The following is a 220,297-nucleotide window of genomic DNA, read 5'->3' on the forward strand; positions in this document are numbered from 1 at the left end:
GCCGGGGCTTGCCTGGCGATCCCGACGACACGCACAGCCGATATCTGGAGGCTGAAATCGACGGCCTGGTCGTCGGTTGCATCTACCTCCCGAACGGCAATCCGGCGCCGGGCCCGAAATTCGATTACAAGCTGCGCTGGTTCGAGCGTCTCGTCGACTACAGCCAGTCTCTGCTCGGCGAGCGCACGGTGCTTTGTGGTGACTTCAACGTCGTGCCGACTGAGATCGATGCCGTAGTACCTCGCCGCTGGTTGGGTGACGCCGTCTTCTTCCCGGAAAGCAGGAAAGCCTATGCCCGCATGCTGGGCCTGGGTTGGGTGGATGCGATGCGTCGGATCCACCCGGGCAAGGGCATCTACACCTATTGGAATTTTTCGTATCGCGGTGGCTACGATCGAAGCTCCGGCTTGCGCATGGATCATCTGCTCGTAAGCCCGTCGCTCGCGGCGGCCATCCGAGGTGCCGGTGTCGACGTCGAGACCCGTGGATGGGAAAAGCCGAGCGATCACGCACCCGCCTGGATCGACCTCGGTTAAGACAGTTTGCTTGACCGCTCAAAAGACAAGGTGCTTGCGCTTTCGTCCGGTCTTTCTCGGATAGGCCTTCATGTCAACCGCGTTCCAGACGCCCCTCGCGGGTGGCGGGCTCAGCGCACCTTCACAAGCGGAACCTAATGTTCGCCTGCCGCTTATGCCGGAATGAGCACCAGAGGCATCAACTTCCTCGATAAATGGATGGCAGAGCACCTGCCGAACGCCATGACAGATGATCCCATGGCCGTCAGTGATCTCGCCGATGAGATGATGAAAGCGGCAGAGCGAGAAGGCATTCCGGCCAGCGAAATCCACGAGGAGGTTGATAGTGTGTTCGGGGTGATCTTCGAGGCGATGCATCATCGGGAAGGCAGCTTGCCCGAGGCTGAGAAAGCCGTGTTGGATCAGTTAGCGGCACGGCTGGCCAGGGAGGCCGGCATCTCAGATGACCAAGCTGGCGAACTGCTTAGCGCATCGGCACGGACTGGGACTCGCTCCTTAACGAAGCGCATTTTCTGAAGGAGCTTGAAGGCAGGCTAGAGCAGGAATAAATACCTCTTCGGTGCGGTGACCCCTGCGCGAAGCACCAAATCGTATGGACGGACGATCGGGAAACAGGATGCGAAATCCTCTACCTTTTCCAACAGCGTCTGTTGACCTCGACCTGCTTCGGACGAACTTGAAAAGGCAGGCTAGCCCCGGCTTGGTTCAGGCAGGCGGGTTCGCCGGTTCGTGAGGCCCCCGGGTCAGACGGCCCAACGGAAGTCCAAACGGGGCTCCATTTTTCCGAGTGGTAAGCGCCTCATATCGAACTTCTTGACCGCGTCGCTTTCGCTGGAAGCGGACAATCAAAGCGTAGAATCGGCAGCTGGATGGGCCAGCACAAGCGGTCTATGAAAAAGACCAGCACGCCGTAGATAGACGACAAGCTAACTTTCACCAGCCGCGCCTGTGCCCTGTTGCTAGAAGTTCAAATTTGACCTTTCATGATCATGATTTGTCTAGAGTCTTTCCCATAGATTTTATAGCGTCTGCGCTATGAGTTTCGGCAGTTGTGAATCGCCGCCGGCTTACTATGCCGACGATAGGAGAACGCAATGACCCGCACTCACGTTGAACGTCTTGGAGAGTTCAGGGAAATCCTGGTCGCGACTCGACGCGAAGGCGTCCGTAATGTGCACCATACGCGCGACGCAATGCGGGCAAGTGGCTTTCAGATCGGGGATAGCGAAGGCTCCAGCTATGGTGCTCAGCTGAAAGCGCTCCAAGAAGAAATTGAGGCAGTTGATCGCGCCATCGAAGACGAGAAGCGGCTGGCCTTGGCTCTCGAAGGACGAACTCAATCCCGCCGCCCGACCAAGCCAAGGATCGTGAAGGCAACATAGAGTTAGCGCAATCGTTGGAGCTGGTTCGCGGCCCAACTCGGCTACTCTAAAAATCATGCTGATGTTTGCCCCTCGACCAGGCTTTACACCGTCAGCGAGTATTCCGCATCGTTGCTGAGATCTCGCCATAGGGCGTGAGCCCGCACCGGCCCACCGACATAGCCTTGGCGCACGCCTTGCTACCCCAGCCGAACGCCTGCACATCCTCCTCGGCGACGCCGCCGTCGACCATTAGCTGCTTGAGCCCAGCTGGCGTCCAGCGGTAGTAGTCATGCTGGCGCGCATGCACGTAGAACGGGAAGGGTGTGGCCACCAGCGTCCAGCCGCGGCTTGCTCATGACGTGGATGTTCGCTTCGGCCGCTTGCGGGCCCTGCACATGTTCCAGCGCGCTGACGGTCGGTTCGGCAAAAGGGCCGAGAGCCATGACCGTGAGCCTTGCGGACAAGTCGCGGCTTATCGAAAATCCGCGGCATGCGCCCGTTCTGATCAATCTGGCAAAGGCGTGCACGATGGCGAAGCCCGCGCCGACAGCAACCCCGTAATGGAGGCTTACCATGGCGCGGGCTCTCCGCTTCTGAACCCGGGATACCTGAAACTGTCAGTTCAGCGTCGGTTCGCCCATCGTCTCGGCAAGAAAGGACGCGGCGATCAAATCGTCCGCGTCGATGCGTAAGGAGCCTTCGCCGCGCCCCATGATGGCCGCGACCTTCTGGAAGGTCTTGATCTCATGCTCGGTGATCCTGGCGTCCCGCATCCTGGTTCTCAGATCGGCGACACGCATCCCGAGCGACCGGGATGTTCCGATTTCTCTATTCGACATTGGTCAGTCCTCCTCCCCCCGCTCGTGTCTGTTTCGCCGCCGCCCGAATTCGCAGCCTGCCCACAGTGAGGAGCATCAGCATGCAAGCTCGTGAGAATCTTCTGATATTATGAATTAATGATGAATTCGCGCGACTGTAGTTCAGCCCTGGATCGACCATCGTGATCACCGCGCCGCGCTCGGAGTATTCGAACGTGTCCAGAATCTTGTGAATGACGAAATCAGCTACATTGGGCGCCGAGCCGGCGTGATCTTCCACGGCCTTCCTCCATCCCGAAATCAGCGCGTCATCCCTTGGCAGCAGTCGTGTGCCTATTAAGTGTCCGACAACTGCACGACCGTTAAATATGTAGCGACTTGTATTAGCGTCCAGAATTATTAACGCTCCGCAGCATCGGTTGCGTCCTTGGAGCGGGCAGCCTCTCGGCAGAAGCCAGGCCGGGAACCGGATCTTTGACTGGCTGCTTTCCAAATGGGGTCTGGTCAGGTCGCGGTGTCGTGGAAGCGAGCGGCAAACGACTAGAAAATAGCGGCGTCATCGAGTTGCCGGATTTGTCGGCCCAGCACCGGCGAACGCCTTCCAGCATCAACCCTTGCGGCTACTGGCCAGGTGAATTGCCCAGCGCGTTGGAACCTCTTGCGAAACCGGGTGTTAAGCTGCGTTCAGGGGAATTCAACCTTTCATGGAACGACGAGTCTTGCCCTCCAGCATTTCTGGCGCGAAATCCCTGGCCCATGGCGAGCAGGTCGAAGGGCCCCGTGCGGTCCTGCTCCTCGGCAACGAGATGGAAGATTTCTTCGAGAATGCAGCCGTGGCTCTCCACCTGGTGGCCAATGACGGCACCATTTTGCGCGCCAATCGAGCCGAACTGGACTTGCTCGGCTATTCCGCGGAGGAATACGTCGGCCGCAACATCCGGGAATTTCACGCCGATGCCGCCGCAATCGACGACATTTTGAACTGCCTTTCTCGGCATGAGCAGCTTCAACACTATCGCGCGAGGTTGCGCGCCAAAGACGGCTCCATCCGTTGGGTGGAGATAACATCAAATGTTCGTTCGGCTGGTGGTCGGTTCCTCAACACGCGCTGCGTCACCCTCGACGTAACTAACAAGGTCGAAGCGGAAGAGTTGTTGCGCGAACAGGAGCAGAGACTTGCCCTGACCTATCACAGCGCTGGTGTGGGAATCGTGGAAGCTGACGCCGAAGGCCGGCTGCTGCGGGTGAACGGACATTTGTGCCGTCTTTTGGGCTGTACGCAGGAGGACCTTGTTGGCCGATCTATTTTCGATCGGACCTTTCCTTCCGACGTCGAGGCGGATCGCACGAAATATCGCCAACAGGTCGCCGGCGAGATCAAAAGCTACACGATCGAGAAGCGGTTCGTCCGCAAGGACGGGTCGCTTTTCTGGGCTGTCGTAACCTCTTCCAGCGTTTACGACGGCATCGGGCGGTTTCACTACGCAGTACGGGTGCAGCACGATATCACCGAGCGCAAAGAGATCGAGGCGACACTCGCGCAAAGGGCCGAGGAGCAGGCTGCGCTGCATCAATTGACCGAAATGCTGCAGCACGCCCATACCCGCGAAGACGTCTACGAGGCTGCGCTCGATGCGATCCAGCGCGGGCTAAGATGTCAGCGCGCTTCTATTCTGCTTTTGGAAGGCGGAGTGATGAAGTTTGCCGCCCGGCGGGGCTTGTCGGACGCGTATCGAAGCGCCGTGGAGGGCCATTCGCCCTGGTCCGCAGCAGACCACGATCCGCAGCCAATTTGCATGCGCGATGTGGAACACGCCGAGCTCCCGAGCAACTTAAGAGACGCAATCCGAACAGAAGGCATCGGCGCGGTCTGTTTCATTCCGATAATCGAAGGCGGGCGTCTGCTGGGCAAGTTCATGGCCTATTTCGACGAGCTGCACGAATGCTCGGCAGAAGAGATTGAAGTCGCCCGGACAATCGCGCGCCAGCTCGGGTTCGGCATTGAACGTGTCAGAGCACAGAATGCGACCCAGCGACTGGCGGCAATCGTGGAATCCTCCCATGACGCCATCGTAAGCAAGGATCTCAACGGCATCGTCTCGACCTGGAACCGCGGCGCCGAGCGCCTCTTCGGCTATACGGCCGCGGAGATGGTAGGCAAGCCCATCACCACCATCATTCCTAAGGATCGGCAGCACGAGGAGCCGCTGATATTAGGCCGCATCCGCAACGGCGAACTCGTCGATCATTTCGAAACGGTTCGCCGCCGCAAAGACGGAACGCTGATAGATATCTCTCTTACAATATCCCCGGTGCGGGATGCCTCAGGCCGTATCGTCGGAGCTTCCAAAATAGCCCGAGACATAACTGACAAAAGGATAGCGGAAGCGAAGATAGAAGACAGCGAACGCAAGCTTAAAGACCTGCTCGCCGCCATTCCTGCCGCGATCTACACCACCGATCGCGACGGCAAGATCACCTACTTCAATGAAGCGGCGATGCAACTCGCCGGCCGAACGCCCGTGATTGGCACCGACGAATGGTGCGTGACATGGAAGCTCTACTGGCCGGACGGAACACCGCTTCCCCACGATCAATGTCCCATGGCCATCTCGCTGCGCGAAGGGCGGCCCGTCCGAGGATATGAAGCGGTGGCCGAGCGGCCGGATGGAACCCGGGTTCCATTCATCCCCTATCCGACCCCGATGCGCGATGCCGCGGGAAACATCACCGGCGCCATAAATATGCTGGTCGATGTGAGCGAGCGTAGGCAGGCCGAAACCCAGCAACGGATCTTGCTCGACGAGCTCAATCATCGCGTGAAGAACAACATGATGATGCTGAAGTCCCTGCTTTCGGTTGCGGCGAGGACCAGCAAGAGTTCGGAGGCCCGGACGGTTCTGGATGAGGCCAGCAAGCGGGTGGCCGCCATGGCCGCCGCTCAGCGAGTCCTCTATGACACGCCCGACGCCATCAACTTCGGTGCCGGACCTTTCTTGGGAGCTGTTTGCGAGACCGCAAGACAGATGTTCCCCCCGGCTGTTCAGTTGATCTGCGAGGCAGATCCGATCCAACTGCCAAACGACATTGCGATGCCGCTGGCGCTCACTATCAACGAGCTTTTGATCAATGCCATAAAGTACGGCTTGCCCGGAAATGGGCATGGAACCGTTCGTGTTTCCATTAGACAGAACGGCCGAGCCATTAGCCTTGTCGTCGAGGATGAGGGCCCGGGCTTCGAACTGAGTTCGGTGCGCTCGTCGTCGTCAGGCCTGCGACTTGTCGAAGGCCTAGTGCGACAGATCGGCGGGAATTTCGAAGTCAGCCGGCACCCGTCCAGATCCACCGTGACCTTTTGTCAGATGCCCCAGGAGATTGGCCTTGCGACCGAAAGCAGCGATGCCTGAGTTGAGCCGTGCGGGGGAGATCAATCGATCGTTCAGGCCGCAGGTCGTCTTCTCCCGAGATGATGTGAGCGGAGGACGCGCTGAAACCACTCTGAACCAGTCGATCTTGGTCGTCGAAGACGACTACCTGATCGCGCTGGATATAGAGGCCGGACTGCTGGCCGAAGGCTTCTTGCTAGCGGGCCTCGCGACCAGCGCCGATGAGGCGATAAGTATGGCGCTCTCGACCAAGCCGGTGCTTGCCCTGATGGATATCCGCTTGCTTGGCAAGCGGGACGGCATCGACGCGGCCGTGGAATTGTACCGCGATCTTGGCATACGATGTATCTTTACGACGGCGCACGGTGATCGCGACTTGAGGCTTCGAGCCGAGGCGGCCAGACCGCTGGGCTGGGTGCAGAAACCCTATTCTATAGCGACGCTCGTCGCAGCCATTCGAGATGCCTTTCAGAAGCTCGAGAAGGAGAGCTGAACGCCTGGGGAGGGCCATTTAAGCGGGTTGGATCGCCGAGCGCGCCACAACAGTGCTTGATTTGGGTGCCAAGGTGCTCCTCTTAGCCTTGCGGCAGGTTCGTCTCGATCGCGGCAGCCGTGCTCGTACATGATCACGGCTTTTTATGTTTAGGGCTGTCGCGCCCCATCCTCGGAAGAAGATTGTGATTTGCAAGCCGTCCGGATCTGTCGTGACCCGAGCCTCCTCGACATGCGTGACAGCGCTCACGCGCTCGATCTGATGGGCGCAGGATATGGAAGGGCCGGCGAACGCTGCGGGATTGCTTGCGCTCCGGATGATTCTGGACGCCAACAACAGGTTGATGTACGAGCCGCTGCTGAGGAGATCGAGCCATCGCGCGGCGAATTCGCCGGGCGCATGATTGGGCTTTGCATGCGTGGCCGCAATCTGTTGGCTGATGATCACACGGTCCGCAATCGAGCGGTTCTGAAGAGTTCGCGGACCCTGCGCAACCGAAACGCAACGACAACGTCTGGCGACCAACGCTGACTAACGTCTCGCACCCAAGGTGCTCGAAACATCAAGCGAAAAGTGCAGACAGGTGCGGGAGACGATTCCGCCTCTCCGCTCTTGCAGGCTCGTCTACCCGTCAGGACGGTGACGGGTAGACGAAACCGAGCCTCGTCAGGTCGGCAGGTTCAATCAGCCCGAATCTTATTTTTTCTTGCGAGCGGCGGCTTCGGCGCGCACAGGCGCCTCGTTGATATTGGCCGCGCCGCCCATGTCGCCATTCTTGGTTCGTCCGGCCCCCGGCCCGGCGCCAATATCGGCGCCTGTGGTCGGATCGGAGGAGGGATCCGAAAGCGTCCGCTCTCCCATTTTTGTAACCACTTTCATGTCTTTGGCCGCCAGCTTGACTGTTGCGGTCCCATCGCCATCGTCCGCTGGCATGACTTCCTCAAGATCGTCCACGCGGTCCCATTCGTCTCCCGAATTCCATGGCCCATTCGTGTCCCCTTCACCCTGCGACGTGTTGACGTACATGCTCGCATATTTCTCAATGCCGGGGAGCTTGCCCGTCGGAAAGTTGTTCTCGATCGCGTAGAGCGCTTTCTCGAAGGATTTTTGATGCGCGATTTCGCGCGTCATGAGGAATCCGAGGGCGTCTTTGACGCCGGGATCTTCGGTGATGTTGATCAGTCGCTCATAGACGATCTTGGCACGCGCCTCGGCGGCAATGTTAGACCGCAGATCGACGGTAGGCTCGCCGCGGGAATCGACATAAGCGGCAGTCCACGGGACTCCGGCCGAGTCGCACAACGCAGGCGCGCCGCCAAACAAGATGGACTCTTTGGCCGTCGTGCCGCTTGCGCCGACCATCAAGTACAGTTCGGCTTCTTTCATCTGCCCTTCGGCCAGCTGCGCCTTCAGCCCTTTGTTGAGCATGGTGACGATCGAGCCGACGACCTCGAGATGGCTGAGCTCCTCGGTCGCTATGTCGAGCAACATGTCCTTTCGGCCGACATCGTCTTCGCCCAGCCCTTGGGTGAAATAGCGCATTGCGGCGGCAAGCTCGCCATCGGCGCCGCCGAACTGCTCCATGATCATGCACGCCAGCCTCGGATTCGGCTCGGAAACGCGAACGGTGTATTGCAGTCGTTTATTGTGCATGAACATGAGGCTTCCTCCAAGGGTTGGGGCTTCCTAACCTCCCGACACCTGGAATGTTCCTGCGTATAGACAGAATGACTTAAATCGTGCGTCTTCTGAATCCGCGGAGCCGCGTTGACGTCGCGTGCTCACCCGGATCCGACTTTGCACGAGAATTCCTGCAAGCTAACCTTATGCAATACTTAAGTGGGAGGACCGAGACGATCAGAGCGCGTTGAGGCGCCGACGTGTCAGTCGGGCCTGAAGGAGGACTACGACCAGGAGGAACAGTCCTCGGATCACTGATTGCCAGTAGGCTGAAAGCGAGATCCATCCCATCCCGTTCTCGAAATTCAGAACATTGAAAAGGATGCCGAGCAGGAGCACGCCGGCGAGCGTGGTCACAACCGAACCCGAGCCGCCGGTGAGCAACGTCCCGCCGACCACAACGGCTGCGATGGCGAACAATTCCCAACCCACTCCTTCAATGGGCTGTCCCGCCCCAAACTGCGATGCCAGGATAACGCCGGCGAGCCCTGCGAGTCCCCCGCTCGCGACATAGACCAAAAACTTCACACGATCGGTCCGCAGGCCCATGAGACGCGAAGCATCCTCGCCGCCGCCGATTGCCAACACCGCCCGTCCGGTACCGGTGTAATTCAAGACAAGGGAACCAATGAGATATGCCACGACGGCGATCGCCGCCGGGATCGGAAACGTCCAGAAATTGCCTTGGCCGATGGCAGTGAAGCCCGATTCATAGGAGACCGAAACGGTCTGGTTGCCCGCAAGCAGGAGGGCCGAGCCACTGGCGGCCTGCATCGTGGCGAGAGTGGCTATGAACGGCATCAGATTGGCGCGTGTGACAAGGGTCGCATTGATGAGCCCGGCGGCCAGCCCAGCGCCTATACCCGCCGCGAGACCAGGAACGATTCCATAAGGGCTTGCCAATGCCGAAGCCACGCTGCCCAAGGCAGCGACGGAGCCCACGGAAAGATCGATTCCCCCTGTCATGATGACGAAGCACATACCAAGCGCCACCAGCGCGAACATGGAATTGTAACGCAGGAGACTCATGACATTGTAGAAGCTGAGGAACCGATCATAACGCAGGAAACCGAACAGAATGAGCGCAGCCAGGGCGATCAATACGCCGTAGGTGCCAATAATGCGGACGAGGCGGGCGCGATTCATAAGGCTACCCGCGATGCTGCTGCTGCAGCCACACGGCGAGTGCGATGATTCCTGCCTTGACCACCAGGGCAGCGGCGTCAGGCACCCCGTTCGCCAGAAGGGTGTAGCGCACCAGTTGAATGGTAAGCGCCCCCAGAAGGCTACCGACGATGGTGGCCTTGCCGCCGCTGAGCAGGGTCCCGCCCACGGCAACAGCCGCGATGGCATCGAGTTCCATACCAAGGCCAACCAGGTTGGCGTCGCTGGAGGAGTTGATTGCAATCACGATAAGCCCGGCCAGCCCGGCGCAAAGACCGCTAATGCCATAGACCGCAATCTTTACCTTGGAGACGGCAATCCCAGCTAGCTCGGAAGCCTTTTCATTACCGCCGACCGCCAATATGCGTCGCCCGAACAGCGTTCTTTTCAACGCCCATGCAGCTGCCGCGACAATGACAGCCATGATGATGACTTGCGTCGGGATGTCCAATGGTCGAGCAAGGCCGATCCATTGAAATTCAGGTACGCGGAAGGTTTGCAGGTTCCCGTTGGTCATCACCTGAGCGATGCCGCGGCCGGCGATGAACAGGACCAGTGTCGCGACAATGGGCTGGATGCGGAACCGGGCGACCAACCAGCCATTGAAGAGCCCCAACAGCCCGGCCACCGATACCGAGACGGTCATCGCGGCAGCCACGGCCAGGTGGATGCTTCCGATCGGAAGGATCTTGCCCATGAAGATCATCGGGGCCAGCGCACCCGAAATCGCCATCAGAGATCCGACGGAGAGATCGATGCCGCCCGTGGCTATGACGAGCGTCATCCCGACGGCTACGATGACGATGGTGCAGACCTGGGTGAGGTTGACGTTCAGCGTCTGCATTGTCGCGAAATTGCGTGTGAAGGCGAGGTTGAACGCAACCAGCAAGACAAGTGCGATCAAGGTACCGTAGCGTGACAGAAAGCCGAAGAGATCGAAGCTCCGCGCGACGGCATCCCGCTCCGCATATGACCTCGGCAGCTCGGTCATGTCGTGGCCCCCGAGGAAGCGCTTGTCCCGTGCGCCATCGCGGTCAGCACTTTTTCTTCGTTAGCGGCTTCAGCTTCCAACTCGGTCACGCTAACGCCATCGCGCAGAACGAATATGCGATCCGCACCTTCGATCACTTCCTCCAGCTCTGACGAGATCATGAGCACACCGAGGCCCTGATCTGCAAGTCTCCGGATCAGACGCTGAATCTCGCCCTTGGCACCAACATCGATTCCCCTTGTCGGCTCGTCGAGTATGAGTAGCTTCGGATTCATCGCCAGCCAGCGGGCAAGCAGCACTTTCTGCTGGTTCCCACCCGAAAGCTCCCGCACCTTCTGATTGGGCCCGGAGCATTTAATGCCGAGCTCGCGGATGAACCGCTCGACGATTTCGCGCTGGCGCGAGTCGTCCAGCACGCCGTTGCGGCTGATTTTCGGAAGCAAGGCAAGGGTGAGGTTTTCTGCGACCGTCATCTCCGGCACGATACCTTCGCCCTTGCGGTCCTCGGTGCAGAAGCCCATGCCGGCGGCGATCGCGTCGGCGGGACGGTCGGGGTGGTACGCGGCACCCTCCATCGTCATCTGGCCGGAGCTTGGCCGATCGGCACCGAACACGAGCCGTGCAGTTTCGGTGCGACCCGCGCCGAGGAGGCCCGCAAACCCCGCGATCTCGCCGCGCCGGAGATCGAAGCTCACATTGCGGACAGCCTGCCCGGCCCCAAGCCCTCGCGCCGAAAACATCACATCTGCGATTCTAGAGCGGTCGCGCTCGCCGAAGGCTGTGGCGTGACCCTCGACAGCCGCGACATCGCGGCCAAGCATAGCTGCAACAAGTTCCAGCTTGCCGATCTCTTTCATCGCGGCGGTGCGCACGGTGCGGCCGTCGCGCATGATCGTGACCTGGTCGCAGACCTCATACAACTCGTCGAGCTTGTGGCTTACAAAAATGACGGACACCCCTTCAGCCTTCAACTGATGAATGACGCTGAACAGCACTCCCACTTCGCGTTCGTCGAGGGACGAGGTCGGTTCGTCCATAATGACAAGGCGAGCGGAGAACCCTATAGCCCGGGCGATCGCCACCATCTGCTGTGTTGCAGTGTTGAACTCGCCAAGCGGACGGCGAACATCGATGCCAATTGCGAAGCGGCTCAGCAGGCGCTCGGCTTCCGCGTGCATGGCATTCCAGTCGAGCAGGCCGTAACGGCGCTGTTCCCGGCCCAGGCAAATGTTCTCCGTCACTGACCGTAGCGGGACCAGATTGATCTCCTGATAAATCGTGCTGATGCCGTTGACTTGTGCCTGGTGGGGCGAGTGGACCTCAAAGGGCTCGCCTTCGAACAGCACTTGCCCGGCATCCTTGCGGTGGTATCCGGTCAAGACCTTGATCAGCGTCGATTTGCCGGCGCCGTTCTGGCCTATCAGGGCATGGACCTCGCCTGAGCGCACGCAAAGCGACGCGTCCGCCAGCGCCGGTATGCCGGCGAAACGCTTTTGGATGTCGCGCATGTCGAGAAGCAGCGGGGAAGGTCCGTCGGGCGGCCGCGTCATCGGCAAAGCTCCGAAAAAGCCTCCCCGCCGAGGCGGGGAGGCGCCATAAGCTAGACAGCTTCAGAACGCCGTACTGATCTTGTCCTTTGCGTTCGTGCCGTCGTAGAAGTCGTCGTCGTTCTTGATGAAGGGCGGGATTTGCTTGCCCGCGGCATAGTCGGCCATCGTGGCGAAAGCCTTCGGACCGAAAAGCGGGCTGCAGCCGCAGATGGCGCCGATCTTGCCGTCGACGATTGCTTGCACGCCGTCCTTTTCGCCGTCGATCGAGACGATCAGCACATCTTTTCCGGGCGTCTTGCCGGCGGCCTCGAGAGCTGCGATCGCGCCGAGCGCCATCTCGTCATTATGGGCATAGATGATATCGGCTTCGGGATGCGCCTGCAGCAACGTCTCCGCCACTTGGCGGCCCTTGTCGCGAGCGAAGTCGCCCGACTGTGAAGCGACGATCTTGAATTCCGAGTGCTTGGCGATGATGTCGTCAAACCCCTTCTTGCGGTCGTTGGCTGGCGAGGAACCGGTGGTGCCTTCCAGCTCGATGATCTTCGATTTTCCATTGGCGTTCTTCACCACCCATTCGGCGATGCGGTTGCCCTCATTGATGAAGTCGGAGCCGATGAAGGTGACGTAATCCTGGCCAGGCTTGGCCATGGTATGGTCCACATCGCGGTCAATGAGAAAGACCGGGATGCCGGCATCACGCGCGGCCAGGATGACCGGCACCAACGGCTTGTCCTCGCGGGGAGGCAGGAAAATCGCGTCGACGCCCTGCGCGATCATGGAATTTACGTCGGAGGCCTGCTTGGCCGAGGATCCGGCGGCATCAGTATAAACGAGCTGATGGCCGAGCTTTGCAGCCTCATCCTGCATGCTTTTGGTTTCCGCCAGCCGCCATGGATTATTGCTCTCGGTCTGGGCAAAGCCGACCTTGTACTTGTCTTTCTTGGCAAGCGGCGGGAGCGCGGCGAAGGCGCGTGGAGCGAGGGTAAGAGCGGCCACGCCGACGGCGGAGCCTACCAACAATTTCCGACGGGTAATGATCATGCTTTCCTCCTTGGTTGTCGCGTTTTGACGCCGTTGAATATTCCTCGCCCATGGCGGGCTAGGTCAGCTCGCTTGCAGACTCCGCCCTCGATTGAGTCACTGCGCCCGCTTCCAAAATGAAATCGGCGCAGCGGTCGCCCAGCATCATGGCGGGTGCAGCCGTGTTGCCGGCGTTGATGTTAGGGCACACCGACATGTCGGCAACGCGCAGGTTCTCTATCCCGCGCACCCGCATGGCCGCGTCCAGAACGGCCATTCGATCGCTGTCCGGGCCCATGCGGCAGGTGCCGGCCGGATGGTAATTCGTTTTGACGAAGCGCTTGCAGTGCCTTTCGAGCGCCGCGTCGCTGAGGTCGTCTTCCCGGGGGACGGCTACAGCCTTGACGCGGTCCGCCAGTGGCTTCGCGTGGAATGCCTTCAGGAAATAGCGCTGGCCGGCAATCATCTGCTTCATGTCGTCTTGATGTTTGAGCAGGTGCGGAGAGACGACCGGCATGTCGTTCGGATCTGCCGAACGCAGCTTCACGAAGCCACGGGACTTCGGCTTGACGACCACGGTCGTCACAGTGAGGCCGTAGGTATTCTCGACCAGGGTCAGGATATCGCGGTCCAGGTACACATGGGGCACGCAAAAAGCCTGGATCGTCGGTTCGCCGTCCGGGTCGGTCGGATTGACAAAAGCCCCGGCCTCGACCCCAGCCGAAAGGATGGTGCCGGCGCCGAAAAGCTTGAAGTGCAGGCCGTTCTTGATCATCCGCCAACCCTGGCCCTGCTTAAAGTAGCCATACGGGCCGTTTGCTGTGGCAATGATCGGCACTTCCGGATGGTCGATCAGGTTCTGGCCGACGCCTGGAAGGTCGACGACGCAGGCAATGTCATGTCTAGAAAGTTCCTCGGCTGGGCCAATACCTGACAGCATAAGGAGTTGCGGCGATACCAGCGCGCCCGACGAGACGATCACGTCGCCGTCCGCATGGGCCTCGTGCTCGGTTCCCGATTGGTCAGTGTAGATTACACCCTTTGCGCGCTTGTTCTGGATCAGCAACTGCCTCGCGGCAGAATTCAGCCTCAGCGTCAGCCTGGGATCCTTAGCCAATGGCTCGATAAACGCATAGGCAGCGCTGCTACGCTTCCCGCGCCGGTTCATGAACTGATAGAAGCCCACTCCGCGTTGCGACGGCCCGTTGAAGTCATGATTGTAGGGCAGTCCGAGCCGTTGGACCGCCTGTACAAACCAACGCGAAACGTCGTCAATGTGACCGGGGTCGGAGACAAGCAACGGTCCTTCGCTGCCATGCAACTCGCCGCCGAGGCGGTTGTTGCCTTCCATGCCCGTGAAGTGGGGCAGCACCGCCTGCCAGTTCCAGCGGATGCCGGCATTGTTGCCGCGCAGCAACTCATCCCATTCGTCATAGTCCGAGGCACGGCCGCGCATATAGACCTGGGCGTTGACCGAGGTGCCGCCGCCCAGCACGTTACCTTGCGAGATTTCGTGTTGACGTCCATCCAGATGCTGCTGCGGCTCGGTGCGGTAATAGCGCATGAACTTCGAGCCATTGATCATCTTGAAGATCCCCGGCGGCATATCGAGCAGCGGGTGGTGATGCGAATGCCCAGCTTCGAGAAGCAGGACCCGCCGTCCTGCCCTCACCAGCCGCGCCGCAACCACGCAACCCGCTGCTCCGCCGCCCACCACGATATGATCGTAAGTCTGCGTCATTCTCGCCGGTCCTCCCTCCGGCCCTCACGACATTTCAAATGTGCCACGGACATACTCCCAAGCCGCGGAAAGATGATTGAGCAGCGCCCGCTCGGCGCCATCCGGATCTCGCTCGATGATCGCCATGCAGATTTCGCGGTGGCTCAGGAAATTGATGCGGTTGCGCTCGGGCGATCGGGGCATGCGCATCCAATGCGGCGCCAGCCACGCGGTGAAGGCCTTGTGCACTGCGGGCATCACCGGGTTGCGCGTAATCTGGTAGAGCACGGCGTGAAATCCTACGTCGGTGGCATAGAATTTTTCCGAATCCGGTATCGCCGCCTCGTTCATCTCGAGCGCTGATCTGAGCGTGGCCACGTCGTCCTTGCGCGCATGGATGGCGGCGTTGCGCGCAAGAGCGGCTTCAAGAAAGACCCGGGTATCGTAAAGGTTTTTCACTCCCGCCTGAGCGCTTAGCAGGTGGCCGACAACACCTTCCAAAGCGCCGAGCGCCGCGTCCAGCCCCGGCCGGCGGACCACTGGGCGAAAGCGTGGACGCGCTTCGATGAGACCGCGGCTTGCCAGGCGAGCGACCGCTTCACGCACCACGCCGCGGCCAACCCCGTACTCGGCCATCAACTCGCGCTCGGCTGGCAGGAAGCTGCCATCACCGAGCTTGCCGGAGACGATATCCGCTTCGATTCCAATCACCATGGCGTCTGCCGCGCGAGCAGCTCCGCTCGTGGCCCGCGTTCCAAGATGCTGTGGTGTACTTAACAAGCCGTCCTCCACTTCACGCAGTCATTAATGCGCAGATCGGACCAAAGCACAAGGTCCAGCGAGTTATCATCGGACCAAAAGCGCGGTGGATCACCGATCTGGTTGCGATCAGCCCGATAGAGTGCAATTATGGTATGACGAAAATAGGCCAGACGACGAGAGCCTCGCAATGGGCGATACAATAATCACGGACGTAGAGGTTCGGCTTTTCCGGGTGCCGCTGCGTGAAGTAATGACCGACGCCAAGCATGGTGCTCACACGCATTTTGAGCTGGCGACAGCGACCCTGAGGCTGGCGGACGGCAGCGAAGGGACTGGTTACACCTACACTGGAGGTAAAGGTGGGCATGCGATCGGAGCCATGATCGTGCACGATCTGGCGCCGTTCCTGAAAGGACGGGACGCGACCGACATCGAGGCGCTCCATGATGGGATGCTATGGCACATCCATTATGTTGGACGCGGCGGCATCGCGTCCTTTGCGATTTCTGCGCTCGACATAGCGCTCTGGGATCTGCAGGGCCGGCGCATCGGCCGGCCACTCTGGGAAATGGCAGGCAGGGCCGGCAAGACAGCCAAGGCATATCGCGGCGGCATCGACCTGAACTTCTCCCTCGATCAGTTGCTGGCGAGCATCGACTCCTATCTCGCCGCCGGGTTCAATGCTGTGAAGATCAAGGTCGGCAAAGACGACCTCGCGGAGGATGTCGCCCGAGTTAAGGCGATCCGCGAGCGCATCGGGCCGCACACTCCGTTCATGGTGGACGCCAATTACGCGCTCGACATTCATCGGGCGATCGAAGCGGCGAAAGCATTCGCTCCTTACGAGCTGCTCTGGTTCGAGGAGCCCATCATACCTGACGATTACCAGGGCTACGCTGCCATTGCCGAGGCGACGGGCATGCCGCTGGCCATGGGCGAGAACCTGCATGTGATCGAGGAGTTCGAGCATGCCTTCGCGTGGTCGAAGCTATCCTACATCCAACCAGACGCGTCGAACTGTGGCGGCATCACAGGCTGGTTGCGGGTCGCCGAGCTTGCGCGCAAGGCTGGAATTCCGGTGTGCAGCCACGGCATGCAGGAACTGCATGTCAGTTTGGTCGCAGGCCAATCAAACGCTGGTTGGGTGGAGGCGCACAGTTTCGACATCGACCTGTACACCACTCGTCCGCTCAGGCTGCAGGATGGGCTGGCAGTCGCCCCAGACGAGCCAGGCATTGGTGTCAGCTTTGACTGGCGTAAGCTGGATGGCTTTGAGGAGAGGGTCTAAGCCAGATCGGTAACGGACCGACCTGGCCCGAAAGAGCCAGCTTGCCGAGCGGACCAGCCACGGTCGCTTCGAAGCGTCGAGAGGCTATCGCGCTGGAAAAGGAGCGCGCCGCGAATAAGCAACACCCGCCGAACGGCGAGTGGGGGGTCCATGGCGGCCGGTCAAGTGATCTCCCGGCAGAAGCGAATGACATATCGCTATTGGCTGTCGCAGGCGAAGCGGAGCACCTGGCCAATGAAGCAAATGTCCGACTGCTACTACGCGCAAGGTATCAACTTTTTTGCGAGACCTCGTCCCTCTGCTCATTGCGATCACTCAAAGTTAAATGCGCTGGCATCCGAAGTGCTCACAATGGCTGAATGCCACGGTACGTTTTCGAAGTTACGAGAAACGGGCAGCGATTTGCCGATGCGTGGGTTGAACTGGACAGCCTGCGCGACATGCGACGAGAAGCGCTTAAGACGCTGCACGACATCGCCGTCGACGAAATGGCTGAGAGCGACGTCGATGAGACCCTGGCGATCTCGGTCCATGATGAAACCGGCAGGGCGATATATTCAGCAACTCTCACGGTCTCACAATCGTTGCCGCTCTTGCACCTGGTTGGCCGGTGAGAAGCGTCATAGGACGTTGCGTCGAAGTGGTCCGCCGCCGAACATTCTTGGGTGGGCCGTCATCGGGGGCCATGATCAGTGCGCGCGTCACGTGGGGTTGTGGCGCCGATCCGCCGGAAAATGAAGCTTTCATTTCCCTCCGGCGCTGCCTGCGCGGCGTCGGTCAGCATCGCCATTCGCTTGTGGATCGGCGACTTGATGCAGGCCGGATCCGTTGCCGCCGCATCGCCGGCGATCGCCATCGCCTGACACCTGCAGCCGCCCCAATCGATCTCACGCCGCTCGCAGCTTCGGCACGGCTCCTGCATCCAGTCGGTGCCGCGGAAGGCGCTGAATGCCGGTGAGTCGGCCCAGATTTCGGCGAGCCTGCGGTCTCCGAAGCGCTCGAAGCGCAGCGAGGGAATGGTCTGGGCGGCATGGCACGGCAACACGGTGCCGTCGGGCGCGACCATGAAGGCGTCGCGCGCCCAGCCCCCCATGCATGGCTTGGGATACACGGCAAAATAATCCGGCGTGACAAAATCGATGTTCATGATTCCGGCGAGCCTTTCGCGTGCCGCCGTGACGATGTCCGCCTGCCGGTTGACCGCCGCCAGGTCGGGCATCAGCCTGTCGCGATTGGCGAGCGCCCAACCGGCATATTGGACGTTCGCGATCTCCAGCCGCTCCGCATCCAAGGAGAGGGCGAGATCGATGAATTCCGGCACTTCCTCGATGTTGTGGCGATGGACCGGCGCATTGATGGTGAGGGGCAGCCCGGCCGCGCGGGCGCGGCGTGCCGTCTCCAGCTTCTTCTCGTGGCTGCCCCGGTGGTTGCCGATACGGTCGGTGGTCGCCGGACGGGCGCCCTGGAAGCTTAGTTGCAGGTGGTCGAGACCGGCTTCGGCAAAGGCCTCGATGCGGCCCTCGGCAATGCCGACGCCGGCGGTGATGAGATTGGTGTAGACGCTGCGCGCCGAAAGCCCGGCGATCAATTGCTCGAGGTCGCGACGCAGCGTCGGCTCGCCGCCGGAAAGATGCACCTGCAGGACACCGAGATCGGCGGCCTGCGAGAACAGATCGAGCCAGGTCTGCGTGTCGAGCTCGTGGTTGGCCTTCAGCAGCTCGAGCGGATTGGAGCAATAAGGGCACTGCAGCGGGCAGCGATGCGTCAGTTCCGCCAGCATGCCGATCGGGGGCAGGAGGGGCGCGTTCATAGCTTCACCAAAAGCTTGTCCGACCATTCCTGCAGGAAGGCGATGACGTCGGCCGCCACGTCCTCCGGATCCGAGTCATAGTCGGCCGCAATATCGGCGATGATGCGCTCGACCGTGGACCGGCCGTCGCAGCGGCGCAGTATGTCGAGACTGATCTCGTTCGGCCAGAATACCTTCTCCGGCGAAAGCACGGCGAACGCCTGCCGCACGGGATCGTACTGGATGCGCACATGCCTGGGCAGCGATGGCGCCGACCGCAACGACACGATGGCTCTTTCCCGTAGTGCCGTCATGAGGCCGCCGCCGGGCGGAAGGCGCCGGGCGGTATGTTTCCCGGCGCGCCGTAAGCATGCTGGAGCGCATCGAGCATGGCCCAGAGTATGTCGCATTTGAACACCAGCGCATCGATCGCCTGCTGCTGGCGTTCGGCCGTGTCGGCATGGGCCAGCACATAGGCGAGGGCGAAATCGGCGTCGCGCGATGCCTGTTCGGGCCGCCGGCTGAAATAGGCCAGCGTATCCTCGGTGATGTAGTCGTATCTGGCCAGCATCGCCGGCACTCGCTCGCCAATGATCGTCGGCGAGAACATCTCGGTCAGCGATGACGCGACCGCCTCGAGCAGCGTATGGTTCGTGCAGAAGGAAAGATAGGCGCCGACGGCGAAACGGGTCGCCGGCAGGGCCAGCTTTTCGCCCTTGACGGCTTCGGCATCGAGCCCAAGAGAGCTCGCCAGGTGCAGCCAGCGCGCGATGCCGCCGCTCCAGCCGTCATCACCGTCATGGTCTTCGATGCGCTTGCGCCAGGCGGCGCGAAACGCCGGATCCTCGGCACGCGCCAGGATCATGGCGTCCTTGCGCGGAATGACGGCCTGATAGCAATAACGGTTCAGCGCCCAGGCCTGCATTTCGACCTTCGACAAGGCGCCGCCGGTCATCCTGTGATGGAAAGGATGGCGGTTATGATAGCGCTCGTCGCCGACCTGCCGCAGCACGGCCTCGAGCTCGTTCTTGGACAGTCCGCCTCGGGCCGCGTCGTGGAAATCGCTCACAATTCAAGCTCCATGCCATCGCTGGCGACTTCCCAGCCAGCCGCCTTGACCGCCGCGTGTTCGGCGGAATTCTCGTCCAGAACAGGATTGGTGTTGTTGATATGGATGAAGATACGGCGACCGATCTTCACATCGGCCAGGCCGGCGATAGAACCTGCTTCTCCGGACATTGCGATGTGCCCCATGCGCGCGCCGGTTTTCTGGCCGACGCCGGCCGTGATCATCTCGTCGTCCGTGTAGACGGTGCCGTCGAACAGAAGGCAGGCAGCACCGGCCAGGCGCGCGCGCAGCGCGGCATCGATGCGCGCGCAGCCCGGAATGTAAAAAACCGCGCCACGACCGCCGGTCTCGCTGATGCGGACGCCGATCGTGTCGCCGGTGTCCGAGCTGAAATCGGCGGCGGGATCGCCTCTTTGCTCGAGGTAGAGCGCTATCTTGCCCGGCACCGGAAAGCTGCGGACGATCACGCCGGTCGGGTGGCCGTCCGCGCCGCAGATAGCCATCTCCTGTGTCGGCGCCAAGAGACGCCGTGGCACGATCGCCGGATCAAGGACATTGAAGATCGAATTGGCCGCCAGTGTCGCGAGCACCTGCGCGGTCGCATAGATCGCGAAAGGCTGCCGCTCACGCAGGCTGAGCAGGCCGGCGATATGGTCCACGTCGGCATTGGTCAGCACCACCGCGCGGATAGGCGTCGAGCGCAGCGGTGCATCGGCCGCGGGCTGCAGCTCGGACGCTTGCGCAATCTGCTGGCGGATGTCGGGCGACGCGTTGAAGAGGACCCAACCTGTCCCATCCGCCGATACGGCGATGGATGATTGGGTTCGCGAACGCACGCCGGGCATGCCCCTGCGAGCCGCGCGGCTCAGGCGGTAATTGCAATTCCACTGCGGAAAGCCGCCTCCCGCCGCCGATCCGACGATCTTCACGCGCATGGCAATGCATGCCCAGCGGGCCAACTGACCGGCGCCACTTTTACGGCTGCGGTCGATTGGCGTCCGCGTCTTCTGATATCGCAAAGAATTGCATGCCCCGTTGAGCAGGGCATGCAAATTCACGGGCTACTTTTTCGGCCGGATTTCAGCAGGCAGATATCGCGATATCTCAAAGCCCGCCGCCACCTGACACATGGTTGGTTTCTTCCAGGTCTTCTTCATCGAGTTCTCCTTCTGCAACCATAAGATCGACGGCCGTTAGGGCCAAGTGGTCCACTTTGCTAGGCCGCCTGCAAAGCACGTTGATTGGCGTCGCTCTCGCCAAGAGCGTTGAGCGCCTCGTCGGTTGCCGATTCTTCCTTCAACGTTTGTCGGAGCAGCGGAAGAGCATCCTTGAGACCGAGCTGTTCGGCCCATGCGATCAGCGTGCCGTAGCGTGCGATTTCATAATGCTCGACCGCTTGCGCGGCGCCAACCAGCCCTGCGTCAAGCGCCGGCTCGTCCTTGTACTCTTCGAGGATTTCCGAGCCCTCCTCGATGATTCCGTCGATAGCAGGGCAGGTCTTGCCCCTGGCCGGCTTGCCGAGCATGTCGAAGACTTGTTCCAGGCGGTCCACCTGGTCTTCAGTTTCCTTGAGGTGCTTTTCGAAAGCGGCGCTTATCTTTTCGGACTGTGCTGCTTTCGCCAGCTTTGGCAAAGCCTTCAGGATCTTTTTTTCAGCGTAATAAATGTCTTTTAGTCCGTCCAGGAACAGGCTTTCCAAGCCGTTCGAGGTCGCGGACGAAGCTTTTTTCGGCATCTTAGGTCCTCCTTGGGTGTAGGGATGCGCCTGCGGCACTCTTCCTAATCCGCCCGGGGACCCGAAGTTCCGACAAGAGTGTCATCATCGCTGGCGCCGTGCCCACAACGACTTAGCTCCGAAGGCAGTCCGGTTGAGGAGACGTCAACTTCCGACTCGTCCGACATCGCGCATCCGCTCGATTTCCTCCGGCTCTTTGTCGTCCATTCCGGCGATCTCGTTGCGAGCCTTGTCGTTCGCCTTGATCAGCTCATCGAGTTTCGCCTGCAATGCTTGGGTGTCGCGATGCTCGGCCCTTTGAATAAACAGCGTCATTGCCCAGGTGATCAGCGTCGCGGCGCCGTGCCAGTCAAGTGTCTCCCGCTCGAAGACGTACCAAGCAAGAGTGTAGCCGCCCAAAATCAAAAAGGCCGCCGGTCGGGACGTCAGTGTGCCGACTTTGGTCAGCGCTTCTCGAAGCTGCAATGTTGCCATGCCTGCGAACGGCTGAGCGCAAGCCGGGTTCCCGCTGGATACGTTGGGCTGGAACCTAGCTCGAGGCGGGAACGTCCCCCTCGTGTCAAGCGCTCTCGCCGTGGAAAGCCATCGAGTGTGTCCCCAGAGTGTTCAAGCTCCCCACCGTGCAGCGATCCGCCCATTCACCGCCGTTTCGGATTTACGGAACATCGGCGTCATCGTCCAGTTATCTCGCGTCGAGGAGGAGGTGCTCCATGAACGCGACAAAGGAATTCCTGCGAAGCTGGCTGGAAGAGAATGTCGGCAACTTGCCGACCGATACCGAGATCAGCGTTGCGATGCTGGCGCAGCAATTCGAGCAAGACGCCGATGCCGCCGGCTACGGTCGCGAGGTGCGCGAGCAGGAGGTGGGCAACATTGAGGACGCCATCCAACGTGCACTAGACAAAGCCGGCGAGGAAAACAGAGGGTCGGAATCCAGTGCTGATCACGAGAATTCGCTGGCGCCTGTCATCGATGCCCTGGAAGATGTCGAGCCTGAACAGGATGATGCCGAGGGCTCCGGCAAGCCGGCTGTCTAGTCTAGCGGTTCTCCTTGGTCAGCGTCGAAATTACCGCGTCCAGAACCGTCTTTGGGCAAGTCTCTCCTTCGCGCAGCGCTTCGAACAGGGAGGTCACCAAGCTTTCCAGCGTTCCGCCGTGATCCTTCGACAGTTTCGAAGCTGCCTGCGTTAGCGCTTCGAATTCCAAAAGACTGAGTTGAGAGTGGCGCGTCATGGTTCCTTCCTCGCGAGGCGGGCGCAGGACGCAACCGGACGCTTGCCGCACTCGTAGAAGTGCAGCGGTTCAGCCTCAACCACATTTGTTGCAAGAGGCTGTTGCTTCTCCCGGCTGCGGAGCAGTAACGAGGTCGATCCCGCTGCCCACGGAACAAAGGCCGGCCACAGAGGTTTGGCCGGCTTCCAACCTGCCCGGAAGTCAGCAGACATCCGATGAAAGCGGAGAAGGTGCTCAATGACGAAGCCCCGCCAAAACGACGATCCCGCGCGATCAACCCCAAGCAGCGATCGGACCGGCCAGCAAACAGGAGCGGACAGGGATTCGCCGCAGGAAGATCCGGTTGAAGGCTCGCGCAAGATTGTGGATCGCGAGCTCGCCCGGCAAAAGCCGTCGGCCGGGGCTGATAAGAAGGAGGCCGAGCAGAGCCTGCGCGACCAAGTCGAGGAAGAGACCGAGCTGCCTCAGAAAGGGTCGGCCTGATAGCGAGCAGGGCGGCTGTAAAGTCGCCTGCTCCGCCACACCGCCTGATTTCCAACGATGACGGCAAAGTTCAGGAAGAACCTGCTTCTGTTGCTTGCGGCGGCAGCGGTTGGCTTGTCCCTGTACAATGGCCAGCTTGCGCGACGGGCGTTGGCCGCACGTCCGCTCGGGCGCTTCATCCATCTCCGGGGAACGAAGCTGCATTTCCTGGAGGCGGGCAATGGGCAACCGCTTCTGCTGTTGCACGGCAATGGCGCCTCGGCGGAAGACTTCACGACAAGCGGCATCTTCGGCAGAGCCGCCGCCAGATATCGCGTACTTGCCTTCGACAGGCCCGGCTTCGGCATGAGTCCACGCCCGGCCGGCAGACCTTGGACCGCAGCTGCCCAGGCCGACGTCATCGATGCCGCGGTCGCGAAACTTGGCATCGGGCGCTACATGGTTGTCGGCCATTCCTGGGGTGCAGCGGTGGCGCTCGAGATGGCGCGCCGGCATCGCCGGTCGGTAGCTGGCGTCGTTGTCGTCGCCGGCTATCATTACCCGTCGCCGAGACTGGCCCTTGCCATTTCTGCGCTGCCGGCGGTTCCACTGCTCGGGACGGTGCTGCGCCACGCTTTGCTGCCTTCGCTGGTCAGACTGAACTGGCATTGGGCGATGAAGCAGATTTTTCATCCGGCAACGGTCGCGATGCCTTTTGCGGCGATGACAAGAGGATTGGCGAGCCGGCCCTCGCAGCTGCGCTCCATATCCGCTGAATCCTTTCTGATGCTGGTATCGGCACTCTTCCCAAATCGCCGATATGCCGACATCGCCGTCCCTGTCGGGATAATTGCCGGCGCGGGCGACCAGCTGTTCGATGCCAAGGCCGAGGCGCTGCGGCTGCAATCAGAGATAAGCCACTCGCTCGTAGAAATCGTTTTGGATGCGGGACATATGGTGCATCAAAGCAATCCGCAGGTGATCCTAGCGATGATCGACAAGGTTGCGGCTCTTGCCAACATTGGTGACATGGCGAAGCAATCGGCTCGCACGACATGATTAGGTGCGCGGTCCGCGGAACAACGTAATACGGCCGAGATTCGGCTGGCTTTCAACGGAGAACCAGCCACGTATTTTACCGATAAAGAAATTGCAATTCCCGGTCAGGGTGGAAAAGCCGAACCCGATCTTCGCGCGCGCCCTGCAACAGGCAATCGGCGGCGCAAAACCCGAACACGGAGGAACTTTCGCGTGGCTGCGGCTTGATCTTCGGGATTTGATGCGATTGCAGCGAGGGGAAGATGTCGCGCACCGTTGCCCGGCCGAGCCGGGCTTTCCTGCCCCTGCTGGCGCTTGCCTCTTGCTCCTCGTCTAAAACGATTGACCAGCAATCGAAGCGTGCGGCCTCGACGGCGCAGGCGGCAGTGCTGTTGAGCGACGCCTGGCTCTTCGGCGCCGCGCCGTCCCATTATGCGTCCTCTGCGTTGCAAACCTTCGCCGAGACACTCGCCGCCGGCCGGCAAGTGGAATCGGCGTCTCCCTCCGACCGGGGAAAGCGAGATTCGTTGGCAGCGGCTGTTACCCGGCTGTCGAATGCGGCAAGGCGGGCCAAGGACGCGGTCGAGGCCGAACAGGATGCCCAGGTCGGTCAGGCGCAACAGGAGCTTCGGGCCGCGCAAGGCGATCTCGCTGTGGCCTATCGCCAGTATTTTGCGCAGCAGCAATGAAGAAGCTGCTCGAAATTTCACTCGGTGTCGTGACCAGCGTCGGCGGCTTCGTGGAGGTCGGCTCGATGGCGACGGCGGCGCAGGCCGGTGCATTGTTCGGCTACCAGCTCATCTGGGCGAGGATGGCGACTGTAAATCTCGAGCATCTTGCCGGCAGGCCCGTATTCTCCGAGCGCGGCAAGAGCATCGGCTATATCGAGGAGATCATCGCAGAGCAGGATGGTGACGATCTCGTCGTCACCGAATTCCATATCGGCATCTTCGCGGCGTTCGAGCGACTGTCCGCGTCGACTGTCGGCACCGCATTGCTCGACTTCTTCGCGCTGAGCCGCCGCGAGGGCCTTTATCGCATTCCCTGGGACAAGATCGATATTTCCGATCCGACACGCCCCAGGCTGCTTTGCCCAGACGAGAAGCTTGCCGCTTTGAAGGCAAAGCCCATGGGCAAATGAGAACTCGCTAAAAAGCTGCTCGTCGAGGGGAACATCGTAGCCGGCCGGAAGTTCGGATTGCATCGAGGAGGCTGCACCATGAACAGTGTCATCTATCTCATCGGACTGATCGTCATTGTGCTCGCAGTGCTTTCCTTCCTCGGCTTTCACTAGGAGGCACCATGCAGCGCGAGGATGATCGAGGCCCCGAGTCCGACTTCGCCAAGGCGAAGGACGAAGTTTCCGACCGGATCCAGCAAGAAACCCAAAGCGCCGGCGAAGCTCTCCACGATGCCCGCGACGAGGTCGCCCGCAGGGCTGGAGCGTATGCCGCCGAAGCCCAGCAGGCCGTCTCCGAAAAGGCCGAGCAGACGCAGCGCGATATCGGATCGAGCCTGTCGGTTTTCGGCGGCGCCCTGCGCGCCGCGAGCGATCACTTGGCTAACAGCGACCAGAGTGCGGCCTCGAAGTTCATGCAGGAGGCCGCAAGCGGGCTGGAGCGGCTGTCCTCCTCGTTGAAGGAGAAGCCGTTCGGACAAGTGCTCGAAGACGTTCAGTCCTTTGGCCGCGAGAATCCTGGAGCGCTTCTTGCCGGTTCGGTTCTGGCGGGATTGGCACTTGGCCGCTTCATGAAGGCTTCGCCGCCCGGCACGCGCCGCCCGACGCAGGCCGCGGCCAAGCCTGAACGTTCCGGACAAACCGGCCTGGGAAGGAGTGCACGACGGGATAGCGCTCCCTCAAATTGGGGTTCCGACGGCGGCATACCCGGCAAGGCAGCGGAGCTGAAGAAATGAGCACTCACGATAATCCAAGTCTCGGCACATTGGTCGCCGATCTGGCGCAACAGGTGAGCACGCTCGTGCAAACGGAGGCGAGGCTCCTAAGAGCGGAGATCTCGGAGAACGCGACCAAGGCTGGCGCAGGCGCCGTCGAGGTGCTGGGCGGCGCGATATGCCTGCTCGCTGCGCTGCTGGTTTTGTTGCAGGCGCTCGTGATCGCTCTGGCCCGCCTTGGTCTGGGCGCCGGGTGGTCCGCTTTGCTCGTTGGCGTGGTCGTTGCCGTGCTTGGCGTGATCCTGTTGCGGACCGGCATGGCGAGCATGGCGCCTTCCGAGCTCGCGCCGGACCGTACACAGGAACAGCTCAAGCGTGACGTGAACGTGATCAAGGAACAAGCGAGATGACCGAGAGATCCGCAGCAGAGCTCGAACGCGAAGCGGAAGCCACGCGCGCAAGAGTGGTGGCGACCGCAGACTCCATTCGCGACAAGATGACCCCAGGGCAGCTCTTTGACGAATTCACCGGGCATTTCAGAGGCGGCGCGGGCTCCGAAATGCTTCACAACCTTAAGGCCCAGGTGCGGGACAATCCGTTGCCGCTGACGGTGATCGGCGCGGGCCTGGCCTGGCTGATGTTGGGCAGCGGCGCCTCCGCCACGCCGGCTGGTACCGATGGTGTGACGCGGCGCGGTCCTGGCCTCGATCATGGAGCGTTCGGCGCTGGAATGGGTTCGACCGCCTCGGATGCGGCAGGCTCTGTCGCCGAAGCGGCCAGCGGGGCGGCCGGAACTGTCTCGGGAATGGCTAACGAAGCTGCCGGCATAGTGTCGAACGTGGCAAGCAGCGCAGCCGACACACTGGCGAGCTCGGCGGCGGCTGCGGCCGATATGGCAACGAGTGCCAGCCGCTCGGCACATAGTCTGCTTGAGGACCAGCCTCTCGCAGTGGCTGCCGTCGGCCTCGCCATCGGAGCTGCCATCGGCGCCATGCTGCCCCACACAGAGGTCGAGGACGAGCGATTTGGCACCTATCGCGAGAGGCTTCGGGACAGTGCCGAAGACACTTTGAAAGAAGGCCTCGACACCGCAACGCAAGTCGCGGCGGAAGCCTACCAGTCGGCAAGCGACGAAGCCGGACGGCAGGCGTCGAGCGAGGGCACGCTGGCCGACAAGGTCGGCGGGGTCGTCAAAGCCGCGGCCGACAAGGCCGACGAATCGGTGCGCGAGAAACTTTCCGATTCCGACGCGTCCTCGTCCGGGAAATCGTAGCCGCTTTTTCAACACTCAAGGAACAATGCGCGCCTCCCTCGGTTCGGGCGGCGTCAGATAGATGGAGACACCGCAATGGCTGAATCGCGCGAATGGCTTGTCCAATGGCTGAGGGACGCTCACGCCATGGAGGAACAGGCAGAGACGATGCTGTCGGGGCAATTGAGCCGGATTGAGAGCTACCCTGAACTCAGCGAGCGAATTCGCAGCCATCTGGAAGAGACGAAAGAGCAGGCGAGGCGGCTGAAGACCTGCCTAGATGGCCTCGATGAAGGTTCCTCCATGTTGAAAGACGCAGGCGGCAAGCTGACCGCTACAGCGCAGTCGATCAGCGGCGTCTTCGCCGGCGACGAAGTCATGAAAGGCTCTCTGGCGAGCTACACGTTCGAGCACATGGAAATCGCGTCCTATACGATCCTCATCGCCGCGGCCAACGCCGCGGGCGAGGCTGAGATTGCCCGTGTTTGCGAACAGAACCTGCGCGAAGAAGAAGCCATGGCCGAGTGGCTGAAGAGCAACCTGCCGCAAGTCACGCAAAAGTTCCTGACGCGGGCGGACGCCGACAGCGACAGCGCGAAACGCTGACTTGGAAAGACCACCGCCAGGAACAATCCGCATTTCCAGCTGTTAGGGTCGCGGTCGGTCCTCCCTCTACCGGTCGAAGGCTGGGCCCGCCCCGATGGTTGAATAGGGCGGGCCCGGTTGGCATGAATCCAGGAACATTCCTTCTTTCAAAACATTAGGGTCGCTCCCATCCTGGAGTGCCCATGCCGATATTGAACATCCGACTTGGCTTGCCCGACCTGAGCCGGATGCGGCTGGCGCTGACGTTTCTCATGCTGCTCGCCATGGCCCTGCCCGGTCTGGCCGAGCCGCAGACGTTGGTGATCGGCTATCTCGGCGAACAGCGCAAACCACCTCTGCCCCTCGGGCCGCTGGACGAGGTCGTCACTGACGACGGCCTGCAAGGTGCCCGGCTCGGCATCGCCGACGATGCCAGCACCGGCCGCTTTCTCGGCCAGCAATTCCGGTTGCAGCAAGTCATCCTCAAGCCCGGCGAGACGCCAGCCGAAGCGATCAAGGAATTCGCCGCCGCCGGCCTCAGCTTTGTGGTTGCCGATCTGGATGCCCCCCAATTGCTGCAGGCGAGCGCAGCTCCTGGCGCCGAGCGGATGACGCTGTTCAACAGCCGCGCACCCGATGATCGCCTGCGTCAGGAGGATTGCCGCAAGAACGTGCTGCACACAATTCCGAGCCACGCCATGCTCGCCGACGCCCTGGCGCAATATCTGATCTGGAAACGCTGGCAGCACTGGTTCCTGCTGGTCGGCCCGCATCCGCAGGATCAGGCGATGGCGGCTGCCTTAAGGCGCGCCGCGACGCGCTTCGGAGCGGAAATCACTGTCGACCAGCCCTGGACGTTCCGGCCCGCCAATGGCCGCGCGGACACGGGGCACGTCACGCTGCAGACCGAGATCCCCGCCGCCACGCAAGTCAGCGACTATGATGTTCTGGTCGCAGCCGACGAAGCCGATGAATTCGGCGCCTATCTCGAGGGGCGCACCGCTCTTCCGAGGCCGGTGGCCGGGACGCAAGGGCTGGTCGCAACCGGCTGGAGTGCGGTCAACGAGGAGTGGGGCGCCACGCAGCTCCAGGATCGCTTCCACAAGCTGGCCGGGCGCTGGATGCTGCCCAGCGACTACGCCGCCTGGCTTGCCGTCAGAAGCGTTGGCGAGGCGGCAACGCGGCTGCACAGTCTCGAGCCGACCGCGATCGGAAACTATCTGCGCAGCGACGATTTCCTTCTCGCCGGCTTCAAGGGACAGGGGCTGAGTTTCCGTTCGTGGGACGGGCAGATGCGCCAGCCCATCCTGATCACTGGTCCTCGCCTGCTCGTCTCGAGCTCGCCACAACCGGGCTTCTTGCACCAGCGTACGACGCTGGACACTCTGGGCATCGATCTGGAGGAGAGCACGTGCAAGTTCTGATCGCGCTCGTCCTTTCGATGTTGATCCTCGCTCGTTCCGCCTGGGCAGAGACGATTTACGTTTCCAACGAGCAGGACAACACCGTCGCGGTCGTCGACGGGGTGACCATGACCCTTCAGGACACGATCGAAGTCGGCCGGCGTCCGCGCGGAATGGCGCTTTCGATCGACAAGAAGACGCTGTTCGTTGCCGAAGGCGACGACAACCGCATCGACATGGTCGATCTCGCCAGGCGGCAGGTAGTCGATCGATTGCCTTCGGGCGCCGATCCGGAATTCTTCGTCGTCCACCCGGATGGCAAACGGCTCTTTGTGGCCAATGAGAAGGACAATCTGGTTTCGGTCGTGGATATCGCGGCGGCCAAGGTTATCGGCACCGTCGATGTCGGGGTGGAGCCGGAAGGTATGGCGGTTAGTGCCGACGGCCGAACGGTCGCCTGCACCTCCGAGACCACGAGCATGGTCCATCTTATCGATGCCGCCACGCTCGAACTCATCGACAATCTGCTCATCGACACGAGACCGCGCGCGGCCGCGTTCTCGCCGGACGGCAAGCAATTGTGGGTGTCGTCCGAGATCCGCGGCACCGCCACGGTGTTCGACGCCGCGACGCGCGCTCAAACGGGCAAGATCGAGTTCGAGGTGCCGGGTATTCGGCGCGAGGGCGTGCAGGCGGTCGGTATCCTAATGTCGCGCGACGGCGATAACGCCTATGTGGCGCTCGGTCCGGCCAACAGGATTGCCGAGGTCGATACCAAGACGCTCACGGTCCGGCGCCTCTACCTCGTCGGCCAGCGGCCCTGGCATGTCGCGCTCTCGGACGACCAGAAGCGCCTGATCAGCGCCAACGGCAACTCCGGCGATATCTCCTTCATCGACCTGGAGAATCAGGAAGTGGTGAAATCGCTGCCGGTGGGGCGCGGCCCATGGAGCGTCGTGATCGGCCCATGAACGCCTTGTCGGTCGAGGATCTGGGCCACAGTTTCGGAAGCCGGCGGGTTCTCCAGGGGGTCTCGTTCGCTGTGGCTGAAGGGAGAATGTGCGTCCTGCTTGGACGCAACGGCGCCGGCAAGACGACCTTGTTCTCACTGATCACCGGGCTTTATCACGCGCGCGCAGGATCAGTGCAGGTCTTCGGCCAAGCCATGGATGCCCATTCTTCCGACGCGCTCGCCCAAATGGGCGTCGTCTTCCAACTGCCGACGCTCGATCTGGACCTGACGCCCGGCGAGAACCTGCGCTACCACGCGGCCCTGCACGGGCTTCCCACAGACCTGAGCAAGAAGCGCTCCAGGGAGGAACTCAGCCGCCTGGGAGTGCTGGACAGGATTGATGATCCCGCCCGCGCGCTGTCCGGCGGTCAGCGCCGACGCGTGGAGATCGCAAGGGCGCTGATGCATGGTCCGCGCCTGCTGCTGCTCGACGAGCCGACCGCCGGGCTCGACGTGCCGGGACGGCGCGCGCTCGAGCGGCATGTGAGAGACCTTTGCCGCGAGCGCGGCATTGCCGTTGTGTGGGCGACGCATTTCCTCGAAGAAGTGGGAGCCGATGACGACATCGTCGTGCTGGATCAGGGCAGGGTGCGCTGGGCCGGTCGCGCTGATCGCATCTCTCCCGAGCTTGGGGTCGAAAGCATCGCGGAGGCATTCGCCTCGCTGACGGGGTCGCCATGAAGACGCATCACGCATTGCGGGCGCTCCACGGCATCTTGCAGCGGGAAATGCTGCGCACGCTGCGGCAGCGCGCGCGCCTGTTCTCCGCGATGGTCCGCCCGCTTGTCTGGCTGGCGATCTTCGCCGCCGGCTTCCGCTCGGTACTCGGCCTGTCGATCACGCCGCCTTACCAGACTTATGTCCTCTACGAGGTCTATGTTGTGCCCGGGCTGGTGGCCATGATGCTGCTGTTTCATGCCATGGCAAGCTCGCTGGCCATGGTCTACGACCGCGAGATGGGCAGCATGCGCCTGCTGCTGACCGCACCTTTGCCGCGCTGGTACCTGCTTGCCGCGCGCCTGCTGGCCAGCGTGATCGTCGGCCTGCCGCTGGTCTACCTGTTCCTCTTCGTGGCGCGCTTCTGGGACGTGCGGCCGCCGATCCTGGGCTATGTTGCCGTGTTTCCGGCGCTCGTGCTGTCGGGTCTGATGCTCGGTGCATTCGGCCTATTGGTGTCCTCGATCTCGACCCAGATGGAGAACTTCGCCGGCGTGATGAACTTCGTCATTTTCCCGATGTTCTTTGCCTCGACGGCGCTCTATCCGATCTGGCGGCTCGCCGAAGCCGGCCCGGTGCTGGCGACGATCGCCGCCTGGAACCCATTCAGCTCGGCGGTCGAACTGATCCGCTTCGCGCTCTACCTGCGGTTCGATTTGGTTTCCATGCTCGTCGTTGTCGCCTGCCTTGGGGCATTCTTCCTGGCGGCGGTGGTCGGCTACGAACCAGGCCGCGGCTTGTGGTCCCGGCGCGGCGGCGAAGGCTGATTATCTGAGGGCATAGAGATAGGCCGCGATATCGCGCGCCTGCTGCTCGGTGATCCTTGTCGACGGCATGGCGGTATGCGGGTTCATTTCCCTTGCCGACCGGATCCAGCGGATCAGGTTCTCCGGATTGTTTGCCAGAACGCCGCCGATATAGACACGGCCGGCTAGGCTGCCGTCGAGGCGCGGCCCGACCTGGCCTTGCGCTCCCGGCACGCCGGGAATCGTATGGCAGCCGGAACAGCCATTCGCGGTCATGATCGGAATGGCGCGTGCGCCCACGCCGCCGGTCGCCACATCCGACTCGTGCCGGACGCGCTCGCGCCGGTCGGTCCATAAGGCCGCCGCGCCGACTGCGGCGGCCAGCAGGAGGATCGCGGCAAGGGCGCCGCCGATCAGCCTAGCCAGGTCGGAGCGCATGCGTTGCCTCCCTGGTTCCACTGTTGCTTATCCAAAGGCCGGCGAGCAGCAAGGCCGCTCCGCCACAGATCAAGCCGGCCGGAACCCACATTACTAGCCCGGCGAGTTGCTGGTCCTCGATCGGGCTCAGGCCCCAGATCGCCGCGCCGGAGGCATTCGCCGGATACCAGAGTTTTGGCGATAACAGCAACAGGACGCCGAGCAGGCCGGTATGCAGCGAGGTGAAGAAAAGATGCATGACGGAGCTGCCATAGGTTTGCCGTCGGCCGTAACGTGGCAGAAGCGCCCACCAGAACAGCAAGGCAGTGCCGAGGAAACTCGCATGCTGTGCATAATGCAGCACCCCCTGCTGCAGCGCTGCCTCGAACAGCGCCGGAATGTGCCAGGTCCAGATTGCTATCCCGTGAAGGACCGTCGCGCTGAGCGGGCGCGCGGCGAGGGCCCAGAGCGCCTGCAGCACCTTGCCCTGGGTGAGCTTTCCTGTCCCTCGGCGAAGTTTGGCTGGCAATGCCCACATCAAGGCCGCGCCCGGGCAGGCGGCGACCAGAAGCGGCGCCGCCACGGCCATCAGCAACTCGTGCTCGATCATATGGGCTGAGAACACGCGCTCGCCGAGCGCGTGTATCGGGCTGACCAGCGCTCCCGTCAACACGCCCCAACCGGCCGCGAACAACAGAGCCTGTCGTAGCCGCTCCGGTCGGCCCCGGCCGCTGCGGCGCCATAGCCGGCTTGCGCCGAGCGCATAAATAAGCGCGAGCACTGCCAAGGGAAGCGTGATGGGAAACGCCAACGTCCATCCGGCCTCGGGCGCGCCGGCGCCATAGCAGATCGAGGTCGAAAAGAAGGCCTCGAGGCTCATCGCAGGCACTCGTCGAGGATAAGCGCGGCGCTGCCCTGCATGAGGATGACGAGGGCGAACAGCAGCGCCGCGAGCATGCCGAGATCGGCGACGAAACGCTCGGTGCTGCGCGTGCGCTCAGGCTTGAAGGCGGCGCCGCCTTGCCGCTTCGCCCGCCATGATAGCGCGCCACCGAGCAGCGAAAACAGCGCGAGCAACAGCGCCACCGGGAGCACGACCTGAACCTGGCGATTGCACTGCCAGTGCACGAGCGAATAGTTCAGCTGCGTCGAGATTGCCCAGGCCAAAGGCCCCGACAACAAACCTCCCCAGGACGTGCCCAGCCGCAGCGCGCGCATCTCAGCCCAACCTCGGTAGCCAGTAGATGAGCAGGTAGATCGGGATCCAGGTGAGGACCACGAAGTCCCAGTAGAAGACATTGTCGCCGACATCGCCGAAGCGCCGGCCGCTGTAGCCATGGTGCGTGAACATCAGCACGGTCAGAACGATCGTGTCGCCGACATCGGTGATCAGATGCGTGGTGTGGAGACCGAGCAGCACCCACAGCATCGAGCCGTAGGCGTTCGTGTCCCAATAGATGTTCAGCGCCGGAAACTCGAACCAGCGCACGACGAGCGGCGCGATGCCGAGCAGCGACATCACCACCATGCCGATCCGCACCGGTCCTATAGCGCATTGCTTCGCGTAGCCGTTCAGTATGTGGTTGGGAATCAGGCTGGCGATGAGAAGCAGCGTCACGATCGTTCCGGGCCAATGGTTGGGCTGCGGAGCGCTTAGCCGCCAGTTGGGCCACAAGGTCGCGAGATAGAGATAGGCGCCGGCGGCCAGCGCAAAGCCCGTGCCCTCCAACGCCATGAAGCCAAGCGTACCCCACCAGGTCGGGCTGCGCGGGCCATGTCCAAAGGTCGGGAGGGCGGAAAGATCCATGGCGGGACGCTGGTTCATTCCTCGTCCTCCGGATCGCCCTTGGGCCAGAACCATCCGATCAAGGTGATGGCGATCGGCGCGGCGCCCCACACGATCGCCCAGGGCGTGAAGATCGAGTAGAGGAAGGTGCCGCCGACGGCGATCGCCGCCAGCAGCGGCCAGATCGACGGCGTCGCAGATTTCTCGCGGATGTCGGGATGGGCTTCCGCCACCGTCGAGACGACCAACTCGCGCACGTCGACGCGAAGCCCGGTCGCGACGGGGAGCGCCTCGCGTTGGGCCCAGAGCGGCTCGACATTCGTCACGATCGGAATGCGCGCGAAATTGTAGCTGGGCGGCGGCGAGGACGTCGCCCATTCGAGCGTGCCGGCGTCCCAGGGATTGTTGCCGGCAGGCGCACCCCTCAATGCGCTGTGGACGAGGTTGAAGGCAAACAGCACGAAGCTCAGGAAGAAGAGCACCGCGCCGGCGCTGATGAAGAAATTGATGTTCCCCCAGCCGAGCTCGGCCGGATAGGTGTAGACCCTGCGCGGCATGCCCCACAGGCCGACGATATGCATGGGGAAGAAGGCCGCGTTGAAGCCGACCATCGCCAGCCAAAAGTGCCAACGCCCGAGGCGCTCGCTCATCATGCGGCCGGTGATTTTGGGGAACCAGAAATAGGCTGCCCCGAGCAGCGGAAAGACCGAGCCGCCGATCAGCACGTAATGGAAGTGAGCGACGACGAAATAGGTGTCGTGGACCTGCAGGTCGAGCGGCACGGAGGCGAGCATGACGCCGGTGAGGCCACCGATGACGAAGATGAAGAAAAAGCCCAACACGAACAGCAGCGGGGTACGGATCACCGGCCTGCCGTCCCACAAAGTCGCCAGCCAGCAAAATATCTGCACGCCGTTAGGGATGGCGATCATCATGCTAGACGCGGTGAAGAAGCTGGCGCCGAGTTTCGGAAGTCCCGTCGCGAACATATGGTGGACCCAAAGGCCGAACGACAGGAAACCGACGGCGATAAGCGACAGAACCAGCCCGAGATGACCGAAGGCCGGGCGCCGCGCGAAGGCGGGGATGATGGCGGACACCATTCCTGTCGCCGGCAGGAAGATGATGTAGACTTCGGGATGTCCGAAGAACCAGAAAAGATGCTGGAACAGCAGCGCGTCGCCGCCTTCCGCCGGGTTGAAGATATGCGTGCCGACGAGCCGGTCGAGGATCAGGAAGGTCGAGGTGACCATTACCGCCGGCATGGCGAAGACGACGACGAAGGACGTGACCAGCAATGCCCAGACGTAGAGCGGGATCTTGTCGAGCGACATGCCGGGTGCCCGGTGCTTGAACACGGTGACGATTGTCGCGACGGCGACCGCCAGGGATGATACCTCAGTATAGGTGATCATCTGCGCCCAGACGTCGGCGCGCTTGCCTGGAGCGTATTCCGGCCCGGACAGCGGCACATAGGCGAACCAGCCGACATCCGGCGCCATCGAGAGGGCGAAGGACACCCAGGCGAAGAGGCCTCCTGAGACATAGACCCAATAGCTGAAGGCATTGAGGCGCGGAAAGGCGATGTTGCGGGTGCCTACCATTAAGGGCACCAGATAGATCCCTGTCGCCTGGACGATGGGCACAGCGAACAGGAACATCATGGTGACGCCATGCATTGTAAACAGCTGGTTGTAGAGATCCGGCCCGATCAGGCCGCGCCGCGGACCCGAGAGTTGGATGCGCATGACAACGGCGTTGAGGCCGCCCAAACACAGAAACAGAAAGGCGGTGATCAGGTATCGGCGGGCGATGACCTTATGGTCGACGCTCGACAGCGCGCCGATGATACCGGGAGGCGTGCGCCATGTCCGCGCCAGCCAGCGATGCAGGCTGGCATCGTCCAAGCCGGTGTCGCGCGGTCCGTCGCGTTCGGGGGTGATATCGCCTTTGGCGGACGCTTCCCGCTCGGGCCGCAGATCGCGTTCGCTGGTGATATCGGCGCTGCTCATTTCAGCCCCTCGAGATAGGCGACGATGGCGTTGAGCTCGTCGCCGCTCAGATCGGCTACCGGCATGTGAGAACCCGGCTTGATGCCTTGCGGGTCCGCTATCCAGGCGGCGAGATTGCCGCGGCTCATCGTCAATGTTCCGGCCGCAAGCGTTTGCCGGCTGGCTATATGCGTCAGGTCGGGAGCGACCGTTCCGCCTGCGGGGGTGCCGCCGACTTTGTGACACATGACGCAAGGGCGTTTCAGGAACAGGTCCTCGCCTGCCTTGGCCTCGTCGCTCATTGGAGCGGCGGCTGGTTGCAGCTGATCGTTCCACCAGGCGTCGAACTTTTCGCGCGGTTCGGCGATGATGAAGGTGCCCATGTTGGCGTGCTGCGCGCCGCAGAACTCGGCGCATTGGCCACGATAGACGCCCGGTTTATCGGCCTTGATGTCGAGCACGTTCATGTGGCCCGGAATGAGGTCGAGCTTGCCGGAAAGGCTCGGCACCCAGAAGGAGTGAATCACGTCGGTCGAGGTGATAAGAAGCCGCACCGGCTCGCCGGCTGGAATGTGGATCTCGTTCGCCGTGGTCAGGATGTGGCTCGGTGTGGCATCCTCGTAGCGCACCTCCCACCACCATTGATGACCGGTGATCCGAATGGTCAGCGCGGCGTCCGAGCCGATCGCGGCGAGCGTCCTGTTGGCGAAGAAGCTTAGCAGAGTGAGGCCGACCAGGATCACGGCGGTCAGCCCGATAGCGGTCATCACCACGCGCAGCTTGCGATTGTCGGCATCGGCGTCGATTACAAGCGGCTCGGCGCGCTCTCGTGGCCGCATCATCAATGGCAAGGCAAGAGCGATCATCACCAGCACCCACACCGCCGCGCACAGGCCGGTGAAGAACCAGATCAGCCATGCGAGCTCACTTGCCGCGGGACCTTTCGGGTCGAGCGCCGATTGCCAGCCTGCGCATCCCTGAAGAAACAGGGCGATTGCCGTGGCGAATGCAATCGGGGCGAAGCGTTTCACGGCGACTTCCCCAGCGTGGCGGCATTCGGCATACGATTTTCCGATGGATGCGCCATCATGTCGTCATTGCGCGACGGCGCGGCGGAGGAAGGCGCGTTGCCGCTCAACGAGCGAACGAAGGCCGCAAGCTCCCAGATCTGGTCGTCCGGGATCTTGTCGCGGAAGCTGGGCATTCCGTTCGGCCGCCCGTCGCGGATCGTGGCATGAATGCTTTCCATAGAGCTGCCATAGATCCATTTTTCGTCCATCAACGCCGGGCCCATGCCGCCGCCGCCATTGGCATGGCATCCTGAGCAGTTGAACCAACCGAACAGGCGCTTGCCTTCGCTCAGATGAAAGGCATTGGCCTCGAAGCTCGCCGCTTTGTTGTCTGTGGGGGAGGGCCGCTGCCCGCCGGGTTCCAGCGTTGTCACCGGCGTCGGCTGCTCGCCCGAGCCGAGAGCCGATTGCGGGCGCGTATCCCGCTCCTCGCGCTGGCAGGCCACGAGCATCAGCACCACAGGAAACAGCACAGCGACAGCGCACCTCATCGCACCGTGCTCCCCGAAGCATCGAGGCGCGGCACGCCATACTGCGCCAGCAATGCGTCGATCTCGGCCTTGTGCTTGGCCAAGGCAGTGTTGACGTCGCCGCGCAACGCGTCGTCCTCGCGCCGCACGCCCATCGAAATATCGTAGATCATGGGTAATTGCGGTCCGTCGATGCGAGGCGCAACCGGCGTGATCCGGAGCGGGACCTTCTGCTTCTGGGCAAAATAGCCGGCAAGCGGGCCCCATACCACGGCTAGGTCGATCTCGCCGCTCGCCACCGCCTCGACGATGCGGGCCGGCGGATTGGGGGCGGAGTAGTCGCCATAGACCGGATAGCCCACCAAGTGACCGATGATGCCGCGGCGGCCGAGCGCCTGGACCGGAGGCGAGTTGGCCCCGTCGTCGCCGATGAGTTGAACGCCGATGCGCATGTAGCGCAGCCGCGGGTCGTTGAAGGAGGCCACGTCGGGACCGTCCTGGCGGGTCACGAAGACATAGGACGATCGGTAGTAGGGAGTGGTGGTGCGCAGCATTTCGAGATTGGCCGGCGTGCCGGGCACGAGATCGCAGAGACCCGCCTTCAGCGTGTTGCGCACGAAGCCGCGGCGCTGCGCCCACCAGGTGTAGGTCAGCTTCGCGCCGAGATCGGCGGCGATGATTTCGGCGATCCTGTTCTCGAATCCCTGTCCGGCTGCATTGGAAAAGGGCAGGTTGTTAGGGTCGGCGCAGACCCTGAGTTCACGAGCGCCGGCCGTCGCCGGAAAGAGCAGCAAGGCGAGCGCGGTGATGCCGAGCGCTATCGGCGGGAAAGCCTTCCGCGCCACGCTGTGGATCACACCGAACACATCAGGGCAGCCGGAACACATAGAGCGTGCCTCCCGCCGTGGTCGCGTTCTTCAGGTCCTTCATCGCATTGACGAAACCGAGCGCGGCGGTGGCATCACGCGGGTCGAGGTCGCCCGAAACGATGGCGCCTGCCCAACCGCCGACGCCGGACAAGATGGCGACGTATTGGTGGCCGTCCGGGCCGCGATAGGTGATGGGCTGGCCGATAATGCCGGACGAGGTCTTGAACTGCCAGAGCAGGTCGCCGGTCTTGGCGCTCACCGCCTTGAACCAGCCTTCCATCGTTCCATAAAAGACCACATCGCCGGCGGTAACGACCGCGCCGCTCCACACCGGGAAATTCTCCTTGAGGCTCCAGGCGGGTTTTTCGGCCGCGATATCCCACGCCGTGAAGGCGCCGCGATTGCCGCCCGGCCCCGCGATCATGCGGACGTTCATCCCGACGTAGGGCGTGCCGGCGATGTAGTTCACCTCGACGCCTTCTTCGTCCATGCACAGATTGTTGTGCGGGATGTAGAGCAGGCCGGTGTTCGGAGAGAAGGCGGAAGGCTGCCAGTCCTTGAGGCCCGACGCGGTCGGGCAGATGTCGCGAACGACCTTGCCGGTGCCCGTCAGCTTGTCCGGGTTCTCGATCAGGCGGCCGGTCTTGAGATCCACGCCCTTGCTGGAGTTGACGGGGCCATAAGGCTTTGCGGACAGGACCTCGCCGGTGGTGCGATCAAGGACGTAGAGATAGCCGTTGCGTTCCGGCCGGACCAGCACCTTGCGCGGCTTGCCCTGCCAGTTCATGTCGAGCAGGATTTGCTCGTTGATGCCGTCATAGTCGTGCAGGTCGTGCGGGGTCCACTGGTAGAACCATTTCGCCGCTCCGGTATCGGGATCGCGGGCGAAAATGCCCGATGTCCATTTGTTGTCGCCGGGCCGCAGATCGGGATTCCAGGGGCCGGGATTGCCGGTGCCGTGGAAGATAAGATTGAGATCCGGATCGTACGAAATCCAGCCCCACATGTTGCCGCCGCCGATCTTCCAGGCCTCCGGCGGCCATGTCGTGACGCCGAGATCTTTGCCTTTGTCCATGTCGTAATGCGGCTTGAAGTCCGGGCCGATCAGCACCTCCTTGTCGGGGCCGGTGTTGTAAGCCGTCCAGACGACATGACCGTCGCCAGCGTCGAGCGCCTTGACCCAGCCGCGAACGCCCATCTCGCCGCCGGAATTGCCGACCAGCACTTTGCCTTTCACCACAAGCGGCGCCATGGTGATGGTTTCGCCGATATTGATGTTGCCGACATGCGCGTTCCAGACCGGCTGGCCGGTGTTCGCATCGAGCGCGATGGTGTGGCCGTCGAGCGTGTTGAAGAAGATGCGGCCATCCGCGAAAGCCGCGCCGCGGTTGACGACGTCGCAGCAGGCAACCCCTTGCGCGGCGGGCTCAGGATTGGGTTCGTATTTCCATTTCATCGGCGCGCCGGGCTTGGAGAGATCGAGCGCGTAGACGATGTTGGGAAACGGGCTCACGATGTACATCGTGCTGCCGACCACCAAGGGCGCCGCTTCCTGGCCCTTGTTCACCCCGGTCGAGAAGGTGAAGGCGACCTGCAGATTCTTGACGTTGCCTTCATTGATCTCGGCGAGCTCGCTATAGCGGGTCGAGGCGTAGTTCTTGGCGGGCATCGTCCATTGCCCGTCATCGGGCGGCGCGGCCGCGGCAGGCGGTGAGATCGCGGGTGCCGGCGGCGATTCCGAAGCGGCTGTCAGCAAGGGGGCGCAGACCAACAGCATCGCTGCAATGGCGCCCGGAGAATGTTTTCGGGGCGCCGACGAGCGCTTGGTCATCGGGGCTTCCCCGCAGGATCGTACCGGTTGCGCTGCTTGCTTCATTTCGGCGTCGAACCTCCGACGCCGGAACCGATTTCCGCCGCTATATCGGCCTCGTGCCCGGCACAAAGCGGGTGGCCCCAGCCCGAGGCGCTTTTCCCGCCGGGATCAAGATCGTAGATGATGGCATCCTTGCGGTTGGGATTGACGCCCGCCGGAACCTTATCGAACCCCAGGGCGGCGCGAACGCGCCAGGCGACGTTGTGGTCAGCGCAGGAGGAATCGCCGCTGATCCCGAGGCCACCGACGATCGCCTTGCCGTCGTAGAGAGCCAGGCCCCCGCCGAACACGACGACGCCGCCGATCGGCTCGCCGATCAGCGGATCGTTGGCGCTGCCGAACGTCTTGGGGTCGCCTGTGTAAGCCGCTGCCTGGTTGACGGGATTGGTGGTCTGCAGGCCGAACAGCGGTCCGCCTGGTTGCACCCCGGCATAGAGATTGGCTGTCGACAGCGCCATGTTCACTAGGCTGAGGCCATTGGCCGTGTTGGCCTTCTGGGCCGCGATCAGCCGGCTGCCCGGCCATTGCGCATCGGCCGTGGGTCCACTGAAGGCAACGGCGCAGACGGTGCCGTCGCGGGCAACGATTGCCGCCCATTCATTGGTCTCGAAGCCGCCATTCGCGGGGCCGCCGCTCGCCTTGACGTTGGCCTTCAAGGCCGAAAGCAGCTTGTCGTGATCGGCCGGGCAGGGCGCTTGCGCGTGAGCGGCGTTTTGCTGCGTCGAGCCAAACGCCAAGACCAGAAGGCCCAAAGCTAGCAACGAAAACCGACGATGAGCCATGATCCGGAACAATTTGTTGAATGTTACCGAACTGACAGCCGGCTGCTTTGTTCCTCCTTCATGAAGAGGTTTATAGCCGACCAAGACCGCTGGCCTGTAAGGACGCCGGGCAGCGGAACCAGTTTGGATCACTGGCCGCACCAATGCGTCGACGACAGGCCGAATTATGGCGTTGGACAGGCTTGGCCATTTGTTGCGACCGCGGCAGGTAGCAAAGCTACCTGACCTGTCTGAAACGCGAATTCCCTGAACCGCTCAGTACGCCGATCGAGATCGAGTTAAGTGGTTACATGCGCTTTTGCCGATTATCCCAGCCTCGCCAGAAATGCCTGGCGCAAGCAGCTGTTCCGGCGAGGGAAGACGGCCACCACGCTCGAACGCGGACTTGCTTCGCTCAAATCAAATTTTGATCCAAGTACTCGGGCTCGCGCAACAGGCTGCCGTGACCTGTTCTGGCGTTAGAGCAGCCACCCAACGTCCCCACAGCTTGTTCCTGCCTCGAGCTGGAAGCTCAGAACTTTTTACATTTGCCGGCAAATCAGGAAGATCATATGCCGCTCGCATTGTTGCCCCTTGGAACAACGATGTTGGCGCATCGTTTGGGGCAGATGGAACAACTTCGCTCAGATTTCGCCGCAATAGCGCAGCCGGGCTATTGGATCGCTCTCGGACTTCTCATCATCCCTTATGGAGTGGGCGTATTTTTCCTTATTAGGATTTGCCACTGTATGTAATTGCGCGTGTCGTGCGGTCCAGGGGACGCATTGGTAGCTTTAATGGCTAAATCGCCGTTCAAAGGTAGGGCCGAGCGATACGGAGCCATCCTGGAGAGCTTCTGATCTTTGCCCGCGATAAATCAAGAACTTCGACGCACCCACGTCTATGTTGCGATCAACAAGCGGAAAGCTGGGCATCAAGCATCGACTTCACGGAGGCGCGCGCCGGTGCTTGCCGTCAAAGCGATATGCGAGGCGCCAGAGGCGAGATCCCGTAGGCTGCACCCACAGTTGGAGTCCGCAACTGTCAGAGAGTTTCACAAGCTTAGTAGCGGGGCGAGCGTTTCGGCATTTCACATCAGAAAGGGCCATTCGTGAGACCTCCCTTTGGCTGTTTCGATACCAACAGGATGTCCAATACCAACGAAAATACCATCCCCACCCTCCGTTGGACCAAATGCACTCGAAACGGCCCAACCGCGCTCAAATTCGCGAACTGACCCGAAAAGGCCAGCAATTTCAGGCGTTTGCAGAGGCTGCGGCGTAGAAGCTTCGGCGATAGGGACTGTCGGGAGAAGAGGGGATGGTGCCCAGAGGCGGATTCGAACCACTGACACGAGGATTTTCAGTGAGCGATAGGGCGGTGTTGCCCGGAATACCGACCTTAACAACGTCAGGTGAGACTATAGCGAGCCCAAGTGGTGAACCCGGCAGGAATCGAACCTTCGACCTACGATTAGCGAATAAGAAGGTGGCTCATTTCGGGTTCTTATCCGGTTCGCCAGACCATACGAGACGATACGAAGGATATGGGTTGGCTAACCATCCTGTAAGCCATTGATTTTGCTTGACGACCTCACACTCTCCGGGCCCACCATGCCCTTTGATTTCATTGCGAAAAAAATGGCTTCGCCCACGGCTTGCCCGCGCTTTGCCCACGCCCTAGAAACTCGAGGCCGGACGCTTTCCTTCGTTAGTTCGAGATTCCGATCGGGCGGCCGAATAGTTTGGGGCAATCATTAGGGTAGTCCTTCGCCAGTCCCCACTTCGCCCGGTATTCGTCAGGCGTCATCCCGTGCCTGGTTGCTAGAGCGGCCCGGCAATCACTCGTCAGCCGGCCATCCAGCCGCCGTCAACCATCAGGTTTATCCCGGTGACGTAGCTGGCCATATCGCTGGCCAGGAACAGCGCCGCGCCCGCCACGTCGTTAGGATGCCCGAGCCGCGGCCACGGCGTGCGCCGGCGCGAATACTCGAGCGCACCAGGATCGTTGGCGACGCCCGGCTTGCCGGTGATGATCTTGCCCGGCGCGATGGCGTTGCAGACGATCAGGTCGTCGGCATGGTCGACGGCGATCTGGCGCGTCATCTGCACGATACCGCCCTTGCTCACCGAATAGGGAAAATCGCCGGGGCAGGCAACCATGCCGTGCTGCGAGGAGATGTTGATGATCCGGCCGCGCACCTCATTGACCGGCGCCTGGGTCAGCATCTGCGTGACGGCGCGCTTGTTGCAGTAGAAGAACCCGGTCAGGTTGACACCGATGACGCGGTTCCACTGTTCCGGCGTGGTCTCGATCAGGTTGGTGCTGGTGTAGATTGCGGCATTGTTGACCATCACGTCGAGGCGACCGAACCGCGCAATCGTTGCGCCCACCAGCGCATCGACGGCACTCCAGTCGGATATGTCGGTCTTGACGTAGATTGCAGCGCCGCCGGCCGAGCGGATCATGTCGGTGGTGCTCTCGCCGTCCTCGATCGGCTGCTCCACCATGTCGGCAACGACGACGCTCGCGCCCTCCGCCGCGAATTTCAGCGCGATGGCACGGCCGATGCCGGAGCTCGCTCCGGTGACGATGACGGTTTTACTTGCGAGCAAGGCCATGGTGTTCAGCTCTCCCGGGTGACGATCTTTCCCTGCGCCGGGCCGACCAGCCTGCCTGCGCGCACGATCTCGCGGCCGCGCAGGAAGACGTTGGTCAGGCGCGCTTTCACGGCCCAACCGTCGAAGGGCGTGTAGCCGGCCCGAGACACCTGGTCGGCATTGGCGATCGTGCTGGGTTGGTGTGGATCGAGGATCAGCAGATCGGCGTCGTAGCCGGCGGCGATGCGGCCTTTGCGTCGGCCGAGGCCGAAGCGCTCGGCCGGATTGCGAGAGCACATGCGCACCAGATCGGGGAGGGCGATGAGCCCGTCATCGACCAGCTTCAGCATGGTGGGAAGCAGCGTCTGCAATCCCGGCATGCCGCCCGGAACGTCAGCGAAAGCCGCATAAGGCGCCGCCTTCTCGGCCGGTGCGTGCGGAGCATGGTCGGTGGCGACGATGTCGATCAGTTCCGCGCCGAGCGCAGCGTGCAGCGCATCGACGTCATGCGGCGACCGCAAGGGCGGCGAAGCCTTCAGATTAGCGCCCAGAGCTTCGTAATCTTGCGCTGTGAAGAACAGGTTCTGCGGCGTCGTCTCGACGCTGGCGTCGGCCATGCCGCGCAGCCGGCTCCAGGTCTCGACACCCAGTTCGGAATTGATCTGCCGGACGTGGATTTTTGCCTCCGCCGAGGCCGCGGCGACAAGGGCGCGGGCGATGCCGTTGGCTTCGGCCAGCGGCGGCCGGCTGTCCAGAAAGGCGGCGATGGCGCCCGAGCGGTCGCGCGTAGCGCTGCCGTTCAGGATCGATTGATCGCCGGGTGAAATGCCGATCAGCGTATCGGCACCGGCAAAAGCTTTGAGCGCTTCGGCGACCGCGTCGAGCGAGGCAAAGAGGAAGGCGTCCGGCACGTCGGCGGTGAACAGCTCGAACGACACCGGCGCAAGGCTAAGCAGGCCCGGGATGAGCGACAGGTTGCGGCTGATCACGGCCTGCAGGCCGACGTCGACATGGATGCGGCCTTCCGCGATCGCCATCTTGTCGGCTAGTTGCGTTGGCGTGGCCGTCCACGGTTCATCGGTCGGCATGTCGAGCACTGTCGTCACGCCGCCGAGTGCGGCCGCATGCGTGCCGGAGGAGAAATCTTCCTTTTGAGTCAGGCCAGGGTCGCGCAGATGTGCATGCGCATCGACCAGACCTGGCAGCAAGAAACAGTCGGAGGCATCGACGACCATCCTGGCTTCGGCGGCTTCGCCCGGCGCGACGATTGCGGCGACCTTGCCCGCGGCGATTCCGATATCGCTGCGGCTAATGCCTTCGGCATTCACCACCATTCCACCGCGGATCAGCGTTTCGAACATCGCTCAGCCGCGCTGTTCGATGCGGGTATGGTTCGCATGCCAGAAGCGGGCGATGTCCTCGCGGCGCATGAAGGCGGCGCCGTCACTTTGTTGGACATGCTCGATCACCTCGCGTAGACCCGATGCGCGGTTGGGCTGGCCCGTCCAGCGGGCGTGGATGCCGATGGTCAGCATGCGGCCGCCGGTCTCGTCGGCTTCGAAGAGCATATAGTCGATGGCCGAGCGGCAGTCCTCGGCGAAGTCGCGGGGATTGCTATAGCCCGGAGCCACCAGGTAGCGGCTGTCGTTGAGTGTCTTGGAGTAGGGGACGACCAGTATCTCCGTGCCCCGGTGGTCGAGGAAATAAGGCAGGTCGTCATTGCAGGGATCGGAGTGGTAAAGGAAGCCGCCTTCCTTCACCAGAAGGTCGCGCGTGTTGACGCTGGGCAGCGAGCGGCAGTTCCAGCCGAGCGGCCGCTTGCCGAGCAGCTTCTCGTAAAGCGCGATGGCTTCGTGCAAGTGACGCTCTTCCTCGCCGCGCTCCATCATCGTGTAGTCGATCCAGCGCAGGCCATGGCCCATCAGGTCGTGGCGGCGGCTCTTCATCCACTCGACCAGAGGCGGGTTGCGCTCCAGCGCCACGGCGCAGGCGGAAAAGGTGACCGGAATGTCGTAGCGATCGAAGAGGCGCACCAGGCGCCAGACGCCGGCGCGGCTGCCATATTCAAAATGCGTCTCGGTGCCGAGATCGCGCACCGGCGGGCTGCTGGTCAGATTGTATTCGCCCCAATTGTCGTTGCGGCCATCATCCAGCCAGTTGTATTCCGAACCTTCCTCGTAGTTGAGCACGAGGTTGACAGCGAGCTTCACGCCGCCCGGCCAGGTGACGAAGGGCGGATGCGGGCCATAGCCGACAAAGTCGCGCGGCTGGGCATGCTGGAGATCGATCGGCATCGGTACTCTCCTCAGCTTTCGTTGGCGGCAATCCAGTCCATATAGGCGTGGAAGGCTTCCTTGCCGGGACGCGGCCGCCATGTGGTGTCGCGCAGGATGCGGGCGATGTCATAGGCGCCCCACATACCGCCTTTCAGCGCCACGTCCTGGACGATGTTGGCGTCTTCTCCTGATGCCACCTCGGCCTTCAGCCCCGGCACGCGTTCCTTTGCCCAACCGATGATCTCGCCGATGGTCTGGCTCGAGCCGGAGCCGATATTGTAGTGACGGTAATTGAGGTGCGGCGCGTCGATCAGCGCGAGGATCGCTGCGGCAACGTCGGTCGAGGCGACATAGTCGCCGACAGGCTCCAGGCTGTTCGGCCTGATCGTCTCGCCGGCCAGAGCCATATGCGCGACGCGGTTGGGGACATGGCGAAAGTTGCGGCTCTCGGTGGCGCGGTCCATCGGCCCGTAGACGGAAGCAAGCCGCACCGAGACCGCCGACAGGTTAAACAGGTCGGCATAGCGGTTGGTGACCATCTCGGAAGCGAATTTCGAGATGCCGTAGAGCGTCAGCGGCGCGACATAGCCGTCTTCCGGCAGCGGCTCGCTACTCCAGTCGGGCCCGTTGTGGCGGTAGACCGAACCGGAACTGACATAGACGAAGCGCTTGAGGCCGGGCCTCGCGCGCGCCCACTCCAGCATGCGCACGGTGCCCATCAGATTGACGTCGACGATGCGTGCCGGATCCTCGGCCTCCGGCTGGCGCTTGGCCTCCGAAGCGCTGCCGCGTGAGATCGGCGTGATCGTCGCGCCGTGGACGATTGCCGTGATGCCTTGCTGGTCGAGCGTCGCGGACCAGGCTTGCGGGTCTAGGATATCGCCGGCGATTATCGTCAGCCGGTCGCGCACCGGCGCGAAATGCTTCTCAGCGGCTGCGTCGAGGCCGGAGCGGTCGAGGATCACGGCGCGGGCCAGAGGGTCGCGATCCAGCCAAGCGCGCGCAACCACGCTCATGACGAAGCCGGTGCCGCCAGTGACGAGCAGGGTCATGGGAACTCCCTTGAAAATACGGGCTCAGCGCGTCGCATAGCCGCCGTCCACGAGCATGTCGGATCCGGTGACGAAGGATGCGTCCGAGGAAAGCAGGAAAGCCGCCGCCGCGGCGATCTCGTCAGGATCGGCGATGCGGCCGAGCAGATGGGCGGGACCAAGGCCGGCATTGGCGGCCTCGAAATCGGCGAACCGGCGCAGCAGGCGGGTCGTGGCCACCGCGCCGGGCGACAGGCTGTTGACGCGAACCTTGTCGGGCGCGTGGTCCACGGCCATCGCCTTGGCAAGGTGGATCAGCCCGGCCTTGGCAGCGCAATAGGCGACGGCCTTGGTCGTGGCGACGCGCCCGAATTGCGAGCCGATGAAGACGATCGAGCCGCCGCCGCTTGCGGCGATCAGCGGCACGGCGAACTTGCTCATCAGAAAGGCGCCGGTCAGGCCGATATCGATCTCGTGCCGCCACGCACCCTCATCGAGATCGACGACGGTGGCGTTGGTGGAGGGGGCCGCGGCATTGTGCACCAGCCCGTCGAGCCGGCCGAATTTTTGCCGGGCGAACGCGACGGCCGCTTCGGCGGACTCGATGTTCGTCACATCGCACTGGCAAGCGGCGGCGGTAGGGCCAAGCGCTTCGGCAAGCTTCGTCGCAGCCTCAAGATCGTAATCCGCGCAGACGACGCTTGCGCCTTCGGCAGCGCAGCGTCGTGCAATCGCCGCACCGATGCCGCTGGCAGCGCCGGCAATGAGAATGACGCTGCCCTTCATGCGGTTCATTGCATCCGTCATCAGACCTGCTCCTTGACTGCCTGCATCGCCGGCGCGATGACCGGCCGGCGTAAAAGATTGTAGCAGGCAGCTATCGTCACCAGCACGGCGCCGCCGCCGAGCAAGAGGAACATGGCCGGCGCGCCCATGCGGTCCATCAGGCCGGCGGAAATGCCGGGCGTCGCGACATTGCCGATCGAATAGAGCAGGAGCAGCGTGCCGGAAGCGCCGACCATGTGCCGGCTGTGCAATTGCGAGGCGCCGAAGGCCATCGCCACGGGATAAACGGTGAGCGCCGTGCAGCCATAGAGGAAGAACAGCACGAAGAGCAGCGGCACCGAAAAATTGCCGAGCCAGGCGATCGCAGCGCAGAGCGTGACGGACAGGACGCCCTGGACAAGCAATATGATTCGCCGCTCAAACCTGTCCGACAGCCAGCCGACTGGCGTCTGCGCCAGCATGCCGGCGATGCTGATGGTCGTAACCAGCCCGACCGTCGTTGCCGCCGAAAGCCCGATCTGCGTGCCGTAGATCGGCGTCAGCACGAAGATGTTCATGTTGGTGATGCCGCCCTGGAAGATCGCCACGACCGTCACCGGCGCCAGCCGAAAGAGCGCCAGCGGGCCGAGGCGCTTGACCGGCCTCGCCGAACTTGCGTGCTCCGGATCGCTGGCCGGCAGCGCCGGCCAGCGTCCGCCGATGAATTTGGAGATCAACGCCAGAAGCACCGTCGCCGCCGCGACCGGGAACAGATGCGGCGATTGCGGACCGACCAGGCCGACAAGGAGTTGTCCGAGCAGCACGGCGATCGCCGTCGTCAGCATGTAGAGCGAAAACAACGCGCCGCGGTTGTGGTGCTCGGCGTAGAGGTTGATCCAGCTTTCGCAGACCACGAACAACGACGCCATCGCCATGCCGCCGAGCAGGCGGAAGCAGATCCAGCTCGGCAGGAATTCGGTGAAGACAAAGCCTGAAGCGGCCAGCAGCGCCAGCACAAGGATCGCGACGAAGGTGCGCTCGTGGCCGTATTGGGCGACAGCCGGGCGCGTGACCAGGCATCCGACGAGGAAGCCCACGGGATAGGCGGTCAGCACGATCTGCACGACCTGGGGCGAAATGCCGGGCTTGCCGAGATGCAGCGACACGGCGGTGGTCAGCATGGCGCTGCCGATGCAAGCGAGGCAGACGCCGACCATGATCGGCAGCATGGCGCGGGAGCGCTCAGCATTTTGCCAAAGCCTCATCGCGGATTGAGCGATCGACCTCATGAATGCGGCTGCGGCGGCTCCCTGGCGGCACCGTTGACCGACGGCAGCCCGAGCTGAAGCTACACTTTATAGTGGCTGCCACAAACGAAGATTGACGCGGCTATGGCTTAAATTTTTTTGGCCATGCCGGCAAAGGAAAGCGGCGTCTCGGCGCGTCGCGGGCTTTACAGCGGTTTTGCACCCTCCTTACCATAGGCAAAAACCGGATCTGGAACCCAGCGGAAGGGAACATCATGACGATCGAACGCCTCGAAAACGGCCAGCGCTTCTGCCGGGTGCTCCGCTACAACGGCACCGTCTATGTGGCCGGCCTGACCGCGGATGATCTTTCCGGCGACACCACCAGCCAGACCAAGCAGATCCTGGCCAAGATCGATACGCTTCTGGCCAAGGCCGGCAGCGACAAGTCGAAGCTGCTCAGCGTCCAGATCTGGCTCCGCGACATCGCCGATTTCGAGATGATGAACACGGCCTGGGACGCCTGGATCGACAGGAGCGCCATGCCGGTGCGCGCCACGGTGGAAGCGCGGCTTGCCGGCGACCAGTACCGTGTCGAGATCATGGTGACGGCGGCCGTCGGATGAGCCGGCCGGCGAGGGGACGCCAATGCATGAGCTGGTGATCAAAGGCGGGCGCGTGGCGCTCGACGACGGTTGGGCCGAGTGCGACATCGGCATCGACGACGGCCGCATCGCCGCGATCGGCAAAGGCCTGACCGGGGGGAAATCGATCGACGCCGGCGGCAGCTGGGTGATGCCCGGTGGCATCGACGCGCATTGCCATCTCGACCAGCCGGTCTGGGGCGGCGCGGGCAATGCCGACGATTTCTATTCCGGCACGATCTCCGCGGCCTTTGGCGGCACCACCTGCATCGTCCCGTTCGGCATGCCCGGGCAGGACATGACCACCATCGGCGCCATTGACCGCGCGCTGGAGCGCGCGGCGGGGCGTTCCGTGATCGACTATGGGCTGCATGCCGTGGTGACCATGGGCACCGGCGCGGATGTCGAGGCCCAACTCGAACAGCTTGCCCAGCGCGGCATCGCTTCGGTCAAGCTGTTCATGACCTATCAGGGTTTTGCCGTCGACGACGACCTGTTCTTCCGAGTGCTCGATACGGCGAGACGACTAGGCTGGATCGTCATGGTCCATGCCGAAAATGACGCCGCGATCCGGCGCACGCGACAGCGGCTGATCGATCTCGGCCGCACCGATATCCGCTATCATGTCGTCGCCCACAGCGAGACGATGGAGCGCGAGGCGACGCATCGCGCTTTAGCCTTCGCCGAGATGACCGGCGCGCGCATGACCATCGTGCATGTATCGTCCTGGCAGTCGGCGGAGGAAGTGGGGCGGGCGAAGGCGCGCGGGGTGGCCGCCATCGCCGAGACCTGTCCGCAATATCTGTTTCTCGGGGCGGCTGACCTCGACCGCGACGCAGTCGACGCGGCCCGCTTCGTCTTTTCGCCGCCGCCGCGGTCGCCGCGGAGCCATGAGCATCTGTGGCAGGAGCTGATTAACGGCGGCATCGACCTCTGGTCGTCGGACCATTCGCCATATTATTTCGCCGACAAGATCGGCCGCTCCGAAACACCCGGTTTCACGACGACGCTGAGCGGCATTCCCGGCATCGAGACACGCCTGCCGCTGCTGTTTTCGGAAGGGCTGCTCACAGGCCGCCTGACGCTCGATCGCTATCTCGACCTCACCTCGCGCAACGCCGCCTCGATCTACGGTTTCGCCGATCGCAAGGGCAGGATCGCCGTCGGGCTCGACGCGGACCTCGCGCTTTGGGATCCGGCTGCGCGCTGGACGCTCGGGCACAAGGCGCTGCATTCGCGGGTCGATTTCACGCCCTATGAGGGCAAGGTCGTCACCGGCCGGCCGACCACCGTCCTGGTGCGCGGCGTGCCGGTGGTCGTCGACGGCAAGCTGCAGGCCGAACCGGGGTTCGGGCGATTCGTGGCGCGCGCCGCCGCCGATCCGGCGCTTTTGGGAAAACCAGTCGAGGATTGGACACCATGGCTCGATGCCTGACCATCGCCGTTTGCCAGACCGGACCGATCCAGCGCAGCGCCACGCGCGCCGAGACGGTCGGGCGGCTGGTGCATCTGCTCGAAAAGGCAGCGGCTTCCGGCGCCGAGATCGCGGTGTTTCCGGAAATGGCGCTGACCACATTCTTTCCGCGCTGGCGCATCGACGACCAGGCCGAGATCGATGCCTTCTTCGAAGTCTCGATGCCAGGACCCGAGACGCAGCGGCTCTATGATGCCGCCGCGCGGCTGAAGGTCGGGTTCGCGCTGGGTTATTGCGAACTGGCGCATGAAGAGGGTCGCAGGCGCCATTTCAACACGATGGATCTGGTCGGGCCGGAGGGCGCCTCCATCGGCCGCTATCGCAAGATGCATGTGCCGGGTTCGAGCGAGCCGGAGGCAGGCACGACCACCCATCTCGAACGGCGCTACTTCGAACCCGGCAACCTCGGCTTTCCGGTTTTCGACTATCGCGGCGTGCGCGTAGGTCTCGCCATCTGTAATGACCGCCGCTGGCCCGAGACCTATCGCATGCTATGCCTCAACGGCGCCGAGGTGGCGCTGCTCGGCTACAACACGCCGCTGCTGCTCGACGAGGCGCCGGCGCTGGCGCATCTGAGAATGTTCCACAATCATCTGCCGATGCAGGCCGGCGCCTACCAGAACACGCTTTGGATAGGCGCCGCTGCCAAGGCGGGCCTGGAAGACGGGCAAGCGCTGATCGGCGGATCCTGCATCATCGCGCCGACCGGCGAGATCGCCGCGCAGGCGATGTCGCTCGACGACGAGGTCATTGTCCATCGCGCCGATCTCGATCTGATCGAGACCTGCCGGAAGGTGAATTTCAACTTCGAGCTCTATCGCCGCCCCGACCAGTACAAGCGCATCTCGGAGCCTGTCTGAGACCGCGATGGGCCTGATCGAAACCGGATACAGCCAGGACACCGCGGCGCTCGCAGCCGGCCCGCTGTCGCTTGGCGACATCGTGGAGAACGGACTTTGCATCGGTTGCGGCCTTTGCGTCTCGATTGCCGGTGCTGGAGAAATCGAGATGGTGATGACGCCGGAAGGCCGAGAGCGGCCAGTGGCGAGGCAGGCGCTGGATAAGGCGACCTTGGCGAAGATCAACGCCGTCTGCCCAGGAACGAGGATCGCCGGTCCGCCTCCGACGCAAGGACGCGAGGCCAGGCTAGCGGATACTGTCTGGGGGCCTGTCGAACGGCTTGTGCTCGGCTCCGCTGGAAATCCCACAGTGCGGTTTGTCGGCTCCGGCGGCGGGACGCTGACGGCGCTCGGGCAGTTCCTGCTCGACTCGGGACGGGTCAAGTTCGTGCTGCACGTCGCGGCCTCGCGTTCCATGCCGATGCGCACGGAACGAAGGCTAAGCTTCGACAGCGCTTCGGTGCTCGAAGGCGCCGGCTCGCGCTATGGGCCGGCGGCGACGCTGGTGGATTTCAACGACATCCTCGACCGCGGCGAGCCGTTCGCCCTGATCGCCAAGCCCTGCGACATCACCGCGGTGCGAAACCTGGCGCGGCTCGATCTGCGTGTCGACGAATATATGCGCTATGCGCTCGCCTTCGTCTGCGGCGGGGCCTCTGACCTGACCAAGTCGGAACAGGTGCTGGAGCGTTTTGGCCTTCGTGAGGACGAGCTCGCTCTCTTCCGCTACCGGGGATATGGAAATCCTGGCCTGAACCGCGTCGAAACCAGAGACGGCCGCGCCTTCGAGATCAGCTATCGGCAGCTGTGGGAAGACGAGGACAAATGGATGATCCAGCCGCGCTGCAAGATCTGCCCCGACGCGATCGGGCAGGTGGCGGATATCGCGGTATCGGATTCCTGGCTGAACGGCGGACCGGCCGTCGAGGACGAGCCACTCAATGGCATCATCGTGCGCACGAAGCGCGGGCTGGAGCTGTTCGACGCGGCCGTTGAGACTGGCGTACTGCAGATCAAGCGGGAGAGCGGCATCGCCGAGATCAGCGAATTGCAGTCGCATCAAGTGCGCAAGCGGCGCGCCGTGTGGGCGCGGCTGACAGGCATGGCAATCGCAGGCAAGCCGGTGCCTTTTGTCAGCGACCTCGCTTTGCGGGATTGCGCCGTGCAGAACTCGCCGGCCGACAATCTGGCCGAAGGGCGGGGCGCCCGCGATCGCGCCCGGCGCGGCCGCCTGGGCGAGCCGCCAGCCGTGCCGCGCAAAATAGTCGTGGAGGATGAGCGCCGATGAGCGAGCAGACCGAAGTCATCATCATCGGCGGGGGCATGGCGGGCGCCGGCGCTGCCTTCGAGATTTCGCGCGACAAAAAGGTCGTGCTGCTCGAGCGCGAGAGCCATTGCGGCTATCACACCACGGGACGCTCGGCGGCGAGCTTCACGGAGAATTACGGCAACGGCGTCATCCGCCGCATCGTGCTCGCCAGCCGGGCGTTTCTCACCGAGCCGCCGACGGGTTTTTGTGATTATCCGCTGCTCAGCAAGCGCGGCATGATCACCGTGGCGCGCACCGACCAACTCGACCTTTTGCGTGAAGATCTGGCGGCCGCGCAGGCGCTCGTTCCCTCGATCGTCGCGATGACGCCGGCGGAGGCGATCGCGCGCGTGCCGGTGCTGCGCCGGGACTACCTCGCCGGCGCCTATATCGAACCGCATTCGATGGACATCGACGTCAACGGCCTGCACCAGGGTTTTTTGCGCGGCGCGCGAGCGCATGGCGCGCGCATCGTCACCAAGGCGGGTGTACGGACCATCGGCCGACAGGGCGGTCTATGGCGGGTCGAGACGGAGGCGGGAACATTCCTTGCGCCGCTGATCGTCAATGCGGCTGGCGCCTGGGGCGACGAGGTCGCTGCGATGGCTGGCGTGCGCCCGGTCGGCCTGCAGCCAAAGCGCCGCACCGCCTTCAACATTCCCGCACCTGCGGGTGTCGACATTAGCGACTGGCCGCTGGTCAACGATGTCGGCGCGGAATTCTATTTCAAGCCGGATGCCGGGCAATTGTTCGTGTCGCCGGCCGACGCCACGCCGTCGACGCCGATGGACGCATTTGCCGAAGACATCGATGTCGCGATCGGCGCCGAGCGTCTCGAACGGGCAACGACAATCGAGGTGCAGCGCGTGTCGCGCTCCTGGGCGGGCTTGCGGACATTTGTCGCCGACGGGTCGCCAGTGGTCGGGCCGGATGACGAATTTCCGGATTTCGTCTGGCTGGTCGGGCAGGGCGGCTACGGCATCAAGACCTCGCCGGCGTTGTCGCGCATCTGCGCCAGCCTGATCGCCGGCGGCGGCCTGCCGGACAATGTCGCGAGGCAAGGCGTTTCCTTGGACGATCTGACGCCGCACCGGCTGCGCGGCGCCGAGGGCGAAGCTCGACGGGCCGCGCCATGAGCTCACTGACGGCCGGTGGGAAACTGGCGGGACGTATCCTGGACGCACTCGCCGAAGCCACGACGGACGCGCCGGGAATCACGCGCGTTGCTTACGGGCCGGGCGAGCGCTTCGCCCATGACTTTGTGCGCAAGGAGGCGGAAAAGCTCGGCGCCGTCGCGCGCGTCGATGCCGCCGGCAACCTCTATTTGACGCTGAAAGGCCGTGACCCGGATTTGCCGGCGATCGTCATCGGCTCGCATCTCGACAGCGTGGCGCATGGCGGCAATTTCGATGGCGCCGCCGGCGTGGCAGCGGGCCTGGCAGTGATGGCCGAACTGGTCGGGCAGGGCATCCGCTTGCCACGCGACCTCATCGTGTTGGCAACGCGGGCGGAGGAGGCCGTCTGGTTTCCGCTGTCATACCCCGGCAGCCAGGCGGCGCTTGGCCTGCTGGATCCGCGGGCGCTCGAAGCCAGGCGGTCCGACAGCGGGCGCACGCTGGCCGAGCACATGCGCGAGGAAGGCTTCGACCCCGAAGCCGTGCGACGAGGCGTGCCGGGCATCGATGCAGGGCGGATCGCGGCTTTTGTCGAGGTGCATATCGAGCAGGGGCCACGCTTGGTCACCGCCGAAGCGCCGGTCGGCATCGTTACCGGGATCGCCGGCGGGTTCCGCTATGTCGATGCGAAGTGCCTTGGCGCCTATGCCCATTCCGGCGCCGAGCCGCGCTTTGCCCGGCATGACAGCGTGCTTGGCTTTGCCGATCTGGTCGCCGCGCTCGAAACCGAATGGGATGCGCTCGAACGCGAAGGGCGTGAGGCCACCATCACCTTCGGCCGCGTGCAGTCCGATCCGACGCAGCATGGCGGCAGCCGTGTTCTGGGTGAGCTCGGTTTCACACTCGATGTGCGAAGCGCCGAAGCTACCGTCCTGGATCGTATCGAGGCCAAGCTTCAGAACATTTTCACTGAGATTGCCGGCAAACGCGGCGTCACCTTCGAGCCCGGGCCGCGCTTCACCTGGGATCCGGCCACGATGTCGCTGAATCTGATCGGCAGGCTCAACATTGCCGCCATCGAACTGCAAATGCTGGCGCCGCATGTGCCAAGCGGGGCCGGGCACGACGCGGCGACGTTTGCCGGCGCCGGCATCCCAACCGCGATGCTCTTCGTGCGCAACGAGAACGGCAGCCACAATCCGCATGAAGCGATGGAGATCGCCGACCTCGATCAGGCGATCCGGCTGCTCCTGCGTTTCGTGACCGACTTCGACAACCCATCGGGCCAGCCATGAACCTCGCCAAGACCGCCTTGCTCGTCATCGACCTGCAGAATGAGTACCGACCCGGCGCGGCATGGCCGGTCGTCGGCTACGACGCGGTGCTGGCCAATGCCGCAGCGCTGATCGAGGCCGCCCGCAAGGCTGGCGTGCCGGTCATCCACGCGCAGGCTTGGGTCAAGCCGGAAGAGCGTGAAGGCTACGCGCGGCAGGAGGAGATCCTGACCGAAGAATTCCGCTCCGCCGTCGCGGGCAGCGAAGGCGCGAACATCTGCGCCGAGGTGGCGGCCGTGCCCGGCGACATCGTCATCCACAAACATTGGCCGAGCGCCTTTCGCCGCACCGATCTTTCGCAGCGCCTCGCCGCGCTCGGGGTTGAAAACCTTGTTGTCACCGGCGTGCTCACCGACAGCTGTGTGACGGAGACCGCGTTCGATGCGGTCTATCAGGGTTTTCGCGTCTGGCTGGTGAAAGAGGCCTGCGGCAGCATGACGGAAGCCATGCACCGCACCGGCATGCTCGACATGGCGAACCGGCTCTATGGCGGCGGCATATTGCGTCTGCGGCAGGCGTTGAAGGCGCTTGCCGAACAGCCATTCGAGGGCTGGCGCTGCACGCGGCCGGTGGAATTCGCCTATACGCTGGAGAGCGTAGACCGGATCTACGAGGCGCTGTGATCGGCGCCACAGCCGCATGCGCCTTTGAATACCGTCTTTGAAGCCGAAGGCTTGAGAACCGCGCCGGGCAGCGCTCCGGTGGCTCTGCCGCCACGCCAGACCGAGACGCCGTTGACGAAGACATGGTCGATGCCGGCGGCGGGCCTGCGCGGCTCCTCGAAGGTGGCGGTGTCGATGATCGTCTTGGGGTCGAAGATGACGAGATCGGCGAAATTGCCTTCGGCGAGAATACCGCGCTCCTGGATGCCGAATTCACGCGCAGGCAGGCCGGTCATGCGGAACACGGCTTCCTCCAGAGTGAGCAACCCTATATCCCGCGCGTAATGTCCGAGCACGCGCGGAAAAGTGCCCCAGAGGCGCGGATGCGGGTGAATGTCGTACGGCAGGCCGTCGGAGCCGATCATGGTGCGCGGGTGCGCGATGATGTTGCGGACATCGTCCTCATCGAGCTGGAAATAGACCGCGCCGGCCGGCAGCAGGCGCTCGCCCGCCTGGCGCTCGGTGCAGTTCCATTCGCGGGCAATGTCGGCGATCTCGCGCCTTGCCATCTCCGGATGCGGATCGGACCACGTGATCAGGATCTTCAAGCCGGTGTCGCAGCGCTCCAGCCGAAGCACCGTCGAACTCGCGGCATAGGGATAGACATCCATGCCGATGTCCATCGTCTCGCGCGCCCGGTCGATCCTTTCCAGCGAGGGCCGGCTCTTGCCGAAATTGGCGCGGCCGGTGCACTGGTGGTGCGAGATGATGAGCTTGCCGCCAGCATGACCGGCAATGTCGATCGCTTCCTCGATCGCCTCGTCCATCGCCTCGAAATAGTTGCGCGTGTGGGTGACATACGGACCGCCCAGGCCTGCCGCTGTGGCGGCGAGAGCCTTGACCTCATCGGTCGATGAGTTGACGGCCGGCGGATAGTCGAGCCCAGTGCTGAGGCCGAACGCACCCTCGGCCATCGCCTCGGCCACCGCTTCCTGCATTGCTGCCGTTTCCGCTGCGTTTGCGGGACGGTCGGTCACCGGCATGCAGCGCTGGCGCAAGGTGGTGTGGCCGACGAGCAGGGCCGCGTTGGTGGCGATGCCGCGCCGCTTTAGCTCCGCAACATAATCGGCGAAGCGGCCGAAGCGGAAGTTCTCGCGGCCGCCGACCAGCGTGAAGGGCGGCGGCGGTGTCTTGTCGAGCAGCAGAGGCGCCAGGCTGACACCGCAATTGCCGGCGATCACCGTCGTCACGCCCTGGCTGATCTTCGGGTCCATGCCGCGCGGCGAAAGCAGCGCGCCGTCATCATGGGTGTGCACGTCGATGAAGCCGGGCGCGACGACCTTGCCCAGAGCATCGATTTCCTCGATGCCGTGCTCATCGTCCAGCCGGCCGATCGCCGCGATTCTGTCGCCGGTAACGGCGATGTCGGCCTCGAACGGTGCCGAGCCGTCGCCGGCGATCAGCGTCGCGTGGCGGATAACGAGGTCGTAAGGCATTGTAGTGTCCTAAGCTTCCGGATTGGCGGCGATCTCCTCGCGGCGGCGCGCGACATAGGCGTCGAGCTCCTCGCGGATTGCGGGATCCATGACCGGCTCCTCATAGTCGTGCAGCGCCTGCTGCCAGAGCTCTGTCGCCCGCTCCAGCGCATCCTTGCCGCCGGCTTCCTGCCAGGCGCCGTAGTTCTGCCAGTTGGAGAGCATCGGCTGGTAGAAGGCGGTGGTGTAGCGCGACATGGTGTGCTCGGCGCCGAAGAAATGGCCGCCGGCCGGCACCGACTTGATGGCTTCGAAGCCGAGGTCGTCCTCCTGGAATGGCAAGGGCCGCAGGAACTCCATCATGTTCTGCAGGATCTCGACGTCGAGCACGAGCTTTTCGTAGGACGCCGTCAGCCCGCCCTCCAGCCAGCCGGCGGCGTGATAGATCAAATTGGCGCCGCCGAGCACCGCGCCCCATGTCGCCATTTCGGTCTCGTAGGCGGCCTGCAAGTCGACCACGTTGGAGGCATTCGCATTTGAGGTGCGGTAGGGCAGGTTGTAGCGCCGCGCCAATTGGCCGGCGATGATGTTGGCCTTGGCGTTTTCCGGCGTGCCGAAGGCCGGCGCGCCCGACTTCATGTCGACATTGGAGGTGAAGGCGCCGTACATCACCGGCGTGCCGGGGTTGACGAGCTGGGTCAGCGTCACGCCGAACAGCGCCTCGGCGTTCTGCTGGCAGAGCGCGGCGGCCAGCGTCACCGGCGTCATCGCGCCCATCAGCGTGAAGGGCGTCACCGTCACCGGCTGGCCGTGCTCGGCCATGGCGATCAGGCCTTCCGCCATCGCGTCATCGAACAGGCGCGGCGAGTTGATCGAGATGATCGTGGTGACGCCCGGCGAGGCGCGCATCTCCTCGACCGAGATGCCGCGCGCGATCGCCATCATGTTGACGCCGTCCATCGCCCTGGCGCGGCCGATCGCCGTGCAATGGAAGGAGAGATCGCTCAGTGTCAGATTGGCATGGTAGGTGTCGAGATGGCGGGAATTCGCCGGCAGCTCGATCGGCGCCACCACCTGGTTGCCGATGATGTGGATGGCGTTGAAGTGGTGCGCCAGCCGGATGAAGTTCTGGTAGTCGGGGAGGTTGCCCGGACGGCGGCCGTTGATGCGGTCATGCACATTGGGCGGACCGGCGACCAGGCCGAAAACCAGTGAATTGCCGCCGAAATGGATCTGCTTGTCCGGATTGCGGCTGGTCAGCGTGAAGGAGGAGGGCACGTTGCTCAGAGCTTCCGTCACGATGCTCTCGTCGATGCGGATGGTCCGCTCCTCGCGATCGACGATGGCGCCAGCCTTGGCGAACAGGTCCATAACCTTTTCGCTCATGACGCGGATCCCGAGCTCCGACAGGATGCGCATCGAGGTCTTGTGCAACTGCTCCATGCGCTCCTCGTCAAGGAGCTGCATAGGCGGGTAGGGGTTCTTGACGCTCTGCCACGGCAGCTGCGCGATGCCGCCGCCACCGCGCCCGAGCTTCGATCTGCGGCCACCGCCGCGCCTGTCCTGTGACATAGCATTCCCCTTCGATTCTTGTTCTCGCACGGAAAACCGCTGCACTTTTCCTGGAATTGCTTTCAGTAGCCGCGTTCCGGATTGACCACATTCTCCAGCGGCTCGCCGCGGCGGTAGCGCGCCAGATTGTCGGCGAACATGCGCACCGACTTGATGTCCCAGCCGTCATAAACCGCAGCGCAATGCGGCGTGACGGCAACGTTGTCGTAGCTCCAGAGCGGATGCTCCGCCGGGAGCGGTTCGGTCGCAAAGACGTCGAGCGCCGCGCCCTTGATCCGCCCCGCATCAAGCGCGGCGAGAAGGGCCTTTTCCTCGATGACGCCGCCGCGCGAAATATCGATGAGAACGACGGACGGCTTCATCGCGGCGAAAGCGGCCTCGCCCAGCAGGCCGCGCGTGGTGGACAGCAGAGGCACGCAGCAGACGATGAAATCTGCACGGCCGGTCAGAGGCAGCAGCGCGTCGGGCCCATGCACCTCGTCGAGCGACGGCATCTGTTTCGGTCGCGCGCGGATGCCCAGGGTGCGCATGCCCATCGCCTGCGCGCGGCGCGCGACGGCCTCACCGGTCTTGCCGAGGCCGACGATGAGGACGGTCTTACCCTCGATCGGCTCGACGCGGCCGCCGCCCCATTGGCGGGCCTGTTGCCGGCGCTCGAAACCGCGCAGGTCGAGCGAGAAGGAGAGCATGGCTCCGAGCGCATATTCGGCCAGCATACCGGCGGCGACGCCGGCCGCGTTCGTCACCGTCACATGATTCGGATCCCAGCGACCGAGATGGTCGGTGCCAGAGCCGCCGATCGACACCCATTTCACCGTCGGGCTCTCGACGAGGGCCTGGCGCGGATAGTGCGGCGTGCCGTCGAAGCGGATCGAATAGACTACTTCCGCGGCGGTCCGCTCGATCAAAGCGGGAAGGCCGGCATAGGTGTCGCAGGCATGAACATCCAGATCCGGATGTGTCTCGGCAAGCACCGCGAGCGCGCCGGCAGGCTTGTCGGTGTGCAGGATGATTGTTGGGCGCGCCGACATCGCGATCTCAATCGCGGCCGATATGATCGGCGGCGCTGCCGAGGATGGCAAGCAGCGCCCGGCCGTTCTCGAGCGTCGCATTCTCATGCGGCGCGCGCAGGTTCAGCCAGCGCCGGTCGCCGGACTTGACCGCAAGCACCGCCTTCATCGCAGGGATCAACCCGGCATCCTGGATGACCTTCCGGAACGTCCTGATAGCGCCATCGGCTTCGGCGACGTCCTCGCCTTTCCGGGCCGCGTCATAGAGGCGGCGAATGGCGGCGGCGTTCAAATTGACCGTGGCCGAAATGCAGCCGGCCGCTCCGCTGGCGAGGCCCTTGGTGAGTTGCGCCTCGGAGCTCGGGAAAACCGAAATGTCGGGCGTGGCGGCGATGACGGCGGCGGTGTTGTTCCAGTCGCCGGCGCTGTCCTTGTAGGCGACAACGGTGTTTGGGAACGCCTTGCTCAGCCTGGCCGCCAGGGCAGGGCTGACCGGCACGCCGGAGTTCTGCGGGATGTGGTAGAGGATCACGCGCATCGAAGGTTTTGCCACCTTCTCGATCAGCTCGCTGTAGTAGCGCGCCTGGCCGTTGTCGCCGGCGCCGGTGTAGAAGAAGGAGGGCAGCACCATGACGGCGGCACAGCCGAGGCCGACGGCGTGGGCCGACAATTCGACCGTTTCGGGAAGCGCGGTGACGCCGGTGCCGGGCATAAGCCGGTCCGGCGCAATGCCGGCCTCGACCAGCCATTCCAGCGCCTGCATGCGCTCGCGCAAGGACACCGAGAGCGCTTCGCCCGTCGTGCCGAAGGGCGAGAGGAAATGCGCGCCTTGGTCGAGCACCCATTTGGCGTGGGAGATCCACAGATCGCGCGCGATGCGGCCGTCATCTTCGAACGGCGTCAGGATCGGGGCGATGGTTCCTTGCGGGCGGGTCATGACTATCCTCTATGCTTGCCTGTGTGGCCGGCCACAGCCGCGACGGCGCGGGCGAAGTAGGCCGAAGCGGTGACGTCGAAGAGTATGTCGAAACCCGCCGGCGAACGGAACGTCACGGCCTCGATATGGCCGACGCGTGTCTGGGCGATATCGTCGGCGCCGAATTTTTGCGGTCTCAGGTCCAGCGCGCAAAGCGCGCTCATCGCTTCGGCAAGACCAGGACCGGAAAGGCGCATCCATGCCCAGCCTTCCTCGCGCCATGAGGAGTAGCCTTTTGGCGCCGTCGCGGCCTGCCAGGCCGCTTTGACTTCGGCGAGAGTCTCGCCGGCGTCCTCCGCGAGAAGCAGGATGTCCTCGTTGCCGAGGCGCAGAACCCGCATGCCACGGTGGTCGCCGATGCGGTTGACGGCCGGCAGCGTAACGCCCTGCGCGGCAAGCCAGGCGGCACTGCCGCCGCCTTTCAGACCAAAGCGCGGGCGGCCCGTGAGGTCGCTCAGCACGACCGCGTCGGAAATCAGCTTCGTGCTGCCGGCCGCGCCGCCCGGCATGAAGGGGTAGATGCGCATCGCGGTGCTGGCGGCCATCTAGATCTCCTGCCGCGCGTTGGTCGGGTCGAAGAAGGCATGGGCGACGACCGGCACTTCGACCAGTTCACCATTGCGGCACTTCACCGTCACGCGGCTGCCTTCCGCCTGGTCGTCGACATGGACATAGGCGAGCGCGATGTGATGCCCAAGTGACGGCGAATATCCGACCGAGGTGATCTGACCGACAGGCGCGCCGCCGCGCAGCACCAGACAGCTTTCGCCGGGGATGTTGCGGGCGCCGGCAGGGAATTGCAGCCCGACCAGCTTGCGGGTCAGACCGAGCCTCGCGCGCATCTCGATGGAGCGCTTGCCGATGAAGAACGGCTTCTTCTTCGAGACCGCCCAGCCGAAGCCCAGTTCGTCCGGGGTGGTGATCGCATCCGTGTCCTGGCCGATCAGGATATGGCCTTTCTCCAGGCGCAAGATACGCGACGCTTCCAGCCCGTAGGGGCGCAGGCCATGCGGCCGGCCCGCCGCCATTACCGCATCCCACAGAGTGGGCGCCAGGCTGGAGGGGCAATGCAATTCGTAGCTGAGCTCGCCTGTGAAGCCGATGCGCATCACCCGCACCGGGACGCCTGCGACCATGCCTTCGCGGCCGCTGAGATAAGGGAAAGCGTCGCGGCTGAAGTCGATGTCGCTCTCCAGCGCCTCCAGCACCAAACGCGCCTTGGGTCCGGTGACGTTGAGGCCCGAGAACGCGCCGGTAAGGTTGAGCACATCGACCTTCAGGCGCCACTCAGCATTCCAGAACAGCATGTCGGCATAGACGCGCGCGACGGCGCCGGTAGTCGCCGTCACATAGAACTCGTCCTCGGCCATCCGGTAGGCGACGCCATCGTCGACCACCGAGCCCATCTCGTTCAGCATCAGGCAATAGCGGACACGACCCACCGGCTGATTGGCATGCGCCATTGTGTAGAGGCGGTCGAGAAATTCGCCGGCATCCGGCCCGCGGATCTCCAGCTTGCCGAGCGTCGAGACATCGAGCAGGCCGACGCCTTCGCGCACGGCCAGGATTTCCTGGCGGACAGACTCGTCAGCGCTGCTTGCGTCACCATAGTAATAAGGCCGCCACCATGCGCCAACCGGCTTCATTGCGGCGTTCAGCGCGATGTGCCGGGCATGCGGCGCCGTGCGGCGCTCCAGCGCCTCGTGGTGACCGGCAAGCACGCCGAGCGTTTCCGGCCCGACAGGAGGACGCGCCGTGGTGATGCCGATCTCGCCGACCGTCCTACCGGTTGCCTCGGCGACGATGCGGGCGGTCGCCAAGGCCGAATGGCGACCCTGACTCGGGCCCATGCCGACGGTGGTGAAGCGCTTTACCAGCTCGATCTCGCGATAGCCGTCCTTGGTCGCGTTCTGCAGATCCTTGACTTGCAGATCCTCGTCGAAGTCGACGAAATCACGTCCCTTGGGGTCGGCGACAATCGGTTGCACATAGCGCGGCCGAATGGTCTTCGCCGTGACCTGAGGGTCATCGGCGACCGCATGGCCGAGTCGCGCGAGCGCGGCTGCCGCCGCGCGCCGGCCGCTGGCGATCGCGTCCTCAAGATCATCCGATCCGGCAACGGCGCCGGCGAGATGGACGGGACCTTGCGGAAGCGTAATCGTCATGGCTCCCGCCGCGGCATCATAGCCGACCTTGCCGCCGGCCTGGCACGGCAGTTGCCATGCCGGCGCCTGGCCGATCGAAACCGTCAGCAGGTCGCAGGCGATCCAGCTCCCGCCGATACGGACGCGGGCAAGGTGACGATTTCCGGCCGTGCCTTCCGCCGCTTCGATGGTCGCGCCTTTGCGGATGGCGACGCCTTTGCCGCGGAGTTCGGCTTCCAGCGGACCTGCCTCGCCGGCGGGTCTCGGATCGATGAGCTCGACGACCGATACGCCGGCATCCAGCAGGTCGAGCGCCGTCCGGTAGCCGTCGTCATTGGCGGCCAGCACCACGGCGCTCTGACCGGGCCGCACGCCATAGTGGCGGATCAAGCGCTGGGCAGCACCGCCGAGCATGATCCCCGGCAGGTCGTTGTTGCGGAAGACGGCCGGCTGCTCGATGGCGCCGGTCGCCAGGATCACCTCGCGGGCGCGTGTGCGGTGAAGCCGATTGCCCTCGATCAACGGCAGCCAGTTGTCCTCGTACCAGCCATTGCAGACGGTGCCGGTCAGCCCCTTGAGATTGGGCAGCGACTCGAGCCTTGCCAACAGACCGGAGAGGATGGCCGGATCGTAGCGGCCATAGCTCAGCGCGCCGCCGATCTCCGGATTCTCGTCGCACAGCACCACATCGACGCTGGCCTCCGCGGCGGCGATCGCGGCGCTTAATCCCGCCGGGCCGGCGCCGACCACCAGCACGTCGCAATGCAGATGCGTCTTGTCGAAATGCCGGTGCGGCGCCTTGGTGTCAACCACGCCCAGGCCCGCCTTGCGGCGGATCACCGGCTCCCAGAATTTCAGCCAGCTGTCGCGGCGCGGGCCCATGAACGTGCGGTAGTAGAACCCGACCGGCAGGAAGCGGCCGAACCTGTCCATGATGGCATCGCGGTCGCGCTCAAGCGAGCCGTTGACGTTCTGCGCGCTGACCCGCAGCCCTTCGCTGATCGGCGTGCGCTCGGCTGCAGCGTTCGGTTCGAATGGCAATTGCACCAGCGCGTTGGCGTCGGTCCCGGTCATCGACAGGATGCCACGCGGTCGATGATATTTGAACGAGCGCGACAACACCCATTGGCCGGAAGCGGCGAGGGCGCTGGCGATGCTGTCGCCTTCATAGCCTTTAAAAGGCTTGCCTTCGAAGGTGAAGCGGATAGGCTGGCTTCGATCGATGCGGCTTCCGAAAGGGGCGAGCAGCCGGTTCATGCGCGGTCCCGCAGCTCGGACGCATCGAAGGTGCAGATGATCTCGTTGCTCACGAGATCGCGTTCGGCCAGGAAAAAATAGTTGCTCGGCACGTGCCGCCACCACTCGGTCACGATACCTTTGCGGTTTTCTGCGCGGAACAGATGTCGCGACCATTCGGTATCGGCGGTTGCGTCCGGATCGGGCCGCGCACGCACCGGGCCGAAGGACTGGAACTCGTCGATGTTGCGCAGGCCGTTCATGGGGCAGGTAAGCAGTTTCATCGGTCAGTGTGGTTTCATGGCTAATGGCTGGCGGCAGTCGCGCCCATTTCATTGAGCAGCCGGAAGGTCTCGAAGCGCTCCAACGCAAAGGGTTTCAGGATGTCGGGCACGCGGCCCTCGGCGATGGTCTGCGCCATGCGCTTGCCGGCGACGGGCGTCGCCTTGAAGCCCCAGGTGCCCCAGCCGCAATCGAGCCAGAGATTGGCGAGGGGGCTGGCACCCATGATCGGGCTGTAGTCCGGCGTCATGTCGGTGATGCCGGCCCATTGCCTCAGCAGCCGCACGCCCTGCAGGAAGGGGAAGAGGTGGATGGCGCCCTCGGCGAGGTGCTCCTTCATGTCGAGCGTCGAGCGCGTCGAATAGAGCTGGTAGGGATCGGAGCCGCCGCCGATGACGACCTCGCCGCGCGAGGATTGCACGAGATAGGTGTGCAGCGAAACGGAGGAGACCAGCGTGTGCAGCCAGGGTTTCAAGGGCTGGGTCACCATTGCCTGCAGCGGATAGCAGCGGATGGGAAGCTCGACGCCGGCCTTCAGCGCGACGTCATAGTTCATGCCGCCGGTGGCGATCAGCACCTGGCCGCAAGCGACGCGGCCCCTGTTCGTCTTGACGGCCTGGACCCGGTCGCCGACGACCTCGAAGTCTTGCACCTCGGTGCGCTGGTGGATCTCGACGCCACGTCGCGACGCCTGGGCGGCGTAGCCCCAGGCGACGGCGTCATGGCGCGCCGTCCCGCCGTCGGCATGCCAGAGCCCGCCGAGGATTTCGAGCGGACCGCCATAGTCCATATTCAAAAGCGGGCAGAGCTCCTCGACGCCCTTCTGGTCGACGACCTCGGTGCGCGTGCCCATATGCTTGCCCATTTCGGCACGCATGTGGAAGCTGCGCAGCGTCGCCTCGCTATGCGCCAACGTCAGCTGGCCGCGCTGCGAGAACATGACGTTGAAATCGAGCTCGTGCGAGAGCCGCTCGAACAGCTCGACGCCTTCCTTGTAGAAAGCGATGCCTTCCGGCGTGATGTAGTTGGAGCGGATGGTGGTGGTGTTGCGCGCCGTGTTGCCGCCGGCGAGATAGGCTTTCTCCAGCACCGCCACACTCTTTATGCCGTGGTACTTTGCAAGGTGATGCGCACAGGACAGTCCATGCCCGCCGCCGCCGATGATGACGACGTCATAGGCCGGCTTCAGTTCGGGCGTGGCGGGGATGTCGCCGCTCACCGGATAGTCCCTGCTGAGACCGTATTTCAGGAGCCTGAGGGGCATTGCGGGCTCAGCTCGAAATCTTGGGAGGATCGTAGAGCAGCGCCGAGAGATCGGAGAAGCGGCTGTTGCGGTCGTCGAGCGAAAGCACCGCGTTGCGGATCGCAGCGGCGCGGCTAGATCCGAGCACGGGCGCGGCGAACTCCATGTATTTGGCCTCGACGTCCTGCCTGGTCATCGGCGCTTCCGGGCCGCCGCGCGCATGCACGTCGCCGGACGCCAGCACACGTCCGTCCGTCGTCGTGATGACGACGTCGGCCCAGCGGCCGGCCGGGAAGCGGACGCTGTGGCGTTCGGTTTCGGTCACGGTGATGCGCGTCAGCATGTCCGCGACCGTGGCGTCCACGAGCCCGGCGCCGGAAATATGCTCGAGCCCGATGCGCCGATGGAGGATGAAGGTCGCCACGGCGAAGCGCAGGCTGTATTGCGCCTTCGAGGTCGTGTCCGGCATGCCGTCGAACAGCGTTGTGGCATAGTGGAAGCTGTTGACCTGGACATGGCCGATGTCGGACGGGGCAAGGTTGTGCGCCAGGCAAAGTCCACGCACGGCATCAATGGCCGCATGTGCCCAACGGCAGATCGGGTAGGGCTTTACATATTGATGGAGCGACTGCCAGAAGACGCCGAGATCCTGCCAATGCGCCGCGACCTCCGGCGCCTCCACCGTGATCGCCGGCGCGCCGGTGAAGCCACGTTCGGCAAGCACCGCCGCGGAGAGGCCTACGAGAGCGCCGAGGCCGGAGCCGTCATGCAGCATTGTTGGCGTGGCGATCTCGCGCATCATCTGGCTGCGCGGGCCGTGATACTCGGCAATGCCCAGCGCCTCGCGCAGTTGCGTTTCGTCGAGCCGCCGCAAGCGTGCCGCCACGGCCGCCACGCCCAATGCATTCCAGGCGCCGGAGGTGTGGTAGTCGCTCACCGTCGCATGCAAGGCGACGCCGGCCCGGCCGGCGACTTCGTAGCCGACGACCAGGGACGCCAGCGCCTCCGGCCCGGTGAGGCCGGGCCTCGCCTCCGCCAGTGCTGCAAGCGCCGGCACGACCGCCACGCCGATATGGCCTTTGGTGGGGCTGTAGCCGTCGTGGGCGTCGAGATTGTCGATCTGCGTGGCGACGGCATAGGCCGCGCCGGCAATGCTGGCGCGCCGTCCGTCGAACAGCATGCGGGCGGAATATTGCGGGTCGCCCGAGCCATAGAGCAGGACGGCGGCGTCGCGGGCGATGCGGCCTGCCTCCATCGGTCCTGCCGCAACGGCGATGCCCAGCGTGTCGAGCAGGAGGTAACGGGCCTGTTCGAGCACCGGCTGAGGGAAGACGGAAGCTGGACGCCGCAGCACGAAATCGGCCAGGCGTGTGAACGTGTCGGAACTGACGACAGGCCCCTCACGCCGGTATGACGGCACAGCCACGCGCTTATCTCCCCTGTCTTCTCACAACATCATTAAATTGGGTTCATCGCGCAGGCACGCGATTAGTTTGGCGGCTTTGGCCAAAAATATTGATGCCATGTCGCTTGTCTGCGATTGAACGCCCGGTTGCCCATGCGATAGCTAGGCAACTGTGGAACAGGAGACCGGGATGAAGCCGCCACCCCCCTTGAACTATATCCGCTCGTTCGAGAGCTCGGCCAGGCATCTGAGCTTTACCACCGCTGCCAAGGAACTGGGCTACACGCAAGCCGCGGTCAGCACGCATGTGCGCGCGCTCGAACATTATATCGGCCGGCAGCTGTTCATCCGCTATCCGCGCAGCCTGAAGTTGACCGAGATGGGGGAGGCGTTCCTGCCGACCTTGCGCCAGGCGCTCGATCAGATCGACCAGGCGACTGAGGCGATCGTCGCGTCCTCTCGCAACCGGACAGTCGTGGTTTCGTGCCCGATGAGCCTTGCGGAAAACTGGCTGGCGGGCTGCATGGCCGCCTTCCGCAAGAGGCATCCTGAGATCGAGATCGTCCTGCACGGCACGATCTGGGAGGATCTGAACGAGCAGATCGCCGACATCACAATCTCCACGCGGCGTTTCGATGACAGGCCGCCGGCGGCGATCCCGCTCTGGAACGACGAACTGGTGCTGCTCTGCGCCCCTGCCTTGCTCGAGGGCGAGCATGCGCTGAAGACGCCGCAGGACATGCTAAAGGTGGACTGGATCTTCGTGCATGGCCGCCAGGAATACTGGCAGGCGGTGACCGAGGCGCTCGGCGTTGACATGGAGGACCATGACAAGGGCCTGTCGACCAACGCCTCCAACATCGCGCTCGAGCTCGCCGCGATGGGGGCGGGGCTCGTTGCCACGCAGCGCTCGCTGGCGCATGCCTATATGCGCCGCGGGCTTCTCGTCGAGCCGTTTCCGGTGCGGCCGCCAAGTCCCTGGAATTACTATCTCACCGAGAGCCAGCTTTCGAAGGGAAATATCGCCCGAACAGTGAGGGAATGGATCTTGTCCAGGGCCAAGGAAGACGCCGCCCGACCATAGGGCTATCCGCTCCTTCAAAAATTTAGCTAGCCAATGCCATTGTTTTTTTAGGCCTCAAGGGCCGGTTTTCTGCGGTTTGTGAAGGGTCGAGCCCTTCCGCGATTTTTGCATCACCCCTAACATGCTGAGCCGCAAGGGGAATGCAACGGGCGGAAAGCCCTGAACCGGAGAACAACGATGACAATGTTCAAGAGCAACGGTGACCGCGTGCCGGCGGTCATCGAAAGCTACGCAGCTGAAGTCAAAGGCGGGCGGATGGACCGCCGCGAATTCCTAGCCATGGCAAGCGTGATGGGTGCTTCAACGGCGCTTGCCTATGCGATGGCAGGGATGGAGCCGGCCAAGGCCTCGGCAGCCGTGCCCGGCAAGAAGGGCGGCATCCTGAAGATGCAGATGATCATCAAGGACATGAAGGATCCGCGCGCCTGGGACTGGTCGGAAATCGCCAATGTCATGCGCCAGTGCAACGATTACATGATCCGCTACACCACCGACTTCACCTTCGAGGGCCATTTGGTCGAGAGCTGGGAGGTGAGCGACGACGCCACCGAATACACGCTGCATCTGCGCAAGGGCGTGAAATGGTCGAATGGCGACGACTTCAACGCCGACGACATCGTCTACAACATCGAGCGCTGGTGCGATAAGGCGGCCGAGGGCAACTCGATGGCCGGGCGCATGGGCTCGCTGATCGACGCCGCCACGAAAAAAGCTACCAAAGGCGCCATCACCAAGCTCGACGACCATACGGTGAAGCTGAAATGCAATCAGTCCGACGTCACCATCATCCCGGGCTTCTCCGACTATCCGGCGGTCATCGTCCATCGCGACTTCGACAAGAACGGCGCCAATATGCTGAAGACGCCCGGCACCGGCCCGTATGAGCTGATCTCCTACAAGGTCGGCGAGTCCGCCTCGGTGCGGCGGCGCAAGGATTTCACCTGGTTCGGCGGCGAGCCCTATCTCGACGGCGTCGACTGGATCGACTACGGATCGGACGCATCCAACCCCGCCATCGGCAGCGCCTTCGAGGCCGGCGAGATCGACTGCAACTACCAGACGGTCGGCGGCACGGTCGATCTCTATGACAGCATGGGCCTGGTCAAGGAGCAGGTTGTCACCGCCGGCACGATCGTGCTGCGCACCAACGTGACCAACAAGCCCTATGACGACAAGCGCGTGCGCAACGCCATCCAGCTTGCGGTCGACAACGAGACGGTGCTGAAACTCGGCTATAGCGGCTTGGGGCAAGTCGCTGAAAACCACCATGTCTGCCCCATCCATCCGGAATATTACGAACTGCCCAAAGTCCCGCGCGACCTGGCCAAGGCAAAGGCGCTGATGGCCGAGGCCGGCCTGACGGATCACGAGTTCGAGCTGATCTCCTACGACGCCGACTATGTGAAGGACCCGGCCGATGTCGTCGCTGCGCAGATGCGCGACGCCGGATTCAAGGTCAAGCGCACCATCATCCCGGGCTCCTCGTTCTGGAACGACTGGACGAAATATCCGTGGTCGACCACCGACTGGGGCATGCGGCCGCTGGGGGTGCAGGTGCTGGCGATCGCCTATCGCAGCGGTGAAGCGTGGAACGAGTCCGGCTACGCCAATCCGGAGTTCGACAAGAAGCTGAACGAGGCGATGGCCATTGCCGACCCGGCCAAGCGCAAGGAGCTGATGAAGGACGTGGAGTTCATCCTGCAGGACTCCGGCATCCTGGTCCAAGCGTTCTGGCGCTCGCTCTACCGCCACCACGCCACCTATGTGAAGAACCTCGGCATGCACCAGACGTTCGAACTGCAGCTCGACAAGGTCTGGTTGGATAGGGCCTAGACCGGCAGCTCAAACACCATTCAGGGGCGCGGTTTGCGCCCCTGAATTCGCTGGCGACTGCGACCGATCAGTCAGCTAATTGAAATGCCAAAGCGCTGCCAAAGAGCGCGAAGCAAAGTCGCCGAACAAAGGGAAGAAATCTCGATATGCGTACTCATGCACAAGCCGTTGTCATTGGCGGTGGTCTGATCGGCTGCTCGATCCTCTATCATCTCGCCAAGTTCGGCTGGACGGATGTCCTGCTTCTGGAACGCAGCGAGCTGACCTCCGGTTCGACCTGGCACGCGGCCGCCAACATCCACGGCCTGCATGATTCCACCAATATCAGCCGGCTGCAGCACTACACGATGGCGCTCTACAAGGAGCTGGAAGCGGAGACCGGCCAGGGCTGCGGTATCTTCCAGCCGGGTTCGCTCTATCTGGCCCAGACCGAGGCCCGCGAGCATCAGCTGCGGCTGCAGGAAGCCAAGGCGCGGCGCTACAAGATGAACTTCTACGAGGTCGGTCGCGACGAAGCGGAGCGACTGCATCCGCTGGTCGATTTCGACGGCATTCGCTGCGTCATGTATGAGCCGGAGGGCGGCAATGTCGATCCGTCGGGCGTGACGGCGGCTTACGCCGCAGGGGCGCGGCAGCGCGGCGCGGAAATCCATCGCTTCACCCCGGTCACGGCGACCGAGGCGCAAGCGGACGGCAGCTGGATCGTGCGCACGCCAAAGGGCGATATCCGCACCCAATGGGTAGTCAACGCCGCCGGCCTGTGGGGCAGGGAGGTCGCCGCCATGGCCGGGCTGCAACTGCCGCTGATCCCGACCGAGCATCAGTATTTCGTCACCGAAACCATTCCGGAAATCGCTTCGATAGGACGGCGGCTGCCATCGGTCGCCGATCGCGACGGCGAATATTATCTGCGCCAGGAAGGTTTGGGGCTGCTGATCGGCGCCTACGAACGCAACATGAAATTCTGGGCCGAGGACGGCACGCCGATGGATTTCGGCCATGAGCTGTTTCCCGACGATCTCGACCGCATCGAGGAAAACATGATGCGCGCCATCCAGCGCGTGCCGGCGGTCGCGGCCGCCGGCGTCAAGAAGGTGATCAACGGTCCGATGATCTGGTCTCCCGACAGCGCGGTGCTGTTCGGACCGGCGCCGGAGCTCAGCAATTATTTCTGCTGCAACGGCATTATCCCCGGCTTCTCGCAATCAGGCGGCATGGGCAAGCTCGCCGCCGAGTGGATGATCGAGGGAGAGCCTTCGCTCGACATGTTCGGCTGGGACATGGCGCGCTTCGGCCATTGGGCCGGCAAGGCCTTCACCAAGGCGCGCGTGCAGGACCAGTACAGCCACCGTTTCAAGATCCATTTCCCGAACGAGGAGCGCGCCGCCGGCCGTCCGGTGCGGACACGGCCGGTTTACGAGATGCAGAAGGAGATGGGCGCCGTGTTCGGCCTCAACTTCGGCTGGGAGCATCCGCTGTGGTTCGCGGCCGAAGGCGAGCCGCGCGAGGAAACGATCGGCTTCACTCGGCAGAACTGGTGGGGGCCGGTCGGCCGCGAGGCCCGTATGCTGCGCGAGTATGCCGGCATCATCGACATCTCCAATTTTGCCAAATACGAGGTGAAGGGTCCGGGCGCGGAGGCCTGGCTGAACGCGCTCTTCGCCAACCGCATGCCGATCAAGGTCGGCAACTCCTGCCTGACGCCGCTGATCGGCAAGCGCGGCGGCATTGCCGGCGACTTCACCGTGACCAGACTGGCGGAAGACGAGTTCATGGTGATCGGCTCGGGCATGGCCGAACGCTTCCACCAGCGCTTCTTCAAATCGGTGCCGCTGCCGGAAGGCACGAGCTTCCGCTCGCGTACCGAGGATCTCGGCGGCTTCAACGTCGCCGGCCCGAAATCGCGCGAGCTCCTGCAGCGGCTCACCAATGATGATCTGTCGAACGATGCCTTCCCGTTCATGCGCTCGCGGCAGATCACCGTCGCCGGCGTCGACGTCGTGGCGTTGAGGGTTTCCTTCACCGGCGATCTCGGCTGGGAGCTGCACTGCAAGTCGGCCGACCAGGTCGAGCTCTACCGCGCGTTGCTCAAGGCGGGCGCGGAAGTCGGCGCCGGGCCGGTCGGCTCACGGGCGCTGATGTCGCTGCGCGTCGAAAAGGGCTATGGCAGCTGGAGCCGCGAATACTCGCCGGAATACTGGCCGCAGGAGGTCAAGCTCGATCGCCTGATCAAGACGGACAAGCAATTCCTCAACCGCGACGCCTATCTCGCCGTCGCCGACAAGCCGGCGCGGGATGAACTCATCATGCTTTCCGTGTCGGCCAAGGACGCGGACGCCACCGGCGGCGAGCCGATCTTCCTGCCGGACGGCACGCCGATCGGCCAGGTGTCATCGGGCGCCTATGGCTATTTCGTCGCTCAGTCGCTGGCGATGGGCTACGTCAAGGCCGGAACCGCCAAGGCCGGCGACAAGGTGACTGTCGCCATCCTCGGGCGGCCGCATGATGCGGTGCTGCTCGCGCATCCGCCCTTCGACCCGGAGGGCAAGCGGCTGCGGTCGTAAGTCGCCAAGCCGCTGGAAGCGCACGAAATTCGAAGAGGGCCTCAACTACGAAAACAAAAGGGGAATCGCATGATCAAACGGCATTTGCTGGGCACGATGCTTGCCCTGGTTCTGACGTCCGCCGCGCAGGCGGCCGACGTTAAGGTGGTCAACGACGACGCGTGGTTCGCCGAAGGTCCGAGCTGGTATCAGGACAAGCTGTTCTACGTCGAATATGGCCGCGGCACGGTCACCGTCTGGGACGGCAAGAAGAACGACATTTTCTGGAAGATGGATGGCTGCGGCCCCTCGGCCGTGCTGCCGACCACCACCGGCGAGTTCCTCGTCACCTGCTACGACAACAACACGATCGGCCGCATCTCGGCCGACGGCAAGACGCTGCCTGCCTATGACAAGGACACGGACGGCAAGCCGTTCATCGGACCGAACGATTTCGCGCCGGACAAGGATGGTGGCGTCTATTTCACGGGCTCCGGCAAGGGCGGTCCGCTGATCGACGCTTCGGCCTATTACATCGGCAAGGACGGCAGCGTGAAGAAGGTCGCCGGCGACCTGCACAATGCCAACGGCCTTGTCATGTCGAATGACGGCAAGATCCTCTATCTGGTCGAGACCGAGGACAACCGGATCATCGAGTTCGACGTTTCGTCCGACCACACCTTGAGCAACCGCCGCGTGTTCCTGCGGCTCGACGATCTGTTCCCGAACCAGCCGCATATCTGGCCCGACGGCATCAAGATGGACAAAGAAGGCGAGATGTATATCGGCCAGAGCCCGCGCTCGCTCGACTCGCCAGGCAAGATCATCGTCGTGGACAAAGACGCCAAGCTCTTGCGCACGCTTTCGGTGCCGTCGCCGTCGATGCCGAACTTCGCCTTCGGACCGGACGAGAAGGTGCTTTATGTGATGGCGCTCGACCAGATCGATGCAGCACCCTGGCACGGCAAGGTCTATGAGGTGCCGAATAAATAGAGACTTCGCTGGTAACGGCTCGGTGGCTTAGCCGCCGAACCGGTCCAGCCAGTGGCGGGCGAGGTCGGAGCGGCGGCAGACCCAGATGTCGGGATTGGCGGTGATCTTGTCGAGGAAGCGATCCAGCCCGACCATTCGCCCCGGCCGCGCCGCCAGCCGGCAATGCAGCGACACCGTCATCATGCGCGGGGTCTTCTGGCCTTCCTTCAGCAGCCAGTCGACGCCGTCGCTGACATAGTCGAAGAACTGGCTACCGGTCTCCAAGCCTGAACCGCGCGAAAAGCGGCTGTCATTGTTGTCGAAGCTGTGCGGCACGACGAGGTGCCGCTTGGCGCCGACATCGACGAAATAGGGCAGGTCGTCATTGTAGTCGTCGCAGTCGAACAGGAAGCCGCCATGCTCGACTACCAGCCTTCTCGTGTTGAGGCTTGGCCGGCCGGTGTACCACCCGAGGGGATCGATGCCGGTGATGTTTCGCACCGTGTCCACCGTCATGGCGATGTGCTGGCGCTCTTCCTCCTCGCTGAGCGGGGCGTAGTCGATCCAGCGCCAGCCGTGGCAGACGATGTCGCTGCCAAGTGCTGCGATCGCCTTGCCAGCCGCCGGGTTGATCTCAAGCGCGCGCCCGACAATGTAGAAGGTCGGGATGACGCCCTTGTCCCGGAACAGCGAGATGAGCCGCCAGACGCCGACACGCGAACCGTATTCATAAAGCGATTCCATGTTGCGGTTGCGCAGGCCCGGCACGGCGGGCGCGACGGCAAGGTCGGACAGGATCGTTTCGGAAACGCCGTCGCCTTCGCCGATCGAGTATTCGGCACCTTCCTCGTAATTGACGACGATGTTGAGCGCCAATTTCACGCCGCCCGGCCACTCGGCCGGCGGAGGCCGCTCGCCATAGCCGATGAAATCGCGGGCGGGCAGATACGGCGCGTCTGACGTCATGAAATCCCCTCGGATGAAGCCCTTACCAGCATTGCCGGTCGCGCAGGGCGCCCAGGATACGCAGCGCGCGGTCCATGACTTCCTGCGGCCCGATCGTGATGCGCAGGCAGTCGGTCAGGCCGTAACCGGAGAGGCCGCGCACGATAATGTCGACGCCGCGCAGGGCACTGTCGGCGGCGGCCGCTGCCGCCGCGTCGGCAAAGCGGATCAGGACGAAATTGGTCCGGCTCTCGGGGACCTCATATCCGGCGGCTCGCAAGCCTTGCGCGAAGCGGTCGCGAATGTCGGCGGTGCGGGTTACGATTGCGCGCATATAGGCTTGGTCCTCTAGCGCCGCGGCGGCCATGGCGAGGCTCACCGTCGAGACCTGGTTGGAGTTCTGCATCTTGCGCACCTCGGCGGCGATCCGCGGCGCGAACAAGCCCCAGCCGATGCGCGCGCCGGCCAGCCCATATGCCTTGGACAGACTACGCAGGATGACGGTGTCGCCGCGCCCGGCCAGCGCGAAGACGGCTTGCGGATCCTGATCGTCGAATTCGCCATAGGCTTGGTCGACCATCAGGAGAACGTCGCCGGGAAGGGCCGCGCGCAGGCGCAGCAGCTCCGCGTTCTTGATGCGCGTGCCGGTCGGGTTGCCCGGATTGCAGACGAACACGATACGTGTCGCCGACGTCACCGCCGCCAGGACGGCGTCGATCGAGACCTCAAAGCCGCGCTCCTGCGCTTTGGCATAGGTCGCCCCGACGCGCGCGGCCGGCGAGGCGGCGAAATTATAGGCATAGTCTGTACCCAGCACGTCAGCGCCCGGTCCGGCGAAGGCCGCGATGGTACAGGCAATCAGCTCCATCGAACCCGCGCCGCACAGGATGAGATCACGCTCGATCCCATAGGATCTTGCGATCGCGTCGCGCAGCAAGGTCCAGTCCGGGTCCGGGTAGAGATGGCTGCCTGCCACAGCGACCCGGCCGGCTTCGATTGCCTTCGGGCTAGGCGGGAAGGCGCTCTCGTTCTGGGCTAGCGTGGGCCGGTCGAAGCCACCGAAATTCGCCAAGGCAAAAGCGGACATGGCCTGGACATGGGTAGTTGCTTTCACAGGCACGGCATATCCATGCAGGTCTGGCGACCAAATTTGTCGGCAAGGTCTTCCGGAACGGAAGCTATGGCACCGCGACCAAGCCGCAAAGCAAAATTAGCCGGTGCAATGACTGCGGGAATCTGGCCCATGGGAGGGGCCATGTCCAGGCTCTTTTCTTGGATCACATAGGCCGGCCTGAAGTCTCTGCTATCAGCGCCTCCGGGCTAATCATGTTATTTTTCAATGACTTATCGATTTCGCGGCCTTGTGGGCGTCAGATTCAGCTGACTTCGTCGGCCCTGCCGCTGACGCCCGCCTGGATCAGCCGGTCGGCGAGGATCGCCAGGAAGGCGATCGACAGGCCGGCGATCAGGCCCATGCCGGCATCGGCCTTGCCGAGCGCGACATAGACTGCCTGGCCAAGATCGCGCGTGCCGACGAGCGCGGCGATTGCCAGCATCGACAGCGCCGCCATGATGGTCTGGTTGAGGCCAAGCATGACGACCGGCAAAGCCAGCGGCAGCTTGGCCTGCAGCAAGGTCTGCATCGGCGTCGCGCCCATCTGCTCGACCGCCTCGACGACATCGGGACGGACATGCCGCAGCCCGTGCTCGACATAGCGGATCGGCGGCACGATGGCGTAGAGCATGATGGCGATCAGCGCCGTGAACTCGCCCACCTTGAAGAACATCAGCGCCGGGATGAGGAAGACGAATTGCGGCATCGTCTGCAGCGCGTCGCAGATCGGCTTCAGGATATGCGAGACGCGATCGCTGTGCGCCGCCCATGTGCCGAGCGCGCCGCCGATCAGAAGGCAGAGCAGGACCGCCAGCGTGCAGAGGTAGAGCGACTGCACCAGTTGCGGCCACAGCCCGTTGACCAGGATCAGCCCGAAGCCGACAAGCGCGAAAAAACCGAGCCGCGGCCCGGCCACCTGGCCGGCAAGCAACGCGACGGCAAGGATGAAGGCAGGCCAGGGGAGATCGAGAAAGCCGGTATAGAGAACAAGGCCGGCGGCCAGCACGGCCAGCGCCCCGCGCCAACCGAAGCCGCGCAGCGCCAACACGGCCAAGGCCAGCACCAGGACGAGATAGGCGGCGAGCACCGAAAATGGCAATGTGAAGCCCCACATTGCCGGCGTCGCCGAGCCGGCAATGCCGACGCGCATCGGCAGAAGCAGGCAGTAGAGCACCGCATTGCGCACGCCGTTGAAGAACCAGGCGTAGTCGCGCACGAGCGCCAGCAGCCATTGGTTGACGGCGCCCATCTGCGTGCGCAGACCGGTTTCCGGCAGAAGCGCCGCATCTGGCGCGGCCAATCGGATGACCACGGCGAGAGCCAGCGCACCCGCTAGTGACAAGGCCAACCGGCGCGGCGTCATCCAGCGCATGGCGGGCGTCGGCCCGGTCTCCGGCGCCTTCGCGAAGCCGATGGTGAGGCGGTCGATGAGGATGGCGAGCAGCGCGATGACGAGGCCGGAGAGGATGCTCTGGCCGAACTCGGCCTTGCGCATCGAGGAGAGCACCTCCCAGCCAATATCCTCGAAGCCACCGATAATGGCGGCGACGATGACCATCGACAGCGCCGCCATGGTCGTCTGGTTGAAGCCGACGAGAAGCTGCGGCAGCGCCGTCGGCACCTCGACCTGCCAGAATTGCTGACGGCGTGTGCAGCCGCTCATCAAGCCGGCCTCGCTGATGGCCGCCGGCACACGGTCCAATCCGAGCATGGTGTTGCGGACCATCGGCGGCGTCGCATAGATCGCCGAGGCGATCAGCCCAACCACCGGACCGAAGCCGAACAGGAGCAGGAGCGGAATGAGATAGGCGAAGGCCGGCACCGTCTGCATCAGGTCGAGCGCGCCGAGCAGGACCGGACGCCAGCGCGGGCGGGCGTAACCCAGAAAGCCAAGCAGGAAGCCGAGCACGGTGGAGATCGGCACCGCCAGCAGCACCAGCGCCAGCGTGTTCATGCTCTGCGGCCAGTAGCCGGCGAGCAGGATATAGGCGAGCGTGGCGAGCGCGAAGATCGCCAACCGCTCACCGCCCGACTTCAGCGCAAGGGCGGCGATCGCCAGCATCACCGCCGGCCAGGGCAGCCAGGCGAGCGCCAGCCGCGCGCCGCGCATCGGCGCATCGAGCAAAGCGGACAGCGCCCGGAAGGCTGGTTGGATGACGGCGACGACAATGTCGGTCACGGCGTTGATGTAGGTAGCCAGCGGCAGCGTCCATTGCTTGGGGAAATTGACCAGCCAGGGAAGCTCGGTTTTGAGAAGCAGGCAAAGCGCCGTCAGCACGGCCAGGCCGCACCAAGGCAGAAGCGCCGGTTCCACCACGAACCGCGATGAGGGTCGAAATGCCGCGGCCGGCGCCGTCATGAGTTCTTGCGCCTTGCCTGCTCGCGTTCGAGCACCGCGAGCACGGCGCTGGCGTCGAGCACCGCCGGCGGGCTGTCACCCACCCCGGAAACGGTGAAGGCCGTGGCGCCCGCGGCGAGTTGCGGGATGAGCGCCTCGAGGCTGGTGTCGGCGACGACGCTTCGTTCCGGCAACAGCGCGCCATTGGCGGGCGTGGCGATGTCGCCGGCCGTGATGACGCGCAACAGCGGCATGTCCTCGGTGAACTGCGCGACATAGTCGTCGGCCGGGTTGAGCACGATGTCGGCGGGACGGCCGATTTGCACGATCTTGCCGGCCCGCATGATCGCCAGCCTGTCGGCAAGCCGGAAGGCCTCGGCGATATCGTGGGTGATGAAGATGATAGTCTTCTTCAGCATGCGCTGCAGGCGCAGGAACTCATCCTGCATCTGCTTGCGGATCAGCGGATCGAGCGCCGAGAACGGCTCGTCGAGAAACCAGAGCTCCGGCCCCACCGCAAGCGAACGGGCGATGCCGACGCGCTGCTGCTGGCCGCCGGAGAGCTGGTGCGGGAAGGATGCCTCGCGGCCTTCGAGTCCGACCAGCGCGATCATCTCGCGGGCGCGCGCCTCGCGTTCCTTCGCCGGCTTGCCCTGAATTTTCAGCGGGAAGGCGACATTGCCCAACACGTTCAGATGCGGCAGCAGGCCGAAATTCTGGAACACCATGCCCATGGCGTGGCGGCGCAGCTCGATCAGCTCCTTGCCGCTGGCGGCAAGCAGGTTCCTACCGTCGAGCACTATCTCGCCGGCGCTCGGCTCGACCAGGCGCGACAGGCAGCGCACCAGGGTCGACTTGCCGGAGCCGGACAGACCCATGATGACGAATATCTCGCCGGTCGCCACCTCGAAGCTGGCATCGACCACGGCCGGCAGGTGCGCCTCGGCGCGCAGGCGCTCGGCCAGCGCATCGGGATCGATGATATAGCCGCGCGAGTCGAAGTAATAGGCCGGGCGCCGGCCATAGACCTTCCAGACATTTCGGCAGGCAAGCTTTATCGGACGCGCGGCCGTGTTCATCCTTAACCACCCGTGCCGATCGCCCGCCCGGCTCCGCGCAGTGCGGAAACCGGGCCTATGGTGCCCTCAGCCTTTGCCAGGCACATCGGCGAATTATCCCTTGGCGGCGTCGAGCCAAGGTTTCCACACCGTCTCGTTCTTGTCGATCCATTCCTTGACGACGGCGTCGAGATCCTTGCCTTGCTTGTCGACGGCCAGCATCATCTTCTGCTGCTCGGTCGCATCCATCTTGAAAGCCTTGAGGAAGGCGTAAGCCGCCGGCCATTTGGCGCCAAAGCCTGACCAGACGATCTTGTCGACGTCGGGGGGCGTGATGCAGTGGTCGTTGGTCTGCTCCTTGCAGGGCGGCATCGTCACCCAACCCACGTCGTTCTCGGCCAGCGCGTAGTGCGGACCCCAGAACATCATGATGAGCGGCGTCTTGGCGGCTTCGGCGGCTTCCAACTCGGCCACCAGCGCGCCTTCGGAGCCCGACGGCACAGCGGTGTAGGGCATGTTGTTGTCGGCAAGGATGGTGGCCGCGCGCGAGCCCCAATCGGCCGGATAGTCGAGGAAGCGGCCGTTTGGCGCGGTTTCGGGTGTCGCCAATGCCTGCACGCATTCGGGCTTGTTCAGCGCAGTCCAGTCCGGCAGGCCGGGGCAGACCTTTTCCATGAATTTCGGATAGATCCAGCCTTCCTGCGTCTTCAGATCGAGCTTGCCGATGTCCTCGATCTGCTTGGCGGCCAGCACCTTCGGATAGATGTCGCCGACATTGTTCAACCAGATCTCGACCGATGCGCTGAGCGAGCCGTCGGCGAGGCCCGAAAATTGCGGGAAATTGCCGGCGGTGACGTATTCGATCTTATAGCCGAGCTTCTCCAGAAGCTGGCCTGCGATGTGCGTGGAGACATGCGCGCCGGTCCATTCCAGCATGGCGAGCTTGATCGGCTCGTCCTTCGCGCCAAGATCGGCGCTTTGCCCGGCCGTCGTTGCGGCAAGCATCAGCGCGAGGCCAAGACCGGCCCCTTGCAAGGCATTTCTTATTTTCATGTCAGTTCCCCTGTCTGTTGATCGTCCTTCCGTCTATGCCGGTCTCCTCCCACGAGACCGGAATCCATCACCCCCCACCGACGCTACCACAAGGCGCCGCCGGTGATCTGGATGTTTTCCATGGTGATCCCCCTGGCGAGGTCCGAGCAAAGGAAAACGGCGAGCGCCGCGATTTCCTCCGGCTGCATCATGCGCCCCTGGGGATTGCCTTTCCTGAACTCGTCCATCAGTTCCTCTGCGCTGCGGCCCTTGCCTTCGCGCTCGACGACCTGCGCCACGTTGCGGCGCATCAGCTCGGTCTCGACCCAGGTCGGACTGATCATGGCGCAGGTGACGCCGTGTGCCGCGCCTTCGAGCGCCACGCAACGCGTCAGCCCGAGCAGGCCGGCCTTGGAGGCGCAGTAAGCAGGATTGTCCTTCCAGCCGACGGAAGCCGCGGTCGAGCCGATGTTGACGATGCGGCCCCAGCCGCGTTCGATCATGCCGGGCAGGACCGCGCGGGTCGTACGGAACGCCCCGGTGAGATTGGTGTCGACGATCTTGTCCCAGAGCTCGTCGGAATGGCCGCAGACCGGTTGCTCGGCCGTGGTGCCGGCGGCGTTGACCAGGATGTCTGCCGGGCCGACTGCCGCCTGGGCTTCGGCAAAGAAGAGATTGGTGAGCGCGCTGTCGCGCACGTCGAGATGGGCGGCGTGCACCTTGGTGCCGTGGGCAGCCAGCGCTGACTTGACGCGCTCGATCTCGTCGGCGCCGGGATAGTAGGCGGCATCCGCCGCCCTGTCCGCCTGCGGCGGCGCCACATAGGAGCCGACGGCGACATTGGCGCCGGCCTTGGCGAGCGCCGTGGCGATGGCAAAACCCATGCCGGAAAAGCCGCCGGTGACGATGGCGCTGCGGCCGGTGAGGTTGGTCATCGCGAACGTGCTCCGTGTTCACACTGCAAGATAGCCTCCGTCGACGACCATTTCGGAGCCGGTGACGAATTTCGATTCGTCCGAGGCGAGGTAGAGGACCATGTAGGCGATGTCGTTGGGTTCGCCGAGGAAGCCGATCGGATGGCGCGACAGCGCCTTCGCCTTCTCCTGCTCGAGCGTGCCCAAATCGCGCAGATAATTCTCGGTCTGCGGCGTCCAGATATAGCCGGGGTGGATCGAATTGCAGCGGATGCCGTAGCGCTGCTCGGCACAGTGTACGGCCACCGCCTTGGTCAAGGTGCGCACGCCGCCCTTGGAGGCGCAGTAGGCGGCAAGATCCGCCTCGCCGATGACGCCGTCGATGGAAGAGAGATTGATGATCGATCCGCCGCCGGATTTCTTCATCAGCTTGATGCCTTCCTGGCAGCCGAGGAAGACGCCGTCGAGGTTGATCGCCATGGTGCGCCGCCATTCGGCTAAAGAGGTATCCTCGATGTTCCGAGCGATGGCGATGCCGGCATTGTTGACCAGCACGTCGAGCCGCCCGAAGCGCTGCTCGATCGCCGCCATGGCGGCAGACCAATCCTCGGGCTTCGAGACGTCATGGCGCAGAGCCAGCGCTTCGCCGCCGCCCCTGACGATCTCGGCCGCCGTGTGGGTCGCGAGGCCCTCGTCGATGTCGCTGACGACGAGCCTGGCGCCTTCCGACGCCAGCAAAAGCGACGACGCCCGTCCGAGGCCGAGACCGGCCCCGGTAACGAGCGCCACCTTACCTGCGACGCGGCCCATTTGCGGCATCAGCCTCCTTTGTTCGACGGCTCCAGCGGCTTGCCAAGCCAATCGCGATAGAATCCTTCGAGATCGGGCTCGAAATCATGCACGATCGGGTAGCCGGGCGCCGCCGCCTCGACCTCATGCAGCGTGCCACATTCAGGGCAGATGAATTCGCGGATCTCCATCCAGTCCGGATCCGGCAGATCGCTGTTGGGGTAGATCTCGCGCAGCGTCTCCTCGCTATCGCGCACGATGATCGCCGCCTTCAGCTTCCAGTTCTTGCGATAGTCGCCGAAGGAATGGCCGCATTCGCATTTCGTCACCCGCTCGTCACCGCTTTGGCAGATGAAGAGATGATCGCCGACCGGAAGCAGGATCGGATCGCTCCAGCCGACGCGGTCCTGCAGCACCGAGACATATTTGAAGAAGCGGTCGTCGTCCTTGTAGGCGCTCATGATGCGGCGCGTCTGCGGCCAGGGCAGCGTGCCGGCAACCAGGTCGGCGATGACTTCCTTGCTGTATGAGGTCATGGTCCCTTACTCCACGCCGAAGGTCGATTTGGCGTCGACATCCCAGAAGGTCGAAAAATCCTTGGTGAAGCGCGGCGAAAGCTTGATCGCGCTGACATACATCTTCCTCACCTCGGGCGCGAAATCGGCCGCCTTCACCCTTTCGCGCTCCCTGGCGATCCATTCCGAAACCGGTTTTGCATGAGCCAAACGTCGCGCCCGCATTTCGGCACGATGGCGCTTGGTGGCGTCCAGATTGGCGACCGGGAAGCCTTCCTCGTCCTCATCGAGCACGATGCCGAAGGTGCCTTCGGCAGCCTCCTTGGTGAGGAAGCCGTTCTCGACATCCCAGGCGGTCTTGACCGGATCGCGCTCGAGCACATCGCCGTAACCGCCGCCGCCATTGTAGGAATGGGTGAAGACGTCGCCGGTCTTATGCGGCGCTGTGATATAAGGCCCTTCCAGCGTCACATGCTCGCCTTCCAGCCGGACCTCGAGTTCGGAGCGGTACGGGTTGGTGCCGGTGTGATGGGCCAGCGGCGCGCCATTTTCGGCCAGCTCGAAGATGTTGCTCTTGCGCACGGCGCGGTGCTTCTGGCAGGTCGGCGCCGGATAGCCGCCGCAAAGCCCGCCATTGTCGAACACGCGCGAGGAATGTTCGGACGTGACCAGCCTGAGATGATCGGTCTTGCTCACCAGCCAGGTCGACAGGAAGGAGCAGCCGCCGCGATATTTGCCGGCGCCGCCGGAGTTGGGGACGATGGAGCGGCCGATATAGAGCATCGGCATGTTCTGTTCCCAGATCTCGATATTGCCCATGTCGGATTCCGGGTTCCAGCCGACATAGGCGGTGTCCAAGCCGTCCTTGATCGCGAGCGCGCCGGACCCGGCGGCGGCGCATTCGAAATGCGCCATGCCGAAGGGCGTGCCGTATTGGCTGGTGCCCCCCATCTCGATCATCGGGCTGTTGACCTGGCCGACAAAGGCCTCCTCGACGAAGCCGCGGGCGATGAAGGAGCGCGACAGGAGCCGCTGGAAGACGCCATAGGCGGGCAAAAGCAACGCCCAGGAAGTCGCCGTCGCCACCATCTCGTTGTCGGGGTTGGTCCAGGTGCCCTTGGGCAGCTTCAGCTCGGTCGCCATCCAGGCGCCGTCATTGACGAGACCTTCGAAATTCATGTGCTGGGTCAGCGTCACGAACATGCCGCCATCCATGCCGGCCGGCGTGCAGTTCATCGAATGATACCCCCAGGGCTGCGTGCCCTCGAAGTCCATGACGATCTTGCCGTCGGTGGTGATCTCCATCTCGATCGGCATGTTGTAGAGCCAGTCGGGATCGCCGAGCGGCTGGTAGCCCGGCTTGCCGGCGGTGACATGGCCGTAAAAGGTGTGGCCGCGGTAGATGCCGGGCACAGTGAGCTGGCGCGTGCGGGCGAGCTGGGCGCGGCGGCCCTCCTCGATGAATTCCTTCGACACCTGCATCCAGTAGTCGAGGCCGATCTCGTCGATCAGCGCCTTGACGCTTTCGCGCATGTCGATGCACGACGCCACCTTGGCCTTCTCGTCCAGCACCCAGTAGATCGGCATGCGGAGATTGCGCTCGCAGCGGATGACGTAGTCGCGCCGAAGCTCGTCGTTCTCGCCGACCTTCTCGGCGCAGACGAAGAGGCCCTCGGTGAAACGTTCCTGCGCCAGCGCAACGTCGCCGCCCGGCGTGATGCCGCCGGCTTCGAGCTCGTGGCAGACCGCACCGGCCCAGCCGACGAGCTTGCCGGAATGGAAGATCGGCACCACGTCCATCACATCCGGCACCTGCACGGTGCCGATGAAGGCGTCATTGTTGGCGAAGATGTCGCCATCACGGATCTGCGGGTTTTCCTCGTAGCCGTTGCGGATCATCCATTTGATGAAGCGGCTCATCGTGTGCACATGCACCATGATGCCGTTGGAAAGCGCGATGGCATCGCCTTCCGGCGTGTAGATGGCGACGACCATCTCGCCGACCTCGCGCACGCCGGGCGAGGCGGAGATGCGGCGCGCCATCTCGCGGGCCGATACGCAGTAGGCGCGCAATTTGGTGTGCAGCGTCTCGAATTTCAGCGGATCCTGGTTGCGCAGCTTGAGCTCGGTGATGCCGTCATAGCAGCCGGTCTCGTCCATCAGCCGTTCGGATTCGAGCAGCCTTTCGCGGATGCGCAGCGCAGAGGCGGGTTTGTCCAGCATGGCGTTCGCCCTTCTCAAGCGTGAGTGTAGTGCAGCAGCGTCCATTCATCGACATGGACGCGATCCTGCGGATGGACGACGAGCGTCGTCGCCGGATGTTCGATGATGGCGGGGCCGACAACTTCGTGGCCGGGTTGCAGCAAGTCCATCTCGTAGAGATTCGCCTTGTGCCAGCGGCCCCCGATATAGGCCTCGCGCACGCCCTTGTGGGCGGACGCCGGATCGGATTTGCCGAGCGGCCGCTTGACCAGCATCGGCTTGACCTTGTCGGCGGTGGCGATCAGCCCGAGCTCGGTGATCGAGAAGCCGGCCTCGCCATAGCGCGAGACGCGGTGGTTGACCTTGGCATAGACCGCCTCGAACTCGGCGATGACCTTGCGCATGTCGTCGGCCGAGCGAACCGCCGACAGCGGCGCCATGACCTCGACGTCCTCGAGCTGGCCGGTGTAGCGCATCATCAGGAACGGCACGGTCTTGATCTTGTCGTGGCTGTGGCCGTCGGCGATCATTTCGTCGACCGCAGCCTTGGTGAGATCGTCCCAGACATTGGTCACCTTCTTGCCAAAGGCCTGCAATTCGTCATCGCTGGCGCGGGCGCCGATGTCGATCTGCGTCGACACCGAATGGCGGCGCATGAAATCGGCCGTGGTGCAGCCGAAGGCCGAGAAGGCTGCGGCGAACTGGAAGGTGATGATGTCCTTGAAGCCGATGCCCCTGGAGCAGCCGGCGAGATGCAATGGCCCCGAGCCGCCATAGGACAGAAGCGTGAATTCCGAGGGGTGAATGCCCTGGCCGGAGATGACGCGGCGGAGCGCATTGTTAGCGTCGGCCTCCAGCATGTCGATCATGCCTTCGGCAGCTTCCTCGACACCGACGCCGAGAACGCGGGCGCATTTCTCCTCGAAGGCTTTGCGCGCCTTCTCGACCTGCAGCACGACCTTGCCGCCGAGGAAGTAATGCGGGTTCAAGCGGCCGAGGATAGCATCGCAATCGGCGATGGTTGGTTCGGTGCCGCCCTTGGCGAAGCAGATCGGGCCGGGATCGGAACCGGCGCTTTCCGGTCCGAGCGAGACTTTTCGGGTCAGCGGGTCGACCTTCAGGATCATGCCGGCGCCAGCGCCGATCGTGTCGAGATGCAGCGTCGGCACGTTGAGCTTGAAGCGGTCCATCAGCGGCTCGTTCTCGATCCGCGTCTGGCCGCGCGTGATGACGCCCATGTCGAAGGACGTGCCGCCCATATCCGAGCAGATCAGCGAGTCGTTGCCAATCAGCTTGCCGACATAGGCCGCGCCGAGAATGCCGCCGATCGGCCCGGAGATCATCGTCTCGTGCAGGCGCGGATGGTCGATCGAGGTCAGGCCACCGAAGGAGAGCAGCGTCTGCACGCCATATTTGAAGCCGTATTTCTTGGAGACGTCCTCAATGCCCTTGAGCTGCTTGCGGCCGCGCGAAGTGGCGTAGGCCTCGATCAGCACCGAGTTCAGCCGCGACTGCTCGCGGATGACCGGACGCACCTCATGGCTGGTGTAGACGAGGATGTCGGCGCCGGCGGCGGCGATCTCCTCGTGGCAGATCTCGGCAATGCGTTTCTCATGCGCCGGATTGACGTGAGAGAAGATGGTCATGATGCAGATCGCCTCGACCTTGTCGGCAATCAGCTTCTTGGCGGCCGCATGCACCTCGTGCTCGTAGAGCGGCAGGATGACGTCGCCGAACTGGTCGATGCGCTCGGTGACGCCATGGGTGCGGCGGCGCGGCACCAGCGGATCGGGATGGTGATGGGTGACCGCATGCAGGCGGTCGGCATAGGCATAGTCGGCCCAGGCCTGCAGGCCGCGGCCCATGAGGATCATGTCCTCGAGGCCCTTGGTGGTGATCAGCCCGAGCTTGCGGCCGGTGCGCGACAACAGCGTGTTGAGCATGCCGGTGCCGGAATAGAGCACGACATTGACGCCTGAGAACAGGTCCTGCAGCGAGATGCCCCAGGCATCGGCCGCATCCTCGGCGGAGGCGAGGAAGCCCTCGGCCTCGTTCTTCGGAGTGGTCGCCGACTTGCCGATCTTGAAGTGGCCGTCATGATCGACAAGGATCGTGTCGGTCATGGTGCCACCGGCGTCGATGCCGATGACGATTGGGTTGGTGGTAATCTGGTCCACGGGTCGCTTTCCCTTGCCGAGAGTGACCGCAGGCTAGATTCCCAAAGCCGGATCGCGCCATATGCCTAAAGACACAATGACGCTTGGGCCGGGTTCGCCGAGAAAAGGGCATGCGCATGGGCAACATCTGGGCGCCGCTGGCCAAGGCTATCGCCGCCACCGGCACCGACCGGCATGTCGACTGCCTGATCGATCTGATCGGCGCCGACATCGCGCATGACCTGGTGACGGTGACGCGCTACTCGGCGACCAAGACGCCGGAATTCGTCAAGCACCGGCGCTTCTCCGACGAGATGGTGCGGCGCTATCTCGACAATTACTACGTCTTCGATCCGTTCTATGCCTCGTGGCGCAGCCAGCGCCGGCTAGGCATCATGCCGCTGAAAGGTTTGGCCAACGAGGAGGCCAAACGCGGGCAGTACATAGCCGGTTTCCTGGCGCAGTCGGAAATCTGCGACGAGGTCGGCATCATGCTGGCCGATGGCGGCGACTGGTGCCTCGGCATCTTCCTCGACCGCTCGACGGTGTCGTTCAAGGACAGCGAGATCGCGCTGCTCACCGAGCGATTGCCGGTGTTCGAGGCGCTGCATGCGCTGGACATCAAAGCACGCGGCTCAGACTTCTCCCGCACCTCGGCGCCCAGTGGTCTCGGCGCCTCGCCGCAGCAGAAGCCCAGAGTTCCGGAAAGCCTCTGGCCCGAGCTTTCATCGCGCGAGCGCGAGTTGGTGCAGCTCATCCTCGCCGGCCATCCCACCGCCAACATTGCCGAGCGGCTCGGCATCACCGTCGGCACGGTGAAGAACCACCGCCGCCGCATCTATGAAAAGCTCGACATCACCACCGAGCGTGAATTGTTCCTGCAGTTCTTCCAACATCTGGGTCCAGCAGCGTAGCTGACATCGGTCAGGAGCAGCGAATCGCTGAACCGGATCGATTCAATGCTCTTGCGGCCGGATATCGTTTCTGAGCCAGATCACAATGCGAGAATAATGTCCGTTCTTGAAGGTTTCGCTGCCCTAAGCTGCCGGCCGCTTGCGGCCCAAACCAGCCGCGCTCATACCGTCATGGTCCATACATGCGTCCTCCGACCATTTTTGTGGGAAAGAAGCCGCTCCCTAGTTCGCCAGAATACGAAGGATATGGGTCGGCTAACCAGCCGCTAGGCCATTGATTTTCTTTCGAAGCCTCACACCCTCAGCGACTAACATAGTCGGTAGAAATCAATGGCTACGAAGTGGTTCGCCAAAAGAAGCCGATTCACCACTCGCCGACCGCAGCTTATCCTTTGACTTCCGGGGGTGGAAACGTCCCTACAGGTTAGTCGCTGTAAATCTCTCGATCTCGACAAGAACTGACTGCGCGGACGGACCTTGCCCGAGGTGAGACGTACCTTCATCGCTAGTAAGCTCGGAAGAGAAATCATGTTGACGCTCTGCCGGTTGTGATACGGCGCGGCATTCGGCCTGGGTGGCTTGTCACCGGCCTGACGCCTGGAACGAGCTGGTCAGAGATCGGCCGGATATAGTGGCTCTATCAAGCCGGTCGCCGCTGCCCGTGGGGCACGATCGGGTCACTGTGTCCGCCAGTCATACTCTTGCCGGAACCCAAGGACGTCGCGCAGCTTCCGGTTGGAGATCGGTCCCTCAAATGCGTCCATGGCGCGGGTGACCGGTATGTTGGGCACATGCTTCCTGAGAAACTCCGCCGTCGGCAATTCAGACACGATGGTGTCGTTGACGGCGTTGAATATCTGGAATCCCAAGCCGTCCCTCTCGACGCACAGGTCGACGATCTGACCGAGATCGCGCACGTCCATATAGGTCCAGGCGTCGCGCCGCCGCTTCGAGGGATCGGCCAGGAATTCCGGAAAGCGGGCATAGTCCTTCGGCTCGACGACGCCACCGATCCGCAGGGCATAAATGTCGGCTCCCGTGCGGGAGGCGAAAGACCGTGCGATTTTTTCGCCGAGCAGTTTGGAGAGGCCGTAGCTGTCGGTCGGATCGACATCGTAGTCCTCATCCACCGGAAACGATGAGAAGTCGCGTTCGCCTTCGGCAAAGCAGACGCCATAGACCGTTTCGCTGGAAGCCGTGACGATCTTGCGGATACCGAGCTTGGTGGCGGCTTCGATCACATTGTAGGTCGACTGCACATTGGCGGCGAACATGGCGTTGTCCGGCCGCAGGAATATCCGCGGCAGCGCCGCGAAATGGACGACGGCGTCGACCGGGCGGCGGCCCTTGCCGCCGAAATACTCGCTGAACCCGAAATGCAGCGTCAGCGCATTGTAGGTTTCGCCGGTGTCCGCAAGGTCGGTGATGACGGTGTCGACACCCGGCAGATCGAGCGGCGTCAGATCGAGGTTGAGGACCTGATGCCCGCGTTTCAGCAGATAAGGTATGACGTGGCGGCCGATCTTGCCGCTGCCGCCGGTGAAAACGATCCGCTTGCCCATGGCCTCCTCCTGACGGTCTCTTTTTGCCGAGCAGCGCAGCGCCCGGCCAGAAGAGTCTCCATCCGATCATCCGCTACTCAAAAATGCCGAAGCCAGGAACCGCGTGCTTGCACACACCATCCATGTCGAGCTCGACGCCGATGCCGGGAGCGTCGGACACCGCGATATGGCCGTCCTCGACGATGGACCTTGCGCCGTCCGGCAGGCGGACGTAGCTGTCCCACGCGTCCCGTTCCTCGAGCGCGTGCCATTCCAGCACCAGGAAGTTCGGCACGCTGGCGCAGACATGGCATGTCGCCATCGTGCCCAGCGGCGTCGACACAAGATGCGGCGCGAAGGGCACATAATACATCTCGGCGAGGTTGGCGATCTTGCGGCTTTCCGCAAGGCCGCCGCATTTCGGCACGTCGGGCATGACGACGTCGGCGCCGTAATTCTGGAACAGCTCGCGGAAACCCCAGCGCAGATAGAGGTTTTCACCGACACAGATCGGCGTCTTGGTTCGCATGCGGATCTGCTTCAGGGCCTCGACATTTTCCGCCGGGATCGGCTCTTCGAGCCACAGAAGATTGAAGCGCTCCATCTCGGCGGCGATGCGGCTGGCGCTCAGCACATCGTAGCGCGCATGCAAATCGATGCAGAGATCGACGTCGGGACCAACAGCGTCGCGCACCGCCGCCACACGTTCCACCATGAAGCGGAGTTCCGCGCCGTTGATGGTGTGGTTCATCCGGTCGAATTTCGTTGGATGGTGCAGATTGTCGATATCAAACTTAAGCGCCGTGAAGCCCTCCGCAACCATGCGGCGGGCGCGGGCCGCGCATCCCTGCGGCGATCCCGATTCGTCATCGCCGTCGCCGCAATCCGCGTAGAGCCTTATCCGGTCGCGGAACTTGCCGCCGAACATGCGGTAGAGCGGCTGGCCGGCGGCTTTCGCCGCCACGTCCCACAGCGCCATTTCGAGCCCGGTGAGGGCGATGAGAAAGACGCCGGCCTGCGCGCCGGAAAACACGTGATCGCGGCGGATCTTGTCCCAGCAATATTCGACATTGCGCGGATCCTGGCCGATCAATTCCGACTTCAGTTCCGAAATCAGCCCGACGATTGCGGCGGCACCTGCATCGGGGTTGGCTTCGCCATAACCGGAGATACCGGCGTCCGTATCGATCCGGATCAGCGTCGCCTTGCCGTGATAGGCGACGACCGCTGTCTTGATATCCACGATCTTCATCGGATCCTTCTCCCCGTAATGGCGTCGCACTTTACAGCACACAATTCTGGCTAAACGCCAACTTGTCTAATAAGCATACAAGATTGCCGAATGAGGCGTAAACCCCCTTTGAGAGATTTTGCGTCAGCCGGCTTCAGAGCCTCCCGCCTTACCTTGAATTATTTGGGAATTCGCGGTTTTTGGCGACGAATTGCGATTCCCGGAGAACGCACTTGTTAGACGAGTATATAAGCGTATAAATTGGGTAACGGCAGGGCCATGGCCCATATATGCCGGCAATCGGGAGGAACAGGATGCAACAGCGACAGCTGGGATCGTCGCCGGTCAAGGTATCGGAAATCGGACTTGGGACTTGGGGCATGTCGGGCGCGTTTTGGGGCGCGGCCGACGATAAGGAATCGATCCGGGTGATCCGACGCGCGCTCGAGCTTGGCATCACGCTAATCGATACGGCCGAGGCCTATGGACACGGCCATGCCGAGGAAGTCGTCGGCGAGGCACTGGCCGGCCGCCGCGACAAGGCCGTCATCGCGACCAAGGTCGCGCCCAATCATCTGGAACCCGCCGCGATAGAGGCGGCGCTCGACGGTTCGCTGAAGCGCATGCAGACAGATTATGTCGACGTCTATTTCGTCCACTGGCCGAACTCGGAGTTTCCGATCGGCCCGACCATGGAGATGATGGAGCGGCTGCGCGCGTCAGGACGGATCAAGGCGGTCGGCGTCTCGAATTTCAGCACCGCCGACATGGACAGCGCCCGCCAGCATGGCGTCATCGACGTGCTGCAGCCGCCCTACAACATGCTCTGGCGCGAGGTTGAGGCCGAAACGCTGCCTTATTGCCGCAAGCACAATATCGGCGTCATGCCATACAGCGGCCTGGCTCAGGGACTGCTCACCGGCACGCTGTCACCGGACACGAAATTCGTCGAGGGCGATGAGCGACGCACAACGGTGCTGTTCCAGCCGGGCACCTATGAGCGGGCGGTGAATGCCGTCGACCTCCTCAAGCCGATCGCGGCGCGCTACGGCAAGACGGTTTCGCAGCTTGCGATCCAGTGGCTCACCAGCAGGCCGGGCGTCAGCTCGCCGCTGGTCGGCGCCCGCACCATCAAGGAGCTGGAGGAAAACGTCGAGAGCGCCGGCTGGACGATCTCCGACGCGGACATTGCCGCCATCGACAGGATCACGGCCCCGATCTGGGCGGAAATCAAGGACAAGGGCGACATGTTCGGTTTCCGCGCACGCCAGCGCCAGGAACAACAAGCGAAGAGGGCCTAGGCCCCCTCTCAATTCAACGCCGTGTCCTCCCGGCACGCTGCGGCGCGGCCAGCGCAAATGCTGGCTGCGCTGCTTCTTCACCGAGGCAAGCCGACCGCGGTGGTTTTCTTGAGGTGCCGGCGCATCGCTTCTTCGGCTCGCTTTTCATCGCGCGCCACGAGCGCCTCGTAGATTGCCCTGTGCATTTCGGTCGCGGAGGGAAGCGCATGGGGCATCTGATTGCTGATGCGCCTGCTTGCCATCTGCCACCATCGGGACGAATACATGAAACGGTCGAGAATCCTGTTCTGCGCCGCGCGGCAAATCTCCATGTGGAAATCCAGATCGAGCTTCAGATAGGCATCCGGATTGTCCTCGCTGGCCGACATCGCCGCCAGCAAGGTGCCAAGACGCTCGAGGTTTTCCTTGGTCATATGCTTGGCCGCGATGGCGGCGATGGCCGGTTCGATGATGATCCGCGTAGCGTGCGCTTCGGCCAGGATCTCGCGCATCTGCTCGTGCGGCAGCCAGTCGATGAGCAATGGGCTGAGATAGTCCCACTCCTCGGCTGGACGCAGCACCACGCGCCGGCCCTGCGCGATCTCGATCATATCGAGCGACGCCAGGATCTTCAGCGCCTCTCGCGCGACCGCGCGCGAGACCCCGAACTCCTGAAGGATCTGCTGTTCCGACGGCCCCTGGGCGCCGGCGACACCGCTGCCGGCGATGCGTCGCGCCAGCACACCAGCTACCTGCTTGGGCAAAGTTTGAAGCTTGACCTCGACGGTATCCATCACTAACATCCACTTGTCTGATAAGCTTATAGGCTGATAGCTAGATATGCAGTCAACTTATCTCATAAAAACGCTCACTAGCCTATAACACGGCCTGCGGAAAGGGATCGAGCGGTGTCCAGTCGCCGTGCCCTGTTGCCGCCGTCCGAGATCGAGATCGATACGCCTTACCAACTGAGGCGTGTTGGAGCGCAAGTGTCCGATCGCCCGGAGGCTCGCAAGCGTCGTCCGGGAACCCATACAGGCAGTCTCGCCGCGGGAGGAGCACGCCGGCGGACTGTCGAGGGCGAAAGTCGTCGGCCGTCCCTGGACGGACCGATCCATCAAACCAGGAGGAGATTGTGATGTCCGGAACCTTATCGAGACGCAAATTCCTTGCCGCGAGCGCGGCGGTGACGGCCGGCTCGCTTGCCGCGCCGTGGGTTGCCAGGGCAGACGCTAAAGAGATCACCGCATTGCTGATCACGGGCGGCCCGCTCTATCCCAAATATTGGGAGAAGATCGTCCAGGACTTCACCGCCAAGACCGGCATCAAGGTTCGCTACGACCTCCTAGAATTCACGCCCCTGACGGCGAAGGTGGTCACGTTGAGCGCGGCACGGTCGAGCCAGTACGATGTCTACAGCACCCACACCGCGCAGATCGATTCCTACTTCAACCATTTCGCGCCGCTGAACAGCTATTTCAGCGACTCCGAGCTGGCAGACTTCTATCCCGTCGCGGTTAAATACCTGCGCGATCCCAAGACCGGAAATCTGGCGGCGATTCCGCGCAACATGGATGCGCGCGTTCAGTATTACCGCGGCGACATCTACCAAGAGAAGGGCCTGAAGCCGGCCGGAACCTGGGAAGAACTCGTCGATGTCGGGCTAAAACTCACTGGCAACGGGCACTATGGCCTTGTCGTGCCGGGGCAGGGGGACCCCGCCCAGCGCACCTTCAGCGACCTGCTTTGGCAGGCAGGCGGCGACTGGGTCGACCAGGCCAACAAGCCGGCGTTCAATTCCGAAGCCGGGATCAAGGCGCTCACCTTCTATCGCGATCTGATCCAGAAGCACAAAATCGTGCCGCCCGACGCCGTTGGCTATCAATGGAACGAGAACTCGACGGAATTCTCGTCCGGCACGGTCTATGCCACTTTCGATTGGCCGGGCGCCTTCGCCACCCTGTCCAATCCGGAAACCTCGCGCGTCGTCGGTAAATGGTCGACGGCGCCCTATGTGCGGGACAAGGAGGCGATCTCATGCGCCATCTCGCACGCCATGGCGCTGAACGGCCAATCCGGACGCAAGGAACCCGCCGTCGAGTTCATCAAATACACCGTCAGTACCGACGCCCAGCGGCTCCAGTTCGACCAGTTCACCAACTTCCCGAGCAGCCAGAGTCTGGCCAAGGAAGTGATCGCTGCGGCCAAGGGCCCGCAGGCCACTTGGCTGCAGCAGCTCGAGACGACGATCGCGAACGGTAAGGAATGGCCCAAGCTCGCCGGCTTCTCGAAGGTCTGCACCTTGATGTTCTCGGCCATCGAGCAAGCCCTGTCAGATCAGGTTTCGCCCGCCGACTCGCTCAATCAGGCGGCGAAGGAGGCGGAAGAGATCATGCGCCGGGCCGGAGCTTACGACTGATAATGGCGGCCGTCGCACAGCACCGGGGGCCAGGGCGCCGGCGACGTTCGCCGCTGCCCTACACCTGGCAGAGAGGCTATCTCCTAGCCAGCCCGGCGCTTCTCGTGATGCTGGCCATCCTGATCTATCCGCTCGGATACTCCTTTGTCATGAGCTTCTTCCGCTGGGATCTGAGCGGCTCGGCGCCATTCATCGGAACGGGAAACTACACCGACGAGCTCTTTGGCCGCCAGTTCAACCAGGCGCTGCGAAACCAGACCATTTTCAGCGTCGTTTCCATCACGATCGAAGTGGTGGCTGGCATGGCGATCGCCGTGCTGGTCAACGGCAAATTGCGCGGCATGCGGCTTGCGCGCACGTTGCTTTTGGTTCCGCCGATGATTGCGCCCGCCGTCGTCGGCCTGAACTTCCGATGGCTGTTCAACACCCAATACGGCTTGGTCGATGCGCTGCTGCGCATGTTCAACCTGCCTGACATTCCGTGGCTCAACCACCCGACCTGGGCGCTCGTCTCGGTGATCGTCGCCGACGTCTGGCAGAACACGCCACTGATGGTGCTTCTGTTCCTTGCCGGCCTGCAATCCCTGCCGCAGGAGCCGCTCGAGGCAGCCACGGTGGATGGCGCGACGCCGTGGCAGCGCTTCTGGCACATCGTTCTGCCGCTGATGCGCCCGGTCATCATGATCGCGCTGATGCTGCGCATCATCGACACCTTCCGCACCTTCGACGTCGTCTGGCTGATGACGCAGGGCGGCCCGGGCGGCGCTACCAATCTGCTCACCGTCTATTCCTACCTGCTGGCGTTTCAGGCGGTGGATTTCGGACACGCGGCGGCGGTCTCCTACATCGCGCTGGGCATGTCGCTGTTCGTGCTCGCCCTGCTCTACGGAGTGCCGTGGCTGATTGCGAAACGGAGGGCGATATGAGCGAAGCCGTCATCGTCGGCGCACGTTCCATGCCAAAGCGCCGGCGCCGCCGGTTCACGGCGGGAATCGCCGGTCAGTATTTGGCGCTAGTCGTCACAGTCGCGCTCACCGTCTTTCCGCTGGTGTGGCTGTTCCTGACCTCGATCCGAAGCTCGGCCGATATCTTCTCGGTTCCGGTGCACATCATCCCCGAGACAGCGACGCTGACGCAGTACGTCTCCGTTTTCGCCCAGTACGACACGATGGGCTATGTCTGGAACACCGTCATCGTCTCGGTGGCGACGGTCATCCTTGTCCATCTGCTGGCCATCCCCTGCGCCTATGCGCTGTCGCGCTTCAGGATGCCGGGCGCCATGCTGATCTTCGGGCTGCTTTTGATCATGCGCATGATCCCGGTCATCGCGCTTGCCATTCCGCTCTTCGCCGTGTTCGCCGCCATGGGCCTGCTCGACACTGTCTGGGCGCTGATCCTCAGCCATACGGCCGCCAAGCTGCCGGTTGCCATTTGGCTGCTTCTGGGCTTCATCCAGGATGTGCCGAAAGAGATCGAGGAGGCTGCCCAGTCGGATGGCGCCGGCACCGTGCGCACGCTGGTCCAGATCGTCGCGCCGCTGATTGCGCCGGGCATCGGCGCCAGCGCTGTCATCACCTTCCTCTTCACCTGGAACGACCTCTTACTCGCGCTAACGCTGACCTCGAGCAAGGCCGCGCAGACGCTGCCGGTCGGCCTCACCAATTTCGTCTCGCAGTTCGGCATCGACTGGGGCGCCATGTCGGCTGCCGGCGTGCTCATGGTCATCCCGACTTTGGTGTTCGTCTGGTTTGCCCAGGGGCTGCTGGTCAAGGGGCTCACGACCGGCGCGGTTCGCGGCTGAACGGCTTCGACTAAGGTTGAATGCAACTGAGTGACGATTAGCGAGGTTTCGCACCTCGCCGCGCATTGGAGGAAATAGAATGGAAGCTGACCAGATACCGGCGATACAGGACATTTCCCGGCCGCCACGAGAACTGGTCGACGCGCTGGCGGCGATCGGTTCGGCGACGCTGGCCAGTGAGCTCTACCACAAGATGGGCATTCGCGACCCGCAGATCCGTGGGCCGCGTCCGCTGAGGCTCGGCAGCACAGCGGCGGGGCCGGCCCTGACCCTCCAGTGCATGCCGAAGCGCGAGGATCTGTACAACGAGACGGAATACGAGGAGCCGGAGCGGCAACTGCACCGGCACGTGCTTTATCCCACTCAGCCCGGCGACATGGTGGTGGTCGATGCCCGTGGCGACATGGGCAGCGGCATCTTCGGCGAGATGATGCTGACCTATTTCGCCGGGCGTGGCGGCGCCGGCGTCGTTATCGACGGCTGTATTCGCGATTCCGCCCAGGCGGCGGCGCTCGACATCGGCATCTGGGTGAGGGGCGTCACACCGAATTTCCATGCCCAGACCAACATCGTTCCCTTCGCCGTCAACGTTCCGATCGCCTGCTCGAACGTGCTGGTCATCCCGGGCGATATCATCGTCGCCGATGACGATGGCGTGGTCGTCGTGCCGGTCGGCCTTGCCCCCAAACTGGTCGAACTCGCCGGCGCGCATATCGAGTGGGAAGAGTTTTCGCGCTTGCGGCTCGCGCAAGGAGGAGACCTGCGGAAATACTACCCGTTGAGCCCTGAGGGCGAGGCTGAATACCGCGCGTGGCGGCAGGCTCAACGAAAATGAGCCGTGCCGGTACGGGAGAAGAATAGGTGTCCGCAATCGAGATAGAACAGCTCGGCAAGAGCTTCGGCGCGGTGGAAGTTCTGCGCGACGTCAACATCGAGATCGCCAGCGGCGAGTTCGTGGTCCTGGTCGGTCCGTCGGGCTGCGGCAAGTCGACGTTGCTGCGCATCATCGCGGGGCTCGAAGAGCATACGACTGGCGAGATCCGCATCGGCGGACGCGTCGTCGACGAGATGCCGGCCAAGTCGCGCGACATAGCCATGGTGTTCCAAAGCTATGCCCTCTATCCACATATGAGCGTGGCCGACAATATGAGTTTCGCGCTGCGGCTGGCCAAGGTTCCCCGGGAAGAGATCGTCTCCAGGGTGAAGGCCGCGGCCGAGATCCTCGGTCTGCAGGACCTGCTCGGGCGCATGCCGCGTCAACTGTCCGGCGGCCAGCGCCAGCGTGTCGCCATGGGCCGCGCCATCGTCCGCGACCCTGCGGCCTTCTTGTTCGACGAGCCGCTCAGCAATCTCGATGCCAAGCTGCGCGTGAAGATGCGTGCCGAGATCAAGAAGCTGCACCAACGGCTGGGACGAACCAGCATCTACGTCACGCATGATCAGACAGAAGCGATGACGCTCGCCGACCGCATCGTGGTGCTGAACAGGGGCCGCATCGAACAGATCGGCACTCCCTCCGAACTCTACGAGAACCCGGCCAATCTGTTCGTCGCAGGCTTTATCGGCTCGCCGGAAATGAATCTCATCAACGGCCGCATCCAGAGTGGCGCATTCATCGCGGAGCAGGGCCTACGCCTGCCCTTGCCTCACGTGGCAGGGGTGGGGGACAAGCAAGGTGTGGTTTACGGGATTCGTCCTCAGCACATCGCTGTCGGAGGCAACCACGCACAGGCGAGAGTCCAGGTTGTCGAGCCGACCGGTGAAGCGCAGGAAATCACCTTGACCGCCGATGGCGTCGACCTGATGGCGGAGATCCGGGACCGGCCGCCCTTCAAGCCGGATCAGGAGGTGAACCTGGAGATCATGATGCATAAGGTACATCTGTTCGACGCCGAGAGCGGCAGGAGGATAAACTAAAGGAGCCTGTCCTCTCCGGACTGTCCCGCTTCGAGTGAGCTATGCCGCTGGTGTCTTCCCGGTGATCATATCCGCCGCCTTCTCGGCCATCATGATCACCGCTGCGTTGGTGTTCGATGATACGATGCGTGGCATCACCGAGCTGTCGCAGACGCGTAAGTCTTGCAGCCCGCGCAGGCGCAGTTCCGGATCAACGACGCTGTCGGCATAGCCGCCCATGCGGCAGGTGCCGACCGGATGGTAGGCGCTGCGGCCATGCTGGCGGGCAAAGGCTTCGAGTGCCGCGCGGCCCTTCGTCGCCGCTCCAGGCAAATGCTCGCGGCTGATGTATTTGGCGAAGGCCGGCTGAGAGAGGATCTCGCGGCTGATCTCGATGCCGTCGATGGCGCGTTCGACGTCGTAGCGTTCGGCGAAGGGATTGGGGTCGATAACCGGCGCATCGCGCAGATCCGCCGAGCGCAAAGTGACGCTGCCGCGCGAACGCGGCCGCACATGGTAGGAGTTCAACGTGCAGCCATTGCCGCCGGGGACCGAGCCGATACCTTCCTCGACACCGGCCCCGGGCAGGAAATGAAATTGGATATCTGGCGTCTTTTCCGAGCGGTCGCCCCACCAGAAACCGCCGGCTTCCACGATGTTGGAGGCAACCGGTCCTTTGCCGAAGAGCGCATATTCGAGGCCGGCGACGGCCTGCCAACGCTTCTTCTTGTAGCGGTCGATGCCGTGCGGCCCGTTGAGTTCCGCGACGACGTCCACGTCCATGTGATCGTGTAGATTCTGGCCGACCCCAGCGAGATCATGCACAGCTTTGATGCCATGCTTTTCGAGATGCGCGGCAGGGCCGATGCCGGACAGCATCAGGAGTTTCGGCGAGCCGATGGCACCGGCGGTGACGATCACCTCGCACTCGGCGTGCAGCAACTCGGCGCGACCATTGGCGATGATCTCGACGCCGACGGCCCGACCCTTCTCGACGACGACGCGGCTGACCGTGGCGCCGGTGCGCAGCGTCAGGTTCCCGCGGCCGAGAGCCGGTTTCAGATAGGCGACCGCGGTGCTCGAGCGCCTGCCATTGCGCGTCGTCGTCTGGTAGAAGCCGGCGCCTTCCTGCTCGCCGGCATTGAAGTCGGCGCGGAAGGGTAGGCCAGCCTGCTGCGCCGCCTTGACGAAGATCCTCGTCAGCGGGTGCGGCGTGCCGCTGGAAACGCCGAGCGGTCCGTCGATGCCGTGCTGGGAACCGGCAAAAGTGTCGTTGCCCTCGGACCGAACGAAATAGGGCAGCACATCGGCGTAGCTCCATCCCGCGCAGCCGAAGTCTGCCGCCCAATCGTCATAGTCCTGCGGACAGCCGCGCGTGAACACCTGGGCGTTGATCGAGGAGCCGCCGCCGAGCACGCGCGCCTGCGGGTAGATCATGACGCGGCCGTCGATCTCCTTGCCGGGTGCGGCGTCATAACCCCAGATCAGCGGCCCGGACGTCATCTTGAAGAAGCCTACCGGCATGTGGATGTATCGGTCGGTGTCGGGCGGCCCGGCCTCGAGCAGGACGACCGACAGGCTGGGATCCTCGCTCAGCCTCGCGGCAAGCACGCAGCCGGCCGAGCCGCCGCCAACGATGATATAGTCCGCCATTCTCACTCCCTTGCCGAGGCAAATCGGCCTCGCTTTACGCGCGACGATCTCAAGTCGCTTGTGCCGCGTCAAGAGAAAGGGTATGGTTGCCGTGTTGAAGGGTTATCGTACAAGTAGAGAGGCTTGACGACCCGTCACCGGAGGACCGGCCGCGCTCCCCGCGCAAGCGCCTGGCGGAAACAAATTAATCGGGAGGTTCGAAATGAAGGACAGCAATGGTCTTGTTTTTTCCGGCAGGCTGAGCCGCCGGACCTTGATGCTGGGCGCTGCCGCCGGGGCGGCGACGCTGGCGATGCCGAATGTGCTGCGCGCGGCCGACAAGCCGACGCTGGTGACGTCGATCCGCTCGTTGTCCAATCCCTACCACGCGGTGTGGAAGACCGGCGCCGAGGCTTATGCCAAATGGGCCGGGCTGGAGCACGTCACGCTGGTCTCGGAAGGCAACAGCGAGAAGGGCATCGCCGATATCAAAGCGATGCTGGCCAAGACCAACGGCAACATGGTGCTCAACTCCGATCCCAACGACACGCCCGACGCGCGCCCGATCGTCGAAGCCTGCGCCAAGGCCGGCGCCTATGTGGTGACGCAGTGGAACAAGCCTGCCGACCTGCACCCCAAGGACTTCAACCCGAACTATGTCTCGCATATCGAGTTCGACGGCATCGCCAGCGGCAAGACCATCGCCGAGATCCTGTTCAAGGCCATCGGCGGCAAGGGCGGCATCGTCGCGCTCGGCGGCCTGATCTCGACCACGGCCGCGATTGAACGCAAGAAGGGCCTCGATGCTGCGCTCGCCGCGAACCCCGACATCAAGCTGCTCGACTTCCAGGTCGCAAACTGGAAATCCACCGAGGCCTTCGACCTGATGGGCAATCTGCTGACCCGTTTCGGTGACGACATCAAGGGCATCTGGGCCGCCAATGACGACATGGGCTCCGGTGCGCTCGAAGCGCTGCGCGCCGAAAACCTCGCCGGCAAGGTGCCGATCGTCGGTGTCGACGGCATCAAGACGGCGGTCGACGCGGTGCGCACCGGCGAGTTCGCCTGCACGATCACCTCGGATCCGTTCTGGCAGGGCGGCATGGGGCTGGCTATCGGCTACAACGCCAAGATAGGCAAGTTCGACCCGGCCAAGGAGCCGCCGGAACACCGCGAATTCTACGGCAAGGCGGTGCTGATCTCGCACGACAATGTTGAGGAATATTACAAGACCAATGTCGAGTCGAAGCCCGAGATCAACTGGAACGATCTCTGGGGCCGGGTGACCGGAGCGATCCGGGCCTGACCCGTTTGGGGCGGGCCGGCTTCTCCCTGGCGACGGCCCGCCCCTTTTTGCCGGCGTCTTGCGCCCGCGGCCACGACGCCTGTCACCAGCAGACGGGAAGCGGTTTGTTGACAATCGATACAGAACCTCTGAAGTCCGTTTCGGACATCGAGCGGACAACGCTTATGACATTCCTCCCCGGCCGCATCGCCATCATGCTCGGCGGCAGGCGCTGGCGCAGCCTGGCACCGCTGGCGGTGCTGGTCGTGCTGTGCGTGCTGATCACCATTGCGAATCCCAATTTCATCGAGCTGCGCAACTTGGTGCGGCTCGCCAACTCCGCCGCAGTTCCGCTGACGCTGGCGATGGGGCTGACCTTCATTATCGTGATGGGCAGCATCGACCTTTCGGTCGAGGGTACCCTGTCTGTGGCGGCGATGGTGGTGGTGCTGCTCGCCGCCAATGACAGCAACGGCAACGATTATGGTTGGTGGGCGGTGCTGGCGGCGATCGCCGCCGGCACGGTCATGGGCCTCATCAGCGGTCTCGTCCAGACGATGCTGCGCATCCCGTCCTTCATGGCGACGCTCGGCATGTGGTTCATCGGACTTGGCCTGTCGGTCTATATGCTGGGCGGCTCGGCCATACGACTGAACGACGCCTCGATCCGCAATCTCGCCTTGCACCGTTTCCTCGGCCTGCCGCTGGCGGTCTGGGTCGCGCTCGGCGCGTTCGCGCTTGCAGCGGTCATCCAGTATCACACCAGGCTTGGCCGCCACATATTGGCGATCGGCGGCGACGAGGACGTGACCAAGCTCTCCGGCGTCAATGTCGTGCGCGTGCGGATCGCGGCGTTTGCGCTGGCCGGCTTCTTCTTCGGCATTGCCGGTGTGCTTGCCGCGGCGCAGCTCGGCCAGTCGCACGCCGTCATCGGCGACGGCAGGCTGTTCGCGGCGGTCACGGCCGTCGTCGTCGGCGGCACGGCGCTGACCGGGGGCGAGGGTGGCGTCGTCAATACGCTGATCGGTGTGCTGATCGTCACCGTTTTGGCCAATGGCATGATCCTGCTCGGCATCTCGCCTTACATCCAGCAGACGGTGCAGGGCCTGATGATCATCGCGGCGGTGGCGCTGTCGCTCGACCGCGTTCGCCTGAAGATCGTGAAGTAAGCGCCATGCTGCAGGCAACCGGCATCATCAAGAATTTCCCCGGCGTCCAGGCGTTGCGCGACGTCTCCATAGAGGTGCGGCCGAACGAGGTGGTCGGACTGATCGGCGAGAACGGCGCCGGCAAGTCGACGCTGATGCGCCTGCTGGCCGGCGGCTATCGGCCGGATGGCGGTACGATCACCCTCGACGGCGAACAGCTCAAGCTACGCAACGCCCGTGACGCGGCCAGGAACGGCATCGGCATGGTGTTCCAGGAACAATCGCTGGTGCTCAACCTGACCGTCGCCGAAAACATCTATCTCGGCGAAGAAGACCGCTTCACCCGCTTCGGTCTTGTCAACTGGCGCGCCATGAATGCTGCGGCGCGCCGGCAACTGGCCAAGATCGGCGTCGACATCGACGTCACCGCGCGCACCTCCGAACTGACCTTCGCCGCGCGCCAGATGGTCGAGCTCGCCAAGGCGCTGACGCTGGAGGAGATGGTCGAGCGTCCGCTGCTCATCTTGCTCGACGAGCCGACCTCGGTGCTCAACGCCGCCGATATCGAGGTTCTGTTCGCGCGGGTGCGCTCGCTCAAATCCCGCGCCAGCTTCGTCTTCGTGTCGCATCGCCTCGACGAAGTGCTGGCGATTTCCGACCGCGTCTACACGATGAAGGACGGCGCGGTCGTGGCCGAACACCGCGCCGCGGAAGTCACCGCGCCGGAGCTGCACGAGATCATGGTCGGGCGCGGGCTGCAGGCCGAATATTATCGCGAGGCCCGTCAGCAGCCGCCGGGCGATAAGATCATGGTCGAGGCCAGGGGCCTGGGCGCCAGCGGCTTCTATCATGGTGTCGACCTTTCGATCCGCGCCGGAGAGATCGTCGGCATTGCCGGCGTCGTCGGCTCCGGACGCGAGGAGGTTACCCGTACGGTCGGCGGCTTCCTGCCACATGATGCGGGCGAGATGAAGATCGCCGGCGAGACGGTTCGCTTCAGCTCGCCAGAGCCGGCAGTGCGCAAGGGCATCGGCTATGTGCCGCGCGAGCGCAGGCTGGAAGGCCTGGTGATGTTTCTGTCGATCGCCGAGAACATTTCGCTGGCGGATCTCTCGAGCGTCATGCGCAACGGGGCCATCGATTACGGCAAGGAGCGGCGGCTTGCCGCTGACTGGATCAAGCGGCTCAGCATCAAGGCGCCCGGGCCCGACGCCGCCTGCCGCAAGCTCAGCGGCGGCAACCAGCAGAAGGTGGTGCTGGCGCGCTGGATGACGGCGGGCTCGCGCATCCTGGTGCTCGACCACCCGACGCGCGGGCTTGATGTCGGCGCCAAGGAAGAGGTTTACGAGCTGGTGCGCGACCTCTCGGACCAAGGCGTGGCGATCCTTCTGATCTCCGACACGCTGGAGGAGACGATCGGCCTGTCGCACCAGGTTCTGGTGATGCGCGACGGCGAGATCACCGCGCGCTTCGATGCCAGCCCCGGCAACAAGCCGGATCAGGTCGAGTTGCTACGAGCGATGGTGTAAGCCGATGAATGAAGGTTTTTCCATCAAGCAGGTCTTCGAGGGCAAGTGGACGCAAGGCGCCATCCCGCTGGTGCTGCTTGTCGCCCTTTTGCTGATCATCGAGATCGCCGCGCCCGGCTTCCTGACCGGCGAGACGCTGGCGCTGCTCTTTGCCAACACCGCCGTGCTGTTTATGCTGGCGACCGGCGTCACCTTCGCCATCCTGCTCGGCGGCATCGACCTGTCGATCCAGGCGGTCGCCTCGCTGGCGAGTGTGATGCTGGCGCAATTGCTGCCCTCGCTCGGCTTCGCCGCGTTCCCGGTGGCGATCCTGTCTGGCCTCGCCTTCGGGCTGCTGAGCGGCATCGTCCACGTCAAGCTGCGCGTGCCGTCCTTCGTGGCGACATTGGCTACCGGCGGCGTGGTCACGGGCCTGGCGCTCTGGGTCTCCAACGGCCGCGCCATCACCATCGAGGAAGCCGGGCGTGAAAAGACGGCGTGGATCAACGCTACGATTTTCGGCCTGCCGATGGTGGTGCTGATTTCGGCCCTGATCGGCATCGTCAGCTTCCTCGCGCTGCGTTACACCCGCTTCGGCCGCCAGGCGATCGCGGTCGGGGCCGGCGAACCAGCGGCGTGGGCGGCCGGCATTAATGTCGACCGCACTAAGATCATCGCCTTTGCCGCATCGGGCATTCTGGCGGCCATCGCCGGCGTCGTGCTGGCGGCCAGGCTGTCCAGCGGCTCGCCGGTGCTCGCCAACCAGCTGCTGCTCCCCGCCATCGCCGCCGTCATCGTCGGCGGTACGGCCATCACCGGCGGGTTGGGCGGCGTGGCGCGCACCGCGGTCGGCGCGCTGATCATCTCGATCGTGCGCATCGGCATGACCTTCGTCGGCGTCAACATCTTCCTGGAAAATATGGTGTTCGGCGCGGTGCTGATCGCCGCCGTCGCCATAACCATCGACCGCAGCAAGATCGCGGTCATCAAGTGACGAACCGATCCGCACCGCCTCCCAAGCAAACGCGGACCAAGTGGGACCGCATCGGCAATGAGCCGGTGCGGTCCGGGCTGAATTTACTGCATCGTGTCCAGGCCGATCAGCTCGATCTTGTAGCCGTCGGGATCCTCGACGAAGGCGATGTGAGTGGTGCCGTGCTGCATCGGTCCGGGCTTGCGCGGGATCTTGGCACCGCGCCTCTCGAGCTCGGCGCAGACGGCGTAGATATCGTTGACGCCGAGCGCCAGATGGCCAAAGCCGGTGCCGATCTCATAGGGTTCCTCGCGGCCCCAGTTCAGCGTCAGCTCAACGACGGCTTCCTTGTCCTCGGGTCCATAGCCGACAAAGGCATTGGTGAACTTGCCGCCGGGATAATCGTCGCGGCGCAGCAAGGTCATGCCGAGCACCTCGGTGTAGAAGGCGATCGACTTGTCGAGGTCGAGCACCCTGATCATGGTGTGCATATAGCGAAAGCCGGGGGCGTCGCTCATTGGGAAAGTCCTCCGAATTCAGTGATTTGCCGGTCTGACCATCCACATCAAGCGGCCTCGGGAAGAAGCATGCTATCGCTTGATGTTCTCAATCAGGGTTGTATGATAACACGACAAGATTAGTGGTTGTCCAGTCGTTTCCGGAAGGTCCAGGTTCAATTCATGAATGCAGTGCCGCCCATTTCCGCATCGCTGATCGCCGCCCTCGCCGGCGTGCTGTCCGATGGCGGGCTGCTGACCGAACCGCAAGACCTGGCGCGCTACAGCCGCGACTGGTCGGGCGACCATGTCGGCCGCCCGCTGGCGGTGGCGCGGCCCAGCTCGGTGGAAGAAATGTCGGCGCTGATGCGGCACTGTCATGCCGAGCGCATCCCCGTCGTGCCGCAGGGCGGGCTGACCGGCCTTGTCGGCGCGGCGGTGGCGGCTGACGGCAATGAGGTCGTCGTCTCGCTGGAGCGCATGAACAGGATCCGCTCGATCAGTCCGATCGACTTCGCCATGGTGGTCGAGGCCGGCTGCATCCTCGAGGACGCCAAGCGCGCGGCGGAGGAGAGTGACTGCATCCTGCCGATCACCTTCGGAGCGCAAGGCAGCTGCCGCATCGGCGGCAATGTCGCCACCAATGCCGGCGGCTTCAACGTGCTGCGCTACGGCATGACGCGCGACCTGGTGCTTGGCCTCGAAGTCGTGCTGGCCGACGGCCGGATCTGGAACGGGCTGAAGGTGCTGCGCAAGGACAATCGCGGCTACGATTTGAAGCAGGTCTTCATCGGCTCGGAAGGCACGCTCGGCATCGTCACCGCGGCGGCGCTGAAACTCTTCCCCAAGCCGACGCAGATCGAAACGGCGCTTGTCGGCCTACGCTCCGTCGAGGATGCAATGGCGCTCTATGCGCGGGCGCGGCGCGGTTGTAGCGACTTGCTAAGCGCCTTCGAGTTGATCCTGCGCGGCGGTATCGAGATCACCATGCGCGAGGGCAAGGATTTCCCCGATCCGCTCGGCAAGCCTTATCCCGCCTATGTGCTGATCGAGGTTTCGTCCGGTGGGCTTATCGACCTCAAGGATATGCTTTTGAGTTTTCTCGCCGGCGTCGGAGATCTTGTCGAGGACGGCATTGTGGCATCGACCCGGGCGCAGGCCGAGCGCCTGTGGCTTTACCGCGAGATCATGGTCGAGCGGCAGGGCCGCGGCGGCCGCTATCTGCGCACCGATGTCTCGGTGCCGATCTCCAAGCTTGCCGATTTTGTCGCCGACGCGCTCACCGAACTTGGACGGGCGAGACCCGACGCGCTGCCCGTCACCTACGGCCATGTCGGCGACGGCAACATCCATCTCAACGTCGTGCCGCCGGAGGGCATGGGGGCCGAGGCGATCGAGCATCTGTTCGAGGAGGCGGAAGCGGAGATTTTCGCCGTCGTCGACCGCTATGGTGGCTCGATCAGCGCCGAGCACGGCATCGGCCGGGTCAAGCAGCGGGCCTTCCTCGACCGCATCGATCCGGTGACGCTCGATCTCGCTGCAGGCATCAAGGATGCTTTCGATCCGCGCCATATATTGAGCAACGGCCGCATTCTGGCGTCCGCATCCGCGCTCGACTATAGGTGAGCGATGACGCTGAAGCTCGACAAGGTCAATCGCGGTCCGCACCTCTCCACGCTCGTGGCGAGTTCCATCTCGCGCGAGATCGCGCAAGGACGCCTCAAACCCGGCGATCAGCTGCCGACCGAACAGGCGCTGGCGACCACCTTCGGGGTCAGCCGCAACGTGGTGCGCGAAGCGATCGCCAGGCTGCGCTCCGAGGGCCGCATCTGGTCGCAGCAGGGCAGGGGTGCCTTCGTCGCCGACGCGACCAACGCCACGGTGCTGACGATCGACTATGAGACCTTGCAGCGGGCGGATTCCTTTCGCAATCTTTTCGAGCTGCGCGGCATGCTGGAAGTGCAGATCGCCGCGCTGGCCGCGACCCGCCGTTCCGATGCGGATATCGTGGCGATGGAACAGGCGCTCGACGGTATGCGCATGGCTCCCTATGGCAGCGTTGCCTGGCTGAAGAACGATCTCGGTTTCCACCGTGCGGTCGCCGATGCCACCCAGAACCCCTATATGGGCCAGTTTCTCGTCTTCGTTTCGGAGCGGGTGCGCGAAAGCATCCTGGCCGCCGGCAATCAGCAGAAGTCCGACGACATGGCGCGCACGACCCTGGGCGAGCACGAACGCATTCTGGCGGCGATCAAGGCCGGCGACGCGAAGGGCGCGAGCGCGGCAATGACACGGCATCTCGCCGGTGCGGCCTCACGCGTTGGACTGCCAGGCGGCGACGCTGAGGCCGCGTCGCCGACACGGCATTCGAGGTTGCGAAAGGCCGTGCGCGGGCGGGCAGGGTAGGGCCGCGCAGCCACCTCCCTCACTCGGCCGCAGCCTCAATCAATGAAACGCCGTTGAGCTCAGCAACAATATCCGACAGCGCCGGCACGAATTTTTCTCCGTGCCCCGTAGCGACCGCCGTGGCAAAACCGTTGCGGACCACGGCGCCGACCGGGTTGGCAATACCGGCGGCCTGCGCGAAGGAGGCGAGATAGGTCATGTCCTTCAGCGCATTGGCGATGGCGAAGCGCTGGGCGTTCTCGTTGCGGTTGAGCACGAAGTCGAAGAAGGCCTGGTAAAAGCCGCAATCCATGCGGCTGCCGGAAATCACGCTGTTGAAGACCTGCGGCGTCAGCCCGGCTTTGGCACCCAGCGTCAGCGCTTCGGAATAGATCGCCGAATAACCCATTGAGATGAAATTGTTGAGCAGCTTCATGGTGTGGCCGCTGCCGGTCGGGCCGGTGTGGACGATTCGCGCAGCGAAGGCTTCGAGCACTGGTCGCGCGCGGGCGATCGCTTCCGCCGCGCCGCCGACCATGACGTCGAGTTTGCCTTCGGCGGCTTCCTTGGGCGTGCGCGCCAACGGCGCGTCGATCAACGTCACGCCATTGGCGGCGAGTTCGGCGGCAAGCGCTATCGTCGAGGAGGGGTTAGAGGTCGAGCAGTCGACTATCAATAGCGGCTTGCCGGAGGCTGCAAGCCCGTCCGGTCCTTTCACGACCGCCTCGACCTGCGGCGAACCGGTAACGCAGATCAAAACAATGTCGCAACCTTCAGCGAGCGCGCGTAGTGTCGCCGCCTGGCGGGCGCCGGCGTTGACCAGCTTCAGCGCCGCATCCTGGTTTCGGTGCGCCCAGACCGTCAGAGGCCAGCCCTTAGCCAGAAGGTTGGCAGCCATGCCCGAGCCCATCGCGCCCAGGCCGATAAAGCCGATTTTCTGCTTCATGTTGGTCTTCCAGTGCTGTTGGAATTTCTGTTTTGATGCATGTCGATGTCCGGGAACCGCTGTGCACTTCCGGGGGGCATGCATTGGAAACGAAAGATTGCCGTTGCAACCAAGCGGTGCGATCCTTGGCCTGAGAATCGATTTAAGAGGCCGGTTTTCCGATGACGGATCGCCAGGGAGCAATGTTCGGCGCCATTCGCCAGTCCCCCAATCTCAGGGGCGAACTGGTGGAGAAATTTGCCGCGCAGATCGAGGCCGGCGATCTTGCGCCTGGCCAGCGGCTTCCCACCGAGCAGGAGATCGTCAACGCGACGGGCGTCAGCCGGACGGTGGTTCGCGAGGCGCTGGCATCGTTGCGCGCACGGGGGCTGATCACGACACGGCAGGGCCTCGGCGCCTTTGTGGCCCAGGAGCCCCCGCCGAAAACCTTTTCGATCGTGCCGACGGATGTCGAATCGATCGACGAGATCCTGGCGGTGCTGGAGCTGCGCATGGGCGTCGAGGCGGAGGCGGCGGCGCTGGCGGCCACGCGCCGGACCGCCAAGGACCTTGGGCTTATGGCTAAGCAGCTCGACGCAATCGACCGGGCGATCGCCGAAACGGGTCTCGCCGCGACCGAGGATGCGGCTTTTCATCGGGCGATTTCGCTCGCCTCGCACAACGCCTACTTCAGCCGGCTCTTCGACACGTTCGGCACTGCGATGATCCCCCGCCAATGGACGCAATTCGATCAGATGGAGCCCGACGAGCGCGAGCGGCATTTCGAGCGGACGCGGCGCGAGCACCGGGCGATCCATGATGCCATCGCAGCACGCGACGCCAAGGCGGCGCAGCGCGCGATGCGGCTGCATCTTTCCCGTTCCTACAAGCGCTTCGAGCAGCTCCGAGACGGAACCGCACATCTGAAGTAGATCGGGCGAGGTCGCCCGAGCGGCGCATGGCGCTTCGCGAGAGGCAGCTACGACGCGGCTTTCAAAGTGCGGCCGGCCGTGATTGGCATTATGCGCCCATGCCAGGAACATTCCGTCGTCCTCCAGCCCGCCGGTAGATCCAAAACCAGCATTTCCGTCATCACCTTTTGCATGCTTACAGGGTTGTCATACAACCATTCGATCTGATATTCCTGCGGGGATGACCCGTCAAGAGGACGCGGTTTTTCAGGAGTGGTTTCTATGCATCAAAGGCGATTTGGCCGCACCGGCTGGCAAGTGTCGGAAATCGGCTTCGGCAGTTGGGCGATCGGGGCCGATTGGGGCGACGTCGAGGAGAAGGACGCCATCGCGGCGCTTAATGCGGCGCTCGATTCAGGCGTGACGATGATCGACACGGCCGATGTCTATGGCGACGGCCGGGCGGAAAAACTGATCGCGAAGACGCTGAAGGGGCGGGGCGGCGCGAGGCCGATGGTCGCCACCAAGGCCGGCAAGCGGCTGAACCCGCATGTCGCCGCAGGCTACAATCGCCAGAACCTGACCAGCTTCGTCGAGCGCAGCCTGCGCTATCTCGAGGTCGACGTGCTGGACCTGGTGCAGCTTCATTGTCCGATGACAGAAGTCTTCTATCAGCCCGAGACCTTCGATGCGCTGGAGAAGCTGGTCGAGGAAGGCAAGATCCGTCACTACGGCGTCAGCGTCGAGAAGGTCGAGGAAGGCATCAAGGCGCTGCAATATCCCGGCGTCGTCAGCGTCCAGATCATCTACAACATGTTCCGGCAGCGGCCCGCGGAACTGTTCTTCGACATGGCGCGCCAGAAGGACGTTGCCATCATCGTCAGGGTGCCACTGGCCAGCGGGCTCCTGTCCGGCAAGTTCAAGAGCGATTCCAGCTTCAGCGCCAAGGACCACCGCAGCTACAACCGGCAGGGCGAGGCCTTCGACGTCGGCGAGACATTCGCCGGGGTGAATTACGAGGAAGGCCTGCAAGCGGTCGAGGAATTGCGGGCGCTGCTGCCGCCAGGCGCCACCATGGCGCAATGGGCGCTGCGCTGGATCCTGATGAACCCGGCGGTGACGGTCACCATTCCGGGCGCCAAGTCGGTCAGGCAGGCGCAAGAGAACGCCGCCGCGTCCGACCTGCCGGCGTTGTCGCCGCAACTGATGGAGCGCATCGCCGACATCTATGAGCGGCGCATCAAGGTCTCCGTCCACCAGCGCTGGTGAGCGCCATGACAGCCGGTCGGCCCCTGGTTGCTGGTAAGCAACTGATCATCGATGGGCATCAGCATTTCTGGGATCCGGCGGATGGATCCTGCGGCTGGATGACGGAGGACTACGCCGCCATACGTCGCGTGTTTGAGCCCGACGACCTCAGACCGGCGCTTGCCGCAGCCGGCGTGGACAGGACCATCCTGGTCCAGACATGGCATTCGCTCGACGAGACACGCGCATTCCTTGAGACGGCCAGCCGGACCGATTTCGTCGCTGGCGTCGTGGGATGGGTCGACCTCGCCGATCCCGAGGTGGCGGCCACACTGTCCGAGCTGAAGGCGCGGCCAGATGGCCGTTACCTGGTCGGCATCCGTCACCTCGTGCACAACGAGGCGGATCCGAACTGGCTCTTGCGCGCCGATGTCCAGCGCGGGCTGGCGGCTGTCGCCGAAGCAGGGCTCGCCTATGACCTGCTGTTGAAGGAGCCGCAGATTCCGGCTGCCCTGGAGACGGTGGCGCGGCATCGCAATTTACGTTTCGTGGTCGACCACGTCGCAAAACCGCGCATTGCGCAGCACGCGATGGAGCCGTGGGCCGGATTGATGCAGGGCTTTAGGGCGCATCGCGACCATGTCTGGTGCAAGCTGTCCGGGATGGTCACGGAAGCCGACTGGCGGCACTGGAAGCAACAGGATCTGCAGCCCTATGTGGACGAGGTCCTTTCCATTTTCGGCCCGTCGCGATGCCTGTTCGGCTCGGATTGGCCGGTCTGCCTGGTCGCAGCCGACTATCAGACGGTCAAACGCACCCTTGGCGAGTGTCTTGCCGGGCTGGCCGAAGAGGAACGTTCGCAGATTTTTGGCGCTTCCGCCGTCGAGGCCTACCGCTTGTCGCTGTGACGGTGGCAAGGCTCTGAGCCCTCCCGCCTTGCGGTTGCCCGGCCACATTCATCATCACCACGATCGCTGCGCATGTCTCTGCGTTGGGCATCTTTGTCCAGCGCCTCGCACCGACTGCAACCCTTCCTCGCCCAAGCTGAGATCAGATAGGGAAGAACCAAAGGCGCGACACGCAACTTGGCCGCTCGCTTCGAGGCCGAGGTCGTGTTGACACCAATGTTACATGGTAATAGGGTTGTATGACAAGTTGGCCATGTAACGGGAGGAACATGCATGAGACAGCTAGGACTTGGATTGACAATCGCGGCCGCGGGGCTCGCCATGGCTTTGCAGACGGCCCGCGCCGACGAGGAGCTGCCCATCGGCGTCATCGCCGCGCAGTCGGGCTCGTTCGTTTCGGCCGGCAACACCATCGTCGGCGCCGCCAACCTAGCGGCGCAGCAGATCAACGACGCCGGCGGCATCAAGGTCGGCGACAAGACCTACAAGATCAAGCTCTATATCCGCGACAACCGCACGGATGTGAACGTCACCATCGCGGCCGCGCGCGAGCTGGTCAACGACATCGGCGTCAAGGCGATCTGGGGCACCGAGACGCATGACTTCTCGGTATCCATGGCCAAGATCACCGGCCCGGCCAAGGTCCTGCAGTTTTCCGGCAACAGCTCGCTCGGCGCCGTGCTCGACAACAAGGCCGTCGCCGAGGATGGCTGGCTCCACTACACGTTCCAGAGCGAGCCGCAGGAATGGCAGCGCAGCGGCAGCACCGGCAAGGGCGTGCTCTCGCTTCTGACGCCGCAGCTGAAGTCGCCGCCGAAGCATTCGGTGGTGTTCGTCGGCAATGACGCGACCGGGCAGTATCTGTCCTCGCACTATGTCAAGGCGCTCGAGGCGGAAGGCCAGAAAGTCGACCTGGTGCAGTATCCGCCGGACACGACCGACTTCTCGCCGCTGCTCACCCGCATCAAGGGCATGAAGCCCGATATCGTGCATTTCTGGTACAATGGCGATTCAACGCTCACCGCTTTCCCGCAGGCCCTCAAGCTCGGCGTGGCGCCGTCCTATTTCCTGTTCGGCGTCGATCCGGGCATCTATCAGGAGCGGAGCCTGAAGGCTGATGTGCCGGTGACGCTGAGCTGCGTGCCGGTCTGCTGGGGTTCATCGCCATACCCCGAAGTGAAGCAGTATTTCGACAAGTATTTCGGACTCGGCGCCGCCAAGGGCCCGCAGTCCTCGGTCTCGCTGCTCTATTACGATTACTTCTTCTGGTACGCCAAGGCGCTGGAGAAGGTCGGCAAGATCGACGATCCGGACGCGGTGGTCGCGGAGCTCCTGAAGTCGGACTACAAGGGCGTCGTGTCGCCGGTGCCGCTTGTGTTCAACAAGCACCACCAGGTCACCTTCGCGACCGAGGTTTGCATGGTCGAGCCCAACACATCCGACCAGTTCAAATGCGCGGTCGAGCAGCCGCCGGCCGCTCCGCCGCCCGGCGACAACGGCGGCTGAGCCGGCCCGCGACAAAATCCGACATCGGGATGGGCGGCGAGGTTCCGTCCATCCTCCCCTTGCAGGCTCGCCACCCGGATTTGACGATGGACATTTTTGTGCAGCAACTGGTGAACAGCCTCTCGGTTGCCAGCGTCACCATTCTCATCGGCATCGGCATCACGCTGATCTTCGGTCTCGCCGGCATCGTCAATTTCGCACATGGCGAGTTCCTGATGGTCGGCGGCATGGCGACCTGGTTTATGGTCGGCGCCGGCATGAACTTCTTCGTGGCCCTTGTGCTCGCCGGGCTGCTGGTCGGCGCGCTCGGCTTTGCCGCCGAAAGATGCCTGTTCCGCTTCACGCTCAACCGGCCGATGAACGGCTTCATCATGTCGATCGGCCTCAGCGTCATCCTGCAGCATGCGGTCATCCGCGTGTTCAACGAATTCCAGAAAAGCATCACCGACCCGGTCGGCCTGGTCTGGACGATCGGCGGCGTCGACATCATCGCCATGCGCGCGATCGTCGTCGCGATAACGGCCATCATCGTGGCGATCACCTATTTCGGCATCTCGCGCAGCCGCTATGGGATGGCGTTGCGGGCGAGCGTTGCGGACCGCGACACCGCCGAGCTGATGGGCATTCCGGTGCGCCGCTACGTCACCGGCGTCTTCATTTATGGCAGCCTGCTTGCCGGAATAGGCGGCGCCTTGATGATCTCGCTGTTTCCGATCACACCGTTTACCGGCAGCGTCATCATCATCCGTGGTTTCGCCGTCTCGCTGATCGGCGGCCTCGGCAATGTCGGCGGCGCGGTCGTCGGCGGCCTGGTGCTCGGCTTGGTCGACGGTCTCAGCGCCGGCTACGGCTATCCGGAATGGACCGACGCCTATTCGCTGGTCGTGATGATCCTGATCCTGGTGCTGCGGCCGCAGGGCCTGCTCGGCGGCACGCTCGGCCCCAAGGCATCGTGAGATGTCGATGCCAGTGACCGACAACAGCGCCGGCAAGACAGGCGCCGCGCCAGAAGGCGCCAGAGCACGGGATCGCCTGGCGCTTCTGACGGCGGACAACGCCGCCGTTCCCCTGCCGGCCGGCGTCCAGGCGATCACGGCCATCCTTTTGGCAGTGCTGCTCATCGCCTTGCCCTGGCTCGGCCTCGGCTACCGCTTCCTGTCGATCGCCATCACCACGCTCTATACGGCGATCGGGCTCTACGGCCTCGGCCTACAGTTCGGCCAGGCCGGCATCATGTCGGTCGGCCATGCGGCGCTGATGGGCGTCGGCGCCTATGCCTCGGCGATCCTGTCGGTGCAGCTCGGCCTGGGTTTGTGGGCATCGCTGCCCTTCGCCATGGCGCTGTCGGCGATCGTCGGCGGCGTCATCGGCCTGCCGACGCTGAGGGTCGGCGGCCAGCATTACATCATCATCACCTTCTGCTTCTGCGCGCTGTTCGTCATCGTGCTGACCAATGGCGGCACCTTCACCGGATCGGCGACCGGCCTCGACGTCGGCTCCGTGACACCCTTGCCTGGCATCAATTTCGACAAGCTCTCCAACAATTACTACCTGGTCCTGGCGGCGCTGTTCCTGGCGGTTGTGGCAACCTATCTCATCGGCAATTCGCGCTACGGGCGGACGTTGCGGGCCATCCGCGAGAACGAGCAACTGGCGCGTTCGGTCGGCATCAATGTCGACCTGCACAAGCTCGGCGTGCTGATGGTCTCGGGCCTGTTCGCGGGCCTCGCCGGGGTGCTGCAGCTCTACTATCTGCGCCACATCTCGCCGACCCTGTTCGGCGCCTTTCCCAGCCTCTACCTCGCGCTGATGGTCATGCTGGGCGGCGCCCGCTATCTCTACGGGCCGCTGATCGGCGCGGTCGTCGTCAATTTCCTGCCCGAGGTGCTGAACCTCGATCCGGTCGATTCCCGCATCGCCTACGGCGTCTGTCTGCTCCTGGTGATCCTGCTGCTGCCGGGCGGCGTCGGCGCCGGCATCAAGAACATCTACTGCGCGATTACCGGCGGCTTCGAGACGCAAAAGCAAAGAGGTTCGAATGGCCGCGCTTGAGGTGAGGGGCCTGCGCAAGCAGTTCGGCGGCGTGGTCGCGCTCAACGGCATCGATCTCGACATCGACACCGACCGTGTCGTCGGTATCGTTGGCCCTAACGGCTCCGGCAAGACAACTTTGTTCAACGTCGTCACCGGCGTCCATCCGGCGACCGGCGGCGCGGTGTTCTGGCATGGGCAGGACATCACCAATATCGGCGCGCATCGCATCGCGCGAAAGCGGCTGGTGCGGACGTTCCAGCAGGCGATGTCGTTTCCGGGCCTGACCGTCGACGAGAACGTCCGGATCGCCTGGGAGCAGGGCAGGAAGGGAGACGGCCGCTGGGCGTCACCGGGCATGATCCTCGAGTTTGTCGGCCTGGCGCCGCTTAGCAAGGCGATTGCGGGATCGCTGCCCTTCGGCAGCCTGAGACGCCTTGGGCTGGCCGTCGCGCTCGGTGTGTCGCCCGAACTCCTGCTCCTGGATGAGCCCGGCGCCGGGCTGAACGACAGCGAAGCCCAGGCCTTCGCGGCGGTCATCGCGCAGCTGCCGCCGCAAGGCATCGGCGTGTGCCTGATCGACCATGACATGGACATGATGGCCGACCTCTGCGACCGCCTCATCGTGCTCGATTTCGGCACGAAGATCGCCGAAGGTCCGCCGGGCGAGGTGCTCGCCGACCCCAAGGTCCGCGAGGTCTATCTCGGTCCCGACAAGAAGGCGGCCGCGTCATGAGCCTGCTTGCCGTCGAGCATGTCGACACCGGCTACGGGCCCGTCGCCGTCAATCGCGACGTCTCGCTCGCGGTCGGCCAAAACGGGATCGTCACCATTCTGGGACCCAACGGCGCCGGCAAGACGACGCTGCTGCGTTGCATCGCCGGCCTGGTGAAGCCGCGGCGCGGCACGGTGACCTTCGAGAGCCGCGACGTCACCAAGCTTCACGCCGACGAAAAAGCAACGCTCGGCATCGTGATGGTGCCGGAAGGCCGCCGCGTGTTCGCCGACATGAGTGTGCGCGAGAACCTTTTGCTCGGCGCCTACTGCCGCAAGGACCGGGATGCTATCGAAGCCGACATCGCCTTGATGGAAAGCTATTTCACCATCCTTGCCAAGAAGCGCGGCGCCAAGGCCGGGACGCTCAGCGGAGGCCAGCAGCAGATGCTGGCCATCGCGCGCGGCCTTATGGCCAGGCCACGCATCCTGTTGCTCGACGAGCCGTCACTCGGGCTATCGCCATTGCTGGTCTCGGAGCTGCAGGGCATCATCATCGACGTGCGCGAGAAGTTCCGCGCCGCGATGCTGCTCGTCGAGCAGAACGCCGGACTGGCACTCTCGGTGGCCGAGCAAGGCTATCTCATGAATTCCGGGCGCATCGTAGCTTCAGGCGGCATCGAAGAGTTGCAACAGTCATCGGTCATGCAGGAGCTCTATCTCGGCAAGAGGGCACGGCAGAACCAAAGTTCCTCGCAGGCTTAATATTCGCAGTGTCTAACGGCGATAGCCCGAAGTGGGTTCGGTCCGATGCCTGCAGAGATCCGCCGGCGCCGGAAGATCGTGGGAAGATCTCACAATGCCCAACCCGCGTTGGACGATTGTCCCTTATCTTCAACGCGTATCACCACGGTGATCAGCGCGTGAAATAAAAGCAAATCACAATCCGGCAGCGACTTCTTGGATGAAGTCCAGAAACGCTCTGACCTTTGCAGGGGGTAGATGGCGCGAGGGATGGTAGGCATAGAGTGGATAAAGCTCCTCCGACCAATCCGGCAAAATCCGCACCAATTCGCCGCGTGCCATGAAGGGCGCGAGACCCACGGCAAGGCTCTGGAACACCCCTTGACCCGCCACGCAGGCGGAGACCGCGACGGAAGGATCGTCGAGCACCAGGCGGCTTGTGACCTTGACCTCAACGATCTCGCCGCCGCGATAGAATTCCCACGGAAACGGCAGTCCGGTCTGAGGATCGCGGAAGAGCAGAGCCTCGTGATGGACGAGGTCATGAGGCGAGCGCGGCTCGCCATGACGATCGAGATATACCGGCGCGGCGACCGTCAGGATCGGCGTTTCGAGGAGTTTTTGTACGATGAGCGTTGAATCGTCCGGGGGGCCGAAGCGTACCGCGACGTCTATCCCCGCCATCATCTCCTCGCGATAGTTGCTTGTGGATAGGTCGAGTTGCAGCATTGGATAGCGTGCCAGAAACTGCCTAAGCGTCGGCGCGAGCACCATGCGCGCGAACCAGGGATCGACTGATACGCGCAGCCTGCCGCGCACGACCGCAGCGGCACCTGCCACCTCGGCTGCCGCCTCGTCGAGGCCGGCAAGCAATGGCATTACCTGCGCATGGAAGCGCCGCCCTTCTTCGGTGAGGCTTACCTCGCGCGGATTGCGGTCGAAGAGGCGGACGCCGACCCTCGCTTCCAGGCGCGCCACCGCCCGGCTCACGCCCGAGGGCGTTACGCCGAGCATTTCGGCCGCCCGGGCGAAATTCCCGGCCTCCGTCACCGCCGCAAGGACGCCGACGCCGGTGAGGAGCCGCGTGTCGAAAACCATTCCTTCTCCTTACCACTAACGGACGCCACCTCGAAAACGCAATGATTTTGAGTCACCGTAGCACTGATCTTAATGCGCGTGAATCACGTTATATCTCGGCATACACACGGCTCCATTGTCGGGTGAGCAGCCATCGGCCGCCCTCCTGACAACCTTCAAAGGAGCCAGTCATGAACCAGTTGACACGCAGAACCATTCTCCAGCGCGGAGGCCTGCTCGGTGCCATTCTGGCGCTCGACACCGTGAGCCCCGCTCTGGCTGCAACGAAGCCCGTCGCATCCCTTCTGAGCGCGAGCGCAATCGACGCCGCCTTGCGCGCCGGCGTCTCCCGTGACGACGTCTCCGGCGTCGTCGCCATGGCAGCCACCCGCAATGGCCTCGTTTACGAAGGCAGCTTCGGCAGGTCGAACGTTGCGACCGGCGCGCCGATGACGGCCGACACGGTGTTCTGGCTGCTCTCCATGACCAAGGCCTTCACGGCCACCGCCTGCATGCAGTTGATCGAACAGGGCCGCATCGACCTCGATGACGACGCGGCCAAGTATCTGCCCGAACTTACCGCGCCCCAGGTCCTTGAAGGCTTCGCCGCCGACGGTGCGCCGCGCCTGCGCCCCGCCAAACGCGCCATCAAGGTGCGGCATCTGCTTACCCACACCTCCGGCTTCACCTATTCGATCTGGAGCGAGGCGCTAAGCCGCTACGAGCAGGTCACCGGCATGCCCGACATCGCCACCTGCAAGAATGCCGCCTTCACGGCGCCGCTCGAATTCGATCCCGGCGAACGCTGGGAATACGGCATCAGCATGGATTGGGTCGGCAAGCTGGTGGAAGCCGTCTCGGACCAGTCGCTGGAAGTCTATTTCCGCGAAAACATCTTCGCGCCGCTCGGCATGCGGAACTCCGGTTTCCTGATCGGGAGCGAACAGAAGAAGCATGTCAACCTCATGAAGCAGGCTTTGGATGTCGGGGCCCGCAGCTTGATGATTCCAAATGTGCGCACGGCGGAGCAGGCACGCGCCATCGTCGCAGCCATGACCTATGCGCCAGGCGGCTTCCGAGGCTTTTCCGTCGGTCATCGTGCCAACGCGTTTGGCCGCATCGCCGGCTATCACGCCAAGGCACGCGAGCAGCAGCTGCTGGCCGTGCAGATCGAGGACGAAACTGGCGTCGCCAATGCGGCCGAGATCGCCGCTGTCGCGGGCGTCGATGTGCTCTTCGTCGGCCCCGGCGATCTCTCCACCAATATGGGCGCGATGGGCAATCCAGGCGCTGCACATGTGCAGGAGGCGATCGCTTCGGTGCGCAAGGCCGCGGCCGCCGCTGGCAAGGCCAGCGGCATCCTGGCGCCGGTCAAGGCCGACGCCGACCGCTATGTCGCCGACGGCTTCACCATGATTGCGGTGGGCTCGGATCTCGGTTTGCTGGCGCGGGGCTCGGATGCCCTGATCGCTTCGTTCAGGCAGTAGGAAAAGCCATGGCAATTCCTCCTTACAAGGCGCCTTCCCGGAACGCCTACGACATCGTCATCGTCGGTGGCGCGGTGATCGGTTCGTCGACCGCTTACTGGCTGAGCCAGGCGCTGGGCAGCGGCGCGTCGATCCTCGTGGTCGAACGCGACTCAAGCTACGAGTTCTCCTCGACGGCGCTCTCCACCAGCGCAATCCGCCAGCAGTATTCCAACCCGATCAATGTGAAGATCAGCCAGTTCGGCATCGAGATCATCCGCGGTTTTCAGGAGCGGATGGCGCCGTTCTACACCAATGAGCCCGCGCCTGATCTCGGCTTCAAGGAACATGGATATCTCTACTGCTGCTCGCCCGAGGGCGTGAACGCGGCGCGCGAACGGGTCGAGCTGCAGCGCAGCCTCGGCGCCCACACCATCTTCCTCGAACCGGGCGCGTTGAAGGAACGTTTTCCCTGGCTGAATGTCGACGACCTCGGCGGAGGTTCGTGGGGTTCGCGCGAAGAGGGCTGGTTCGACTCCATGGGCTTGCTTAATGGGTTCCGCCGCGCGGCGCGAGCGAGCGGCGTCGAATATATCGACAACGCCGTGACGGATTTGGATGTTTCCGAAGGCCGGGTCGTCTCGGCCCGTCTCTCGACCGGCCAGACGGTTCGTTGCGGAACCCTAGTCAACGCCGCCGGTCCACGCGCACAACAGATCGCCGTCATGGCTGGCTTGTCCATCCCGGTTGCTCCCTACAAGCGCTACAGTTTTGTTTTCGCCAGCGCCAATCCCATCCCCGGGCGGATGCCCAATGTCATCGATCTTTCCGGCACATTCGTACGCCCCGAAGGCGAGCTCTTCCTCACCGGCAACACGCCGCAGGGCGACGGGCCGGCCGACTACGACGACTTCGAGATGCATTTTGAAGAGTTCGACGACTACATCTGGCCGGCGCTCTGGCACCGCATTCCAGCCTTCGACGCGTTGAAGGTGCAGACCAGTTGGACCGGCCATTACGAATACAACATGCTCGACCACAACGGTATCGTCGGCTTCCACCCGGAGGTGACCAACTTCATGTTCGCCAACGGTTTCTCCGGCCATGGCCTGCAGCAGTCGCCTGCCGTCGGCCGGGCGGTCTCGGAGCTGATTGTCCACGGGGCTTTTCAGACGCTCGACCTGTCGCCGTTCAGCTACGAGCGCATACCGCGGAATGAACCGTTTCTCGAAGAAGCGGTGATTTGAGCCGTGTCAAACTGAGCCGACCGGCGCTCCCAATTTGATTTCAGGGAAAACGGAAATGAAGATCCTTGTGCCCGTGAAGCGGGTTGTGGACGCCAACGTCAAGGTCCGGGTGAAAGCCGACGGACTGGGCGTCGAGCTTGCCAACGTCAAGATGGCGATGAACCCGTTTGACGAGATCGCGGTCGAAGAAGCCATCCGCATCAAGGAAGCCGGCAAGGCTGAAGAGATCATCGTCGTCTCGATTGGCCCGCAGCAGGCGCAGGAGACGCTGCGCACCGCGCTCGCCATGGGCGCCGACCGTGCCATCCTGGTCAAGACCGACGAGCAGACCGAGCCGCTGGGCGTCGCCAATTTGATCATTTGATGACTCGCAGGACAGCTGGCTGCTTCATTGCATCGCGTTTCGCCTCGCGATCATTTCTGGTGCGAGCGATATCCACCGCGATCCGCTTCTTGTTTGCTTCGGGACGTAGTTGTCCGTCACGGTTTTTGACGAATGACCCATGGCCCCCATGATGGCGGGCCTGAACGTTGCATTCTCATCTGGCGAAAATGGAAGGCTTCGATTAGCTCCCTTCGATTAGCTCCAAAGAGCGTCGAACAGCTCGAAAATGGCTCCAATGACAGCGCGGAGCCGATCTGCGTCGAGATGTTCCATCGGTGTGTCGCGTCAGGTCAGAGGGTACTCTGGGTCGACCTTCAGGCTTAGAAATCGTTCGATCGATCATGCATTCTTCTGTTGGGTCGCACTGTCAAAGTCGAGCCACCCCATCGTGTCCTCAAGCGGTCTCGCTGCATGAGAAAAGGTCTTCGCCAGCGCTCGAGCTGGCAGGTCGATGACTGCAGCTTTTCGAAGCGAAGTTGAGCAACTCATTCGTAGACGAAGTTGCCGGAACTGCGCCAACGGACTCTGCCGTCCAAGTGAGTGGAACCTTCCGATCGATGCTGCCTTATCTTCATGTTTGAAGAAGCAGCGAGAGGAAGCAATTGAGCAGCATTGCCTGGCGGAGTCTGCTTTTACTGCCGGTGCTTGCACTGGCGCTGGCCTCCTGCTCCTCATCTGAAACCGTCGAACAGCAATCGAAGCTTGCCGCCTCGACGGCGGAGGCGGCGGTATTGGTGATCGATGCTTGGCTTTCGGGCGCCGCACCGCCGCACTATGCATCTGCGGCCCTGCAATCCTTTGCCGGCACGCTTGGTGATGCCGACCGGCAAGTTCAATCGGCCCCCTCATCCGATATCGCAAGGCGGGACGCGCTGAAGTCGGCGGTCGGCCGGGTGACGATCGCAGCAGCCGCGGCCGAGCGCGCCGTTAAGGCTGAACAGCAGATCCAGGCCAGACAGGCGCGGCAGGATCTTCGCGCCGCGCAAGCGGATCTCGCCGCGGCCTATCGCCAGTATTTTGCGCAGCAGCAATGAAGAAGCTGCTTGAAATTTCACTCGGTGTCGTGACCAGCGTCGGCGGCTTCCTGGAGGTCGGCTCGATGGCGACGGCGGCGCAGGCCGGTGCATTGTTCGGCTACCAGCTCATCTGGGCGGTGGTGCTCGGTACCATCTGCATCATCTTCCTGGTCGAGATGGCCGGCCGCTTCGCTGCGGTCAGCCATCACACCATCGCTGACGGCATCCGCGAGAGGTTCGGCTTCAATGCGTTCATCTGGCCGCTGCTTGCAGTCTTGCTGGTCAACTTCCTGGTGCTTTCCGCCGAGATAGGCGGTGTTGCCGTCGCCGCCGAGCTTGCCACGGGGATCAGCTTCCAGTGGTGGGCCTTGCCGGTCGCTTTCCTGGCGTGGCTGCTGCTGTGGAAGGGCACGTTCGGCCTCATAGAGAAAGGGGTGTCGATGCTTGGCCTCGTCACCCTCTGCTTCGTCGTCGCGGCCGTGATGCTGCGCCCTGAATGGAAAGAGGTGGCTGTCGGCGCCGTGCCCAGCCTGCCGCACCACGACACGGCAAAATACTGGTTCATGGCCGTCAGCATTCTCGGCGCCTCGATCTCGCCTTACCTCTTCATGTTCTATTCCTCGGGCGCGATCGAGGATCAGTGGGACAAGAGCTATCTCGGCACCAATCGAGCGATTGCCGGCCTCGGCATGAGCTTCGGTGGCACGATCTCCGTGGGCGTGCTCATCGTGGCTGCGCTCGTGCTGGGCGCTCATGGCGTTACCGAAGTGGACGACTACAACCAGCTCCCGCTGATGCTGATCCCGATATTCGGGTTCTGGGGTTTTGTCCTCTTCGTTGCTTCGCTGGCCATCGCCTGCTTCGGCGCCGCCCTCGAAGTGGCTCTGCAGCAAGCCTATCTCGTCGCGCAGGGGTTCGGCTGGAACTGGGGTGAGGATCTGAAGCCGCGCGATGATCCCGGATTCAGCCTCGTCTACACATTGACGCTCTTCCTCGCCGCCGTCCCGATAGCGCTCGGTCTGGACCCGTTGAAGCTCACCATCTTCTCGATGGCGCTGACCGCGGCCAGCCTGCCGCTGACGGTCGTGCCATTCCTTTTCCTGCTGAACGACGACCGCTATGTCGGCAAACATCGCAACGGCGTCATCTCGAACGCGGCCGTGATCTTCGTCATCGCGCTCGGCTTCGTGCTGGCGGTGGTGACCATTCCGCTGCAGATATTCGGAGGCACCTGATGCAGCTGCTGCGCGATATATTGGACAAGCAGGTCGTCGATCGCGAGCAGGTCAAGATCGGCAAGGTTGACGGCCTGGTCGCCGAGCTGAGGCAAGGCAAGCCGCCCAGGGTCATTGCGATCGAGCTTGGCTCGATCGCGCTGGCGCGCCGGCTTGGCGCGCAGCCAGGCCGATGGACCGCGCGGCTCGCGGCAAAGCTTGGCGGCAAGCTCCAGGCACGGCCGCACCGGATCGCGTGGCACAAGGTGCGCGACATCGGCGTCGACATCGAATTCGATATGGACGTTCGCAGGACGAAGATCTTTGCCTGGCAGCACTGGTTGCGCGATCACGTCGTCGGCCGGATCCCGGGAGCCTGACGATGACGAATGTAAACCTCGAGCATCTGGCCGGTCGGCGCGTGTGCTCAGAAAGCGGCAAGAGCATCGGCTACATCGAGGAGATCATCGCCGAGCAGGACGGTGACGATCTCGTCGTCACCGAATTCCATATCGGCATCTTCGCGGCGTTCGAACGACTGTCCGCGTCGACCATCGGCACCGCATTGCTGGATTTCTTCAGGCTGCGTCGCAGGTCGGGCCTCTATCGCATACCTTGGGACAAGCTCGACATTACCGATCCGGCGCACCCGCGGCTGCTCTGCTCGGATGACGAGCTCCCGGGATTCGAAGATATTGGCAATTCTCGCATAAGTCCCGCTCCCCTCCATCAGCGCGACAGTTGAGGCGGCGGTCTTCCGATGTCGTCCGAGACGCTTTGCACCGACCCGCGGGCGCGCCGTCTGTCCAGATGAGCCCGGACTTGCCGGCGGCAAGGCCGCTACTCTTGCCATATTGCATTTTTGCCCACGGAAACTCCTCCTATGCGGAACGATCGAGTCCAACTGCCGTTACCGTCAAAAGGCAGGAGCGAGCAATGACTGGACGCACCACCCACGACCAGCAGATACGTGTCATCGAGAAGCGTGAGAATACGAAGAACGCGCCCAAGGAATTCGAGGCCAAAGCGGAGCTGAAGCGGTCGGCGGCGGAGCGCGAGGCACGGCGGAAGGGATCGAGCCTCAGGGGCGATACGCCTGACCTGGTCGATCCAGACGATCGCAATATCCTTCGCGGCAAAAATCAAGAAAGTGCCCATAACAAGAATCGAGGTTCCAAGTAGGACCGCCTTCCGCGGCAACCCCAGGGCCTCCCGGCAGCAATCGGTGCCTTCTCGATAATCTGTCTTTTGCGCAACTTGCCCGGATTCTCGACGAATAACTGTGATCGGCTTCGACGTGTTCGACTGGAAAAGGTCTCCAGGCTGAACCACCGCCTTCGCTAGCGGTTGGCCACCAAAAGACCGCAGCCCCGGCGCCCGCGGGAATGGAACCTCGCCCATCCTGCAAAGTTAAAGCGCGGGAGCGGTTGTCATGTCAGCAAACGCCGGCCTTCTGGTAGGCTTCGCATTTTGGTTTCTTGCCAGCAGCTGGGTCGCAGCCGAGGAAGCCGGGCATCGACAAGCGAAGGTCGTCGAACCTCCGATCGAGCCCGCGACTTCGGCTGCGCCGCAATCCTCGAACCCAACCGCGTCCCAGGACCCGCCGGGCATCGGACTGTCGCTGTTCCTGAGCAACGGTTGTGGTGCATGCCATACCATAAGAGGCACCGAGGCCCGCGGGACGATTGGCCCGGACCTTTCCTATGTCGGATCGCGATCAGCGATTGGCGCCGGGGTCCTGCCTAACACCGAGGAAGCCATTGCACGTTTTGTCGCTCGCCCTGATCTGTTCAAGCCAGGCGTGAAAATGCCGGCGTTCGACATGCTGCCGCAAACCGAAATCCAGACGATCGCGCGATATTTGAAAGCCTTGCAATGACGCCTGGTTCTCGTACCGAATTCGGGACAGCGTCGTCCAATGCTACTGCCGAAGAAGACGCCGTTCGCGTGGCGAACCAGCCGATGATGATCCGCGTGAAGCATGTCGTATTCGGCGCCATCGGTTTGCCTGTCGTCCTGTTGCTTGGGGCATGGATCGGCTTTTTCAACGTCGGCGCCAGCAGCGGCCATTGGAAGGTGACGGCCTGGTTCCTTCAACTCGCCATGCGCTCGGCCGTACGCACCTATGCATTAGCCGTGGACGCGCCGAAAACGCTTGACCGGCGGGGGCTCCCGGCGGCAGCCGGACATTTCGCGCGAGGCTGCGCGATCTGCCACGGCGCACCCGGCGAGCTCCGCTCGCCGGCGGTGCTGCGGATGCTTCCGCAACCGCCGGATCTTGCGCTCACGGTCGGAGATTGGACCGACGCCCAGCTTTTTCGGATCGTCAAGCATGGAATACGGTTCACCGGCATGCCCGCCTGGCCGGCCCGCGACCGCGATGACGAGGTCTGGGCAATGGTTGCTTTCCTCCGGGAACTTCCAAAGCTCAATCCGAATGAATTTCGAGCGCTTGCCTTCAATGGCAGCGATGCTACCAGCAGCGATCGGCAACCCGCCACCCCGGATGTTCTCTCCGACTGCATGCGCTGCCACGGAGGCGACGGCGAGGGCAGGGGTGACGCCGTGCCCGTGCTGGCCGGGCAGAAAGAAGCTTACCTGCTCGCCAGCCTTCAAGCCTATGCCAAAGGCGATCGCACGAGCGGCTTCATGGCTCTGCCGGTGACTGGCGTCGACCCCGCCGATCTGGCTGCGCTTGCCCGGTATTTCGCGGCGCAGCCGTCGGTATCAGCGGACCGCGATCAAGTTTCGGCGGAGGTGATCAACAAGGGACAGCAAATCGCTGAGGCCGGAATTCCGGAGCGGAACGTGCCTGCCTGTTCCGGCTGCCATCTCGGCTCCAACAAAAATCAGGTTTATCCACGCCTTAACGGTCAGCATGCCGCTTACCTGGAGCGGCAGCTGAAGCTGTTCCGGTCCGAGGACCGAGGCGGCACGCCGTTCTGGCATATCATGGCTACCGCAGCCCAACGCCTCACGGACGACGATATACGGGCGGTATCGGCCTATTTTTCCAGACGTGCTGAAGGTCCTCGGTGAGCACAATGCGCCTGCTGTACAAGGCGCCTCGAAATCGGTTCAAGGAACTTTATCCCATCCTGCCAGTTCCAACTCCGCACAGACGGCCTGAGCAGACAGCCGGCTGAAGCATCCTTTGCGGGTGAACCAGGCTGAATGCACTTCCGGCGGCCTTACGAGACATGGAATTTCGGGACTGCAGCCTGTCCCGGCCTCCTGTCGCAGCTATGGCGCGTAGATGCCGCAAAACAGAAGAACGCCGCCGATCAGGCAGAAGGCGAGGAGTGTCGCAACGTAGAACCCGTGTTCGCGGAAAATCCTGATATCGCGTTTCAGACTCACGGCTCAGCCTCTTCGACACTTTACGAAGCCCACAACACGGAACGGGACCGGCGAGTTCCGGATCTTGTGTTTCGTCTGTTTCGGAGAGCCTCCAATTGGCGGGCGTTGGCCAGCCTTCCGGCTGCAGCCGGCGCTCTCGCCTCTGGCTGCACCGGTGTGCAGTCGGCCCTCGATCCGCACGGCGAGCAGGCCGACGCTCTGGCTGTTCTGTTCTGGATATTCACGGCCGTGCTCGGACTTGTCTGGCTGGTCACCATGGCCGGGTTGTTCTTCGCGCTGACACGCCGGCGAGATAGTCGCGGCGAACCGGCGCAAGCGCGTCCAGCCGTCAAACGGCAGGTGCGTATCGCCTTTGCTGCGATGCTGGCATCGACCGTCATCATTCTCTCGGGCCTGACCGTGCTCAGCTTCGACGGACAAAGGATGGTTTTCAGGGATGAGGCCGGGGCGGCCGTAACAATATCCGTCATAGGACACCAATGGTGGTGGCAGGTCCGCTACGAAGGAAACAACGGTTTCGAAACGGCGAATGAGATTCGCATTCCGGTAGGCAGCGCGGTCGATATCAAGCTCACCACGGGTGACGTGATCCACTCGTTCTGGATACCGAGCCTTGCCGGCAAGCTCGATCTCATTCCAGGCAAAAGCAATGAACTCCGTATCCAAGCGGACAAGCCCGGCGTGTACCGCGGCCAATGTGCCGAATTCTGCGGTCAGCAGCATGCGCATATGGCGATCTTCGTGGTGGCGCTGGAGCCGAGCGAATTCGAACGCTGGCGCGCAAAACAGGCCGCGCCGGCAAGGCCGATGGCTCATCTTACGAAGCAACAAAATGTCTTTGCTTCCGCTGCATCGTCTCCATCCCCCGCCCTTTCGGAGCATTCGCGATGAGCCAGGCGGTCGAAGAACGTCACGAAACCCGTGACACCGATCTGGGTGACGAGGAGCTGCGCGCAAGGCTGAGCAAGACCTGGGGCACGGCGCGTGGTCTGATAGGCATTCTTTCGACAGTCGATCACAAGATCATCGGCATTCGCTATGCCGTCACTGCCTTCGTCTTCCTGTTGGCCGGCGGCATCATGGCGATCATCATGCGGCTGCAGCTCGCACGGCCGGACAGCCACTTCGTCGACGCCGAGCTCTACAACCAGCTTTTCACCATGCATGGCACAACGATGATGTTCCTGTTCGGGGTGCCGGTCGGCGAGGCGTTCGCCGTCTATCTGCTGCCGCTCATGGTCGGCACCCGCAACATCGCCTTTCCGCGTCTCAATGCCTTCTCCTACTACGTCTATCTGTTCGGCGGCCTGATGTTGTGGGGCGCTTTCGCGTTGAGCATCCGCCCTGATGTCGGCTGGTTCTCCTATGTGCCCCTCGCAAATCTGAATTTCACTCCAGGCAAGGGGCCGGACTACTGGGCGCAGATGATCACTTTTACCGAAGTCGCGGCGCTCGCAGTCTCGGTGGAGATCGTCGTCACAGTCCTGAAGCAGCGCGCGCCGGGCATGACGCTTGACCGCATTCCACTCTTCGTATGGACGATGCTCGTCCATTCCTTCATCATCATCTTCGCCATGCCGGCGATCATGCTCGCCTCGTCTATGCTGATCATGGAGCGGCTGGTCGGCACGCAGTTTTTCAATCCGGACGCGGGCGGCGATCCGCTGCTTTGGCAGCACCTTTTCTGGTTCTTTGGTCACCCCGAAGTCTACATCATCTTCCTGCCTGGAACCGCTTTCGTGTCGGCGATCGTGGCGACATTCTCCCGGCGGCCGGTCTTCGGCTATTTGCCGATGGTGCTGTCGCTGATCGCGATCGGCTTTTTGTCCTTTGGCTTGTGGGTTCACCACATGTTCGTGACCGGCCTGCCTGAAATCGGCGCCGCATTCTTCACCGCCTCCAGCATGGCTATAGCCATTCCAAACGGGGTCCAGATATTCTGCTGGATCGCGACGCTGTGGGACGGCAAGCCGGTGCTCAAGACGCCGTTGATCTTCGTGCTCGGTTTCTTCTTCATCTTTGTCGCCGGCGGGCTCTCCGGCGTGATGCTGGCGTCGGTGCCAATCGATACGCAGGTGCACGACACCTATTTCGTCGTCGCTCATTTCCATTACGTGCTTATAGGCGGCACCGTCTTTCCGCTTGTCGCGGCCGTCTACTACTGGTTCCCGAAAGTGACGGGCCGGCTCATGGATGAGCGGCTTGGCAAATGGCAGTTCGTCCTCGCCTTCACTGGTTTCAACGTCACGTTTTTTCCGATGCACCTGCTCGGCCTGCATGGCATGCCGCGCAGGGTCTACACTTACCCTGCGGAGATGGGCTGGGGCGGGCTCAACCTGCTCGCCAGCACCGGCGCGCTGCTGTTCTTCGCAAGCTTTCTACTCATGCTCTACAACATGATTGCCAGCGCCCGCTCCGGCGCCCTTGCCGGCGACAATCCCTGGGGCGCCGACACGTTGGAGTGGGCGACCAGCTCGCCGCCCCAGCCGCAGAACTTCGATCGCATTCCCTGCGTCACAAGCGGCTCGCCGCTATGGGATAAGGGCGATGACAAGGCGGTGGTCGGCGGCCTCAAGGTTGATGAGCGCGAACTGCTCGTGACGAGCGTCACGGAGGCTCGGCCTGACATTCGCGAGGAATCGCCGGCGCCCTCGATCTGGCCCTTTCTGGCGGCGTTTGCCACAGCCGTCGCGTTCATCGGCTCGATCTACACGCCCTGGGCGGTTACTTGGGGTTCGCCCGTCGTCGCCATCGTGCTGGTCGCCTGGTTCTGGCCGAAAACCATCGAGGAGAATGTCTAGATGGCCCGCAGCGTCATCGATGTCTCGGGTTTGCCGACCTATGCCTTCGGTTCGCGTGTCACCCCCTGGTGGGGGACCTTCTCGTTCTGCCTGCTGGAGGGAACTGGCTTCGCCCTCGGCATCGGAGGCTATCTCTACCTGGCCGTCACCAACAAGGACTGGGCGAAGGACGCGGTGCCTTTGAGCCTGCTCTGGTCGGCGCTCTTCACGCTCGTCCTTGTCGTCAGCGCACTACCGAATTTCCTGATCAAGCGAGCAGCGATGCGGGAGAGCTTGCGCTCGGTCCGTCTGCTGCTGCTGATCATGAGCGCGATCGGGCTGGTGCTTATCGGGCTGCGCATCATGGAATTCTCGGCCTTGCCGGTACGCTGGAGCGACAATGCGTATGGCTCCTTTGTCTGGCTCCTTCTCGGCCTGCATGGCGTGCACGTCCTCACTGACGTCGCCGACACGTTGGTCCTGGCCGTGCTGATGTTTACGCGGCACGGAACGGGCAAACGCTTCAGCGATGCCGAAGACAATGCTTTCTACTGGTATTTCGTCGTGCTCTCATGGCTGCCCCTCTATGCCGTGCTCTATTGGCTGCCGAGATTGTGATGCGGATCGCCCGCTCCGTCGGCGAGGCATCTTTGCTCGCAGCATGTGTTTCGGCGCTGTGCACCATGCCGGCGCCCGCCGCATTCGCACATGGTGCAGGCCAAGGAACCGGCGGCTGGTCCATCACCGGCTTGACCGTTATTCCGCTTGGCGTCGCGCTGCTTATCTACAGCGGTGGCATTGCGCGGCTGTGGCGGCGGGCAGGAGCGGGGCGTGGCGTCGCATGGTGGCAACTGGCCTGCTTCGCGATAGGGTGGTCAGCGCTTGCCGCGGCCCTGATGTCGCCGCTGCATGAATTGGGCGAGCGGCTCTTTACGGCGCATATGCTCGAGCATGAGGTCCTGATGGTGGTCGCTGCTCCTGCGCTTGTCCTGTCGCGCCCGTTCGGCGCCATGATGTGGGCGCTCCCGCCCGTCATACGACGCCGCCTGGCGCGCGCGTCGCGATGGCCGGTCTTGCGAATAACATGGCGAGGCCTGATTGAGCCGGCCTCCGCAACGATCCTGCACGGCCTTGCCATCTGGTCATGGCACATGCCGGTTCTCTTCGATGCTGCACTCGCAAGCGAGCCGGTGCACTGGCTGCAGCATTTCAGCTTTCTGGCAAGCGCGCTGCTCTTCTGGTGGGCCTTACTCAATGGCCGGGCGCGCCGGAGAGGCTACGGCGCGTCGGTGTTCTATCTGTTCTTCACCTCGATGCATTGCGGGCTGCTCGGCGCGATTCTGGCCCTGTCAAAAAATGAGCTGTTCGTTCCGAGGAACTCAGTGGCGTCACAATGGGATCTGACCGTTCTCGAAGACCAGCAACTTGGTGGCTTGATCATGTGGGTGGGGGCCTCCGCCTTCTACTTGGCGGCCGCATTGATCCTGGCAGCTTTTTGGATCGGAAGCGGATCGTCCGCCACGAAGAAGGTCGCCGGCACTGCGAGTTCCATGCGAAATTAATTGTCATCCAGAAGCGTTGAAGGCAGCAGGGCCTCGTCCTCGGTCTCGTCTCCGGTAGAGATGCCGATCGGTGCGACTGGATTATCCGGTCCTCAAATCCTGCCCATGAGAGCCAGGACTATCAAGATGATAAGTATGACGCCGACGAGGCTTGAAGGCCCGTAGCTCCAACCTGAGGAATACGGCCAAGCCGGGATCGCGCAGTTCTTCCGACGCCACGCACGACGCCTGATGACCGTCTACCTCCAGCGCTTCGCGCAACAAGTCGAGACCGTCGACATGGAGACGTTTCTCTCGGCCTGGACCTGAAGCTATGCGACGATCCTCACCGGCACCGACTTCGCCGCCGGGACGTGCGCTTTATGAGCCCTGTGCCACAGCGGAATCAAAGGATTGAGTTCGGGATAATAGCCAGCGCAGTTGCCGCTTGGTATGGAGTAAGGCGTGACCCGCAGGCCTCCCACCCGCCGCTCGACGCCATCATCGGCATGCGCCTCGAGAGCGACTTCCTGCCCGGCGCTGAGCCCCATCCGTCGGATGTCTTCCTCGTTCATCAGCAGGACCATTCGCGTTCCGATGATGCCGCGCAACCGATCGCGATAACCATACACGGTCGTGTTGAACTGGTCGTTCGACCGTACTGTGATCAGCGTCAGTACGTCCTCGCCCGACACATCGATGTCGGGGTCGGTTTCTAGCGTGGTGGGCAGCTTGAAATTCGCCTTTTTGTTCGGCGTTTGCCAGACGCGCTTCGACGCCTTGATGTCGCGATGGAATCCACCCGGCGTGAGGAAGCGTTTGTTGAAATCCTTGAAATGTGCCGGGAAGCAGCGCTCGATCTCGTCGCGGATGCGGGAATAGTCAGCGACCCAGTCGTCCCAGGGAATCGAACTCATGCCGGCGACGGTCGCCTTGGCGAGTTCCGCGACAATGCTCGGCTCGGACATGAGATGCTCGCTCGGTTTTGGCCGCGACCCGAAGGAGCCGTGAATGCAGGCGGTCGAATCCTCCATCGAGACCCATTGCGGCCCGCTGGCCTGAATGTCCTTCTCCAGCCGAGACAGGCATGGCAGCAGATACGTGACTTTCCCGGCGATCAAATGGCTGCGGTTGAGCTTGGTCGCGATCTCGACGTGCAGGTCGAGGTTCCGCCAGGCCTTCTCGACCAGTCCGGTTTCCGGAACGGCCCGCACGAAATTTCCGCCGAGTCCGACAAAACCGCGAACCCGCCCGTCGATCAAGCCCTCGCACGTCTCGACGGTATCGAGCCCCTTATCCCGCGGCGGCTCGAAGCCGTAGAAGTCGCGAAATTTGTCGAGCGGAACAAGCTCCGGCTTTTCGGAAATGCCGACCGTTCGCTGTCCCTGCACGTTGGAGTGTCCGCGCAACGGCGATATGCCGGCTCCGGGCTTGCCGATATTGCCGCGCATGAGCAGCAGGTTGCACAGCATCTGCACATTCTCGGTGCCGTGGCGATGCTGAGTGAGCCCCATGCCGTAATTGCCGATGACCGCATTGGCCGAACTGTATATTTCAGCGACATGTTCGAGATCAGCCCGCGAGATGCCGGAACGTCGAACGATGTCTTCCCAATCGGTCGCGCGCAGATAGGCTTCGAAGTCGGCAAAGCCGTATGTATGCTCCTCGATGAAAGCGGTATCGAGGACGCGTTTTCCGCCTCGCTCTCGGGCTGCGTCATCGAGCGCCAGCACAGCCTTGGCGATACCAGTCATGGCCGCAATATCCCCGCCCGCCCGGATCTGGAAGAAATCGCTCGACATCTTCGTCCCTGGCCCTGGCGACAGCATCTCGACCGGGTTCTGCGGGTTCTTGAATCTCACCAAGCCCCGCTCCCGCAGAGGGTTGAAGGTGATCACCGGGACACCGCGCTGGCGAGCGTCCTCGATGGGGTGTAACAGGCGCGGCGCGGTGACACCGGTATTGTGGCCGAAGAAGAACATCATGTCGGATTTGGCGAAGTCCTCCAATTGCACCGTGCCGACAGGAGAGCCGATCGATTCCGGTAGGCCGACCGACGTCGACTCGTGACACATGTTCGAGGAATCGGGCAGGTTCGAAGAGCCGTAGATGCGGGCGAAGAGCTGATACATGAACGAGGCCTCGAGCGAGGCGCGTCCGGACGTGTAGAAGACCACGGACTTCGGGTCGAGGCGCCTGAGCTGAGCGCCCATATCGCCGAACGCGTCCGGCCACGCCACAGGCTCGTATCTGTCGGTGGCGCGATTATAGCGCATCGGCTCCGTCAGGCGTCCCTGTTTCTCAAGATCGTGATCCGGCCAATCCAGGAGTTCGGTCACTCTATGGGTGGCAAAGAAGGACGGCTCGCAGCGCCTGCTGGTCTGCTCCCACATCGTTGCCTTGGCGCCGTTCTCGCAGAACTCGAAAGGCCGCGGCTCGGCCGGCTTCGCCCATGAGCAGGAGACGCACATGTAGCCGTCCGCCTTGTTCTGCTTCAGCAACGTGCTCCATATGTCGGACAGCAGCAGCCCCTGGTCCCGCGCGTTGCGGATCAGCGACTTGAGCGAGCCCCATCCGCCGGTCGGATGATTGTATTTCTTGATCTCGACGCGATCGGTGACAGCAGGTTCCATGTGAGTCGTCCAAAAAAGAGGAAAGCAAAGAGAAAACCAAAGCGGGCCTCAGTTGTTCCAGCTTGCCTCGTCAGTGACTCATCGTAGGCCGCCAGTGCTCAGGCTCGCTAACGGTAGCGCACGGTCGTGTCGGATGGCTCATTGTGTCCAAGGAGGCGCTGCCGATCTCCACCAAGAGGGCCGAAGGGCGATGCCGGACAGCCTTGAACCGAGCGGACGATTGAGGTGGTGCCCGTCTATCATCAGCTTCGCGCTGCCCAGGGCAACCGTGGACGTCCGGCCGCCGCTGCGCTGCGCTCGTTGATAGGAGAGATCGTGCTCACGCCCGGCGACAAGCGCGGCGAGGTCCATGCCGAGCTATGCGGCGAGCTGCTCGGCATTCTCAAACTCGTCAACCCTTCATGCGCCAGGGGTATGGTGCGACCTGAGCTCAGATGTCGGGTTATAGCGCCCGGGCGGCGAGCGACACTATGGTTCGAAAGGCTCTCCCAGCGAAGCCACGCCGTTGAGCTTGAGCAGACGCCGGTTCGAAGAAATGATGCCCAGCACGACGATTGTCACGAGATAAGGTAGGCTCGATAGAAGTTGCGAGGAAACGTCGAGCCCAGTTGTCTGGGCCGCGAGGCTTGCGAGGGACACGGCGCCGAAGAGGCAAGCACCAAGGAAGATACGGCTGGCAAGCCAAGTGCCGAAGACGACGAGCGCGATCGCTATCCAGCCGCGCCCGGCGATCATGCCATCGGCCCAGAGCGGAGTGTAGACCACGGCCGCGTAGGCACCAGCAAAACCCGCCAACGCGCCGCCGAAAGCGACCGCGGCGAAGCGCACGGCGATTACCGGATAGCCGAGCGCACGGGCCGCCTTGGGATTCTCGCCGACGGCGCGGATGACGAGGCCGGTCTTGGTGTAGGCGAACACCGCCCAAATGGCGACGGTCGCAGCGAGCGAAAGCCACACGACAATGTCTTGGCTGAACAGGCCGCCGATGACCGGGATATCTGAAAGCCAGGGCAATGAGAGCTTCGGAAGCCCTTTGACCGTGAGGCTCTCAAAACTCTTGCCGAACAGCGCCGACAGGCCCTGGCCGAGGATGCCTATGGCGAGGCCCGTCGCAACCTGGTTCGCCCGGAATCCCAGCGCCACGACCGCAAAGACAAGGGAAAGAGCGGCGCTGGCGAGACCAGCGGCGAGGAAACCCAGGAGATGCCCGCCGCCTTGATAGACGATGATGAAGGCGATGACTGCGCCGAGGGCCATCAGGCCCTCCACACCGAGATTGAGGACCCCGGCGCGCTCTGCCACCAGTTCGCCGAGCGCCGCCAGAAGGAACGGCGTAGCCGCCGCCAACATCCCGGCGATGATGAACTCCACGGCGTTCATGGCGTGCTTGCGTGGGCGGCATGGCGCCATTCGAGCCGATAGCGGACGAAGGCGATGGCGACAAGATAGGCAAGCAGCAGGCTGCCCTGGAAGACCCTGACCGCAGCGACCGGCAGATTTGCCGAGACCATGGCGTTATCGCCACCGATATAGAGGGCCGCCATGAGCAACGCGGAAAAGACGATACCGACCGGGTGAAGGCCTCCGAGATAGGCGACGATGATGGCGGCATAGCCGTAGCCGGTCGAGATGGAGCGCTGCAACTGTCCGAGCGGCCCGGCGACCTCGGCCGCTCCGGCGAGGCCTGCCGCGAAGCCACCGACGAGGAGCGAAAGCCAGATCGCACGTCCTTCGTTGAAGCCGGCGTATCCGGCGGCGCGCGGCGCGAGGCCGCCGACCTGCAGCTTGTACCCCGCGAAACTCCTCTGCATGAACACCCAGGCGCCGAGGGAGAAGGCGCAGGCGACAAGCAGCGAGACGTTGACGCGGGTGCCGGGGATCAGGATCGGCACCATCGCGTCGTACTGGAACATCACCGATTGCGGGAAGTTGAAGCCATTCGGATCCTTCCAGGGGCCGAGAAGCAGATAATTGAGCAATTGCGCGGCAACGAGCGCCAGCATGAGCGACACGAGAATCTCGTTTGCGTTGAGCTTCACGCGCCAGAAGGCCGTTAGCGACGCCCACAGCGCGCCGCCCAGCGCGCCGATGACCAGCATCGATGGCCAGATCCACTGGCCCGTTGCCTGCGGGAACCAGACGGGAATGGCGGATGCGAAGATCGCGCCGAGGATGAACTGGCCCTCGGCGCCGATGTTGAAGACCTTCGCGCGAAAGCCGATCGCAAGCCCCTGCGCGACCAGCAGGAGCGGCCCCGTCTTCAGCAGAACTTCCGAGAACGAGGCCCAGGACAGGAAAGGCTCCAGGAGCATCGCGTGGAAAATAGCGACCGGATCGCGGCCCATCAGGAGGTAGAGGCCGAGATTAAGCAGCGTCGCCAGGGCGAGCGCCATGGGCGGGGCGATCAATTTGACGGAAAGCGAGGCATGCTCCCGGCGAACCAGAAGGGGAAGGAACGGACCGGAGAGAGCGCTCATGCCGGGACCTTCCTGGCCATCGATTGCGCGCCGATCATGTAGCGGCCGATCTCCTCGGGTCTGGTATCGCGCGTCACCAGCGGCGGGCTCAGCCGGCCCTGATGGATCACCTGGATCGAATCGCAGAGTTCGAACAGTTCCTCCAGCTCCTCCGAGATGACGAGGATGCCCATGCCTTCATTGCGCAGGGCGACAAGGCGCCGGCGGATGGCGGAGGCCGCGCCGATGTCCACGCCCCAGGTGGGTTGCGCCACGAACAGCAATTTCGGGGACAGCATGATCTCGCGGCCGACGATGAACTTTTGCAGATTGCCCCCCGAAAGCGCGCCGGCCTCCGCTTCGGAACCGGGCGTGCGCACGTCGTATTGCCGGATGCAGTTCTCGGTGAAAGCCTTCGCCCGGGCTGTGTCGACAAGGCCGCGTTTCAGCAGACCGAACGGATGGGCGGTCAGAAGGCTGTTGAGGACGAGCGACATTTCCGGCACCGCGCCGCGGCCGAGCCGTTCCTCCGGTACGAAAGCGAAGCCCAGCCGGCGGCGGGCGGCCGCATCGAGCGCGCCGACATCCTTTCCCATCATGTAGATGCAATCGGACTTTTCGCGCGGCAGCACCGTTTCGCCAGAGATCAGCGCCGCGAGTTCGCTCTGCCCGTTGCCCGATATGCCCGCTATGCCGAGGATCTCACCGGCACGCACCGTCAGATTGACGTCGCAAAGCGGCACGGCGAAGGGATCATCGGGCTGATGGTCCAGGCCCACGATTTCGAGGCGCTTTTCGCCGCCGGAATGCGCCAACGCCGGCATGGGCTGCGGCATGTCGCGGCCGATCATCATGCGGGCGAGGTCGTGCGCGTCATGGTCGCGCGGGTCCACGTGGCCGGTGACGCGCCCGCCGCGCAGGATGGTCGCTCGATCGCAGACCGCCCGGATCTCCTCCAGCTTGTGCGAGATGAACAGGATCGAAACGCCGCCGTCGCGCAGCCGCCGCAAAGTCTCGAACAGCTTGTCCACCGATTGCGGCGGCAGGACGGAGGTCGGTTCGTCGAGGATCAGAAGCTGGGGTTCGGTCATCAGGCAGCGAATGATCTCCACCCGCTGCCGTTCTCCCACCGAGAGCGCGTGCACATGGGCAAGCGGATCGACCTCGAGTCCGAAGTCGCGGCCGAGCGCACGGATGTGTTCCGCGAGATCCGATTTGCCCTTGGGCACGACCAGGCGGATGTTCTCCACCACCGTTAGTGTTTCGAACAAGGAGAAATGCTGGAAGACCATGCCGATCCCCTTGCGCCTCGCATCCGCGGGGGAAGCGAGGGCCAGGGGGGCTCCTTTCCAGGTCGCCATTCCGGCGTCCGGCTGCTCGACGCCGTAGATCAGCTTCATCAGCGTCGACTTGCCCGCTCCATTTTCCCCGAGGATCGCATGGATCGAGCGTGGAGCCACATCCAGATCGACGTCTCGATTGGCATGGATCTGGCCGTAGCTCTTGGAGATGCCGCGCAGCGACAGGAGCGGGACGGTCACGGTCACTTGGGCAACGGCGTGGTGACACCCTTGACGTGCCAGTCCATGGCGACGATCTCGGCCCCGGTCATCGTCTTGCCGGCGGGCACGCCCTCGCTGCCGTCGGCCTTGACGATCGGACCGGTAAAGGGCGAGAAGCTGCCGTCGGCGATCTTGGCTTCAACGTCCTTGATCCTGGCCATCATGTCGGCCGGGATTCCCGGGTTCCAGTCAACGACCTCGACCACCTTGTCGCCCACACCCAGGAAAGCGTTTGCGCCCTTGAAGGTGCCGGCGATGTGGGCGTCGACCGAGGCCTTGAAGAAGGGTGACCAGTCGGTCGCCACGCAGCCGAGATAGTTTTTGGGCGCGTATTTTTTCATCGACGAGTTGAGGTTGAAGGCGGGGACGCCGGCCTCTTCGCATGCCGAGACGACGGAGGGTGTGTCCTGCGCGTTGGAGAAGATCACGTCGCATTTCTGCGCCAGCAGCGCCTTGGCGGCCTCCTGCTCCTTGGCCGGATCGAACCAGGAGTTCACCCATACGACCGAAACCTCTACATCGGGCTTTACCGCCTGCGCTCCCAGCGTGAAAGCGTTGATGGAGGTGATCAGCTCGGGAATGGCGAAGGCAGAGACCGAGCCGAGCTTGCCAGTCTTCGAAAGCGCGGCTGCCGCCATGCCCATAAGGTAGGTACCCTGGGAATATTGGGCCGCGAAGGGCGAGAAGTTCGGCGCCACCTGGAAACCGGAAGCGTGCAGCACGGTTACATCGGGATTGCGGCGCGCGATCTGCAGGGCGCCGTTCTGATAGCCGAAGGAGCCGGCGACCAGGAACTTGTTCCCGTCGGCGACCGCCTTGTTCATGATCCGGTCGGCATCGGGTCCTTCCTGTATGTTCTCGATGATGGTCACCTTCACCTTGTCGCCGTAGGCTGCCTTCACAGGCTCAAGCCCGTCGGCGAGCGCACGGCCCCAGCCGACATCGCCGACCGGCGACGGGACCACGAGCACGATGCCCAGAGGTTCGTCGGCGGCAAGCGCGCGGCCGCCCACCGCCACGACGAGCCCAGAGGCGGCCGCGCCTTTCATCAATGTTCTGCGGGTAAGATTTGTCAGCATGTCGGTTCCCCTTGTTTTGGTTTCTAAAATTCCACCGTCGCAAGCGCCGCCTCGGCTTGCGCGAACAGCCTGGCCTCGTCGAGCCCCGGGAATTCGCCTTTGGCCCAGACGATGCGGCCGTTGATCATGGTCATGTCCGTCGGCGCGCCGATGCCCACCTTGGCCAGCAGGCTCAGCGGATCGTGCCGTGTGCCGACATAGTCCATGCGCCGCGTGTCGATGGCGAAAAGGTCGGCGGCCATGCGGGGCGCCAGCCTGCCGATGTCGCCGCGTCCGAGCAATGCCGCGCCTCCGGTCGTCGCATAACCGAGAAAATCGGCCGGCGGCGGCACCGGATGGTCGCGCGTCGACGCCGACAGGCACTGCAGCATGTAGGCGGAATGGATGCAGTGCATCAGGTTGGAATTGTCGTTTGAGGCGGCGCCGTCGCAGCCCAGACCCACACTGAGTCCGAAGGCCGACATCGCCGGAATGTCGGTGATTTCGGCGCCGACGAGATAGACCGGTTCCGGGCAGTGGGCGACGCCGGTGCCGCTCGCGGCCATCTTGCGCAGCTCGTCGTGGGTCAGTTCCCAGCAATGGGCATAGAAGGTATCCGGCCCGCAGAAGCCGATGTCCGCGCAATAGTCCACCGTGCGCATGCCGTGACGGGCCTCGATTACCGGGCTTTCGCCCTCGCCGACATGGGTATGCATGCGCACCCCACGGTCGCGCGCCAGCGCCACCGATTCCACGAAGGTGTCGCGATAGCAGTTGACTGGCTGGCAAGGCGCGACGACGACCTGCCGCATGCCGAAGGGACCGGCCTCATGGTAGGCGTCGATCAGCCGGGCACAGTCGGCGATGAATTCGTCGGTCGTTTCCAGCATGGCGTCGGGGATGGTCGAGCCTTCCGATTTGGGCAGCGTGTTGCCGCCACGTCCTGCATGGAAGCGCATGCCGAGCAGTTCGGCTGCTTGGAACTGCCGGTCGATCAGCCGCTTGCCCGCCTGCCGCGGAAAGCAATACTGATGGTCGAATGCCGTCGTGCAGCCGTGCTTTATCAGCTCGGCCATCGCCGTGACCGATGCGTGGTAGAAGCATTCCTCAGTCAGCCGCGAGAAAATGGGATAGATGCGGCCGAGCCATTCGATGACCGACAGCTTCGTCCAGTCCAGATCGGCGCGGTTGCGCACGAAGCATTGAAAGAAGTGGTGGTGGGTGTTGACGAGGCCGGGATAGACGAACCAGCCAGCGGCGTCCTGCGTGATTGTTCCAACGGGCAGCTCTGCCTTGTCCAGGCCTGCGCCGATGGCCCGTATTGCCGGGCCGTCGGTCAAGACATCGACATTGCGTCGGATGTCCGGACCGTTGCCCTCGTCCACGATGACCGCAGCGCAGCTCTTCAGCAAATAGCCCGCCACGTCAGGCCTCGCCGACTTCGAGGACGGGCGCCGGCGTCAGTTCGTGCAGCCGGTGGATGCCCGGCATCTCGATGAAGCCCTCGAGACTGCGGACCGCCCGTGACCAGAGCCGGATCGCGGGAGAGGGGTCGAGCGAAACGCCGCCATCGGGCGCCAGCGCAACATAGGGAAAGCAGGCAATGTCGGCGATCGTCGGTCGATCCGACGCGAGGAAGCGCTGGCCGCGGATATGCTGTTCGACGAGGCCGGCTTCCAGCTCCCGCAGGGCCGCTATTCCCTGCTCCCGAAGGTCGGCTATATTGCCCGGACGCAGCAGCATCTCGTGCAAGCGCGCCGCCCCAAGGCTCGCGGTCAGCCGGTGCGAGAAGGACAGCCATTGCTGGACGCGCGCCGCCCGCCCGACCGTATCATTGCCCAGCCATTGGGGTGCCGTCTTCGCGGCGAGATAGACCAGCATGGCCGAGGATTCGGTCAGCACGAGGTCGCCATCCTCCAGGATCGGGATCGAACCGGCCGGATTGAGCGCCATGAGCTCAGGACCGCGATGCTCGCGACCGGGATGGAAGTCGACAGGACGGATGTCGAGCGTCACCCCGATCAGAGCAGCCATGAGGCGCACCTTGTAGCAGCTCGGCGACAGCACGTAGTCATAGAGCTTCATTGCGCCACCAGTTGCGCGCCGTAGGTGTAGCCGTGGCGTTTCAGCCAGCGCCGGTAGGCAACCGAGGTAAGGTCGGCGCGCGTGGGAATCTCCATGCCGGGATCGAGCGGGAGCAGCGTCGGAATTTGGTTTTCGAGGATCGATCGGTCCTGAACGAAGATCGTCTGCTGGAAATGGATCAGGTCGGCCATCGGTGTTTCGTCATCGAACAGCGCCATCCATGGCCAGACGTCGCATAGGTCTTCGGCAAGTGGCTGCACGAAAAGTGTGATGACGTCCCATTCCGCCGGGCGAGGCGGGCAGGTCTTGTAGAGCACCGAGCAGGTCGGCGCGGGCACGCGGTACATGTATTCCGTGGTGATGCCACCTTCCGCCGACTTGGCGGCCTGCGGCTGGTAGAACTTCACCTGAGTGGCCCAAACCTCGTCTTCGTCCTCTCGGATCTCGACCTTGTAGTTCTGCACCTCCGTATGCGGCTCGGCCCCCAGTATGTCGGTGTGCACGAAAGGAAAATGCGCGATGTCCAGGAAGTTCTCCACCGCACGCAATGGCGAGCAGCGCACGCGCACCACCCCGACATCGACGAGCCGGCGGCCCGGCTGATCGGCCTCGGGGATCGCAAACAGCGGCTTTTGTGGATCACCGAGCGATGACCAGACATGGCCATAGCGGATGCAGGCCGGCAGGTCACGTCCGTTGCCGCCCGTGACCTTCGCGTTTCCGTCTTCGCCGCGCCTCACCGCGATCGGCTCGCCCATCAGGGCCGTCACGCGCCCATGCGCATCGAGCTGGCTAGCAAGGCCGACAGGGTACCATCCGTCGATCATCGTGTTGCGGGTCATCGGGCGATCCCGGCGCGTGCAATATCCTCGGCCGCCCGCCGCAGCGCCTCGGCGGCTCTCGACGCGGCGATACGCTCGTCCGGATTGCTGTCATCGTCCACCAAAACATGCATCAGCGTGCGCGCCTGTCCATCGGGAGCAAGCAGCAGCCAAACGGTCCGGTCATCATAGGTGTAGTCGAGCAGGTCTCCAGCGGCCGTCGTGCCCGCGGCCGCCTCCAGCGCCACGATGCCCGCTTCCACCACCATGGAGCGGAGCGGCGCAAGGCCCTCGAACCGCGGCGGCCCGGCGGCGGGTTCGCCAACCGAAATCCATATGATGCCGCCGCCATCCTCGACGTGCTGCGTTGCGACACGAATCGTGTCCGGCGGCGTCAATGCCGGATGGGCTGGAATGCGCTGGCAGTTTCCCGCCTTGGCGTAGCTCCAGCCGTGATAGATGCAGGCCAGGGTCTCACCGCGTACGAAGCCGTGGGAAAGTCGCATGCCGCGATGAGGGCATCTGTCGGCGAAGGCCGCCGCACGGCCGGAGCGGGTTCGCCAAAGGGCAACCGGTCCGGCCGGGGATTGCGCCGGCATAACGGTTCCCGCCGGCAAGTCCGCGGAGAGGGCAACAGGCATCCATGAGCCGGTGGGATAAGACGGCATGCATCAACTTTCAAAACGGCACCAGCATCTTCCCGAGCGAAGCTTCGCGGTCAAGGATATGCTAATACGCCGGGTTACGTTTGCACAACATTTCCTCACTGGCAATAATGCCTAAAAAAAGTGCATCACACCTCCGCAGGCAGAGGGCCGCAGGCCCAGAAACTTAGCCCGATTCGCTCTCGATCGGCGCCCGGCGGATGGTCTCGACCCAGACATCGATTGGTCCAAGAGAGCACCCCATCTCCATCATGTCGATGAGTTCGACCGGACCGGCAATGTCGAGTTCAATGCGGTCGGGACCGGCAACGCATATTGCATGCGCGAGCCCGAGCTTGGCGGCATGACGCTCGATCCACGGAAGAAAGGATGCCACCTCGACATCGCCGAGGATCGTCATACGCTCCCGCCAGGAACATCGATTTTGCTCGTTCATAGAAAACCTCGGCAATGAAGCTGATATTCTATCTATCTACATCGTGCTCAATCGCTGAAGCATCTGCTTTTGAGAGCGTCGTCAGGCCAGACCTGAAGGCGAAGACCGCTATATGCGAGTTGATCCCCAAGATCGGCAGACAGGTTTCGTTCCAACTAGTCGCGCTCACGACCTGGTTGATATGCCTTCGACGACCCGCTACGGGATTGAGGGATCGTATAGGCCGCTGGCTTCCCAGCGCGACCTATCCTGGCGGATGGAGGGCGCCGACGGTCGCGAAACACTCAAGAAGCTTTTCACGATTTCTCCCTACGGGTCCAAGGAGCAGCGCGTGCTCAACCGCCTCTGGACCCAGATCAAGACCGGAAGCTAAACGGAATATGGCGGCTCAAACCTTTTTCGAGCGGCGCCGCGGCGTGGAGGCCTGCCGCCGCGTCGTAGCCATGCGACAGAGGAATGGCAGAGGGACATGGCGAAATCTCTGGGGTCGGTAAAGAGCAAATTCACGCTCAGGGCCGACCAGAATGACTCCCGCGATCTCCAGCACGCCGCTGCCAAGGGGCGCTTTCTCGCGCCGGCAGGATATGGTCGGGCGCCCGTGACGGGCGCAAGTCGGTGGCGATCTGGCCAATTGCCAGTTCCGCCGCGTTAACGAACTGGCTGTCTCTGATACTACCGGCCTCGCGATCGTTTGAGCCTTTCCGACTCGATCGGATCGAGCGTAGCTGCGATCACGTCCGCGTGGCCGCGTTTACAGGGCAGCAATGAATGCTCAAGCCCGCATGGCCTTCCACATTTTTCGGGCGCGCCATGGTATCCGCGCAGGCGGAGTTCATGGTTGCCGCGACCATGAAGACCGCCAGTCCCAATCTCTTCAGCATTTCAGTGCTCCTCATCAGGCTTGATCGCCGGGCGTCGGAGTTGGTCTCCTGCTTTGCAGTGCTGAGAGACGGTTGAGCAGGTTCAGGGTGATCCTTCCCACGTCGTTCATTGCTTTGCCGGCAGGCAGCGCGCCGCACCAGGCGACCGAACTTGCCGAAAAGATCAGGCCGCCCGCAGCAAGATTTCGTAACGTCATTTCGGCGCAGCGACGCCCGACGCGCTCTTCGTCCCCGCCCGCGTACCAGCGCGAGGGATCCTGGAAGAAGCCGGCCGGAAAGTCCGTCGCGCGGGCGATCACGACGGTGTCGGCCGACGTGCCCAGGGCCGGGTTCGTCGCATCCACCTCGTAACCCGCGGCGGCACCTAATACGATGCCTTCCGAACCGAAGGTTTCGTCCTCGATGCCTTCAAACAGCCATGCGCATTCCGGCGCGTGGCTTTCGGGCGTTCGCGTGAACGGGCGCGCGCCGTCGAAACCCATCAGCGAAATCGCGCCGCCGACCAGTGAAAACTCGCCGCGGCCCCGGGAGCGAAGGTGGCCGCCAGGCTCGTTGGTTATCGACAGATATTGTTCGCTGACCGGACCATCCCAAGTGCGGCCAGGTTCCAGGGGCGAGCGGCGCAATTCCATCAGGTCGTCCTTGAAGGCGACCGTTCCGGCAAAGCCGTTTCCGCCGAGATAGGCGATGCTGCCGCCCTCGGCCGCGAATTGCCGCAGTGCCCCTTCCATCTCGGTCGACATGTATTCCGGATGGCTTCCGGTCACGACGGCCCGATGCCCGCTGAGAGCCTCGAGCCCCTGCTGATGCAGATCATGATCGGTGACGATGTCGAGCGCTATGCCGTTCTCGTTGCAGAATCTGAGGAAATGCAGATCGACCGGCAAGTTGTGGGGGCAGCCGCATAGCGGGTAATTGTAGTCGTCCCGCAATGTCACCTTGGGTTTGCGATAGGAGCAGATCGACACGCCGCTGAGATCGGAGTGATAGTCGTAGAGCGACTTGAGGCTGTTTGCGATGGCAAAGCGGTGTCCGCGATCGTCGCACTTCCATTCATAGAGATGGTCGGGAAGATACTCGTCCGCGTAAGCGAGATAGGTCGCGGTCGGCAGCAGATAAAGCAGTGGTGAGGAGGCACGCGCGGAGGTGACGAAGAACACGATGCGCTCGTAGCCGCCGTCCCATTCCACCTGGAAAGCGTATACGCCCGGCTTCGCATTCTCGGGCACCGCGGCGCGGTGGGAAGCGGGCCAATCGAGCGGTCCCATGTCATCGTCATGGCAATGGACGGCATCGTAGTGCGAAGGCACGAGCCGGGGGTCGAAGCTTGATCCGTCCCAGCGCGCCGATGTCACACAGAATGTAGGCTGATTGATCACATCGAGCGCCAGCGGAACCGGTCCGCCGGAAGACGGGATCGGTCCAGTCGGCAGCAGAGTCGGGAATTCCCAGGCGATTGGCCCCTGAGAAGTCTCCAGCCGAATAGCCGCAAATCTCGCATTGAGAGTGAGCTCGCTTCGAGAGCCGCTCGCGCCGAAGAGGATGTCGCGCCCTTGTGGATGCCATTCGGCGTCGTGCAGGCGCCGCTTGAATTCGTAAGGGGCGAGGAGGTCGTGAGATTTCAGCTTGAAGAACGGCTCGTCCTCATGCAGGCCGAGCTCGACGGTCAGCCAAACCCCTTGCGGAACCGACGCAGACAACAGACTATCATTCCGCATCTCCAAGGCGATCGCCCCATCGCGAAGGCTCAGCAGAAAGGACCCCACTTCCAAGATCGTGCGCGGCCCCGTATTGCGGGTGAGAAACAGCTCAAAGCGGATGCCCTTGACGGCAGGCGCTTTTGCAAGCTCCTCGGCACGCAGGCGAAGGTACGATCCATGATCGAAGCTGCGATGCGCGTCCGGCTCGGATGTCGCCTCGATTGGCCAATTCACAAAATCCGCGGCTTGCGTGTCCAGCCGGCATATCCGCACGCTCTCCACCGGCCGGCTGCAGGAGAGGCCAAGTTCCACCCGCTGGCCGGGCCTTACGCTCCAGGGCGTGGCATAACCGGCAGCGCTCATCGCTCCATGGTCAACCAAGCGGCGCATCGATCGTGCCTCTCAAATCCATGAATAACGGCGCGACTTCGCGGCCTCGGTTCCAGATCGACCGGTTGTCGCGCATGCCCCTCAACCACTACCGCAACCCAGTTGATTTGTATATGCTTGTATAGGTAAGTTCGATCCGTTAGGCTCAAGGCGAGATCGCTAAGCCGGCCGTGCCAAGGAGGATCGCATGCGCAACGCTCCGCTCTTCGACCTGTCGGGCCGGAAAGCACTTGTCACCGGTGCAAGCCGCGGCATCGGGCGTTCCATTGCCGAGGCCCTGAGCGCGGCCGGCGCCGATGTCGCCGTCACGGCACGCAGCCTTGCCTCGCTTGGGGAGACGACGGCCACCATCCGCGCCGCCGGCGGGGTGGCGCACGCCATCGCCCTGGACGTCACCGATGTCGGCCGCTGCAGGGCGGCGACGGCCGAGGCCGCCGGCCTGCTCGGCGGTCTCGATATTCTCGTCAACAATGCCGGGATGGAGGAAGTCCACCCCTCGCTCGATGTCGACGAAGCGCTTTGGGACAGGATCGTCGACACGAATCTCAAAGGCGCATTCTTCTGCGCCCAGGCCGCCGCGCAGCACATGAAGGACGCCGGTCGGCCCGGCGTCATCATCAATCTTTGCTCGCTCACCTCCGAAGTCGGGATTCCGACGGCTGTGCCCTATGGCTCGTCGAAGTCGGGCCTGCTCGGCATGACGCGCGCTCTGGCGGCCGAGTGGGCTGATCTGGGGATCAGGGTCAACGCCATCGCCCCCGGCTATTTCAGAACGGCAATGACGGAAGTGTTCTACGGCAATGAGGCATGGCGGCAATCGATGCTCGCCAAAATCCCGCAGCACCGCTTCGGCGACCTGTCGGACCTGCACGGGATTGCGGTATTCCTCGCCTCCGATGCCTCGGCCTACATAACCGGTCAGTCCATCCCCGTCGATGGCGGCTTTCTCGCGTCGATCTGAGGTGGCCTCCCATCAGCTGGGCTCGAGTTGGCAGGACGCAGAAAATGCTGGCAGCTGTTATACGTACATGTATATACTTTATAGGCTGGCAATTGTTCTATCTGCGGTCCTTGCCCCGTATTGCCGGTCTCAAAGGTCTTCCAGGCGTGTGACCGGCCATCGCCAACCGCCACTGCGTTCCAGGAGAAGGAGCAGCCATGTCCGATATCAGCTTCCACGACCTGTCGGCCCTCGATGCCGACCGGCGGTCCAGCCTGCTGAGGCGCGCCGAAGCCGATCTTTCGGTCTTCATCGAAAAAGCCCGTCCGATCATCGAGGCGGTCAGGACCGAAGGTGATGCCGCCCTGCTTCGGTTCGCGCGCGAGCTCGACAAGGCCGATGTGGCCGATGGCGGGCTCAAGGTCTCGGAAGCGGAGTTCGACGCGGCATTCGACAAGGTCGAAAAGGATGTCGTGGAGAGCATCCGGTTCGGTATCGAGAACATCAGGCATTTCCACGAGGAGCAGCGTCCGGAAACGATGTGGCTGAAGGAAGTCCGGCCGGGCGCCTATGCGGGTGACAGATACACCCCGATCGCCTCCGTGGCGCTTTACGTTCCGCGCGGCAAGGGCGCCTTCCCGTCGGTGACGATGATGACCTCGGTCCCGGCTGTGATTGCCGGCGTGCCCCAGATCGCGATCGTGACGCCGCCGACTTCCGATGGATCCGTCGATGCCGCGACCCTGGTTGCCGCACGCCTCGCCGGCGTCGAGACCGTGTACAAATGCGGTGGCGCCCAGGCGGTCGCTGCTGTCGCCTATGGCACCGAGACGGTGAAGCCCGCCGTCAAGATCGTCGGGCCGGGCAGTCCCTGGGTGGTGGCGGCAAAGAGCCTGCTGTCCTCGGTCATCAACACCGGCCTTCCGGCCGGCCCGTCCGAAGCCATCATCTTTGCCGATGACAGCGTCGACGGCGGCCTTGCCGCGCTGGACCTTTTGATCGAAGCCGAGCACGGACCGGATTCCTCGGCCTATCTGGTGACGCACAGCCGCAAGGTCGCCGAGGCCGCCCTTGCCGCGCTGCCGCAGCATTGGTCCCGCATGAGCGAACAGCGCGTCGAATTCTCGCGCGCGGTGCTGACCGGAAAGCGCGGCGGCATCGTGCTGACCGCGTCCCTGGAAGAAAGCTATCGCTTCATCAACGACTATGCCCCGGAACATCTGGAGATTCTGTCGAAGGAACCGTTCGCGCATCTCGGATACATCACCGAAGCGGCCGAGATCCTCATGGGTCCGCATACGCCGGTGACGCTCGCCAACTTTGTCCTCGGGCCCAATGCCGTGTTGCCGACCAGCCGGTGGGCGCGCACGTATGGGCCGCTGTCGGTCACGGATTTCGTCAAGCGCTCGTCGGTCGGTTATGTGACGTCGGCGGCTTATCCGGAACTCGCCCGGCATGCGCGCAGGCTCGCCCGCTACGAAGGCTTCAGCTCGCATGAAAACGCGGTGTCGGAAATCCGCAGCCGCTATCTCTCGGTCTGAGCGGAAGCGAAGACGATGAAGGCCGCGCGACTTTACGGACCCGGCGACTTGCGCGTTGAGGATATCGCCGCCCCCGGCGTCCCCGATGCGGGCTGGGTGAAGCTCAAGGTGGACGCCGCGGGCATCTGCGGTTCCGACCTGCACAATTTCCGCACGGGCCAATGGATAAGCCGCTCGCCTTCGACGGCCGGCCATGAATTGACGGGCACGGTGATCGCCGTCGGAGAGGGCGTCGACACCATCGCCATTGGCGACCGGGTGGTCGCCGATTCACGCTTCTGGTGCGGAGAGTGCGCGCAATGCCGTGCCGGCAGGCGCCATCTCTGCACGTCGCTAGGCTTCGTCGGCGAAATATGCGACGGCGGATTTGCCGAACAGGTCGTGCTCCCCGCGCGACTGTTGCATAGCGTCGATGCCGCGCTTGATGCACGGGTGGCGGCAATGGCCGAGCCGCTCGCCGTTGCGCTGCACGCGGTGCGACGTCTGCCGAGAGCAGCGGCCTCGGTGCTTGTTCTCGGCTGCGGGACCATCGGCGGCCTTGCCGCGTTGCTGCTGTCGCGGACGTTCGCGGGCACCGTGCTGGTCGCCGACCGCAACCAAGGCCGCTGCGCTCGCGTCGCGCGCGTGACCGGCGCCACGATCGTCGACCTGGACGCGCACGCCATCGCCTCAGCGACTGCGAATACCCCCTTGCTCGCGGCCGTCGAGGCGACAGGCAGCGTCGCCGCGCTCAGTCAGTTGCTGGGTGTTCTCGGCCCGGGCGGCACCATTGCGATGGTCGGCATCTTCCACGGCCGGCTCGACATCGACCCCAACATGCTGGTCGAGCGGGAGATCGCGTTGCTGGGCTGCCACGCCTTCGCCGACGAGCTTCCCGATGCCATCCGGATGCTGGGTGAACTGAGCGAGCCGCTGATCAGCCTGATTGACCGCGAGATCGGCCTGGATGACGTCCCCGCAACCTACCGGCGGCTGCTGGAAGGCCAGGGCGACGGCTTGAAAACAATCATCCGGATGCGGCAATCCCTTGAGCATTCCTGATTTCCGTGCTTGCCGGAAAGGATATCTGAAATGAACACTCTGCCCGATACGGCCAGCCCCCTCTACGAGAAGGTCAAGGACTACATCCTGACGAACATCGGAACCGGCCGGTGGAGCAAGGACCGCAAGCTGCCGTCCGAAAATGAATTCGTGGCAGCGCTTGGCGTCTCCAGGATGACGATCCACCGTGCCTTGCGGGAACTGACCTCGGCGGGATTTCTGATCCGGCTGCAGGGCGTGGGAACATTCATTGCGCCGCCGCGGCCGCAATCGGCCCTGATCGAGATCAACAATATCGCGGCCGAGATCCTGGCACGCGGCAACAAGCATCGTTCCGAGGTTCTCGTTCTCGAAAAAATCATGCCGGAAAAGGAGCTTGCGCTGTCCTTCGAGTTCGCCAGGCGTTCGTCGGTCTACCACTCCGTGGTCGTCAATTTCGAGAACGATCTGCCTGTGCAACTGGAAGAGCGCTTCGTCAATCCGAGCCTGATACCCGACTACGACAAGCAGGATTTTTCCAAGACCGCGACCTACGACTATCTGATGCAGAAAACACCGGTGACCGAGGTCGAGCACATCATCTCGGCAATCCCAGCCGACGCCGAGACGGCGCGGCATCTAGGCATCGATGCCGGCAGCTGCTGCCTGCTTCTGCACCGCCGGACGTGGACGGGAGCGATCGTCGCCACGATCAGCAAGCTGACCTATGTCGGCAGCCGCTATTCGCTCGGCAGCCGGTACTCTCCTTCCAAAAGCGGCTGATCGCGGCAAGGCGAGCCCTGTTCCGGCGCAAATCGCGTGACGGACTTCCTGGATGCCATCGGCCGTAACGCCATGCGGCAAACGAATGCGGTCTGATGTTCCGAAAGTTGCGAACCCAACCCGTCCAACTTGTATATGCATGTATGTATTTTAGTCTTGACATTCACCGCCGCCGACGTCGAGTATCCTTGCGCTTCCGTTGAAGCGGCAGGTAAGACGCCGAGGCACAGTGCCGCAAGAGCATAAGCCCGCATTCTCATCCAGGCCGGATATGCAGTTCAAAGAGCGGCGCGATCATAAAGGGGAACAGAGATGATGCGTAACCTAGCAGGACAATTTCGTGCACTCGTCGCGGCTGCCGTCATCGGGTTCGCCCCGGCGGCCTTTGCCGCCGACGCGGCCATTCCCGCGACGCCTGAAGCGGGCACCTTCAAGATCGGCATCGAGCCATGGCTCGGCTATGGCCAGTGGCACGTCGCCGAGGCCAAGGGCCTGTTCAAGGCAAGCGGGTTGTCGGACGTCCAAATCGTCAACTTCGCGGAAGACAAGGACATCAATGCCGCGCTCGCGAGCGGCCAGCTCGATGCCGCCAACATCGCGACCCATACCGCGATGGGCATGGTTGCGGCGGGCCTGCCGGTGAAGATCGTGCTGCTGCTCGACGTCAGCATGACGGCCGACGCCATGATCGCCGGCAAGGATATTTCCTCCGTCGCCGACCTCAAGGGCAAGCAGGTCGCCTTCGAGGAGGGCACGACCAGCGACATCCTGCTCAAATACGCCCTTGCCAAGAACGGCATGTCCATCGCCGATGTGCAGCCGGTGCCGATGCCGGCGGCCGACGCCGGCAGCGCGCTGATTGCCGGACAGGTCCCGGTCGCGGTCACCTACGAACCTTATCTCACCGCGGCCAGGGCGCAGAACAAGGACGTCAAGCTGCTCTTCACCGCCGGCGAGGATCCCGGCCTGATCAGCGACGTGCTTGTGGTGCGCGACGAGGTGATCAAGTCGCGACCCGGCCAGGTGCTTGCCATGATCAAGACCTGGGATGCGGCCCTGAAGGACTACAACGGCGATACCGCCGGTGGCCGCGCCATCATTTCCAAGGCCGTCGGTTCCAGTGTCGAGGACCTCAACACGGCCTTCGACGGCGTGCGCTATTATTCTCTCGCCGAGAACAAGAGCGCTCTGACCGGCGAGTTCTCCACCAAGACATTCGCCGATGTCGAAGCCGCCGCCAAGAATGCCGGGCTGCTCCAGGCCGACGTGACACCGGAGCAGATGATCGACCCGTCATTCGTCAAGGCCGCGGAATGACGAAGGCTGCGTCGCGGTGGTAGCGCGGATGTCCGAGCAGCGCGCCGCCAAAACGAGCCAGCCCGGCCCCGCGCAAGGACCGGCTGCGCGACCGGTGCCGCGCCGCCGATCCTCCGGAATCGGCGCGCCCATCACGCGGTCGCGTTTCCTGATGATCGCCGTGGCCGTTTTTGCCGGCCTCGGCCTTGCCTGGTGGGCGGCAACGGGCCTGGAGCTGGTGAAGCCCATCTTCCTGCCCTCGCCGGAAAGCGTGGCGGGGCAGCTCGGCAAGCTCTGGAGCGACGGCACGCTGTGGCTGGACCTCAAGGCCTCGATATACCGCATCTCCATCGGCTTCCTGATCGCCTCGGCACTGGCGATTCCGATCGGCGTGCTGATCGGCAGCTTCAGGGTCTGGGAAGCCGCCGTCGAGCCGCTGGTGGATTTCATCCGCTATATGCCGGTGGTCGCCTTCGTGCCGCTTTCCATCCTCTGGTCGGGAACCGGCGACGCCCAGAAGTTCCTGATCATCTTCATCGGCACCTTCTTTCAGCAGGTCCTGATGATCATGGACAATGTGAAGCGGGTTCCGACGGATTTCGTCGGCCTCGGCAGGACGCTCGGCCTGCCGGACCGCAAGATCCTGACGCGCATCGTGGTGCCCAGCGCCTTGCCCGGCATCTGGGACACGCTGCGCATCAGCCTGGGCTGGGCGTGGACCTGGCTCGTGCTGGCTGAGCTCGTCGCGGCGACATCCGGCCTCGGCTACCGCATCACCGTGTCGCAGCGTTATTTCCAGACGAACACCATCATCGGCTACATCCTGCTCTTGGGCGTGCTCGGTCTCATCACCGACCAGGTGATGAAGGCGCTGGGAAAGGTGCTGTTCCGGCAGGAAGGCCACGCGCAATGAGGTTCGGCCGATGAGTGTGCCCAAACTGCGCATCGAAGGCCTGCACAAGAGCTTTGGCACCGGGGAGCGGCGCACCGAGGTGCTGCGCGACATCAATCTCGATCTTGCCGATAACGAGTTCGTCTCGCTGGTGGGCACGTCGGGTTGCGGCAAGAGCACGCTGCTGTCGATCGTTGCCGGGCTGCAGGATTTCGACGCGGGCGAGCTCGACATCGACGGCTCGCCGATCCTCAAGCCCGGGCTCGACCGCGGCGTCGTCTTCCAGTCCTACACGCTGCTGCCTTGGCTGACGGCGCAGCAGAACATAGAATTTGCCCTCAAGGCCGCCGGCTATGATCGCTCGACCTGCCGCAGGATCGCGCGCGAGCATCTCGACCTCGTCAAGCTGCCGCACTGCGCCGACCTCTACCCGTCCGAACTGTCGGGCGGCATGAAGCAGCGCGTCGCCATCGCGCGGGCGCTGTCCTACCGGCCCAAGATGCTGCTCATGGACGAGCCCTTCGGCGCGCTCGACGCCTTGACCAGGCACCAGATGCAGGAGCTGCTGACGCAGATCTGGGAGGAGCACCGGCTGACCGTGCTCTTCGTCACCCATGACGTGGAGGAGGCCGTCTATCTGTCCGACCGCATCGTCGTCATGGGGATCGGCCCGGGACGCATCATGCGAACCTTCAACGTCGACATAGAGCGCCCGCGCCGGGAAGAGGTCATGGAAAGCGCGGAGTTCATGGACCTGCAGCGCAATGTTCACAAGGCGATCCGCGAAGCTTCAAGACGCCCCGAAATGGCATGAGGCGAGCCGGCCTTGCCGGCTGCCTGCGGTATCGCCCCTCTGCGACTAACATAATCGTTATCGGCCAATAGCTTACGAAGCGGTTCGCCAAAGTTGACAAGAGCCCGCGGGCGGCGGTGTCGCAGCTTCCGATTGGGCTGAATACGGAAAGCAATTCCAAGGCAAAGCAAGCCAAATAACGGGCGAGCCTTCGCGCTTTTTTAAGCGTTTCCGGCGTGCGGATAAGATTCGATCTGCGCGTCGGAACAAATTGGCGCCCACCACGTTGTGGAGCTTGCGGTGAATTGTATACCTCGCCGCGAGGGCGGGACTTCATCTGATCATCAGTTTCTTCACAAACAGGTGGACTGGGGAGGGGCACTGTGAACGTGCAGGCATCAAGAGCGCAATTAGATCGTCGTCAGATTCTCAATTCCTTAAAGGCCTTCAGGCGAGGCGACTTTTCCGTCCGGATCGACAACATCTACGAAGGAATCGATTCCGATATTGCCGATGCCTTCAACCAGATCGTCGAACTCAACGATCAGGTGACGAAGGAGTTTGAGCGGCTGAGCAGAGTGGTCGGCAAGGACGGCAGAATTGGCGAGCGGGGTCATGTCCGCAATGCTACCGGCAGCTGGGAATCAAGCGTCAGGTCGGTCAACGACCTGATCGAAGACATGGTTCAACCGACCGCCGAAGTGGCCCGCGTCATCGGGGCAGTGGCCAAGGGCGACCTTTCCCAGACAATGATGGTCGAAATCGACGGCCGCCCGCTGCGCGGGGAGTTCCTGCGCATAGGCAAGATCGTCAACACGATGGTGGGGCAACTGGCTTCCTTTGCCTCCGAAGTGACACGTGTCGCGCGTGAGGTTGGAACGGAGGGAAAGCTCGGCGGACAAGCGCGGGTGAAGGGCGTGGCCGGCACGTGGAAGGACCTGACCGACAACGTCAACGCCATGGCCACCAACCTTACCGGCCAGGTGCGCAACATCGCCGAGGTGACCACTGCGGTGGCGTCAGGCGATTTGTCTAAGAAGATCACTGTCGATGTGAAGGGCGAGATCCTCGAGCTCAAGAACACCATCAACACGATGGTCGATCAGTTGAACTCGTTCGCATCGGAGGTGACGCGCGTCGCACGCGAGGTCGGCACGGAAGGCAAGCTCGGGGGCCAGGCGCGGGTCGAAGGCGTCGGCGGCACGTGGAAGGACCTCACCGACAATGTGAACTCCATGGCCGAGAATCTGACCGGCCAGGTCCGCAACATCGCCGAGGTGACGACGGCGGTCGCGCTGGGCGATCTGTCCAAGAAGATCACCGTCGACGTGAAGGGCGAGATCCTCGAGCTCAAGAACACCATCAACACGATGGTCGATCAGTTGAACTCGTTCGCATCCGAGGTCACGCGCGTCGCGCGCGAGGTCGGCACCGAGGGCAAGCTCGGCGGCCAGGCCCAGGTTCGCGGCGTCGCCGGCACCTGGAAAGACCTGACCGACAACGTCAATTCCATGGCCGAGAACCTCACCGGCCAAGTGCGCAACATTGCCGAGGTCACGACGGCGGTTGCTTCGGGCGACCTGTCGAAAAAGATCACGGTGGCAGTGCAGGGGGAGATACTCGAGCTCAAGGATACCATCAACACGATGGTCGATCAGCTGAACTCCTTCGCCTCCGAAGTCACGCGCGTTGCGCGCGAAGTGGGCACGGAAGGCAAGCTCGGCGGGCAGGCAGAGGTGAGGGGCGTCGGGGGCACCTGGAAAGACCTGACCGACAACGTCAATCTGATGGCGGCCAACCTGACTGGCCAGGTTCGAAACATCGCCGAGGTTACGACAGCCGTCGCCCGCGGCGACCTTTCCAAGAAGATCACCGTGGACGTCAAAGGCGAGATCCTCGAGCTCAAGGATACCGTCAACACGATGGTCGACCAGCTGAACTCCTTCGCCTCCGAAGTCACGCGCGTGGCGCGCGAGGTCGGTTCGGAAGGCAAGCTCGGCGGCCAGGCCCATGTGGAAGGCGTCGGCGGCACTTGGAAAGATCTGACCGACAACGTCAACGCCATGGCCGGCAATCTGACCGTGCAGTTGCGCGACGTGTCCAAGGTCGCAACCGCGATCGCGACCGGCGATCTGACGCAGAAGATCACCGTCGATGCCTTGGGAGAGATCCTGCAGATCAAGGATGTGATCAACACGATGGTTGATCAGCTGAATTCCTTTGCCTCGGAGGTGACGCGCGTGGCGCGCGAGGTCGGTTCGGACGGCAAGCTCGGCGGCCAAGCGCAGGTCAGAGGCGTGGGCGGCACCTGGAAGGACCTGACCGACAATGTGAATGCGATGGCGGCCAACCTGACGGGCCAGGTGCGCAACATCGCGGAAGTGACCACGGCCGTGGCGCTCGGCGACCTTTCCAAGAAGATCACCGTGGACGTCAAGGGCGAGATCCTTGAGCTCAAGTCGACCATCAACACCATGGTCGATCAGCTGAACTCCTTCGCCGGCGAGGTGACTCGCGTGGCGCGCGAAGTCGGCACCGAAGGAAAGCTCGGCGGCCAAGCCCAGGTGCGAGGCGTGGCCGGTACATGGAAGGATTTGACCGACAACGTGAATTCCATGGCCGAGAATCTGACCGGCCAGGTTCGCAACATCGCCGAAGTGACGACGGCGGTCGCGCGAGGCGATCTTTCGAAGAAGATCACCGTCGACGTGAAGGGCGAAATCCTCGAGCTCAAGTCGACCATCAACACCATGGTCGACCAGCTGAACTCCTTCGCCGGCGAGGTGACACGCGTCGCACGTGAAGTCGGCACGGAAGGAAAGCTTGGCGGTCAGGCCGAAGTGCGCGGCGTGGCCGGCACCTGGAAGGATCTGACCGACAACGTCAACCTGATGGCCACCAATCTGACCAACCAGGTGCGCGGCATCGCCGACGTCGTGACTGCGGTTGCGCAAGGCAATCTCAAACGCAAGCTGACTGTGGACGCGAAGGGCGAAATCGCCTCCCTGGCGGACACCATCAACGGGATGATCGAAACGCTCGCCACCTTTGCCGACCAGGTGACCAATGTCGCGCGCGAAGTCGGCATCGAAGGCAAGCTTGGAGGCCAGGCACGCGTGCCTGGCGCCGCCGGTCTGTGGCGCGATCTTACGGACAACGTCAATCAGTTGGCGGCCAATCTGACCACCCAGGTCCGCGCAATCGCCGAGGTCTCGACAGCGGTGACGAAGGGTGATCTGACGCGCTCGATCAGCGTCGAGGCTTCCGGAGAGGTCGCCGCGCTCAAGGACAACATCAACGAGATGATCCGCAATCTCAAGGATCAGACGTTGAAAAACGCCGAGCAAGATTGGCTGAAGACAAATCTCGCGCGTTTCTCCCGCATGCTGCAGGGAGAGCGCGATCTCGCCACGGTGTCGCGTCTCATCATGTCCGAGCTCGCTCCGCTTGTGAACGCGCAATACGGCGTCTTTTACGTGACCAATCGGGACGAGGAGGAGTCCTATCTGGAACTGGCGGCGTCCTATGGTGCCGAGAGCAAGGCGGCAATCAAGCAACGCCTCGATCTGCGTGAGGGTCTCGTCGGACAAAGTGCTGCCGACAAGCGAGCCATTATGCTGGACAATGTTCCGCCGGACTTTTTGCGCGTCACATCGGGGCTTGGCAGCGCCTCGCCGGCGAACGTCATCATTCTGCCTGCCTTGTTCGAAGATGAGGTCAAGGCCGTCATCGAGCTCGCATCCTTCAGCGAGTTCCGCGACACGCACCAATCGTTTCTCAATCAGCTGATGGAATCGGTCGGCATCGTCCTCAACACGATCGCGGCGACGATGCGCACCGAGGGCCTGCTCAAGCAATCGCAATTGCTGACATCCGAGCTGCAGGCGCGCCAGACCGAACTGACGAAAAAGCAGGAGGAACTGCACGCCACGAACGAGGAACTCCAGGAGAAGGCTCAACTTCTGGAGAATGAGAAAAAGCAGGTCGAAAACAAAAATCTCGAAATCGAGATGGCGCGCCGGGCGCTTGAGGAGAAAGCCGAGCAGCTGGCGCTTACCTCCAAGTACAAATCCGAGTTCCTCGCCAACATGAGCCATGAGCTCAGAACCCCGCTCAATTCGCTTCTCATTCTTTCAAATCTGCTTGCCACGAACCAGCAGGGCAACCTCAACGAAAAGCAGGTCGAGTTTGCTCGCACCATCAATTCGGCCGGCACGGACCTTCTCAGCCTGATCAACGACATTCTCGATTTGTCGAAGATCGAGTCCGGCACGGTCTCGATTGACATCAACGATATGCCAGTCGCCCATTTGCGACAGCATATGGAGCGCACGTTCCGCCAGCTTGCAGCCGACAAGGGTCTGGGCTTTACCATCAATGTCGATCCCGCTCTTCCGGAAACCGTGCGTACGGACGAGAAGCGGTTGCAGCAGATCGTGCTCAACCTGCTGTCGAACGCCTTCAAGTTCACCTCCGAAGGCAAGGTCAGCCTGAGTTTCAGAATGGAAAAGACGGGACGCCGCAACGGCGCCAAGTTGCCCAGGAAAGCGCTTGCCATAGCGGTGACCGACACCGGTATAGGCATCCCGGAAGACAAACAGAAACTGATCTTCGAGGCGTTCCAGCAGGCCGACGGCACGACCAGCCGCAAATATGGAGGAACCGGTCTTGGGCTCTCGATCAGCCGTGAGATCGCCCGTTTGCTCGGCGGCGAGCTAAGAGTCGAAAGCATTCCCGGCAAAGGATCGACGTTTACGCTCGTCATTCCGATCGACGGTCCCAGGATTGCCGCCGCCAGCCAGCCGGAACTGCTTCCGGCCACCGAGGCAATCGCGACGACAGCAGCGCCCAGCGGTTTGCCGTCGGCGGAATTGATGGACGATCGCGACGCTATATCGGCGCAAGACAGGGTCGTTTTGATCGTCGAGGACGACCCGACCTTTGGCGGTCTGCTGCTGGGCCTGGCACGGTCTGCCGGGTTGAAAGGCGTCCTGTCGACCGCGGGCTCCGGTACCTTGGCACTGGCCCGCAAGCTGGTGCCGGACGCGATCACGCTGGACCTCGGCCTTGCGGACATCGATGGATGGGTGCTCTTCGACCTGCTGCGCCATGATCCAAAGACCGCCGGCATTCCCATTCATGTGATTTCCGGAGCGGAAGACATCGATAGCCTGGCTCGCAAAGGAGCATCGAGCATCTCGACCAAACCGGTGTCATCCGAGGAACTGGTGAAGGTGTTCCAGGAAATTCATTCGAGGAACCTGCGCGTCCAGCGCCGGGTGCTCGTGGCCGACTCCGATCCCGAGCGCCGCCTTTCCCTGGTCGAGACGATCCGGGACGGCGTCACCTCGGTCACCGCAATCAGTCGCGCGGCAACCGCGGAGGACATCGACCTCGCCTCATTCGATGCGGTTGTCCTTGGGCTTGGAAAGTCTGCCAGGGATAATGCGCGGGCCCTTGACGAACTCACCAACCAGTTTTCAGACGGCCTTCCGCCGCTGCTGTTTTTTGCCCCTCATTCAGAGGCAGTTGAACAGGTGCTGGCGTTGAATCCCGCTTTGTCCTCAGTCCCGCGAGCTGAGAATTTTGCTCAATTGGCTCTCCATATATCTGCGACGCTTCCGGGAGGATTGCGCGAGGAAAGCGGGGCAGGTGCCGAACGAGCTGACAACAGGTCGAATCTTGCGGGCGCGAAAGTCCTGATCGTCGATGACGATATTCGAAACATCTATTCGCTGACGAGCGTCCTTGAGACCTACGATATCGAAGTCCTTCACGCTGAGCGCGGTCGCGATGGGATAGCGTTGCTGGAGGAGAATGCCGACGTCGACGCAGCCTTGATCGACATCATGATGCCGGAGATGGACGGCTACGAGACGATGAGGAGTATCCGCAACACACCCTCCATCGCGCATATTCCGTTGATATCGGTGACAGCAAAGGCGATGAAAGGCGACCGGCAGAAATGCCTGGAAGCCGGGGCTTCCGACTATATTGCCAAGCCTGTCGATCTCGACCTGCTGTTGGCACTGCTGCGGGTCTGGATCGGTCGCTCTCGGGATCGGGTCGAGACATCCCAAAATCTGCTTAGGTCAGTCAGCTGACGGGATGCCCGATGCAAAGGCTGTCGCGGATACGTTCGAAGAAACTGGAGATTGTGCAGTTGGCGGACAATCAGTCAAAGGCACGCATCCTGGCGGTCGATGATGACGAACGAAACCTGTTGGCGATCGAAGAAGTTCTCACTCCACTCGCGGAAGTCGTCGCTGTGCAATCCGGCGAGGAGGCTCTGCGCTGCCTCCTAAAGGAGGATTTCGCCGTTATCTTGCTGGATGTTTTGATGCCGGGCCTCGACGGCTACGAAACAGCCGCGTTGATCCGCCAGCGCGAACAGTCCAGACGAACCCCTCTCATCTTCCTCACGGCTATCCATAAGGAAGATGCTCATATGCTGCGTGGCTACGACGCCGGCGCAGTGGACTATATGTTCAAGCCCTTCGACCCCGCCATGCTGCGATCGAAAGTGGCTGTATTCGTCGAGCTTCACGAAAAGACGCTCGAGATCCAGCGCAATGCGGTCGCCGAACAGGCACTGCTGGCGAAAGCCTTGCAGGCCGAAAAGCAAAAGCTCGAGGCCGAACGATCGCTGCGCGGCGCCGAAGAACGGCAGGAGGCCATTCTTGGATCCTTGCCCGTCTGTTTTCACGCCAGGTTCGCCGAGCCGCCCTTTGCAGCCCGGTTTGTTTCAAAAGGTGTTGAACGTCTGACGGGATTCCCGCCTGAGCGACTGACGTCCGAGCCGCGGTTTGGGCTGAGCCGGGTGCATCCGGAAGATCTACCCAGGGTGCGGGAAGCTTTATTGGCGGCAAAGGTGACAGGCTCCTACACATGCGAGTTCCGCTGGCAGTGCGCCGATGGCAAATATCGTATCTTTCTCGACCAAGGGATCCTGTCGAAAGGTGTCGACGGACGCCGACCTGAAATCCTCGGCACTCTGCTTGACGTGACCGAGCGACGAGAACTCGAAAATCAACTTCTTCAGTCACAGCGCCTCGAAGCGGTCGGGAAACTCACCGGAGGATTGGCACACGATTTCAACAATCTGCTTGCCGCGGTTCTGAGCGGACTAGGATTGCTCGAGAGGCAGCTTACGCTTGATGAGCAAGCAAAGAAGATCGTTGAACTCACTCGCCGCTCCGCGAAGCAAGGCGCCGAACTTGTCAACCGCATGCTGGCCTTTTCGCGGCGTCAGAATCTGAAGCCGACGGCAGTGCGGCTGGCCGCGCTGGAAGATACGATGAACGGCTTGGTGGCTCCCGTGCTCGGCGGCCTGATCCGCTTTGAGTGGGAGGTCGACAACTCCGTTTGGCCCGCGCATGTCGACGTCGGCCAATTGGAGTTGGCGTTGATGAATCTGGTGTTCAACGCGCGCGACGCGATGCCCTCCGGCGGGACAATTGCCGTGCAGGCGCAAAATCGGGTCATCAAAATACCTTCCGAAGACCTGGCGGCCGGAGAGTATGTAGTCCTCACCGTCAAGGACACCGGTGCCGGCATCCCGAAGGAGATTCTGACCAAGGTCGTCGAACCGTTTTTCACGACGAAGCCCGTCGGGAAAGGCACCGGGCTGGGTCTCAGCACGGTATACGGTTTCATGAAGCAATCGGGCGGCGCGCTCCGCATAGACAGCCTCGTCGGGCGCGGAACATCCATGGAGCTGTGGCTGCCGCGTTCAGCGGAGCAGCCTTCCGACAATGTGGCAGATCTGGATGGAGAGAGAGTCCTGGTCGAGACTGCAGGGAAGGCTTTCCCTTCGCTTCTATTGATTGACGACAGCAGCGGATTGCGGCAGCTGACCGCGGAATCGCTTCGGCAACACGGGTTTACAGTGACATGCGCAGCAGGGGGTGCCGAGGCGCTGGCAATTATTGAACGGACACCGCATGAGTTCGACGTGATTGTCACCGATTTCGCAATGCCGCTCGTGTCCGGAGTCGAGGTAATTCGCTTCGCGCGCAACCTGCGCTCCGATTGGCCAGCGGTTATGATAACCGGCTATGCCGACGCTGAGGCAATTTCAAACCGCCCATCGGACGTGCCATTGGTCAACAAGCCGTTCCGGGAAAAAGATCTCATCGAGAGCATCTTGCGGGTCAGCGCCTTGAAGCCAGTCGGCGGCCGGCCGACTGCCGGCTCCGGTTAGATCAAGATTTGGCAGTGGCCAACCGGTCTTTCGCGCCGGACGACCGCACCCACTGACTGAGCATTCGAGTGACGGCTGCTCATCCGTTGCCGGCGGCACCTTGGCCGGCATGTGCCGGGCGAGATGAGCGATGGGTCAGCGCCAGAAATCCAGAACCTCCTCCGCAGCGGCGACTTCGACATGATGCGAATATCGCGTCGTGAACAGCTTGAGTATATTTTCGTAGGCTTCGTCCGATGTGCTGCAGATCGCATCCTCGACCAGGATCGTTCTGTAACCGAAGTCGATCGCTCCGAGCAGCGTCGCCAACACGCACATGTCGGCCTCGCCTCCGCTGACGATAAGCTCGGTCACACCTTCCGCCTGAAGGCTCCGGTGGAGCTCGCCGGTCAGCCAGGGAGAGTAGACGGGCTTATCGAAAACGCGAGCCGGCGGCACGAAATCACGCAGTTCGGGCAGCAGTTCGAGGCTGCCCGGGCCGGCACATTCGATAGTCATCTGCGACCAGCGCTCATAGTATTGACGCCAATGGCCCTGGCCTTCGCCAGGTCTTCTCGCCGTTATGAACCTGGTGAAAATCGTTCGCTCCGGTCTGCCATCGATAAGCGAAAGCACCTTCGGCAGGATGGCGGGCAGCCACTCAACCGCCCATGGCCCAGGCGGCAAGAACATCATCTGCATGTCAACGCAAATGTGGACGGCTCGTGTTGAGATTGGCGTCATCGCGATCCAAACTTCCCTGCCGTGAAAGCTAAGCCTTTGTGTCACCCAATGCTTGCGCCGTCGGAGCGGTGTCGACGCCCGTTTCGCGGCCGGCCTCGGCGAGGAGCGCGTCGCCGAGGTACTCTTTCAAATCGCCGACCTCATCGCTGATTTCTTCCGCGAGGATGCCTTCCCGCTCCGCGTCCGCGATGCAAGCTCTCGCCAGTCTTTCTGCCGCGGCCTCCGGGGACGCTTCGGCGGCCGGTCTAACCGCATGGCCCTCGATCCACTCCTCGACGAAGTGTCCCGGTTTGTTGACGAGGATATCGACCTGGTTTGGGTTGACTGTAGGCACAGGGAGAGTGTCGACCTTCATGACTTGAACTCCGGATTTGTGAATTACAAACGCGGACGCTTAAGCAAGGATGCATAGTCTCTGTCCCTCTCGAAGGACTGTGATCGCAATGTGAAGGAGAGCTGATGGCGCGTTCGTCTGAAACGGCAAGAGCGTAGCCCGCGCCTTTTTTGGATTGCGGTTGGTTTCACTTACGCTTGCGGTCGAGACGCTTGAGTGATTCGCGCAGTTTGTCAGGAAGCCAGCGGTTTACGTGAAACAAGGGCAAGCTGCGTAGATATCGACGCATGGTTTCATTCGAGAATTGCCGCCTAAGAAGAGCGGCTGTGGATTTGTTGTCGCGTTTCTCGGCCATGGTTGCAGGTCAAACATGAGGCGGCTTGCTTGATCAAAAACTTGTCCCACACTCCGTTGTTCCCCCCAGTTACAAACAGTGAGGGGTCCACTGCCGATTTGCGCCCCGATTTTTGACGGCCATAGGTAGTGATCCCACGTAACCTTGATCAATGGCCGGTCTTCTGATGTGGCGCCGCGACCGCCTTGCTCTGCGGCGATGCTTTCTCGCAGCCCACGGAACATTGCAGGCAATAAAAGGGGGGAAAATCCCATCGCTGCTAGCTTTCGCTATGCTTCGTCAAAACGACTGCCTTCCTTAGAAGGATCCCGCGACAGCACACGCTCTTCCTCGTCGTCAGGCAACGCTTCGTCGCTCTCCTGATAGGGGTTGTCGTCATCCTCTTCGGGGAGGACGCCTTGTGCTTCGGCATCGTCCTCCGGATCGCCGTTTACGGCGACGCTGCCAGGCGGCACCCGACCATTATCAAGAGCGTCCCAGTCCTGTTGTTCGATGCCGGGAGCTTCGGTTTCATCCCGCCTTGCGGCTCGCTGTTTGTCGCGCGGATCCATTTCTCGTCTCCAAGATAGGTGCGTCCGTGACGCCGGCTGTTCTAACCATAAACCGTTTGATGGGGTCGGTTGTTCCGGAGGGGCGCTGCTACGAGATCTGCTCGAACGTGCATTGGCGCGGCGCTTTTTCGGGCCGCCAGCGAATGAATCGAGTGCCATGCCGGAACCGCTCGCCGGTGACGTGGTCGAAGCGGACTTCCACGACCAGTTCCGGCCGCAACGGCTCCCATTCGCCGCTGCGCTCGGTGCTCCAGCGGCTCGGCCCGCCCGGCGCCTTGCCGGTGAAGCCAGGCCCGCCACGCAGCGCCTCCAACTTCTTCGTGAGCGTGGCTCGTTCCTCGTTGGCGATTGTCGAGGTGAAGCCGACATGGTCAAGCAAGCCTCGTTCATTGTAGAGGCCAAGCAATAGCGATCCGACCTGCGACTTGCCGTTCAGATAACGGAAGCCGCCGACCACGCAGTCGGCAGTGCGCAGCCGCTTGACCTTGATCATCGCGCGCTCGCCCGGCTGATAGGGATCGCTCAGCCGCTTGGCGACGACGCCGTCGGTAGAGCCATGCCCGGCGTCCTCCAGCCATCGCCTGGCGGTCGCGAAACTGGTGGTGCAGGGCGAGAGCTGAAGAGCGTCTGTGTTTGCTTGCGCGACGAAGTCTTCAATTGCCGTGCGTCTTTGCGTCAGCGCGACTTCGAGCAGCGATTTGCCGCCCGGCGCGACCAGCATATCGAACAGGATCAGCCGCGCCGGCGTCTCCGCGCTCAGCTTGCGGATGCGGCTCTCGGCTGGATGAAGCCGCATCTGCAGCGCGTCGAAGGATGCGGCGCCGCCGATCTCGATGACGATTTCGCCGTCGACCACGAAATCCTTGGCTTCGAGGTTTTGCATCATTGCTGTGAGTTCGGGAAAGTAACGCCCAAGCGGCTTGCCCGACTTCGCCCTGAGATCGACCGTTTTGCGATTCTTGAAAGCGAGGCAGCGAAACCCATCCCATTTCGGTTCGAACTGCCAGACGCCTTCGTCCTGCGGCAGTTTTTCGTCGATCCGAGCCTCCATCGGGGATGTATCGAGGGGGAGAGGAAACGCGTCGGTCGCGGCCGCTGCCATCGTCGGCCCTCAGGCGTCGAGATCGATCAAGGCGATGCCAAGGCCGGGGCGTTTGGTGCGCCGCAGGTGAACGGGCGATTCCGTCACCGTGACTTCGAGCGTAGGCTTGACGATGCCTTCAACAAGATGGCCGCCGCGCGTCGATCCGTCGCTTAGACCCAGGACAGCATGGATGTGCAGGCTCGGTCTGCCGCCGTCGTCGACCGCGATGTCGCCAACAGCGCTCAGAACCTCGCATTGCTCGCCGACCGGGATCTTGCGGTAAGATTTCGAGCCGAAGTCGAACCAGCCAACGGTCGCCTTCTCGAATGCGCCGATCGCGGTCAGCGAGGCGCCGGCAATTCCTTGCTCGTCGGCGAAGTCGGACAGGGCAGCAAATGCTTCCTCGCCTGGGTCCAGCACAACCACGAATGTCCTTTGTCCAGAAGTCTGTGCGACCAGTTTCGATTTCATATCGGCCCCCATCAGCGTTGGCATTGGCCGTAGAACTCGAACCCGGCATGCATGTTCCCGCATGATGAGCATCTTCGAAGGCAGGATCACACTTCTGTGAGGCCTAGGATCCCGCGCCGGCCAGGCCGGAACAATGGCCTGCATGAATGGTTAGCCCCCGATGCGCAGCCAGCCAGGAGCGAGCCATGTCCCAGCCTTCCGTCCCATCCACGCTTGGCCTCAGCCGGCGCAATTTCATGACAGGCACAGTCTCGGCCGCCGCGGCACCATTACTCGTTTCATCGGCGAAAGCCGAAGTGCCTGCCGCCGCTGGCGCGGCGCTTCGCGAGCCAGTGGTGACGTCGATGCGGATCAACAAGCAGGCCTATGAGCTGTCGCTCGATACGAGAACCAGCCTGCTTGACGCCTTGCGGGATCATATCGGGCTAACCGGCACCAAGAAGGGTTGCGACCATGGACAGTGCGGGGCGTGCACGGTTCTTGTCGACGGCAAACGCGTGCTCTCCTGTCTCAGTTTCGCGGTGATGAATGCCGGCAAGGATGTGATGACCGTCGAGGGGCTGGCATCCAGTGACGGTAAGCTGCATCCGATGCAGCAGGCCTTCATCGACCACGATGCCTTCCAGTGCGGCTACTGCACGCCGGGCCAAATCCTGTCGGCCATTGGTTGCATCAATGAAGGGCACGCAAAATCCGAAGACGACATCCGCGACTATATGAGCGGTAATATCTGCCGTTGCGCCGCCTATCCAAACATTGTTGCTGCCATCCTGCAGGCACGCGATCAGATGAAGGGAGCCTGATATGCGTCCCTTCGTCTACGAACAGCCGACCGACATTTCCGCGGCCGTCGCGATCGCATCCCGCTTCACGACCGAGGACGACCAGCCGACGCGAGCGAATGTGCAGTTCATCGCCGGGGGCACCAACCTTGCCGACTATATGAAGCTCGGCGTTGCCGAGCCGAACCGGCTGGTTGACCTCAACCGGCTCAAGGATCCAGGCCTCAGGCAAATCCGGGTGACCGACGATGGTATCCGCTTCGGGGCTCTGGTGCGGATGGGTGAGGCGGCAGATCACGCTGAGCTTAAGCGCGGCTATCCCGTTATTGCCGACAGCTTGCGGCTGGCCGCAAGCGGCCAGATCCGCAACATGGCAAGTCTCGCCGGCAATGTCCTGCAGCGCACGCGCTGCGAATATTTTCGCGAGACATCCTGGCACTGCAACAAGCGCGTGCCAGGGTCCGGCTGCGCTGCGATGGAGGGTTTCAACCGGCAGCATGCGGTGCTGGGCGGCAGCGATGCCTGCATCGCGACGTATCACGGCGACTTTGCCCAGGCGCTGATCGCGCTCGATGCCGTCGTGCGTGCCGAAGGCTCGCGTGGAGCGCGAAAGATACCGCTCGCCAAGCTGCATCGTCAGCCACGCGATACGCCTGAGATCGAGACCGATCTCGCTGCTGACGAGATCATCACCGCCATAGAAGTGCCGGCTGTGCCATGGGCGCGGCGCTCGCTTTATCTGAAGATCCGAGACCGCGAATCCTACGCGTTCGCGCTGGCTTCGGCGGCCGTTGCGCTCGACCTGGACGGCGACAACGTACGCGAGGCGCGCATTGCCTTGGGCGGCGTGGCGACCGTGCCGTGGCGTGCCAAAGCCGCGGAGGAAGCCCTGCAAGGAAAGACGCTCGACGAGGTTTCGGCGGGGGCGGCGGCGGATGCCGCCTTCGCCGGGGCCGAGCCGCGCCAGCACAACGCATTCAAGATCGAGCTCGGTAAGCGAACGCTGGTGCGCGCGCTGCTCGAAACCCGCGACATGAAGGTGTGACCATGGACACTGCCGCTCCGAGACCGAAAGAGAACCAGGGCCAACCGCTGCCGCGCGTCGATGCACGGCTTAAGGTCACCGGGCAGGCGCATTACCCAGCCGACCTGCCGACCGCCAACATCGCTTACGGCGCGCTGGCCACCAGCAGCATTGCCAAGGGCAAGGTAGCCAAGCTTAATCTCGACGACGCTCGTGCCGTGCCCGGGTTGCTCGACATCGTCACTTACGGCGATATGGACACTGTCGAGAAGCCGAAATTCGGCAATTCCGGCGCCACCTCGATCGGGCCGCTGCATGACCGGACGATCTTCCATGACGGCCAGATCATCGCGCTCGCGGTTGCCGAGACATTCGAAGCCGCCGAAGAGGCGGCGCAGTTGATCCGCGCCGAGTATGATGCGGAGACGCCCACGGCGAGCTTCGACAGTCCGGGCGCGGCGACCATTCCCGCCGCCGGCAAGAGTCCTCTGTTCAAGGAAGACGTGAAGGCCGGCGACTTCGATGCCGCCTATCGAGAGGCCGCGGTGAAGATCGACGTGCGCTATTCGACGCCCACGCAGCACCACAATCCGATCGAGCTGTTCTCAACCACCGCCTTCTGGGAGGGCGACCAACTGATCGTCCACGAGCCGTCGCAAAACGTGACCGGCTGGAAGGTCGAGCTTGCCAGGCAATTGAAGATCGATCCCGCTAAGGTGCGCATCGTCAGCCCCTTCATCGGCGGCGCCTTCGGTTCCAAGGGACCGATGACGCCGCGCACGGCCATCGTCGCGGTTGCCGCCAGGCGGCTCGGCCGACCGGTGCGTTGCGTGACCAGCCGGATGCAGGCCTTCGGCACCCAGACCTATAGGGCGGAGACAAGGCACCGCATCCGGATCGGCGCAGGCAAGGACGGCCGCATCACTGCTTTCGCGCATGAAGGCTGGGAGGTCACCTCGCGGCCGGACTCCTATGTCGTGGGCGGCACGTCGGCAACCGGCCGCATGTATGCTTACGGTTCTGTGCTGACACATGTCTCGCTGGTGCAGGCGGACCGCAACACGCCCGGCTATATGCGCTCGCCGCCCGAGACGCCTTATGTCTATGCGCTGGAAAACGCCATGGACGAAATGGCGGTAGCGCTCGGCATGGACCCGGTGGAATTCCGCCGGATCAATGAACCGAAGACAGAGCCGATCGGCAAGAAGCCGTTCTCCAGCCGCTCGCTGATCCAGTGCTATGACCAGGCGGCCGAGGCTTTTGGCTGGGCGAAGCGGGACCCGAAAGTGGGAGCGATGCGCGACGGCGACTGGCTGGTCGGCATGGGCTGCGCGACGGCGATTTATCCAACCGCAGTCGCGCCATGCGCGGCGCGGGTGCGCCTGACCGTCGATGGCGATGTGCGGCTGCAATGCGGTTCGCATGAGATCGGAACCGGCGTGCGCACCGTGGCAGGTCAGATGGCGTCGGAACGTCTCGGCGTCAGCATCGATCGGATCAGCGTCGAAATGGGCGACAGCAGCCTGCCTCCCGCTCCTGTCTCGGGGGGCTCGATCTCCACGGCGAGCGTCTGTTCGGCAGTGCTGAAGGCCTGCGATGCCATCCGCGCCAAGCTCTATGCCGGCGCGACCGCCGAGGGTGGTCCGCTGGCGGGGTCTCACAACGAGGAACTCGACCTCGCCGACGGAAAGATCGTGGCCAAGGGCGGCGCTTCGGCAAAGGTCGAAGATGTCCTGAAGACCATGCAGGTTGGGGCAATCGAGGAATATGCCGAGTTCGCGCCCAAGGGTGCGACGCCCGAAGCGCTGAAGAAGCTCTATGCCGGCATGCCGGAATTCCACGGTGGCGAGCAGGATGAGGATTCGGTGAAATACGCCTTCGGCGCCGAGTTCGTCGAAGTCCGCATCAACCGCTACACGAGGGAGATCCGCGTGCCGCGCATCGTCGGCGCGTTCGCGGCCGGCCGCATCATGAACACGCGCACCGCGCGCAGCCAACTGATGGGCGGCATGATCTGGGGCATCGGCCAGGCGCTGCATGAAGCGACGGAAGTCGACAGCCGCTATGCCCGCTATGTCAACCGCGACCTGCAGGACTATCTCGTGCCGGTGAATGCCGACATCAAGGACCTGCAGGTGATCCTGGTCCCGGAGGTCGACCACGCGGTCAACCCGGCCGGCGTGAAGGGCTTGGGCGAACTGGGCAATGTCGGCACGGCCGCGGCTGTTGCCAGCGCAGTCTACCATGCCACCGGCAAACGCATCCGCGATTTGCCGATCAGGATCGAGCAGTTGCTCGCTTGAGCATGCCTGCGATGCATGCGCATTTTCTCTAATAGGGCGAAACCCATGTTTCACCTTGGGGTGTGGATGCTGCCCATCGCGGGTATCCCTCTGATCCTCATTCTGATCTGGATGTATTTCCTCGCCAGGCGCCGAAGCCGGCGGCCGGCGGAGCGGAAGGGCGGTCCGTCACAGCCGACGGGGCGGCGTCGCAACGACCTGAAGCGCTGAAGTCTTTAGCCCGGGTGGCCGATCTCTGTCACCCGGTCGGCAAAGCGTGGGCGATGACTTCGTGCCGACCTTGGTTTCCGTGAAGTGGCGGCCGCCGAACGCATGGGAGCGGCGGTGGTTGCGGATTAAATCCGCGACCTGTTCCCGGTTGCAGTCACCATTCTGTGATTCCGACGCGGGCGCGGAACCTTGGCGGCGAAAGCACCGTTAGGGGGCGTCAACTCTGGGTTTGCCTTCAGCAGAATCGGCGAGGGGATGCCGCAAATCTTCTCGAAAAACGCCAATGGCGTTGCGCGCTTTGTCATCTGGGGAAGTTGTGCGGTTCTGTTGATCGCAGCCGCGATCGGGACAATCCTTCCCCGTTCGGACCTGGTAACGGGAGTAGGTGAGCCATTGGCGCAGCCGGTGCCGTTCAGTCATAAGCACCATGTCGGCCAGCTCGGCATCGACTGCCGCTATTGTCACAATGGCGTCGAGACCTCGTCTTCGGCGGGTTTGCCGGCGACCGAGGTCTGCATGACCTGCCATTCGCAGCTTTTCACCAATGCCGGCATGCTGGCGCCGGTGCGTGCAAGCCTGGCCGGCGGCAAGCCGATCGAATGGCAGCGCGTCAACGGCGTGCCGGATTTCGTCTTCTTCAATCATGCGATCCACATCAACAAAGGCGTCGCCTGCGAGACCTGCCATGGCGAGGTCGACCAGATGCCGCTGACGATGCGGGCGCGCACACTGAGCATGGAGTGGTGCCTCGGCTGTCATCGCAACCCGGAGCCGAATTTACGTCCCCTGCAGGACGTGTTCCTGATGCACTGGCAGCCGCCCGCGGACATCGCTGAGATCAGGCGGCAGCTGATCGGCATGCTCGACATCCATCCCGAGACGATGACGGATTGCTATGTCTGCCATCGCTGACCGGCCTGGTTCCGCCATCGACATCGAGGCTCTGCGCAAGCGGCTGGCGCATGGCGGTGAAATGTGGCGCAGCCTCGATGAGATCGCCGGCGCTGCCGATTTCCGCCGCTTCGTCGAGGCCGAGTTCCCGGCAATCGCGGAACGCCTGCCGGCAAAGCCGAACCGGCGCACGCTGCTGAAGCTGATGGGCGCCTCGCTGTCGCTTGCCGGGCTGGCCGCCTGCAGCAGGGCGGAAAACATCGTGCCCTATGTGCGCCAGCCGGAAATCCTGGTCCCCGGCAAGCCTGTCTACTATGCGACGACGCTGTCGAGTGACGGCTTCGGTATCGGCGCCATCGTCGAAAGCCATGAAGGGCGGCCGACCAAGATCGAAGGCAATCCCGACCATCCGGCCTCGCGCGGCGCCACCGACGCGGTGATGCAGGCAGCCGTGCTGACGCTGTTCGACCCGGACCGTTCACACACGCCGCTCAAGGATGGCCAGCCGGCATCGTACGGCGATTTCCTGAAGACAATGGCGGGGCTCGTTTCGCGATGGACGGCATCGCAAGGGCAGGGCGGGGCCTTGCTGGTTGAAGCGACCACCTCGCCGACGCTTGCGGCGCAGCTGGGTGCGCTGCGGACACGCTATCCGAGGCTGAAACTCTATCGCCATGATCCCTTGGCGATGCCGGCCGCGATGGAGGCGTCGCGAACCCTGTTCGGGTCGGCGCTGACGCCGGTCTACCGCTTCGATCGTGCCGAAACGATCGTCAGCCTCGACGCTGATTTCCTCGGCGAAGGACCGGGGCGGCACGCTTATGCGCGCGACTTTGCTGCGCGGCGACGTGTACGCGATCCGTCCGACCGGATGAGCCGGCTTTATGCGGTGGAGTCGACGCCGACAATCACCGGAGCCGCCGCCGATCACCGGCTTGCGATCAAGCCAAGCGACGTCGAAGCCGTGGCTGCCGGATTGAACGCGGCGTTGACCGGCCAAACCGGAGCTTCCGGCTCGCCGGCCGACCAGGCCTTGATGACGGTGCTGGTCGACGACCTGAAAGCTGCAGGCCGCAATGCGCTGGTCATTGCCGGAGCGCAGCAGAGCGCCTTCGTTCATGCGGTCGCGCTTGCCGCCAATGCGAAGCTTGGCGCGCTTGGCAACACGGTCGAGCTGACCGAGCCGCCGGATTCGCTGTCGGTCGACGGCGATCTCGGAGCGCTGCGCGAGGCAATCGGCGATGGGGCTGTGGACACCGTCGTGGCGCTGGGTGCAAACCCGCTGCACACCGGCCCGGCAAACCTCGATATGCGCAAGGCTTTTTCGGGACTGAATCTGCTGGTCCATCACGGCCTCTACCGCGACGAGACGGCGTTCCTGGCGCACTGGCATGTGCCCGCGGCGCACGAGCTCGAAAGCTGGAGCGACATCCGCGCCTATGACGGCAGCACCTCCCTGGTGCAGCCGCTGATCACGCCGCTTTACGACGGCAAGACCGCGCATCAGCTTCTTGCCGTGCTTGGCGGCGGGTTCGAGGCCGATCCGCTTTCGCTTATCCGGCAGCATTGGACGCAACTCGATGATGATGCCTGGAGAAAGGCTCTGCGCGACGGCGTCATGGCGGACAGCGCTGCCAAGCCGGTATCCGTCACAGTGTCGCCGGACCTGGCGGGACTGAAGCCGGCAGCAAAGGCAGGCAGCGGCATCGATGTCCGCTTCGTCGCGGATCCCTGGTTGCGCGACGGCCGCTTTGCCAACGCCTCATGGCTGCAGGAACTGCCGCGACCCTTGACGAAGATTGTGTGGGGCAACGCTGCGCTCGTCTCGCCCGCCACCGCCGAGCGGCTGAAGATCGGAAATGGCGAGGTCGTCAATATCGCCTCCAATGGGGCGGATGTCGATGCACCTGCCTGGATCGTCCCCGGCCACCCGGACGAGACGATAACGCTGTCCTTCGGCTTCGGGCGAAAGGTCGGTTCCGTTGCTGCGCTATCGCAAGGCTACGACGCCTTCCACTTGCGCCGTGGTTCGGAATGGTTCGCGGCCGGCGCGGCCATCGCGCCGCGCGGGAACAGCGTGCGGGTCATCACCACGCAGCATCACCAGGCGATGGAAGGCCGCGCCATCGTGCGCCACGCGTCTCTCGATGCATTCCGGCGGAATCCGGATTTCGTGCGCAAGAATGCGCCGCCGGTGCCAACGGAATCGCTCTATCCCGACTGGCCTTACGACGAGGAAGCCTGGGCGATGGCTATCGACCTCTCGGCCTGCATCGGCTGCATGGCCTGCGTCTCGGCCTGCCAGGCGGAGAACAACATCGCGCCGGTCGGCCCGGAGGAATGCGAGCGCGGCCGCGAAATGCACTGGCTGCGCGTCGATCGCTACTATGCCGGACCGCTCGATGCGCCCGACACTTTTTTCCAGCCGGTCCCTTGCATGCATTGCGAGAAGGCGCCTTGCGAAGTGGTGTGCCCGGTCAACGCCACCGTGCACACGCATGATGGGCTGAATGCGCAGGTCTATAACCGCTGCATCGGCACGCGCTACTGCTCGCAGAATTGCCCCTACAAGGTGCGGCGCTTCAACTTCCTCGATCATCAATCCTTCGACAAGGACGACGCAGGTCCGGAGCAGGGCGCCCATAACCCCAATGTCAGCATACGCTCGCGCGGTGTGATGGAGAAATGCACCTATTGCGTCCAGCGCATCAGCGCCAAGCGCATCCAGGCGCAGATCGAGAACCGCGACATCGCCGATGGCGAAGTGGTCACCGCCTGTCAGCAGGCCTGCCCGACCCAGGCCATCACCTTCGGCGACCGCAACAAGAAAGATGCAAAGGTCGTTCGCGAGAAAAGCGCGCCGCAGAATTACGCGCTGCTGGAGGAACTGAACACACGGCCGCGCACCACCTATCTCGGCAAGATCTCCAATCCGAACGGCAAGCTTGCCAAGCCGGGCGAGGCGACCGATGGCTGAAGCGAGCGCGAACAGCCCGGCTGTCCTGCGCGGCCGTCACGATTTTCCCGAGATCAGCGGACGCATCGGTTCGATTGTGCTCGGCGGCCGCCTGCCGCGGCATTTCTGGACAGCGTTCCTGCTCTGCTTCCTGCTTGTCCTGCTGCTGCTCTATTCGATCACTTATCTCATCGCGGTCGGCGTTGGCGGCCTCGGCATCAACATGCCGGTGGTCTGGGGCACGATGATCTCCAATTTCGTCTGGTGGATCGGCATCGGTCATGCCGGCACGCTGATCTCGGCGGTGCTGTTGCTGCTGCGCCAACCCTGGCGCGCCTCGATCAACCGCTTCGCCGAGGCCATGACGCTGTTTGCCGTCGCCATGGCCGGCCTGTTTCCCATCCTGCATCTTGGGCGGCCGTGGTTCTTCTACTGGCTGCTGCCGCTGCCCAATGTGCATATGCACTGGCCGCAGTGGCGCAGTCCGCTGGTCTGGGACTTCGCGGCGATTGCCACCTACGCGACCGTCTCGCTGCTGTTCTGGTATATGGGGCTGCTGCCCGACCTGGCGGTGCTGCGCGACCGCGCCAGGTCGAGACCGGCGCAGCTCTTCTACGGCATATTGGCGCTCGGCTGGCGCGGCTCGGCCTATCATTGGGCGCGCTACCAGGTTGTCTATTTCCTGCTCGCGGCGCTCGCCACGCCGCTGGTCGTTTCGGTTCATTCGATCGTTTCGCTCGACTTCACCTTCGCGATCACGCCGGGCTATCACTCGACGATCTTCCCGCCCTATTTCGTCGCCGGCGCGCTGCTCTCCGGCTTCGCCATGGTGCTCACCATTGCCATCCCCTTGCGGTGGGCCTTCTCGGTCAAGGACCTGATCACGCTCAGGCACATGGACAATGCCGCCAAGCTGATGATCGCCGCGGGCATGGTCGTCGCCTATGGCTATCTCTCGGAAGCATTCTTCGCCTGGTATTCGGGCGAGCCTTACGAACGCACCATGATGGCGCAGCGCGCGCTGGGTCCCTATGCGCCGCTGTTCTGGATAATGCTGAGCCTGAACTGCGGCGTGCTGCAATTGCTGTGGTTCAGACGCATCCGCCGCAACATGCCGCTGCTGTTCGCGATCGCCGTCGCCATCAATGTCGGCATGTGGATCGAGCGCTACATCATCGTCGTGACGGGGCCGAGCCGCGACTACCTGCCGTCTGCCTGGGGCGAGCAGTCGCTGGCCTGGCTCGATTTCGGCATCCTGTTCGGCTCGATCGGCACCTTCTTCGCGCTCGTCTTCCTGTTCATCCGTATCCTGCCGGCGATCACCATCTTCGAGGTCGAGGAACTGGCCGAAGAGGAGGGCAAGATCCGATGAGCCTCTACGGCCTCATGGCGGTGTTTGCCGGTCCCGAAGCGCTCATCGCGGCGGCGCGCGGCATGCGCGAGCGCGGCTATCGGCGCATGGATGCGTTCTCGCCGTTTCCGATGAAGGACCTGGAAGGGATATTGGAGATACCGAAGACGCGCCTGCCCTGGGCCGTGCTCGCCGGCGGCATTGCCGGCGCGGCTCTCGTTTATGCGCTGATCTGGTACTCTGTCGAAGTCGACTATCCCATCAATGTCGGCGGCCGGCCGCTGCATTCCTGGCCGCCTTTCGTCATCATCGCGTTCGAGGCCGGCATTCTCGGCGCCGCCTTTGCGGGCTTCTTGGGCGTGCTCGCGGCCAATGGGCTGCCCCGCTATCACCATCCGGTCTTCAACGCCGAGAGCTTCAGCTACGCGCGCGGCGGCAAGTTCTATCTGCTGATCGAAACGGCCGATCCCAAATACCGCAAGGGCGTGACCAGGGGCCAGCTGACACGGCTCGGCGCCGAGATGGTCGAGGAGGTCGAGGCGTGAACCGCCTCGGCCTCACGCTAATGTTGGGTGCGCTGGGCGTCGCCGGCTGCCGGCAGGATATGGAGGACCAGCCGCGCTACGATCCGCTGGAGGCCAGCAACCAGTTCCCCGACGGCATGTCGGCGCGGACACCGGTGACTGGCACCGTCGCGCGCGACGCCGATCTGACGCCGGTCCCGGACAAAATCCCCTATCCGATCACGATCGAGCTGCTGCAGCGCGGGCAGCAGCGTTTCGACATCTTCTGCTCGCCCTGTCACGGCCGCACCGGCGATGGTCACGGCATAATCGTCCAGCGCGGCTTTCCGGCGCCGCCGAGCTACCACCAGGAAGCCCTGCGCAAGGCCTCGGACCGGCACTTCTACGACGTCATCACCAACGGCTATGGCGCCATGTATTCCTACGCGGCGCGAGTGCCGCCGCAGGACCGCTGGGCGATCGTCGCCTATATCCGCGCGCTGCAATATTCGCGCGACGCTCCAGTCGCCGAACTTCCGCAAAGCATGCGCGCGCGCCTCGAAGCGGAGGCCTCGCCATGAGCCGCGTCGAACAAGGCTTTCTGTCGGCGGGCGCCCTAGGACTTGTCGTCTGCGGTCTGGGCGTATCGCTCGATGCCAAGGCGATGCTGAGCGCCTGGCTCTCCGCAATTCTCTTCGCGCTCAGCTTGCCGCTCGGCGCGCTGACCATACTGATGGTGCACGGGCTGACCGGCGGGCGCTGGGGAGAAGCGGTCCGCCAGCCGCTCCGCACCATGACGGCCCTGCTGCCGCTGGCGTTGGTTTCCCTCGTGCCCGTCCTGATAAGGCTCGACCTCGTCTTTCCGTGGGCCGGCGCCGACACAGCGAAACTGCAGGAGACTGTCCATGAAAAGCTTGTCTATCTCAACCTGCCGTTCTTCCTGCTGCGCTTTGCGGTTTGCGCGGCGATCTGGCTCGTCCTTACCTGGATAGTGCTCGGCACGACCGACGCCCCGGCCAATTCGAATGAACGCAACGGCAAGAAATTCGCCCTTGGCCTCGTTCTCCACGCGCTTTCCGTCAGCGTCTTTGCCATCGACTGGATGCTGTCGCTCGAGCCGGAATTCACCTCGACCATCTATGCGCTTTGCGAAGCCTCGGCCGAGGTGGTCGGGGCATTCGCCCTGGCGATCCTGGTGCTGGCGGCAAGGCGGGCAGTGGAAGTCATGCCCGGTGGCGAGGAAGACGTCGCGCTCAGCGAGGATCTTGCCAACATGCTGCTCGGCTTCCTGCTGACCTGGATCTATCTCATGTTCATGCAGTGGGTCGTCGTCTGGGGCGGCGACCTGCCCGACGAGATCCGCTGGTATGGCATGCGCTCCGCGGGCGGCTGGCTATATCTTCTTTGGCTGCTGATTGCCTTGCACGTCGCGGCTTTCGCAGGCCTGCTCAGCCGAAGGCTGAAGCGCAGCCATCGCGGCCTTGTCTGGCTCGCCGCTGTCGCTCTGGCCGGCCATTTCATCGACATCTTCTGGCGAGTCCGGCCACCGCTCTTTGCCGGCGGCCCGCTAGCATTGTGGCATGATGCGGCCGCCTGGATGGGATTGGGCGGGCTGTGGCTCGCGCTGTTCCTTTTCCTGCTCCGCCGGCCGGACAGGGTCGTCTGGTGGAAGCGGGAGGTCGCCCATGGCTAAGGCGAACCGTCATCCCGAGACGCGCGATGTCCAGCCGCGTGTGCTGCTCGCCTTCGGCGGCGGGCTGCTGCTGTTCATCGCTTTAGCTGCGATCGGCGTGAAGCTCATCTTCAACACCGCGCCGACCTGGCTGCCGCTTCCGACGGACACCATTCTGGAAGGCCCGGGCTTGCAGGCCGCGCCAAGGCAGGATCTGACCGCGTTCCGCGCCGAGGAGGATCGCCAGCTCAAGACGCTTGGCTGGGTCGATCGCAACGCCGGCATCGCGCGCATCCCGATCGACGACGCCATGTGGGCGGTGGTCAGCCACGGCCTGCCCGATTGGTCGCGACCGACGGCAGCGGCCACGGAGCCTGATTGCGCCCTGCTCACGGCGGCGGTTCCCCGTGCGCCGCAGGCCCAGAATTGCCAACAGCAGCGTGGGGCAGGGCGATGAGAAGCTTGTTGGCCGCGCTTTGTCTGTTCGTTGCCGGCACGGCCCTTGCCGCCGAGCGGCCGACATTCGATCCGAAGCCCGGCGCGCAGCTCAGCCTTGAGCGAGAATTGGTCGACGCAAGCGGCCGGAAGCTGACGCTTGGCGAGACGCTTGGCGGACGTCCGGCGCTTGTCATCTTCGGCTACGATAAATGCCCGAACCTTTGCGGCGTCACCCAGCAGGCCGTCGCGTCCGACCTGAAGAAGACATCGCTTCGCCCTGCAGATTATCGCGCGTTGTTCATCTCGATCGACCCCGATGAGACCTCCGCTGATGCCGCAGCGGCGCGGGATGACATTGCTTCCGCCGCCGGTCCCGCTGGCGCCTCCGCTTGGCGTTTCCTTACCGGCAGCGATGGCGCCGGTGCGGCGCTGGCCAACGAGGCCGGCATCACTTTCGACCGACGTAAGGGTATCGATCAGTTCGTTCATCCGATCGCGGTCATTGCGCTGACGCCTTCCGGCCGAATTTCGCAGGTATTGCCGGCCTTGACCTTCACGCCGCGCGATCTCCAGCTCGCGCTGGTCGAAGCATCAGCCAACAAGCTCGGGTCGATTGCCGATCATGTCTTCCTGTTCTGCGCGGGGTTCGACAGTTCGAAAGGCCAGTATACTCCCGTAGTCTGGGCGGCGCTGAAAGTGGCCAGCCTGGCAACGGTGCTCGGCCTGGGAGCAACAGTGCTCTGGCAAATGCGGGGGAGGGCAAGGTGAGCTTCGGCGTTCCCTTCTTCCCACAGGAAGCCTCGTCGGAAGCCGGCCATGTCGATGCGCTGTTTTACACGCTGCTCGTTTTCTCAGCCGTGCTCGGGCTGGCGCTCACCGGGCTGGTCGTCGGCTACGCGGTGAAATACCGCGTCGGGTCGCCGGCGGATCGCACGGGACAGCGTTCCCGTACCCTGTGGCTGGAAACAAGTTGGACCATCGCCAGCCTGATCATCGCCTTCATCTTCTTCGGCTGGGGCGCAGTGCTTTTCGTTCGCCGCGATCATCCGCCGGCGGACGCGCTCGAGATCACGGGGCTGGGTAAACAATGGATGTGGGAGTTCAGGCAACCCGGCGGCCAGCGCGAGATCAACGAGCTGCACGTTCCGGTCGGCAAACCGGTCGTCGTGTCGCTCGCCTCGCAGGACGTCATCCACTCCTTCTACGTGCCGGCGTTTCGCATCAAGCAGGACGCGGTGCCTGGACGCACGACGCATATCTGGTTCATTGCCACCGAGCCCGGCCGCTACCACCTGTTCTGCGCCCAATATTGCGGCACCCAGCATTCCGAAATGGGCGGCTGGGTGACCGTGATGGCGCCCGAGCAATATGCCGCCTGGCTGAACAGCCAGGGCGAAGGCGAGACGCTTGCCGCAGGCGGCGAGAAATTGTTTCGCGCGCTGGGCTGTTCCGGCTGCCACGGCGCGAGCAGCAAGGTGCGGGCGCCGTCCCTTGACGGCATCTTCGGCCGGCCGGTGGCGCTCGACAATCAGCAGACGGTCATCGCCGACGAGCGTTACCTGCGCGACTCCATCCTCAACCCGAAGAAAGAGATCGCCGCCGGCTACGAGCCGGTCATGCCGAGCTTCGACGGCCTCATCGACGAAGGCGAACTGCAGATGCTGCTTGCCTATCTGAAGTCGCTTTCGCTGCAACCAACCGCTGGAGCCAGGCCATGACCAACGCGGCGATGCCTGGCACTTATCTCGGAGAGGGGAGCGGACCTCGCGCGTGGCTGCTGACCACCGATCATAAACGCGTCGCGTGGCTCTATCTCATTTCGCTGACGGCCTTTTTCTTCCTCGGCGGCGCCATGGCCGTGCTGATGCGGATCGAGTTGGCGACGCCGGCCGGAGACCTCGTCTCCGACGATGTCTACAACCGGCTATTCTCGCTGCACGGCATCATCATGGTCTGGTTCTTCCTGGTGCCGTCGATCCCGGCGACCATGGGCAATTTCCTTTTGCCGCTGATGATCGGCGCGCGTGACCTCGCCTTCCCGCGGCTGAACCTTGCCAGCTGGTATGTCTTCATCTTCGGCAGCCTGTTCGCCTTGTTTGCGGTGGTGGCCGGCGGCGTCGACACTGGCTGGACTTTCTACACGCCGCTGTCGACGCTCTATGCCAATGGCTGGGTCTCGACTGCGGCCTTCGGCGTCTTCATCGTCGGCTTCTCGACGATCATGACCGGCATCAACTTCATCGTCAGCGTGCACACGCTGCGCGCGCCGGGGCTCACCTGGTTTCGCCTGCCGATCTTCGTCTGGACGCTCTACGCCACCAGCCTGGTCATGGTGCTGGCGACCCCGGTGCTTGCCGCCTCGCTGATCCTGATCGTGCTGGAGCGCGTCTTCGGCATCGGCATCTTCAATCCCGATCTCGGCGGCGATCCGCTGCTCTTCCAGCATCTCTTCTGGTTCTACTCGCACCCGGCCGTCTACATCATGATCCTGCCCGGCATGGGCGTGGTGTCGGAAGTGCTGCCCTGTTTCAGCCGCCGGCCGCTGTTCGGCTACAAGGCGGTGGCGATCTCGTCGATGGCGATCGCGGTCTTCGGCTTTCTGGTTTGGGGGCACCACATGTTCGTCAGCGGGCAGTCGGCCTATGCCGGCGTGGTGTTCTCGCTCCTGTCCTTCTGCGTCGCGATCCCGTCGGCGATCAAGGTTTTCAACTGGAGCCTGACGCTGCGCAAGGGCGAGATCAGCTTCGAGACACCGATGCTTTACGCGCTGTTCTTCCTGGCGCTGTTCACCTTCGGCGGGCTGGCGGGGCTGTTCCTTGCGGCGTTGGCGGTCGACGTGCATGTCCACGACACCTACTTCGTCATCGCGCATTTCCACTACATCATGGTCGGCGGCATGGTGACGGCCTACATGGCGGGCCTGCATTTCTGGTGGCCGAAATTGACCGGCCGCACGTATTCGGAAACCGCGGGGCGTATAGCGGCGACCGTCACTTTCGTCGGCTTCAATCTGACCTTCTTCCCGCAATATGTGCTGGGCTTCGACGGCATGCCCCGGCGCTATCATACCTATCCGCCGGAGTTCCAGTTCTGGAACGTGTTGTCCTCGGGCGGCGCGGTGGTGCTGGCGATCGGCTATCTGATGCCCTTGTTCTACCTCGGCTGGTCGCTGTTTCGCGGCGCCCGCGCGCCCGACAATCCGTGGAACGCCACGGGGCTCGAATGGCAGACGAGCTCGCCGCCACCGCCGCATAATTTCGAGACCATGCCGATCGTGACGCGACCCGCCTATGCCTACGACATGAAGGGGCTCGAGCACGAGCGCTTCAGCCCGCACCGGGAGGAAGCGGCGCGATGAGCGGCACCGAAAGCGTCGCTTTCGACACGCCCCAGCGCGAAAGGCGCGCCAACACGTTTGCGATGTGGGTGTTCATCGGCTCCGAGGCGATGCTGTTCGGCGCGATTTTCCTGGTCTTCCTCGTCGCGCATATCGATTTCGGCCCCGCCTTCGCGGCGGCTTCCAAGCATCTTTCGCTGCCGCTCGGCACCTTCAACACGGCCGTGCTGATCACCAGCAGCTTCACCATGGCGCTGGCGCATATGCTTGCGCTTCATAGACGTTGGCGCCCGACAATTTGGGCGATGGTCGCGACTGCGGCGCTGGGCGTATCCTTCCTGATCGTGAAGGGGATCGAATACGGCAAGGAGATCAGCGAAGGACTGGCACCGGTCCTGGACCTGCCGTTCCGCTATGCAGGACCAGATCCCGTGCACGCCCAGCTTTTCTTCGGCCTCTATTTCGCGATGACCTCGCTGCATGCGCTGCACCTGATCGGCGGCATCGTCGTCATCGCCGGCATGATCGCGCTTTGGCGACCCTCCAGCCCTGCCATCCGGTTGCGCCGGGTGGTTGCCGTCGGCCTCTACTGGCACTTCGTCGACGTCATCTGGGTGTTCCTGTTCCCCGTCCTTTACCTGATCAACCGATGAGCGAACTGCGCAAACTCACCTTCGGCTATCTCGGGCTGCTTGCGCTGCTGGCGCTGACGGTGGCTTCCTCCTTCCTCGATCTCGGCGGCTTCAATGTCGCCCTCAACCTGGCGATCGCGGCCGCCAAGGCGGTCCTGATCGCCCTGCTGTTCATGCATCTGACCGGCACCTTGCCGCTGCTCACCGTCGCGGCAGCCGGGCTTTGGCTCGTCATCCTTTTCGGGCTGACGCTGATCGGGCGATAGGAGAGCGGCATCAATCGCCAACGGGCACGCCGATTGGGACTGAGGTCCTGTCATCAAGGCGCAACAGGCCGAGCATTAACATGTGATCTTGCTCATAGTCTTCGGGCAGCATGATTGCGAATGAGGGACACGTCATTGGAGGTGAGCGATGCCCCTGTCCGCGGCGCTGAATGATGCCGACTTGGAATTCAAGTGCTTGGAATGTGACCATGCCTTCAAAAGAAAAGGGTCGTGGTTCAAGGTGATCTCGACCTTCAAATGTGAGGGCTGCGGAGCTGCGAACCGCATCGGGTATGCCGACAAATTGGCGTTGTTCGAAAAGCACTCAGCGGCGTTTGGCTGATCGCAAGCCGGACCGCGAAGGGCGGCTCGATAATTCGCCCGCTGGAGTGGCGTTGGTTGAACTGCCGCGCCTGGTCGACCTCCGGAGAAATCGGCCCGGTGTTGCGTATTCGCTGCTCAATAAGCGAGCGGCCCGGCACGAGAACGGGGGAGCCCACGGGCCGGGCCTGACCGGCGGGGGCACGGACTAGATACAGGGCGCCGGCTGATGTTGTTATAACAAATCTCGATGGAGCCTCCGCCGTGCGAATGAAGGACCGCTCTCAATAACACCGCCCCTGTATCCCGGCCAAGCAAAGTGCCATACGGATTGTCGCGACTTCCCTAGAGCGGCCCAGCCACGCTCAGCATTGCCGCTGACCCGGTTATTGCACATTGCATCGCGACGGCATCATAACGGTGCGAAAAATTGCAACTTGTCCCTCGCTTGAATGAAACATTTGTCGCCGATACCCCGTATGCAAAGTAAGCAGGGGGTGAAATATGCTGCATGAAGCCAACGGAGACTGCGCGCTAAAGCTGAGCGAAGACGAAGCGCGCCTTGCTGAGCGCTACCGCTTTCTTTGCGGCCAGCACGATGGGCTTTCCAGATGCGGCATAGCAGCCTGGGTCGGCGCGCTCGCGGGCGGTGTGTTTATCGTCTCGGCGATATTCTTTGGTGGCGGTGAACAGGGCGATCCTCTCTTCATATTCGGCATTGGCGTATGTTGTCTTCTTGCTGGCGGTCTCCTTTGGTTCCATGAGCGCCAAGCTGAGAAGCGTCGCTGGCAAGAGAAGAGGTCAATCGTCCATAAGTTTCGCAGCCGAGGACTCGGCATACAGCTGAACGGCCAAGTTCATCGTCTGTTCGGCTAGTGCGTTTCACCGTTTCACGGAAACGGCGAAACGCCCTATCTCGTTGTTTTTTACGCAATTCCGGACGGAAAACCGCTCACACTTTTCCTGGAATTGCTCTAGGTGTTGAATGGCTGATGCGCAGCAATGAGGATCTGCGTTCTGCACAGCTGGGGTATCTTCGGTAAAATGATCGCGGCAGTTGCTACGGCGCCGTGTTGTGCGCTTTGAACGCCAAGCGAAGTTCGAGCGCCTCAGGGCTGGCGCTGCCTAGCTTGATGTCTCCGTTTTGTGAACCCCAGGCATAGGCAAAGTCGAATACAGGAGCCGGAGAGTAGGTGGCCCAGCGCGCGAAGATCTGCTTCGCCTGGTCCGGTGTCGGCAGTACATAGACGTCCGCAGCCGCTCCGGTACGGGTCTTCCAATTGCCGCCGCCGAAGGCCTGGTATACGGGCACAATCCTGTCGAGAGGAATGCCCGCGGCAACGGCTGCCTCGACCGTTCGATCGATGAAGTCCAAATCGAAAGCTTTGCCGCGGACCGGATATGGATCCAGGCCGAAAAGATCAATCCCCGTGTTGGCGGGATTAAAGGTATTCATGAAGGCGGGGGCTTCGAAAGACCCCATGTCCATCAAAGTAACAAATGTAACTGCCCCGGGGACATTGGCTCTGATCCACTCGGCCTCGGCCTTCAGGGCCGCCGGACTAACTGCTGGAGAATGGTATTTGCCGGTGATGTCCGGCTCATCGCAGAGGCGAAAACCGAACAGCCGCGGATTGCCGATAAATGGCCTCACCTTGGCGATGAAGCGTGGCGTCACGCCGCTGGATTCATTTAGCCATATCAACCCCTTCATCCCTGGCGGCAAGGCATTGAGTTGCTCTACGGATTGTACATCGGCGAGGTCGAAGCCCGCGCTCGCGATTGCAGCGCCCGGCCCACCGGAGGTGTAGTGAAGCGTCTTGCCGTTTCCACTCGCAGACAGCGCCGATTGGCTGCAGATCAGCATCATGAGCAACGCCGATATGCACAGATTGCTGATGCGTGTGAACTTTGGCGACCAAGCTGTTGGCGCGACGGGTTCCGACTTGATGGATTGCGCGGCTCGAACCGCTGCGCCATACCCGCACGTTAAACTCGTCGGCATGCTCCAACTATCCACCAAATCGCCCCGCACCGGTCTCCTTTTTAGGCTGTACGGAAAAATTCGGCTTCATCTGTTCGATCGATGGACCAGCTTCGAGGCGGAGCTGCTGCCAAGCCAGTATAGTGGTGGCATCCATGCAATCATTTATGCGCTGCAGATCCAGATGCTGGCTATTTCAGCGCCGTCTTCATGGGCGCCGACGTCGACCAGTCGCGCAATCTGACGAAGTCGGTGACGGTGGAGTAGGCATTACCGGCGAACATTGTCGCCGGTAATGCCCTGCTTTGCGGAGCTTGCAGGCTCCTATCGACGGCGATCTTATGGCAGGTACGCGTCTGCGCTAGACCGCCAGAGCGTGCCCGTCCTAGACCACAGCGAACGAGCTCGCCGTAACCGCAAGATGCGGGGAAAGGGCGGCGAACTGAATCTGAGCTGCGCCGCCTGCGCCGTCACTGTCAAAGTAGAGCGCTCCGGTCGTGCTGTTGTAGACGATATGATCGGTGCTGTCGTGAGCGGCGGTACCGGTATAGAAAGCACTGCTTGCGAGCGCCCCAACGCTGAGCCCTTTGAAGACAGCGTCATCCAAGTGGATCTTGTCCACAGACGGGCTGAAGTCGGTAACCGTGGCAACATTGCTCTTGCTGAGGGTGCTGTTGAAAACGAAGGTGTCGTGGCCGCCATTGCCGGTCAGCCAATCGCCGCCGCCGCCGCTCTTTATGACGTTGTCGCCGGCATTTCCGATGATGTGCTGACGCAGTTCGTTGCCGGTCAAATTGATTGCCGTCGTGCCGGCATCCTTCTGGGTACCGAGGACCTCAATCGACGAGCCGGCAGCAAGCGCATAACTCACCGACGTCCACACCCTGTCCTGGCCCTGGCCAGCGGCCTCGACCACCTTGCTGGCGGCATTGTTGACATAGAAGTCGTCATTGCCCCCATAGCCCGCCATCGTGTGTGCGGCGTTGTCGGCCGGGCGTAAAACGTCGTTGCCGCTGGTGCCTTTTATGTCGGCGATCGGGGCCGTGACGGGAGGTGGGGTTGTCGTGCCGCTACTGGTGCCAGTGCTACTACCAGTACTGGTGTTGGTGCTGGTGCTGGTGCTGGTATGGGTGTTGTGATCCAGGAAAAACGCCTGCATCGACGACGTGTTGCCAAGCGAGGTCTCGCCATTTTGCGAGGACCACTTATAGGCCATGTCAAAGGCTGGCGACGGGACGAGCTTTGCCCAATGGTCCATGATGGTCTGTTCCTGGGCGGTGGTAGGCATCACATAAGACCCGCCCGTATTGGTCGACCACCCGCCGCCGCCAAACGTCTGGAACACAGGAATGATCGCACTCTGCGGAATGCCCGCCTTCTCCGCTGCAGCGACGGCTCTGTCGATGTAGTTGAAGTCGACCGCGGTCGAGCGCACGGGGTAGGGATCGAGCCCGTAATAGTCGATCCCCGTGTTGGCGGGATTGTACGTGTTGGTATAATCGGAGGCCGTGAACGACCCCATGTCCATCAGCGTAATGAAGGTTTTCGCACCCGGGAAATGAGAGTGAATCCAGTCGGATTCAGCCTTCAGATTCGCAGCGCTGACCTGTGTGTGGTATTTGCCCGTGGGGTCAGGCTCGTCAGTGAGATAAAAGCCAAAAACCTTGGAATTGCCGAGGAGGGGCGTCACCTTGTCTATGAAAGACTGGGTCACCCCGCTGCTTTCGTTGAGATATATCAAAGCCTTGGTGCCGTCAGGCAGCGCGTTGACCGATGACGCGTACTGAAGGTCGATCAAGTTGAAGCCATTAGCTATGGCGCCGGAGGCGGGGGCGCCATAGGCGTAATGCATGGTAGCCATGCGAACATCCTTCTTCTGATTGATAAGCGCCCCACCCCCTGCCTAACCGAGAGGGTACATTAGCGCCAAATCAAATACGGAAATATGTTGATAGAATGATTGATCGAGTACTTTACCAGCACCAAAAACGCCTAATCTTACAGTGATTTGGATCGAATTTCGGTGTTCGATGATGCATCAAATTAGCCGGGGATAACACGATTCCGTTACTCAACCTTCAGGCCACAAAGACCGACGATGCGGCGAGCGAAACGCTGCTGGAACCAAAACAACCCGATACCGGTAGAATCATTGATGCTGGGTACAGACCACAGCAATAAGGAAACGGTTGTCAGGATCAATTCCCGGTTTTTTGGGAAAACTTGAAATTTTCTCGGGTGTGCCCAGTGCGAGGCACTCCCTTTTTTCGAGCGAAGGATACTTCGCTTGGGTGCTCTCTTCCTCTAGGCATTTTGCTAGGAACGTATCTTCGTCGATAGCTCGTCAGATCCGGGGTTCTGCGATCAACCGCGTTCGCCGAACTTGGACTTGAGGAACGGTTGAACCGACGCAATTCAAGCTGAGGCCTTGTCACCGGCTCAGAGGCAGCCGAGCCCCGAATTCCCCTCGCCGAAATGGACATTCAATTCGCGCTCCGACGCAGCCGCGCGCACCCCGAGATCGGTCCGCTCATTCAAACGGACGAGGACATTGGGCAAGCCTGCCCGTACCGTGAACCTTGGCGCAAAACATGTATCTGAGTAGCGAACCAGGATCATGGAAGCACGAAGAAATGCTGACCAGTGCACGCGACCCAAGTCAGACGGGCGGTCGGGGGAGACAGCATGAATCCGCATCTTGTGTGTGTTGGAGGCGAGGACCACGCCTTCAGGATTCCGTTTTTGCTGTCGCTGCGTCAGAAGGGCTTCCAAGTCACTGCGGTGTCGAGCGGTCCGGATACAGCATTCTCGCAGCACGACATTCCGCATCGTCGCTACGGCTTCGACCGATTTTCCAGTGGGAGTGGAGGCGCCGTAAGGACGATCAGAAAACTGATCTCGGACCTGCGCCCGGACATTGTACAGAGCTTTGATACCAAGCCTAATCTCTTGACGCCGTTGGCGATAAGGGGGGGCGTTCCTGTCATCCGCACCATCAATGGTCTTGGCTGGACGTTTTCTTCCCGTGGGCCGAGGGCCATGGCGCTGCGCCCGATCTTCTCGGGGCTGCAGTGGCTTTCGTCGCGCTGGACGGCTGCCACGGTTTTCCAAAATCGTGATGACAAGGCGTTCTTCGAGCGCTACCGGCTCATCGGGCGCGGGACTGGTCGCCTGATCTGCAGTTCCGGCATCGACATCGATGGCTTTATCACGGCGAGACAGAGCGCTCCGTCACCGCAGGCGATGCGCGAGCAGCTTGGGCTGTCATCGGCTGAAGTGATCATTTTTATCGGCCGGCTGACGCGCGAGAAGGGCATCCCAACGCTGCTTAAGGCAGTACCCCGCGTTCTTGAAAAAAGGCCGAATGCGCGTTTCGTGCTTGTTGGTCCATGGGAATCCGAGGGGCCGTTCGCCGTCGACAAATCGGAAATCGAACGCCATTCCCCTCATGTCATTGCCCTGGGTCCACGGCGCGATGTTCCTGCCCTTCTTGGCATGGCGGATTTGTTTGCCTTTCCGACACAATATCGGGAGGGAGTGCCACGTGTCCTGCTCGAGGCGGGGTTGGCTGGGCTGCCAATCGTGGCGTCAGATATGCCGGGCTGCAACGAAGTGGTCCAGCCCGGTTGGAACGGATACCTGGTTCCGCCTGGCGATGCCGAGGCATTTGCTTCCAGGATAAATCAAGTCTTGGCCGACCGCCCCGCCGGGGCGGCCATGGGCGCTCGTTCCATCGAATTCGTCAAGCAGCATTTCGCGCTGCCGCTGGTGGTCGCCCAGTATTGCGATCTTTACCGGCATATTCTTGATGCCAAAGCTGTTGGCGCCTCAGTTCAGGCCTCGCAGACCGAAAAGAATGCCGCATTTGGTCCGTTGGGCGAGGTGCGCCAATGATCCGAGACGTCCTGTTGGCCGGCGGCGTTGCAATGGCTTATGCATCGCAACTCGAAATTCCAGGCGCGCCGTTCGGAATCAGCGAATTGTTGCTGGCGGTTTGGATACTGATTTCGATTGGCCGCGTACTTGCCGGTGGTCGACTTGAAGCCACGCCGGCCCTGTCGATTTTTGCCGCCCTCTGGGGGATCATGGCATTCGCTCTCGGGCTAGGCATGATTGTCGGCATGCTTACGAGCGTTCAGTACATGGACGCGCCGGTTCACGACATGATTGCCTATCTGTTGCTGGCATTCGTTACATGTCTGCTTGCGGCTGATCCTCAGGCGGATCGCCATCTGCGTCGCACCGCGTGGTGGGTGATCGTCATTGCGAACGCGTGTTTTGTTTTCCAGTTGGCGCTTGGATTCGGCTTACTCCACCAGTCCGGAGTGAACCCTTGGTTTTGGGACAGGTTCACAGGATGGTCGGACAACCCAAACCAACTGGCACTTTATTGCGCGCTGTTCGGTCCCCTTGCACTATACCTTTCAATGACAACAAGTAATATGATAGCCAGGACATTTGGCATAGTAAGCATTGTTCTCATAGTATACGTCGGACGATTGACTAAGAGCGATACCTATCTATTGACAATAGTGATAACCGGTTTGGTTTTCCTGATGTTGCGCGTCCGGAGATGGGTCGCGGTTGGCGGAAGGGTCACTCTTGGTCGTCAAATCAGCCTTTTGCTGTTGCTTGCTTTGGTCCCTCTTGCAATCTCCGCAACACCCTATGTGCTTGCGGAAACGAGCACTGTTGAAAATTTCGCCAAGAGCCTGACCAAAGGCGAGGGTGGTGAGGCGACAGCCGAGACAGCCAATCTGCGCATCAATATCTGGACCAATGCTCTGGGCAAGGGGTTGGGGTCTGCTTCGCTGGGCCTCGGCCCGGGACCACATGTCGACAGATCTGTCGTGACCAAGGAGTTTATCGACCTGCCTTTCGAGGCTCACAGCACGCTACTGGACTTGTATACTCAAGGAGGCATTCTAGCGGTTCTCGCCCTGTTGTGGATCCTTGGCCTCGCGGCCATCTCTGCCTGGCGTGCAAGGCTCGACGCTCTGGTGGCACTTGCGTTGTCGATCGGCATCTTCGGCTTCCCGCATTTGGTCATTCGCCACCCGATCGTTTGGTTCTCGATCACACTTTGCCTCGTAGCCGGGCAGCCCAAGTTTATCGCGGCAACTGCAGGAGCGAGGAGCCGTTGATATGTGCGGAATCGCCGGGATCCTTCTTGCGCCAGACTCGCCCAGCACAAGGCCGCTCGCAGCTATAGCGCAGATGACAACAGCCCTCCGTCACAGAGGGCCCGACGGCGAAAGCTTCTGGAAAGATGTGGAGGCTGGTATCGCTTTCGGCCACAGCCGCCTGGCAGTCGTGGATTTGTCGGAAACCGGCGCCCAGCCCATGCGCTCGGACAGCGGCCGGTACGTGATCACCTTCAATGGCGAGATATACAATTTTCGGGACTTGCGCCGAGAGCTTGAGGATGCCGGCCACAGCTTTCGCGGAACATGCGATACGGAAGTTGTGCTTGGGGCCGTGGAGCAGTGGGGGCTCGAAGCTGCGCTTAAGCGATTTGTCGGCATGTTCGCGTTCGGATTGTGGGACGCAAAAACGAGAGCTCTTCATCTGGCCCGCGACCGGATGGGGGAAAAGCCGATCTACGTCGCCCCGACCCGCCATGCCCTGGTTTTTGGCTCCGAACTCAAGGCCATTCGGTGTTTCCCGGATTTCCGTCCAGAACTCAATCCCAGCGCCGTAAGGGCTATGCTGTCGCAAGGTTGGGTGCCGGACGACAGTTGTATCTGGCGCGGCGTTTTCAAATTGCCGCCGGGATCGGCCCTGTCCTTAACTGCAGCGGATTTCGCAAAAGCGCGCCGTACGGGAACCGTTCGAAACAAAGTTCGATTCTGGTGGTCGTTGGCGGACATCGCCGCGAAGGGCCGGCAAGACCCGATCGTCGGCAGCGATGAAGATTTGACGAATGAACTCGATCGGCTGCTTCGGCTTTCTGTTCGAGAGCGCATGTGCGCGGATGTGCCGCTCGGCGCCTTCCTGTCGGGCGGCGTAGATAGCTCGACCGTAGCCGCGCTAATGCAGGTCCAATCCCGAAAATCTATTCGCACTTTCACGATCGCCTTCGGGGAGCACGGATTCGATGAAGCTCCTCATGCTGCTGCGGTTGCCCAGTACATAGGCAGCGATCACACAGAGCTGCACCTTTCCCCTGCTTCCGCACGCGACGTCATTCCGGAATTGCCCAGTGCCTGGGATGAGCCGTTCGCCGACGAATCGCAAATCCCCACTCTGCTGGTGGCGCGACTTGCTCGCCAGCACGTTACTGTGGCGCTGACGGGCGACGGAGGCGATGAATGTTTCGCCGGTTACGCTCGCCATCTGATGGCGGCGCAAGCAAATCGGCGTCGTCGGTTGCCTTCGTCGCTGCGTGGTTCACTTGCCGCAAGCATCGGGCTTGTGGCGCGCGCCACCCGTTACGATTTTTTTGGCAGGCTGCCACTTTCAGCGCTCTTCGGCCATGCGTTGCGCGGTGATCGGCTGGAGCGATTGGCTCAATTGCTCGCCGCTTCGGACCAGGAAGAACTGTACCAGCGTCTGACAGGGTCATCGACGACTAGCCTGACCCGATTTGGCCACCGGGCGTCAACTCGGCGAACTCCGCGGCTCGACGATTTGCTGTCCCGGCTCCTCTACAACGACATGGCAGGATATCTGCCCGGCGACATCCTGGTGAAGCTGGACCGCGCCAGCATGGCGAACGGGCTGGAAGGCCGCTGCCCGCTGCTCGATCATCGCGTCGTTGAATTCGCCTGGCGGTTGCCACCGGATGCAATGGTCCGCCATGGACGAGGCAAGTGGCTGCTTCGACAGTTGTTGCATCGCTACGTTCCCCGGCGGCTCATAGATAGGCCTAAGCAGGGCTTCGATGTTCCGATTGCGGTCTGGTTGACAGGACCGTTGCGTGCATGGGCGAGTGACCTGTTCGCCGACATGCGCCACTCAGGGGATGGGCTTCTGGACATCGATAAGGTCCAGACGTGCTGGCGCGATCATGTCAACGGAAAGCGGGATCATTCCCGGGATCTTTGGGCAACATTGATGTTCCTGGCATGGCGCGCCGACGCCAACCGGCTTCCAGTGCCCGCGAGACAGTCGCGCATGCTTGAAATGACGGGAGTTTAAAATGGAAGGTTCGATAGCTAGGCGAACAAAGCTACCGCGCGCCACAGAGATGCGCGTCGAAGTGCGAGAGCCCAATCCGCGCATGCGGCGTCCGCTACGTGACCCTCGAGAAGACCTGACCCCTTTCGGCCAATTGTTGGTTACCTTGGCGGCGCGCAAATGGTTTTTGGTCGCAATGGTCGTTTTGGGCGGTGCGGTTGCGGGTCTAGCCGGCTTCGCCCGGCCGGCGCTGTATGAAGCCACCACGCAAATCATCGTCGACAATCCGACCAGAAGCGCTCCTCAGCCGACGGGCGGTCAGGATATGCTCGATACCAGCATTGACAACCATCTGACGATGCTGGCCTCGCAATCTCATCTGCGTCGGGTAATTGACGCAATTTACAAGGCAACGCCCGATCGGCAGGCCAACCTCAACGGCCCCGCGGCGCAAAACGCCGCTTCCCCAGCCGAATCGCAATCGTTTGCAGGTGCATTCTTGGCCGGGGTTTGGCCGGATCACGCTGACATGACCCCAGAGGGCAGGGAGGCTGCGAGGCTGAAGGCGTTGAGGCGCTACGTCAGGGTCGGGCAGGAACTGCGATCGCGAGTCATTACCATCGGCTTTACCGATCCGGATCCCGTCCGGGCGGCATTCGTGGCCAACACATTCGCGCAAGTGTATGTCCAGGACCTCGCGCGGACTGCTCAGGCCGCTGATAGGTTGGAGCTCGAATCCGTCGTCGCTGCGCTGCCTGGCGTGCAGTCCGATCTCGCGCAAGCCACCGACCGCCTTGAAAAATACCGGCTAAGTCACGGGACTGTCGACCAGGGTGCCGTTGACAATGCTGTCCGCGACACGGCCGAGCTTAATCAGCAACTGTCATTGTCTCGCGCAAACCTCTCCACAGCCGAGGCCCGTGTTCAGCATATTCAAGAATTGCAACGGTCCGGTGCCACGAACGCCACGCTTGCGAGCGCAATCGGATCGCCGACGCTGAGCGATCTGATAGCCCGGCAGGGCGGCGCCGCGGCCGATGCGGATCTGAATGTTGCCGTCAAGCGCGAAATCGAACAGAGCATCGAACGCATCAAGTCGGAAGCCGACATCTATCGCGCGCAGGTTTCCGCTCTGGAGGCGCGCAAGAATGTGCTTGACGCGGTCGTAGCCGACACGGCAGGCCGGCTTTCCGGGCTTCACGCATTGGAGCCGGCAGTCACCATATTGACGCAGCGGTACAATGATCTTCTGAACAGGCAACAGGATTTGAGGAACCGCATCGCGGTTCCGTCTGCGGGAGTTTCGATAATTTCGGCGGCATGGCCACCGAGCAACCCGAAGAGCCTTTCACCGATCTTCCTCATCCCGCCGGGTATGGTCGTATTCGGCCTCATCGGGGGCGTCTTGGTTCTCTTGAAAAATCGCATGAGCCGCACAATGCGCGGTGAGGCTGAGACAGAAGCAGCGCTCGGCTTCCCTACCGTTGGGCTATTGCCCAGGACATCAAGAGCGAGTGCGAAGCGCTTGCAGACCCTCACTTTAAGCCAGAAAAATTCAGCCTATGGCCGCGCTGCCTTGTCCCTATTGATCAATGTGGCACCCGAACCGGCCCCCGGACGATCGTCGCAGATGGTGCTCGTCACTTCCAGCGATAAAGGTGATGGGAAAACAGAGCTGGCATGGAGCCTGGCGCTCTCGGCCACACGCCTGGGCAGCAATGTCCTGTTCATCGATCTTGACCCGCAGGATAAGCAACTGACCAACGACTTTGTGCGCGAATTCAGCATTTCCAAGCCGCATAAGTCGTTTGCGGATTATGTGAGGGGCCGCTGCGAGTTAGACGAGGCTGTTGTGAGCATGCCCGGTATCGGCATCGATTTCATGGCCTCACCCATAGTTTCGGACGATCTTTTGAAGCTGTTGGTCGACGTCGATGTGCCGCGACACTTCGCGGACAAGCTGGGCGCCGTGTACAATCTCGTCATTCTCAACGGGCCGCCAGGGTTGCACGGTCCGGAATCCCGACTGCTCAGCGGTTGGGCAGATGCCGTTATCTTTGCTGTCCGGTGGGCCAAGACACCGCGCAGTGTCGCGCGCGGTATTCTGGAATCGCTGCAGCCTGATGGTTCGAGATCCGCTCCGGTAGGGATTGCTCTCACTGGAGTAAATCTCAAGCAGCACGCCAAATATCATTTTGGGGACAGTGGCGATCTTCTGCTGTTCGGAAAACGATAAAGCCCTCAAGCCCCCTGGGTCGCGAGAAATGATTATCGAACTCTTTGGACCGCCTGGAGCTGGTAAAGCAGTCTTTGCCCATGCGCTTGCTAAGTCGCTGCGTGGGCAGGGCTACGCTACGAAGGTGGTGTTCAGTCACAAAGCAAGTAGAAGGTCAAGGAGTGTAGATCTCGGGATATTCATGTTTATCTATAGAGTATTTTCTGCAATATTTTCAACTGCAAAACTGTTCTTATATACGTCGGATTTGATAAAATATCTGTCGATATCGTCGTCGATGCTAAAGGCGATTGAGCCAAGGAAATTTATTTGGCGAGCTCGGGTCTGGCAAAAAATCATAAATCTTTCCAATCGTTGGGACCAAGCGCGACAATGCAGAGAGATTACAATATTCGACCAGGGATACGTGCAGGCTGTTGCTTCACTGTCGATTTTTCACGGGTGCGTCGACAACGTTGCGATTGCAAGAGCGCTGAAGGTCACTCCTACCGCGGATTTTACCTTGCGAGTGGTATTGCCTCGTGCAGCAGCCGAGGCGCGGTTGCGGGAGCGGATGATGCAGGCGGCTCCGGCCGAACGCATTCTCGATGCGGATTTCGAAGCGAGCATGCGAGCTTTCGGAGTGTTTCAAAATATCAACGACATCCTTGTGGCAACCGACAGGAAAACAATCTCCGTTGAAACCCTCGACGACCGATCGTTGTCGAAAAGCGTTGAACTCGTCAGCCGCAAGATCGCCTTCAAGATGGCCCGCGATCAGGTCACTCCCATGTACCGACATCAAGTTGTCCACTCATCGCAGCCGCTGACGGTAGACAATGCCTACCTTGATGACGGCGTGGATACCATAACAATACAGAACCCCGTAAATTCCGCAGCTGGAAGCGATGCGGTAACGCTCGGGAAGCAAGAAATAAACCGTAGCCTGGGCTATGCCACCGTTTTTGCGCTCATGATCTATGTGACCGGGGCAGGTCTAACCAGCCTGGCGCAATTGCTGATTGCTCGTATCGTAGGCTCTACCAGCTATGGTATCTACTCCTACGTCCTTTCAACCACATCGGTGCTCGCATATCTCGCAACCCTTGGCTTCAACGTATCGTTGTTGCGCTTCGTATCTGCCTATAGGGCCCAGGGGCGCCTGGACCTGGCCCACGGCATAATCAGATTTGCCTTTCAACGCTCGTTGGCAGTGGCGTCTCTATTCGGCTTGGCAGGGGCGACCTACATCTTTCTGTCTTCGTCCTCACACAACAGGGAACTTGAGATCAGCCAGCTCTTGGGTATGGCCGCCGTTCCGCTGGTCACGACTTCAGCCTTGGGCGCGGCTCTCATCCGTGCCTTCGGCGGCGGTGTTTCTGCCCTTCTGCCAGAACGCATTGTGCGTGATGGACTGCTGCTCACATTGCTAAGTGCCGCCGCCTTGTCCGGTTCGTGGACTCTGAATGCACCGTTGGTCATGCAAGCGGTGCTGACGAGTTCGGCCGTAACAGTCGCATTCGTCTTTGTCCTGTTGGCAAGATTTCAGCCGCCGGGTTTACGACATGCTGAACCTGCCGATGCATCCAAGGATTGGTGGTCGGCGGTCCCCCCTATCATGCTGATGGCGGGTCTTGACGTCTTCATCAACAGGGCGGGGGTAATGGTGCTCGGCTGGACCGGCCACATACGCGACGCAGGCATTTTCGCCCTGGGGCTCAATGTCGCGTTGCTTGTCGGTCTCTCGTTGGTGGCCGTCTCTACAATGTTCTCGCCGACGGCAGCTACGCTTTACGCAAAAAACGACCGAAGAGGTTTGCAAGAGCTGTTTTCACGAGCTGCCCTGCTTTCCTCCGGTGCCGCAATAGCAATGGCAATCCCGTTGCTCTTGATTGTTCGGCCGCTTTTAAGCTGGTTCGGTGAGGATTTCGGAACTGGAGCACCGATCGCGCGGGTGCTAATGCTGGGGTACGTATTCGTGGCCCTGTGCGGACCGCAGCTCAATCTCTTGACCATGACCGGAAACGAATGGGCGGCCGCTGTGACGATGATCCTTGGGGCAGCTTTTGGTGTCGTCGGCTGTGCTATCGGAGTAGAGATCTACGGTCCGCTGGGCGCAGCAATAGGGCTTGCGCTTGCCCTGGTCGTCTGGAACGTCGCCATGGCGATTTATATTCGCAAGCGACTGAAGATCACGCCCGGACTGATCTACGCGATTACGTCCTTTAACCGCCGCACGGTCGAAAGCACCCAGCGGACTTGGTTCTTGCGCTGACTTGATGCTCTGGGATTGGTGACCGGCGACAGACCCCGGCTGGCGCGATGTGATCCATTCTAACGCAGGCATCAAGGTACGTACGGATTGGCGGGCTTGCGTATCGGCGTCTCGATGAAACGCCAAACGAAAGAGACGCAGAGAATGCCTCGTTCTTGCCGATCGGCGAGGTAAGCGCGTTGAGAGAGATGCAAAACAGGGCGCCGACAGAGCCGCACCTTCAGGCGACGCCAGTGAGCTGATCGCGCGGGTCTGAGTGAGCAGCGCGAACTGCCGGCAATCTACGCTGACACGAGCGTTTGTTGCTCCGTCTCAGGGGCCGTCGCGCTTCCATGAAAGTGTCGATACCATTCGACGAAACGGGCAACGCCATCCTGGAGCGTGGTCGCCGGCGCGAAGTCTACGGCCCGGCGAAGATCGCCTACATCGGCGCGCGTCTCGAGAACATCACCTGGAGGCAACGGCACATCCCTCCTGAGAGCTTTGCGACCTACGGCTGTCTCTATAATCGCGATTAGCCTATTGATCTCCTCTGGCCGGTCATTGCCAATGTTGTACAGGCGATATGGGGCTGAGCTGGTAGCTGGATCAGCTGCGCGACCGTCCCAATTCTGGTCGGCACACGGTGGCGTTGCGAGTATTCGAACCACCCCTTCGACGATATCGTCGATGTAGGTAAAATCTCGCCAGACACGGCCGGCATTGGACACCTCGATCACGCGTCCTTCGGCGATGGCGTGGGTAAACGCGTAGACAGCCATGTCGGGCCTGCCCCATGGTCCGTAGACGGTGAAGAACCGCAATCCTGTCACCGGCAAGCGAAATAGATGACTATAGGAATGCGCCATGGCTTCATTCGAGCGCTTGGTGGCGGCATAGAAGCTTATTGGATGGTTAGCGCCGCCATGTTCGGAAAAAGGTATGGTTTGGTTGGCGCCGTAAACCGAACTGGACGAAGCGTAGACCAGATGCTTGATATCGAAGTGCCGGCAACCCTCTAGAACATTGAGAAACGCCACGATGTTGGACTGAACATAGGCATGCGGGTCGACAAGAGAGTAACGCACGCCCGCCTGGGCAGCCAAGTGGACGACATATTGCGGTTGAAAGTCGGAGAACAAAGCTTGCACCAACAATCGGTCCGCCAGATCCATACGCATCGGAGTGAAACCTGGCTCCGCGCAGAGGTGCGCAAAACGCGCTTCCTTGAGCTTTAGATCGTAGTAGGGCGTGAAATTATCCACGCCTATGACCCGCGCACCGTGACGCAAAAGCCGTGATGCCACATGAAACCCGATAAAACCTGCGGCGCCGGTGACTACAACAGGACCTTTTCGTGCCAGCTGCATAACCGCCATGTCCGGACTGGATCGACCGGCTTTCGTTCCTGTTGAACTGGATTTGTCAGGTTGTGCGTCAAGCACGCCCGCGGTCTTGGAATTATGTCCGGCCATGACGAATTGCCCCGCTTCGAAATTTTTGCATCGAGATCGTCGGCTTATATCTGGATCAGGCAGGAACGCGCTCGCACAGACTCAATGCCAAACCAACATACCGGACACGCGCCGCCTCGCGGTCGAGGCGGCATTATCACGGCAATACGGAAATTCGTCCGAGCAGAGCTACCAGTTCACCCTGGCGCTTGGTTTCTGTTTTGGCAAAAAGCGAGGCAAGCTGGGACCGGATCGTGGTGCGGCTGAGATGCCAGCTGCGGGCGATTTCCAATGGTGCGTCCCCTTGAGCTAACCTCATGGCAAGCTGAGTTTCAGCGCTCGTGAGGCCGAACATCTTTTGCAATGTCTGCGGATTAGCCGAGGACCGGGTCTCCCGGTCTAACAACGCTACGATACTTGTACCGTCGGGCGCAATCACCCCGCCCTCATTGAGTATCACCGGCCGATCGTCAGTGGTGCGGATCACCACCCATGACAACGAACCTGGCAGGAAGTTGGTTGGAACGTTCGCGACCAGCCGCCTCAGCGCAGCCGTAAGCTCCGGAGCCGTGCCGGCCGTCTCACCCTGTCGTTCAAAGGTGCTTTGAGCGGCAATGTTCCACTCCACCACCTTTTTCTCGCGATTGAGGACCAGGAAGCCACAGCCAATGCGGTCCAGCATCCCGGTGACGGATTCCAGGCTCCGACGCTTTGACGCACATGCTGTGCCCTGCCTGTCCGACGTGTAGCGTGCCAGGCGAGCGACACTGCCGTAAGCAGTGCTCAATTCAATATGGCGCTTATTCGCAACGGTATCGTTGTGCCTATCAATGAAAGACATTGCCTTCCCACCCCTGTTGGCCGAAAACCGCTAAGATCTCCAATCGTTACGCTTGACTCCAAGACAGATTTCTCTGCCAAAAATCTTTGATCTCAGAGGCTTGCATCGGTTTCTTCATGCTCTCTTACAAAGAGTCCAGGCGAACCGGACGCTCTTCGTAAATAATAGTAAGCTTGGATTTGAGGGCCGCAATCCGGCAGTGGTATTAGATCAGGCGGTGGAGTTCTAGGCTCGACGGACTAATCCGAAAGTTGTAGTCTGTGAGGTATGGGGCTGCATCTGCGTAGAACGGTTTCGGCCTTGAAGGGCATCTCGCTAGCTCACATGGCTTCCATGCTGGTGCTAGTTTTCACGCTAATATTCGTAATAACAAACTTAATTCAGACGGAAACTGAAGCAACCTTCATATCATCTATTCCAGCTATAATTGTCGCTGCATATCTTGTTGGCCGTCGCGGTGCAATCATTGCAACTCTCGTGACAGTCGCCGCCAGCCTCGGGGCCGAACGACTTCTGCGCGGTTCGATTCCCACAGAGGACTGGCCGCGAGCAATCTTTCTCCTGGTTTCCGGCTTCATGATCGCCTTCATGTTCCACCGCTTGCGGCAGGACCTTAGCGAGGCCCTGAAGGTCGCCGAAACTCGACTGGCCGCCGTCGAAGCCACCGAGAGCCGCTTCCGTTCGGTGTTCGAGCGTGCGGCCCTCGGCTTTGCGAACACGAATGAAAAAGGCGAGCTTCTGCAATCCAACAAACGTCTTTGTGAGCTGACGGGATATACCGAAGCCGAGCTTGCTCAATTTCCGCTTGCGCAGCTTGTTCATCCCGATGATCGCGATAGCGTTGTTGAAGCGCTTGCCGATCAAGGCAAGTCCGCGATGCCATTCGATATGGAAGCCCGATTGAAGAAGAAGGACGGGTCCACATTCTGGGCTCGCCTGAACCTATCGTCGTACCGTTCCGACGGCCTCCTTTCAGAGAGCGCGATCATCGTTGTCGATGACATCTCGGAACGACGGACGGCGCGCGAAGCGATCCGGGTTCAGAAGGAACGGCTTGATCTGGCGCTTTCGGCGGGGCGGTTGGGAACCTGGCAAGTCGACCTCAAAAGCGGCGTCGTCACGGGTTCCGACAAATTTTGGGAAATCTTAGGCCTGCCGCGCGCCACCAGCCGGCCGATAGCGGAGCTAGCTTCAGTCGTCTATCCCGCGGACTGGCCAAAGCTTGCACTCCCCAAAGAATCCGGCGCGACCACGAATTACGACGTTGAGATAAGGGTGCGACGTCCGGATGGACCTATTCGTTGGGTCGCTCTGCGCGGACGGGAGGAGCGGTATCATGATCAGCAGCTGCTGATCGGGATAGCAGCTGACCTGACTGAACGTCGGCAGACCACGCTTTTGCGTGCCACGGTCAGGAGACGGGACCGTATTTTGATCGAACAGCGCCATCGATTCAGCAATCTTTTCGCGGTCGTGATAGCGCTGGTCAAAATGGTTGGTGCTCCGGCGAACAATGTCATGAAGTTCAAGGAGGACCTAATCGATCGGATACGAGCGCTTGAAGTCACGCATATGATGATCTCCGGTCGCACCGACAGTTCGGTATTGCTCCGGGATCTCGTGGTCCAGGAACTGTTGCCCTACATGGAAACGCGAAAGATAAAGACCCATGGCCCTGACGTCATGATGTCAAGCGGCGCTGCCGAAACCTTCGCAATGGTTGTTCACGAGCTTACGACGAACTCTGTCAAACACGGCGCGCTTGGCGGTTCCCGAGGGCGCCTTGAGGTTAGATGGGCCGATAGTGGAGAAAGCGATGACGTCGTCTTCGATTGGATAGAATCGGGAAGGCGCAGGAAGGCCAAGAACATCGGCCATGGCATTGGTTCGATGATATTGGGCGTCAACACCGCGCCGCTTATCGGCCATGCCTCGAAGCTGGAAATATTTGAAGGCGGTCTACGATATTCGCTGCGGCTGTCTCGACGTGAAATCGCGCCCTAGTCGATATATTTCGAACGCCAATTTTGTAGCGCGACGGCTGCCTCGGTGCGGTTGCGTACTCCCAGCTCACGCATTACCGCAGCGGCGTGAATTTTTGTCGTTGCTTCGGAAATGTCCAAATCGCGAGCTATCTCCTTGTTTGAAAAGCCTTCCGCCATCAGCTTGAGCACGTCACGTTGCCTTGAAGTCAGCTTGCTAAGGCTGGCCGCTCCCATCCGCCGTTGGGTCCATGCCCTCGCCGATTGGGGTGCGTGTGACCCGGGACCCCCGGAAGGTCGAGACAACAGCGCCGGCACATAGATGCGGCCTGCCAGAATCTCGCGCACTGCCGATACCACTTCTTGGTCCGTCTGAGATTTCACGATATAGCCGTGCAGCCCGATCGACAGGGCCTTCAATATTTCCGCTCGTGAATCATTGCCGGAAACGATTGCAAAACGGGTGTCCGGATACGCTGACAAAACGTCGCCGAGCACTTGCTGGTTGAACAGTCCCGGCATGTTCAGATCCAGAATGGCAAGATGGATGTCCCGCTGAGCCAGGACACTGGCAGCGGCATCAAAACATCCAGCTTCGAATATTTCCAGTTCCGGGAGCTCGGCCTTGAGCGCCAAACTCAGCCCACGACGATACAGACCGTGATCGTCCGCAATGACGACTCGATACATTTGCATTCCACCCCAACGCAGGCCCTACAAAGCGGGCCCTGAAACGCCTAATGCGGCTAAACGATCAATCGGGGAATGGCCTTGGCGGTGGCCAACCACTCGTCGAACGCCCAGAAATCCGCACCACTTGCGCGCCGTATTGCTAATATATTCCTCTATGGCGGAAAAATCTCTTTTTTTTTCCGAGGAACGTTCAACCGGCTTGAATCGCACCGTCTCTGCCTTTGTCAGAAAGCCAACATCGCGATCAGGCGCGTCTATGGCCAACTACCAAATTCCATGTGACATCAGCTGTTTGAGCAGTAGCGAGACGTAAATTCCAGCAGGTGGATTCTGAGGTCCGCACTGGGGCATTCGAAGGTCTCGTGGCCAAGCAATTTTGCAGATGTAGGTCGGCATATTCGGCGCCATCGTGCCTCGCGGCGGACAGGGCGGACCGGCCTAGTCGCTGAACCTGCGGAGGCAATGGATTGGTGCCATTCGATTGCACGACGACATCCTTCGAACGCTCACTTACCGTTCTTCATAAGATGCTCGGGACGGACACGTGGCGACTTTTCTATCCGACCCATAGTCGGAAGAGGTCTGAACACGTCTGCCCAGGCACCAACCATTGAAGCGGCGTTGAACTATGGAGGATCGGATGAAAGCGGTTATTCAATGCGGTGGGATGGGAACACGACTTCGTCCCTTTACGTCGGTGTTGCCGAAGCCGCTGATGCCAATTGGTGCCCGGCCGGTGCTCGAGCTGCTTCTCAAGTGGCTGCGACGCAATGGCATTGAAGAGGTCTACATCACGACCGGGTATCTCGGCCATCTCATCCGCAGCGTGTGCGGTGATGGTTCGCAATGGAACCTGAAAATACGGTACACTCAGGAGATGGAGCCGCTGGGCACCATCGGGCCACTGTCGCTTATCCGAGATGAACTAACCGAACCCTTTATCGTGCTGAACGGCGACGTTCTCACCGATCTTAGCCTCAGCCGATTCACAGCTGCTCACCGCAAGCACAAGGATCCGGTGACCATCGCTACCGCCAACCGTCTTATCAAGATGGATTTCGGTGTCATCGACGAAGTCGACAATGCAGTGCAGATGTTCCGCGAGAAGCCGACGCTTTCTCATCTCGTTAGCATGGGCATCTACTGCATGAATCCGGATGTTCTGAGTTTTATTCCCTCCGGCATTCCATTCGGATTCGACGACCTGATGCTGCAGATGATGCAGCAAGGCACGGTCGTCCATGTCTACAAGCATGAGGGACTCTGGCTCGATATCGGCCGCGTCGACGATTTCCAGAATGCTCAAGCCATTTCCTGGGAAGAGCAGTCGGCTTCGATCGAAGTCGCGGCAGCGGCTGCCTGACAAACGGCGAGAAACTCAAACACGAATGATGATTTGGGAGTGAGGTCACCATGCTCTTGGTCAGTGCCCCGATTTTGGGTGTTCCGGAGAAGGCGGCTCTATCAAAGGTCATTGATAGCAGCTGGTTGACCATGGGCGAGCAGGTTCGATTGTTCGAAGAGTCGTTCGCCCGCATGCATGGCGCGGACGATTGCGTTGCGGTGAGTTCCTGTACTGCGGCGCTTCATCTCATTTTGCACGGACTTGGCATTGGTCCGGGCGATGAGGTGCTGGTTCCGTCGCTAACCTTCGTGGCGACCGCGAACTCAGTGCTCTATGTCGGTGCAACTCCCGTCTTTGTCGATATTGAGTCAGCCGACTTGCCGTTGATGTCGCTTGCGGAAGCCGAGGCTCGATGCACGCCGCGAACGAAGGCCATTATTCTCGTTCACTTCGCCGGGTATCTGGCCAATCGAGAACAATGGCAAAGGTTCGCTCGTGTTCGGGGACTGCACATCATTGAAGACGCGGCGCATGCTCCTGGCTTGAGAGAAGTAGGGACCTTCGGCGTTGCCGCGGCCTTCAGCTTCTACGGCAACAAGAACATGACAACCGCCGAGGGCGGCGCCGTAATCGCCCAAGACCATGAACTGCTCGAAAGGATTCGCCAAGCGCGCGGGCACGGGATGACCACCGGCACACACCAGCGGCTGAACAGCCGCACGCCGCAGTATGACGTCACCATGCTTGGGTTCAATTATCGTATGGACGAGATGCGGGCCGCAATCGGACTTGTCCAGTTAGGAAACTTGCAAGAATGGAACGAAGTAAGGCGTATCCTCGTCGTCCTTTATCGGCGACTCATTGCAATGCACTGCCCGGCAATAATCGTTCCATTCAGTGAATCGCGGCGATCGGCGCACCACATCATGCCGATACTTTTACCGCGATATGCCGACAGGCAAGCCGTTATCGACGAACTGCGCAACCAGGGAATCCAAACAACGATCCACTATCCGCCCGTGCACCGGATGACGTTGTACCGCGAGCTTTTTCCCGGGACCCAATTGCCGCGAACAGAAGACTTTGCTCAGCGGGAGCTGACGATTCCACTTCACCCGCAGATGACCTCAGCGGTGGTCGAAGCGGTTGTGGAGGCTCTGGCAACTGCGGTGAACGGCTGTACCAAAGCAGGAACGGCCGCATGAATGCGACAGATCAATCCCTCCACCGACACTACGTTGCAGTCTCGGCCCATGGGTCTGTGCGGCGTTTGATCGACATTGCCATTGCGAGCGTTGCTGCGGTCTTGTTTGCGCCACTGATGCTGCTGATCGCCATCGCCCTTCTGGCCGAGGGCGGTAGGCCGGTTTTGTTTGCACAAACCCGCCTGGGCGCCGGGGCTCAGCCTTTTCGCATGTACAAGTTCCGCAAGTTCGATGTGCGATGCGATCCCCACGGCCTCGCGCTGACGGTCGCCGACGACAAGCGCATGACAACGATAGGGCGCGTGCTCGCCGCGACAAAGTTCGATGAATTGCCGCAACTGTGGAATGTAATCATAGGCGACATGGCAATCATCGGACCGCGGCCGGAGAGCCTGGCGTTCGCCGACTGTTTCCACGGCGGCGCCGAGGCTGTTTTGCAGTACAAGCCTGGGTTACTCGGTCCGAGCCAGGTTCTCTTCCGCAACGAAGCGAATTTCTATCCGAAGTTCACGGATCCGGTGCAGTACTATCGCGAGACCCTGTTTCCCGCCAAGGCCAGCATCGACCTTTCCTATTATCCGCAGCGAACTCTGGTGGCTGACGCCGTCTGGATGGCTCGCGGTTTTCTAGCCGTTGTCGGCCGGGTACCGCCGTCGCCGATCGCGACTAAAGCGCATTCGGGCTGACACTCCGGTGAGTGTCACCGTCAGAGTGGACATGGCAAGAGGGACGATTGGTCATGGACTACAAAGGCAAAAAGGTACTGGTCACGGGCGCCGATGGATTTATCGGATCGCATCTCACCGAGGCGCTGGTCCGCAATGGAGCGGATGTCACAGCATTGGCGCTCTACAATTCGTTCGACAGTCACGGCTGGCTTGATGATTTGCCGGACAACATCCGAGGCCACCTGAAATCCGTGCGTGGCGACGTGCGCGACAGCGCGTTCCTGAACAGGATCATGCGCGGCCAAGCTGTGGTTTTTCATCTGGCTGCTCTCATCGCGATTCCATATTCGTATGCGGCTGCCCAGTCATACGTGGAAACCAATGTCATGGGCACGATGAATGTTCTCGAGGCAGCGCGTCAGTGGGACACCGAACGCGTCGTGCACACCTCGACCAGCGAGGTTTACGGCACGGCGCTGACCATGCCTATCAAGGAATCTCATCCGCTGCAGGGCCAGTCTCCATATTCGGCATCGAAGATCGGTGCCGACATGATGGCCGAAGCCTACGCCAGGTCATTTGACGTTCCCGTCGTAACTCTGCGGCCATTCAATACCTACGGCCCACGCCAGAGCGAGAGGGCGATAGTGCCGACCCTAATCAGGCAGGCCCTCGACAAGAACTGTTCGGCTATCATGGTCGGGGATACGAGCCCTATCCGCGATCTAACCTTTGTTGAAGACACGGCGGCAGCATTCCTGACCGCAGGCGTGGCGGAACTCAAATTCGGCCATGCCTACAATGCCGGAAGCCAGCGTGCCGCGACGATCGCGGAAGTCCTGGACCTGGTGGTCGAGTTGAGCGGATCGAAGAAGCCTGTCTATCGAGATGAAAGCCGCTTGCGCCCACAGAACTCCGAGGTTCGCGCGTTGCTTGCAGACTCGACGCAATTCGAAACGCAGACCGGGTGGCGAGCCCGTACCAATCTGCGAGATGGGTTGGAGCGCACCATATCATGGTGGAAAGCGCGTCTCAGCGAGGGGCGGGTGCGCCGGGAAATGGGCTACATGACATGACTTGTCGTCGCCGACATGCGTTGTCGATGATCTTCGCTGTCGCGTGCCTTGGTCCGCATGCTGCCGCAAGCCAGGCGGGCAATACGTCAACGCACTTTGTTGCGACGCCGGCGATGCAGTTGCCCGACTATCTGCGTCCTACGGTCGATCCCGCGTTTGGGGAAACATTCACCCGGATCACAAAATCCGGGCCGCTTGGAAATGGGGTCGCGTGTATAAAAGATTATTGCAGCCACCGTTATTCCAGCGCCCAAGCCTGGAATGCGGACCAGAGCCTTCTCGTTATAACCAACGGCTGCAACGGGATGTGCTTTTTCGACGGACACACATTCCTACCGCTGCTGATGCGCGATCGATCGGGCGAATGTGAATGGCATCCCCAAAATGCGGATCTGATGATCTGCGTTCGAGGCCGGCGAATATCGACCTGGGCGCCGCGGACCAATCACGAGGATGTGCTGTTCGATTCAAAGGACTATCGGGATCTGCACTTCGGACCAGGCAAAGGTAACCCGAGCCGAGACGGTAATCGCCTGGCAGTGCGTGCACTTCGATCGGACGGTGCCGAGGTCGTCTTCGCGTATGATCTCAAGCGGCATAGCAAGTTTGCCGATATCGCACTTGGGCGGCTTGCTGGGGTCAATGAGAACTGTTCGATCTCTCCTCTGGGCGAAAACATTCTCTGCATCCAGGCACTGGCGGACGGCACCGAACAGTCGTTTATTTTTTCGATCGACGGCGCTCCAGGCCAGCAGTGGACAGAGCATCATCGGCCGGGGCATGGCGACATGACGGTCGACGCCGATGGGAGCGAGATCTACGTCGGCATCAGCAAATCCTATCCGGACAGCTATCAGGTGATCAAACGCAGGCTGTCTGACGGGAAAGTAACTTCGCTTATGAAATATGGCGAGGCCTCGCATGCTTCTCTGCGTGCTTTGAACAAACCTGGCTGGGTGTTCCTGAGCTACGGCGGCGACCCGAATGTGGTTTCGGCCCGTCCGGAAATGGCACCCTATGCACGAGAGGTTATCGCGCTGCGCCTCGATGGCAGCGGAGAGGTTCGGCGCATAGCGCAAACGCGCAGCGTTGATTTCGACTACCGCAGCGAGACCCATGCCTCGCCGTCGCCCGATGGCTCGCAGGTAATCTGGTCCAGCAACTGGGGTGTGCCCGGCGGACCTGTTTATGATTTCGTCACCCGCGTCGACTGGTCGGAAGAGGCGAAGTCGAACTGAATGGAGATGTCACCGATGGCATTCATGAACCGAAATCTTCTTGCAGCGATAGGTGTGCTGGCTGCGGTTGATGCTGCCTCCGCGGCGGACGACCGGTCAGCCTACCATCTCTCCCCCGGCGACATCGTCGAAATAGGAATCTCTTCGATACCGGAACGAACTCAACGTGCGGTAATCCAGATGGACGGTACGATTGCGCTTCCCCAAGTCGGGAAGATATCCATCGGCGGTCTGACGCCTGCCGAGCTGCAGGCCCGCATGGAAACGATCTTGCCTACCAAGATATTTCAGCAGCGTTTGCCCGATGGGCGAGAGCAGATGATCGTTGTCCAACCTGGCGATGTGACCGCGATAGTCGCGGAATATCGTCCGATCTACGTGACTGGCGAGGTGCTCACTCCCGGCCAGCAGGCATATCGGCCTCTCATGACGGTGAGACAGGCGATTGCGGTGTCTGGCGGTCTCAGTCTTCTGCGCTCACGTGTGAATCAGACCGGTCCTGACCCGGTTGATCTGCAGCGCGACTATGAATCGCTTTGGGGGGAATACACCCGCGACTATTACCACAGTGCTCGCATTCGCGCCGAACTGCAGGATCAGCCAAGTTTCGATACCAAGCCTCCCCAAGGGTCACCATTGTCTGCCGCCTTCAGCTCGGCCATTGCCGACGCCGAGGGAGAGGCGCTGAAGATCTCTCTCGATAACTTCCAGCAGGAGCAAAGCTACGTTGATCAGGGCGCAAAGGATGCCGCGGCGCAGATTGACGTTCTGACCAAGCGCCAGCAGGTCGAGAGCGACGGAGTCAAGGCGGATGAGGATGACTTGGCTCGGGTGACGAAATTGTTTCAAGCAGGCAATCTGACCAACGCCAGGCTGTCTGACGTTAGGCGCTCCGCGCTTCTCTCTTCCAATGGGCAGCTTCAGACATCGGTCGAGCTCATGCGGGCGCGACGCCAGCAGGAAGATTATCTCAGGCAACGCGAGCGCAATGAAAACCTGCGAAGGATCGGCTTGCTGACCGAGTTGAAAGATACCGATGTCCGTCTTGCCGACACCACCGCAAGGCTCCACGCCACCAGCCAGAAATTACAACCCGCTGGCGCGTCCGCTCTGCCGCTGCCGGTAAGCGGAGAAGCCATTCAGACCCAGATCACCATCGTGCGCAAGATTGGTGAAGAATGGCGCAAACAACTCGTCGAAGAAGATTCAGAAGTGCTTCCGGGAGATACGATCGAGGTGAGGTTCAGCAGCGATCTAGGACGTGCAGCAAGCCAGTAGGGGGCCGCGTTTGCGATCCCGCTATTGCTTGAAGGCTCGTGAAATCTGATCGGTCAATGGCTTAAGCAAATACGACCAGACGCTGCGCTCCTCGGTGCTTATGTGAACTTCGGCAGGCATGCCTGGCTTTAGGATTTTCTCACCCTTCAGGCAGGTGGCCTGGTTGTCGACGTGGATGCGAGCCGAAAAATAGGAAAGCTGGCGTTCCTGATCCTTGATCAGATCTGCAGAGATACGCTTCACCGAACCCTCGCAGACAGGTGTGGTTCCGACGTCGAAAGAGGGAAAGCGGATTGATACCCGCTGCCCGGGCTGGACATCATCCATCCGGGTCGGCGGAATGAGCGCATCCACGACAAGGTTGTCGGTGTCGGGCACAACCACCATGAGCACCTCTCCCGGTCCAACTACGCCTCCGACGGTGTGGATAGAGGATTCTTGTACCGTCCCGGTCTGGGGAGATCGGATATCCGTCCTTGCCAGCTCGTCGTCCGCCACTATCTTGCGCTCTTCGAGCTCTGTGCGCTTCGCTTCGTTTTCGCGGAGCTCGCTTGTCACGTCGCTGCGCATCTGCTCGTCGAGCTGAAGCACCTGCAAGTCCGTTTCGCTGATGTGGGCTTGCACCTCCGCGATTGCTGCAACAAGTCGCCCCGACTCTCCGCGAGAACGAGCCTCTTCCAGGCTGACATTGCTCAGTCGCTCCTTGGACACCAATTTCTTGGAGTAAAGAGCTTGGACGTCGGCAAGGCTGCGGGTTAGTAGATCCAAGGAGTCGTTCGTCGCGGCAAGCTGAGCCTTGAGACCGTCAATCTGATGTCTGAGTTGCATCGAGCGGCTCTGCAACTGAGCCTTTTGGCCAGCCAATGCCGTAGCCCGGCTTTCAAACAAGGCACGTTCTCCATTGACAAGAGCAGCCACCCGCGGGTCGCTCATTCTCACGCGCAGACTGGGTGGAATCTGCATTTCCGGCAGCCCTTGCCGCTCTGCCTCGAGCCTGGCCAGGCGGATGGTGACCCGGTCGAGATCTTCACTGACGATCTGCAGGTTTGAGCGTGTGAGCGTGTCGTCAAGCCTGACCAGCACGGCGCCGGCACGCACATGATCACCATCCTGGGCGAAGATTCCACCGATGGTGCCGCCGGTCCGATGCTGGACCTTCTTTACACTGCTTTCGACCACAACGGTCGCTGGCGCGATCACAGCGCCGGCGATCTTGGTTAGTCCCAACCACGTCCCTCCGCCAACGAGCAGAAAGGCGGTGGTTGCCAAGCCCAGAACCAGGTTGGCACGGATGCCATCCGGATCATTGATCAGCCTGGTTCCGAGCCAACGACTTGCGTCGTCGACACGAGCATAGGAAATCGTCGCGTCAGACACGGAATAAGACCTCAAGCGTTGCCGGCATTTTTTTGCAGCGGAACGACTGCCGGCTGGGGGAAGGGGCGGACGACATTTGAGAGAACATCTTCTCGCGGGCCAAATGCGTGGACCATCCCGTTCGACATGACCATTACCTGATCGATATTGACGAGCGCAGAGGGGCGATGCGCCACGACGATGACGATACCGCCACGCTGACGCACCGCCAGGATCGCCCCTGCCAACGCAACATCACCGTCTGAATCCAAGTTGGAATTCGGTTCGTCGAGCACGACAAGAAACGGATCGCCATAAAGTGCCCTGGCCAATCCGACCAGTTGCCTCTGCCCGGCCGACAGGGCCGTCCCGCCTTCGCCGATTCGTGTTTGGAACCCCTGAGGCAGTCGCATGATCATCTTGTCGACACCCGCGGCTCGAGCGGCTGCCATGACGCCTTTTGGGTCGCTCTGGCCACCAAATCTCGAAATGTTGTCGGCAACCGTTCCATCGAACAGTTCGACATCCTGCGGCAAATAGCCGATATGAGCACCGAGCAGTTCCGAACTCCACTGATCGAGAGCAGCCTCGTCCAATCGAACGGTTCCCCGAATTGGCTTCCATACTCCGACCAGGGCACGCACCAGCGTTGTCTTCCCGGAACCGCTAGGGCCGACGACTGCCATCCCAGCGCCGCTCGCCAGGCGAAAGCTTACATTGAGAACCGTCGGCCGTTGTGCGCCTGGAGGGGCTATCGTCAATTCCTCGACGGAGAGTTGCCCCCGCGGGCTGGGAAGCTCCATAGGAGCGCTTTGGCCACCGAAAGCATCCAGCGCTGCCGTCAAGTCGGAGTAGCTTCGGCGCGCGGCCAGAAATCCTCTCCAGTTTGCGATCGCGGCGTCGACCGGCGCCAAAGAGCGGCCAAGCAATATCGAAGATGCGATGATCACACCCGGGGAAGCGTCCCCACCGATCACCAGATAAGCGCCCAGCCCGAGTACACTCGATTGCAGGGCCATCCTGAGTGTCTTCGACAATGATCCGGTTCCGCCCACGATGTCGGAGAGCCGTTCCTGGTTCTTGAGATAGGCATGGCTGACTTCTCCCCAGCGTCGGCCAAGCCTGGCGGAGAGACCCATCGCCTGAACGACTTCCGCGTTGCGGCGGCCTGCATCGGCAAGGATGCGTTGCGCGACCAGTGTCTCGGAAGTTCGGGCTGCGGGGCCGCGGCCGGCAATTTCTGCGACCACGGTCAAAAGCACGACGACAACGGCGCCGACGGTTGCCAGTAGCCCAAGGGAAGGGTGCAACAGGTAGATGACCACCATGTAAAACGGCATCCACGGGGCGTCGAAAAAAACGGTCGGCCCCAGGCCGGAGAGAAAGCCGCGCAGCTGGTCCAAGTCGCGAAGCGGCTGCACCCGGTTCGCCTCCTGCCCGGCGATCAGGGGCACCGACAGCGATATGGTGAAGGCCTTCTGCTGCAGATTTCTGTACAGGCGATTGCCGATTCGAACCAGCAAGCGAAGCCGCACGAAATCGAGCAGCCCGTATACGGCATAGAGGCCCAGCATGCCGACCGTAAATCCCACGAGCGTCGGAACGCTCTGCGAGGGAAGCACACGGTCATACACCTGCAGCATGTAGACGGAGCCGGTCAGGGCTAGAATGTTTATCACCGCCGAAAAGAGACCAATGCCAACCAGCCCGGACCAACAACCCGACATGGCTGAGAGCAAATGTTGCGTACGATGTTCCCTCACGACGCGCGATCTCTCACTCGAGATTGTCGCACGGCCTCGTGGACGCTGTCAGCGTAGGACAAGATCTTACCTTTCGTTGTGACCCGCCCACCCCGAACATTACATCAAGCTAACATTCGTCAAATTTTATCAAAATGCAGCAAAATCGTGACGCTCAGACGCTAAATCGTGAATCGCCACGAACAAGCTGGGGATAACCGACCCTGGAAAGCGAGCGTTTATTGACCATTTGAAGGTCGACGGGGTTTGCCCTTTGTCGGATCACGTTTTGATGTCTGTTGGATGAGGAAAGTGACCTGATCAGACATTCGACGCGCGTGGTTCATTGGGGTTCTTCATATGGGCGACAACGACACGGCCCTCGCCAGCTTCGTTCGAGATCGTGCCAATATTCTCGTACGCCTTTGCGCGGTTGAGCAGACTCACGACTTGCCGGTCCTGGCCAAGGCCAACCTCGAACAGCAGTATGCCACCTGGCCGCAGGTATTGCGGCGCGTCTCTTATCACCCGCATGTGGATGCTCAGGCCGTAAGGGCCAGCCGCAAACGCCTCGCGCGGCTCGAGCTCGGTCAAGTGAGAGCGGTCGCCCTCGAGCCGCTTTTCCGAGATGTATGGCGGGTTGCAGACGATCATGTCGATCCTGCCGACAAGTTCCGGGCCGGAGAGAGGCTCAAACAGGTCGCCCTGCAGCACCGAAACGCGCCCTGCCAGTCCATGATGGTCGACGTTGCGGCGCGCGGCTTTAACGCACCCATCCGTTAGGTCGCTCGCCCAGATCCGCGCGGTGGGGGCATAGTGCGCTATGGCGCATGCCAGATTGCCGGCGCCGCAGCACATATCGATAACGCGGGGTTCCGCAGTCCTCAACTGATCCAAGGCGCCGAGGGCGGCTGTGCCCAGCAGTTCCGTCTCCGGGCGTGGCACAAGCGCGCCAGGTGCCACGAGCAACTCCAGCCCCATGAAGATGGTGCGCCCTTTGCTGTAGGCATCCTCGACGCTGATTTCTTGGCTCACGACAACCCGCTTTTCCCAATGCTGTCGTTCGGGAGACAGCTATGATCAGTTCTTTTTTCGGATGACGTATTGTGCAATCCCTTGGATGGAATCGAGGTTCTCAGGCAGAAGCTCGCTGTCTTCGACGACAATGCCAAAGGTTTCCTCAATGAATCCGATGACCTCCAGGACTCCCGTCGAGTCGACGATACCTTGGTCGAGCAGTGACGTATTGTTTTCCAGAGCCTCAGCGTCAGCAACATAGAAGTTGGACGCCAGAAACCCCCTAATTTTCTCGCTGTAAGTCTCTATCCTGTCTTCGCTGGACAACATTTTGCTTCCCCGGTTAAAACAAGAAAATTGACGCCAAGTCTCGCGGAAAACGCCTCATGACAAAGCCGTCTTCTTAAGTTTTCCCGTATCTGTCATCGGCAGGCTGGGTACAATGACAATTGATTTTGGGACCATGAAATTTTCCAGGCGCCTCTGACATTCCTTCTGCAGTTGTTTCTCGTCGATGGACCTTCCTTGCTCCATCACGACGAACGCCTTCACCGCCTGCCCAAGAAGTTCGTCCGGAACGCCTATCACGGCGGCCTCCCGCACCCCTGGAATGCCAACAAGCGCGTTCTCAACCTCTTTGGGCGCGACCTTCTCGCCACGGGATTTGATGATCTCATCGCCACGACCTACGAAATAAAGGTACCCTTCCGCGTCGATCCGGCAGTAGTCGCCGGTGTAGAGGACCTGTTCACCGGGCAGAGGACCAGGTTTAAGCTTCCTTGCGGTCGCCTCTGGCTTGCCCCAGTAGCCCTTCATCACGGTCGCGCCGCGGATGACGAGCTGGCCGACGACGTCGGGGCCGACCCGCTTGTCGTCGTCGTCGACGATCCACATTTCCGTGTTCGGGATGGCTATCCCGACGCTCGACGGCTTTCGTTCAAGGTCCTCTGGCGGCAGGTAGGTGCAGCGCTTGCACTCGGTGAGCCCGTACATTGAATAGATGCGCGCGCTCGGAAAAAGGTCCTGGAGCATGAGAATATGCTTCAACGGCAGTGCGGCCGCGGTATTCGTAACATAGCGAATGCTCGAAAAATCCTGATCCTTCAGCGATTTGAGCTCCGAGAGCGCCGCAAAAATAGTAGGCACGCCGGGGAAACCTGTGACCCGTTCTTGCTTGATCAGTCCAAGGATCTGCGCTGCAAAAGCAAACGAGCGTTCAAGCACCAGACGGGCGCCAGTGCGGAACGCCATGATCATCTGGTACAGGCCGTAATCGAATGCCAAGGGCAGGACATTGAGGATCACTTCGTCTTCGCCGAGCTCAAGGTACGATGCGATCGAGGTGCAAGCCGCCATCATGTTTGTGTGCGTCAGCATCACGCCCTTGGGCTCGCCGGTAGAACCTGACGTGTAGATTATGGCGGCGAGATCAATGTCGATGCATCTGCGCGCCGGTGCCTCCCCGTTGCCGGCAATCGCAACATCCCAGCGAACCGCATGAGGCAGTTGCATCAACTCGGCGTCATCTATAGGCCCGGAGACAATCATCCGGCGCAGTGACGGGCAGTTGCGGGCCGGCTCACTGAAGACCGAGGTCAGATGGTTGTCCGTTATCAGCGCGGCTGGCAGGCAATCGTTGAGCAGGTAATGAAGCTTGTCGCTCTTGGTCAGCGGATTGACGATGCACACCACGGCATTCGCCTTGAGCACGGCCCAGAAGCTGACGACCGTCTCGACGGTGTTGTCGGCGAAGATCATCACGCGATCGCCGCGCGTCACTCCGGCGTCAGCCAGGTGTTGCGCAACGTTGTTGGCACGAGTCTCGATCTCGGCATAGGTCACGCGCTGCCCGCCGCAGACCAGCGCCACCTTGTCACCCAGCCGGTCGGCCGAGTGCCTGAGATAGTCGTGCAACAGCGGTATGGCTCCATGCATCATGCCAACACCTCTTCCTTGATCTCATGGTCAACGTCGACGCTGAGCTCGATCTTCTGCCTGCCGATGGGGCGGCTTGCGATAAACTGCTGGTGAAGAAGCTGCGTGGAGAGCACGCCCACCAGCGCCATGTTGTCGGAATTGGAAAGATCTTGGTCCACGGTCCTGGCTCGGCACTTGCCCAGCAGGCGCGCGACCGACTCCGCATCGAAGACGTTTGCGTCGCGCAACGCTCTTTCCGAAAGTGCTTCGCGCACATAGGCTGGTGCATTGTCGGCAACGAAGCATTGAGCGTTCGGCGCCCTGTAGGGCTGTTTCTTGCGGGCGATGATTTCCGGCGGCAGGATCGGCTCGGCCACCCGCTTCAGCACGTGCTTCTCGTCCAGAACGCGCAGCTTGTATTTGGCTGGAAGCGAGTTCGCGAGTTTTACAACGTCATCGTCGAGGAACGGGAAGCGTCCTTCGACAGAGTTGCCCATCAGCATTCGGTCTCCCTGCGAGGAGAGCAGATAGCCGGACATCAAAGTCTGGATTTCGATATACTGGTCCTGTGCCAGAGAGTCCCAGCGCGAAAATTCGTCGGGCAGGCGCGCAAGGAACGCGGCGGCCGCGTTGTACGGTTCCGTCTCGGCTTTCATGTCGGCTGAAAACAACCGCTTGAGAGCGCTGGTCGTGCGCCAACGGGTGCCATGTGCGAAGCCTGGCGCATCATGGGCATGGATATCATGTCCGAAGAACTGACGCGCCATTGCTTGCTGATGCACCGGGGAACGAGTGAGATAGGGATACAGGCGTTCCAGCAATCGCGCGCGTCTCGTCGAGGATGGTTGATGCCCCCAGAAACGGCGCACCTTCCCTTCCCGGAACAGGTCGTAGCCAGCGAACATTTCATCCGCGCCTTCGCCCGTCAGCACGACCTTGATTCCGTGCTCGCGTACCAATCTTGAAAGCAGAAGCAGTGGCGCCGGCGCGGTCCTCAGGATCGGACGTTCGGTGTGGTAGATCACCTCCGGAAAGACATCGGCGATATCGCTGCGGGAAACCGTCACCTCGTGGTGCTCGCTGCCGGTCGCGCCTGCCACCAATCGCTGGTAGCTGGTCTCGTCATATTCAGCATCGGCAAACCGCAGCGAAAACGTCTGGAAGCGGTCGCCGGCGATGCGGCTTGCCATCATGGCGACAAGCGAGCTGTCGAGTCCGCCAGACAGGTAGCAGCCAACAGGCACATCGGCCTGGTCGATCCGCAGCGCCGTCGCGGACTGCAGAGCCTCGCGCACTTCGTCCACGGCATCATCGAGCGACCCCGGGAATTCATGGCGTTCGTCGAACGCCTCCGGATAGCTGGGTTTCCAGAATGCCTGCTCACGAACGGTTCCGTTCTCATAGACCCGAATGTGGCCAGGCTTGAGTTCCCGGACCCCTTTGAATACGCCTTGCGGCGGAACCACCGTCCAGAGAGTGAACGTCTGATCAATGCCGGCTGGATCGAAGGCTCGCGGCAAAGCCGCGTCGGCCGCGAAAATGGCCTTCACTTCGCTGGAAAAATAGAGGCGCCCAGCGTGCTCGCAAAAATGCAGGGGGCATATGCCGAACCGATCGCGCGATAGCACGAGGCGGCCGGCCAGCGAATCCCAGATCGCGATTGCCCATTGCCCGTTCATCCGCTCAAAAGCGGAGTCGCCCCATTCGCGATATGCATGAACTGCCACTTCGGTGTCGCTGCGGGTGCGGAAGCGATGACCGAGCGCGACCAGCTTCTCGCGAAGCTCAACGTAATTGAAAATCTCGCCGTTGAAGACAATCCAGGTCTTGCCGCTCGTGTCGGCAAGCGGCTGTTGCCCATTCGAAAGGTCGACAATTGAAAGGCGTGCGTGGGCCAGCCCCGCGCGATTGTCGCGGTAGAGGCCGTGTTCGTCCGGACCGCGATGCACGAGCGACCCCGCCATGCGCAGAAGCGCCTCGCGCGAAGGCCGCGCCGCGGTAGCGTCCAGTGCCACGATTCCGGCTATGCCGCACACGCTCAGCCCTCGTCCATCTCGACGGCGGGCAGGGGTCTCGCGTGAAGATAACGCGCTGCGCGCCGCTTGCTTTCAATGTCCTTGAAGACTTTCTGAACCTGGTCGGGAGTGAGGCCGGCGACCGCTGCGATCTCGTTGGCAGAAATGCCGTGGTTCAGGCCATAGAGACACAAATCCGTCAGGTGATATGGCAATGCGAAATAGAACTCCTCCTGGCTTTGCGCCATGGAGAACGTATCCGTGGTTGGTGGCCTGCGCCGCACCTCAGGGTCTATCCCGAGATACTCCGCAAGTTGATAGACTTGCGTCTTGTAGAGGTGGACGATCGGCAGCACGTCGGCGATTCCATCGCCCTGTTTGACGAAAAAGCCTTGGTCGTGTTCCAGCCGGTTTGGCGTGCCTGCCACCGCGTAGTTGAGACGGTCCGCGTGATAATACTCCGTCATCTTTCGCACGCGTTGCTTGTAGTTGGTGGCGGCGACGATCTGCAGATAGGTTGCGGGTGGCAGTCTGACCGTGTCGACTTTGCCATTCGGATCCTCGACCGTCAGTCTGGTAATGTTGATGCCGTTGCTTTCCAGAACCGACGCCATCACCAGCTTGCACTTCCAGCCTTGACCGTAGGCGGGAACGACGGTCCGGATCGCCTCGATCTGACGTGAATAGGCACCGATGCCCTCCAGGGCAGGCGTGATGTCTTCAACGATCGAATCGATACCAAGTTGCGACGCAACCGTTCGGCCAAGCCGCAGCGAGTCGCCGGAAGAATGGGATTCCGGCATGAATAGGCCGAGGACCTTATCTTTCCCGAACGCGCCGACGCAGAGTGCTGCGACAACGGAGCTGTCGATGCCCCCAGAGAGGCCGACAACGACGCCTCGGCGCCGGAGTGTGCCAAAGACCTGTCGACGCAAGGCTTCTACGATGCGATCGACCTCCGCACGAGCGTCGAGCACCAGGGCATCCTTGCCAAACCCGGAGATCACGTCGATGACCGTTCCTCCCCCTGGCGAGATTCTTCTGGCAGATAAGTTCGGGCCACGGCCGCCTCGATGAGCGGTCGGTTGAAGGCCACGTTAGGCTCCGAGACCATGTCGATGTGGGTGCCAATGATTGGGATCACATCCAGGTCTGCGAAAGCATTGTCCCATCCGATGGCGCGAGGCATTCCAGGACGGGCGCAGCGAAATAGGGTACCGGTGATCGGCAGTCGGGGTCTTGGCGTCTGGAGCCATTGAAAAAACGCTTTGGCCCTCAAAACTTCCTGAAGCTCCAGCTTGGCCCTAAAGCTGGTCGCGTTGAATTTCTCCTGGGCATAGCGATCAAGCAAGCGGGCCAGTTGCATCTCGTAGCCCATTCGGACCACGACTTTTGCAAGGGCTCGGCAAGCCATTCTGTAGGCGGTAATACGATTGGTTCGGATTCGATGAATTGTGCGGACGACCGTCTCTCGGTAAGTGCTCCGTTCACCGAGCAGGCTGGTGTCGAGGATGCCCAGAAATTTCACATTTCGCCCGACAGCCAGCAGCCTTGAAGCAACTTCAAAAGCAACGACGCCGCCAAGCGAATGGCCGAGAAGTCGTACGTTACCTTCAGGCTGGGCGCGGCGTATCTGGTCGAGCGCGGCCTCGGCCATATCTGCGACCGAGTTTTTTCCCTGTAATATCATTGCCAGGGCTGGATACCTGATCGGGACAACCCGGGCGGTTCTACCCATGGAGGCCGCGAAGGCGGCAAGGCTAGGGCCATAGCCGACGGACCCGGGGAGCAGGAAGAGAATTGGCGGATGCTCTTTGCGCGAGCTGGCCTGCTCGTTACCTGCTTTCGCGGCCGCGACGGCCTTCACCATTTCGTCGAAATTCATTCCGACGGTGAAAGGTTCAAGGTCGATCTCCAGGCCGAGGACGCTTTCGATCTCCATGACACAATGCAGCAGCTTCAGCGAATCGCCGCCGGCGTCATCCCAACGTCCCGCGGCAACGCGCGTGTTCAGAATCTTGGTCCAGGCACGTTGCACGATCTGCTGGATAGTCCGTTCGGGTCCTGTATTCGGAGCCTGGACAATGCGGTCCTGCCTCACGCTTGCGCCGTCCAACTCGGCAAGCCTCGCCATGTCGACCTTCCCGCCCGGCAGGCGTGGAATTTCGGCAATGGCGTGCAGTCTCAACGGGCACAGAGGCGGCGGCAGTGTCGTTCGGGCAAGATGGCGGAGATCGTCCGCGAAGTTGGAAGTGGCCGGCCCGCGAGGTACGGCGAAGGCGATGAGTTCCGTTGACGCCGTCACAATCGCTACAGCGTCCTCAACGGAAGGCGCGCCACGCAAAACCCGCTCCAGCTCCGCGGGCTCAACGCGTCGGCCATTGATTTTTATCTGACGCCCCTTGCGACCCATGATCTGTAGCAGGCCATGGTTGTCCAGCTGAACGAGGTCACCCGTTTCAAAGATGCGGACGGACGGGTTCTCGGGGTCTGCAGCCATGGGCACGACGACGCCGTTCTCCCAGTGGCCAAGCAGGACATACGGACTTTTTATGACAAGCTCCCCAGTCCCGCCGGCCGGCACCGGGCGTCCTTGCTCGTCGATGATCGCGAAACTAATCCCTGGAAGGAGCCATCCAACGGGAACCGAGGCAGCCTGCTCCGGCCAATCGGTCGGTACAAACCATTGTGATCCTGTCGTCTCGGTTGACGAGTAGCCGATCTGCACCAGGCAGTTGCTTGAAACGGCGTCGCGTAGCAGCTTGATGTCAGACCATGAAACCTTTTCGCCGCCGATCCGAGCCACCCTGAGACTGCGGAATGCGTCTTCTGATTTGTTCGCCATAAGCGCACGCAGGAGAGCCGGCACCAGGTAAGTGACAGTCACTCCCTCGGCTTGCATCCGGTGTAAAACCGCGCGCAAGCCTACGGCTTCGACCTCAAGAAGATGCAATGTGGCACCGGTAAGAAGGGCGGCGAGCACCTCTCGACACCCAGCGATGGTGGCCGGTCCCGTGAGAGGCAGGAATACGTCCTGCGCATTGATGTGACAGGCGTTTACATATTGCTGAACACGCCATAGCAGGCTGCGTTGACTGTTAACGATGCCTTTTGGCCGACCTGTACTGCCCGAAGTGTAAAGGACGATCGCGGCGGCATCCACCGATACCGGATGGAGCTGGGGAACGCGATCGCTCTTCGGTTCGCCGCGGGGCGAGACATTTATCCAGCCGACAGTTCGCGGCAGGCCCGTGGGTCGGACATCTCCATCCCCTATGATGGTCGATAATCGCGCCTCGGACACGATCGCATTGATCCTGGTATCCGGATCCCTCGTGTTCAGGGGTACCAAAGGCCGCCCTGCGGCCATGCTCGCCAGCATCGCCAACGGAAAGAAGGCCGTATTCGCAAGAAGAATTCCGACGGCGTTTTCGGCGGGAGTGATGGCGAGGATGCGGCTAGCCAGTGCTTCGACAGCCGAGACGAGTTCCGAATAAGTGAAGCGGTTGGTTGCGTCGGTAATCGCCAGCTTTTCGGGATACTGACTGGCCACATTTTTCAAATGATCGACAATGGCGACATCGGCATAATCAGCGTCCATCCGCTGATAGGGGCGCAAGACAGGGCCGCCTTGGTCGAGAGCGTATTCCGGGACGTTCGTCCATTTGTTATTTGCCGCCGATTGAGAATCCGTCCGCGGATATTCAATCGCGAGTTCCGATCCTGAGTAGGCTGGTGACATGACGGGCTCACGCTATGGATAGCGTCAGTTATCGCCGCCCGCCCAAACCATTTCATCGATCATTCTGATGATGCTGGCGACGCTAGAGGTGTACATCGAAAAATTTCGCGCCCGCCTCATGGCGGCGGGGCGCCAGACTAAAGAACAGCCGTGCGACATGGAGAGCTGATGCCGCGGCGCGGCCGGGGCAGATTTGCATTCTGAATGGCTCGTCTAGCGGCACGGTATGTGTTGCCAAAAGGCATGTCGCGCTCAGCCACTCGCTACACGATATCCACTGAGAAAATTTTGACGATAGTTACAGCGCGCAGCGCGCGATCGACTCGGTTGCTGTCCTTCGGACGGTCCTTTGGAAATACCGCAATCTATACGACCGGCGATACGACCGGTTTTGCATCGACGGCACTTAGCGAGTTCCGCCGGCGATCCTGTTTGTCCACGCGGCGATGGCCAGTCCGCAGATCGCGCCTGCAAAATCAGCAATCCAGTCGAACATATCCATGTCCCGCGCCACCAGCGGGGTGGCCTGAAGAACCTCGATCGCCGCCCCTACAAAAAGGACGAATACAACCAGCCTCAATTTTTGCTTGGGCCAACCGAGACCGCCGAGGATCCCCAAAGTCGTGAAGGCGACCGCATGATTGAGCTTGTCGTGACTGAACGTGAAACCCATGCCCAGCATATCGAGGATAGCGCCGGGCAGCAGAGCTAATAAAACAATTCCCACCAACGCGAATGGAAAGGTCATTCTCGCCACCAGCGAGCAGGTGTCCGTTGCCGGCAAACGCGTCAGTCCTTCGATCGAGCCTGCTGGAGCTTTCTCAAGCCGCGGCAATTAACCTCGTCAATCCTCCCGCTTAACCGCCGCCATGCCGGCGCATCGGCTAAATGAATGAGGGCGTCGGAGGTGAAAGCTCATTGGGTCTAACAACACCGGGATATGCCTGCGTTGCCGCAGCGGACCCGCCATGTGAAGAGCTTCACCTAGCCAGGCATTTAGTTGCGCTATGTTCGGGAGGAGAGTCGCAACGGTTTGGGGATATTCGTCGAAGGACGGCCGTCGACAATCACTTCACCCTACCAGGGGAGTGTCACTTGGAACGAGGAAGCCGCCTTCTAGCAGGTCCAGAGCGTCCAGCGCTTCTTCGACCCGCAAATGCGCCAAAGGAATTCCGTCAACGAGCAAAACTTTTTGGTCGCCTACGTCGTAGACCTCCCAAAGCCTGTCCATTCCCCGCCGGATGGCGTGCCGTCGTTCCATGCGCGGACAATATGAGCCATATGCGAGTTTGAATAGGGAACGATCCCGGCGGTGACAAATTATAGCGTGGAAAACTGGTCAAGCTTGATTGCACGTAATCATGGATACAACCCTGGAATGGTTTTACAGTGAGTGAACGAGGCCTGAAATTCCTTCAGGAGTGGATGGATAGCAATCTGCCGCATCATTCATCATCTGACACGATCTTAGCGCAAGAGCTTGCAAGGCGACTAACCAGCGACGCAAAAAAGGCTGGAATTCGATCAGAAGAGATCTCGGAGGAGGTCGGCAGCATCTTCTCAACGATGCTCGAGGCGCTTGGAAGTAGGGATCCCGTGCCGGATTGAGAGCAGAACGCGGGCTGCGCAACCGAAGAAGCGCTCCGGCCCACAACGATAGGAACTACAGCTGCCCTGTCGGACATGTTGAAGTAAGATGCCTGGTTGGCGCCCTCATGCCGCCATCCTGCCGATCGAGAAATATTCGATGCCGTAGCGCGCGATCACCTTGGGATCGTAGAGATTGCGGCCGTCGAAGATGACCGGCGTCGTCAGCGCGTCCTTGAGCGCATCGAAGGACGGCGCGCGGAAGCTCTTCCATTCGGTGCAGATCAAAAGCGCGTCGGCGCCGCGCAGCGCCGCTTCCTTGGTGCCGCACAAAAGCAGATCCTCGCGCAGGCCGTAGATCGCCTGGCACTCCTGCATCGCCTCGGGATCGTAGGCCTGCACCTTGGCGCCGGCCGCCCACAGCGCTTCCATCAGCGTGCGCGCCGGCGCCTCGCGCATGTCGTCGGTGTTGGGCTTGAAGGCCAGCCCCCAGACAGCAAAGGTCTTGCCCCTCAGCGCGCCCTTGAAATAGTGGTTGACCTTGTCGAAC

198 protein-coding genes and 5 pseudogenes are annotated in these 220,297 nt (G+C 62.2%); 106 read left to right on the top strand and 97 right to left on the bottom strand.

Features of this window, described 5'->3' with window-relative positions; all coding sequences use genetic code 11:
• From CK219_RS20175 to CK219_RS20185, 3 genes are all read left to right on the top strand, one after another.
• Positions 1–536, top strand: a 536-nt coding sequence (locus tag CK219_RS20175) for an exodeoxyribonuclease III (protein ID WP_095768508.1), incomplete at its 5' end; no start/stop codon positions are given.
• A gap of 162 nt (positions 537–698) precedes the next feature.
• Positions 699–1,052 carry a DUF768 domain-containing protein gene (locus CK219_RS20180; RefSeq protein WP_095768509.1) on the top strand — a complete coding sequence of 118 codons (354 nt, stop codon included), beginning with the start codon at positions 699–701 and terminating at the stop codon, positions 1,050–1,052.
• A 578-nt stretch (positions 1,053–1,630) separates the two neighbouring features.
• Entirely contained in the window at positions 1,631–1,918 is a 288-nt protein-coding gene (locus CK219_RS20185) for a hypothetical protein (RefSeq protein WP_095768510.1), read from the top strand.
• A 91-nt stretch (positions 1,919–2,009) separates the two neighbouring features.
• On the opposite strand, the gene CK219_RS31765 is transcribed toward CK219_RS20185, so the two are convergent.
• The 3 genes from CK219_RS31765 to CK219_RS31325 form a co-directional block, all read right to left on the bottom strand.
• Entirely contained in the window at positions 2,010–2,231 is a 222-nt protein-coding gene (locus CK219_RS31765; RefSeq protein WP_176477092.1) for a hypothetical protein, read from the bottom strand.
• 286 nt (positions 2,232–2,517) lie between these two features.
• The gene (locus CK219_RS20190) at positions 2,518–2,739 is read right to left on the bottom strand and encodes a hypothetical protein (protein ID WP_095768511.1); all 222 of its coding nucleotides are present in this window, start codon (positions 2,737–2,739) and stop codon (positions 2,518–2,520) included.
• A complete protein-coding gene (locus tag CK219_RS31325; protein ID WP_140839338.1) occupies positions 2,729–2,998 on the bottom strand; it encodes a hypothetical protein in 270 nt (89 codons plus the stop codon). Before CK219_RS31325 ends, CK219_RS20190 begins: the two co-directional genes overlap by 11 nt.
• A 424-nt stretch (positions 2,999–3,422) precedes the next feature.
• Between CK219_RS31325 and CK219_RS20195 the strand changes: the two genes are divergently transcribed.
• Positions 3,423–6,125: a PAS domain S-box protein gene (locus CK219_RS20195; RefSeq protein ID WP_176477093.1), complete on the top strand. Its 2,703-nt coding sequence runs from the start codon at positions 3,423–3,425 to the stop codon at positions 6,123–6,125.
• Entirely contained in the window at positions 6,100–6,597 is a 498-nt protein-coding gene (locus tag CK219_RS20200; RefSeq protein ID WP_245340547.1) for a response regulator, read from the top strand. Before CK219_RS20195 ends, CK219_RS20200 begins: the two co-directional genes overlap by 26 nt.
• A 696-nt stretch (positions 6,598–7,293) precedes the next feature.
• Here the strand turns inward: CK219_RS20200 and CK219_RS20205 are convergent.
• The 7 genes from CK219_RS20205 to CK219_RS20235 all read right to left on the bottom strand — a co-directional run bounded on the left by CK219_RS20205 (position 7,294) and on the right by CK219_RS20235 (position 15,436).
• Positions 7,294–8,256 carry a manganese catalase family protein gene (locus CK219_RS20205; RefSeq protein WP_095768513.1) on the bottom strand — a complete coding sequence of 321 codons (963 nt, stop codon included), beginning with the start codon at positions 8,254–8,256 and terminating at the stop codon, positions 7,294–7,296.
• A gap of 198 nt (positions 8,257–8,454) precedes the next feature.
• Entirely contained in the window at positions 8,455–9,423 is a 969-nt protein-coding gene (locus CK219_RS20210; protein WP_095768514.1) for an ABC transporter permease, read from the bottom strand.
• A gap of 4 nt (positions 9,424–9,427) precedes the next feature.
• The gene (locus tag CK219_RS20215) at positions 9,428–10,432 is read right to left on the bottom strand and encodes an ABC transporter permease (protein WP_095768515.1); all 1,005 of its coding nucleotides are present in this window, start codon (positions 10,430–10,432) and stop codon (positions 9,428–9,430) included.
• Positions 10,429–11,982 carry a sugar ABC transporter ATP-binding protein gene (locus CK219_RS20220; protein ID WP_095768516.1) on the bottom strand — a complete coding sequence of 518 codons (1,554 nt, stop codon included), beginning with the start codon at positions 11,980–11,982 and terminating at the stop codon, positions 10,429–10,431. Before CK219_RS20220 ends, CK219_RS20215 begins: the two co-directional genes overlap by 4 nt.
• Positions 11,983–12,042: 60 nt before the next feature.
• Positions 12,043–13,023, bottom strand: coding sequence for an ABC transporter substrate-binding protein (locus CK219_RS20225; protein WP_095768517.1), 981 nt, complete (start codon positions 13,021–13,023; stop codon positions 12,043–12,045).
• A 58-nt stretch (positions 13,024–13,081) separates the two neighbouring features.
• Positions 13,082–14,743: a GMC family oxidoreductase gene (locus tag CK219_RS20230; protein ID WP_095768518.1), complete on the bottom strand. Its 1,662-nt coding sequence runs from the start codon at positions 14,741–14,743 to the stop codon at positions 13,082–13,084.
• Between the two features lie 24 nt (positions 14,744–14,767).
• Positions 14,768–15,436, bottom strand: a complete 669-nt coding sequence (locus CK219_RS20235) for an FCD domain-containing protein (RefSeq protein ID WP_095768519.1) — start codon at positions 15,434–15,436, stop codon at positions 14,768–14,770.
• A gap of 298 nt (positions 15,437–15,734) precedes the next feature.
• Here CK219_RS20235 and CK219_RS20240 point away from each other — a divergent pair, with 298 nt between their 5' ends.
• A complete protein-coding gene (locus CK219_RS20240) occupies positions 15,735–16,772 on the top strand; it encodes a mandelate racemase/muconate lactonizing enzyme family protein (RefSeq protein WP_280950914.1) in 1,038 nt (345 codons plus the stop codon).
• A 311-nt stretch (positions 16,773–17,083) separates the two neighbouring features.
• Here the strand turns inward: CK219_RS20240 and CK219_RS31330 are convergent, their stop codons facing one another.
• From CK219_RS31330 to CK219_RS20275, 8 genes are all read right to left on the bottom strand, one after another.
• A complete protein-coding gene (locus CK219_RS31330; RefSeq protein ID WP_141245388.1) occupies positions 17,084–17,305 on the bottom strand; it encodes a hypothetical protein in 222 nt (73 codons plus the stop codon).
• A gap of 140 nt (positions 17,306–17,445) precedes the next feature.
• Positions 17,446–18,582: a pyrroloquinoline quinone biosynthesis protein PqqE gene (pqqE, locus tag CK219_RS20250; protein ID WP_095768521.1), complete on the bottom strand. Its 1,137-nt coding sequence runs from the start codon at positions 18,580–18,582 to the stop codon at positions 17,446–17,448.
• Positions 18,579–18,848 carry a pyrroloquinoline quinone biosynthesis peptide chaperone PqqD gene (gene pqqD / locus CK219_RS20255; RefSeq protein ID WP_245340549.1) on the bottom strand — a complete coding sequence of 90 codons (270 nt, stop codon included), beginning with the start codon at positions 18,846–18,848 and terminating at the stop codon, positions 18,579–18,581. Before pqqD ends, pqqE begins: the two co-directional genes overlap by 4 nt.
• 23 nt (positions 18,849–18,871) lie before the next feature.
• Positions 18,872–19,630, bottom strand: a complete 759-nt coding sequence (gene pqqC, locus CK219_RS20260) for a pyrroloquinoline-quinone synthase PqqC (RefSeq protein ID WP_095768523.1) — start codon at positions 19,628–19,630, stop codon at positions 18,872–18,874.
• Complete coding sequence (pqqB, locus tag CK219_RS20265) at positions 19,627–20,565, bottom strand: pyrroloquinoline quinone biosynthesis protein PqqB (RefSeq protein ID WP_095768524.1); 939 nt, start codon at positions 20,563–20,565, stop codon at positions 19,627–19,629. Before pqqB ends, pqqC begins: the two co-directional genes overlap by 4 nt.
• Positions 20,566–20,691: 126 nt before the next feature.
• Positions 20,692–20,787 carry a pyrroloquinoline quinone precursor peptide PqqA gene (locus CK219_RS31335; RefSeq protein ID WP_108702850.1) on the bottom strand — a complete coding sequence of 32 codons (96 nt, stop codon included), beginning with the start codon at positions 20,785–20,787 and terminating at the stop codon, positions 20,692–20,694.
• A gap of 59 nt (positions 20,788–20,846) precedes the next feature.
• A complete protein-coding gene (locus tag CK219_RS20270) occupies positions 20,847–21,365 on the bottom strand; it encodes a ferritin-like domain-containing protein (protein WP_095768525.1) in 519 nt (172 codons plus the stop codon).
• 144 nt (positions 21,366–21,509) lie between these two features.
• A complete protein-coding gene (locus tag CK219_RS20275) occupies positions 21,510–21,839 on the bottom strand; it encodes a low affinity iron permease family protein (RefSeq protein ID WP_095768526.1) in 330 nt (109 codons plus the stop codon).
• 236 nt (positions 21,840–22,075) lie between these two features.
• Here CK219_RS20275 and CK219_RS20280 point away from each other — a divergent pair, with 236 nt between their 5' ends.
• Positions 22,076–22,402 (top strand): DUF768 domain-containing protein, encoded by a 327-nt coding sequence (locus tag CK219_RS20280; RefSeq protein ID WP_095768527.1) that lies wholly within the window; start codon positions 22,076–22,078, stop codon positions 22,400–22,402.
• Between the two features lies 1 nt (position 22,403).
• On the opposite strand, the gene CK219_RS31340 is transcribed toward CK219_RS20280, so the two are convergent.
• Positions 22,404–22,598 carry a hypothetical protein gene (locus CK219_RS31340; protein WP_140839317.1) on the bottom strand — a complete coding sequence of 65 codons (195 nt, stop codon included), beginning with the start codon at positions 22,596–22,598 and terminating at the stop codon, positions 22,404–22,406.
• 237 nt (positions 22,599–22,835) lie between these two features.
• Here CK219_RS31340 and CK219_RS20285 point away from each other — a divergent pair, with 237 nt between their 5' ends.
• The 12 genes and pseudogenes from CK219_RS20285 (at position 22,836) to CK219_RS20345 (ending at position 31,727) form a co-directional block, all read left to right on the top strand.
• Entirely contained in the window at positions 22,836–23,081 is a 246-nt protein-coding gene (locus CK219_RS20285) for a hypothetical protein (RefSeq protein WP_095768528.1), read from the top strand.
• 57 nt (positions 23,082–23,138) lie between these two features.
• The gene (locus CK219_RS20290) at positions 23,139–24,119 is read left to right on the top strand and encodes an alpha/beta hydrolase (protein WP_095768529.1); all 981 of its coding nucleotides are present in this window, start codon (positions 23,139–23,141) and stop codon (positions 24,117–24,119) included.
• A 242-nt stretch (positions 24,120–24,361) separates the two neighbouring features.
• On the top strand, positions 24,362–24,787 hold the full coding sequence (locus CK219_RS20295; protein WP_095768530.1) for a hypothetical protein: 426 nt from the start codon (positions 24,362–24,364) through the stop codon (positions 24,785–24,787).
• Positions 24,784–24,906: pseudogene (locus CK219_RS32730) on the top strand (divalent metal cation transporter); the annotation flags it as partial. The gene CK219_RS20295 and the pseudogene CK219_RS32730, both read left to right, overlap by 4 nt.
• A gap of 494 nt (positions 24,907–25,400) precedes the next feature.
• Complete coding sequence (locus CK219_RS20310) at positions 25,401–26,012, top strand: hypothetical protein (protein ID WP_176477094.1); 612 nt, start codon at positions 25,401–25,403, stop codon at positions 26,010–26,012.
• Positions 26,009–26,401, top strand: a complete 393-nt coding sequence (locus CK219_RS20315; protein ID WP_095768531.1) for a phage holin family protein — start codon at positions 26,009–26,011, stop codon at positions 26,399–26,401. The genes CK219_RS20310 and CK219_RS20315 overlap by 4 nt, the downstream gene beginning before the upstream one ends.
• Positions 26,398–27,264 (top strand): DUF3618 domain-containing protein, encoded by an 867-nt coding sequence (locus CK219_RS20320; RefSeq protein ID WP_095768532.1) that lies wholly within the window; start codon positions 26,398–26,400, stop codon positions 27,262–27,264. Before CK219_RS20315 ends, CK219_RS20320 begins: the two co-directional genes overlap by 4 nt.
• Before the next feature lie 75 nt (positions 27,265–27,339).
• Positions 27,340–27,849: a DUF892 family protein gene (locus tag CK219_RS20325; protein ID WP_095768533.1), complete on the top strand. Its 510-nt coding sequence runs from the start codon at positions 27,340–27,342 to the stop codon at positions 27,847–27,849.
• A 209-nt stretch (positions 27,850–28,058) separates the two neighbouring features.
• Positions 28,059–29,252, top strand: coding sequence for an ABC transporter substrate-binding protein (locus CK219_RS20330; RefSeq protein ID WP_245340551.1), 1,194 nt, complete (start codon positions 28,059–28,061; stop codon positions 29,250–29,252).
• On the top strand, positions 29,240–30,202 hold the full coding sequence (locus CK219_RS20335; RefSeq protein ID WP_095768535.1) for a PQQ-dependent catabolism-associated beta-propeller protein: 963 nt from the start codon (positions 29,240–29,242) through the stop codon (positions 30,200–30,202). Before CK219_RS20330 ends, CK219_RS20335 begins: the two co-directional genes overlap by 13 nt.
• Positions 30,199–30,924 carry an ABC transporter ATP-binding protein gene (locus CK219_RS20340; RefSeq protein ID WP_095768536.1) on the top strand — a complete coding sequence of 242 codons (726 nt, stop codon included), beginning with the start codon at positions 30,199–30,201 and terminating at the stop codon, positions 30,922–30,924. The genes CK219_RS20335 and CK219_RS20340 overlap by 4 nt, the downstream gene beginning before the upstream one ends.
• Positions 30,921–31,727, top strand: coding sequence for an ABC transporter permease (locus tag CK219_RS20345; RefSeq protein ID WP_095768537.1), 807 nt, complete (start codon positions 30,921–30,923; stop codon positions 31,725–31,727). Before CK219_RS20340 ends, CK219_RS20345 begins: the two co-directional genes overlap by 4 nt.
• Here CK219_RS20345 and CK219_RS20350 read toward each other — a convergent pair whose 3' ends face one another.
• The 18 genes and pseudogenes from CK219_RS20350 to CK219_RS20440 form a co-directional block, all read right to left on the bottom strand.
• A complete protein-coding gene (locus CK219_RS20350) occupies positions 31,728–32,144 on the bottom strand; it encodes a c-type cytochrome (protein WP_095768538.1) in 417 nt (138 codons plus the stop codon).
• The gene (locus CK219_RS20355) at positions 32,125–33,003 is read right to left on the bottom strand and encodes a cytochrome c oxidase assembly protein (protein ID WP_095768539.1); all 879 of its coding nucleotides are present in this window, start codon (positions 33,001–33,003) and stop codon (positions 32,125–32,127) included. Before CK219_RS20355 ends, CK219_RS20350 begins: the two co-directional genes overlap by 20 nt.
• Positions 33,000–33,341 carry a hypothetical protein gene (locus tag CK219_RS20360; protein ID WP_095768540.1) on the bottom strand — a complete coding sequence of 114 codons (342 nt, stop codon included), beginning with the start codon at positions 33,339–33,341 and terminating at the stop codon, positions 33,000–33,002. The genes CK219_RS20355 and CK219_RS20360 overlap by 4 nt, the downstream gene beginning before the upstream one ends.
• 1 nt (position 33,342) lies before the next feature.
• The gene (locus tag CK219_RS20365; RefSeq protein WP_095768541.1) at positions 33,343–33,948 is read right to left on the bottom strand and encodes a cytochrome c oxidase subunit 3; all 606 of its coding nucleotides are present in this window, start codon (positions 33,946–33,948) and stop codon (positions 33,343–33,345) included.
• A complete protein-coding gene (ctaD, locus tag CK219_RS20370) occupies positions 33,945–35,921 on the bottom strand; it encodes a cytochrome c oxidase subunit I (protein WP_095768542.1) in 1,977 nt (658 codons plus the stop codon). Before ctaD (CK219_RS20370) ends, CK219_RS20365 begins: the two co-directional genes overlap by 4 nt.
• On the bottom strand, positions 35,918–36,931 hold the full coding sequence (gene coxB, locus CK219_RS20375) for a cytochrome c oxidase subunit II (RefSeq protein ID WP_245340552.1): 1,014 nt from the start codon (positions 36,929–36,931) through the stop codon (positions 35,918–35,920). The genes ctaD (CK219_RS20370) and coxB (CK219_RS20375) overlap by 4 nt, the downstream gene beginning before the upstream one ends.
• Positions 36,928–37,461 carry a c-type cytochrome gene (locus tag CK219_RS20380; protein WP_095768543.1) on the bottom strand — a complete coding sequence of 178 codons (534 nt, stop codon included), beginning with the start codon at positions 37,459–37,461 and terminating at the stop codon, positions 36,928–36,930. Before CK219_RS20380 ends, coxB (CK219_RS20375) begins: the two co-directional genes overlap by 4 nt.
• Positions 37,458–38,327: a substrate-binding domain-containing protein gene (locus tag CK219_RS20385; protein WP_095768544.1), complete on the bottom strand. Its 870-nt coding sequence runs from the start codon at positions 38,325–38,327 to the stop codon at positions 37,458–37,460. The genes CK219_RS20380 and CK219_RS20385 overlap by 4 nt, the downstream gene beginning before the upstream one ends.
• Positions 38,308–40,140 carry a methanol/ethanol family PQQ-dependent dehydrogenase gene (locus tag CK219_RS20390; protein ID WP_210200014.1) on the bottom strand — a complete coding sequence of 611 codons (1,833 nt, stop codon included), beginning with the start codon at positions 40,138–40,140 and terminating at the stop codon, positions 38,308–38,310. Before CK219_RS20390 ends, CK219_RS20385 begins: the two co-directional genes overlap by 20 nt.
• Before the next feature lie 41 nt (positions 40,141–40,181).
• Positions 40,182–40,919, bottom strand: coding sequence for a heme-binding protein (locus tag CK219_RS20395; protein WP_245340553.1), 738 nt, complete (start codon positions 40,917–40,919; stop codon positions 40,182–40,184).
• 986 nt (positions 40,920–41,905) lie between these two features.
• Positions 41,906–42,052: pseudogene (locus CK219_RS32230) on the bottom strand (Arm DNA-binding domain-containing protein); the annotation flags it as partial.
• Between the two features lie 570 nt (positions 42,053–42,622).
• Positions 42,623–42,770: pseudogene (locus CK219_RS20410) on the bottom strand (MucR family transcriptional regulator); the annotation flags it as partial.
• A 20-nt stretch (positions 42,771–42,790) separates the two neighbouring features.
• Positions 42,791–43,564: a glucose 1-dehydrogenase gene (locus CK219_RS20415; RefSeq protein ID WP_095768548.1), complete on the bottom strand. Its 774-nt coding sequence runs from the start codon at positions 43,562–43,564 to the stop codon at positions 42,791–42,793.
• 5 nt (positions 43,565–43,569) lie between these two features.
• On the bottom strand, positions 43,570–44,904 hold the full coding sequence (locus CK219_RS20420) for a dihydroorotase family protein (RefSeq protein WP_095768549.1): 1,335 nt from the start codon (positions 44,902–44,904) through the stop codon (positions 43,570–43,572).
• A 3-nt stretch (positions 44,905–44,907) separates the two neighbouring features.
• Complete coding sequence (locus tag CK219_RS20425; RefSeq protein WP_095768550.1) at positions 44,908–45,837, bottom strand: polysaccharide deacetylase family protein; 930 nt, start codon at positions 45,835–45,837, stop codon at positions 44,908–44,910.
• Positions 45,838–45,848: 11 nt separating this feature from the next.
• On the bottom strand, positions 45,849–46,871 hold the full coding sequence (locus CK219_RS20430; protein WP_095768551.1) for an NAD(P)-dependent oxidoreductase: 1,023 nt from the start codon (positions 46,869–46,871) through the stop codon (positions 45,849–45,851).
• A gap of 24 nt (positions 46,872–46,895) precedes the next feature.
• The gene (locus CK219_RS20435) at positions 46,896–47,657 is read right to left on the bottom strand and encodes an SDR family oxidoreductase (RefSeq protein WP_095768552.1); all 762 of its coding nucleotides are present in this window, start codon (positions 47,655–47,657) and stop codon (positions 46,896–46,898) included.
• Positions 47,657–48,844: an MFS transporter gene (locus tag CK219_RS20440; RefSeq protein ID WP_245340555.1), complete on the bottom strand. Its 1,188-nt coding sequence runs from the start codon at positions 48,842–48,844 to the stop codon at positions 47,657–47,659. The genes CK219_RS20435 and CK219_RS20440 overlap by 1 nt, the downstream gene beginning before the upstream one ends.
• Positions 48,845–49,137: 293 nt before the next feature.
• Between CK219_RS20440 and CK219_RS20445 the strand changes: the two genes are divergently transcribed.
• The 7 genes from CK219_RS20445 to CK219_RS20475 are packed head-to-tail and all read left to right on the top strand — an operon-like array spanning position 49,138 to position 56,260.
• Positions 49,138–49,488 (top strand): RidA family protein, encoded by a 351-nt coding sequence (locus tag CK219_RS20445; protein WP_095768554.1) that lies wholly within the window; start codon positions 49,138–49,140, stop codon positions 49,486–49,488.
• A gap of 22 nt (positions 49,489–49,510) precedes the next feature.
• Positions 49,511–50,941, top strand: coding sequence for a dihydropyrimidinase (hydA, locus tag CK219_RS20450; protein ID WP_095768555.1), 1,431 nt, complete (start codon positions 49,511–49,513; stop codon positions 50,939–50,941).
• Positions 50,926–51,840, top strand: a complete 915-nt coding sequence (locus CK219_RS20455; RefSeq protein WP_095768556.1) for a nitrilase-related carbon-nitrogen hydrolase — start codon at positions 50,926–50,928, stop codon at positions 51,838–51,840. Before hydA ends, CK219_RS20455 begins: the two co-directional genes overlap by 16 nt.
• A 7-nt stretch (positions 51,841–51,847) precedes the next feature.
• On the top strand, positions 51,848–53,167 hold the full coding sequence (locus CK219_RS20460) for a Coenzyme F420 hydrogenase/dehydrogenase, beta subunit C-terminal domain (RefSeq protein WP_095768557.1): 1,320 nt from the start codon (positions 51,848–51,850) through the stop codon (positions 53,165–53,167).
• Positions 53,164–54,324 (top strand): FAD-binding oxidoreductase, encoded by a 1,161-nt coding sequence (locus tag CK219_RS20465; protein WP_095768558.1) that lies wholly within the window; start codon positions 53,164–53,166, stop codon positions 54,322–54,324. The genes CK219_RS20460 and CK219_RS20465 overlap by 4 nt, the downstream gene beginning before the upstream one ends.
• Entirely contained in the window at positions 54,321–55,598 is a 1,278-nt protein-coding gene (locus CK219_RS20470; RefSeq protein WP_095768559.1) for a Zn-dependent hydrolase, read from the top strand. Before CK219_RS20465 ends, CK219_RS20470 begins: the two co-directional genes overlap by 4 nt.
• On the top strand, positions 55,595–56,260 hold the full coding sequence (locus tag CK219_RS20475) for an isochorismatase family cysteine hydrolase (RefSeq protein ID WP_095768560.1): 666 nt from the start codon (positions 55,595–55,597) through the stop codon (positions 56,258–56,260). The genes CK219_RS20470 and CK219_RS20475 overlap by 4 nt, the downstream gene beginning before the upstream one ends.
• Here the strand turns inward: CK219_RS20475 and CK219_RS20480 are convergent.
• The 9 genes from CK219_RS20480 to CK219_RS20520 form a co-directional block, all read right to left on the bottom strand.
• A complete protein-coding gene (locus tag CK219_RS20480) occupies positions 56,245–57,735 on the bottom strand; it encodes a D-aminoacylase (RefSeq protein ID WP_095768561.1) in 1,491 nt (496 codons plus the stop codon). The two genes, CK219_RS20475 and CK219_RS20480, sit on opposite strands and share 16 nt — an antisense overlap.
• 9 nt (positions 57,736–57,744) lie before the next feature.
• Complete coding sequence (locus CK219_RS20485) at positions 57,745–59,286, bottom strand: trimethylamine methyltransferase family protein (RefSeq protein ID WP_095768562.1); 1,542 nt, start codon at positions 59,284–59,286, stop codon at positions 57,745–57,747.
• Between the two features lie 62 nt (positions 59,287–59,348).
• Positions 59,349–60,317 carry a D-2-hydroxyacid dehydrogenase gene (locus CK219_RS20490; protein WP_095768683.1) on the bottom strand — a complete coding sequence of 323 codons (969 nt, stop codon included), beginning with the start codon at positions 60,315–60,317 and terminating at the stop codon, positions 59,349–59,351.
• A gap of 7 nt (positions 60,318–60,324) precedes the next feature.
• Positions 60,325–61,233 carry a dihydrodipicolinate synthase family protein gene (locus CK219_RS20495; RefSeq protein ID WP_095768563.1) on the bottom strand — a complete coding sequence of 303 codons (909 nt, stop codon included), beginning with the start codon at positions 61,231–61,233 and terminating at the stop codon, positions 60,325–60,327.
• Positions 61,234–61,235: 2 nt separating this feature from the next.
• On the bottom strand, positions 61,236–61,817 hold the full coding sequence (locus CK219_RS20500; RefSeq protein ID WP_095768564.1) for a sarcosine oxidase: 582 nt from the start codon (positions 61,815–61,817) through the stop codon (positions 61,236–61,238).
• Entirely contained in the window at positions 61,818–64,673 is a 2,856-nt protein-coding gene (locus CK219_RS20505) for a 2Fe-2S iron-sulfur cluster-binding protein (RefSeq protein ID WP_095768565.1), read from the bottom strand.
• A complete protein-coding gene (locus tag CK219_RS20510) occupies positions 64,670–64,936 on the bottom strand; it encodes a sarcosine oxidase subunit delta (protein ID WP_095768566.1) in 267 nt (88 codons plus the stop codon). The genes CK219_RS20505 and CK219_RS20510 overlap by 4 nt, the downstream gene beginning before the upstream one ends.
• 20 nt (positions 64,937–64,956) lie before the next feature.
• Positions 64,957–66,198 carry an FAD-dependent oxidoreductase gene (locus CK219_RS20515; RefSeq protein ID WP_095768567.1) on the bottom strand — a complete coding sequence of 414 codons (1,242 nt, stop codon included), beginning with the start codon at positions 66,196–66,198 and terminating at the stop codon, positions 64,957–64,959.
• A gap of 7 nt (positions 66,199–66,205) precedes the next feature.
• Positions 66,206–67,603, bottom strand: a complete 1,398-nt coding sequence (locus tag CK219_RS20520) for an MmgE/PrpD family protein (protein ID WP_245340556.1) — start codon at positions 67,601–67,603, stop codon at positions 66,206–66,208.
• A 169-nt stretch (positions 67,604–67,772) separates the two neighbouring features.
• Between CK219_RS20520 and CK219_RS20525 the strand changes: the two genes are divergently transcribed.
• The 4 genes from CK219_RS20525 (at position 67,773) to CK219_RS20540 (ending at position 74,035) form a co-directional block, all read left to right on the top strand.
• Entirely contained in the window at positions 67,773–68,666 is an 894-nt protein-coding gene (locus tag CK219_RS20525) for a LysR substrate-binding domain-containing protein (protein WP_095768685.1), read from the top strand.
• Between the two features lie 177 nt (positions 68,667–68,843).
• Positions 68,844–70,499, top strand: coding sequence for an ABC transporter substrate-binding protein (locus CK219_RS20530; RefSeq protein WP_095768568.1), 1,656 nt, complete (start codon positions 68,844–68,846; stop codon positions 70,497–70,499).
• Between the two features lie 146 nt (positions 70,500–70,645).
• Positions 70,646–73,063 (top strand): FAD-dependent oxidoreductase, encoded by a 2,418-nt coding sequence (locus CK219_RS20535; RefSeq protein WP_095768569.1) that lies wholly within the window; start codon positions 70,646–70,648, stop codon positions 73,061–73,063.
• A 69-nt stretch (positions 73,064–73,132) separates the two neighbouring features.
• The gene (locus CK219_RS20540; protein WP_095768570.1) at positions 73,133–74,035 is read left to right on the top strand and encodes an SMP-30/gluconolactonase/LRE family protein; all 903 of its coding nucleotides are present in this window, start codon (positions 73,133–73,135) and stop codon (positions 74,033–74,035) included.
• Between the two features lie 27 nt (positions 74,036–74,062).
• Here the strand turns inward: CK219_RS20540 and CK219_RS20545 are convergent, their stop codons facing one another.
• The 10 genes from CK219_RS20545 to CK219_RS20590 form a co-directional block, all read right to left on the bottom strand.
• Positions 74,063–74,980, bottom strand: coding sequence for an allantoinase PuuE (locus CK219_RS20545; RefSeq protein WP_095768571.1), 918 nt, complete (start codon positions 74,978–74,980; stop codon positions 74,063–74,065).
• Between the two features lie 22 nt (positions 74,981–75,002).
• Complete coding sequence (locus tag CK219_RS20550) at positions 75,003–76,079, bottom strand: histidinol-phosphate transaminase (protein WP_245340557.1); 1,077 nt, start codon at positions 76,077–76,079, stop codon at positions 75,003–75,005.
• 256 nt (positions 76,080–76,335) lie between these two features.
• The gene (locus tag CK219_RS20555) at positions 76,336–78,432 is read right to left on the bottom strand and encodes an ABC transporter permease subunit (protein ID WP_095768573.1); all 2,097 of its coding nucleotides are present in this window, start codon (positions 78,430–78,432) and stop codon (positions 76,336–76,338) included.
• On the bottom strand, positions 78,429–79,490 hold the full coding sequence (locus tag CK219_RS20560) for a betaine/proline/choline family ABC transporter ATP-binding protein (protein ID WP_095768574.1): 1,062 nt from the start codon (positions 79,488–79,490) through the stop codon (positions 78,429–78,431). The genes CK219_RS20555 and CK219_RS20560 overlap by 4 nt, the downstream gene beginning before the upstream one ends.
• 93 nt (positions 79,491–79,583) lie before the next feature.
• Positions 79,584–80,522 (bottom strand): ABC transporter substrate-binding protein, encoded by a 939-nt coding sequence (locus CK219_RS20565; RefSeq protein ID WP_095768575.1) that lies wholly within the window; start codon positions 80,520–80,522, stop codon positions 79,584–79,586.
• An 83-nt stretch (positions 80,523–80,605) separates the two neighbouring features.
• Complete coding sequence (locus CK219_RS20570) at positions 80,606–81,436, bottom strand: SDR family oxidoreductase (protein ID WP_095768576.1); 831 nt, start codon at positions 81,434–81,436, stop codon at positions 80,606–80,608.
• A gap of 18 nt (positions 81,437–81,454) precedes the next feature.
• Positions 81,455–82,225 carry a glucose 1-dehydrogenase gene (locus tag CK219_RS20575; RefSeq protein ID WP_095768686.1) on the bottom strand — a complete coding sequence of 257 codons (771 nt, stop codon included), beginning with the start codon at positions 82,223–82,225 and terminating at the stop codon, positions 81,455–81,457.
• Between the two features lie 8 nt (positions 82,226–82,233).
• Complete coding sequence (locus CK219_RS20580; RefSeq protein ID WP_095768577.1) at positions 82,234–82,740, bottom strand: acetone carboxylase subunit gamma; 507 nt, start codon at positions 82,738–82,740, stop codon at positions 82,234–82,236.
• Between the two features lie 6 nt (positions 82,741–82,746).
• Positions 82,747–84,942 (bottom strand): hydantoinase B/oxoprolinase family protein, encoded by a 2,196-nt coding sequence (locus tag CK219_RS20585; RefSeq protein WP_095768578.1) that lies wholly within the window; start codon positions 84,940–84,942, stop codon positions 82,747–82,749.
• A gap of 14 nt (positions 84,943–84,956) precedes the next feature.
• Positions 84,957–87,098 (bottom strand): hydantoinase/oxoprolinase family protein, encoded by a 2,142-nt coding sequence (locus CK219_RS20590; protein WP_095768579.1) that lies wholly within the window; start codon positions 87,096–87,098, stop codon positions 84,957–84,959.
• Between the two features lie 110 nt (positions 87,099–87,208).
• Here CK219_RS20590 and CK219_RS20595 point away from each other — a divergent pair, with 110 nt between their 5' ends.
• Positions 87,209–87,991 carry a helix-turn-helix transcriptional regulator gene (locus tag CK219_RS20595; RefSeq protein WP_095768580.1) on the top strand — a complete coding sequence of 261 codons (783 nt, stop codon included), beginning with the start codon at positions 87,209–87,211 and terminating at the stop codon, positions 87,989–87,991.
• Positions 87,992–88,668: 677 nt separating this feature from the next.
• On the opposite strand, the gene CK219_RS20600 is transcribed toward CK219_RS20595, so the two are convergent.
• Positions 88,669–89,553: an NAD(P)-dependent oxidoreductase gene (locus CK219_RS20600; RefSeq protein ID WP_095768581.1), complete on the bottom strand. Its 885-nt coding sequence runs from the start codon at positions 89,551–89,553 to the stop codon at positions 88,669–88,671.
• Between the two features lie 73 nt (positions 89,554–89,626).
• Positions 89,627–90,784 carry a mandelate racemase/muconate lactonizing enzyme family protein gene (locus CK219_RS20605; protein WP_095768582.1) on the bottom strand — a complete coding sequence of 386 codons (1,158 nt, stop codon included), beginning with the start codon at positions 90,782–90,784 and terminating at the stop codon, positions 89,627–89,629.
• Between the two features lie 293 nt (positions 90,785–91,077).
• Here CK219_RS20605 and CK219_RS20610 point away from each other — a divergent pair, with 293 nt between their 5' ends.
• On the top strand, positions 91,078–92,064 hold the full coding sequence (locus tag CK219_RS20610) for an aldo/keto reductase (RefSeq protein ID WP_176477096.1): 987 nt from the start codon (positions 91,078–91,080) through the stop codon (positions 92,062–92,064).
• A 77-nt stretch (positions 92,065–92,141) separates the two neighbouring features.
• Here CK219_RS20610 and CK219_RS20615 read toward each other — a convergent pair whose 3' ends face one another.
• Positions 92,142–92,837, bottom strand: a complete 696-nt coding sequence (locus CK219_RS20615) for an FCD domain-containing protein (RefSeq protein ID WP_042638970.1) — start codon at positions 92,835–92,837, stop codon at positions 92,142–92,144.
• A gap of 344 nt (positions 92,838–93,181) precedes the next feature.
• Between CK219_RS20615 and CK219_RS20620 the strand changes: the two genes are divergently transcribed.
• The 5 genes from CK219_RS20620 to ugpC all read left to right on the top strand — a co-directional run bounded on the left by CK219_RS20620 (position 93,182) and on the right by ugpC (position 98,180).
• A complete protein-coding gene (locus CK219_RS20620; protein ID WP_095768584.1) occupies positions 93,182–94,462 on the top strand; it encodes a sugar ABC transporter substrate-binding protein in 1,281 nt (426 codons plus the stop codon).
• Positions 94,463–94,464: 2 nt separating this feature from the next.
• Positions 94,465–95,388, top strand: a complete 924-nt coding sequence (locus tag CK219_RS20625) for a sugar ABC transporter permease (RefSeq protein ID WP_176477097.1) — start codon at positions 94,465–94,467, stop codon at positions 95,386–95,388.
• Entirely contained in the window at positions 95,385–96,263 is an 879-nt protein-coding gene (locus CK219_RS20630; protein WP_095768586.1) for a carbohydrate ABC transporter permease, read from the top strand. Before CK219_RS20625 ends, CK219_RS20630 begins: the two co-directional genes overlap by 4 nt.
• A gap of 79 nt (positions 96,264–96,342) precedes the next feature.
• A complete protein-coding gene (locus CK219_RS20635) occupies positions 96,343–97,098 on the top strand; it encodes a ribonuclease activity regulator RraA (RefSeq protein ID WP_095768587.1) in 756 nt (251 codons plus the stop codon).
• A 26-nt stretch (positions 97,099–97,124) separates the two neighbouring features.
• Complete coding sequence (ugpC, locus tag CK219_RS20640) at positions 97,125–98,180, top strand: sn-glycerol-3-phosphate ABC transporter ATP-binding protein UgpC (RefSeq protein WP_095768588.1); 1,056 nt, start codon at positions 97,125–97,127, stop codon at positions 98,178–98,180.
• A 39-nt stretch (positions 98,181–98,219) separates the two neighbouring features.
• Here ugpC and CK219_RS20645 read toward each other — a convergent pair whose 3' ends face one another.
• Positions 98,220–99,812: a GMC family oxidoreductase N-terminal domain-containing protein gene (locus CK219_RS20645; protein ID WP_095768589.1), complete on the bottom strand. Its 1,593-nt coding sequence runs from the start codon at positions 99,810–99,812 to the stop codon at positions 98,220–98,222.
• 202 nt (positions 99,813–100,014) lie between these two features.
• Here CK219_RS20645 and CK219_RS20650 point away from each other — a divergent pair, with 202 nt between their 5' ends.
• The 4 genes from CK219_RS20650 (at position 100,015) to CK219_RS20665 (ending at position 104,726) form a co-directional block, all read left to right on the top strand.
• Positions 100,015–101,097, top strand: coding sequence for a sugar ABC transporter substrate-binding protein (locus CK219_RS20650; protein WP_095768590.1), 1,083 nt, complete (start codon positions 100,015–100,017; stop codon positions 101,095–101,097).
• A gap of 164 nt (positions 101,098–101,261) precedes the next feature.
• Positions 101,262–102,245 carry an ABC transporter permease gene (locus CK219_RS20655; RefSeq protein WP_095768591.1) on the top strand — a complete coding sequence of 328 codons (984 nt, stop codon included), beginning with the start codon at positions 101,262–101,264 and terminating at the stop codon, positions 102,243–102,245.
• Positions 102,246–102,250: 5 nt separating this feature from the next.
• Positions 102,251–103,753 carry a sugar ABC transporter ATP-binding protein gene (locus tag CK219_RS20660; protein ID WP_095768592.1) on the top strand — a complete coding sequence of 501 codons (1,503 nt, stop codon included), beginning with the start codon at positions 102,251–102,253 and terminating at the stop codon, positions 103,751–103,753.
• A 4-nt stretch (positions 103,754–103,757) separates the two neighbouring features.
• A complete protein-coding gene (locus CK219_RS20665; RefSeq protein ID WP_095768593.1) occupies positions 103,758–104,726 on the top strand; it encodes an ABC transporter permease in 969 nt (322 codons plus the stop codon).
• A gap of 83 nt (positions 104,727–104,809) precedes the next feature.
• Here the strand turns inward: CK219_RS20665 and gloA are convergent, their stop codons facing one another.
• Entirely contained in the window at positions 104,810–105,223 is a 414-nt protein-coding gene (gene gloA / locus CK219_RS20670; protein ID WP_095768594.1) for a lactoylglutathione lyase, read from the bottom strand.
• 162 nt (positions 105,224–105,385) lie between these two features.
• Between gloA and CK219_RS20675 the strand changes: the two genes are divergently transcribed.
• Both CK219_RS20675 and CK219_RS20680 read left to right on the top strand, forming a co-directional pair.
• Positions 105,386–106,828, top strand: coding sequence for an FAD-binding oxidoreductase (locus CK219_RS20675; RefSeq protein ID WP_095768595.1), 1,443 nt, complete (start codon positions 105,386–105,388; stop codon positions 106,826–106,828).
• 3 nt (positions 106,829–106,831) lie between these two features.
• Entirely contained in the window at positions 106,832–107,608 is a 777-nt protein-coding gene (locus tag CK219_RS20680) for a FadR/GntR family transcriptional regulator (protein ID WP_095768596.1), read from the top strand.
• A 19-nt stretch (positions 107,609–107,627) separates the two neighbouring features.
• Here CK219_RS20680 and CK219_RS20685 read toward each other — a convergent pair whose 3' ends face one another.
• The gene (locus CK219_RS20685) at positions 107,628–108,617 is read right to left on the bottom strand and encodes an NAD(P)-dependent oxidoreductase (RefSeq protein ID WP_141245389.1); all 990 of its coding nucleotides are present in this window, start codon (positions 108,615–108,617) and stop codon (positions 107,628–107,630) included.
• Between the two features lie 77 nt (positions 108,618–108,694).
• Here CK219_RS20685 and CK219_RS20690 point away from each other — a divergent pair, with 77 nt between their 5' ends.
• The 8 genes from CK219_RS20690 (at position 108,695) to CK219_RS20725 (ending at position 116,595) form a co-directional block, all read left to right on the top strand.
• Positions 108,695–109,444 (top strand): FCD domain-containing protein, encoded by a 750-nt coding sequence (locus CK219_RS20690; RefSeq protein ID WP_095768598.1) that lies wholly within the window; start codon positions 108,695–108,697, stop codon positions 109,442–109,444.
• A 261-nt stretch (positions 109,445–109,705) separates the two neighbouring features.
• Complete coding sequence (locus CK219_RS20695; protein ID WP_095768599.1) at positions 109,706–110,692, top strand: aldo/keto reductase; 987 nt, start codon at positions 109,706–109,708, stop codon at positions 110,690–110,692.
• 5 nt (positions 110,693–110,697) lie between these two features.
• Complete coding sequence (locus CK219_RS20700) at positions 110,698–111,579, top strand: amidohydrolase family protein (RefSeq protein WP_095768600.1); 882 nt, start codon at positions 110,698–110,700, stop codon at positions 111,577–111,579.
• Positions 111,580–111,900: 321 nt separating this feature from the next.
• Positions 111,901–113,085: an ABC transporter substrate-binding protein gene (locus tag CK219_RS20705; RefSeq protein ID WP_245340558.1), complete on the top strand. Its 1,185-nt coding sequence runs from the start codon at positions 111,901–111,903 to the stop codon at positions 113,083–113,085.
• Positions 113,086–113,171: 86 nt separating this feature from the next.
• Positions 113,172–114,041 carry a branched-chain amino acid ABC transporter permease gene (locus CK219_RS20710; RefSeq protein ID WP_095768602.1) on the top strand — a complete coding sequence of 290 codons (870 nt, stop codon included), beginning with the start codon at positions 113,172–113,174 and terminating at the stop codon, positions 114,039–114,041.
• 7 nt (positions 114,042–114,048) lie between these two features.
• Positions 114,049–115,137, top strand: coding sequence for a branched-chain amino acid ABC transporter permease (locus CK219_RS20715; protein WP_176477098.1), 1,089 nt, complete (start codon positions 114,049–114,051; stop codon positions 115,135–115,137).
• Positions 115,124–115,852, top strand: coding sequence for an ABC transporter ATP-binding protein (locus CK219_RS20720; protein ID WP_095768604.1), 729 nt, complete (start codon positions 115,124–115,126; stop codon positions 115,850–115,852). Before CK219_RS20715 ends, CK219_RS20720 begins: the two co-directional genes overlap by 14 nt.
• Positions 115,849–116,595 (top strand): ABC transporter ATP-binding protein, encoded by a 747-nt coding sequence (locus tag CK219_RS20725; RefSeq protein WP_095768605.1) that lies wholly within the window; start codon positions 115,849–115,851, stop codon positions 116,593–116,595. The genes CK219_RS20720 and CK219_RS20725 overlap by 4 nt, the downstream gene beginning before the upstream one ends.
• Before the next feature lie 174 nt (positions 116,596–116,769).
• Here CK219_RS20725 and CK219_RS20730 read toward each other — a convergent pair whose 3' ends face one another.
• Complete coding sequence (locus CK219_RS20730; RefSeq protein WP_095768606.1) at positions 116,770–117,672, bottom strand: LysR family transcriptional regulator; 903 nt, start codon at positions 117,670–117,672, stop codon at positions 116,770–116,772.
• Between the two features lie 170 nt (positions 117,673–117,842).
• Here CK219_RS20730 and CK219_RS32235 point away from each other — a divergent pair, with 170 nt between their 5' ends.
• From CK219_RS32235 to CK219_RS20810, 14 genes and pseudogenes are all read left to right on the top strand, one after another.
• Positions 117,843–119,138 carry an aldolase/citrate lyase family protein gene (locus CK219_RS32235; RefSeq protein WP_245340559.1) on the top strand — a complete coding sequence of 432 codons (1,296 nt, stop codon included), beginning with the start codon at positions 117,843–117,845 and terminating at the stop codon, positions 119,136–119,138.
• Positions 119,139–119,146: 8 nt separating this feature from the next.
• Complete coding sequence (locus CK219_RS20745; protein WP_095768607.1) at positions 119,147–120,364, top strand: FAD-dependent oxidoreductase; 1,218 nt, start codon at positions 119,147–119,149, stop codon at positions 120,362–120,364.
• Between the two features lie 55 nt (positions 120,365–120,419).
• Positions 120,420–120,713, top strand: a pseudogene (locus CK219_RS20750) (electron transfer flavoprotein subunit beta/FixA family protein); the annotation flags it as partial.
• A gap of 638 nt (positions 120,714–121,351) precedes the next feature.
• Positions 121,352–121,783: a hypothetical protein gene (locus CK219_RS20760; protein WP_141245390.1), complete on the top strand. Its 432-nt coding sequence runs from the start codon at positions 121,352–121,354 to the stop codon at positions 121,781–121,783.
• Positions 121,780–123,000 (top strand): divalent metal cation transporter, encoded by a 1,221-nt coding sequence (locus tag CK219_RS20765; RefSeq protein WP_095768609.1) that lies wholly within the window; start codon positions 121,780–121,782, stop codon positions 122,998–123,000. Before CK219_RS20760 ends, CK219_RS20765 begins: the two co-directional genes overlap by 4 nt.
• Entirely contained in the window at positions 123,000–123,359 is a 360-nt protein-coding gene (locus tag CK219_RS20770; RefSeq protein ID WP_095768610.1) for a hypothetical protein, read from the top strand. The genes CK219_RS20765 and CK219_RS20770 overlap by 1 nt, the downstream gene beginning before the upstream one ends.
• A 2-nt stretch (positions 123,360–123,361) precedes the next feature.
• Complete coding sequence (locus CK219_RS20775) at positions 123,362–123,724, top strand: hypothetical protein (RefSeq protein ID WP_095768611.1); 363 nt, start codon at positions 123,362–123,364, stop codon at positions 123,722–123,724.
• Between the two features lie 191 nt (positions 123,725–123,915).
• Positions 123,916–124,161: a hypothetical protein gene (locus CK219_RS20780; RefSeq protein WP_095768612.1), complete on the top strand. Its 246-nt coding sequence runs from the start codon at positions 123,916–123,918 to the stop codon at positions 124,159–124,161.
• Positions 124,162–124,411: 250 nt separating this feature from the next.
• Entirely contained in the window at positions 124,412–124,858 is a 447-nt protein-coding gene (locus tag CK219_RS20785) for a c-type cytochrome (RefSeq protein ID WP_095768613.1), read from the top strand.
• 68 nt (positions 124,859–124,926) lie between these two features.
• Positions 124,927–126,018, top strand: coding sequence for a c-type cytochrome (locus CK219_RS20790; RefSeq protein WP_245340560.1), 1,092 nt, complete (start codon positions 124,927–124,929; stop codon positions 126,016–126,018).
• Between the two features lie 135 nt (positions 126,019–126,153).
• Complete coding sequence (gene coxB / locus CK219_RS20795; RefSeq protein WP_095768615.1) at positions 126,154–127,230, top strand: cytochrome c oxidase subunit II; 1,077 nt, start codon at positions 126,154–126,156, stop codon at positions 127,228–127,230.
• A complete protein-coding gene (gene ctaD / locus CK219_RS20800) occupies positions 127,227–129,140 on the top strand; it encodes a cytochrome c oxidase subunit I (protein ID WP_095768616.1) in 1,914 nt (637 codons plus the stop codon). Before coxB (CK219_RS20795) ends, ctaD (CK219_RS20800) begins: the two co-directional genes overlap by 4 nt.
• Positions 129,141–129,737, top strand: coding sequence for a cytochrome c oxidase subunit 3 (locus CK219_RS20805; protein ID WP_095768617.1), 597 nt, complete (start codon positions 129,141–129,143; stop codon positions 129,735–129,737).
• Positions 129,737–130,681 carry a cytochrome c oxidase assembly protein gene (locus CK219_RS20810; RefSeq protein ID WP_095768618.1) on the top strand — a complete coding sequence of 315 codons (945 nt, stop codon included), beginning with the start codon at positions 129,737–129,739 and terminating at the stop codon, positions 130,679–130,681. The genes CK219_RS20805 and CK219_RS20810 overlap by 1 nt, the downstream gene beginning before the upstream one ends.
• A gap of 92 nt (positions 130,682–130,773) precedes the next feature.
• Here the strand turns inward: CK219_RS20810 and CK219_RS20815 are convergent, their stop codons facing one another.
• Positions 130,774–130,878, bottom strand: coding sequence for a DUF3309 family protein (locus tag CK219_RS20815; RefSeq protein WP_141245394.1), 105 nt, complete (start codon positions 130,876–130,878; stop codon positions 130,774–130,776).
• A 5-nt stretch (positions 130,879–130,883) separates the two neighbouring features.
• Here CK219_RS20815 and CK219_RS32240 point away from each other — a divergent pair.
• Positions 130,884–130,990 (top strand): annotated as a pseudogene (locus tag CK219_RS32240) (cysteine hydrolase); the annotation flags it as partial.
• Positions 130,991–130,992: 2 nt separating this feature from the next.
• Here the strand turns inward: CK219_RS32240 and CK219_RS20820 are convergent.
• From CK219_RS20820 to CK219_RS20875, 12 genes are all read right to left on the bottom strand, one after another.
• The gene (locus CK219_RS20820; RefSeq protein WP_095768619.1) at positions 130,993–133,293 is read right to left on the bottom strand and encodes an FdhF/YdeP family oxidoreductase; all 2,301 of its coding nucleotides are present in this window, start codon (positions 133,291–133,293) and stop codon (positions 130,993–130,995) included.
• Positions 133,294–133,761: 468 nt separating this feature from the next.
• Entirely contained in the window at positions 133,762–134,673 is a 912-nt protein-coding gene (locus CK219_RS20830) for an ABC transporter permease (RefSeq protein ID WP_095768621.1), read from the bottom strand.
• Positions 134,670–135,770 carry an ABC transporter permease gene (locus CK219_RS20835; RefSeq protein WP_095768622.1) on the bottom strand — a complete coding sequence of 367 codons (1,101 nt, stop codon included), beginning with the start codon at positions 135,768–135,770 and terminating at the stop codon, positions 134,670–134,672. Before CK219_RS20835 ends, CK219_RS20830 begins: the two co-directional genes overlap by 4 nt.
• Positions 135,767–137,290, bottom strand: a complete 1,524-nt coding sequence (locus CK219_RS20840) for an ABC transporter ATP-binding protein (RefSeq protein ID WP_095768688.1) — start codon at positions 137,288–137,290, stop codon at positions 135,767–135,769. The genes CK219_RS20835 and CK219_RS20840 overlap by 4 nt, the downstream gene beginning before the upstream one ends.
• A 2-nt stretch (positions 137,291–137,292) precedes the next feature.
• Positions 137,293–138,387 carry a BMP family ABC transporter substrate-binding protein gene (locus tag CK219_RS20845; protein ID WP_176477105.1) on the bottom strand — a complete coding sequence of 365 codons (1,095 nt, stop codon included), beginning with the start codon at positions 138,385–138,387 and terminating at the stop codon, positions 137,293–137,295.
• Positions 138,388–138,413: 26 nt separating this feature from the next.
• Entirely contained in the window at positions 138,414–139,793 is a 1,380-nt protein-coding gene (locus tag CK219_RS20850) for an amidohydrolase (protein WP_095768624.1), read from the bottom strand.
• 1 nt (position 139,794) lies between these two features.
• Complete coding sequence (locus tag CK219_RS20855; RefSeq protein WP_095768625.1) at positions 139,795–140,454, bottom strand: glutathione S-transferase family protein; 660 nt, start codon at positions 140,452–140,454, stop codon at positions 139,795–139,797.
• On the bottom strand, positions 140,451–141,296 hold the full coding sequence (locus CK219_RS20860) for an aromatic ring-hydroxylating dioxygenase subunit alpha (RefSeq protein WP_095768626.1): 846 nt from the start codon (positions 141,294–141,296) through the stop codon (positions 140,451–140,453). Before CK219_RS20860 ends, CK219_RS20855 begins: the two co-directional genes overlap by 4 nt.
• A complete protein-coding gene (locus tag CK219_RS20865) occupies positions 141,293–141,943 on the bottom strand; it encodes a Rieske 2Fe-2S domain-containing protein (RefSeq protein ID WP_095768627.1) in 651 nt (216 codons plus the stop codon). Before CK219_RS20865 ends, CK219_RS20860 begins: the two co-directional genes overlap by 4 nt.
• 163 nt (positions 141,944–142,106) lie before the next feature.
• Complete coding sequence (locus tag CK219_RS20870; protein WP_245340561.1) at positions 142,107–142,340, bottom strand: acylphosphatase; 234 nt, start codon at positions 142,338–142,340, stop codon at positions 142,107–142,109.
• Positions 142,341–143,107: 767 nt separating this feature from the next.
• Positions 143,108–143,257, bottom strand: a complete 150-nt coding sequence (locus tag CK219_RS31770; protein ID WP_176477099.1) for a hypothetical protein — start codon at positions 143,255–143,257, stop codon at positions 143,108–143,110.
• A 14-nt stretch (positions 143,258–143,271) separates the two neighbouring features.
• Positions 143,272–145,347 (bottom strand): N,N-dimethylformamidase beta subunit family domain-containing protein, encoded by a 2,076-nt coding sequence (locus CK219_RS20875; RefSeq protein ID WP_095768629.1) that lies wholly within the window; start codon positions 145,345–145,347, stop codon positions 143,272–143,274.
• A 187-nt stretch (positions 145,348–145,534) separates the two neighbouring features.
• On the opposite strand from CK219_RS20875, the gene CK219_RS20880 reads away from it, so the two are divergent.
• The 7 genes from CK219_RS20880 to CK219_RS20910 all read left to right on the top strand — a co-directional run bounded on the left by CK219_RS20880 (position 145,535) and on the right by CK219_RS20910 (position 152,633).
• Positions 145,535–146,308 (top strand): glucose 1-dehydrogenase, encoded by a 774-nt coding sequence (locus CK219_RS20880; protein WP_095768630.1) that lies wholly within the window; start codon positions 145,535–145,537, stop codon positions 146,306–146,308.
• Positions 146,309–146,505: 197 nt separating this feature from the next.
• Positions 146,506–147,828, top strand: a complete 1,323-nt coding sequence (hisD, locus tag CK219_RS20885) for a histidinol dehydrogenase (protein WP_095768631.1) — start codon at positions 146,506–146,508, stop codon at positions 147,826–147,828.
• Positions 147,829–147,843: 15 nt separating this feature from the next.
• Positions 147,844–148,869 carry an alcohol dehydrogenase catalytic domain-containing protein gene (locus CK219_RS20890; protein ID WP_095768632.1) on the top strand — a complete coding sequence of 342 codons (1,026 nt, stop codon included), beginning with the start codon at positions 147,844–147,846 and terminating at the stop codon, positions 148,867–148,869.
• A gap of 30 nt (positions 148,870–148,899) precedes the next feature.
• A complete protein-coding gene (gene hutC, locus CK219_RS20895) occupies positions 148,900–149,631 on the top strand; it encodes a histidine utilization repressor (protein ID WP_095768633.1) in 732 nt (243 codons plus the stop codon).
• Between the two features lie 315 nt (positions 149,632–149,946).
• Complete coding sequence (locus CK219_RS20900) at positions 149,947–150,948, top strand: ABC transporter substrate-binding protein (RefSeq protein WP_095768689.1); 1,002 nt, start codon at positions 149,947–149,949, stop codon at positions 150,946–150,948.
• Between the two features lie 151 nt (positions 150,949–151,099).
• On the top strand, positions 151,100–151,840 hold the full coding sequence (locus CK219_RS20905) for an ABC transporter permease (RefSeq protein ID WP_176477106.1): 741 nt from the start codon (positions 151,100–151,102) through the stop codon (positions 151,838–151,840).
• Positions 151,841–151,850: 10 nt separating this feature from the next.
• Positions 151,851–152,633, top strand: a complete 783-nt coding sequence (locus CK219_RS20910) for an ABC transporter ATP-binding protein (RefSeq protein WP_095768634.1) — start codon at positions 151,851–151,853, stop codon at positions 152,631–152,633.
• Positions 152,634–153,049: 416 nt separating this feature from the next.
• On the opposite strand, the gene CK219_RS32245 is transcribed toward CK219_RS20910, so the two are convergent.
• The gene (locus tag CK219_RS32245) at positions 153,050–153,229 is read right to left on the bottom strand and encodes a hypothetical protein (RefSeq protein ID WP_245340562.1); all 180 of its coding nucleotides are present in this window, start codon (positions 153,227–153,229) and stop codon (positions 153,050–153,052) included.
• Positions 153,230–153,292: 63 nt separating this feature from the next.
• Here CK219_RS32245 and CK219_RS20915 point away from each other — a divergent pair, with 63 nt between their 5' ends.
• Both CK219_RS20915 and CK219_RS20920 read left to right on the top strand, forming a co-directional pair.
• On the top strand, positions 153,293–158,716 hold the full coding sequence (locus tag CK219_RS20915; RefSeq protein ID WP_245340563.1) for a HAMP domain-containing protein: 5,424 nt from the start codon (positions 153,293–153,295) through the stop codon (positions 158,714–158,716).
• A gap of 11 nt (positions 158,717–158,727) precedes the next feature.
• On the top strand, positions 158,728–160,815 hold the full coding sequence (locus tag CK219_RS20920; protein ID WP_095768635.1) for a response regulator: 2,088 nt from the start codon (positions 158,728–158,730) through the stop codon (positions 160,813–160,815).
• A gap of 135 nt (positions 160,816–160,950) precedes the next feature.
• On the opposite strand, the gene CK219_RS20925 is transcribed toward CK219_RS20920, so the two are convergent.
• The 5 genes from CK219_RS20925 to CK219_RS20945 form a co-directional block, all read right to left on the bottom strand.
• Positions 160,951–161,538: an isochorismatase family cysteine hydrolase gene (locus CK219_RS20925; RefSeq protein WP_095768636.1), complete on the bottom strand. Its 588-nt coding sequence runs from the start codon at positions 161,536–161,538 to the stop codon at positions 160,951–160,953.
• Between the two features lie 28 nt (positions 161,539–161,566).
• Positions 161,567–161,893 carry a DUF768 domain-containing protein gene (locus CK219_RS20930; protein ID WP_095768637.1) on the bottom strand — a complete coding sequence of 109 codons (327 nt, stop codon included), beginning with the start codon at positions 161,891–161,893 and terminating at the stop codon, positions 161,567–161,569.
• 603 nt (positions 161,894–162,496) lie between these two features.
• On the bottom strand, positions 162,497–162,778 hold the full coding sequence (locus tag CK219_RS20935) for a hypothetical protein (RefSeq protein ID WP_095768638.1): 282 nt from the start codon (positions 162,776–162,778) through the stop codon (positions 162,497–162,499).
• 88 nt (positions 162,779–162,866) lie between these two features.
• Positions 162,867–163,880, bottom strand: a complete 1,014-nt coding sequence (locus CK219_RS20940) for an ATP-dependent DNA ligase (protein WP_095768639.1) — start codon at positions 163,878–163,880, stop codon at positions 162,867–162,869.
• A 9-nt stretch (positions 163,881–163,889) separates the two neighbouring features.
• Entirely contained in the window at positions 163,890–164,333 is a 444-nt protein-coding gene (locus CK219_RS20945) for a PPC domain-containing DNA-binding protein (protein ID WP_095768692.1), read from the bottom strand.
• Between the two features lie 185 nt (positions 164,334–164,518).
• Here CK219_RS20945 and CK219_RS20950 point away from each other — a divergent pair, with 185 nt between their 5' ends.
• From CK219_RS20950 to CK219_RS31360, 17 genes are all read left to right on the top strand, one after another.
• On the top strand, positions 164,519–165,136 hold the full coding sequence (locus tag CK219_RS20950; protein WP_095768640.1) for a (2Fe-2S)-binding protein: 618 nt from the start codon (positions 164,519–164,521) through the stop codon (positions 165,134–165,136).
• A gap of 1 nt (position 165,137) precedes the next feature.
• The gene (locus tag CK219_RS20955) at positions 165,138–166,160 is read left to right on the top strand and encodes a xanthine dehydrogenase family protein subunit M (RefSeq protein ID WP_095768641.1); all 1,023 of its coding nucleotides are present in this window, start codon (positions 165,138–165,140) and stop codon (positions 166,158–166,160) included.
• A 2-nt stretch (positions 166,161–166,162) separates the two neighbouring features.
• Complete coding sequence (locus CK219_RS20960) at positions 166,163–168,442, top strand: xanthine dehydrogenase family protein molybdopterin-binding subunit (RefSeq protein WP_095768642.1); 2,280 nt, start codon at positions 166,163–166,165, stop codon at positions 168,440–168,442.
• A gap of 615 nt (positions 168,443–169,057) precedes the next feature.
• Positions 169,058–169,564, top strand: a complete 507-nt coding sequence (locus tag CK219_RS20970) for a cytochrome c3 family protein (protein ID WP_245340564.1) — start codon at positions 169,058–169,060, stop codon at positions 169,562–169,564.
• Positions 169,548–172,520, top strand: coding sequence for a TAT-variant-translocated molybdopterin oxidoreductase (locus tag CK219_RS20975; protein ID WP_095768645.1), 2,973 nt, complete (start codon positions 169,548–169,550; stop codon positions 172,518–172,520). The genes CK219_RS20970 and CK219_RS20975 overlap by 17 nt, the downstream gene beginning before the upstream one ends.
• On the top strand, positions 172,513–173,871 hold the full coding sequence (gene nrfD, locus CK219_RS20980) for an NrfD/PsrC family molybdoenzyme membrane anchor subunit (protein WP_095768646.1): 1,359 nt from the start codon (positions 172,513–172,515) through the stop codon (positions 173,869–173,871). Before CK219_RS20975 ends, nrfD begins: the two co-directional genes overlap by 8 nt.
• Complete coding sequence (locus CK219_RS20985; protein ID WP_095768647.1) at positions 173,868–174,395, top strand: DUF3341 domain-containing protein; 528 nt, start codon at positions 173,868–173,870, stop codon at positions 174,393–174,395. The genes nrfD and CK219_RS20985 overlap by 4 nt, the downstream gene beginning before the upstream one ends.
• Complete coding sequence (locus tag CK219_RS20990; protein WP_095768648.1) at positions 174,392–174,934, top strand: cytochrome c; 543 nt, start codon at positions 174,392–174,394, stop codon at positions 174,932–174,934. The genes CK219_RS20985 and CK219_RS20990 overlap by 4 nt, the downstream gene beginning before the upstream one ends.
• The gene (locus CK219_RS20995) at positions 174,931–176,046 is read left to right on the top strand and encodes a hypothetical protein (protein WP_095768649.1); all 1,116 of its coding nucleotides are present in this window, start codon (positions 174,931–174,933) and stop codon (positions 176,044–176,046) included. The genes CK219_RS20990 and CK219_RS20995 overlap by 4 nt, the downstream gene beginning before the upstream one ends.
• Entirely contained in the window at positions 176,039–176,482 is a 444-nt protein-coding gene (locus CK219_RS21000; RefSeq protein WP_095768650.1) for a hypothetical protein, read from the top strand. Before CK219_RS20995 ends, CK219_RS21000 begins: the two co-directional genes overlap by 8 nt.
• Positions 176,479–177,231 carry an SCO family protein gene (locus CK219_RS21005; RefSeq protein WP_095768651.1) on the top strand — a complete coding sequence of 251 codons (753 nt, stop codon included), beginning with the start codon at positions 176,479–176,481 and terminating at the stop codon, positions 177,229–177,231. Before CK219_RS21000 ends, CK219_RS21005 begins: the two co-directional genes overlap by 4 nt.
• Positions 177,228–178,181 carry a cytochrome c oxidase subunit II gene (gene coxB, locus CK219_RS21010; RefSeq protein WP_095768652.1) on the top strand — a complete coding sequence of 318 codons (954 nt, stop codon included), beginning with the start codon at positions 177,228–177,230 and terminating at the stop codon, positions 178,179–178,181. Before CK219_RS21005 ends, coxB (CK219_RS21010) begins: the two co-directional genes overlap by 4 nt.
• Positions 178,178–179,821, top strand: a complete 1,644-nt coding sequence (ctaD, locus tag CK219_RS21015; RefSeq protein ID WP_095768653.1) for a cytochrome c oxidase subunit I — start codon at positions 178,178–178,180, stop codon at positions 179,819–179,821. The genes coxB (CK219_RS21010) and ctaD (CK219_RS21015) overlap by 4 nt, the downstream gene beginning before the upstream one ends.
• On the top strand, positions 179,818–180,453 hold the full coding sequence (locus tag CK219_RS21020; protein WP_095768654.1) for a cytochrome c oxidase subunit 3: 636 nt from the start codon (positions 179,818–179,820) through the stop codon (positions 180,451–180,453). Before ctaD (CK219_RS21015) ends, CK219_RS21020 begins: the two co-directional genes overlap by 4 nt.
• A complete protein-coding gene (locus CK219_RS21025) occupies positions 180,450–180,698 on the top strand; it encodes a cytochrome C oxidase subunit IV family protein (protein ID WP_095768655.1) in 249 nt (82 codons plus the stop codon). The genes CK219_RS21020 and CK219_RS21025 overlap by 4 nt, the downstream gene beginning before the upstream one ends.
• Before the next feature lie 148 nt (positions 180,699–180,846).
• Entirely contained in the window at positions 180,847–181,041 is a 195-nt protein-coding gene (locus tag CK219_RS21030; RefSeq protein WP_095768656.1) for a hypothetical protein, read from the top strand.
• Between the two features lie 482 nt (positions 181,042–181,523).
• Positions 181,524–181,895 (top strand): hypothetical protein, encoded by a 372-nt coding sequence (locus CK219_RS31360; protein WP_141245393.1) that lies wholly within the window; start codon positions 181,524–181,526, stop codon positions 181,893–181,895.
• Positions 181,896–182,079: 184 nt separating this feature from the next.
• On the opposite strand, the gene CK219_RS21040 is transcribed toward CK219_RS31360, so the two are convergent.
• On the bottom strand, positions 182,080–182,889 hold the full coding sequence (locus CK219_RS21040) for a hypothetical protein (RefSeq protein WP_245340565.1): 810 nt from the start codon (positions 182,887–182,889) through the stop codon (positions 182,080–182,082).
• Here CK219_RS21040 and CK219_RS31775 point away from each other — a divergent pair.
• The gene (locus CK219_RS31775) at positions 182,888–183,247 is read left to right on the top strand and encodes a hypothetical protein (RefSeq protein WP_095768658.1); all 360 of its coding nucleotides are present in this window, start codon (positions 182,888–182,890) and stop codon (positions 183,245–183,247) included. The genes CK219_RS21040 and CK219_RS31775 overlap by 2 nt on opposite strands.
• 141 nt (positions 183,248–183,388) lie before the next feature.
• Here CK219_RS31775 and CK219_RS21050 read toward each other — a convergent pair whose 3' ends face one another.
• Entirely contained in the window at positions 183,389–184,864 is a 1,476-nt protein-coding gene (locus CK219_RS21050; RefSeq protein ID WP_095768659.1) for a calcium-binding protein, read from the bottom strand.
• Positions 184,865–185,688: 824 nt separating this feature from the next.
• On the opposite strand from CK219_RS21050, the gene CK219_RS21055 reads away from it, so the two are divergent.
• From CK219_RS21055 to CK219_RS21075, 5 genes are read left to right on the top strand one after another with little or no spacing between them, the layout of a single operon-like run.
• Entirely contained in the window at positions 185,689–186,897 is a 1,209-nt protein-coding gene (locus tag CK219_RS21055) for a glycosyltransferase family 4 protein (RefSeq protein WP_095768694.1), read from the top strand.
• Entirely contained in the window at positions 186,894–188,147 is a 1,254-nt protein-coding gene (locus tag CK219_RS21060; RefSeq protein WP_095768660.1) for an O-antigen ligase family protein, read from the top strand. Before CK219_RS21055 ends, CK219_RS21060 begins: the two co-directional genes overlap by 4 nt.
• Before the next feature lies 1 nt (position 188,148).
• On the top strand, positions 188,149–190,143 hold the full coding sequence (gene asnB / locus CK219_RS21065) for an asparagine synthase (glutamine-hydrolyzing) (RefSeq protein ID WP_095768661.1): 1,995 nt from the start codon (positions 188,149–188,151) through the stop codon (positions 190,141–190,143).
• 1 nt (position 190,144) lies between these two features.
• Positions 190,145–192,358, top strand: coding sequence for an exopolysaccharide transport family protein (locus CK219_RS21070; protein WP_095768662.1), 2,214 nt, complete (start codon positions 190,145–190,147; stop codon positions 192,356–192,358).
• Between the two features lie 28 nt (positions 192,359–192,386).
• The gene (locus CK219_RS21075; RefSeq protein ID WP_095768663.1) at positions 192,387–194,612 is read left to right on the top strand and encodes a lipopolysaccharide biosynthesis protein; all 2,226 of its coding nucleotides are present in this window, start codon (positions 192,387–192,389) and stop codon (positions 194,610–194,612) included.
• A 281-nt stretch (positions 194,613–194,893) separates the two neighbouring features.
• Here the strand turns inward: CK219_RS21075 and CK219_RS21080 are convergent, their stop codons facing one another.
• The gene (locus CK219_RS21080; protein WP_095768695.1) at positions 194,894–195,961 is read right to left on the bottom strand and encodes an NAD-dependent epimerase; all 1,068 of its coding nucleotides are present in this window, start codon (positions 195,959–195,961) and stop codon (positions 194,894–194,896) included.
• A gap of 241 nt (positions 195,962–196,202) precedes the next feature.
• Positions 196,203–196,886 (bottom strand): helix-turn-helix transcriptional regulator, encoded by a 684-nt coding sequence (locus tag CK219_RS21085; RefSeq protein WP_095768664.1) that lies wholly within the window; start codon positions 196,884–196,886, stop codon positions 196,203–196,205.
• 324 nt (positions 196,887–197,210) lie between these two features.
• Between CK219_RS21085 and CK219_RS21090 the strand changes: the two genes are divergently transcribed.
• Positions 197,211–198,890 (top strand): PAS domain S-box protein, encoded by a 1,680-nt coding sequence (locus CK219_RS21090; protein ID WP_245340566.1) that lies wholly within the window; start codon positions 197,211–197,213, stop codon positions 198,888–198,890.
• Here CK219_RS21090 and CK219_RS21095 read toward each other — a convergent pair.
• A complete protein-coding gene (locus tag CK219_RS21095) occupies positions 198,887–199,558 on the bottom strand; it encodes a response regulator transcription factor (protein WP_095768696.1) in 672 nt (223 codons plus the stop codon). The genes CK219_RS21090 and CK219_RS21095 overlap by 4 nt on opposite strands.
• Before the next feature lie 643 nt (positions 199,559–200,201).
• On the opposite strand from CK219_RS21095, the gene CK219_RS21100 reads away from it, so the two are divergent.
• Genes CK219_RS21100 through CK219_RS21125 form a run of 6 tightly spaced genes read left to right on the top strand, consistent with a single transcriptional unit; the run spans position 200,202 to position 206,371 of the window.
• Positions 200,202–200,924 (top strand): NDP-sugar synthase, encoded by a 723-nt coding sequence (locus tag CK219_RS21100; protein WP_095768666.1) that lies wholly within the window; start codon positions 200,202–200,204, stop codon positions 200,922–200,924.
• A gap of 50 nt (positions 200,925–200,974) precedes the next feature.
• Positions 200,975–202,111 carry a DegT/DnrJ/EryC1/StrS aminotransferase family protein gene (locus CK219_RS21105; protein WP_095768667.1) on the top strand — a complete coding sequence of 379 codons (1,137 nt, stop codon included), beginning with the start codon at positions 200,975–200,977 and terminating at the stop codon, positions 202,109–202,111.
• On the top strand, positions 202,108–202,797 hold the full coding sequence (locus CK219_RS21110; RefSeq protein ID WP_095768668.1) for a sugar transferase: 690 nt from the start codon (positions 202,108–202,110) through the stop codon (positions 202,795–202,797). The genes CK219_RS21105 and CK219_RS21110 overlap by 4 nt, the downstream gene beginning before the upstream one ends.
• Before the next feature lie 53 nt (positions 202,798–202,850).
• Positions 202,851–203,855, top strand: a complete 1,005-nt coding sequence (locus CK219_RS21115) for an SDR family NAD(P)-dependent oxidoreductase (protein WP_095768669.1) — start codon at positions 202,851–202,853, stop codon at positions 203,853–203,855.
• Positions 203,856–203,881: 26 nt separating this feature from the next.
• Positions 203,882–205,093, top strand: a complete 1,212-nt coding sequence (locus CK219_RS21120) for a hypothetical protein (protein ID WP_245340567.1) — start codon at positions 203,882–203,884, stop codon at positions 205,091–205,093.
• A 15-nt stretch (positions 205,094–205,108) separates the two neighbouring features.
• Positions 205,109–206,371: a polysaccharide biosynthesis/export family protein gene (locus CK219_RS21125; RefSeq protein ID WP_095768697.1), complete on the top strand. Its 1,263-nt coding sequence runs from the start codon at positions 205,109–205,111 to the stop codon at positions 206,369–206,371.
• Positions 206,372–206,392: 21 nt separating this feature from the next.
• Here CK219_RS21125 and CK219_RS21130 read toward each other — a convergent pair whose 3' ends face one another.
• From CK219_RS21130 to CK219_RS21170, 9 genes are all read right to left on the bottom strand, one after another.
• Positions 206,393–207,748 (bottom strand): HlyD family type I secretion periplasmic adaptor subunit, encoded by a 1,356-nt coding sequence (locus CK219_RS21130; RefSeq protein ID WP_245340568.1) that lies wholly within the window; start codon positions 207,746–207,748, stop codon positions 206,393–206,395.
• An 11-nt stretch (positions 207,749–207,759) separates the two neighbouring features.
• A complete protein-coding gene (locus CK219_RS21135) occupies positions 207,760–209,454 on the bottom strand; it encodes a type I secretion system permease/ATPase (protein ID WP_095768671.1) in 1,695 nt (564 codons plus the stop codon).
• Between the two features lie 336 nt (positions 209,455–209,790).
• Positions 209,791–210,504 (bottom strand): class I SAM-dependent methyltransferase, encoded by a 714-nt coding sequence (locus tag CK219_RS21140; RefSeq protein ID WP_095768672.1) that lies wholly within the window; start codon positions 210,502–210,504, stop codon positions 209,791–209,793.
• Between the two features lie 45 nt (positions 210,505–210,549).
• Entirely contained in the window at positions 210,550–210,816 is a 267-nt protein-coding gene (locus CK219_RS21145; RefSeq protein WP_095768673.1) for an acyl carrier protein, read from the bottom strand.
• Between the two features lie 54 nt (positions 210,817–210,870).
• Complete coding sequence (locus CK219_RS21150) at positions 210,871–212,424, bottom strand: AMP-binding protein (protein WP_176477101.1); 1,554 nt, start codon at positions 212,422–212,424, stop codon at positions 210,871–210,873.
• A complete protein-coding gene (asnB, locus tag CK219_RS21155) occupies positions 212,421–214,439 on the bottom strand; it encodes an asparagine synthase (glutamine-hydrolyzing) (protein WP_095768674.1) in 2,019 nt (672 codons plus the stop codon). Before asnB (CK219_RS21155) ends, CK219_RS21150 begins: the two co-directional genes overlap by 4 nt.
• Positions 214,440–214,441: 2 nt before the next feature.
• Entirely contained in the window at positions 214,442–215,425 is a 984-nt protein-coding gene (gene nadE / locus CK219_RS21160) for an NAD(+) synthase (protein ID WP_176477102.1), read from the bottom strand.
• Positions 215,422–218,160, bottom strand: a complete 2,739-nt coding sequence (locus CK219_RS21165; RefSeq protein WP_176477103.1) for an AMP-binding protein — start codon at positions 218,158–218,160, stop codon at positions 215,422–215,424. Before CK219_RS21165 ends, nadE begins: the two co-directional genes overlap by 4 nt.
• A gap of 406 nt (positions 218,161–218,566) precedes the next feature.
• Positions 218,567–218,995 carry a hypothetical protein gene (locus tag CK219_RS21170; RefSeq protein WP_224630744.1) on the bottom strand — a complete coding sequence of 143 codons (429 nt, stop codon included), beginning with the start codon at positions 218,993–218,995 and terminating at the stop codon, positions 218,567–218,569.
• A gap of 590 nt (positions 218,996–219,585) precedes the next feature.
• Between CK219_RS21170 and CK219_RS21180 the strand changes: the two genes are divergently transcribed.
• Positions 219,586–219,768 carry a DUF768 domain-containing protein gene (locus CK219_RS21180; protein ID WP_095768678.1) on the top strand — a complete coding sequence of 61 codons (183 nt, stop codon included), beginning with the start codon at positions 219,586–219,588 and terminating at the stop codon, positions 219,766–219,768.
• A 105-nt stretch (positions 219,769–219,873) separates the two neighbouring features.
• Here CK219_RS21180 and CK219_RS21185 read toward each other — a convergent pair.
• The coding region (locus CK219_RS21185) for a UDP binding domain-containing protein (protein ID WP_141245309.1) at positions 219,874–220,297 on the bottom strand (424 nt) is incomplete at its 5' end.

Source organism: Mesorhizobium sp. WSM4313, assembly GCF_002294725.1.
Taxonomy (GTDB): domain Bacteria; phylum Pseudomonadota; class Alphaproteobacteria; order Rhizobiales; family Rhizobiaceae; genus Mesorhizobium.

Excerpts from the sequence above, each read along its gene's own strand:
- CK219_RS31340 (WP_140839317.1), bottom strand. The coding sequence starts at position 22,598 with ATGACGCGCCACTCTCAACTCAGTCTTTTGGAATTCGAAGCGCTAACG.
- CK219_RS20835 (WP_095768622.1), bottom strand. The coding sequence starts at position 135,770 with ATGAGCGCTCTCTCCGGTCCGTTCCTTCCCCTTCTGGTTCGCCGGGAG.
- CK219_RS20905 (WP_176477106.1), top strand. The coding sequence starts at position 151,100 with ATGATCGCCGTGGCCGTTTTTGCCGGCCTCGGCCTTGCCTGGTGGGCG.
- CK219_RS20225 (WP_095768517.1), bottom strand. The coding sequence starts at position 13,023 with ATGATCATTACCCGTCGGAAATTGTTGGTAGGCTCCGCCGTCGGCGTG.
- CK219_RS20730 (WP_095768606.1), bottom strand. The coding sequence starts at position 117,672 with ATGGTTTTCGACACGCGGCTCCTCACCGGCGTCGGCGTCCTTGCGGCG.
- CK219_RS20480 (WP_095768561.1), bottom strand. The coding sequence starts at position 57,735 with ATGCCTTACGACCTCGTTATCCGCCACGCGACGCTGATCGCCGGCGAC.
- CK219_RS20960 (WP_095768642.1), top strand. The coding sequence starts at position 166,163 with ATGGACACTGCCGCTCCGAGACCGAAAGAGAACCAGGGCCAACCGCTG.
- CK219_RS20325 (WP_095768533.1), top strand. The coding sequence starts at position 27,340 with ATGGCTGAATCGCGCGAATGGCTTGTCCAATGGCTGAGGGACGCTCAC.
- CK219_RS20605 (WP_095768582.1), bottom strand. The coding sequence starts at position 90,784 with ATGAAGATCGTGGATATCAAGACAGCGGTCGTCGCCTATCACGGCAAG.
- CK219_RS20655 (WP_095768591.1), top strand. The coding sequence starts at position 101,262 with ATGACATTCCTCCCCGGCCGCATCGCCATCATGCTCGGCGGCAGGCGC.
- CK219_RS31770 (WP_176477099.1), bottom strand. The coding sequence starts at position 143,257 with ATGCTGAAGAGATTGGGACTGGCGGTCTTCATGGTCGCGGCAACCATG.
- CK219_RS20415 (WP_095768548.1), bottom strand. The coding sequence starts at position 43,564 with ATGGCCTTGCTCGCAAGTAAAACCGTCATCGTCACCGGAGCGAGCTCC.
- asnB (WP_095768661.1), top strand. The coding sequence starts at position 188,149 with ATGTGCGGAATCGCCGGGATCCTTCTTGCGCCAGACTCGCCCAGCACA.
- CK219_RS20360 (WP_095768540.1), bottom strand. The coding sequence starts at position 33,341 with ATGCGCGCGCTGCGGCTGGGCACGTCCTGGGGAGGTTTGTTGTCGGGG.
- CK219_RS21165 (WP_176477103.1), bottom strand. The coding sequence starts at position 218,160 with ATGTCACCAGCCTACTCAGGATCGGAACTCGCGATTGAATATCCGCGG.
- CK219_RS20600 (WP_095768581.1), bottom strand. The coding sequence starts at position 89,553 with ATGGGCAAGCGGATCGTTTTCACCGGCGGCAGCGGCAAGATCGGCCGC.
- CK219_RS20565 (WP_095768575.1), bottom strand. The coding sequence starts at position 80,522 with ATGAAAATAAGAAATGCCTTGCAAGGGGCCGGTCTTGGCCTCGCGCTG.
- CK219_RS20650 (WP_095768590.1), top strand. The coding sequence starts at position 100,015 with ATGAAGGACAGCAATGGTCTTGTTTTTTCCGGCAGGCTGAGCCGCCGG.
- CK219_RS20555 (WP_095768573.1), bottom strand. The coding sequence starts at position 78,432 with ATGACGGCGCCGGCCGCGGCATTTCGACCCTCATCGCGGTTCGTGGTG.
- CK219_RS20610 (WP_176477096.1), top strand. The coding sequence starts at position 91,078 with ATGCAACAGCGACAGCTGGGATCGTCGCCGGTCAAGGTATCGGAAATC.
- pqqE (WP_095768521.1), bottom strand. The coding sequence starts at position 18,582 with ATGAACGCGCCCCTCCTGCCCCCGATCGGCATGCTGGCGGAACTGACG.
- CK219_RS20950 (WP_095768640.1), top strand. The coding sequence starts at position 164,519 with ATGTCCCAGCCTTCCGTCCCATCCACGCTTGGCCTCAGCCGGCGCAAT.
- CK219_RS20625 (WP_176477097.1), top strand. The coding sequence starts at position 94,465 with ATGGCGGCCGTCGCACAGCACCGGGGGCCAGGGCGCCGGCGACGTTCG.
- CK219_RS20940 (WP_095768639.1), bottom strand. The coding sequence starts at position 163,880 with ATGGCAGCGGCCGCGACCGACGCGTTTCCTCTCCCCCTCGATACATCC.
- CK219_RS20355 (WP_095768539.1), bottom strand. The coding sequence starts at position 33,003 with ATGAGCCTCGAGGCCTTCTTTTCGACCTCGATCTGCTATGGCGCCGGC.
- CK219_RS20350 (WP_095768538.1), bottom strand. The coding sequence starts at position 32,144 with ATGCGCTCCGACCTGGCTAGGCTGATCGGCGGCGCCCTTGCCGCGATC.
- CK219_RS20500 (WP_095768564.1), bottom strand. The coding sequence starts at position 61,817 with ATGGCCGCCAGCACCGCGATGCGCATCTACCCCTTCATGCCGGGCGGC.
- CK219_RS20700 (WP_095768600.1), top strand. The coding sequence starts at position 110,698 with ATGACAGCCGGTCGGCCCCTGGTTGCTGGTAAGCAACTGATCATCGAT.
- CK219_RS21100 (WP_095768666.1), top strand. The coding sequence starts at position 200,202 with ATGAAAGCGGTTATTCAATGCGGTGGGATGGGAACACGACTTCGTCCC.
- CK219_RS20595 (WP_095768580.1), top strand. The coding sequence starts at position 87,209 with ATGCGCATGGGCAACATCTGGGCGCCGCTGGCCAAGGCTATCGCCGCC.
- CK219_RS21125 (WP_095768697.1), top strand. The coding sequence starts at position 205,109 with ATGGCATTCATGAACCGAAATCTTCTTGCAGCGATAGGTGTGCTGGCT.
- CK219_RS21055 (WP_095768694.1), top strand. The coding sequence starts at position 185,689 with ATGAATCCGCATCTTGTGTGTGTTGGAGGCGAGGACCACGCCTTCAGG.
- CK219_RS20785 (WP_095768613.1), top strand. The coding sequence starts at position 124,412 with ATGTCAGCAAACGCCGGCCTTCTGGTAGGCTTCGCATTTTGGTTTCTT.
- ctaD (WP_095768653.1), top strand. The coding sequence starts at position 178,178 with ATGACCAACGCGGCGATGCCTGGCACTTATCTCGGAGAGGGGAGCGGA.
- CK219_RS21085 (WP_095768664.1), bottom strand. The coding sequence starts at position 196,886 with ATGTCTTTCATTGATAGGCACAACGATACCGTTGCGAATAAGCGCCAT.
- CK219_RS21020 (WP_095768654.1), top strand. The coding sequence starts at position 179,818 with ATGAGCGGCACCGAAAGCGTCGCTTTCGACACGCCCCAGCGCGAAAGG.
- CK219_RS20185 (WP_095768510.1), top strand. The coding sequence starts at position 1,631 with ATGACCCGCACTCACGTTGAACGTCTTGGAGAGTTCAGGGAAATCCTG.
- CK219_RS20560 (WP_095768574.1), bottom strand. The coding sequence starts at position 79,490 with ATGAACACGGCCGCGCGTCCGATAAAGCTTGCCTGCCGAAATGTCTGG.
- ctaD (WP_095768616.1), top strand. The coding sequence starts at position 127,227 with ATGAGCCAGGCGGTCGAAGAACGTCACGAAACCCGTGACACCGATCTG.
- CK219_RS20420 (WP_095768549.1), bottom strand. The coding sequence starts at position 44,904 with ATGTTCGAAACGCTGATCCGCGGTGGAATGGTGGTGAATGCCGAAGGC.
- CK219_RS20830 (WP_095768621.1), bottom strand. The coding sequence starts at position 134,673 with ATGAACGCCGTGGAGTTCATCATCGCCGGGATGTTGGCGGCGGCTACG.
- CK219_RS20425 (WP_095768550.1), bottom strand. The coding sequence starts at position 45,837 with ATGCCGATCGATCTCCAGCATGCCCAGCCGCGCGACTTTGTCGGCTAT.
- CK219_RS20505 (WP_095768565.1), bottom strand. The coding sequence starts at position 64,673 with ATGAACCGGCTGCTCGCCCCTTTCGGAAGCCGCATCGATCGAAGCCAG.
- CK219_RS20535 (WP_095768569.1), top strand. The coding sequence starts at position 70,646 with ATGCGTACTCATGCACAAGCCGTTGTCATTGGCGGTGGTCTGATCGGC.
- ctaD (WP_095768542.1), bottom strand. The coding sequence starts at position 35,921 with ATGAGCAGCGCCGATATCACCAGCGAACGCGATCTGCGGCCCGAGCGG.
- CK219_RS20585 (WP_095768578.1), bottom strand. The coding sequence starts at position 84,942 with ATGCTGGACAAACCCGCCTCTGCGCTGCGCATCCGCGAAAGGCTGCTC.
- CK219_RS20445 (WP_095768554.1), top strand. The coding sequence starts at position 49,138 with ATGACGATCGAACGCCTCGAAAACGGCCAGCGCTTCTGCCGGGTGCTC.
- CK219_RS20955 (WP_095768641.1), top strand. The coding sequence starts at position 165,138 with ATGCGTCCCTTCGTCTACGAACAGCCGACCGACATTTCCGCGGCCGTC.
- CK219_RS20240 (WP_280950914.1), top strand. The coding sequence starts at position 15,735 with ATGACCGACGCCAAGCATGGTGCTCACACGCATTTTGAGCTGGCGACA.
- CK219_RS20775 (WP_095768611.1), top strand. The coding sequence starts at position 123,362 with ATGACGAATGTAAACCTCGAGCATCTGGCCGGTCGGCGCGTGTGCTCA.
- CK219_RS20440 (WP_245340555.1), bottom strand. The coding sequence starts at position 48,844 with ATGCTGCCGATCATGGTCGGCGTCTGCCTCGCTTGCATCGGCAGCGCC.
- CK219_RS20685 (WP_141245389.1), bottom strand. The coding sequence starts at position 108,617 with ATGCATGCCCCCCGGAAGTGCACAGCGGTTCCCGGACATCGACATGCA.
- CK219_RS20495 (WP_095768563.1), bottom strand. The coding sequence starts at position 61,233 with ATGACCCGCCCGCAAGGAACCATCGCCCCGATCCTGACGCCGTTCGAA.
- CK219_RS20915 (WP_245340563.1), top strand. The coding sequence starts at position 153,293 with ATGGTTCAACCGACCGCCGAAGTGGCCCGCGTCATCGGGGCAGTGGCC.
- CK219_RS21120 (WP_245340567.1), top strand. The coding sequence starts at position 203,882 with ATGATCTTCGCTGTCGCGTGCCTTGGTCCGCATGCTGCCGCAAGCCAG.
- CK219_RS20485 (WP_095768562.1), bottom strand. The coding sequence starts at position 59,286 with ATGTCACAGGACAGGCGCGGCGGTGGCCGCAGATCGAAGCTCGGGCGC.
- CK219_RS20280 (WP_095768527.1), top strand. The coding sequence starts at position 22,076 with ATGAACGCGACAAAGGAATTCCTGCGAAGCTGGCTGGAAGAGAATGTC.
- CK219_RS20310 (WP_176477094.1), top strand. The coding sequence starts at position 25,401 with ATGCAGCGCGAGGATGATCGAGGCCCCGAGTCCGACTTCGCCAAGGCG.
- CK219_RS20620 (WP_095768584.1), top strand. The coding sequence starts at position 93,182 with ATGTCCGGAACCTTATCGAGACGCAAATTCCTTGCCGCGAGCGCGGCG.
- CK219_RS20720 (WP_095768604.1), top strand. The coding sequence starts at position 115,124 with ATGGCCGCGCTTGAGGTGAGGGGCCTGCGCAAGCAGTTCGGCGGCGTG.
- CK219_RS20205 (WP_095768513.1), bottom strand. The coding sequence starts at position 8,256 with ATGTTCATGCACAATAAACGACTGCAATACACCGTTCGCGTTTCCGAG.
- CK219_RS31775 (WP_095768658.1), top strand. The coding sequence starts at position 182,888 with ATGAGCAACGCCGATATGCACAGATTGCTGATGCGTGTGAACTTTGGC.
- CK219_RS20190 (WP_095768511.1), bottom strand. The coding sequence starts at position 2,739 with ATGTCGAATAGAGAAATCGGAACATCCCGGTCGCTCGGGATGCGTGTC.
- CK219_RS21115 (WP_095768669.1), top strand. The coding sequence starts at position 202,851 with ATGGACTACAAAGGCAAAAAGGTACTGGTCACGGGCGCCGATGGATTT.
- CK219_RS20525 (WP_095768685.1), top strand. The coding sequence starts at position 67,773 with ATGAAGCCGCCACCCCCCTTGAACTATATCCGCTCGTTCGAGAGCTCG.
- CK219_RS20710 (WP_095768602.1), top strand. The coding sequence starts at position 113,172 with ATGGACATTTTTGTGCAGCAACTGGTGAACAGCCTCTCGGTTGCCAGC.
- CK219_RS20820 (WP_095768619.1), bottom strand. The coding sequence starts at position 133,293 with ATGGAACCTGCTGTCACCGATCGCGTCGAGATCAAGAAATACAATCAT.
- CK219_RS20515 (WP_095768567.1), bottom strand. The coding sequence starts at position 66,198 with ATGCCCCTCAGGCTCCTGAAATACGGTCTCAGCAGGGACTATCCGGTG.
- CK219_RS31360 (WP_141245393.1), top strand. The coding sequence starts at position 181,524 with ATGCTGCATGAAGCCAACGGAGACTGCGCGCTAAAGCTGAGCGAAGAC.
- CK219_RS21050 (WP_095768659.1), bottom strand. The coding sequence starts at position 184,864 with ATGGCTACCATGCATTACGCCTATGGCGCCCCCGCCTCCGGCGCCATA.
- CK219_RS20985 (WP_095768647.1), top strand. The coding sequence starts at position 173,868 with ATGAGCCTCTACGGCCTCATGGCGGTGTTTGCCGGTCCCGAAGCGCTC.
- CK219_RS21090 (WP_245340566.1), top strand. The coding sequence starts at position 197,211 with ATGGCTTCCATGCTGGTGCTAGTTTTCACGCTAATATTCGTAATAACA.
- CK219_RS20475 (WP_095768560.1), top strand. The coding sequence starts at position 55,595 with ATGAACCTCGCCAAGACCGCCTTGCTCGTCATCGACCTGCAGAATGAG.
- CK219_RS20345 (WP_095768537.1), top strand. The coding sequence starts at position 30,921 with ATGAAGACGCATCACGCATTGCGGGCGCTCCACGGCATCTTGCAGCGG.
- CK219_RS20810 (WP_095768618.1), top strand. The coding sequence starts at position 129,737 with ATGCGGATCGCCCGCTCCGTCGGCGAGGCATCTTTGCTCGCAGCATGT.
- CK219_RS20925 (WP_095768636.1), bottom strand. The coding sequence starts at position 161,538 with ATGACGCCAATCTCAACACGAGCCGTCCACATTTGCGTTGACATGCAG.
- CK219_RS20690 (WP_095768598.1), top strand. The coding sequence starts at position 108,695 with ATGACGGATCGCCAGGGAGCAATGTTCGGCGCCATTCGCCAGTCCCCC.
- CK219_RS20765 (WP_095768609.1), top strand. The coding sequence starts at position 121,780 with ATGAAGAAGCTGCTTGAAATTTCACTCGGTGTCGTGACCAGCGTCGGC.
- CK219_RS20545 (WP_095768571.1), bottom strand. The coding sequence starts at position 74,980 with ATGACGTCAGACGCGCCGTATCTGCCCGCCCGCGATTTCATCGGCTAT.
- CK219_RS20540 (WP_095768570.1), top strand. The coding sequence starts at position 73,133 with ATGATCAAACGGCATTTGCTGGGCACGATGCTTGCCCTGGTTCTGACG.
- CK219_RS20805 (WP_095768617.1), top strand. The coding sequence starts at position 129,141 with ATGGCCCGCAGCGTCATCGATGTCTCGGGTTTGCCGACCTATGCCTTC.
- CK219_RS21150 (WP_176477101.1), bottom strand. The coding sequence starts at position 212,424 with ATGATGCATGGAGCCATACCGCTGTTGCACGACTATCTCAGGCACTCG.
- CK219_RS21060 (WP_095768660.1), top strand. The coding sequence starts at position 186,894 with ATGATCCGAGACGTCCTGTTGGCCGGCGGCGTTGCAATGGCTTATGCA.
- CK219_RS20570 (WP_095768576.1), bottom strand. The coding sequence starts at position 81,436 with ATGACCAACCTCACCGGCCGCAGCGCCATCGTCACCGGCGGCTTTTCC.
- CK219_RS21025 (WP_095768655.1), top strand. The coding sequence starts at position 180,450 with ATGAGCGAACTGCGCAAACTCACCTTCGGCTATCTCGGGCTGCTTGCG.
- CK219_RS20285 (WP_095768528.1), top strand. The coding sequence starts at position 22,836 with ATGACGAAGCCCCGCCAAAACGACGATCCCGCGCGATCAACCCCAAGC.
- CK219_RS21110 (WP_095768668.1), top strand. The coding sequence starts at position 202,108 with ATGAATGCGACAGATCAATCCCTCCACCGACACTACGTTGCAGTCTCG.
- CK219_RS21135 (WP_095768671.1), bottom strand. The coding sequence starts at position 209,454 with ATGTCGGGTTGTTGGTCCGGGCTGGTTGGCATTGGTCTCTTTTCGGCG.
- CK219_RS20295 (WP_095768530.1), top strand. The coding sequence starts at position 24,362 with ATGTCGCGCACCGTTGCCCGGCCGAGCCGGGCTTTCCTGCCCCTGCTG.
- pqqB (WP_095768524.1), bottom strand. The coding sequence starts at position 20,565 with ATGCGCGTGAAGATCGTCGGATCGGCGGCGGGAGGCGGCTTTCCGCAG.
- gloA (WP_095768594.1), bottom strand. The coding sequence starts at position 105,223 with ATGAGCGACGCCCCCGGCTTTCGCTATATGCACACCATGATCAGGGTG.
- CK219_RS20230 (WP_095768518.1), bottom strand. The coding sequence starts at position 14,743 with ATGACGCAGACTTACGATCATATCGTGGTGGGCGGCGGAGCAGCGGGT.
- coxB (WP_095768615.1), top strand. The coding sequence starts at position 126,154 with ATGCACTTCCGGCGGCCTTACGAGACATGGAATTTCGGGACTGCAGCC.
- CK219_RS21005 (WP_095768651.1), top strand. The coding sequence starts at position 176,479 with ATGAGAAGCTTGTTGGCCGCGCTTTGTCTGTTCGTTGCCGGCACGGCC.
- CK219_RS20340 (WP_095768536.1), top strand. The coding sequence starts at position 30,199 with ATGAACGCCTTGTCGGTCGAGGATCTGGGCCACAGTTTCGGAAGCCGG.
- CK219_RS21070 (WP_095768662.1), top strand. The coding sequence starts at position 190,145 with ATGGAAGGTTCGATAGCTAGGCGAACAAAGCTACCGCGCGCCACAGAG.
- CK219_RS20315 (WP_095768531.1), top strand. The coding sequence starts at position 26,009 with ATGAGCACTCACGATAATCCAAGTCTCGGCACATTGGTCGCCGATCTG.
- CK219_RS20510 (WP_095768566.1), bottom strand. The coding sequence starts at position 64,936 with ATGAAACTGCTTACCTGCCCCATGAACGGCCTGCGCAACATCGACGAG.
- CK219_RS20660 (WP_095768592.1), top strand. The coding sequence starts at position 102,251 with ATGCTGCAGGCAACCGGCATCATCAAGAATTTCCCCGGCGTCCAGGCG.
- CK219_RS20215 (WP_095768515.1), bottom strand. The coding sequence starts at position 10,432 with ATGACCGAGCTGCCGAGGTCATATGCGGAGCGGGATGCCGTCGCGCGG.
- CK219_RS32235 (WP_245340559.1), top strand. The coding sequence starts at position 117,843 with ATGAACCAGTTGACACGCAGAACCATTCTCCAGCGCGGAGGCCTGCTC.
- CK219_RS20435 (WP_095768552.1), bottom strand. The coding sequence starts at position 47,657 with ATGACGGATGCAATGAACCGCATGAAGGGCAGCGTCATTCTCATTGCC.
- CK219_RS20900 (WP_095768689.1), top strand. The coding sequence starts at position 149,947 with ATGCGTAACCTAGCAGGACAATTTCGTGCACTCGTCGCGGCTGCCGTC.
- CK219_RS20680 (WP_095768596.1), top strand. The coding sequence starts at position 106,832 with ATGACGCTGAAGCTCGACAAGGTCAATCGCGGTCCGCACCTCTCCACG.
- CK219_RS20180 (WP_095768509.1), top strand. The coding sequence starts at position 699 with ATGAGCACCAGAGGCATCAACTTCCTCGATAAATGGATGGCAGAGCAC.
- hisD (WP_095768631.1), top strand. The coding sequence starts at position 146,506 with ATGTCCGATATCAGCTTCCACGACCTGTCGGCCCTCGATGCCGACCGG.
- CK219_RS21040 (WP_245340565.1), bottom strand. The coding sequence starts at position 182,889 with ATGATGCTGATCTGCAGCCAATCGGCGCTGTCTGCGAGTGGAAACGGC.
- CK219_RS20210 (WP_095768514.1), bottom strand. The coding sequence starts at position 9,423 with ATGAATCGCGCCCGCCTCGTCCGCATTATTGGCACCTACGGCGTATTG.
- CK219_RS21105 (WP_095768667.1), top strand. The coding sequence starts at position 200,975 with ATGCTCTTGGTCAGTGCCCCGATTTTGGGTGTTCCGGAGAAGGCGGCT.
- CK219_RS21145 (WP_095768673.1), bottom strand. The coding sequence starts at position 210,816 with ATGTTGTCCAGCGAAGACAGGATAGAGACTTACAGCGAGAAAATTAGG.
- CK219_RS20380 (WP_095768543.1), bottom strand. The coding sequence starts at position 37,461 with ATGAGGTGCGCTGTCGCTGTGCTGTTTCCTGTGGTGCTGATGCTCGTG.
- CK219_RS20630 (WP_095768586.1), top strand. The coding sequence starts at position 95,385 with ATGAGCGAAGCCGTCATCGTCGGCGCACGTTCCATGCCAAAGCGCCGG.
- CK219_RS20930 (WP_095768637.1), bottom strand. The coding sequence starts at position 161,893 with ATGAAGGTCGACACTCTCCCTGTGCCTACAGTCAACCCAAACCAGGTC.
- CK219_RS20645 (WP_095768589.1), bottom strand. The coding sequence starts at position 99,812 with ATGGCGGACTATATCATCGTTGGCGGCGGCTCGGCCGGCTGCGTGCTT.
- CK219_RS20875 (WP_095768629.1), bottom strand. The coding sequence starts at position 145,347 with ATGCGCCGCTTGGTTGACCATGGAGCGATGAGCGCTGCCGGTTATGCC.
- CK219_RS20890 (WP_095768632.1), top strand. The coding sequence starts at position 147,844 with ATGAAGGCCGCGCGACTTTACGGACCCGGCGACTTGCGCGTTGAGGAT.
- CK219_RS20365 (WP_095768541.1), bottom strand. The coding sequence starts at position 33,948 with ATGAACCAGCGTCCCGCCATGGATCTTTCCGCCCTCCCGACCTTTGGA.
- CK219_RS20430 (WP_095768551.1), bottom strand. The coding sequence starts at position 46,871 with ATGACCCTGCTCGTCACTGGCGGCACCGGCTTCGTCATGAGCGTGGTT.
- CK219_RS20870 (WP_245340561.1), bottom strand. The coding sequence starts at position 142,340 with ATGACGATCCTCGGCGATGTCGAGGTGGCATCCTTTCTTCCGTGGATC.
- CK219_RS21180 (WP_095768678.1), top strand. The coding sequence starts at position 219,586 with ATGGATAGCAATCTGCCGCATCATTCATCATCTGACACGATCTTAGCG.
- CK219_RS20465 (WP_095768558.1), top strand. The coding sequence starts at position 53,164 with ATGAGCGAGCAGACCGAAGTCATCATCATCGGCGGGGGCATGGCGGGC.
- CK219_RS20675 (WP_095768595.1), top strand. The coding sequence starts at position 105,386 with ATGAATGCAGTGCCGCCCATTTCCGCATCGCTGATCGCCGCCCTCGCC.
- CK219_RS20385 (WP_095768544.1), bottom strand. The coding sequence starts at position 38,327 with ATGTGTTCCGGCTGCCCTGATGTGTTCGGTGTGATCCACAGCGTGGCG.
- hutC (WP_095768633.1), top strand. The coding sequence starts at position 148,900 with ATGAACACTCTGCCCGATACGGCCAGCCCCCTCTACGAGAAGGTCAAG.
- CK219_RS20945 (WP_095768692.1), bottom strand. The coding sequence starts at position 164,333 with ATGAAATCGAAACTGGTCGCACAGACTTCTGGACAAAGGACATTCGTG.
- CK219_RS20665 (WP_095768593.1), top strand. The coding sequence starts at position 103,758 with ATGAATGAAGGTTTTTCCATCAAGCAGGTCTTCGAGGGCAAGTGGACG.
- CK219_RS20635 (WP_095768587.1), top strand. The coding sequence starts at position 96,343 with ATGGAAGCTGACCAGATACCGGCGATACAGGACATTTCCCGGCCGCCA.
- CK219_RS20715 (WP_176477098.1), top strand. The coding sequence starts at position 114,049 with ATGCCAGTGACCGACAACAGCGCCGGCAAGACAGGCGCCGCGCCAGAA.
- CK219_RS20275 (WP_095768526.1), bottom strand. The coding sequence starts at position 21,839 with ATGGCAACATTGCAGCTTCGAGAAGCGCTGACCAAAGTCGGCACACTG.
- CK219_RS20920 (WP_095768635.1), top strand. The coding sequence starts at position 158,728 with ATGCAAAGGCTGTCGCGGATACGTTCGAAGAAACTGGAGATTGTGCAG.
- nrfD (WP_095768646.1), top strand. The coding sequence starts at position 172,513 with ATGGCTGAAGCGAGCGCGAACAGCCCGGCTGTCCTGCGCGGCCGTCAC.
- CK219_RS20490 (WP_095768683.1), bottom strand. The coding sequence starts at position 60,317 with ATGTCGGCGCGCCCAACAATCATCCTGCACACCGACAAGCCTGCCGGC.
- CK219_RS20580 (WP_095768577.1), bottom strand. The coding sequence starts at position 82,740 with ATGACCTCATACAGCAAGGAAGTCATCGCCGACCTGGTTGCCGGCACG.
- CK219_RS20290 (WP_095768529.1), top strand. The coding sequence starts at position 23,139 with ATGACGGCAAAGTTCAGGAAGAACCTGCTTCTGTTGCTTGCGGCGGCA.
- CK219_RS20780 (WP_095768612.1), top strand. The coding sequence starts at position 123,916 with ATGACTGGACGCACCACCCACGACCAGCAGATACGTGTCATCGAGAAG.
- CK219_RS20745 (WP_095768607.1), top strand. The coding sequence starts at position 119,147 with ATGGCAATTCCTCCTTACAAGGCGCCTTCCCGGAACGCCTACGACATC.
- CK219_RS20320 (WP_095768532.1), top strand. The coding sequence starts at position 26,398 with ATGACCGAGAGATCCGCAGCAGAGCTCGAACGCGAAGCGGAAGCCACG.
- CK219_RS20615 (WP_042638970.1), bottom strand. The coding sequence starts at position 92,837 with ATGGATACCGTCGAGGTCAAGCTTCAAACTTTGCCCAAGCAGGTAGCT.
- CK219_RS20695 (WP_095768599.1), top strand. The coding sequence starts at position 109,706 with ATGCATCAAAGGCGATTTGGCCGCACCGGCTGGCAAGTGTCGGAAATC.
- CK219_RS20470 (WP_095768559.1), top strand. The coding sequence starts at position 54,321 with ATGAGCTCACTGACGGCCGGTGGGAAACTGGCGGGACGTATCCTGGAC.
- CK219_RS20855 (WP_095768625.1), bottom strand. The coding sequence starts at position 140,454 with ATGAAGCTCTATGACTACGTGCTGTCGCCGAGCTGCTACAAGGTGCGC.
- CK219_RS20770 (WP_095768610.1), top strand. The coding sequence starts at position 123,000 with ATGCAGCTGCTGCGCGATATATTGGACAAGCAGGTCGTCGATCGCGAG.
- CK219_RS20455 (WP_095768556.1), top strand. The coding sequence starts at position 50,926 with ATGGCTCGATGCCTGACCATCGCCGTTTGCCAGACCGGACCGATCCAG.
- CK219_RS21000 (WP_095768650.1), top strand. The coding sequence starts at position 176,039 with ATGGCTAAGGCGAACCGTCATCCCGAGACGCGCGATGTCCAGCCGCGT.
- CK219_RS20390 (WP_210200014.1), bottom strand. The coding sequence starts at position 40,140 with ATGACCAAGCGCTCGTCGGCGCCCCGAAAACATTCTCCGGGCGCCATT.
- CK219_RS21095 (WP_095768696.1), bottom strand. The coding sequence starts at position 199,558 with ATGTATCGAGTCGTCATTGCGGACGATCACGGTCTGTATCGTCGTGGG.
- CK219_RS21030 (WP_095768656.1), top strand. The coding sequence starts at position 180,847 with ATGCCCCTGTCCGCGGCGCTGAATGATGCCGACTTGGAATTCAAGTGC.
- CK219_RS20975 (WP_095768645.1), top strand. The coding sequence starts at position 169,548 with ATGTCTGCCATCGCTGACCGGCCTGGTTCCGCCATCGACATCGAGGCT.
- CK219_RS20910 (WP_095768634.1), top strand. The coding sequence starts at position 151,851 with ATGAGTGTGCCCAAACTGCGCATCGAAGGCCTGCACAAGAGCTTTGGC.
- CK219_RS20195 (WP_176477093.1), top strand. The coding sequence starts at position 3,423 with ATGGAACGACGAGTCTTGCCCTCCAGCATTTCTGGCGCGAAATCCCTG.
- CK219_RS20880 (WP_095768630.1), top strand. The coding sequence starts at position 145,535 with ATGCGCAACGCTCCGCTCTTCGACCTGTCGGGCCGGAAAGCACTTGTC.
- CK219_RS31335 (WP_108702850.1), bottom strand. The coding sequence starts at position 20,787 with ATGAAGAAGACCTGGAAGAAACCAACCATGTGTCAGGTGGCGGCGGGC.
- CK219_RS20995 (WP_095768649.1), top strand. The coding sequence starts at position 174,931 with ATGAGCCGCGTCGAACAAGGCTTTCTGTCGGCGGGCGCCCTAGGACTT.
- CK219_RS20705 (WP_245340558.1), top strand. The coding sequence starts at position 111,901 with ATGGCTTTGCAGACGGCCCGCGCCGACGAGGAGCTGCCCATCGGCGTC.
- hydA (WP_095768555.1), top strand. The coding sequence starts at position 49,511 with ATGCATGAGCTGGTGATCAAAGGCGGGCGCGTGGCGCTCGACGACGGT.
- CK219_RS20860 (WP_095768626.1), bottom strand. The coding sequence starts at position 141,296 with ATGACCCGCAACACGATGATCGACGGATGGTACCCTGTCGGCCTTGCT.
- CK219_RS20935 (WP_095768638.1), bottom strand. The coding sequence starts at position 162,778 with ATGGATCCGCGCGACAAACAGCGAGCCGCAAGGCGGGATGAAACCGAA.
- CK219_RS20865 (WP_095768627.1), bottom strand. The coding sequence starts at position 141,943 with ATGCCGTCTTATCCCACCGGCTCATGGATGCCTGTTGCCCTCTCCGCG.
- CK219_RS20530 (WP_095768568.1), top strand. The coding sequence starts at position 68,844 with ATGACAATGTTCAAGAGCAACGGTGACCGCGTGCCGGCGGTCATCGAA.
- CK219_RS32245 (WP_245340562.1), bottom strand. The coding sequence starts at position 153,229 with ATGACCCCGCTCGCCAATTCTGCCGTCCTTGCCGACCACTCTGCTCAG.
- CK219_RS20270 (WP_095768525.1), bottom strand. The coding sequence starts at position 21,365 with ATGCCGAAAAAAGCTTCGTCCGCGACCTCGAACGGCTTGGAAAGCCTG.
- CK219_RS21080 (WP_095768695.1), bottom strand. The coding sequence starts at position 195,961 with ATGCAGCTGGCACGAAAAGGTCCTGTTGTAGTCACCGGCGCCGCAGGT.
- CK219_RS20235 (WP_095768519.1), bottom strand. The coding sequence starts at position 15,436 with ATGGTGATTGGAATCGAAGCGGATATCGTCTCCGGCAAGCTCGGTGAT.
- CK219_RS20460 (WP_095768557.1), top strand. The coding sequence starts at position 51,848 with ATGGGCCTGATCGAAACCGGATACAGCCAGGACACCGCGGCGCTCGCA.
- CK219_RS20575 (WP_095768686.1), bottom strand. The coding sequence starts at position 82,225 with ATGGGCCGCGTCGCAGGTAAGGTGGCGCTCGTTACCGGGGCCGGTCTC.
- CK219_RS20725 (WP_095768605.1), top strand. The coding sequence starts at position 115,849 with ATGAGCCTGCTTGCCGTCGAGCATGTCGACACCGGCTACGGGCCCGTC.
- CK219_RS20220 (WP_095768516.1), bottom strand. The coding sequence starts at position 11,982 with ATGACGCGGCCGCCCGACGGACCTTCCCCGCTGCTTCTCGACATGCGC.
- CK219_RS31330 (WP_141245388.1), bottom strand. The coding sequence starts at position 17,305 with ATGGACCGAGATCGCCAGGGTCTCATCGACGTCGCTCTCAGCCATTTC.
- CK219_RS21075 (WP_095768663.1), top strand. The coding sequence starts at position 192,387 with ATGATTATCGAACTCTTTGGACCGCCTGGAGCTGGTAAAGCAGTCTTT.